The organism is Xanthomarina arctica (assembly GCF_014638915.1).
Taxonomy (GTDB): Bacteria; Bacteroidota; Bacteroidia; order Flavobacteriales; family Flavobacteriaceae; genus Xanthomarina; species Xanthomarina arctica.
In genome coordinates this window covers 57,672-288,357 of the sequence record NZ_BMFQ01000003.1, presented here as the reverse complement: position 1 = coordinate 288,357, position 230,686 = coordinate 57,672, and the positions used below count along the sequence as shown (strand labels likewise).

Here is a 230,686-nt window from a genome sequence, read left to right as displayed (position 1 = left end):
AATTAAAATTCTTTTTATTTCTTTCTATAACCTTTGTTACTAATGGTTTTGCTTTCAACAACTTTGAACAGCAAAAACCTGTAGATAGCGCGGCATACTATTATCATAAGATTATTAAACCAGATTCTAAAGCCGATTTAGTAAAGGCCTTTGTTTATTATCAGAATAAAAAAGATGAAAATATAAAGCAGAAAGATACTTTAAACACTATTTATAGTCTGAGACAAATAGCCATTATTCAAAATAAATTAGGCATTTTATACGACAGTGAAACCACGGCAATAGAAGCTCTATTTTTAGCAGAAAGATTGCCTTTAAACCAAACCTCCAAGGAATCTAGAGTAGGTATTTACAACCACTTAGGGCGTGTTTATAACGAAATGCAGGATTATGATAATGCCATTATATATTACCAAAAAGCACTTGCTCTAGCAGAAACCCAGCAACAGCAATTGGTATTGCGAAATAACATTGCCTATGCACAACTTAAACGGCATAAATTTTTATTAGCCCAGCAGGAATTTGAAGCTATATATAAGGAGAGCAAAGCACTAAACGATTCGGTTAATATGGCTCGCACCCTAAATAATTTGGGGATTGTAAAAGGGGAATTGCAGGATAAAGAAGCCATGATCGATTTTAAAGAAGCCTTGAACATTCGCTTGGCTTTAGGAAATAACTCCGATATTCTTGGAAGCTATTACGACCTATCTGAATATTATAAAAAAGAAGGAGATCTTATACAAGCTGCATATTATGCCAAAGAAGCTTATAGATTAGCTAAAATATCTGAAAACCCCAATCATTTGACACATGCTTTAAGTTTGTTAATGAGCTTAAAAGACGATCCAGATGTGATTTTGTATGACCGGATGATGGACAGCATCCAAACGGTTAATTTATTGGTAGAAGGAAAATATGCCTCAAAAAAATATGCCTTGGCAAAGCAAGAAGCCCTTGCCAACGAAAGACTTTTAGAGCTTGAAAAAGAAAAGAATTTAAAATATCTCTACGCATTTCTGGCATTGATAGTTTTGGGTATTGGAATAGTTATTTTATTTTTCCAAAAACATCATCATAAAAAACAAAAGCAATTAGAAATTTATAATACGGAACTTCGGATTTCAAAAAAAGTGCATGACGAAGTAGCAAACGACGTCTATCATATTATGAACAAACTACAGCATAATGATGGAGACAAACATCTCATATTAGATCATTTGGAAATAGTTTATAATAAAACTAGGGATATTTCTAGGGAACATCAAGAAATAAATGTGACAGAAGACTTTAAAAGTATTCTATCAGATTTAATCATTTATTATAAAAATAACGAGGTTAATATTTTAACCAAAGACATTTCAAAAATAGAGTGGTCAACTCTTAAAGCCCATAAAAAAGTGGCTGTCTATCGGGTGTTACAGGAATTGCTTACCAATATGAAAAAGCATAGCCAGGCCAGTTTAGTGGTTTTAAATTTTAAACAAAATAGCCATAGTATTTTTATAGACTATAAAGATAATGGGGTTGGTTGCAATTTAAAAATTCAAAATGGACTCCAAAATGCGGAAAACCGTATGCATACTATAAATGGTTCTATTACCTTTCAATCTGAATTAAAACAAGGCTTTCATGCGGTAATAACGGTTTAATATGTTTAAAAAAGTAATAGTTTCAGACGATTTGGTGAGTATCAATTTAGGAATGTTAACCATTTTAGATACCCTAAAAATAAAGAATGTGGTTTCGGTACAGTATTGTGATGATGTTTATATAAAGGTGAAAAAAGCAGCCTTAGATGGCAGTCCTTACGATTTATTGATAACGGACATGTCTTTTAAGAAAGACCATCGCGATCAAACATACCAATCTGGCGAGGATTTAATTATAGCTTTGCATGAGGAATTTCCAGACCTGAAAGTGATAGTTTATTCCATAGAAGACCGAATTCAAAAAGTAAGAAGGCTTATCAATCTTTATAACATAAAAGGCTATGTATGTAAGGGTAGAAGAGGTCTTATTGAATTATCTGAAGCCATTAAAGCCGTACACAAAGATACTTTGTATGTTTCAGAAGCGGTGTCTCCAGCTTTAAATAAGAAATCCGATTTAGAAATAGACGATTATGATATTTTATTAATGGCCGAGCTATCAAACGGCTTTTCACAAGATCAAATTAGTGCTAATTTTAAAGAAAAAAATATTTCTCCAAACAGTTTAAGTACCATAGAAAAACGTCTCAACAAACTTCGTATTCAATTTAAAGCCAACAATGCCATTCATTTAGTGGCCATAGTTAAAGATTTAGGACTAATTTAAATTTATTTACGGCCATTACGGGAAACAGTAAGGAAATTTAAAAAGACTGCATTATGTTTGTCTCAAGCTATTAATTCATTTTAATTAGTGTGGGAGAATGAAAAGCGTATCTGTAATTAGATGCGCTTTTTTCGTTTGGACCATAATTAAGTGAAACAAAACGATAATTAAAATAGTGCCGATCTTGTTAAAAACAGTGTTACTAAAGGTTTACATGCTTTATTTTTTTAACTTGTAGGCTAATCAAACTTATTAACTACATGAAAAAAACTACTTTAGTATTCGGATTAGCCTTACTAACCTATGGTGTCCATGCTCAAACTTTTCCTAGCCCTTACTGTGCTGTCGATCCTACTGGCACAAGTACAGAAGAAATTACCATGGTTGATTTTGGAGGAACAGTGATCACTAACACAGATGACACTTCCATTTCTATAAACGAAATAAGCACGATTGTGAATGTTTCTCCAGACGAAACTTACGCGCTAGAAGTAGCTGGAAATACCTACGGCCCTTTTGATACGGATATTGTTGCTTTTATAGACTGGAATCATAATGATATTTTAGACGATGCGGGTGAAATTTATGAAATAGGGACCATTACTAATTCTACAGGAAGTGATGGTGTTTCTGTAATGATGGATATTACAGTGCCAACAAATGCTATGTTAGGAACAACGCGCATTCGAATTACCAAAATATATCAAGATCCAGTTTCTCCAGCAGATATTAACCCATGTGCCATCGGATTTTTTCCAAACGGATCGGGACCTTATCCAGGTTTTGGTCAAGCTTTAGATTTTTCTTTAGATGTTGCGCTTCCTTTTCCTAGCCCATATTGTGCTATCGACGCGACTGGCACAAGTACAGAGGAAATTACCATGGTTGATTTTGGAGGAACAGTTATTACAAACACAGATGATACTTCCATTTCTATAAACGAAATAAGCACGATTGTAGATGTTTCTCCAGACGAAACTTACACGCTGGAAGTTGCAGGAAATACCTACGGTCCTTTTGATACGGATATTGTTGCTTTTATTGATTGGAATCATAACGATATTTTAGACGATGCGGGTGAAATTTATGAAATAGGAACCCTTTACAACTCGACAGGAAATGATGGTGTTTCTGTAATGATGGATATTACAGTGCCAACAAATGCTATGTTAGGAACAACGCGTATTCGAATTACCAAAATATATCAAGATCCAGTTTCTCCAGCAGATATTAACCCATGTGCCATCGGATTTTTTCCAAATGGAACGGGTCCTTATCCTGGCTTTGGTCAAGCTTTAGATTTTACTTTGAATCTCGCTCCTTTAAGTGTTGAAACATTTGATGTAAACAGCTTATCTGCTTACCCAATACCAACTACCGATGTTTTAAATGTAACATACAAATCAGTAATCAATGCTGTGAAAATTTATAACCTTTTAGGACAAGAAGTTTTTGCGAAAAATACCCAGGAAGCAAAATTACAATTAGATGTATCATCTCTTAAAACAGGTGCTTATTTTGTGATGGTGTTTGCTGAAGAAGGACAACATACGTTTAGAATTATAAAACACTAATTACAGAATACTACAAATTTAAATAAGTAATAAAAACTGAGCCATGAGAAATCGTTGCTCAGTTTTTTTGATATAATTTGTTTGGATTTTTTTGTTCCCGAAATTTTCCCGTGATATTTCATCAAATAAAAATCTTATCATTATGACGACCAGAGATTTTTTTAAATATTGATTTATTTTGTAAATTTGATATTCACACGTGTAAATTTATCATATGGCTATTCTCGGAAACATTATTAAAGGTGTCATTGACATTAAAGAGTCTCTTAGTTCAGAGGTTAATCCTGTTGAAGCCCAAAATGAGGTGCTAAAACAATTGCTTAACACAGCAAAAGACACTGAATTTGGAAACTACTACAACTTTAAAACCATCCTCGAATCTGAGAATATAGCGAAAGCATTTTCTGAGAAGATCCCTTATTTCGATTACAATAAAATCCATGAAGAATGGTGGTATAAGTTTCAGGAAGAAGCAGATAATGTCACTTGGCCGGGGCATCCTAAATATTTTGCCCTTAGCTCTGGAACCACAGGTAAAACCAGCAAACGCATTCCTGTAACGGACGATATGGTGGAAGCCATTAAGCAGGCTGGAATCAATCAGGTATTTGCCTTAAGTCATTTTGATTTTGAAGCCGATTTTTTCGAAAAAGAAATCATGATGCTTGGAAGTTCTACCAATTTACAAGAAAAGGACAACCATTTGGAAGGTGAAATTAGTGGTATTACGGCTAGTAACATTCCTTTTTGGTTTAAAGGGTATTACAAGCCGGGCGAAGATATTGCCAAGATTGACGACTGGGATGAGCGCGTGCAACACATTGCTGAAAACGCTAGGAATTGGGATATTGGAGCTCTAAGTGGGATTCCGTCTTGGATGGAATTAATGTTGCAAAAAGTCATTTCACATCACAAACTAAATCACATTCATGATATTTGGCCAAACCTTCAAGTATTCACTTCTGGAGGTGTGGCTTTTAGTCCTTACGAAAAGAGTTTTAATGCACTCTTGGGGCATCCCATTACTATTATTGATACCTATTTGGCTTCTGAAGGGTTTATGGCTTTTCAGGCGAGACCAGAAACAGATGCCATGCAATTGGTAACAGATAACGGCATTTATTTTGAATTTGTACCCTTTAAACCAGAATATATAAAGGAAGATGGTTCGTTGGTTTCAGACGCACCTTCTATCAGCTTAAAAGATGTAGAATTACATCAGGACTATGTTTTAATTATCAGTACCGTTAGTGGGGCTTGGCGCTATGAAATTGGCGATACTATTGAATTTACGGATGTGGCACGCGCTGAAATAAAAATTACGGGACGTACCAAGTTTTTTCTAAACACAGTAGGGTCGCAGTTATCCGTTAATAAAATGGATGATGCCATGCAGGAATTGGAGGCGAAATTCGATACAAAAATTCCTGAATATACCATTTGTGCCAAACGTTGCGAAGATGATGAATTCTATCATTGTTGGTATATTGGGAATGAAGATTCTTTAGATCCTGAAGCTGTAGCAAATGCGCTAGATGCTTCATTAAAAGAAGCTAATAAAAATTATAAAGTGGCAAGAAGTAAGGCTTTAAAAGGAGTTCGCGTTAAATTGATTCCCCCAGCTATTTTTTATGAGTGGAATGCTTCCAATAAGAAAAAAGGAGGACAGGTTAAAATGGAGCGTGTTATGAACGAAGAAAAATTCCAGCTATGGGAAGATTTTGTTAATTCGCAGTTGTAGAGGCAGCTTCTTCAGGCACCACGCCATCACGTTCGTTAACAATATCCATAATTTCTTCTGGAGATAAATAATATTTCTCTATACGTAGTTTGTAGGAAGGTGTGATATCTGAATTATTCAGGATAAAATCCTTAGTTTTCAAAATGTAACTTTCCATGCCACTAGAAACGGCATAAGTATCAGCCGCGCGTTCAGCTTCAATAATATGGTTGTCTGAAAGAAGGTATTTAACTCCAAACCAAATTAGATTTAAATTACTTCTATGTTGGTAATCCATAATATGTCCTAGTTCATGACCAATCCATCCTATTAGAATATCCGAAGGAATGTCTTTGGTTGAAAATTCTTTATCCGAAATCTTAAATTTCTCACTAATCAAGATCACATATTCGCGATGCTTTTTAGATTTCAACAGACTACTAAATTTAGGCTGCGCTTGCATGGTCGATTTCTTAATGTTTTTCTTAAATCGGATGTCGATTGCAACATTCTTCAGTTCTGGATAAAAAGCTAAGGCAGTTTTTGCTTCATTTTCAATGGAAGTAGGAACTTGCATCTGTGCGTATTCTTTGGTTGAGATCATAAATAAAATGAGTAATAGAAATAATTTCATTGTGTCTATAGTATAACGAAAATTTTTTGGACCAGCGCAGCGTTTAAATAAATATTAACATGGGTTGTCTTGTTAATAGGCTTACTTGATAAGAAAATTTATAAAAAAAATCGAATCCTATCTAACGCTTATACTATTCCACAAACGATAGCTTTTATTGGATTCCAATAATACAAAAAAGCAAGCTGGAATGCTTGCTTTTCATATTTGAATCTTCGTAATTTTTAAGGTTTTTCAACAGCAACATCTCTTGCTAAGGTAGCGGAATCTGGTTCCTTTCCTAATTGCATGTCTAATGCAAACAAGGATTCGTCCGATGCTTTTGGACCGCCAGCAATCTTCAATCTATCTAATAAGCCCATAACTAGTTTTTCTTCTTCAATTTGTTCTTTAACAAACCATTGTCCAAAATTATAGGTTGCCCAGTCTTTTTCTTCATGGGCCAGATTGACTATGTTATAAATGGCTGTTGTATTTTCAACTTCGTGCTTAAAGGTTTTCTCAAAACAATCTTGTAAATTTTTAGGGTTTGCTGGAGGTGCTTTTATGGCTTCTACTTTAACAGTACCACCGCGCTCCAGAATATATTGCATAAATTTCATCATGTGTTCGCGTTCCTCTTGGCAATGTCTAAAAAAATAATTGGCTATGCCACCAAAGCCTTCACTATCAGCCCAACATCCGTAAGATAAATATATTTGTGCGGCTTCCGCTTCTTTTGTCATTTGACTATTTAAAACAGTCTGTATTTTTTTCGATAATCTATTGGTATCCATAAGTCTTAATTTGATACTAAATTAAGACTCTTTGCCTGTTTTATTGAACTGTTTAGATTCAAATCTTAACGCAAATGGATTTTAAAGGAATCCGAGTTTATAGGGTAATTGAATTATATCTCAGATAAAAACGATTCGTTTTTTGACCATAGACCACTATAAATAGTTTGCAAAATTCAAACTTTTTAAGGAAAGACGTTTTCTTAAACAAAAAACTCACTTGGTAGCCAATTTAAATTATAAAACTTAAATTCAACTAACAACTAACAACTAACAACTAACAACTAACAACTAACAACTAACAACCAACAACCAACAACCAACAACCAACAACCAACAACCAACTAATCCTCTATGCGATTATATTTTTTCAAAGTTTCAATAAGCAAATCATGAGGTAGGGCATAAGCCTTATTTCCATTAATGCCTTCCATGGTTTCTGCGGCAATCATGGCATTGATAATGGCTTCTTCTACAGCTTGAACAGTGGCTTCAAAAACAGGCATCAGTTGATCGTTAGGTAAAGATTGGACACGAATTGTTTCATCCCTATTAAAGGCCTTTTCATTTGCCGTAGAGAAAGCTAAAAAGATATCTCCAGAGCCATTACTCCCGCGACCTCCAACAATCCCAACTCCCAAAGGAATTCTTTGAGCAATGCGTTTTAATTGATGAGGTAACAATGGCACATCTGTTGCAATTATCACAATAATGGAGCCGTCTCCTTCTTGTCTTCTAGATTTTGGTGGGGCATGATATTCATAATTTAAAGTGTCTTTTAATGCTATTCCAACAGGTACACCTGCAATGGATAAGTTTCTTTTGGCTCCAAAATTTGATTGTACAATAGCTCCAACGGTATAAGTTGAATCTTTTATTTTAAAAACTCTGGAAGAGGTGCCGGTACCTCCTTTATAACCCAAACACATCATCCCGGTACCTCCACCAACATTTCCTTCAGCAATTTGTCCGCCACTTGAATTATTAATAGCTTCTAAAACATGTGTTTCCTTTACATGAAACCCATAGATGTCATTTAAAAAACCATCATAAGTTTCGGCTACTACAGGATAGGTATACCACCAATCTTCGCCACTATACCAATCGGTATCCACGTACCATTTTAATACGGCGTCACGAACTACCCCGACACTATTGGTATTGGTAATCATGATAGGCGTTTCTAAAAAACCTGATTCGGTAACCCATGTGGTTCCTGTCATTTCGCCATTGCCATTCAGGCTGTACCAGTTGGCATACACCGGACTGAATTTTTTCGCTTTTCCTCTAGGGAAAATGGCGGTTACTCCAGTTCGTATAGGGCCTTTGCCAACCACGTTTTCTCCTTTTCCTGAAATGATCGTGCTATAACCCACTTCCACGCCTTGAACATCTGTTATGGCATTAAAATTCCCTGGGGTGCCAACAAAGGGCACGCCCAAATCTCTAGCTCTTGGTTTTTGACTGTAAGATTGGAAAGCAATAAGTGCTATTGCCAAAAATAGAAAGAGAGTTTTCATGTGGGTTGGTTTAGATAAGGCGAATTCATTTGAATATGAGTACCTTAAGTTGGTGAAATGCTAAGTTAATAAATTAAATTCAGCATTGGGAATTCTGTAGATTTTTCCGAATAGGTGATGAAACTATGAACTGTTATTTATTTAAAGCAGTATTTTCTTCTTCTGTTAAAAGTCTGGAGTGAATTAAAAATCGCAAACCCAGAGGTATTTCTAAAGAAAAACTGGCGCCTCTACCTTCAGTAATATCTACAGTTAGATGGGTGTGTTTCCAATATGCGAACTGATCTTGATTCATATAGAAATTGACCCCGTTTAGAGTGCCTAAAAGAATGTCACTTTCATCTAAATACATATCGCCTTTTTCAAAAAGCATAGGAGCAGAGCCATCACAACAGCCTCCACTTTGATGAAAAATCAAATCGCCATGTTTTGTTTTTAATTGTTCTAATATTTTTGTTGCTTCTTCTGTAATTGCTATGCGTTCCATAAGTTAAAGGTATTAAAAAAGCTGAATCTTTAAACAATTCAGCCTTTAGTGCTATTAATAAATAATATTTAAAAGAAACCTAATTTGTTTTTATCGTAAGAAATTAACATGTTTTTGGTCTGACGGTAGTAATTAAGCATCATCACATGATTTTCTCTTCCAAACCCTGATTTTTTATAGCCTCCAAATGGAGCATGTGCAGGGTAAGCATGGTAGCAATTCACCCAAACACGCCCGGCTTTTATTGCTCTAGGAATTTGGTATAATTGGTGTGCATCTCGCGTCCAAACACCTGCTCCAAGTCCGTAAAGGGTGTCGTTGGCAATTTCTATTGCCTCAGCTTCATCTTTAAATTTAGTCACACAAAGTACCGGTCCGAAAATTTCTTCTTGAAACACACGCATTTTATTATGACCTTCTAAAATAGTGGGTTGAATATAAAAACCGTTTGCTAGATTACCTTCTAACTTATTTGCAGAACCTCCCGTTAATACTTTGGCTCCTTCATCTTTTCCTATTTTAAAATAAGATTGTATTTTTTCATACTGGTCATTAGAAGCTTGGGCGCCAACCATGGTATTGATATCGTAGGGATTGTCCTGAATAATGGCATTAGTTCTTTCTATAACACGTGCCATAAAGGCATCGTAAATATCTTCTTGTACTAATAATCTAGAAGGGCAGGTACAAACTTCACCTTTGTTAAAAGCAAATAACACAGCGCCTTCAATAGCCTTATCTAAAAAAGCATCGTCTTCATCCATAACCGAATTAAAGAAAACGTTAGGCGATTTCCCACCTAATTCCATAGTCACCGGATTTAGGTTTTTAGAAGCATATTGCATGATTAATTGTCCTGTAGTGGTTTCTCCAGTAAAAGCAACTTTATCTACTTTAGAGCTGGATGCTAAAGGTTTTCCTGCTTCTGGTCCAAACCCATGAACAATGTTTACCACGCCAGGAGGAAACACATCTGCAATTTTTTCCATTAAAAAGGTAGCCGATGAAGGCGTTTGTTCTGCTGGTTTTAAAACCACGCAGTTCCCGGTTACTAAAGCTGGAGGTAATTTCCAGGATAACATTAATAACGGAAAATTCCACGGAATAATCTGGCCAATAACACCTAAAGGCTCCTTAATATTCATGGATAAGGTATTCTGGTCTAACTCGGTTGCGCTTCCTTCTTCAGAACGAATACAAGCCGCGAAATAGCGCCAATGATCTACAGCTAAAGGAATATCTGCATTTAAAGTTTCACGAATGGGTTTTCCGTTATCGCAGGTTTCAATAAGCGCGAATTCTTCTAAATGTGCTTCTATAATATCAGCTACTTTATTTAATAAGGTCGATCTTTCGGTTGCTGAGGTATTTCCCCAAGCTTCTTTTGCGGCATTGGCAGCATCCAAAGCCATCTCAACATCTTCTTTTTGTGAGCGAGGATACTTTGCAATAAAACTATTATCAATGGGCGAGGTATTGTCAAAATATTGCCCTCCAATAGGTTCAACAAATTTTCCGTTAATAAAATTGCCGTATTTCTCTTTAAACTTAGGTTTTGAATAACTCATATAAAATGTTATTTAATTGTTAAATAGTTAAATTTTTATTCTTAAAAATAGATTATCTTTAGTTTTGATAAAGTTATTTTATCATATTCGAATTATCTTGAACATAATTACTATATTTTAGAACATATCTATTATATCTTATTATTAATCCCATTTTTTTGTATTATTGAACATGAAGTCTTTATTAACCGAGCATAGAAATACTAGAAAACTTACCACTTTAGTGGAGAATAGAACCACCTATAGTGCTGATTATGCTGAGCTTAATATCTATGAGACGCATGCCGTTGCCGAAAAAGTCTCGCTTACCTTTGGTTTTCCTATTATAGCGAGCATGCTTACCGGTAAAAAAATCATGCATTTGGATGGTTTTGAAGCTTTCGATTTTTTTCCAGGCGAATCTGTAGTCATGCCAACCAATAAGGAGATGATTATAGACTTTCCAATCGCAACAAAAGACCAACCAACTCAATGTTTGGCTTTGGGGATAGACACCTTTAAAATTGACGAGGTGGTGGATAAGTTTAATCAGCATGTAGCCATTGAAAATGAAAATAATACCTGGGAATTAAACGAAACAACCTCTCATTTAATAAACAATACAGATGTCAATCATTTAATAGAACGTTTAACTTACACCTTCACTAATAATAACAAATCCAAAGATGTTTTATTGGATTTAATGATTCAAGAATTAATTGTTAGACTGCTACAAACCAAGGCAAAGTCTTTAATTATGAATGATTTCAATCAGATTTTTAATGATACTCGAATAGGAACTGTCATTAAATTTATTAAAGATAATTTAACTGATAAGGATATTAATGTGGATGTGTTGGCTAAAAAAGCCTACATGAGTACGTCTCATTTTCATAAGCAGTTTAAAAATACTTTGGGCGTTTCTCCTATAGATTATATCAATTCTGAAAAAATCAAATTCTCAAAAAAACTCATCAAAGAATCTAAAGATTTTAGAATGTCTGATATTGCTTTTAAATCTGGCTTTAATAACACGAGTTATTTTAATAGACAATTCAAGAAAATGGAATTAATGACGCCTCAGCAATTTAAAAAGTCGGTAGCTTCGCCTAAGATTTTAAAATAAGAGTTGTTCTAATCTGACTTGTATTGGTCGTCTAGTTTTTACTCTGCGAATTCAAAACAATCCCTAACATAATCCCATTAAAAATAAAAGAAATGCCATTGGTTATAATAATGGGCCAATCCATTTTAAAAATGCCATATACGGTCCATAGGCCCACGCCTAAGCATAGAATTCCAAACATAACCGGACTCACATCTTCAACTTTCTTAGTTTTTACTGCCTTGATAATTTGTGGCAACACGGCTATGGTCGTAAATATACCAGCAAAAACACCTATAATTTCCTCTAAAGTCATGGTTTATAAAATCAAAATTAGAAATCCTTGATAACTAAATAGCTGAGAAGCCTTTACGGGTCTACTATACTAAGGATAAGGGTGTAACAACACACTATCTTTTGTCATTCTCCTTTGCCCACGCCTTATAACGAGTGTATTGCGATTCATCTAAAATAGGTTTTAAAATAATGTTTTCTGCATCAATACGTTCACTAGCCGATAGTTTGTCGTAAGGATTCTCCATATCTGATTCTAGCCAAGCTTGTAAAGCCTTTTCATAATCTTGTTGTTGCTTGGTTGTCATTTCAAAGTTGGAATATAAACCTTGCTGTCTTTCGGGATCATCCAGATTCCAATGCTCGTTGATACTATCTGTTATGGCCTCATGGGTATATACCTCCTCTTCAAAATTGCCTTCTTCTTTATAATTAGTCGTTTTGGTTATCTGTTCATTCATTGGGTTCTCAGTATCTGCTGTGCTGTGATTGGGCGATTCGTTTTTACAAGATACCCCAAGTACCAAAATGCTAAGGGCTAATATAGTATACCTAGTTTTCATAATAAAAATGTTTAAATTATTTTTAAATATAATTCTGAATCATCTCATTTATTAGCTCAAATCAATTAATTTTTGATGCTAAGGATTTGAAAACTAACAAAACTTCAACAGCGTCATGCTTAAACTGTTTAAGTTATTTATTCTAACGATTGAGTCAATAAACACAAATGGAATTCTTTATTTTTATAAAAAACCAAATACAATGAAAATAAACAAACTCCTATTCCTCAGTTTAATCATGATGTCTTTCCTTGCTTGTAAAACAAAAGAAGAGAAAGACATGAAAGTTTCTGATGGTGAAAAAGAGATGATATCTCAAAAACCAGCAGATACAGTTCAAACAGCCATTGGGCCATTAATTCTACCCAAACCTTACGCTACAGAATCCACTGTAAATGTGAACAAACTAGTAGCTTGGCCAGAAGGTACCATGCCAATGGCTCCTGAAGGTTTTACGGTTACTAAATTAGCAGATGGCTTTAAAAATCCGAGATGGACTTATATTGGTCCCAATGGAGATATGTTTGTATGTGAAGCAAACACAAAAGGTAGCGCCGGACTGATTACCTTGTTAAGAGATTCAAACGCCGATGGAACTTTTGAAATTCGTGAAACCTTTCTCGATGATCTCAAACAACCTTTAGGCATGCTGATTATTGGTGATTATTTTTATGTGGCTAATACAGACGGCCTTTATAAGTATCCTTATAAAACAGGCCAAATGAAGTTAAAACCTTCTGAAGGTGAGAAAATAGTGAATCTCCCTGCTGGAGGTTATAACCACCATTGGACCCGTAATATTATTAGCAACAAAGCCCAAGACAAAATTTATATTTCTGTAGGTTCCTCTAGTAATGTAGGGGAATACGGGATGGACGAAGAAATTAGACGTGCCAATATTTTAGAGGTGGATTTAAACGGACAAAATGAAAAAATTTATGCCAGTGGTCTTAGGAACCCAGTAGGTATGGATTGGAATCCTGCCAATGGAGAACTTTGGACGGTTGTAAACGAACGCGACGAACTTGGAGATAATCTAGTGCCGGATTATGTAACTAGTGTTAAAGAAGGAGCCTTTTATGGTTGGCCTTATGCTTATTATGGAAAGATTGAAGACCCGAGATTAAAAGGGAAAGCTCCAGAGCTTGTTGCTAAAACGCTCGTGCCAGATGTTTCTGTTGGTCCGCATACGGCTTCTTTAGGTCTTAGTTTTTATAACAAAAATCGTTTTCCTGCTAAGTACAAAAATGGTATGTTTGTTGGCCAACACGGCTCTTGGAATCGTTCGGTACTTTCAGGGTATCGGGTTGTTTTTATTCCGTTTGAAAATGGAAAACCAACTGGAGAACCAGAAGATTTTCTTACCGGATTTATTGCTAAAAATAGCGAAACAGATGTTTATGGTAGGCCGGTTGCAGTAACGGTTACCCCTTCAGGGGATTTGCTGGTGAACGACGATGCAGGAAATACCATCTGGAAAGTAAGTTATAACAAGTAGCTACCCGTTTTTTTAATAGGCAATGCCTAAAATGTTATGATATTTAAAGCATGTAAATTAATGACGGTTATTTTTTTAACCGTCATATTAAACCCTTTAATCGCTCAAAATCCGAGTGGTTTAGTTACAGATATTTCTAAAATTCCTATCTCAGGAGTTGCTATTTTTTTAGACGATAAAAAGATTACTGAAACCAATGAAGAAGGTGAATTTACCTTGCCAGAAGTCTATCAGCTTCCTATTATAATTGAACTAAAGCATTTCAATTATGATGTAAAAACAGTTACTTTGGTTAAAGCTTTTAGCCTAATCAGGCTAGTTGCCTTAGATAATACCCAAGACCTAGATGAAATTATTTTATCTTCCACCTACCAAAAGGAAAGTCAAGTGATTATTCCTACGGCTAAGATTTCATCTCAAAAATTAAAAGAATTTAGTCCTACAGATTTAACTTTAGCTATAAACGAAATCCCAGGAGTTTATATCCAAAGTGGCGCCATAAATACCAATCGCATAGTTATTCGCGGTGTGGGTTCTAGAACCTTATATGGCACCAATAAAATTCGAGGTTATTTTAACGGCATTCCTATTACAAATGGCATAGGTGAAACAGCAATAGATGCCTTTAATCCAGAAGATATTGAAAGCTTAGAGATTGTTAAAGGTCCGAAAGCTACCCAATACGGTACCAATTTGGGTGGCACCTTATTACTTAATTCAAAACAAGCCCAAGCAGGTGAAACTTATTTTGAAAGTAGTCTGACTTTAGGCAGTTTTGGGATGTTAAAAAACAATGTGTCTGTTGCAACTGCTAACGAAAAAGTATCTCTTAATTTGAACTACGACCATTTCGAATCCGATGGGTTTCGAGAGAACAGTAACTACAATCGAAATGCGGTATTGCTTACGTCCAATTATCGCATAAATGATAAAAACGATATAGGTTTTTTGTTTAATTATAACGCTTATGTGGCGCAAATATCAAGCTCCATAGGTAAAACGGCTTTTGAAGAAGATCCATCTCAAGCAGCCTATACCTGGAATGAAGCACAGGGCTATGAAGATAACAAACAATTGTTAACAGGCTTAAATTATACCCACCGTTTTACGGATGATTTTAGCAATACCACCTCTGTTTTTTACTCCTATTTGGATCACTACGAACCACGACCTTTTAATATTTTAGATGAATATACCAATGGCTATGGTGCTAGAACCCTCTTTGCAAAAGACTTTCAATTTTTAAAGAAAGTAGCCAATTTGAGCTTTGGTGGCGAACTTTACAGGGATCAGTATCACTGGAAAACCTTAGGAAATCTATACGAGACTAATAACGGAAATGGCAGTTTAGAAGGAGAATTGTTGAGCAATAATCAAGAAAAACGGAATAACTTAAATGTCTTTGCAACCATCACCTTACCTTTTACCAATAAGTTAGAAGCGCAGTTTGGTTTGAATTTTAACAGCACAAACTACCAATTTATAGACCATTTTAATATGGGCGAACAGAATAGAAGTACAGATCGAAATTTCGACCCTATTTTTGCTCCCAACATGAACATCTTATATCGTTTCAATCCAAGTGTTGAAGGGTATGTAAGTATCAGTCGCGGCTTTAATTATCCTTCTCTCGAAGAAACTCTAACGCCCGAAGGACTCGTGAATCCAGATTTAGGTCCTGAAACAGGAATTAATTATGAAGTTGGTACCAAAGCCTTTTTCTTCAAAAACAAATTACAGATACAACTCGCAGGCTACTTATTGGATATTGAGAACCTGCTTGTGGCAGACCGTGTTGGCGAAGATCAATATGTGGGTCGAAATGCAGGTAAAACACAACACAAAGGCATCGAATTATCTTTGTCGTATACAGAAATATTTGCCAATGGATTCCTGCTTTCACCATATGTAAATGCTGAGTTTTCTGATAATAGATTTATAGATTTTGTAGATGGAAATCTGGATTATTCTGGAAACAAACTCACGGGTGTGCCAAATAACAAAGTGAATGGTGGCTTACATCTGGGTTATAAAAATGTTCAGTTCTATACCAATTTTCTATATGTGGGAGAGATGCCACTAGACGATGCAAATACATTAACCTCAGATGAATATACGGTATTTAACACCAAAGTATCTTATAACAATAACATCACAAAACAGCTTTCATTTGAAATAAATGCAGGGATTAATAACTTTACAAATACAGCTTATGCTTCCTCCATTCTAATTAACGCTGTAGGATTTGGTAATACGGAACCGCGTTATTTTTACCCAGGCATGCCTAGAAATTGGTTTGCTGGGTTTAAAATGGCCTATGCTATTTAAAAACCTATTTTCTCATCAAGGCTAGTTTGATGCCAAGCGCAATAAAAATGCCTCCTGTAATCTTATCCAACACCCTTTTTATTCTATAGTTTTTCCGAATCCTGTCTGATAATTTTGAAGCAAACAAAGCTAAAATCAGACACCAGACAGTTCCTGTAAATAAAAAAGTTAGTCCCAATATGAGAAAGGAAAGGGAACTTTGCCCATAGTTCGGATCAATAAATTGCGGTAAAAAAGCTAGAAAAAATAAGGCGACTTTTGGATTCAATATATTAGTAAGGACGCCAGATAAATAAATTTTTTTATAGTTGACTTTGGTTTCTTTTGTACTTAACTCAAAAGATTCTTCCGTTTTTTTAAAGATGCTTTTTAAGCCTAAAAAGATCAAATAAGCCGCTCCCAAATATTTAACGATTTCGAAAGCGGTTGCAGATTTAGCGAGAATAATAGACAAGCCCAAAGTGGCAAAAATGATATGGAAAATGGCTCCAGTAGATATCCCCAAAGCGGATAAAACACCTGCCTTTTTACCTTGAGAGATACTTCTGCCAAGAATGTACATGGTATCCGCTCCTGGAGTCAGATTCAGAATCAGTCCAGCAATTAAAAAAGCTTCAAAGTTTATTATTCCGAACATGTTTTTCTTTAATTAACTCTAAAATAGGTGTTCTGCAAAAGCATATTAATGCTAGGGCAGGAATCTTATTAATTAGCAGATTTTTCTAATGAGCTTCCAAAATGTATCCAATTATGGGTTATTCATCAGAACCAGAAAGCGAGTCAAATTGTGCTTTCATAGTTGGGTTTCCATGGGTTAATTTCTTAATAGTTAAATCGTCTGCCTTGTTATTTGCTAAGCGTAAATTGTTTTCCGAAGACAACAGTGCATCCTTCGTTTTTTGAAGATGGCTAATGGTTTTGTCTATTTCATCAATAGCGGTTTTAAACTTCCTACTCGCTAAATCATAGTTATAAGCAAACCCTTTTCTAAAGGCATCTATTTTTTCTTCAAAATTGGTAATGTCCACATTCTGATTTCTAATTAAGTTAAGTTCTGCTTTGTATTGCATGGAATTCATAGCGGCATTACGAAGCAAAGTGATTATAGGAATAAAAAATTGAGGCCTCACCACATACATCTTTTTGAACTTATAAGACACATCAACAATGCCTGTATTATAAAGTTCGTTGTCCGTTTCCAGTAAGGAAACAAGCACGGCATATTCACATTTTTTTTCTATTCGGTCTTTATCCAGTTTGGCAAAAAAGTCTTCATTTTTCTTTTTGGTAGCGGTTTCATCGTTCTCATTTTTCATTTCGAACATTATGGAAATAATTTCATTCCCAGCCTCGTCCGTTTCTCTATAAATAAAATCCCCTTTATTACCTCCTCTGGCATCATTATCTTTTTCAAAATATGCGTTTTGGAAAGCTGTAGCTCGAAGCTTGTTGAATTCGGACTCACAATGTTGTTCCAAGGTTTCCCCAATCATTTTGGTAGAAAGTTTCTGCTTAAAATCTTTTAAACGGGCAATCTCATCATCTTTCATCTTGATGGTTTCGTCCTTTACTAGTAACTTATCGTTAAACTTTTCATTAATCGATTTTTCTAATAACTGCTTTTCAGTTTCATTCACTCTTAAGTTACTTGCTAAGGTATCACGCTCTTTTTCGATGCTCTTAATAGCTTCAGATACTTTTAATCTCTGTTCGATATCCGCGTTTTGAATTTTCGATTTCATTTCAGAAATTTCAGCTTCTTTCTTGGCTAATTGCTCGGCAAGAGAACGTTCATTTTGTGCTTTTAGATCACTTATTTCCCTGTCCTTTTTTACAAGATGTCCTTGTAATAAATTTTTAAGATTGGCCTCAGCAAGTTTTACAGCATTTATTTTGTCGTTTTCAGCAAGTTCTAGGCGATTCTTCAATTCTTCTTCAAATTGATGATCTCTCACTTGCTTTAAAATGTCTGCAAATCCAGCTTCATCAACTTTAAAGGCTTTCTTACAATTCGGACAAATAATTTCGTTCATATTCTAGTTGTTTTAAATGGTTCACCAAAAGTGAAAATGTATCAGAGTTTAGCAAAAATACTAATATAAAAGCTTTAAATTAAAATACCTCAATGTGCTAAGAAGTATTTTAATTAATACTATTTTATCAGTGAAATTAAGCAAGTTCTAAGTTGTTATTTTACGGTTAGCCGTAAGAGGAAAAAAGAATTTTATAAACGTGCTCCTGTTCAAACCAAAATAAGCGAAATATTTATTCTATGTGATAGGTTTAATTTTTTTTTTAAGAACAGTGTTTTTAGACCTGTTAATCTACAATAGGCTGTTTTTTAGAGACATTTTATGGTATTATAATTTGAATAGTTTGTTTATATTCGCCTCATGCAATTTTTCTATAACCACCCTTACTTAACTGCATTTCTAGCCGTTATGATACTAAATATAATTATTAAAAAAATAACCAAATCGAAGGCGTCTCCTGTCGGGTTCATCCTGTTAGCAATGGCCTCTTTTATTGGGCAAGCCTGTAGTCCATTTTCCGGAGCAGTCAACAAAGAAATTTCAAATAATTACTACTATGGTAAATCGGGAAAAGAGATTCGATATAGTCCCATGGGCAATTGGTTCGAATTAGGAAATCAAACTTTAGATGCAGATGTGAAATCTTTTATGCCTTTGTCTAGCGATTTTGCTAAAGACAAGGACCATATTTTCTTTTGTCAATATATTATTGATGACGAAGTCGATATCCATTCCTTTAGAACTTCAAATAGATTAGGGTTTGATAAAGACCATGTATATATCCCTATTGAAAATATGGCTTATTCGATTCAAAGCACCTTAAAAACCGATAAAAAATTGTTTGTTCTTGAAGGTGCAGATCCTGAAACCTACAAAGAATCTGAAGATTGGGAGTGGGGAACCGATGCTGAAAACTGGTTTTATGGCTATAAAATGATAGACGTCCACTATGAGACTTTCACGCCCATCAACGATTATTTCTGCAAAGACAACCATAGGGTTTATAAAAGAAGTTCTTTTGACATCATACCCTGTGAGATAGATCCTCTAACATTCAAAATGCTCAATGAAAGATACGTGGCAGACGCACATTTTATCTACGATTACTTGAGGACGAACGATGGAGGAGATCCAAGCCAACTCAAAAAATTCAGTTATGAGTCTTTAGATAATATAGCCTTTTTACATAAGGACTATCTTCTATTTGACAATAGCGTGATTTACGAAGGCGTATTGATGGAAGATGCCAACAGAACGCATTTCATGGTCTTAGAAAGCGCTACTAAAGCCTATGCAAAAGATGACCAAAACGTTTACTATGATGGTAAGAAAATTGCCGGTGTGGATTTAGCAACCTTTGCGCTTTATGACTACGACCAATATGCTCGGGACAAAAACCACGTCTATCACTGGGGCGTTAAAATGGAAGGTGTCGATTTGGAAACTTTTGGAGCTATAGAGAAAGATAGCTGGGTTTATAAAGATAAAAACCACACGTATGCCGGTGCCGAAATTAGCGAAAATTAGCATCTAAAAAGGCGTTTTAAAAATTGAATTATAAGTAAACCGCTGGTTAAATTGGTACTTTTTATGAGTAATTAATACCATCAAAACAGGAATTAATAATAGAGAAATATATCACATAAGACATATTACAATATGAATAATATCATTAAAAAAGAGCTTTTGTCAAGAATGACATTAGCGAGAAAAGCCTTTACCAAAGTGCCAAAAAAGTTAGAACCTCTTTTGGAATACTACGATCAACAACCGCTGGATAATGTTGTTAATTATATGATTAACACCCTACAAGAATCGTTTAGATGGAATAATGACACCGTTGTTATTCAAGCTGCAGGTTTTGAGTGGTATTATGATGGTGATGAGGCACCCTATGCGCTAGGTTATGGTTACAGCAGTTTCAAGAAATTGCCTAATCTTAAAGGTTTTAAATCAGATAAAACAGCTCGGGTTAGAGATGATTTTGATGGTGGTTTACAGTTTGGTAAAAATGAGTTTAGTGATTGTGGCGGATTTAATGTGGCTGATGCTTGTTTTCCACTCTTTACCTATATTGACTGTGAAGGTGGTGAACACGCGCTAATAGATGATTTTATCAACCTTTTTACAGCACGTATGTTCTACGCCATGCACCTTGCCATGTCGGCTGTTGTACAGAGTGATGCGTTTAATAAACTGAAAATTGAAAAACCTTTTTACTTTTTTGCAAACAATCATGACTGGAGTCCTTGCTTACTTTTTGAATTGAACGATGAAACCTCTGAACCAGAAAATTTTGGAAACGACGCCAGTTTAGTAGTTCCCGAGCTTGATAAGTTTCTTAAGAAATTAGAAAAAACAAAAATTAAGAGACTTCTACAAGAAGATTATGTAGATAGTCTTCAAGATGGTCCAATAGAAAATTACGAAAAGGCACTCTTAGAATTACCAATGCTCAAGTCTGAAGGTCATTCCTTAAAATTAACATTAGATGAGATATCTTCATTTGGTTATAGGCTTATCCGTGACAGAGCCTACCAAGAAGTTTCATTTGAGGTGTTAACATTCTATTGTAATCTGCTAATAACAGATCCCAAGAGTGGTGTACACGACTATAGGGATGCTATAATTGCACTTTATCTCAATGATTCAAAAAAAGCACATGCCTTTATTGAGCAATTAACAGCAGATAACGAAACACTCAAAAACCAACTTATTGATGATTTCAGAAATATCATTAGATGGATGACCGAGTCTGAACCTGAAACCCGCTATCCAAACTCGAATCTTTTTTTATATGAATCTGAAGAAACCCAGTTGGCTATGGACAAATTAGCAAACTGTCTAGAAGAACTTAAGCAAAAGAAAGTAGATGCAGCCCTTAAAAGAAAGCTAGATAAACTCTTTAAAACAATCAATAACTCTGATGATGATTTGCTAGCCTATAATGAATTTATGGAAAAACTAGCTAAGAATCAGGGTCAAGATCCAAATTGGGCAGGACAAATTTCAGCCTATACAGGACAGCGAATGGCTGATTGTATAGTTAAAAAAGAACATGACCCAGCGTTAAAAACTTTTGATCACTTCTGTGTTAAACTATTGCCATATTTAAATTCATCTAGTAACAACTATGTTGCAGCAAGTATGGGTATCGTATTAAGTGTTCATACGAAGGATTACGCCATTGGTGAAAAAGTGCTAGAGGAGGTGTTAGTAAAGGATTTTAACATGGATAATTGTAGATACTCCCCTTTACTTTACAATTTAGCTTGCTATTTTGCTGCTAAGGGTGATAGAGACAATCTAATCATGGCAGCAAAACGTGCCTCTATGTTTGGGAAAAAAGCAAAACAGTTTATTGCTGATTCAGACTTTGCTCCTTACCTTAACGATGAAGAATTTATGAGTGTTTTAAATCATGAATAAAAATGGTTATAGAAAAAATGAGTCTTTATTAATCTTAGGTTTATTAAGAAGAAATAAAGACTCCATTTATTTTTACAGGAATAGATTTATAAAATAACTGTTCATGTTTTTGAAAACTTGAATTTATACCCTCTTCATAAACGAACTTTCACTAGTATCATATCCTACAAATAACCTTTCACCATATTTTTCGCGGAGTATTTTTCTTTTCTCAATTGAAAATATATTAGGAAAAACTCTAATTTGTTTTAGGTTAGGCATAGACAATAATTCATCTGGCAAATCTTCAATAATGTTATCCCCTAATTCTATAGATTTTAAGGACGTGAGTTTAAATATTTCTTTAGGAACAGAACTAAATGCATTTTTTGAAAGCACTAACGTTTCAAGATTTTTTAGGTTTTTAAACGATTCAGGAAGACTTTTTAGTTGATTGTTATATAAATTTAGCCAAGTAAGGTTCTCAGGTAGTTTAGGTAACTCTACTATAGTATTGCTATTCAGGTTAAGAAATTCAAGGGTTTTCATTACCTCCATGCCTTTAGGTATTGTTATCAATTTATTGTATTCTAAATGTAATTGCTTCAATTTAGATAAAGAGCAAAGCGTGTTAGGTAATTCTGTAAGCAGATTGTTTGATATATCTAAGTTGGTTAAATTTAAAAGCTTATCTAACCAAACATTAATCGTTTTTAGTTTGTTAGCCTTTAAGTTTAAAGTCATTAATTTTGGTAATAGAAAAATCGTTATCGGAAGGTTTTTTAAATACCCGTGGCTAAGATCTAATTCTTCTACCTGTTGGAAAGATCCAATGGAATCAGGCACAAAACCAAGTCTTGTTTGATTGCTACTAATGTGTTTTGTGTCATAAGAATAGGCTTGTCCAAATAAGACGCCATGACCATCAGAAGCAGTTACAGGTGGTGTATTGATAGGAAAGTATAAATCGTATGATTCAGGCTCTTCAGCATTATGAATAAGTGAGAATTCGCTATCTTCACAAGTAGCACTTAGTAATATATATTGTTCCGTTTTATTAAGTTTTTTAAAAGCTGAACTTTCAAAGGAATTAATAAATGCATAAGCTATTATTCCTGAAAACAGGTTGCTAAAGAGTTCTAATTCATCACCTAATTCGGTCGACCAATCTTCTATACCTAAAAATATAGGATTGATTATATCACTTAAATCAATATCAAAGTCCAACCAATCTTCACTTTTCCATTCCTGGTATTCATTAGTAGGTGCAAAATAAATAGTGGCACCTAAATTATAGTAGCTGTCCCAACTAATAGCTATGGTACCAATGTTGAAATTAAAGTTTGATTGAATGTATAGGTCTAAAACCTTTCTTTCTGTTTTTTTTAAATCTGATTGCCAATCCCATATATTAAGTCTTTCCACTATTTCAGGATGCTCTATAATCCACATATTGCTACTTTCTGCTAAAGCAGAAATCATATTTTGAAAATAATTATCGAGCTCTCTTGTTTCGTGTTTCATTCTAATATTTTTTTAATAAATAGTTTAATCCTCATCCAACGGATAATCAAATATTGATTTAGGTTGTGATTTTATTGATTCTTCATCATCCTTCCAAGGGTTATCGTCCCAACTCACCCAACCAAAATCATCATCATTTGCTCCATACTCTGTTGCCAACTTTAAGTTTTCAATATGTTTTTCTCTGTTTGGGTAGGTGATGTAAAACCTTGAGAGAGACGTGTAAGTCTTGAAACTTGGCATTATTTTACTGATAAATGGAAGCACCCTATCTGCAAATGCTTTGTTTTCCCAACGCGCAGCCATTTGTATGGCATAATTAATAAGATGCGTACCAAAGCATATAGGAAATGGCCTGTTACTTACATAATATTCAAAAGCATCAAAGCTCTTTTCTGCTTCCATGCGCTCCTCGGGTGTGCTAAAGTTTGAAGCACCATATCTAAGATCAATTCCTAACTCCTGTGTAATAGCTTCATCTAATAAGGAGCTCATAAATGAGAAATCCTTTGTGTTTAAGATAATCTCTGGTTTTTGTGATCTTTTAGCATCTTCAAAGGTTTTGAGAAACGCCAATTGTTGTGGGTCAGTGGTCTTTTTTCTAGCGCTTGAAATAAAGGCTTCGTTACCGTCTTCAATAATGCCTGCTAGCTTATATAGGTAAACCCATTCATAACCTTTATTAACCTCTATAGACTTTGATAACTCCTCAATTCGTTCTTTAATGCCTTCCGCATCACCCCACGCTTCGCTGTATTCTTTATGTTCATCAATAGCACCTAAAACAGCTTTTAATGTGTGGCACGTTATGGCTGCCGAGTCTGACTCTGGTAATTGCAATGACTCAACAACTTCATCTATTTCTGATTGTCGTAAAGGAACACATTTATCTATCCAGCCATAAGCTCTGGATGAAAATACACCTATAACAGCTTGTGCATTTCCATCTAATATGACTTAAACTAATTCTCTATGTGCTCGCATTTGTTGGTTTTTATTAGATTTTAAATAGCCTTAAATCTTTATGCTTTTTTATAGATAAGGACAGGATCTTCATCATGTGCGCGTCCGAATATTAGAATAGGTTTTGATGCATTAAATTGATTAAACTTACCTGCTTTTTCGAGTTTATCAAAAATAGCATGCAGTTGTATAAAAGCGTGATATTTGTAATAATCACATATCTCCGTTGATTGATCAGGGAACTCTTCCAAAAAGTCGTCAATTTCATCAAAAAAGTATTCACTGCCCAATGCCCCTTCCTTCAAACGATCTACAGGGTTTTCTAGGTTATAAACTTCTTCTTCACTTTTTGAACACGTCTTATAACCATAGAACATCGCTGCGCCATCAAAAGGATCTGTAACCGTTCCCGGATATTCTAAAACAATGCACTGGGGTACTTCAATAGCTGTCCAATTTGAAAGGTTTTCCTCCATCTCTTTGTAAAGATTTTTTAAAAGTGCTTTTGAAGTGATGCGATCAATTTCGGCAAGAGATTTATACAGTTCTTGGTTTGTAGCAGTAATTTCGATACTCAGTTTACTTTGTAGTGCCTTCAAGTTCTTGAACTCAGGATTGATGATCTCTTGGCCATTTTTTTTATCAATCAAACCGTATTTGGCATTTTTTTTAATGATATCTCTCAACATAATTACAGTTATTATTCTACTAACCCCTTTGTTTTGTTCCAGATGGATGTTCCAGTCTCTTTTAGCTGTTCTGCACTAGAGTATTTCTCTAAGTTTTGTAGAAATTCTGTTGTGTTGTTAATGGATTTAAACATCTCTTCAGTATAAGGCACGTTTTGTTCTTTCATTACTTGTTCCCAATCCACTTTAGATAAAACTGAGAACATGTACTTTACCGCAATTTCGCTTAAAAAATATTTGTCATAAACCCCATTTAATACTTCCCCAGGTTTTCTGTTATTCACATAAACTATAGATTCATCTATCCGCTCTTTGTCGTCTTTAGAAAGTAGTTTACTCGTTTTTAGCTTTTGTAAAGAAACTATAGCTTTTTCATTTTCTTCATTTTTTAAATATAAGAAGGTTTCTACAGACCAAATTATTTCATTGTCTAAACCAATTTCTTTGCTGTCTTTTAAAAAAATCTCAAAATCTTTTAACGCACGCTCTTCATCAATCTGTCTTTCCATCATCAATCTGTCAAAACCTCTGAAAAGATGATTTAAAGAATGAAATGCGATGTGCGTTTTTTTATTGTCAAGATTTCCCCACTGAAACATAGATCTGGTATATGCTAAATCGATATTCTTATTTTCATTCAACCAATTTATATTCCTTGTTAATTCATCTTCTGATAAATAGTAAAGGCCTTTTTCAAAAAACAAAAACCCTCTGAAGAATTGTAACAACGTTTTAATTTCAGAATCAGGAAGTAATTCGGGATTGGTTTTTACACATTCATAAAGAGATACTTCTTTACCTAAATCTTTACTTAATATTACAATAGCACTTAATACGGCATGCTCTATATTTTGAATATATGCTTTCTCCTTTCCTGTAGCGTACTCTTTTTGTTTACTAATAGAATCTCCGTAAGTAACATTAAAAGCGTCTGTTAATGTTGGGAAGATATCTTCGTCTGTTTTCATTATAAAACCTTCCATGTTTTTATAATCACGATAGATAGAGATGTAATCGAGAATTGTTAAGCTCTCTGGATTCTCAACATCATATTTTGCTACTTGATTAAAAATCCTATCCATGTCTGATTTAAAGGACATGAACTCAGGTGAAATGCTATCTTTTTCGGCAGATGCTCTAATTAGAATTTTAGCAAATTTGTAGGAAGTGACTTTGTAAGAATCAAGCTTTTCTTTCAATGCAGTTTTGTCATTTTCTAATAGTTCTAAGTCCGTTTTTTCTTGATCAGAACAGCTGATAGATAAGATTATTAATAGTGATAGAATGATGTTTTTCATAGGGTCGTTAATTACAAGGACTGAGTAGGCTGCCTTCGATATTATTTGATTCTGGCTTTGGAAATTTTAGTTGAGGATTTTCTAGTCTAAAAGCCCTTCTACGTATGCATCTGAACTAATATTCATGAATAATACGCCAATGATCACTTGACCCAATGTGTTTGCTTCTACAGCTTCCATATTCATTTGACCTTTTCGAACTATGGAAAAATCATTGTCGCCTACAGGACTATTAGTATCCCATGATACTTTATGGCCATGAGTACCAATGGAAGCAAATGTTAATAGGTTATCCTTTGCTTTAACCTCTTTCAAGTCAAATTTTAGAGCCTCAGGATAGTCATCGAAGTAGATAAATATCTCCGTGGTGATTTTTGACACCTGACTTGCACTATCAGGGATTTTCTCGTTTATCTCTTTTGGATTATCTAGAGTCTCTTTCGAAAATGATACGTTAAGAAGCTGATCATCCATATCATCAGATTCAAAAGCAAAAATGAATTCGTTCTCTTTTTCGGTGATTTCAACTAGGCGCTTGGCAATGATGTCTACCGCATCGAGTAATTTGCCTTCAACAGCCCACCCTCTAAAAATTTGTTTCCAATGGTCTAATTGCTCATCGGTAAAATTTCTTATGACGAAATCTTTACTTTCCAACTGAGCTACATAAGGGATCTCGTGGTATAACGTAGAGATGTTTCCCTTAATATCAAGACGTTCCATTTTGGTCAAACCATATATTGGAGAAAAGTCACTGATCTGATTTTTCGAAAGGTCTAGAATTCTTAATTCTGTAAGGTTAGATAAAGACTCAATAGAAGTGATTTTAGACTCAGCTACAGTTATAGATTCTAAATTTTTACACTTAGCCAAAACGTCAATATTATTAACATGACTATTATAAATCGAAAGATAGACTAAGTCGCTATACCCATTGAGAAAGTCAAGATTCTCAATATTAACACCCGCAAAGAATATTTCTTCCAATTGAGTCGTTTGTTCTAACGGCGTCGTGTCGAGTACAGGGCAGCGAGTAATTGTCAAGCTTTTTAGCTTCGGAAAATTGCTGATCACAGAGATGTCTAAAGTGAAATCATCGTGATAAGGCTTATGATGACTTTTAGATTGTGCATATATCTTAATCTCTTCTATATCGACACAATCTTTTAAGAAGTCAATATTTGGCTCAAAAAACTCATCTAGAGAGACATGAGTTACATCTAAAGTTAAAGAAAGCAAATCTTCTTCAAGTCTCGAACCTCTACCCGAGAACATTACTGGTTGTTTATCCATTTTTAATTTGATTGTTTTATTATTCTCGTTCTATCGAATTTTATTCTGAAATATTCTCCATTTTGGTGACGGTCTTCCACCTAACTGAGGTTTTATATATAAATCTCATCAGTCGTGAAATGACCATCTGTCCCTACGATCTCTTTGATGAAAAGAGGTGCATCGTTGACACGAATTACATAGGTGCCAAACGCACGGATTTCTAACATTCCGAATCGTTGATCACTCAAAGTAATAGGGCTCTTAGTTCCCCATTTTTGAGCAGTAATATTTCTAGTGCTGATGAAGTAAAACTCCGCTTTGAACGGACTGTTGAAACCGTGTTTCCATCCTTGTAAAGTAGAGAGGATAGGTAGGTTTGCCGTTGCTAGCTCGTGCATCCCTGGTGCAAACACGTCTGCAATCTGTCCTTCGTTGATGAAAACAGCTATTTGCCCTTCTCGAACAGTCAGCTTAGCGCCATTCTTAATTTCGTTTTGGTATCGATCAAATCGATAGACCATAGTGTCGTTCGAATCATCCAACCATTCGATGATGTCAACGAATTCGCCACGTATTTTATCAAATAATCCCATATCTATTATCTTCTATTTAAGAAACTCAGGTTTGTTGTCATTATAATTTTAGTGAATGCTCCTCACTATATATTGTCTGTCAGATACTTATCAGAATGACCAAAATATACAATCAATTCTGCCTGCAAATTTAACCAATCTTATAGATAAGCACAGGATCTTCATCATGCGCTCTTCCGAAAATCAGCGTTGGTTTGTCCACCTTGAACTTACCTGCCTTTTCAAGTTTATCAAAAATAGCATGCAGTTGTATAAAAGCGTGATATTTGTAATAATCACATATCTCCGTTGATTGATCAGGGAACTCTTCCAAAAAGTCGTCAATTTCATCAAAAAAGTATTCACTGCCCAATGCCCCTTCCTTCAAACGATCTACAGGGTTTTCTAGGTTATACACTTCTTCTTCACTTTTTGAACACGTTTCATAACCATAGAACATCGCTGATCCATCAAAAGGATCTGTAACCGTTCCCGGATATTCTAAAACAATGCACTGGGGTACTTCAATAGCTGCCCAATTTTCAAGGTTCTCCTCCATCTCTTTGTAAAGATTGTTTAAAAGTGCTTTTGAAGTGATGCGATCAATTTCGGCAAGAGATTTATACAGTTCTTGGTTTGTAGCAGCAATTTCTGTACTCAGTTTACTTTGTAGTGCCTTCAAGTTCTTGAACTCAGGATTGCTAAAGTCTGTGGGATATGCATCGCCACTTACTGCTGTTTCAACAGTAACTATTCCTAGTTTTTCTTTCAACAATGCATCAATAGCGGGGTTATCTGCAATACCTAATACTGGCAATATTTTATTAACGCGTTCTAAGTCATAAATGGAGAGTAGATACGCAACAATCTTCTTATTTTCACTTCTTACTCCATAATGAAAAGCTGTTTCACCATCTGTGTTTGTGGCATACAGGTCTATATCATATTTAAAAAAAGCTTTGAATAGTTGTTTTTCCCCCCAAAATATAGAGTCCATTAGATAGGTTGATTGATCCTTTTCATTTAATTCTAGAGGGTCATATCCTAATTTAACAAGCAAGTGGATCATTTTTGCAGATTTAGCTCGTGATAGCATACCTCTCTCGGTCTCTGAAATGGTTTTTCCTTTTTCAAAAAGTAGTATTACTAATTCCTTAAAATCGTGTACAACAGCAGAACTGAACGACTCAGAATTATTAACGTCTGCCCCTTTCGAAATTAGATATTTAGCAGTTTCTATACCTGGAATAGGTCCTGGTATCGCTTTTTTACTATTTTTCTCATGGTTACATCGGTAAGCTTCACAACAGTATCTTAGGGCAGGTGGATTGTTTATATCTGCTCCTTTTTCGACTAGAAGCTTAACAATATCAATATGATCTTTTTCTAGCGCATTTTCAAGTGCTTCCTCATAACCTTTAACAGCACCCTGATCTAGATAGAAGTTGACTCCTTCAATATCGCCATCATATGCGGCTTCTTTAATGAGATAGCCATATTGAAATTTTCTATTTACATCCACACCCCATTTAAATAGGAGTGTTATCATTTGTCTTCGGGTTGTATCGTCTGATATGTTTTGTGCCAGTACGATGACGGGCTTAGATGTCCAGTCTCCTGGATTATAAAAGTTGACATCAGCGCCATTGGATAAAAGCGAGAGAACCAGTTCCTCATCAAATTCTCGTTTATACTTTAGTTTTTCTACGTAACTGATTAATTCTTTGGTGTTTTTTAATGCTTCAATTGATAGGTTTTCAGATTTTAAATAATCCGTTGTTGGAACCATATTTATACAATGAAGTTTTTTTCCTGATAGAAATGTTTTTAGTTCATCACTTATAATAATGAGTTCTGGATTTTCCGCTAAACGAAATATATGCAAGTCTTTTGTTTTCGAAGCATCTATTTCAAATTGTTCAGGCCCTGCTATGGGTGGGTGCTCTATATCATACCCTTTTACGCATGAAATAAGCGAAAGTATATTAATCGCATAATGTTTAAAGTCTTTTACCTCACCATCAGCTTTTACATAATCAACACTTTGATATTGTATATTAACGATTCCAAATTCCTTCAAATGACCAACGAAACCAGTATAAAAAAAGGGTGCTTTTCCAAGAGGGATATCACCCCATGCATCTCCATCAACATGTTCTTTAGTTATTTTAAGATTTTCACCTTCTGGAATATTTACTTTTTCACCTGAAAGCCAGTCGCTTAATTTGAGGTTTTCAGGGGTTTTTACTATAGATAATAAGTTTTTTACGCTATTGTTGGCATATAATACCCAATACTTATTCGTGTTCTCCATTTTCTTTTAAGTTGGTTAGTAAGATTTGAGACCCACGAAGAAAAGATAAATTTTATTAAATGCCATAATGAAGCTCCTTTTTTTGGCAAAAATTAGAGCAATAAAAATCTGTGATTTTTGGTAGACTATTGTTGATGACTCTGTTCCAGTCAACTACAAAAAAAAGGAACGTGTAAGTGATATTTACGTATGTTTGCGTTTATAAATAGTACGGATTTAAAGCACTTTTGAATGCATAGCATATTCTTAATTTTAAGAAATAATAAAATGATTTATTACATAATAGGCGGGGTAATAGTATTGATGCTAACTGCTTTTCAGGTGTTTAAAAAATCTGATTTAAAGGATTTAGAAACCTATAAATACTTGTTTCGAAACGATATTTATAGTCATTCAAATAAAACCAATCAAACGGAAGCACCAGCATACCAACTCGCAGCTGTTATGCGCGGAAATGCGTATAGGCCTTCCTATCTCTACTTACCAGAGCGTGAGCAATATTTGGTTTGTAGTCGTTTAGAGCCTTTTGGTTTTAGACGCTACGATGCTTATGCGCCCCCACATCCTGTGGAAGTGAAAAGCCACGTGTTATTGGATAAAAAGGGGCAAGAGCTGCAACGTTTCGATACGCATTTTAATTATTCGGTCTATTCGGGGAAGTTCTTTACACCAGAATTTTATATCAATTGGCTAGAATCTGGAGACACTACTAAAATACCCTATACAGGCATATACAATCAAGACCTAAAAATGAACAGGATAGCATTTGCCGATGCGTTTCGCGAACTATATGCCAAAGCAGATTATATAGAATATGTTAATTTGCGTACTAAGTTTGATGATAGTATTGGTGCTGGTGTCGTTTTTAAAATTAAAAAAGACTGGCATATTTTGCAAGATGCGGTTGGGCGCTCTAACATCTACGGGAAATTAAAAGAAGATGAAAAAACAGGGGTAGATAGTTATACCTATTCATTGATTTTTGATCATTATGATGCGGATAATAAAAGAGATAATCCATATCCGCAATCGCCACCTTTAGTTAAAAGCATGTATTTAGAAACCAACGACCCTAATGCGTATGTGTTTCGTAAAGGCGCCAATCACGATGGTTTAAAAATGGCAAGTTATCAAAAATTATCGGCTACAGGCTGGCAAGGGATTGCAGAAATTAAAGGTATTCCCATATTTGTACCTGGTACAGGAGAAGGTATTGCTTATATGGATTATCAAATAGGAAAGCAAACCATTCATTTTAAAATTCCAGATGTAACGAAGTATGATTACCGTTCGGTATATAACCTAGGGGTACGTGTTTTTAAAGTACCTTCGGAATTGCACATTGATAATGCTTTAGTTTTTATTGAATCGTTACAGAATTTTGGACATTACCAACGTATGGGTGGTGGTGTTTATGTGGTGCGGCCTTGTGCAACATCAGAATGTAACAAGTCCAGTCTGCCCGAAGGTATTGATGAAGCACGTTTTGAGAGTCTTCCTTTATCATTGCAGGTTGACTTGATGGATATTGAAGGCACCACCCAATTAGAAGTTTTGGGTTGGTATCCTGAAATAACACGTTTTACTAACCTAACATATCTTAAAATCACAGGTAGATTAAATATTTTTCCTGAAGCGCTTTTAGAGCTTAAAAAACTCGAAGTACTTGATCTTGATGGAAATGACTTGCAAGCGTTACCACCAGAAATAAAGGAATTAAAACACCTGAAAGTCCTGATTGTGTCTTCTAATGATTTAAGAAAATTTCCTCTTGAAGTTTTAGAAATGAAAGGATTAACGCACCTCAATATAAGATATAGTGGAATTACTGAAATCCCCGAAGGCCTAAACGCTTTAACCAATTTACGTGTTCTTGGAGTGTCATCAACTGAAATTAGCTTACCAGAGCTCATGATAGATATGAAAGATTTAAGAATTGAAGGCCCTACAGAATTAAAAGAAACACTACCAAAACGCTTTCATTTTTTATTAAAAAGCGAGTTTGAATAAATGTCATAAGTAAAATGAAATCAACACCTCTTATTCTGTAATTTCAACTAAAGGATCAGCAAGTTCCTGAAGTCCAGGCAAGTCTGGCATAGGAGCATAACTGCCTTCTATAGATCCCATTGATTCTTTACCTGTGGTTTTGTCTAAAAAGTATTTCCCGAAAGCCACATCATTATCTACTGTAATACGGTACATATCAGTTTCTTCCATAATGCTGTTGTTAAAACCAAATCGAGAGCGACCAAAGGACTTAATTACAAAATCTATTTTTGCTTGTTCTGCTTTATTAGGTATGTAAAAACTGTCCAATCCCCAAGTATCAAAAGGTGAGACTGCTTGAGTTGTTAGGTTCACTTCAATATCATATTTTAAACGAGCCTCTTTTTTGTCTAATGGGGTAAACTTAATAATACGACGGTACTTAACCAAGGTCATTTCGGTGTTAAACCAAACAGTAATTTCATATTCCTGCGGATTAAATGTAAAATCAGGGTATTTAGTATTGATAATACTATCTGCTTGTGCTATTAATTCAATTTTCGAGTGGTTTGGTTTTGTGTTAGTCATAGTATGTGATTGCGAAAAAGTGCCAAAACTTAAAAGGAATAAGAGTAAAGTAAATAACTTGGTCATAGATTTCAGTGGTAAAACAATATTTAATTTAGTCATTAATTTCTACTAAAGGATCGGGGAATTTGGGTGCATTATCAAACAGATCTTTAGGCATGGGCTCATAATTGCCGTGGATGGCACCATCATTTTGTAGCCCTGTTGTTTTATCGATAACATAATACGCGAATGATGATTCTTTTTCTAGGTTGATGCGATACGTCTCTGATTCTTCAATAATATTTGTGTAAAAATGTGGGTGAGGCAACCCGAAAGCCTCAATAACAAAATCTATTTTTTTTTGTTCTTCTGCTGAAGGGATGTAAAAGTTATCCATGCCCCAAGTATCAAAGGAAGTGGTTTGCTTGGTTAAATCAACTTCAAAATCATAATCTAGAGTGCTTCCTAGTAAACCCTCTTGTTTTCCCAAAGGAGTAAACCTAATAAGTCTTCTGTATTTAACCACAACCTGTTTGCTATTAGCCCAAGTGGTAATCTCGTATGCTTTTGGATCGTATGTGAAATCGGGATATTTGGAAATTATAATTGTGTTTGCCTGTGCGATCAATTGCAGTTTTGTCTTGCTCATTAAGTTGTTCATAAGGGTATCATTTTTAACATGCGATTGCGCAAAAGTGGTAAAACTTAAAAGGAGTAGGAGTATGGTCAATAATCTTTTTAGTCGGGATGTTATTATTTGGGACATGCAATTTTAGGTGTTGTTATTTAGTTTTCATGAAATCAGTTTATTTTATTTTTTGAGCCTAACTTGAAGATGTAAAGATTATTAGTAAGTAATCCTGTTTTTTACAAGCATCAAATTATCTATAACGTGATTGAATATGGTTGATATCGTGGTTAAGCAACTAATTTAGCAAATAAATCACAGATTGAATATTCCGCAGGAATGTTCGTAATTCGGTAGTGACCAAGCAATTAATTCTACATGGTGTTACCACCAGTTTTTAATTCCACATCTTATCAAATAGCTTCGGGCAAATGGCTTTCATTGTTTCAGGTTCTTCCTCTTTCCAAGTGAATTCAAATTTAGGATAGTTACCCTCATTATATTTAAAATCGTCAGCTATAAAGTCATATAAGTCTTTTCCTGTTTTATTATTAAATGCAGTTAAAGCTACATACCAGAACCCCTCGAACTCATAAAATTCAGTACTTGTGTTGTATTCAGAAATTAAGCTATCAGGGTTTTCTTTAGCTTTTTGGTACTTTTCTTTCCCTAATGATATTATCCAATTTCGGAAATATTCGAAACCATCGTCAGAACATCCGCCATTCATAATATATCCAGCGCACCACATTTCAGAATTGTAAGTGTCATATAGAAGCTTATCAGTTCTCAATCGAAAACCAATCATTTGTTTAGGTGTTAGCTTTTCAATTTCTTTCACTAAAAACTTTTCTTGGTCATCTTGATTTTTAGTTTTCTCAAATGATAAGTCAACAATATTCCAAAATACTGTTTCATCTAACATATCATTTGTCTTTTCAATTTCTTGATTGTTAGTTTTCGTTAATTTTTTTTTGGTTGGCTCATTTTTTCTAAAAAGCTTATCAAATATTCCCATTTGGTTATTGTTTTTCGTGTTTTGAATGCAACTAAATATTAAAAATGATGTAAATATTATTGTTGTGAGTTTCATTTTCTAATTGCCTATAACGTTACGTGTTTGAAAGGTAGCGTTTAAAAGTATGCTAACTTTTCGATTAAGTAAAAGCCAAAACTTTTGCGTTTTTTTTAATTTTTTGCTCTAAAAGCCAAATCAAAAAGATTTGGCGGACGCTATAAAAACACCATAGAATTTAGTACTGCACCAAATCCGAATTAATTATAACCATTTTCAACAAAAGTTATTCAGTTGCTTTAAAGAGAAAAAAACCGTTGTTTCTTCCAATGATTAGCAAAAAATCATCTTTCAATAGGAACCCTACAACAGGATCGCCCTTTACTATTTTTCCATTAGAAGGTTTTTTTATTTTGCACTCTACTTTTGGTTTTTGAGATAATGTAATGCCACCTTCTTCCTGTTGAGCCAATACGGCCACAACAAACTTATCGTTTGCTCCCGTGTTTCCAACCACTAGGAGTTCTTGATTCCTTTTTGCATAAGCTCCATAGATTTCCTTCGTTTTAATTTTTGCAGCTTTATACCTTTTAAGCTTATTGAGATTTGTTACATTATATTGTACAACGTTATCATTTCCTATCAAAAGCATTTCTTGATCAGCTACGAGCCATTGCATATCATTAGGTAAATAGCCATTTGCAGGCTTATCTTTACTTATAAATTCATACTTATTATTCTCTAATTCCGAATAAACATAAAAACCTTCATGTCTAGAGGTAATGAAAATGTTCTTCCCGCTTTTACTAATATTTGTTTCTGTATCAAAGAACATCGTTTGATTTTCATTTGACAAATCAATGATCTTAGTTGTTTCATGATTTTCAGCCACTTTAAGGACTGCTTTCTCTGTACTTGAAATCAAATAAATAATGCCAGATTCAATAATAAACTTGATAAACTCAGGCACTTCAATAACCTTTACTTTGAAGGGGTTATTTAAATCGGATATATCGTAAACTAAAATTTGATCAAGACCAAATCCTTCACCAAAGGCTAAATAGAGAAGATTTCCTTCTTTTTCAAATTGGCCTCCGCCCCAGCTTAACGGCGTTGTTGAAATTAGTTTGATAGTGGTTATATCTGTCACGTCCCAGATCTTAAATCTATTGGTATGACGTGTGATGAGTGTATTATCAAAAAACATTGATTTGCCAAAGTCTCTTTCTACGTCATGTTCTAATATTTCCTCAGGCTCAATTATTTGAATAGGGGTTTCTGTGTATGTATTGATATTACTTAACTTAATCATATTTATTATTTTTTTAATATTTGCTAACAAGGAAATAAACACAAGTGTATGTTTTTTCTTGTTAAATTCAGAGGACTAATATAAAAGCTTTAAATTAAATGACGTATAAATAGGAGGATGTTTTTTAATCATTAGTATGAATATTAAGACCCCTTTTAGTCCTTTTACTTTAGTTAGCAATAGGAAGTGAACAGAATAAAGAAGGTGTTTCAGCTTTATATCAGAATAGGGTGAATCTCATATTGAAATAAAATACTTCTAAAACCTATGGGTTTCCTTTAAAGCGGTTTTTATATATTAAGAAAACAGCACCCGCTTATCTTTTACTTTATCTATTCGAAGCATTTTATAATCTAAAATATAATTCTGGTAGATGCGCCAAGGTGCTTTGTTTCCTTGACTAGGGAGCGTGTTGGCAGCCCTGTTAATATATCCAGAGCTCAGGTTAAGTAGGGGAGACCGTTCTAAATTGGTTTCAATAACTTGTGCCTTTAGAGCTTTGTAGTTATGTTTATCTAAATAGGTTAATACCCGAGAGATATATTCGCTAGTAAGATCACTTTTCAAGGTCCATGAGGCATTGGTGTAACCAATAAACACAAAGAAGTTGGGCAGATCACTTAGCATGAGTCCTTTATATACAAACGATTTAGAGATATCAAATGGTTTAGAATCGATTTGAAAGGAAACCCCACCTAAGGCCACTAAATCAAGTCCAGTTGCTGTAATAATAATATCTGCCTCTAATGTTTTTCCAGATTTCAGCACGATACCATTAGCTGAAAAACGCTCGATATGGTCTGTAACTACGGTTGCCTTTCCTTTTCTAATAGCTTTAAAAAAGTCCCCGTTTGGAGCAATGCAAAACCGCTGTTCCCATGGCTTGTAGTTTGGCGTAAAATGTGGATCCACCGGAAAGTCACCCAAACCTTTTTTTGCCCCTTTAATAATAAAATTCTTCATACGTTCGGGATAGAACTTACAGAGATTAAAAAAGACAATCGAATAGAAAATGTTTTTATATCGGATAAGTTTATAAGCTAGATTTTTAGGGAATACGCGTTTTAACCCAGCGGCTATCTTGTCTTTATTGGGTAAAGCAGCAATATAGGTTGGAGAGCGTTGTAACATAACAACTTGTGCTCCCTTTTCGGCCAGCTCGGGAACAATGGTAACAGCAGTTGCACCACTTCCTATTACAACCACCTTTTTATTAGAAACATCTAATTCTTCAGGCCATTTTTGAGGGTGAATAATTTCCCCTTCAAAACGTGATTGATCCTTAAATTCTGGGGTATAACCTTTAGCATAATTATAATAACCACTGCAACCAAAGAGAAATTGGCAGGTATAGATCATGTCTTCCCCTGTGGCCATATTTTTAGTGCAAACCGTCCATAGTTTTTCTTTGGTATTGAAGTTATATGAAAGCGCACGTTGTTCGTAGATAATATGATCTCTCACCCCATTTTCGTCTGCAGCTTCTTCTATGTATTTTAAAATTGAAGGGCCGTCAGCAAAAGATTTTTGCGCGTCCCAGCTCTTAAAAGAATAACCAAAAGTATACATGTCCGAGTCCGAACGAATCCCTGGGTATTTAAACAAACTCCAAGTGCCCCCAATGTCTTCTCTAGCTTCTAAAATAACATAGCTCTTATCAGGGTTTTTACGGGAGAGATGACAAGCAGCTCCAATGCCAGATAACCCGGCTCCAATGATAATAATATCTTTATGCATTCTTTTTGTGTTCAGGTTATATTTGGGTTTGTTATGCAGAAATGAGAATCTGGTCGATTCATAGCATGCTTTGTTTTTGGTTATAACTTTTTCTTTCGGAATTCAACCATAAATGCTACCTAATTAAAATTCTTAATGAGGTGGTAAGAAAACGCAATAATTTCCTGGTAATTCTCTTTATTAATCTTTTCGTCTATCCCGTGAAAACGTGTCATCGTTTCCGGTGTCAGACGAATAGGATAAAAACGATACACATCGTCTGAAAGCTCATAAAAATAACGGGAATCCGTACCACCTCCTAATAAACCAGGAACGACAATGCTATTCGGAAACATGCCTCGTATGGTCTTTTCTAATATTTTAAAGCCCTCCGAATCGATACTAGAAACAGGCGACGGATTGGTTAAAAAGCCTACAGGTTCTACCTTTATTTTATCGGAGATAGTGCTTTCAATATGTTTTTTCACAGACTCTAAAGTTTCGCCTGGTAGAATTCTAAAATTTATAGTGGCCTCTGCCACGGTAGGAATAACATTGTTTTTTATACCCCCATCAATAATAGTAGGAGCTGTGGTTGTATGCGCATTCAAGGCTTCAAGAATAGGTTCTTTAAACAACCACGGATTAGCAAAAGCTACCTTTTTAAAAAAAGGTAATTCGGCACCCATATAAGATACTTGGTAATTTATAGGTTCTACAAGTTTATATGGCAACTGATTATTTTCTAGGTCAACAATAGCCTGAGCCAGCATGCCAATGGTGTTTTCTCTAGGCGGTGCGGAGCTATGCCCTCCAGTAGTCTGTACAATCAGTCGAAAGGACGCAAAGCCTTTTTCAGCCAGATTAACCATGGCAACAGGCTGCTTAATTCCTGGAATCAAATCTTCGCCTAAAAATCCGCCTTCATCAAGTGTCATAAGGGCTTGCACCCCTTGAGCTTTTAAATGTTTTGCCATGGCAGCAGCCCCATTAGCACCTCCAACTTCTTCATCATGTCCAAAAGCAAGGTAGATAGTTTGAGTAGGTACAAAGGATTCTTCAAGAAGCAATTCTACAGCTTCTAATAAGCCTATTAAAGTACTTTTATCATCCATGGCACCACGCCCAATAATATCAGTTTCAGAAATAACACCCTCAAATGGTGCAGCTTCCCAAGCGTTTAGAGTAGGTTCGTCAACTGGCACCACATCTTGATGCGATAATAAGATAATGGGCTTTTTGGAGCTATCAGAACCCTTCCAAGTATACAGTAAACTATAGTCGTTAATTTTTTCTAGACTTAGCTTTGCATGTGTTAAAGGAAAGGTTTTTTCAAGAAACCTATGGAAACCCAAAAAGGCTGTCGAATCAGGAATGGCCTCTTCACTATAAGAAATTGTTTGGTATTGTATGCCCTTTGATAGGTTCTCAAAAACATCATTTGGGAGCTCTACTTTTTCCAGACGCTCTGTTACCACTTGTTTGGAGCTGAGCATGACTGTATTGAAGATTAAAACGACTAAAACGATGACAAGTATTCCAACAATTAAAAGTACTATTTTTTTCATAAGGCTTAATTATTAACAATATGGATTATATTCTCTGCTTCAAGAACATGAGTGAAGGAGCGAAGAAGCATAAAAATAGATATATACAATGACATCCGTCTCCTGTTTAAAATATCTAACTAATATAAATGCTTTATTTTAAAAGACAGATATTTTAAACAATAGATTTTATTAGAGTGAAATTTAGGGTGAATTAAGGTTATTTATAAAATGACAAAAAAAAGAGCATGGAATGTCCCTGGTATATAAGTTAAAATCAAACCATGTTAATCTATGCGCGACTTTCAGACAATTATGGTACCTCTTTTCTTCTTAATCCATAATAGGTAAGATGTTTTAATGCTTTTGTTATAAATTGAAATTAGCTTATTTTTAATAAGCAATTAACCAAGAAGTATATTTATTTCGTAATAATATTAAGGTATCTTGCGGGCTTTATATTTGTAGTCAATACAAGTAGTATAAAAAGCAATCATTATGGAGAATAGTCGTAAGAACGAAGATAGAGTTACTCAAATAAATAAAGTAATAGAAAATTACTTTAAAACACATACGGATACAGATTGGATTCCAGCAAAAGACATCATGCAAGATTTAATACAAGCAGGTGTTTTTACAAAGGACCAAAAAAAAGGCTTACCCCTTAGAAAATTTTTACGTGCTTTAGATAAGGAGAATGTCCTAGATACAATCCCTTCTGTTCACGCCCAACGAACTGAAACAAATATCTATTGGTATTTGGTAAGAGAAGGAGCAACCTTCACTCCAAATGAAGCGATAACGGCCGTTTCTAAAAAAGAGAAATCGAAAGAAAAAAGAGAAAATAGTGATGAGTTCTATATTATAGATCTTTGCGACCAATTGCTTGGTGAAAAAGCATCACGCAAGCATACCTTTTCTAATTTGTTAGGAGATATGCATAAAAGAGGAAAAACAAGAACAAAATTACCTGTGGCAGCCTTTTATGAAGATGCTAATGTAGCCATCGAATTTATAGAAAAGGGAAATAAAACAGAAGAACATTTAGAAAAACTGGATGTTATGACGGTAAGTGGTATCACGCGTAGCGAACAAATTGAAAAATACAATAAAAGACGTAGAGATGTCCTGAAAAAGAAGAATATCAATTTAATTGAAATCGATTATGCCTTATTTGAATGCGATGATAAAATGAATCTAAGTCGTGATAAGGATAAAGATATCATGCACCTTAAAAAATTACTAAAACAGTATTTAAAATAAGGTAAAGACCGGTATCTTTTTAGTACTGGAATTTAATTGTTTAAAAGAAATTCATCTACAGTTAAAAATAAAAGGGACAGAAATTTTTCTGTCCCTTTTATATTATTTAAATTCTATAATTTCAGCAGAAATTGTGACGCTTATTCTTTTTTTTGTTTCAATAAGATCAATGGATAAATGGACAAGAGGGCTACTTCCTACCAACCGCCTCCACCGCCTCCGCCGCCGCCACCTCCAGAGAAGCCTCCACCACCAGAACCACTGCCACTACTTGATGGTGGTGTTGCAGAACTACTGATGGCATTAGATAAAGAGGAGTTTAATGTGCGATTAAATGTGGAGAAGTTTACAATGTTCCCAGCATACCATGTGGGTTGATAGGTATGATCCATAAGGGATTTGTCAATCAAGTTTTGAAATTTTTCACCCCAAATATCTTCGGCTCCTAAAACAACCGCGTATGGCAATAATCTTTCAAAAATTTCTGGTGTTAAATTGGGTGGATTAAAGTGGGCAATTTGTTTGTCTTCTGCCGCATTCATATACATTTTAAAACCCTCAATTAAAGATTTAAGTCTCAATTTTTCCACTGCAGGTTTCCTAATTAAATATTGATAAATTAAAAAGAAAACAATGTTTAAAACAATAAATAAAATGAATACCAAGACATCATGGTCTCCTTGAAAATAGCTGGAAGCTAAAAATATAAATAAGAAACCGTAAGCAACCATAGCCAAAATGGGAACGATCCAAAACTTTAAATGAGAGCCTTGATAAATCAACCCATGATGTTGTTTTTTTAAGGATGCTTTAAATGCAGTAACCGCGCTTTCTATTGTTTTATTGTATTTACCATCTAAGACTAGGGTAGATTCATTCGAGAATAATTTAGAAAGGAGAACTTTTTCTTCGTTATAAAGCGTTCCTGTATCGGCCTGTAACTTATGAATGAGATATCGCTTGCTTTTAAACAATCCGAAAATATATTCTTCAACATCCTCTTCAATTTTAAGATAGCCTTTAACTGCTAAATTCAAAATAGATCCAGTAATCAAATCTCCATAATAACGCTGTTTATCTATCATTCCAACAGATGCAGGTGTCATTTTTTCAGGCACCTCAAACTGAGGATAAACCGATGGCTTTGCAGGATCCTTACCAAATTTTAACCAGGTAAATCCATAATAAAATAAAAGCAAGAAACTTATAAGGCCACTCAAAATGTGGGCTCCAAATTTTTGAAAAAATGTTGGTGGTGGGGGTGGAGGAGGTTGGTTTACAGTACCTTTTTTTAAACCTACTGCTACAGTCAAGTTTTCTCCAGCACTTAAATTCTCTGAACTAAAACGAATGCTAGTCTCAGATAAGTTTGTGGAACTACAATTAGTACTGTTACTACCATAACTTCCAGTATAGCAGGAATTCTGAATAATGTTTCCCCCGGTAGGAAGCGTAATCAGACTTGAAACTTCATCAAAAGGTAAATCCCAATCAAAACCATTTACATTCCAGTAAATCTCATCGTAAGTATCATAAAAGCGTATTTGATTACTTACACGATACCTAATGCTGTAGTGATATTCCCCTTCAGTTAAAAAAACATCTTGTTCTCCCACAAAAATGGTAATACTACCAGAACCTTTTTCAGTATGGTATTTGGAAACGCTACCATCTCTTTCTATAGATAAAATTTTAAAATCTAGTTTATGTTTTCTCCCTAAACTATCAAGGCTTTCAGTAGGAATCGTTCTGGTAATTCCTCGTTTAAAAATAGTTCCTGTCGCATAAATTTTTATGGACTCGGTGACAGTTATAACACTGGAAGTATCTACCTGAATGTCAGAATGAAACGAAAGCACTCTTTCACTTTGTGAAAACAAAGAAAAGGAACTCGTAATCAGTAATATAAGACAAAAGAGTTGTTTCAACGCTTAAAATTTTACTTGTGGGTTTTGTCGTTCAGCATCTGTATCAATTTCAAAAAATGCGGCTTTACTAAAATTAGTCATCCCAGCGATGATATTTGAAGGAAAAGAATCAATTAAAATGTTATAATCTCGAGTGGTTCCGTTATAATATCTTCTAGATTTTTCAATATCAGATTCCACAACAGACAATTCCTTTTGCAAACTCAAAAAATTGACATTGGCTTTTAGATCAGGATATTGTTCAGCAACAGCAAATAAATTCATTAAAGATTTATTTAAGTTGTTTTCAGCAGCTTGTTGACCTTCGACCGTAGTAGCGCTTTGCGCTTGATTTCTCGCTTTTGTAACATTCTCAAAAGTTTCTTTTTCGTGCTTGGCATAGCCTTTTACTGTTTCTACTAAGTTCGGAATTAAATTGTAACGCTTTTTTAATTGCACGTCTATACCACTCCAAGCCTCTGCCACAAGTGTTTTTAAGGTTACCAATCTATTGTAAATACCAACACCATAAAATGCGGCCAATAATACAAAACCAATTATTGCAAATAAGAGTATCATAGTATGTAATTATTTTTATGAATTAAAGATATACTAAATTAATGAAAATAGTAATTCATTCATTTTAAATTTAATATCTAGAGTTTTATTATTCAAAAGCTTTGCTACCCCAATCAATCGAAAACTCCTACCCTAATAGGAATGCCAAATCCATAAACTTCATCGACTATCACCTCATAAGAGTGCAAGCCTAAAACCGCAACCCAAAAATAAGCAGGAACAAGAACGTGTTCTGGTTCAAGCGTAAAAGTTGCTGTGCCAGTTTTTACTTCTAAGAAGAAAATAGGGGAGAGTTCTATAGCAGGTTCTAAACTTTCAAAACTAAAGTTCAAAACACCTAGTGTCATATTTATTGGCTTCCGTTTTATTGATTGAATTAAAATTTAGATTTTTTGAGTAAAGGTTTCTATGCATGACATTGTAATTTGCAGTATATAAAAAAATGGTATAATAAAAAACATAATAAAATGCAAATACAAGCCTATTTAGCTTTCAATGGTAACTGTCAGGAAGCTCTCAATTTTTATGCAGAACTTTTTAAAGCAAAAATTCAAAATCGTCAGTCATATGAGGATAAAAAAATCGATGTCCCATCATCATATCGTCAAAAATTACAACATGCAGAATTGGTAGGAAAAGGGGTGCATTTAATGGCCTACGATGCTTCCCCTGACACCCCTATTAATCATGGCAATCAAATTCACATGAGTGTTGAAATTAATGATAAAAATGAGGCTGAACAATTATTTAATAGTTTATCTGAAGGAGGAAAGGTACATCACAATTTTAGAGAAAGAGAATGGGGTTATTTTGGACGATGCACGGATAAATACGGAATTAATTGGATGGTAAATTCAAATATTTAAGATAAAAATAATATATAAAAATCAAGCATAATGAATAATAATCAATACTGTAGAGTGAGAATTGTGGATAAAACTGTTAATAATGAAGATCAACAAGAGTTGGTGAAATTTATGGCGAATATGGCATCAGATTTAGAAATAGATAGGCAGAGAAAAAATGTATAATTATTTACTTTAAAAATACTAGTTGTTTTTTTAGGTGAAATATCTAATACCTGTCCTGGATGCGCTAATTATTTTGTTTCTAATTAGTAGTTCATTGCTTTTTTTGCATGTGCATATGGTTCTCTTGTAGGTTTGTGTTTTTTCTATCTAAAGTCAAAATGTACAGGTCTAATAAATTTGGTGTCCGGCATCTTTATAAAACTTAATCCAATTGTCACTTTCTGCATTTATTTTATTGAGAGTCTTTACCCTATAATCTATTTGGTAAGTGTAACAATAATCTTTATTTATATCGAATTAAAAGAGTTCTTATATTTCCAACAAGATTCTATTCTGGAACCAATAACTTTCTTTTTGAACTTTATCAAGTAGTTTTAAATATAAGGTTTGGTAGGTGGTTCAAGACAACCCCAGTTATCATCATCCTCTGATGCACCAACAAAATAAATCATAACCCCTTAACCCGTATTAACTGTAGCCATTATTATACACAGTTTTTTTATGTCCAATCTTTATATACCCAATCATTTTTTGTTACAAATTTATGGTCATCGCAGACAAATGTTTCTTGCACATTAAATGTTTTTTTATTTTCCATTCCTTTATCCCACATAACCATTAAATCACTTTTTCCGCTAACATTTTCCACATCTTCTTTTAAATTCTTAAAGCAGTTTAATCCTCCAAACATACCATTTCCTATTGGATGATAATTAGAATACTTACAACTTAAACAAGTTTTAATTTTTGTGTTTTCAGGTAATTTTTCTTGAATTCCAATAATGGCATCTTCAAAATAGCCATATTCTTTTTCGCTTAAAAATGTATCATATTCAGTTTCTAATTTTAAACGAACCACACTATTATTATTTCCAGTTGCAATGAATGTTTCTAAATTTCCAATTATTTCTTTTTTATTTCTAACAATATTAACTGGAATTACTGCCATCAATTCAAAATTCGTCAAATCACCAATACCATTTTCATAAAGAACATATTCAAACTTACTTTCATCAACTATGCCTTCAAGCCCTTCAAAGTCTGTTCCTTCAAATTGAATTCCTCTTAATGTTAAATTTAGAGAACTACCATCTGAATAGATTTTAGTTTCTAACTCACCAAATTTGTCCTTATATTTTGCTGAATATATTTTCATTCGGGTAATTGTATACAATGGTTATTTATATGAAAAGTTGCTTGTTTGCGTGCGAGGATTTTCCGAAGGAAAATTAGACGTTACAAACACGCAACTGTCTTTGATTAAGCGCTAAACCACAATTATTTTTATTCGGTATTGACAATAGTATTTTTTTTATATTATTGATTCCCATTCTTTTTGAATTTTATTCAGTTTGATTAAAAATGGAATTAATAAAGCTAATTCTAATCGAATTGTCATATTAAATCCGTCTTGAATGAAAGGTAAAACAACCATAGAAATTATGCAAAGAATAATTCCGATTATTGCATCTGCTTTTCCGATTTTTATTGCGAAATCTTTTTCAAACCACAATGCAAATGCAGTAACTCCTTTTAGAAGTCCAATAGAAATAACTATCAGTCCGTTTAAAGAAAAAGGTTCATTCGTTTCAAATCCGTAAAAAGCAAGATCTGGTTTAATATTTGTAAAACCGAGAATTAAGCAGACAAGAGATAAAAGTCCGAACAACATAAATATCCAACAGAAAATTTTAATCCACCAAGGTAGAAGTTTCCTTCTTCTCTTTTTTATATTTTCAAATTCTTCAAATGAGTTTTCGGTCACATTATTTTCTTTCATATTTTAATTTCGATTTAGTTGCGTTGTATTACAGCCTATGGTTAGTTGCGTGGTTAAGCAACTAATTTAATAAACAAACACGAGTTATAGAAAATTCCGAAGGAATTTTAAAAACAACAATTAATTATACATGGTGTTGTAGCACGTTATTATTTCAATTGTAATTTCGAATGAGTCTCTCTTCCCTCTCTAATAACTATTTCAATAATTTCTTTAATATCTTTTCTTGTAGTTCTGAAATTTACAATACAAGCTCTTAAACAATACATTTCATTTACAATAGCATTTGATAAAAATAACTCACCCCCAGTTTGTAATTCATTCAATAACTCTTCATTTAGTTTATTTAAATAATCGTTGTCTCCTTTGTAATTTAATGGAATATATTTAAAAGTAGTAATACTTAAATTTTGAGAAACTGCCTCTAATTCAGGATGCTTTTTAGCTAGGTCAAATAACAATACTGACAATTCAATGTCTTCGCTAATTAATTTTTGATAACCATTTCGACCAACTTGTTGTAATGTTAACCAAACTTTTAAGGCTCTAAATCCACGTGAATTTTGCATTCCAAATTCATAAAAGTTTTGAGCAGTTTCACCTTCTGTACTTGTAAAATTGTAATATTCAGGATGAGAGCTAAAAGTGTCAATTAAATGCTGTGGATTTTTTACTAACGTACATCCAGCTTCAAGAGGGCTATATAACCATTTATGAGGGTCAAGAGCTATAGAATCAGCTTCTGTTACACCATGAAATAGTTTTTTGAACTTAGGAATAACTGCCGCAGGTACACCATAAGCACCATCGATATGAAACCATAAATCATATGCTTTGCAAATAGTTGAAATGCCTTTAAGATTATCAACAACACCAGTGCTTACATCTCCAGCAGTACCAATTACCATAATTGGTTGTAAACCATTTTCTATATCTTTTTTAATTGTTTCTTCTAAAACTTTATTATTCATTTTATTGGAAGAATCAGTTTCAATCCAACGAATTGAATTTGAGCCTAAACCAAATAATATTGCAGCTTTCTCGATCCAAGTGTGTGTGGATTTTGAACAATAAACAGTTAGTTTTTTAGATATATTTGAGAGTCCATCTTCTTTTATATTCTTAGGTGCTTTAGCTGTTCTAGCTGCCAAAAACGCAGTAAAATTTGCCATATTCCCACCACTAACTAAAATTCCACCGTAACTTGGTGAAACACCAATAAACTCAGCAAGCCATTGAACTGTTTGTTTCTCAATCTCGGTAGCCATAGGACTTAAAATATGAGCACCAACATTTGAATTTATAGACGCTGCAAGTAAATCAGCCAAGGCTCCAATTGGGGAAGCGGATGATGTGATATATCCTAAAAATTTAGGATGTCCATTAAACAATGAATGATTAAGCAATAAATTGGTTACTCTTGGTATTAATTCTGTTGCTGGTGTTCCGTTTTCTGGCAAAGTATTATTTCCTAAAATACTTTGTAGTTGACTTGGACTTTTGTTAACTGTAACAGGTTTTTTATCGATACTAGAAAGGAAGTCGGAAATATCATCTATTAATTGATGTCCTATTTTACGAAAATTTTCTTTGTCGATTTCTATTGAATTTTCTCGATTTTCAATCATTCTATTGTGTTTGTTTTTATTGTGTTACAATGGTTTTGTGTATGAAAAGTGCGTGCTTGTGTCGGCGGATTTTCGGAACGAAAATCGGATGAAAGTAAGTATGCACTTTCCTTTTGTTAAGCTCTAAACTACCCATTTTTTATATCAGTATTGACAATAGTTATTGTACAGTTTGTTCAAACTTAACAGTTTCTTTTCCATTTGTAACTACAATTTCATAAGTTCCTATACTTAAACCAAGATTACAGTTTTCTGTTTTTCTTTCAACTTCTTTAATGTCAATTGGAATAGCTATATTAATATCTTCTCCTTTTTTATAAGCCAAAACCATAACTGGAAACTCTATTTGAATATCTGTTAATAGTATTGAAACATTTTTATTCCCATTTTCAAATAACCAATTTGGTCTATCATCTATATATTCAGTATTCGGATGAAAGACAGCAATGTCTATCCATGTGTCATTCTCTTCATATCTTAGTGGATTATTGTCCTTTTCAATTAAAACGGAAGATTCTTTAATTTGTAATGCTTCTAAGAGTGAGTTAAATTCAGGCTTACTTTCTTTATTAAAATCAAATAATGTTTGATCTATCGTTAAAGGGTTTATTCCTGTAAATTCAGTTAGTCTACCAGCCATAGTTTTTCCCAAAAATCTGTGAGTTCCTTCAAGTGCATGGCCATAACCACAATAGATTAAGAACTTTTCGTTTGGTTTAGATTCAATTACTTTTTGAATGCTTTCTGCTTGTTCAATTTCTCTTAATTCATCTGAATCATCGCTATAATTCGTAGTTTCGTAAGGAAATAAAGTATATCCTATTTCCAATGCTGTTCTTATCAAATTCCCGAACTGTGGGTCTTTGGTGTAGTATCCTGTAGTTTGAATTGGATATTTTCGATTGTTGAGGGCAGAATTTAAACTATCATTACTTGTAAGTGCTTCAATTCCTAAATTTGTATATCCAATATGATATAAATCTTTAAGAAGCGATTTTGTAAATACACGATGAAGGGAATTATGATGAGCTTCGTTAATAATTACTATATGATTTTTTTTAGCTTTCTCAATTACATAATCTAAAGCCTTTACTTTTATATATTTAATATTTATGGAATCTATTTGCTCTTTTGATAAACTGGTTTCAATTACTTCCTTTCCTAAATCCCAATGAATCAAAGCGTTTTTATAATCACCTTTTAAAGCAAAATCGGTTCCTGAACGCTGATAATCTTTTGAAAAAAAAGCTTCTCTTTCAATCTCTGATGAAAATTTATATTTAGTTCCAAATTCAATTTTTTCTATTAACCTCTTTTCTTTTTTACACGAAATTATTATAAAAGTAATTGTTAAAAATAGAATTAGTTTTCTCATAATTATTGCTAAATTTATGTTTATTCTTCGGTTTGGCAAATGTGCTACAAAGTTTATGTATATGAGCTGCGGCGCGAATTATCACAGATCTCTCCAAATTAGGATAGACCTAGATATAGCTTGTAAATGTTGTTGTGCATTCGTTATTTTAGTTATGTTCCTGGATCAATTCATAGAGGTTTTCTAATTCATTTTTAAGCTTTAAATAATTATCAATCTGAATATTTGAGTTATAAAATATATTATCAATTAAACTCTCAAATTTTAAAATGTTTAGCACATTTAAATTGTTATGATTGCTAAATTTTGAAGGTCCAATTTGTTCAGCATAGTTCGAGTGTACAGCATCCATTTGTCTGAAACTGATATGTTCATAAATAAAGGGATAGAAATATTCATTAAGGTCATCATTGAAATATTTCTCACCTATTCTAACTTCTTCAACTAAAGATGGTAAGCCATACAAAAGCGATTTTAATGAATCAGATTTAATGAGTGCTACCTTTCCAGTATTTAATCCTTCGCTCAAAGTTCCATTTTTAAATTCCATATTACCATTTGCCATACATATATTAACAAGGCTATCGAATGTTCTAGAAGAGAGTTTAGTAATATCTTTATTGAACATTTTTAAAATTGCCAACGAACTCCTTTTTTGATTTTCTTTACGTTTAATTTCTTCGTTTGTAAAACCGATATTACTCGTTATTTCTGCTTTCAGTCGATTTACAAATTCACTAGATTCGTTTATATTACTTTGATTAATATTCCAATTGTTTATTTGTAAAGCTATTAATATCCCAATAATTACAAGAACAATTTCGCCAATGGCATAAATCAAATATTTACTGAATTTGTTCCCTGCCTTGCCGTCAGGAAGATCAGTCAGCATTTTTTGCCTAATTTTTCTAAAGAATTTTATCATTTGGTTATTGGTTGGTCATAATGAAGCACAACAAAGGCATATAGAAAAGAATATCCTTTTCTTAAAAGATTGTCTTCTAATATAGGTATATAGATTAAGTTTTCCAATACGTATAAATACGTAGATGATTTTTAATCAATCATTTAAAACGAATTAAGCTAGGGAGGTGAAGATTCTTAATATTGTTTTTCGGCCTCCCTTAAAGTGGGAAAAAGGAATAAATTATCTTATTTATCTCTAAATCAAAATAGGGGATAGGGCCTTGTTCAACTTTAGGTGAATTCTCTACTTTATGATAACATTTAATTTTTGTGGCATTTTATGAACCGCCTTTTATAGAAAAAGATAGGTGTATATAAGTTTATAAAAAGAACTGCATCATACAAGTATGAAAAGGTTTGTTTTTAATCCCATGAAAAAAGCCCTGAACATAAGTTCAAAGCTTTCAAATGTGTAGCGAGAATGTGGCACGATCCCATGACCTCCTAGTTATGTAAATATAACAATCTGATAATCAGTTTTTTAAATCATAATTATTGCTTAAAACGTGTCCAAAAAACAAAAAATCTTTGTTCACTTTTGTTAATAATTCTTGAACTTCAATATATAAAAATATTACGAAACAGACTGTTTTTTAAGTAGATAAAAATTTATTTTTAATTGGAGTAATTTTCGTGTCTGAGATTTGAAATTAAATTTAGGTGATTTTGTGGGTGAACACGGTTTTTTTTTTTTTTTTTTTGGATTCAAGTTTAGGATATCTTTTTTTTCGTTTTCAACTATAGTTAATTCTGATGGTTCTTGTTCGACAAACTTGTGTTTTTTTGCAATTCTAAAATATTTTTAGGTGGGATGATTTAGTTGACACTATTTGTTAATAGTGAGGTATACAGCATTGGGACTTAGTTAATATAGATTAGCTTTTAGTACCACCAACCACGGGTATTGTATGTAATAGTTTGAGGCTGATTATTACCGTATGCCACACCAATTTCCTGAGCTGCTTTAATCATGGATTTTTGGATATCGACAGCATTTTGCTGTTCTTTAAATTTAAAATCCCATTCTTTTTGATCGATTTCTTTTATTCTGTTGGCTATCTGATTTGTAAGTTTTTTTACTTCAGAGAAACATGCTGCATTTGGGTCAATGCCCTCTAGGTAATAGCTAACATTATTAGCACCTTCTATATTTTGATTAGCATTCCAAGCATTTTTTGCCTCAGCTAATTTTACTTCACATGCTCTATCAATCTGTTTTTGATAAATAGGAGCAACTGCATCCATACAATTATCATAGCATTCTTTACAAACATCGGGAACAGACGTTAGCTTAAATATGGCTGAATCATATTCTTTTTGAGATTCTAATACTTGAGCTTCTTTAAGAATAAAATCACATTGACTATTGTAGTATTCGATTATTTTTGTTTTGCCTTCTTCTAAAAGCTCTTTTAAAGCAGTGTTACTTGTTTTTATTTGCTTTAAAGCTGAGATATAAGCTTTTGTTTCATTAGTACCTACGCCTTTAACCTGAATAGACGTATTTGCAAATAAGGTTCCATCAATGCCATCACCAATATAAAAAATTACTTCTAATGTTAAAGCAGTCATTGGGGGTGCTGTAGGGGTAATGTCTTTGGTCAAAACATTAATATTTGGAGTGATGATAAACCTAGGGTTAAAAGAACGACCTCCCATACCGTTTTTTGAAGTAATTTGTGAAAGTTTATTTTCTAACAAACCTCTTGCTGATGGAGGTAATCCTTCAATTTGAGACGGCACGTATGAATTAATAATTATGCGACCTAAATCGTCGGTTTTTCCTTCTTCGTTTTGAGATGTTAGTATAAAATTGCAAAAAAGACAAACAGCAAGTGTTAAATATTTTTTCATTGTTTTTAGTTTATAATAATAATTATTGTAAAATAATTTCGACTTCGCCTAATCCTTTTGTTTGGATGGTGGTTTCAATTCCTAATTCTGTTTTAAGAAATTCTTGTAGATTACCACCCCAGGTAGCATAATCATATGCCATTTGACCACCCCAACCATCATCTCCATACAAAGGAATTCTAACTTGTGAAAATTTCAATACATTTTCACTATTTTCATCCATAGAAAAACGTCTTTCCACAGTATTACGTGGCATCCAAAAACGATTAACAATGTCTTTAAGGGAAGCTTCTTTTCCTTTCAGAGTATATAGCGTGTTGAAATTAGTTTCAGACATTTCTCCAACCAATAAAACTAAAGCTCCTTCTCTTCCACTAGATAGAAGATCATCAAAATGGGTTTGTAACTGGCTGTTAAAATTATCTAATTCAGATAGAACAGCTTCTTCTAGTAACACGGATTGTTCAGCCGAAAATGACTGAGGTCCAGTACCACTTGCAGCCGCTACTTGTTTACCTGTATAAGCATCTATACCCTGCATTCTAAATTCAATTGATTTCTTCGGGCCTTGAGTATTTACCTTCCAAAATACTTTCATAATAATATCTGATTTCGCAGTTTTATTCAAAATATCAATTGGAGATTCATTTACTCCAATCATATTAGTTCTTGCTCCATCCTTAGCAATTTTATCTAACTGAGATTTTAAATCAACCAAAGGAAAACCTCTATCAGCCATTAATTCGCCGATTTTTGAAATCACACTAACTAAATCACTATTTTCTTGCAATGCCTTATTGTAGTCCGGAAGATTAATTATTTCACCTTGATTTTCATAGGACTTCATAAAATTAGCTTGAGTACACCAATCATCACTAGGAACCACCATGATTGTTGGTTTTTTTGCCTGAGAAAAGACATTAGTAACACTTATAATGATAGCTATTAATAATAATTTTTTCATATCTCTTATTGATTAAAACCCATTAGACAAACCTTTAATGATGCCATTAGATTCAAGGTATTTTCGTAATTCTGCGGTATTAACAGATACGACTACACCAATTTTATATTCCTTTTTACTTATCTTAATTCTATCTCCTGGAGCAATTTGACCATGATTTACCAATGTGACAAATTTCATATAATCACCTCCATCTGACTCAAAGAATTCTTCAAAAAATTCTTCGTTTTCTTCATTAAGATTTGCATTACGGGCCAGCGGTTTTTGACCTTTCACTCTTCCATTGTTTGGTAGTCCTTTAAAAATAATACCGTGTACTGCATTCTTTTTTGCTTGCTCCGTTGCGGTTTCTACATTTTTAGAATATGACCAAACTTTTACTTGGTCAGTTCCTTGAATACCAGTTGCGACTGATTCAAGTTCATATCTCCATGCTATGGTTTGTTTATCAGCTTTATTTGTGCCCTTTTGTGCCTTTATAGGTTGAATAAACCCTATTAAAACAAGTAGTAACATGCTACTTGTTTTAATTGATTTTTTTATTTTCATAACTTTTATTTCACTTGCTTTAATAACATACCAACCTCTATATTGCTTGACCCTTTAAAAGTAGTTGCAGTTACAATATTTCCGTCTTCATCTGTTTGAGGCTCTGTGTCTTCACCTTGTGCGTATCTGTTATCCCATATAGGAGCTTTCTTATCTACTGTACAGGTACCAACTTTTTTCCATGATGTTTGACCTGTTTTTTCATCCCAAACCATTTCTAATACTTCAAACTTATCGCCTGCAGAAATACCTTCTTTCAATCCTATTTTTGCTGTAAATGGATCTACATAAGAGATTGGAGTTGCAGGTTTAAATACATCATTATCCTTTTGTAATTCTGCGAAAGCATTATCAACATTGCGCACTAATGCTAAATCGATAACCTGTTCTAGTGTTCTTTTTTCCCCAATTTTAAATGTTACTAAACTCTGGTTATATTGTACTCCAACAAATTCTAATTTAAAAATATCGGTTACATCGAAAGCTGCAGGATTGGTATACAAATCGCTATAGAAAGTAGTAGCTATTGATTCATCCCAAGCTAATTGGAATAACCATGTTTTGGAAGAAACAAAATAGCCTTCTTTAGTTTTTTCATAAACAGCATCTATTCCTTTCATTGTTTTATTAAGTACAAAGGATGGTAGGTTAGATTCTGAAGCTGTTTGTTTTGCGGCATCTCTTACAGCGGCGGCGACTGGTTCGTTTGGGTTAAATTCTAGGGATGTAAAAGTAACAAACGTGTTTTTTATTAATTCTGCTCCTGCATCTGCTAGAGCCGCCATGCCTCTTACTTGTCCAGAGGCTAATGCTGCTTCCATTTCTGAAGCATTGTAAAAACCTCTTTCTTGGATAAGGCTCATATCGAATATTCCATCTGAGCTTCTATTGAACCATGATGAAATTAATTGTTTTCCTAAGCCTGTTTCTTCCAATACTTTATCAATTTTTAATTGCATAATTTGTTTATCTGTAGGTATAACAACAGCTATGGTTTGTTCTACGTTCAAATATCTGACAGGTACTGCCGTGGCTTTCATCAACTTTAACGGATTATCTAAAGTGTCTTGTAAATATCCTTTCTCTAATAAATAGTCGTCAGTTAGCTGTATTGAATTAATGTTTATTGATTTTAAATCAATATCATGCTCGTTGTATTTGTCAGGAAAAGGGTAGTTGTTCCAAGATTCCATTACAGCATTTTTTTCAGGGAAATCATCTGTCTCAATTAATATCATAGATAAGGAGCTTCTTAGATATTTGTCTTCATTTGCTTGTGCAAATAAATTCATTGTGCTTAACATTAATGTTAAAATAATAAGTGTATTTTTTTTCATGATAATTTGGTTTTTTATTATTTGAATTTGATTTAAGGTGTTCAAATAAACAATAATGAGTAGGTAAATCCTTACGGGTTTCCGTATTCTAAGAATTTTAATTACTATTTTTTTTAAGTGATTGAAAATCAATAATTTGATTTTTAAAATTATTTAAACTCCCTCTTAATAATAAAGAGTACGAGTAATTGACGAGAATTAAATAATTAATATGGCTGAAATAAGCCCATAAAAAGAAAGCATAGCTATATAGCGACTATGCTTAGGTAATTACGAATTAAAGTAACTTGGGCCTGGAATTTTGCCAAAGGTTAATATTGATTTTTATCTGAAAACTATTTTTTAGATGATTTCAATTTATATAGTAGACTAAACTGATTAGGGTGATTTGGGGGGTGAACATGGTTTTTTTGTTTTGAAATTAAAAGAGCTATTTTCTTATGAAAAAATGAAGGCTTATAATTTCTCAGACCTCAATTCATGTTAATTAGAGATTTCATGATTCTTTACGGAAAACAGTAAGGGTATTTAAAAGGTAAAATATATATTTGTTTACTATGCCTAAAATTAACATTTGTCATTTTTTTAGAAACTATTTTTGGCCCCCTGTATTTATGTAAAGAATAGAGTGCTAAATCTTTGGTTGGATTAAGTTTGATGTAAAACGAGTTATTAAGTCATGAAGAAGAGTAAATATATTTATTTTGGTTTTGTTTTTTTAATTATAGTTAGTTCTGCAATTGCCTATAATAATGTTAATGTGTTTAGCAACTCAAAAATTGTTGCTCCTTCAGTTACTTTTACGTTCAATAATAATAATACATGTTCTGGACAAAGTGTATCTTTTAATTCTACTGTCTCTGGTAATGGTCCTTTTGAATATTCTTGGAATTTTGGGGATGGTACTCCATTGAATACAACCGCAAATCCAAATCACGTATTTCAAGCTTTTGGCTGTGGAAACCAAAACTTTAATGTAACACTTACAGTAACAGACAATAACGACGAAATAGGCGCAAACACTCAAACTGTTATTGTAAAGCAAAAACCAAATATTAGTTTTGAAGATCTTAATCAAGGTTTTGGAGATCCCTTTGATAACTGTAACGCTGCTACTATAGATTATACTGTTTTAGTTGGAAATATTTCAAGTTCAGGTAGTTGTGTTTCATCATATTCTGTAAATTGGGGTGATGGGAATTCAGAGAATAATGTTTCTTTTCCACTTTCACATACGTATCAAACCTTAGGCTCATTTAATATGGTAATTAGCGGTTTAGGTTCTAATGGTTGCCAAGCACAGAAAGTGTATTTAGTGAAAAATTCCAGTAATCCTACAGGAGGAATTGTAACACCTGGTAATACTGTTAATCTATGTACACCTATAAATCCATTACAATTTGCTATTAGTAATTGGGGGGAAAATCCTCCAGATACAATCTATAATGTAGATTTTGGTGATGGAACAACTTTTACACTTACTCAAAATGATTTAGAATCATCACCTTATTACAACAGTTCGAATCCATCTGCGTCAGCAAATTATCCAATACCACATACTTACACCGAATCTAATTGCCCAAATAATAGTTATACTATTTTGTTAGATGTTGTTACATCATGTGGAGTTTCTAATTTGACTGCTGGACCCATTACGATTCTTGAAAAACCAGAAGTGAGTTTTGATGTAACGGATCCAGAATGTGTTGGTGAAAACATACAATTAAACAATACTTCGAGTACAGGTTACAATCAAAATTGTACCACAAATGCAAATTGGTTTTGGGACATGGGAGATGGTTCAACTTATAGTGATTTTGAGCCAGTTCATTCTTATTCTGCTCCTGGAACCTATACAATTTCATTGTATGCTGAAAATTATTGTGGCTCCACCGATCCTGTTACACAACAGATATGTATTGAAGCTCCTATTAATCCTGAGTTTACATCAAATAATACGGAAGGTTGTGCCCCCTTTACTACAGTTTTAAATAATTCAACGAGTTTAGCAGATCAATGCGGAGTCCCAACTTTTGAATGGGTTATTAATTATACGCCTAGTTTTTGTGGGACAACAAGTGGTTTTAGTTTTATCAATGGAACCGATGCAAATTCTCAAAACCCACAAATTGAATTTACAAACCCTGGAACATATGAGGCTATTCTTCAGGGTACAAATTCTTGTGGTATAGCCAATAGTATTCCTCAAGAAATATTTGTTAAATCGCCTCCTCAAGTTGGAATTTCTGAAATCGCAAATTTTTGTGGTTCTTCAGCCGTAGTGTCTCCAATGTCCACGGTAGATAGTTGTGGCCCCGACCCAGTTACCTATCAATGGAGTTTAGATGTGGGTGTTTCTCCAACAGATTGGGAATTTATAAATGGTACAAATGAAAATTCGGAAAATCCTGAGATTAGCTTTATAACTTCAAATAGCTACGTTTTAAGTCTGGAAGTAACAACCAGTTGTGGAACAAGTATAGATACAGAATCATTTGTAATCTCACCAGTTCCAATACTAACAAATACAGATTTGGATCAAACCTTATGTTCAGGAGCTTTGACCGACGAAATTGTATTAGTATCTAATAATTCTAATACAACCTATCAATGGACCGGCACATCGCCTTCTGGAAATATTTCGGGTTTCATTCCTTCTGGAACCTCAAATAATATTCCATCGCATATACTTACTTTAAATAGTGGTACAATCGGTACGGTTACTTATACGGTTACCCCTTATTTAGTGAGCGATTGTCCAGGTGATCCTATTCAGTTCACAATCACCGTCAATGCAGGGCCATCTATTGACACCCAACCTGTTTCAGGAACTTATTGTTTGGATGCTGTGGCAGAGGTGTTAACATTAGTCTTATCAAATAATACAACGGGTACACCAACATATCAATGGTATGTTAATGATTCAGGGATAGATGATCCTGCAGATCCTAATACAACAGCCATTCCTAGCCCAGAAGGGACGCAAGCAAATTACCTGCCACCAACAGATACCTTAGGGACACTTTATTATTTTTGTGTTATAAGCTTGGGAGGAACTGGTAGTTGTAGTGAAATTACTACGATCCCAGTTGCTGTAATAGTCACACCTAATATAATTATAAGTGATGAAACTCCTTTAAACCAAATTATTTGTTCAGGTGCTAATGCGGATGAATTAAGTTTTAATACCAATAATGGAGGGGCTGGGACGATTAGTTATAATTGGTATCTTTCAGATGACAATATTATTGATAACGCAGACACACAGGTTGGAACAAATAGTACTTATAATCCAGGGGTTTTAAGTACGCCGGGAATTTACTACTATTATGTTACTATAGACGTGGACGAAAATTTAGGATGTTCAGATGTATCTAGTGAAATATATAGTATTGAAGTTTTAGAAGACCCTGTGGTTACAATAACTCCAGTTGATCAAACAATATGTAATGATGCTCCTGTCGATTTATTAATAGCTCAAGTGTCAGGTGGTATCGATGTAACAAATGATGGTAATATCGATAATGCTGACTATGAGTTTCAATGGTTTTTAAATGGAACGGCAGTTACAGAAGTAAATGATATAGATGGAGATCCTAGCACGTTTGGTCATGACATTTCTTTGCCGGCTGGTGTTTACAATTATTATTGTGAAATATCTCAACCTAATAGTCTGGATTGTAATGCGACTAGTAATATAGCAACAATTACGGTTAGTCAAGGGGCGTCAATAAGTACACAACCCTTAGAAGCTATATATTGTTTAGGTGATACGATAGCGGATCTCGAAGTGATAGTTTCAAATGGTGTAGGAACTCCAGATTATCAATGGTTCTCTAATGATACAAATGACACAGTTACCCCTAATCCAATAGGAACAAACTCGAGCACTCTAACGGTGCCAAATACCAATGTTGGTTTGTTTTATTATTATTGTGTCATTTCCTTTTCTGAAGGAGGTTGTTCGGAATTAACAACTCAAATTATATCTATTACTATCAATCAAGTTCCTGAAATAAGTGATTACAATGACCTTATTTGTAGTAATAACTCATTTTCTATTATTCCTGATAATAGCAATGGAGATATTGTTCCTTTAAATACCACATATACCTGGTCAACACCTATTGTAAATCCTATTGGAGCCATAACTGGTGCATTAGAGGAGCTAACAGCTACTACATCTATTTCACAGTTACTAGAAAATACAACGACCAATCCAGCCACAGTAACTTATACCGTAACACCAAGGTCTGGTGATTGTATAGGAGATGTTTTCGAAATTCTCATTACAGTAAATCCGTCTATTACAGTTATAGCAACTGTTAATAATAATAGCTGTTTTGAATCTAATAATGCATCTATAGAAATCGATGTGACTGGTGGTGTTCCCTTCCCTAGCGGTAATCCATACACCATATCATGGAGTGGTCCAAATGGGTTTACTAGTTCCGATGAAGACATCACTAACTTAGAAATTGGCACTTATGTTTTAGATATTATAGATGACGGAGGTTGCCCATATTCAGAAACGTTTATTATTACAGAACCAGAAGTTTTAGTTTTTGGTGCTATAAATTTTGATCCAGAAACCATTACCTGTTTTGGAGCTAATGATGGTTCCATCGATATTAATATAGAAGGTGGTAACATCCCTTATGTTTATACATGGACATTAAACGGTTCTCCGTTTTCTACAACGGAAGACCTTACAGATTTAGGACCTGGTAATTATGAAGTAACTGTAACGGATATCAATAATTGTGGCCCGGTAACGCAAAGTTTTACAATTGTAGAACCCCCATTATTAGAAGTATCTCTCGCCATGCTAACAAATGTTATTTGTTTTGGTGATGCTACTGGAGCGGTGGACATAAATGTTGTAGGTGGTAGACCTATTTATTCATATGTCTGGACAGGCCCAAATGGGTTTACCAGCTCAATGGAAGATGTTGATAATTTAGTGGCAGGGACATATACTGTAACTATAACAGATAGTTCCGGGTGTTTAGATACCCTCGATTTCATAATTACTCAGAATGATGAAATTAGTATTGATGTTACAACAACAGAAATAGAATGTTATGGAGATAATGATGCTTCCATAACAATAAATAATATCTCAGGGGGCATACCACCTTATACTATTGCATGGAGTAATTTTGGAACGGGGATGCAGCAAACTAATTTATCGGCAGGAATTTATACCATTACAATAACAGATGCTATTAATTGCTCAAAATCCTTTCCAATAGAAATTGAGGAAGCTCCCATATTTCTAATTGATCCTGTTGTTACTCAAATGTCCTGTTCTGGTGAAAATGATGCAAGTATCATTCTTAATTTTCAAGGAGGTATGGCTCCTATTACAGTTGTTTGGAATGATGATAGTAGTGCAGGAGTAGAACGTAATAATTTAGCTCCAGGGACGTATTCTGTTACTATAACGGATGGTACACCTTGTGTTATTCAGGATAGCTTTACCATATTTAATATTTTACCATTACAATTGTCAGCAAATGTAACTCATGCACTCGATTGTGATGACATTAATAGTGGCTCCATTAATTTGTTGATAGCTGGTGGAACACCACCTTTTAATGTGGATTGGTCCAATGGAGCCACTACAGAGGATTTAAATAGCATCCCACCAAACACCTATCATGTTACGGTTACAGATGCTCATGGTTGCCAAATAGAAGGGAATTGGGAGGTCAATAGATTTGAACCTTTAGTTCTTGATGTTGATATTCAATCGGAAGTAGATTGTGTGGCTAAAACCGTGGATCAAACTTTTGTTGCCTTGGCAAGTGGAGGTGTGCCTCCATTTCAATTTACTTGGTCTAGCGGAACAGTAAGTGGATTGAATAATGAAATGATGACGACAGATGTAAATGGACTTGTTGTTTTAGAAGTTTTAGATAGTCAAGGCTGTACCACTAATTTCAGTTTTAATGTGGAAATACCTGTTCTAGGTGATCCTAATTTTGAAATATCTTCTTTTGGTTATACCAATTATGGTGTTTACGCTATTCAAGACCCAATTCAATTCACTAATACTGCAACGGGAGATTTTGTTAGTATTTTATGGGATTTTGGTGATGGTAATTTTTCGTCTGAAGTAAATCCGATTCATACTTATTTACAAGTTGGGAATTATGTGGTTACTCAAACGGTTACCTATCCATTTGGATGTGTGTATAGTAATATTATAACCTTGATTGTTGAAAAAGGATATAAACTTATTATGCCAGATGCTTTTACTCCTAATGATGATGGTCTTAATGATTTTTTTGGGCCTGAATATATTGGATTAAAGAAAATGAAACTTAATATTTACGACACTTGGGGAAGTCTTATTTACTCTGAATCTGGTGATGATTTACAAGGTTGGAATGGTAAAGTTAGAAATGAAGAAGCCGAAAATGGAAATTATTATTACGCCTTTATTGCTCTTACATTCTATAATGATGAAATAGAAGAACAAGGCCCTGTGGTAATAATTAAATAATAGCCTGAATGAAATTTAAAATTACACTCTTTATTGTATTTGTCGCAACTATATATACTGCAAAGGCACAAGATCCTATTTTTTCACAAGCTAATTATATTCAGGAGACTTTAAATCCTGGATTTACTGGTTTTGAAGATAATGGTAGAACTTATGCTGGTATAATAAGCCGTTTGCAATGGCCAAATTTAGACTTAAAACTTACTACGCAATATGCGTTTATTAATCAGTCTTTCGATTATGGACCAAGACTTGGATTTGGTGTGGGGGCTAATGTAATTTGGCAGTACGAATCGTTCAATAATTACAATTATTATCAGGTAAATGTAAGTTATGCCCAACGTATTAATTTGACAGGGGGTTGGTTTTTTAGGCCTGGAATTGAAGTTGGTGTAGGTAATAAAAGTAATCGTTTTCAAAACCTAATATTATCCGATCAGATTAACATTAATACAGGAACTATTAATCCAAATTCCGTAGATCCATTAAGTAATAACACTCATAATCCTTATTTCATGGATTTTTCTACAGGCTTTGTTTTCGAAAAAGAAGATTTTAATGGTGTTACTTATTGGTTTGGAGTTTCTGTTAAACATCTTAATAGGCCAAATATTTCTTTTGTTGAAGGAGAAGAGGTTCCGTTAAATATATTTTACTCTTTGCAAGGGAATTATAGATTTCCTTTTTTGAATGATGATAGTATCATGATGACCGCTAATTACATGCAACAAGGGGAATACAATCGATTAGATATTGGGTCTATCTTTCAAGTAAGACAGCTTCTACTTGGTCTTACGGCCGCAACAAATCCAATTCGTAATGATAATAATAGTCATGTGCTAACTTCTGTCAATGCATTCATAGGATTGGAGTATACCGAGTATAGATTTGGTTTCTCCTACGATATGGATACCTCTGGAATTGGTAATACAAATGGTGTTTATGAGTTTTCTCTTACTTATCTTTCCAGATGTCGCAGATGTAATTTAGATCGAAGTAGAAAGCGTTAAACCTGCCAACCTGGAAAATACGACTCTATAAAGAATAATTTTATGTTATCTTAATTCAATAATTTTGTTGATGAAAACGTTTTTTATGCAAGTAGATTTTTTAAGTCCTAATAATCGGGGCAAATGTATTTTTTAATCATGTGGTCTGTTATCTTTTTTAAGGTCTTTCCAGTTTCTGGATGCAAACCTAAGGATGTAAAGAATTCTAATTCTCCTGATTTGTTTTTACCATACCATAATTTTTCTGTGCCATCTTCTTTAAAAAAATCAGTTTGACAATCTGGACTTGCTTTTCTAAAATCGGTAATGCGGTCTAAATTATAAATTTTTAGTACACCTTCATTTAATAGTTTGGTATTAAAATCAGCTTCAATATAATGATCCGTTTGCCAAACCATCCATCTCTGTTTGTTTATGCTCGAATAAATAACAAATGCTGCTACTAAAGAAAGGATTATAATGTAAACTCGATACTTTTTGAAATTTGATTTGAAAGGTGGTAACTTTTTGTTCTTCTTTTTATCACCTATGCTATTCGTAAACTCTGAATAATTAGTAAATCCTAAATAGGTACAAAGTCCGTTAATGATTCTTATTTGGTTGATCTCAATATCTTCTAATGCTTCTTCTTCAATTTGTAAGGCGCCTTTATAGTAGTCCCTATAACTTCGCTCTCCTAAAGAAAATCCTTCAATATTTTCAACACAATCAGAAATTTCTTCAGCTAATTTAACCTTTGAAGGATTTTGAATTCCTTGATTTGTCAAATCACTTTTAGCTTTCTCAAAAGCCTTTATAATTAATATTTTATGCATTTATCAGGTGTTTTCCAGGGATTAAAGTTACATAAATATTAATGGAATTTGTTGGAAAATGTTTTCCATAAAGTTTCCAATTCATTTCCAGATGCTTTCCAACCTTAAAATTATAAAGGTCCTTTATTTGCTTCAAATGGAATTGATGAGGTGCTTTTATAGGCATATTGGGAAGTAAGCTTTCTAAATCATTTCTTCAATTCATTCTTCCCGAATTAGAGAGACGTCTCCAATTAAAATAGGTGTTGCTAACACTAAATGTACTTATCCGAAAAAAATCGGACAGCAACACGAATGTCTAATTTTAAAAAGAAGTAATGATGAAAAAAATGATTTTAATATGTGTTATGTCATGTCTGTATGCAGGATTAGTATCCTGTGACCCAGAAGTTATAAACGATACCATAGGTTCAGATGAATGTTGTGGAAATTTAGGAGATCTTCCGCCACCCCCGCCACCAACAACAGGTGGGTAATTTGTAAAGGAGTTTTTAAATTATTAAATGGAATAGAGGAATGATTTAATGAATTGTTCCTCTTTTTTTATGGTATTACGGAATCCCGTAAGGAAATGATGTTTAATGAGTTTAAGTTTGAGTTGTTAATTTTAAATAATATAAATATGGCAAATTACTATGTAAATAAAAATTCGCAATCTAATGGTGATCATGAAGTTCATAGAATGGGATGCTCTTATATGCCCTTAATTGAAAATAGAATTTATTTAGGAGATTTTGATAATTGTGTAGTTGCAATTAAAGAAGCAAAGAGATATTATTCTCTTGTAAATGGATGCTATTATTGTTCTAAAGAATGCCATACATCATAAATAAATAAATAAAGAATGAAAAGTATCTATATTATAATTATCGCATTAGTTATTTTTTCCTGCACCTCACCATTGAATAAAAAATTTAATGAAGATACAGCCAAGGAGGATATACAAGGTTTAAAAACTAAAATGGATTCAACCGAATTTATGCTTTTAGCAGGAACGATGATAAGACTTAAATTTCAAGATCAGAAACTGGAGACGATGACTTATTCAGAAATCTTAGAAAAAGGGAAGCGTTGGAAAATTGAACAGGAAGAAATAGAAGAAGAACAAAGAAAACTTGCAGCTAATGCATTGGAGGTTGAAAATGATAGGACTAGACGTTTATCTGAAAGTGTACTAGTATCTTGTTTTTCTAAAGGATTTACAAAATATGATTATGAAGATTATATTACATATAAGTTTGTTATTCAAAATAAAACAGATAAAAAAATAAGAGCAATAAAAGGTTCTGTAACCTTTAATAATTTATTTGATGAAACTATAAAGTCCTTGAATCTTGTTTATGATCAATCTATTGATGCTGGGATGGAAGTAACTTATAGTGCTCAAACAGATTACAACCAATTTACAGATAGTGATAAAGCTTTAAAAAATAAGGATTTGAAAGATATGAAAATTATTTGGAAGCCTGAGAAAATTATTTTTGAAGACGGATCAACTTTAGAATAGATAATTTAAGAGTTTCGGATTTCAAAAGGTATCATATTAGGAAATAATTTTTAATATGATCTTGAAGACACTATTATAAAATAGGAGGCACCTAGGTACAAAGTCATGTCATCAAATCAAGAAATAATTATATTCAAATAACTTCAACTTAAAATGTTTTAATAACTATTTTTATGAGTAATTCAAATTCAAAACAATGGAGTTCTGCAACTCCAGGATACGTCATCTTCCTTGTAGACCAATCAGGTTCTATGAATGAATCTTATGCAGAAGGAAAAACTAGGTCAGAATTTACTGCACTAGTAATAAATAGCACTATAAATGAGCTAATAAACACGAATATGGACGGAGAAAAAGTAAAAGACCGAGTCTTTATTTCTATGATTGGGTATGGTGGAAGTAGTGCTTTAGCTGTTGACGATATTAGGTCTGACTATTTAAGTTCATTTGGTGATAGACCAATTAGAATTGAAAGTATAAAAAAGAAAGTTTCTAATGGAGCTGGTGGTTTAGTAGAAATTGATGAACAAATTCCAATTTTCATTGAGCCTACTGCAAACGGTTTAACGCCAATGGCGGATGCTTTTTCATTTGCAAAAGAATTAATTGAAGGTTGGCTTCAAAAGAAACCAGATAATCCAGCACCAATTATTATAAATATTTCTGATGGTCTGCCATATACAGGAGATTCGATTGATACTGCAATGAATAACGCCATTTCTGTTTCAAAAGAAATAATGAATATCAATTCGGCGGATGGTAATCCTTTAATTTTCAATTGTCATTTGGGAGAAGGAAAAACTCATACTTTCAATGAAAACGAAAGTGAACTTTCTGATGATCAAGCAAAATTCCTTTTTAAGGTTTCTAGTAAAGTTCCTGAATCATACAAACAAGCAGCCGTTAAACAAGATTTTCAAGCTAATCCTGAATCAAGAGGTTTTGTTTCTAATGCAGACCCTGAATTATTTATAAAATTCATCAATTTTGGTTCTTCTGGTGGTTCAGATAAAATCGCGTAATCTTTAAATTGACTTAAATGCAAATATCAATTAAAGGATATATCACGTCAAAAGAATCAGAACTATTTTATGACTGTGCGGACAGATATGCCTATGATAAATCACAAAATAAATTCGCCATTTCTGACGGTGTATCTAAATCTTTCTTTCCAAAAATTTGGGCTGACGTTTTAGTGAACAAATGGGTTAATTCTAAAGAGTTTGATGAAGCTCAATTTATAATTGATTGTCAAAAAAAATGGTTAGAACAAGTTACTGAAATCGTAAATAAGCCTGATGCAAAGTGGTTCACTAAAAATGCTTTTAATAGAAAAAAATCTGGACTAGCAACTTTTGTTGGGTTAAGATTCTACAAAAAGAAGAAAGAATGGTTTTGGAAGGCAGATGCATTGGGAGATAGCTTTTTGTTTTTTGTTCCAAAAAAAATGAAAGATTTTTCAAAAGAATGCATTGTTCTATCATCAAAAAAAGAACCTATTGTTTTTGACAATTTTCCCGATTATTTGAGCAGTTTAGGAAACAATCACAAAGGAGAAAAACAGATAAAGGAAAGCCTTTTGACTTCTGGTACATTCTATTTAATGACAGATGCTCTTGCAGAGTGGTTTTTAAATGAAAAAGAAAATGCGATAAGCAAGATTAGTGTCTGGGAAAATCAAAAAGATTTTGAGCGTTTTGTAAATGAGGAAAGATACAATGAGAATTTAGGTAATGATGATACAGCCTTTTTGTCAATTAAAATAGAAGAAGACAGAAAAGACCAATTAACCTACGTTTTAGAAGACGTTTCGAATATTAACGAACTTGTAAAAGTACAACAAGGGGAAATTGAAGTTGCCGAAAAAGCAAAAGAGAAAGAATTAATTCTTAAGCAAGAAAATTCAAATTCTGAAATTTCTGTTGAACAAACTCTACAAATTGAACCTGTTGAAAATAAACTTTCCGAATATGAAGAAACTGAAATCGAAAAGCCTAAAAAAGGAATAATAGAAAAAGGAAAGGAGTTGTTATTTGGTAAAAAGGGAAAAGAGCAATCTGCTAATCAATTAGAAATCGAAACTGATGAAAAAATAGAAGTAACAGAAGAACAACAGGAAGAAAAAGAACCTTCAACCCAAGGCGAAGAAAATAATAGAGAGATTGAGAAATCTGAAAATTCAGAAAAGAATGAAAGTCAAGAAAGTGAACCAATTAGTATCGAAGAACCTGAACCAAATGCTAAAACACCAAACAATTCTTCGCAAAATATAACTGATAAATTCTAATTATGTCAAATTACCCTTCTAGAACAGATATTGTTACTGCAATGCGAAATCCACACGTTAGCTTTAGATCAAATGAAATAATTGGTGGTTCAGTCATCCAAAATGGTTCTAGGATAATTCAATATTCAGGTGGCTACACAACTGTTTTTCCATTTCATAAAAAAACAGGAAATAAAGTAGCTGTTCGACTTTGGATTGCAGATATTGGAGATGCAAAAAAACGTTCGCTTGAAATTTCTAATTATTTGGAGAATTTGAATAACGCATATTTCGCAGGATTCAAATATATTGATGATGCAGTATTGGTAAATGGCACATTGCACCCAATTGTTCTTATGGATTGGGTGGACGGTCAAACTCTAAAAGAATATATCAATTCCAATATTACTAATACTTCTAAAATTCTTGATTTAGCCGAAAAATTCAAAGAAATGACAGCATATTTTCATAAAGAAAATATTGCTCACGGAGATTTACAGCACGGAAATATTTTAATAAAAGGTGATGGCTCACTTGTTGCAATTGATTATGATTCAATGTTTATTGAACCATTAAACGGAATGACTGACACCATAAAAGGTTTGCCAGGTTATCAACACCCAACAAGACATAGCAATCAATTTGTAAATTCAAGATTGGACTACTTCTCTGAACTTGTAATATATCTTTCCCTTTTAATTTATGCTGACACACCAAAATTGTGGGATGACTACTATGAAACAGAAGATTTGCTTTTTTCAAAAGATGACTTTGTAAATCCTAGTAATTCAAAACTAATTATTACCCATTTAAAATCAACTAATCCAACAATTTCTGAACTTACTGAAAAGATGGTGGAAGAACTAAAAGCAACTGACATAGCTCAATTACGCCCTTTGGAAGATTTGTTGGTAAACAGACGCGAAGTAACTAAAGACAATATTTTTGATAAGTGGGATAAACAACCAAATCCAGCTACTAAAAAGAAAGTATCGTTACCAAATAAAAATGACATCACAAACAAATTTTAATGGTAAAAGCTTACTTCGAAAATATACACCTTCAAATTATTGATCATATCGAGAATGCACAATCGGATATAAAGATTTGTGTTGCTTGGTTTACGGACTTTGAAATTTACTCAAAATTAGTTGACAAGCTAAAAGAAGGATTGAACATAGAAGTAATAATTGCGAATCATAAGTTCAATAAAAAATCAAGAGTAGATTTCAAAGAATTCTTAAGCTTCAATGGCAAAGTTGGCTACATAGGCAATCTTAACGATAGTTCGAGAGATAGTTTTATGCACAACAAATTCTGCATAATAGATAACAATACCGTAATTACTGGTTCATACAATTGGTCGTTTAAGGCTCGAATGAATGATGAAAATATATTAATCATTCAAGACGATAATTTATTGACGAAACAATTTGAAAACAAATTTTTTGACCTTAAACCGCAATTTGGATTTGCAATTAAAAACAACAAAGTGGCATTGTTACCAATAGAAAATATAATGGCAAAATGGGATAAAAAACCAAACTTGAATTCAAGTAATAAAAAGCCATCACAAAACACTTCAAATATTTCAGACAAATTTTAATCCATGGCTATCAAGCAGGACATATTAACATCAATAAAAAATCTAGACCTTTTCTTAAAAGTTCCTGCTTTAAAGGGTGCAAAAGCTAGAATCAATAAAAATGGAAATCCATTTGTTTACGTAGGTGGTTTCAATATGGTGTTTCAATTAACCCATAAATCTAAAAAATGGGCATTTCGTGTTTGGCACGTTCCAATGGGCGAAAATGAAGAACGATATTTGAAAATATCAAAATACCTAACCTCTAAAAAGTTACCCTATTTCGCAGAGTTTATATATGACGAAAAAGGAATTCTTATAAACGGAGAATTGGTTGACACGATAAGAATGGAATGGTTAGATGGTTTGCTTTTCAAAGATTATATTGAAAAGAATCTTGCTAACTCATTGGCATTGATTTCACTTGCCGACAATTTTTTGAAAATGTGTCAAGATTTGAGAGATAATCAAATTTCTCACGGAGATTTACAAGAAGGTAATATTTTAGTAACCGAGAAAGGAGATATAAAATTAGTAGATTATGATTCGATATGTATTCCAGAAATCGAGGGTCAGAAAGAATTTGTAACAGGACTTAAAGGGTATCAGCATCCATCACGCTTTAAAGGAGGAAAAGCTACTTTAAAAGCAGATTATTTTTCAGAGTTGGTTATTTATTTGTCAATTCTCACCATAGCTAAAAAACCAGAACTTTGGAATAAATATCAAGTTAAAGATACACAATATTTATTGTTTTCTGAAACTGATTTTGAGGATTTAGAAAATTCAACTATTTATCATGACCTATTTGGACTTTCACTAAAAATTGACAAGCTTCTAGCCATATTAATTGAATACATAAAAACTAAACTTTATACGGATTTAAAGCCCTTCCCTCTTTATTTAGAACCTCCTATTATAAAAGTTTTCACAAGTGATAAAGAAGTGTTAATTCAAGGTAGTGAGATTATTCTTTCTTGGGAAGTGGAAAACGCATTGAAAGTTTCAATAAACAATGGTATTAATGAAGTTGAATATTCTGGAAACATAACTTTAAAACCACAAGATTATTTTGAATATATTTTAACTGCAATTGGTTTTAATGAAACAATAGTAAAAAAACTTGAAATTAAGGTTTTTCCAACTCCCATTATAAAAAGTATTCAGGTCCCTATTCCTTTATTTGAGAAAACAACCAATTTAGAAGTAAATATTCCAGAGTTTCCACATATAGAATTAGGAATAAATAATTTCTCCAATAACCTTAATGTGAATTTCAACAATTCTATTAACCGCTCTTTTGAGGAAATCAAGTTCAACACGCTTTATGAAAACTTTAGTAGTCTAAATGATAAAAAGGGTGGTTTGAAGCAAATTTTTCAAGCTGTAAATAATAGTAAAATCATTTCCAAAATATTTAACAACCAATCGAATGAAAAAAATTAACAAATTTTTTTGGTGGTGTGCAGGTGCCAATATCGAAATTTTAGAAGAATGTCCTACTGACCACTCAAAATATTTTGGTGTTGGTGGTACAATAGTATTTACGGCATTAATGGCAAGTTTTGCTGGAGGTTATGCCTTCTTTACAGCTTTTAAATCTGTAATACCATCATTGTTTTTTGGTGCATTTTGGGGATTATTAATATTTAATTTAGACAGATATATTGTTTCAACCATAGGTAAAGGAGATGGAACTCAAAAAATAACAAAAGAAGAATGGAAAATTGCAGCGCCACGATTATTGATGGCAATTCTATTAGGCTTTGTAATTTCTACACCATTGGAATTGAAGATATTTGAAACAGAAATACAAACGGTTGTCGAAAGATTAAAGATTGATAAAGCTGTAGAATTGCAAAATCGAGATACGACTTTTGTTTCAAATTTAAACAACTCAAAGGACAGAAGAACTTCAATAGACAATGACATAAATAAATTAACTTATGATAAAACGAGTCTGTCTGAAAATGCAGGTAAATTTTTCGAAAATTCTATTGCAGAACAAAAAGTTGATTTAAAAAACAAACAATCAGTCGTAGAGGTATGGCAAAGAAAAGTGAACTCTTCATATAGTTCTTATGTTAATGCCAAGAATGATTCTTTGTCGAATTCAATTATAAACAAGAGGCTTGGAGCATTAAGAGTAAATCAGTCTGAAAGGAACAAAGCAAGGGAAGAAGTTCAGTCAATTCAAGACAAAATAGAAGACTTAAACAATAATAAAGGAAATGCTATTATTGATGAGAAAAATAGAATTAATGATTTGTTAGCAAGTAAACAGCAAGAAAAAACAAACTTGAATGAACAAATAGCTTCCAAACAAAAAACTTTAGACAAAAAAAATGTAGGTTACGAAAACAAGACTGAAAATTATGATGGTTTTGCAGCTCACCTTGAAGCATTGAGTATTTTAACTAGTGAAAAACCAGCAATATTCTGGGCTAAATGGTTAATAACACTGTTATTTATTTTTATAGAAGTAGCACCAGTTTTATTTAAACTAATGGCAGAATCAGGACCTTATGATGATATGATGGATAGGTTGAAGCACGAATCATTTGTAAAAGAAAAACAAAAAATATCGGATATAAATGACAGTATAAATACTTCTATAAAAATTTCAACTGAGAAAAATCAGAATAGACTCGATGCAGAAATTGTAGGAAACAAAGCTTTGCTTAATAAAATAGCATTAGCACAGGCCGAAATTGCTGGGTTAGCAATAGAAAAATGGAAAGAAGAAGAAATAAAAAAATTAAATGCAGGTGTAAATCATATAATTAATCATAATGGTGAATTAAAAATTTAGTTCTCTGGAAATTTACAATCCATTACTGTATTTTTATAAAAACAATTTAGCTTCAATTAAAGTTAAGATAGTAAAGCAATTTATAACCAATTAATAAAATTTGAGTCTTACATATTTTAAGCAACTACTAGTTTTTATTGCCTTTTTTCTTGGTTCTCAACCTTCGGAAATAGGCGATTTGGAGAGTTTTCAAATGGAAACTAGTTGTAGGTTTAAAATAAATGACGGCCTTATTTCTGTAGCCTCCTGGAACATCCAAGACCTAGGCCAATCAAAAAGCACTGAAGAAATAAACTTCATGGCTAACATCTTAAAAGATTTCGACATTGTGGCCATTCAAGAAGTAGTTGCCAAACATCCTGCAGGGGCCCAAAAAGTGGCGCAACTAGCCGACGAGCTAAATAGAAAAGGTGCCAAGTGGGATTATAGGATAAGCGACCCAACTAAAAGTCCTTCCTCACATATGAGTGAGCGATATGCTTTTATTTGGAAAACAAGCAAAGTAAGTATTCAGGGACGCCCTTTTTTAGATGCCGAGTTGGAAACTAAAATATATAGAGAACCCTATATTGCTAAGTTCAAAATAAAAGAAACTAATGAAGATTTTTTTCTGGTAAACTTCCATTCCAGAAAGCATGACGATAAACCGGAACTGGAAATCCAATACTTTAAGGACTATCGGGAGAGATTTAATACAAACAACATGGTTATAGCGGGCGACTTTAATTTAAATGAACGTCACGCAGTTTGGGACAGTATGTATCAACAAGGTTTTAAATCAGCGCTAGAAGATTCAAAAACCACTTTAAAACGTAAATGTGCTATCAATAATTACTTAAGTCATGCTATTGATAATATATATTATTCTAGTAACATCTCGTTTGTTAATTCAGGAGTTATAGATTATATTGAGGTCTGCGAAAGTTTAGAAGCAGCACGCAAAATATCCGATCATTTACCTGTATTTTTAGAGTTTGGTATAGAAAACATAAAAAAGTAACTAATGAAGCCTTTTAAAATCTTACTATTTATTTTAGCATTAGGAGTTACTTCTTTTAGTTTTTCCCAAGATGTATTTACTACTAAAACAGGCAAAAAATACCATAAAGAATCTTGTAGGTATCTTAGTAATTCCATGTACAGAGTGGATTTAAATGATGCTATTCAATATGGGTATGATCCCTGTTCTGTGTGTAAACCCCCAACTAAAGCATCATCAACTAATAATAGTGCGTCTAATTTCTCTAGTGCTTCTTCTAATAGTACCAATGACACTGCTAAACAATGCTCCGGTAAAACACAGGCCGGTAATAGGTGTAAACGAACCACTAAAAATTCCAACGGAAGGTGTTATCAACATTAGAATAGTATTCAAGTCGTTTTCGTAATGAAGGAAAACCGTAAGGATTATTATTAAGTAGTAGTTAGTTTTATATTTTAATTAGAATAATTCAATAGTATAGATTTTGAAATTATTAAAATTAACACTTGCCATTTTTATTTTACTCTGCCTCCTGGATATGCCCTACAGTTATTACCAATTAGTACGATTTTCAGCATTCGTATGCTTTAGTTTTTTAGCTTATCAAGCCAATACTAAAGAAAACAAAACAGAAGCATTTATATATTTAGCATTGGCATTACTTTTTCAGCCGTTTTTCAAAATTGCGCTTGGCAGAACCATTTGGAATGTTGTGGACGTTATAGTAGGTATTTGGTTAGTCTTGAGTGTCTTATTTAAGCCAAAAGATAAATCAATAGAATAATTGAAAATTAGATATCACTTATTTCAAAGAGTTTATTATATTTAAACTCTCCTTAAAATGAATAGCAGAAAAACTTTTGAGCTATGACTCCCTAATGTAGAATTATATCTATGAATAAAAAAGACCTTTCTGAAAGAGATGTATGTTCCAAATTTATTAATCCTGCTATTAAAAAGGCGGGATGGGATATGAGAACACAGGTAAGGGAAGAGGTTTCTTTTACAGATGGACGTATCATTGTTCAAGGAAAAATGTATACAAGAGGTAAAAGCAAAAGAGCCGATTATATATTATACCACAAGCCCAATGTTCCTATCGCCATTATTGAGGCCAAAGACAATAAAAAACCTGTTGGCTCTGGAATGCAACAAGCCTTAGAGTATTCAGAAATATTACAAATTCCTTTCGTTTTTACATCAAATGGTGACTCTTTTGTGTTTCATGATAAAACAGTTACTACAGGTTCCTTAGAAAAAGAATTATCCTTGGATAATTTTCCTTCTCCAGAAGAACTATGGGAAAAGTATTTGAAATTTAGAGAAATTGAAACGCCACAAGCTAAAGACATTGTAGAAAAAGATTATTACGCCGATGATAGTGGGATGAATCCTAGATACTACCAGCAAAATGCAGTAAATAGAACATTAGAAGCTGTTGCCAAAGGACAAGACAGAATTATTTTGGTAATGGCAACAGGTACAGGGAAGACTTACACAGCTTTTAATATTATTTGGCGTTTATGGAAAACAGGAGTCAAAAAAAGAATCTTGTTCTTAGCCGATAGAAATGCCTTATTAACTCAGACTAAAAATGGCGATTTCTCTCCTTTTGGTAATGATATCATGCATATTATTAAAAACCGAAAGATTGATAAATCCTATCAAATATACTTTGCCTTGTATCAAGGTTTAACCAGTACAGACGAAGACAAAAACGCATATAAAGAGTTCAGTCCAGATTTTTTCGATTTAATAGTAATCGATGAGTGTCATAGAGGATCTGCTTCAGAAGCTTCCGCTTGGCGCGATGTTTTAACCTATTTTAATAACGCAACACAAATTGGATTAACAGCTACTCCAAAAGAAACTAAAGATGTTTCTAACATGGAATATTTTGGAGAGCCTGTTTATACCTATTCCTTAAAACAAGGGATAGACGATGGCTTTTTAGCTCCGTATAAGGTGGTAAGAATTACAACAAGTGTGGACGATGGTTGGAGACCAACAGCTGGCCTAATTGATAAATACGGAAATGAAGTCGAAGACCGCATTTACAATTTAAAAGATTACGACAGAACCTTAGCAATTGACGAACGTACGGAAGTAGTTGCTAAAAAAATTACAGAATACTTAAAAGCCACAGACCGTTTCGCTAAAACCATTGTATTTTGTACAGATATAGACCATGCAAACAGAATGCGACAAGCTTTAATAAATGAAAATGCAGATCTAGTCGCAAAGCATTGGAATTACTGTGTAAAAATTACAGGTGACGATGAGGTTGGAAAGCAAGAGTTAGATAATTTCACAGACGTTGAAGAACGCTTTCCAGTGATCGCCACCACATCCAAAATGCTAACTACAGGTATTGATACTAAAATGGTTAAGTTTATTGTTTTAGAATCTAATATACAATCGGTAACAGAGTTCAAGCAAATTATTGGTCGTGGTACGCGAATTAGAGAAGCAGAAGGTAAAGTCTATTTTACCATTATGGACTTTAGAAAAGCTACCAACATTTTTGCAAGACCAGATTTTGATGGGGATCCAGTACAAATTTATGTGCCAGAGCCTGATGGACCAGTAGTTCCTCCCGATGAGGTGGATCCTACACCGCCATTCACGGGAGAACCTCTTGATACGGATTCATTTCCACCAACACCGCCAAATATAGATATTGATGGAGGAGAACATGTGGTAAAAAAATTCTACGTAAACCAAATTCCTGTATCTGTAGTAAACGAACGGGTTCAGTATTACGGTAAAGATGGAAAACTAATAACAGAATCATTAAAAGATTATTCCAAAAAGAATATAGAAAAAGAATTTGCATCCCTCGACCATTTTATCCAAAGATGGAACGAATCTGAAAAGAAAGAAGAACTCATTAAAGAACTTGCAGAACATGGTGTTTTATTAGAAGCATTGCGCGAAGATGTTGGTCAAGATTTAGACGATTTCGATTTAATATGTCACATCGCGTTCGACCAACCTGCCCTAACAAGACAAGAGCGTGCAAATAAGGTGCGAAAACGAAATTACTTTACAAAGTACAGCGTAACCGCACAAAAAGTATTAAACAGCTTACTTGATAAATACGAACAGGAAGGTATTACATCCATAGAACAAGGTTCTGTTCTCAAAGTCCAACCTTTAAGCCAAATGGGTTCTCCTGTAGAATTGGTAAGAGCATTTGGTAAGAAAAAAGATTTTGAACAAGCCGTAAAAGAATTAGAAAACGAAATATATAATATTGCATAGTTATGAGTTTAAAAGATCATTTTCAACCAAAATCTAAAGAGCGGTTTTTTGATGAATTTATCGATATGATTGAAAATTATGGTTTTGGTTCTATGCTAAAATCAGATCAAGATGCCCTTTTGTATCATTTGTTAGCAAAGCATATTACTCCGGGTGTAATAAAAAATAGACATAGTTGGGTTGAGATGCTACGAGTAAAACCCAGTAGACTAAATGGTGTGCAAGAATTAGCTTCAGTGAAATTTAATCTTGTTAAAGATGATAGCTTTAATTGGTTATTAGTTTCGAGACAGTTAGATGGTCATCCGCCAGAAGTACAAGATTTAACAAGTGGTAAAGTTATTGTTTATATAGACGATGCACATATTTATCGGTTTTTAGAATGGTTTTTAAATGAACAAGGTTCTAGTCCAGAATATGTTTTAAATAAAACACAGTTAGTATTGAAATATGACCTATATCTTTTGATTTTAGAAAAAATAAATGATAAAGTTGGGTTAGATGTTGAAAAGTTAAAGAAGAAACTAAAAGAAGATAAAAGCTCGAAAAAAATAACCAAAACCTATAATAGTGCTGGTGATCTTTTAAAGGATGTAAAAGAAAGAATGAAAGAGACCACCATAAAAGAAGGTACAAAGGAATTACTAGCGTATGCAAGTACAGCTGTAATTACTTATGCAAAAAAGAAACTTGAATAAGAATGAGTAACATAACAACAAACATAAAAGGTATACGCGATATTATGCGTAAAGACACAGGAGTAGATGGAGATGCACAACGTATCTCTCAAATGGTTTGGATGCTTTTTATGAAGATTTTTGCCGATAAAGAGGAAGAATGGGAAATTACTATTGATGATTACCAATCACCAATTCCAGAAAACCTAAAATGGCAAAATTGGGCAGCAGATGATGAAGGTTTAACAGGAGATGCTTTAATGGAGTTTATAGAAACCGAATTATTTCCTGCGCTAAAAGAACTGGATATTACATTAAGTCCACGAGCAAAAATTATTCGTTCTGTTTTTGATGATACGTACAACTTTATGAAAAACGGAACACTCTTCCGGCAAGTAATAAACGTGATTAACCAAATAGATTTTAACGACTCTAAGGAAAGCCACGTATTTAACGATTTGTACGAAACCATCTTAAAAGACCTACAATCTGCAGGTTCTTCTGGTGAGTATTACACGCCAAGAGCTGTAACACAGTTTATGGTAGATATGATTAATCCGCAATTGGGCGAAAGCGTATTAGATCCTGCTTGTGGTACAGGTGGTTTTTTAACCTGTGCGATTGACCATGTTAGAAACCAAGTAAAAGATTATACAGAAAGAGACGTTTTACAAAAATCGATACGTGGTATTGAGAAAAAACCATTGCCACATTTACTGTGTACTACTAATTTAATGTTACATGGTTTCGATTTACCAGTAGTTCGTAGAGATAATTTACTAAGCAAACCCTATGCAGATTGGGGAGCCAAAGACAAGTTAGATATTATATTGTCTAATCCGCCTTTTGGTGGTGTAGAAGAAGATGGTACCGAAACTAACTTCCCTAAAAAGTTTAGAACCAAAGAAACAGCCGATTTATTTTTAGCCTTAATTATTAAGCTCTTAAAAGACAAAGGACGTTGTGCCATTGTATTACCAGACGGGACCTTGTTTGGCGAAGGGATGAAAACACGCCTAAAAGAAGAATTGTTAGACAAATGTAACCTACATACCATTGTACGTTTACCAAATGGCGTATTTAACCCATACACCAGTATTAAAACCAATTTGTTGTTTTTTGAAAAAGGTACACCTACTAAAGAAGTTTGGTATTATGAACACCAATACCCTGAAGGGGCTAAAAGCTACAATAAAGGAAACCCAATTAATATTAAAGAGTTTGATGTTGAAAAAAAATGGTGGAACAAACGTGTAGAAAATGAATACGCTTGGAAAGTCTCTATTGAAGATATTAAAAAACGTAATTACAATCTAGATATTAAAAACCCACACCAAGAAGCCGATAATTTAGAAAGCCCAGAAGTAATTTTAGAAAAATTTAGAACTACAGAACAAAAAATTTCTAGCATTCAAGACGAAATTATAAACGTTTTAACCGAAGCTTTAAAATAATCAAATTCCTGCGAAGGCAGGAATCTCAACTATGCAACTACTAAAACACTTTAAAGAATTAACAATTCGTCCTAAAAATGTCAAAGAATTAGAAGGATTGATTCTACAATTGGCAATACAAGGAAAATTGACAGCTAATTGGAGAACTGATAATCCAGAGGTTAAATTGGATAATGAAAAACTGATTGAAATATCAGAAAAGAATTTAGCGTTTTTGACAAAAGAAAGTAACGGTATTGATCAATTGGATGTGCCTTCAACTTGGTTGAAATTAAAATTTAAAACTTTATTTGAAATGCAAGGAGGTTCACAACCTCCAAAAGCAATGTTTTCTTCAACAGAAAAGGATGGGTATATTCAATTATATCAGATTCGTGATTTTGGAAAAAGACCTGTTCCTGTTTATGTTCCAGAAGATAGTGTTTCTAAAAGATGTACAGAAGAAGATGTGATGATTGGAAGATATGGAGCTTCTATAGGTAAAATTTTTTACGGAAAGAATGGAGCTTATAATGTTGCCTTGGTTAGATTAATTTGGAGCAGAGAATTATTAGAACAAAATTTTGTTTATCAAATTTTCAGTTCTTTTTATATGCAGGAATTTTTTCAAAATTGTACACGTTCAGCTCAAGCAGGTTTTAATAAAACAGATATGGGAAAACTTAACATCCCAATTCCACCACTAGAAGAACAAAAAGAAATCGTAAAAGTAGTAGAAACCCTTTTTAAAGAAGTAGAACAATTAGAGCAATTAACAGTAGCTCGTATTTCTTTAAAAGAAGATTTTGTAACATCAGCATTAAACCAACTCACTACCAATAACGCAAAACAAGAATGGACTTTTTTACAAGACCATTTTAAAAGTGTCTTTAATGAAACCATCAACATTAAAAAATTACGAGAAACTGTTTTACAACTAGCTGTACAAGGAAAGTTGACCGCTGATTGGAGAGCTAATAATCCTGATAATGAAGATGCAAGTGTTTTATTAAAACGTATTCAAGAAGAGAAAGCACAACTTATAATAGACAAAAAAATAAAAAAGGAAAAAGCCTTACCATTAATTACTAAAGAGGAAATTCCTTATGAATTACCTGAAGGTTGGGTTTGGTGTAGATTAGAAGATTTGACTAGTATAACAGGTGGAGTAACTAAGGGGAAAAGAAATCAAACAGATTTAATTAACATTCCATATTTAAGAGTAGCTAATGTTCAGAGAGGTTTTTTAAACCTTGAATTAATGAAAGAAATTCTGGTTTCTAAAACTGACTTTAAAAAATATCAGTTGAAAAGAAATGACCTGCTTATGATTGAAGGATGAGATCCAGATAAAGTAGGAAGATGCGCAATTTGGAGTTCAGAAATTCAAGGTTGTATATATCAAAATCATGTATTTAGAGTGCGACCATATCTTGATTCTACCATGAATAATCATTTTTTTATGCAGTTCATAAATTCTAGGGTGACTCGCGATTATTATGAAAGTTGTGCAAAACGAACAACAAATCTAGCATCGATTAATAAAACTCAAATGAGGAGTACACCAATAGCATTTCCACCACTAGAAGAACAAAAAGCGATTGTAGAAAAAGTAAATACTTTAATGGGTTTATGTGATGGGTTAGAGCAAGAAGTACAACAAAGCCAAGAACATAGTGAGATGATGATGCAGAGTGTTTTGCGGGAGGTTTTTGAGGTTAAATAAACTTATTTGAATATGATAGGATTACCTGTAAAATATAGTGATTTCTATGGAGAAGATATTCCTGAAAATCCACTCAGTTTAATTAGGCATTTGCCAAAAAAAGAGGTTATTACTACTATAAGTATGATTAATGCGAAGCTTAAACCAGTTTCAGCGACATACTTTGATGATTCTCGAGATACTCAATTAGAATGTTCCGAATTTCTTTTTTTAGAGAATAATAATCAACAAAAATCAGCGCTATTTATAGAGTTGATGAGAAAATACGTTTCTCTCGAGATAAATTATACTCTATACACAAGAGTCACTTGCTTATATGCCCTTCAATTGGTTTTGGGTGATTCAGAATTTAATGATTCGGAACAACATCAATACGCTCCTGAAGATCGAGAGCTTATTTTTAAATTTCTCTTATGTGCAAACGAAAACTTATTATATTTTGATAGAGAACACGCCAGAGGAACGAGCGAAGAGCTAGGTGAAGATTTTTTTGAGTTTTTTATGTTTAAAGAAATGCCTCATAACCAGTATTTCGAGACTTCCAATCCTTTAAATATATTTTTTAAGTCATGGTCGTTATTTAACGCTTTACGTGAATCTAACCAATTTAAAGAACCACTTGAAGATTTCTTAAATGAAAATTTTGGTACAACCAATCTAGATGATTATTTTAAATTTCAGATGTATAATTACTTTAAAAGTTATGATGCAAATTTAGGTTTCAATTATTTAAATGTACCTTCCACTGAAGAGGACGCCATAGTTATACTAGATAAACTAAGTGAGCGTCAAAATTATTGTGTACCTGCAACAAATGACCTGAAAATATTTGATTTTTTCGATTTAAAGAAAAGCCCAATCTATATTAATGAAGATTTTAAAGAAGCTGATGAATTAAGAAGCTATGTTGTACTTGATAATATTTTTTTTATTGAAAAAATGTATTCTCTTTTTGTAAACGATTTTTGGTTTGATTATTTAAAACCTAATGAAATATGCAATAGGACAGATTGGGGTAATTTTATAGGAGCTACTTTTTTTGAACCTTTTTTAGAAGATATATTTGTTAATAGTTTAAAAGGGCAACCTTTTTACACCTATAAGTCTACCGATGATTTGAAAATTTCGCTATCAGGTCGGTCGGAAATTGAATATGCAGACTTCTATTTAAGAAAAGGGAATAAGATAGCATTAATAGAAGCTAAGAGTAATTATATTCCAATGGTACAAGGCTACAAGAATGTCAATACCATTGAAGATTATAGAAACCTCAATCTCACTAAATTTTACAAAGATTTTGGATTAAGCCAGTTGACCTCTAAAACGATAAAGTATTTTCATGATTACAAAATGAGTTTAGGAGATCATGGAATAAAGGAGAGTAAGAGAGTTCATTTATATCCTGTTTTATTAGTTAATGAGCCAATACTAAGCTCTTCTTATGTTTCTTTTGCTATGAGAAGAAGGTTTTTGAAATTATTAGAATTGGAGGGTATAGATGTAAGTAATGAACAACACTCAATTAACCCATTGATAATTTTAAATGTTGCAGAATTACAATCGATGGAAGAAACTCTAAATAAAGGCAAAATTGATTTTTTTAAACTATTAAGCAACTATTATCAAATGATAGATTCGCGCAGTTTGTCTTGGGAAAAGAGAATGAATGCCTTATGCACTATTTCACATATTGTTGATAAGAAAATTGATGCTCAAGATACTGTTTCTAGTAGAGTTAAGAATTTAAATTGGATACCTTTAGAATAAGGATTAAACTTAAAACTATTAGTAGTTTAATTAAAAACATTAAAATAAAATGAAAGGATTTAAGTTATTAGGAATAAAAACGAAGAACAGAGTTGATATAGAAAACGATCCAACACTAACGGATTATTTAAAAGTACTTAAAGAGAATACTTATTATAGCTTTTATTCAATTTATGAGTTTGACAAAGAAAAAGTAACGTTTACTTACCTACCAGAGAAAGATGTTGATCTTTATTCTATTAATAGAGATAATCAAGATCCTTTACATATTAATATTTCTGCAATAGTTGGAGAAAATGGAGCAGGAAAAAGCACACTGATAGAGTTACTATTTTTAGGTATACATAATTTAGCAGTAGCGTATAAAATACTTAAAAACCCTGAAGATTTAAGCAGTTGGCATATAGAAGAAGGAGTTCACTTGGATATATACTATTCAGTAAATGATAAAATTTATTGTATACGGCTAGATGACTTAGATGTTTGTTTTTCTTCTCAATCTAAAAAAGCAGACAATAGTTTTTCAAAGTTTAAAGATTTCAAAAAATATGATACAGAAAACAAAAAAGATTTAGAATTCTTTTTTTATTCAATTGCAATTAATTATTCACTCTATGGTTTAAACACAAATCATGTAGGTGAATGGATTAGAGCCTTATTTCATAAAAATGATGGTTATCAAACACCTCTTGTCATTAATCCTATGAGAATTAAAGGTCAGATTGATGTTAATACAGAAGAAGGTTTAGCTAAATCAAGATTAATATCAAACTTACTAACTGAAACTAAATCAATTGAACATCTAAAACTAAGTAAGAAACAGATTGCTACAGCAATAACCTTTAAATTAAATAGACGTAAAATAGAAAATATTTATGATCACAATATTGGTTCAGATGGTATTTGGACTTTTGAAAAATTAAATAAGAAAACTCCAAAATTATTAGATATAATATATGAAGGCTTTGAAATAGATAACAGGGATGTAGAAATTAAATTTAAAGAAGAAATTGAAAAGTATATTATTAAAAAATTATTTAAAATTGCACGTACCTACGATAAGTATAAAGTATTTTTAACGGATAATTCAGGTAATAATAAAAAACAACCTTCTTTCACTACCGATGAAAAATACAACTTAGAAAGTTATATCGAAGCAATAAAAAAAGATGACAGTCACATTACCTTTAAGTTAAATCAAGCAATAAATTATATTAAAAAGAATCCCTTAGTTGAAGATGAAAACTATAAATGGAATAAGGAGAATGAGCATTTTCATATTCCTATTAAAGAATTATCAAAAAGAATAAACACATCCAAACTTTCTGAAATAATTAATTTAATACCACCTTCCCTTTTTAACATAGAAATACATCTTGAGGAAATAGAATCTAAAGAGAATAAGTCCGTTTTTAGTGGTTTAAGTTCAGGGGAACAGCAGTTAATTCATTCAGTACAGTCTATTTTATATCATATAATAAATGTTAATTCTGTGTTTAGTAATAACTCTCCAGAAGATATTAATTACGCATATATTAATTTAATACTAGATGAAATAGAATTGTATTTTCATCCTGCTCATCAAAAAGAATTTATTCAGCATATTTTAACAGGAATAAAATCTCTAGATATTCCATACATTAAAGGAATTAACATGTTGTTTTCAACACATTCTCCTTTTATTTTATCAGATATTCCGTCGTCAAACATTTTGAAATTAAAAAAAGGTGAAGCAATAATTAACGTACAGCCAACCTTTGGTGCAAATATTCATGATTTACTAGCAAATGATTTCTTTTTGAAAGATGGATTTATGGGTGTTTTTTCTCAGAATGAAATTAAAAATGTAATTGAAGCATTAAATTATACTCATCTTAATAATTTAAAGATTGAAAAACAAAATCAAGTCAATTTAACTGATGAAGCCAATCATAAAAGTCGAGTAGAATTGGAAATAAAAGATATTGAACATAAGTTATCAAAAACAAATAAACCTAATGAGAAATACAACAAAGAGTATTGTAAAAAGGTAATTGAGGTTGTAGGAGAGCCTATTTTGTATATGAGTTTAATAGAATTGTATACATTAGCTTATAAAAACTCTAAGGATGCTTTTATAGATGAGCAAATTGCTAACTTAAATAAGTTAAGATGATAGCTATTCATGTAGATAAAGTCAGGTCTATTCAGTCTAATTTCTTTAATGAAATTGAAGAACAAAGAGAGATAGCAATTACTAAATTAAAAAAACTAAACAAAAAAACTACTAATTTAAAAGACAAAACTTACCTAGAAGAAGTAATATTATTATTTGATAGCAATCCCGATATTTTACTTTGGGACTCAATAAAAATAAATAATGAAAAAGATAAATTTAGGAGCCTTCCAACTTATCCTAAAACTAGTAAAACAGGTAAAGTAACACTTTGTAAAACAGAAATAAAAGACAAAATACTAACTGCACTAGGATATAGAAATTTAAGGAGTAGTTTTTACCCAATGTATTTTAAAGAAATCGGTATAAAATCTTGTGTGTACTGTAATTCACAACTCACGATATCCGCAAAAAGATCATCTGTTACTAATGATTATTCGGCAAAATTTGATGTTGATCATTACCATTCTAAATCAGAATATCCTTTTTTAAGTATTTGTTTATTTAATTTATACCCTGCTTGTTCTTCCTGTAACAGAATAAAAAGTGATAATGTTGTCGAATTTGAGTTGTACACAAACAATAGAATTAAAGCAATTAAATCGGATTATAAATTCAAATTAACAGCTTACTCTAAAGCTAAATATTTAATCACTAAAGACCCAAAAGATATCGGTTTTACTTTTGATGAACCAACTCCTTCAAATATAACTACAAAAACTATAAATGATGTATTTCATATAGAAGGCATTTATCAAACCCAGACAGATTTAATAGAAGAGTTAATTATTAAAAGTCAGATTTATAATAAATCGTATTTAAAAACATTAAAATACAATTTTGATAAGCTTTCAATACAGCCAGAATTATTCAAGCGTACTTTAGTTGGTAATTATACTGGAGATAAAGATTTGCATAAAAGACCAATGAGTAAATTAGTTAGTGATATTGCTAAAGATCTTGGTTTAATATAAAATCTTGATTTAAAAACATAAAATGACTAGGCCACCAACCATACAAATATTTTTACCAGATAGTTCACCAACCAGTATTCGTGAAATAAAGTCTTTATTATTTCATACTTAAAAATATATGTGTAAAGTATCTGATAAAATAAAGTTTTGTACCTGCTTTGATGCTAATATAGACATTGAAGAACTCAATTATTATTGGTTGTTACATAGGTACAACAAGGATAAAAACCACATCGTCATGGGGTCTCCAGTTTTACCAGAGTATCTAAATCCTAGGTTTGAAATAAATGCAGAATTACTAGTCAATACCTTAAACACGCCTGAAGCATTCGATAAAAACCTACAATTAGAAGAGGGAGATAGACTGGAAGTAGTACTTTGTAATAATGCCAAGGATAGTAATGAATCTTTATATTATAATTTTAAATATACAGGCAACATATGGAAAACCATACAATCAGATTGTTTTGATTTAATGAGCAGGTTTGATGAGGTTAGTGGGGGAGAAATAAAAATTTAAGATGGTATGTTCCTATTTTTTTTACTTTAAATAGGTTTGATTTATCAGTCTTATTTTTATAATCACTTTTTTGACCTCTAAAGAAAAGTAAATGGTCTTTATTTAGATAAGATAGTTTAGCGACTTGTTCCACAAGTTCTCTTTACGTATCAATAACAAAACCATTATTTTTACCCACCTCTCTTGGTTTGGTATGTTTGTTTAATTCTTTTATTAGTTTTCCAAATACTTGTCTCATTAAATTTTATTTGTTAGAAACCATTGAATTCCAATTATGGATTTAGCATCTCGAAATTTATTTTCTTTAAATTGTTGAATTACATCTTTTGTTTTTATTTTGATTAATTGGATATCCTCTTTTTCATACTTCATTCCGCCGCCATTAAAAACTTTATCTGAAGAATTAACTTCTGAATAGTAAAGTAAAATTCTTTCAGAAGTACCTCCTGGTGAGACAAAAAATGAACAAATAAATTCTACTTCGCTTACATTATATCCTATTTCTTCTTCAACCTCTTTTTTAACTCTATTCTTAGGCTCTTCATTGCTTTCCAGACTACCTGCTGTTAGCTCAAATATCCAGCCATCTTTCTCTTTTATTGTTGGATATCTAAATTGGTTGGTAAAAAGTAAAGTGTCAGTATCCTTTTCATAAATTAAAATAGCAACAGAATCACCTCTCTCGAAACAAAGTCTATCAACTTCTATTGTATTAGAATCGAATAATTCGTGCTTTATTTTTGCTTTTTTTATTGTGAAAAAATTGTCAAATACTATTTTCTCTTCTATTATTTCGTATTTCATTCCTAAACAGTTTGATTCTAATTATCTACAAATTGAGGTGCTACTAATTCAGCTAATTTCGAAGCAATTTCTTCCATTGAATCTTCTGTTGTACTTAATCCACTTCTTGAACCAAGCAAAGGACTTACGTCTCTTAAATCTTCATAAGTTGTATCGTGAATAATTGGCACAATTAAATCTCGAGAAAGAAGAGCAGAAAGTTCTTTATCGGCAATACTTCCTCCAGAGATTCGTTTTAAAAATAAAGGTGTGACTAATACTATTCCAACTTTAGACTTTACTAACCCTTTATCAATTTCACGCATTAATGGTGAGCCTAACGCAACATCTTTTTCGCTAAACCAAACAGATACTCCTTTCGATTCTAATAAGTCGTGTAATTCTTTAGCAGAACCTTTTCGGTCATCCCAAGCATGACAAAGAAAAATATCACGTAAATCTGGTTTTTCAATACGCTTTTCAATATTTTCACGAACAGGTGTTAATGTTTTAATTTCAGCTGGTGTATATAGAACTGTAGAACCTACAGATGACCAACTTGCTCTTCTTTTAGTTCCTCCGCTACTACTTCCACGACTTGCTGAATTATAAGATGGTGAAGAAGAATAATTATCATTATATGAAGAATAACTATTATATCTGATATAACTTCTCCCTCCGCAAGCAGGACAGCTCGCTCTTCCACTTTCTGTTCTGTGTCCATATGTTGGTGCTGTACATCTTGCCATATTTATATAGTTTTAAATTTTAAAGATAAATATATGTTTATCTTATTTAAGAATAATTGGTGTTTGAGTGAGTAATTGAAGATAACGGTTAGTATATGAAAAGTTGGCGATTAAGAAGCACGAAACTTTCGGTTAAGCACAATGTTTGATAAGAGCCAAAAGCCTTGAATTTATTGCTGTTTCGCCTGTTTTTTATATACATTGTTAGCAACTGGCTATTTTTTATTCACTAACATTGTCAGGCTAAAAACTATCTTTTCTAAATCGATTAAAGAAGTTTCTACTTTATTTATTTGTTCAAGTCTGATTCTATCTATTCCCTCTTGTACAGTTTTATTTGTTCTTCCGTCCAATTGGTCGGGACAATCTGTTAGTAATTCCCAAATGTCTCGGACTTTGTTATTTAAGTCAATTCCTAAAGGTTCGTTTTTTTGAAAATAATTAAATTCTTGACCTAAATTTATAATTGTACTAGCCTTTTTTCGCAATACTTTTAAATCCGAGTTAGTTGAAGGTGAACCAAATTTCTTTTCTTTTAAAATATTGTATATTTTTTCGTTTGCTAAATCTTTAAAGTCTGTCAAGTATTGAATTAACGAAATTTTTTCTGTTTTTTCCAAATCATTTTGTTTGCCAAGTGTGCGGGTTACATAGATTGCAAGGGATACAGTAATTAGAGTAGTTAGTATTTCTAATGGATTTATCTCAATACTAACTTCTGAATTAAGGGATAAATTTGTAATTTTTTTTATAAAAATACATAAGTAAAAACCTGCTAAAATTGATACTCCTGAAATTATTAGTGGTTTATTTAGTTTTTGTAGCATCTTCTATGTAGTGTTTTATATCGTCAATTAAATAAGGTTCTTCGTTAGATATAAAATCTAAAGTTTTTTTAACGTCTTCCTTGTTGTAAGCTCTAACTAACCCACCAAATACTTCTTCAAGCCAAGAAGTACCATAACCTATTGTGCCATCTAAATCAACTATTAATTTTACATTATGCTCCAGAGCGTCAAGATATTTTGGGATTAGATAATCTATCCTAAATTCTTCTCCTGAATGTGCACTCTTACCTTCATCTCTTTTTCGTGAGCCTGGTACAATTGAGAACTCACTTACTTTTATTTTTATATTGTCCATTCTATGTTTGTATTACTTTTTGTTAATTCCCAATATGCAAAAGTACCACTAAAGTTGTTTTTTAATTTCTGGTATTTATCTTCTCCTACGTTGGAATAAACATTGTTACTAATTAAATGCAAATTGCTTATTTGGTTACGGTCTTGCACTTGTTTTATTCCGGGTAAACCTTTACCTCTGAAATGTTCTCCTGTTACTGTCATATGAAGGTCTCCATTTAATAATAATTTTAAAACTTCATCATTTGAACCATACTTAACTCTAGTTGCAATTTTCTCAAAAGTTCCAAACCATTTATTAGTAGGTGGTTTACTTTTTAAACTTTCAAATATTCCTACACCGTAATCGATAAATACAAATGAAACTTTATTTTCTTTTGCATTATGGTTTACTGACAACCACCAATGTTTAACACCTTTTGCGTTTTCGTCTGCGTGATTATTTGTATTATGCATTAGTTCTAAAAGTGTTCTTTGTAGTCCTTTGCAAATTCTTTTTTCATTCCAAATTGTTTGGCTAGCCTCTTCCATAACTACTAAACCAAGTTCAGAATTAACTTCTTTATTTGCTCTGGTAAATATTTGGTTCTTTTTACCTATGCTATATTCTAATTTATCTCCAATAGGTCGATTTAAATACTTGAAAAAATCAGAATCAATAAGCATTTTCTTTAAGATAAAATTTTCAGGGAAATTACCGTTAAAATCTATGTTTCGAGATTTGAAAGTAAACATTACTGAAACTAATACTGCAATTGCAGAATAATCTAATTCGATAATTTTGCTCAAATTGACAAATACTTTTTTCCTGTTTTCATATTGTCTTTCAAGTTTACTTATAAAGTCTATCGTTTCTGTAGGATATTTCGTGAAAGAAAACTTTACTGGTGCGGTAATCTTTGTATATCCTTTTAATGATTTTTTTTCGGCAACTTCTATTTTAGAATTTCCTTCATAATTTTTCCTAATTAGTTTCTTTTTCTCCTTGCTCTTAAGATTTCTCGAATGAATTTTTTTAGCTCTTCTTGAATTTCTTTTTTTATACTTTTCTATTATGAAATATTTCTTCATTTATTCAAGAGGTTCATTTTACTTGTTGCTAACTAGTGGGTATAGACAATTACCAATATCATATTATCGTAATATTTAGATTACTAATATATAAGCTTTAAACGAAACCCCATATAAGTAGTAATACGTATTTTAATAAATAGTATCTATGTGGGGGAATTTAATGGAATTTTAAGTTATAATTTTACGGTTAACCATAAAGGGGAAATAATGAAGAAATTATTTGCTTAGTCTCTAAGTCAAAATAGGGGATAGCACCTTGTTCATTTTTAGATAAACGCTCTACTTTTTGTTAACGTTTCAGTTTGAATACAACTCAAACAAGTTCACCTGTACAAACAGGTTTGCTACATAATTTAGGCAACTGTTTAACATCAACAAAATGGAAACCATTTCAGTTTATATACAGCAATCGCGTCAATTTATGGGTTTCCCAAACAATCCAAAACCCGCACCCCAATAGGAGTAGCAAATCCATAAACCTCAGTGCCTATCACCTCATAATAGCGCAAACCTAAAACCGCAACCCCAAAATAAGCTGGAACAAGAACGTGTTCAGGATTAAGTGTAAAAGTTGCTGTACCAGTTTTTACTTCCAAGAAGAAAATAGGGGAGAGCTCTAAAGCCCCTTCTAAATTTTCAAAATCAAAGTCCAAAACCCCTAGAGTAATGCCAATATGTGTGGCAGATTTAGGAGTCTTAAAATGACTGGCGTTAAAGTCTTTAATTGTTAGTTGTTGGGTATTCCAATCAAAAGAAGCATCACTATATATCCCACTTAATAAAGCGCTATTTCGTGTAAAGACATATTGCTTCAACAAGCGTTTGCCCCTGGCAGTTTGTAAGCCCTGGTTTGCATGTCTTTCTCCGCGTCTAGAAACAGGATCTAAATCCTTCATCTCTAAAAACAACTGCATCATCTTAGAATGAAAAGGTTTGTTCTTAATCCCATGAAAAAAGGGCATTAATGCCAACCTAAATTGTTTTTTTAATCTGCTACTCTTGCCAAATTCACTCGCATTTTCGCGCACCCTCACAAACCTTGGGCTTGTGCGTATTTTTTCTCCATTAAAGCCTCCACCAGCTTTTCTAAGAAAACCTTTCCCTGTGGTAATGAAAAAATTGATATCACCAATCGTTCCACTAATTTTAAAAATACCTCTTTGTCTTGCCATAATAATACTAAGGTAATGTAAATTAGTTACTTAAGCAATAGGTATAGCGTATGTATAGCGTATAATCTCCATGTTAACTCCATATAATCCCCATGTAATCCCCATATAAACATCATAAAAAGCCAAGTAACAACCAGTACCTAGTTCTCTCACAATCCAAAAAAACACCGTCTAACAACCGCTAACCAATACCACCACAAGCTTTCATAAGAATACAATATAAAATTAGAGACTAGTTTAAAAATAAGTAGTAGATTTAAAAAAATAAAATAATATAGAGATGTATAATCTATTGAAAACAGGACTAATTTTACTGCTAATAACTTATAATATTCATAGTGTCGCACAAACAAAATCTGTTTTGTTCTATAAAGATGGAACCACTCAAACAGGCTACGTGACGTTTAAGAAAAAAGAAATCAAGTTTCAGGAACTAAGAAAGGACAAAAAGGTGAAAATCAAATATGAGCATTTAGACTCTATTTCAGGTTATGTGAATCCCCGTTCCAAGCGAAAAGATCTAAAACCCAAAATGGCCTATATCTTTCCCACTGGTAAAAACGATAATAATTTTCAACTTTATGACTTGGTAAAAGACGGAAAAGTAAATTTGTATAAATTAAGCAACTATGGCGATTATTCTTTTGTTTGGTCACCTACTAGCGCTGCTTTAGGTATGGCGCCTATTCCTATGAAAACCAAAACAGCGATCATTTATGGTGTTAAACGGGATAAGGAAACATTTGTAATCCTATTAGGAAATAAAGATACCTCAGTGTCATTTATAACTATAGCAGACAGCTTTAAAACTCAAGGAAGCGAATACTTTTCAGATTGTACCGTATTAGCAACCAAAATTAAAGAAGGAGAAAAAGGATTCAGTAAAGAAGACATAAAAGATGTCGTAGACTTCTACAATTCAGAATGTTCTGAATCAATAGATTAGTTAATAATATTATTTAACTAAAAAAGCATCCTTAAAAAGTATAATTTAGAGTTTATGGTTAACAAAGAGGTGGAGACAACATATAGATGTCCAATTCACAACTTACCATTCACCATTAACGTTTGTAGATTTTTGAGCTTTAAACCTGAAACCCGAAACATTCACCAACAACCAACAGTTTAGTAAAGCACAAAAAAAAGCCCTGAACATAAGTTCAAGGCTTCCAGTTATGTAGCGAGAATGGGGCACGATCCCATGACCTCCGAGTTATGAATCTGACCATTAGGAATTCAAAAAACAACAAAACGCAGTAAAATCAGCTATTTACAAGGGTTTTAATTTTCGTTGATATCGTTTAAAAGCAATTAAAAGCATAAAATGTTGTACCTATGTTGTACCTGTATTTTCTAATGTTGTATCTTTGGAGTCTTAAAATGATGAAAAAATGTCTTCAGTAAAAGCGGTTTTGAGAAAGAAAATTAATTCTAAAGGATTATATCCAATTGCTATAAGAATTATAAAAGATAGAAAAACATCGTTTTTGTACATTGGCCAATATATTCGTTTGGCTGATTGGGATGATAAAAATAACATTGTTAAAAAAGCACATCCTGATGCCTTGCACATTAATCAACTTATTTTAAAACAATTATCAGATACCAATAGGAATATCATAGAGTCACAAGTAGATGATGGGTATATTTCTGTTTCTGGAATTAAGAATAAGATTTTAAATAAAACTAATAATGACTTTTTTGTCGTTTCCGAATACTACCTAAAACGTATAAAAGATAGAAAACAATTCCATCAATTGGATATTGAAAAACAACGCCTAAAAGTTTTTAAGGATTTTACTAAAAGAGATTCATTGAATTTAATAGAATTAGACTTAAAACTCATTAAGGAGTTTGATAGTTTTTTACTGAATAAACGCAAGCTATCTGAAAGAACTGTAGTGAATTATATGATCATGATCCGTACCATTTTAAACCTGGCTGTTTCAGACTTTTCAATGGAAAATAAAAGCTATCCTTTTGGGAAAGGGAAATACCAGATTAAGTTTCCAGAAACGAAAAAAGTAGGTTTGAATGTTAAGGAGGTCCAACTGTTAGAAAACTTAGCGGATCTAACAAATGCCCAGCAGTATGCCTTAAATGTATGGTTGATTAGTTTCTATTTTGCAGGAATTAGGGTTAGTGATGTGCTTATGCTAAAATGGCAAGATTTCGTGGATGGCCGGTTAGAGTATAGAATGGGAAAAAACAATAAACTTGTCTCCTTGAAAATTCCTGAAAAGGCTCTAGCTATTTTGAATATTTTGGAGAGGGATAAAGATTCTATTTATCTGTTTAAAGAATTAGAAGGAGTAGATATCAGTGATAAGCGATACTTACGAATGAGAATTAAGACAGCTACTAGAAACTTTAATAGACGATTAGAAATTATTGCAGAGAAGGCTGGCATTGAAAAAAAATTGAGCATGCACATTGCCAGACATAGTTTTGGTAATATTTCAGGGGATAGTATTTCAATCCAAATGCTTCAAAAATTATATAGACATTCTTCAATTACAACCACAATTCTTTACCAATCTAATTTTATCCAGAAAGATGCGGATGATGCTTTGGATAAGGTTATCGATTTTTAATAGGAAATAGAATGTGCTGTTATACGCAGCCTTGATTCCTTCTTGATACAGATATTATATATGTGTGTCGGATTAAATATATTTATTGACTACATCTTCTTCAATACCGGTATATTCTGAAAACTCCTTGAAGGTAACTACCTGATGTTTTTGTTTCCCAAAATGGTCTTTGATTTTCTTAAACAATAGGCGACTATGGCGTTCACTTCTTCCTGTGATACGCATAATATCCTTTGGGTAAATACATAGTCTTCTGAGGGTGCTCATACTTTATCCATACTTTATCTATACATGATACTACCATTATCCTAAGCTTAAAATGGCAAAAAAAGCCATTTTCGGCATGGGAGGGACCTGCTTTTGGGATGGTTTATTAAATATACGGAGTTTTAACGAAATAAAAAACTTTGAAACCATGGCAAGACAAACTGGTATTATTAAATTAAAGGGAACTCTGGATGATATTTCCTTTTACAAAAGTAGCGACGGACATTTAGCACGTACCAAAGGTGGTATAGATGGCAACCGAATTGCTACAGATCCTGCGTTTCAACGTACTCGTGAGAATGGTTCTGAATTTGGGCGTGCCGGGAAAGCCGGTAAGCTGATTCGGAATTCTATTCGCGTGCTGTTGCAAAACGCAAAAGACAAACGTGTGGTTAGTAGATTAACTAAAGATCTGGTGGCTATTATTAAAACGGATCCCGTAAATCTTAGAGGTGACCGTACTGTACAGGATGGGAATTTGAGTAGCTTTTTAGGCTTTGAATTTAACCTCAACGGGAAACTGGGCTCTACTTTGTTCGCTCCTTTTATTGTTGCTCTTGATCGAGTGACTGGGGATGCTGATGTTACTTTAGTGGCTTTTAGTCCTACGGTACGAATTGCAGCTCCTTCAGGGACCACGCATTTTAACATTGTAATGGGTGCTACTGAGGTGGATTTCGTAAATGAGATTTTCGTTTTTGAAACTGCAAGCTCGGGGATTTTACCTTACACTGCTCCAGACACGGCTCCTATAGCTTTGAATGTTGGACTAACTCCAAACTCGGTGTTACCAATTATGGAAATGGTTGGGATCGAGTTTTATCAGGAAGTGAATGGTGAAATGTATCCATTGAAAAATGGGGCTTTCAATGCGCTTTCTGTGGCACTTGTAGACACTCTGTAGGATGGATTTGTTACTTCATAGACAGTATTTTAAAGAGGGTACGAATAGTGCCCTCTTTGTCAATGGACATTTTATCTGTTTTATGATTGAGTTACCCTGGCTGAAAAATAAACGACAAGTTTCTTGTATTCCTGAAGGGATTTATGAATTGAAACCTCGTTTTTCCAATCGGTTTAAGGATCACTTGCAGGTTGTTGGTGTTTATCAACGGACTTTGATATTGATTCATCCGGCTAATGATGCCTTAAAGGAACTGGAAGGTTGTTTGGCTCCAGTGAGTCAGTTGTCAGGGATTGGGAAAGGTTGGTCTTCTAGACTGGCTATGCAAAAATTACTTTCACTTTGTCATCAAGCTATAGAGCGCAAAGAAGACATTTCATTAATTATAAAAGGCCCCTCCCTAACCCTCCCCAAAGGAGAGGGAATGTAGAGGAATTAAACAAAAACCATATCATTATGAATTTATTAGAACGTTATACAAATCCTACTCCGAAGTTTTTCAGAGTTTTACGAAACATAGGGATTGCATTGGCAACTGCAGGAGGTGCTATTATTGCGGCGCCAATCAGTATACCTGCTTTGGTTGTCACCATTGCTACTTATTTGACTGTTGCCGGAACTGTGATTACGGCTGTAAGTCAGGCAGTGGTTATCGACGAGAAATCGGAGAAACAAGAATAGCATGGAATTAACAAACATAAATACTAAAGCTGGGATTTTGGGTGGGACTTTATTATCCATGGTCTTTAATATTAGTTTGGATGATATTTTGTTTACTGTTGTTATGGCCAGTATTGGTGCATCTGCGAGTTATGTAGTATCCAAATTCCTTAATTTCATTTTTAGATATTTTAAAAAGTAATTCGTAAATTTATTAAATGAAACAAGTTCGCGAGTAACTTCAAGAATATACTTTCAAAGTAAAGGCTCTTTTAATTAAGGGCCTTTATTTTTTGACTTCAATTTAAATAGTTTGGGCATTTTTACCAGTAGGTTGTTTAGGTGCCAATTCATATTTTATAAGACTAAAACTTCCCCTTCATTATTTTTCGGAAAAAAAGAAAAAGAAAAAAGAAAGCCAAACCAAAGTAGCCGTGGATACCCTGTCAAGTTTTTTGGATAAAAGTTTTTTATCGGAAATGGTTGAATCAAAACTAAATTATTTGCTTAAAAAAGTTTTGTTCAAAACCCGCAGGCTTGAACTTTATAGGGTAAAAGCGTTGGCTAAAGAAAGGCTACTAACTTTGCTTATTTTTTTATTTTCAAAAGATATTTAATCCTTTTAAAAATGTTATTTCCTCTTGATTAAACCTTATAAATATACAATGTCTTTTAATTCCAATATTTATATAAATAGATTTTTAATTTCTTCCTTATTATCTAAAATAATATTAAAGCGAAAGGTTTCATTTCTGCCGTCAACTGCGCTAATTTCATTAAATAGTCTTAACCTACCGGCTACCATGAAAATATTTTTATTTGAATGAGGTACAAACTCTATTAAATAAGACCAATCATCGGGTTCATAGGTGTGACTTTCTTCATTAAATTTAAATATTGAATGACCATCAAAATCCACAATGTACTTCTTACCCAATAGCTCAGTTTTAAAGCAATTACGAATACTTTGACCGTCATTAAGTAAAAAATACTCAAATAGATGGAGGCTGTTAAAAGATCTTCCTTTCTTAGAGTTAAGAAGGAAAATATTATTGCCTGTATATTCTATGTAAATATGACCAGTATATACTTTTGGAGGTTTGTTTATTTTAATCATTAAAAGCTTGAATAAAAGAGTGATAATTTAAATATATAACGAAGTTTTTTAATAAAAAAACGGTTTTTATTTTTTCGTTTTTTTTTTAAATAATGTTTTTTTTATTGCTGAATTTTTGCGTATGAATGACTAATTTTTTCTTGACAGGTAATCTAAAAGGTGCGAGCCGTTTGCGAGAGGAGCGAGGGTGGTGTGGTAAATAGCACGTTGCCTTTTCGGCAAAAGTGCGTACCACAGCAACGGTTTACCGCAAGGGTGGCGGATTTTTTGATTTTTCTTTCTAGTCGGATGAAATTGGGTGGAGGTTTACTGACTATCTAAGTTTTGGCAAGTGCACCGATTGAAGGAGGCCATGGAAGGTTTTGAGAATAGTTTTCAATTACGGTTTGGCTTTTACTAGGTTGGATGAGGTTTGAGGTTATAGGTGGTTGATGTAGGTTTTATTGGAAATTAACAGCTGGCCAATCCGAAATTTAAAAAACTATTTAGGCTTGGATGGAATGGCCGACTGAAGGAGATGCTCTTGCATTTCTTGCGAAATATGATAAGCCTTGAATTGTTATCATATAAATTTTAAGAAATATTTGGATGAACTTTAAAGAGATCCCTGCTTTCGCAGGGATTAGCTTATCTTATTTGCAAGCTGGAATTGTTCAAAAAATGTGACACCCGCAGACCCACATGCTTAACCAGATTAGATATTGTAGAATTTAGTCATTTCAATTAAAGCTTTAAATAAACTTTTGAAGCTAAAATTAATGTGGGTTTTGCCCGAAGTGACCCGCAGGCTCGCATCATATGAAGTAGCGGTTGTACCCAATAAAAAAAGCTCGCGAAGCGAAACCTTATTGGGTTTGGGTACAAGAGTAGCTACGGGTGAGGAAGGAGAGAATGTGTGAAATAAAACAAATAAATAGTGCCAACGAGGACGTGTCGCCGTAGTGGTACTATTTATGGTATATGCAAGCCTTATAATTGCTAAATGGGGTAGGAGATAAGAGTCGTTTTTAAAAAACGGTATACCGACCATATACCGAACTGGCTTGTAGATATGTTTTATGGAACAAAATGGATCGACTGACGAACACCTTATTACCTGCCTTCCAGAATTTAATGGTTGGACTTAATGAGCTACAAATTGATTGATTATGTTTTTTAAACTGGATTATGAGATAAGCTACGTTGAATCTTCGATTTTGTTTTTGAGGTATGATATTATTTGACTAAAGTTACAGAAGTATTTCAGTCAAAAATGAATAGTTTTTTACTTTTTTTAGCACAGTACTTTGTTAGCTGTAGTTATTTTTTATATTTTAAATAATCATACAAACAAATCAGTTTTCTAAAATGAGTACCGTTAGTACTATTTTCTAAAAGTTCTTTGTTGTCTTGTAAAAACTTTAATAATTCATTTAAATTTATTTTTTCACTAGATAATAATGGCGTGTATAAAACTATGTGCAATTGATTATTATCAGATTTTAACTCTGAAAAAGTAGCATATTTATCATTGATTTCTTTTCTTTTTCTAATGTAATTAGCAGAAGGATAGAAACTTTCCTGTTTCATATCATTTACTTTTTTAATGAATTCTGGCGAAAATTCAGTTATTTCATTGTCCTCGTCAATTTCATTATTAGCATTTAGATATCCTGCTGTTCTTAAATGTTTAAAATAGGGAATATATTTAGCTTTTAGATAAGGTAAACACAATTCTGATATTTTATCGGATTCCCAATTTCTTGATTCAATAGCATCTAATAATACATCTTTAAGCTCGATTCCTTTAATCCCTACTTCTGAAAACTTATCTTTCAATCCAACACCATATACAAATTCTGCGTTGTGAATATTTTCTATATTTTCTAGATTATCGGTTACATATATTTTGGATTTTGAATTATTAGATTTAACAAAGTCATAAACCATACCTTTCATCTGTCTTAGAATTTTAATTGGTAGCTTTCTTTTGTTATTAGCCAATACAGTGTAAATTTCTATAAAATCATTCGTAGTAATTAGTTTTATAGGAATTACAGTGTCTGAAATTAATAATGTACTATCTATAATACTTGTCTTAATTGGTTCTGGACTCCATTGGCAGAATATTAATCTATCTTTTAATTTTTCTACTTTTTCTTTAGTTAAACACTTAATTATTGATTTTAAAATCGATTGGATATTTTTATCATCTAAACTATAACCTATAAAAACAATAGGATTTTCAATAAATATTGTTAATAATTTAGCAGCCAAATATGCATTTCTGTCTTCGTAATTATTATAATCTTCTTCAGTTAGAATAAGTGAATTGGGTTTAGAACAACAACCGTGTATTTTGTATAGTTCTCCAATCGAATATAGTTCTGAAAATATTAATTCCTCTTGTCCAACAAATTTATTGAAGTCTGGAAATATTCGTTCCAATAGTTCATCCCAATTTGTAGTTATTGCACCATCAATATTTATCTTTTTTAAAAGTTTTAATTCTTTATCAATTACGTCATTTTTTATTAGCTCATTTTTAGATTTTATTTTTTTGGCGACTTCAAATTTTAGTGGTGAATATTTAGTTTCTGCGAGTGATGCAAATTCTTTTCTGCTTTCTTTAAAATTTTCATCACTCCACCATAATTCGTTAAAGTCTTTTCCAATTATTGATGCAACTTTTGGTAATATTGAGTCTGCATTAGATTTGTAAAAGTTATACGGTTTTTTTAAGCCTATTTCTTCACAAACCTCCATAAGTAATAATTCCCAAGTTGGTAATCCTAAATATCTTCTAGAAAACCCTGAACCTATAAATAAAAAAGGTGAGGTTGAAAATTTAGAGATGTGTTGTTTGAATTCTTCTGCAAACATATTTTTAAAATTTTTCTGTTTTGGTGTTTGAGTGGCTAATTACAGCTAACGTGTTTAAGTACATAATTTAGCAAATAATTACCGAACAGAAAATCCGCAAGGATTTTCGTAAGTAGGCGAGAACCAGCCATAAATTATACTCGGTGTTGCCACCAGTTATTTTTGTCAGTTAAAATGTAAATAATGAATAACCTAATGATATTCCTAACCAAGGTCTTCCTTGAAAATCCCATTCCGAACTGTTTTCTCCTAAACTAAAGTCAAAACCGCCAGTAGCTCCAAATGTAAATTTTTCATAAGAAAATAGATATCCAAGTCCTGTTGATAAGACAGCCGTTTTTATTTTAACTTCTTTAGCGTTATTGTCTTCAAAAGAAAACTCTAACTTGTCTGCTCCGAGAAACAAACCAAAAGTATATTTTGTGTCATATTGTTTGTTTCCAACCTCTTTCCGATGAACAAAGTTTGTTGTTCCCCAAGTGTGTCCTATTAATACTCCTAAATTTGCTCCAGTCGAAAATTCAGTTTTTTCTTTACCGAACCTCATTTTTAGAGGAACTGTTAGCGCATTAAAAGACCATTGTTTGAAATTTATTTTCACAGATTGTCTATTTTTTAATTCGTAATAATAGACTTTGTCTTGGTCAATATAGTCTCCAGAACCTGATTTAATAAGCCAAGGATTTACATATAATTTATTTGAATCTTCTTTTTCTCCGAATTTTACATTTGATAGTAAACCTTTATCACTTTTAGCTAAATCTAAAACTTTTTGGTCGATAGTTCCATCAGAACTTTTTAAAGACAAAGGAATAGTTTTTGTATCTCTCTTTTCTGTTTCTTGGTTATAAAACTCCTCTTGATATTCAATCGTATTTTTGATGTAATATCTTTTTTTGTATGAATCTTGTGCTATAGATACTTGATTAATTCCGAATACGATTAAAATACAGATTACAATCTTTTTCATATGGTTGGTTTTAATTGGTGGCAACGTTATATATATAGAAAGTAAGGGATTAAAGAATCAATTACCTTCTAATTTTTAACTAAGCCAATTTAAGAAATAAATGTTTAAAATTCGGTGAAATATTTTTTCTAAATTGGCGTCTTACTTGTTTGCACCATATTTGGGTTAATCACTGAATCCCTTATTTTCTATATATAGTGTTGTGAGCTTTATATTTTTAGACTCCTATTTTTAGGTTAGAGTAAGAGAGTCTGAAAAGGATCATTTCATTAAATTTCTGAAAGAATGAAATGATATAAATGCCAGTAGCGCGTCTTCAAACCTATTTAAGAAATTCTGGATGTTTTTATAAATTTTATGACTTATACATTGTGGTATGAGTCGTCCAATTTAGGCGCTAATATTTATAATCCGTTCAACCAGAGACTGATAAACCAATAAACTATGAAATTTAGTTGGCTGAAAACTTGACTTTCTGGTCTAAATTTCATACCTTATTATTCAAGTTTTATACGACAACGCTCGTTAGAAAATAAATTTTCACGGCTTTTATCGCCGAAAACTTGTTAAGAGAATTATTCTGCTATAATTCTCTCATGGTTTACCAATCTCTGGTTGTCCTATTTTTAGCGTAAAAACATTCGAATTAAAAGCTCTGTGAAGTCGCGCTATTGCTTACAACAAATGGGTATAGACAATTGTCTATGTCCACTTGCTATTATTATTATTATTATAGATTACTAATATAGAAGCTTTTAGCGAAACTACATATAAGTAGTAATACGTATTTTAAGCAAAAATTTAAATTTTTAGATTTAATGGAATTTTAAATTATAATTTTACGGATAACCATAAAGTGGAAATAATAAATTAATACAATAAAATGGAAAATAAGCAATACTGTAGCGTAAGAAAAGAAGATGGAATTTTGGAGAAACCTTATTTTGGTGGAAAAGGTCTTGATCATTTCCTGAAAATTATGGATTGTATACCTATTGCTTTGGAGATGCTAACAACAAAATTTGGAGATACTAAAAAAGAATAGGAATCTTTATTTTGTTTTACTTGGACATACTAATTCAATTTATCTATAAAAACAAATAAATTGAGGCAAATAAAACATGGTCCAATAGTGGTAATATTTTTGTAATATTCAAGTTTTGTAAGTTCGATATTGGAGTTTTTAAATAGCCGTATACCGAACATATACCGAATTGGCTTGCAGATATAATTTAATGGTTCTACTTAATGTGCTACAAGTTGATTGTGTATTAATTTTAAACTGTATGATGTAATTTGTTATGTTGAATCTACAAATTACTTTTTAAGGTAGGATTTATATTTGACTAAACTTACAGAAGTACTTTAGTAAAAAAACAATAAATTTATACTTGCTTTTTATCACTTTGTTACCATTTCGTTGTTTTTTATCTTGACAATTTAATCTAACTTCGAATCTAAATTATTTTCTTAATTTAAATTTAAAAGTTTTTATCATCTCATTAAAAATGCCATCCCATTTTTTTTTATTTGAGATGCTAGTTGAAAATGCAATAATTACTTTTTCATTTTTATTAAAAAACTGATACATTTCATTATAAGATTTGTCTCCTTCTGTCGAACTTATATAACTTCCTTTAATGTAACTTAATCCATTAACATTCCCCATTTTGAATGGACTCCATTCAATAATATCATTTTCAAAAGGCAAGGTTTTTAGTTCTTTAGTTGTTTCTTTTTCAAAATACTCATTTGCCTCATTCAGTTCTTGTTTATTAAGCTGAAAATTCCATTTCGGAAAAGTGTTAGATTCAATTTCAAAATGTGTTATTAATATTCTAGTAACATCATCCATCGCAGATTCTTTAAAAGCATCTGTACCTTTAGGCTGGAAGATAAGTTTGGATTTACCTATGTCTATAATATGTTTTGGATTATAATCATCTCTAATGTCATCCATAATTACATTGTATGCAGAGCCTTCTCCTCTTAATTCTAATTCAGTTGAAACTGATATTTCAATTGCATTTTGTATTTCATACTTTTGTAAATTACTTGTACAACTTATTAAGAAAAAAGTTAAGATTAAGGGTGTTAAAATATTTTTCATACTTAATCTAGCTCGATTATTTCTGAATCTTCTATGGTTCCATCTTTATATAAAACTTTAGCTTGAAAATTCTTGTAGCCTTTATTTCTAGCATTCTCAAGAAAAATAGGTGATTCTGTTGAATACCAGTTATAGTAGACTTTCGTACAATTTAGAGTCCCTCCATTCTTAAATTGTCTTTTAATAACATTATAAGGTGTCTGTGTTTCTTTTGCTTCTGACTCTAAAGAAAGTGTTAAAAAAAGTGTATCATAATATCCTGAAAAAGATATTGTTGGTGGAACGCCTTCATTTAATTTATCAAGATAATTAAGTTTAGCACCTACATTAGAAATTAAAGCATTACCCTTTTCATGGTCGATGGTACTATCCCAAATTTTTATACCGATTAAAACAATCGCTGCGATTGCAATAATTCCGATGATTAAAAATCGAGGTAAAATTTTAGTTAATAAAATTTTAGTCTGTTGTTTGTTCATTTTTTTTTTTACCATTTACAGGTCTATTTTATTTATTGTTTTAAACTCATGTTTTGATTTAATGGTAGTAACCATTGTATTTGGTATTGAGTCGTGCCAACCTCTAGGTTTACTTGAAATAAAAGATATAAAATCAAAAGGTATTAGTCTCGAGAATGATCTACCAAAAATTTGACCTAAAGAAGGCTTTTTAAATGTTAGACTATTAATTACAATTGTTCCCGTTATGATTTTTCCCAATGTACGATTTGTGAGACTCTCAAAAAGAACATAATAAAATATATAAAAAAAATAAAAATAAATATATCTAAATACTATACTTGCGTCTTCTATTAAATAGCCTATCGATAATAATTCAATTAAGTAATACACAATCCAAAGCAGTATGAAATATCCTATTATATCTATGCTGAATCCAATTAATCGCCTCCACCATTCTGCCTTTTGTGGGTTTTCTCCATATGTTTGATTGATTATTTCCATATTTTTCATTTTATTATAAAAAGTTGGTTAAAGGTTATTTTTTTATTCGTTCCCACTTAATAATCTCATAACAAAATAATCGTTTTTCTATTTTATTTAGTTAATCTTTATGCAGTACAGTATTGCGTTTCGCAATGAATACAACGTGGTTAAGCAACTATTTTGGCAAATAAAAACTGAATAGAAAATCCGCGAGGGTTTTCGTAAGCAGGCAAGAACTAGTAATAAATTATATACGGTGTTGAAGCACTATATTTTTATTAATTATTTCTAATTTTTCAGCTACTTTTTTTAAATCTATTATATTGCTGAAATTCCTTTTGTAGCCTATTATATCGATGTTATTCCATTTTGCATATAAAACATTTTTCTCAATTTTAAATTCACAATCTTTTCCTCTAGTAAACCTTTCAAAAGCACTTTTTCCTTCGCAGATTATTATTTCAGGTTGAATTATTGAAACTAATTCATTTATCCATTTTTCCGATTTGTTATATACTTTAGTTGGTTTTAAATGACTTAAAAATTGAAGAAGTTCTTTTTCATTTTTCGTAGCAAAAAAGAAACAATTCGATTTCACGGAATTTTTTAAATCGTCAATTGTCAAACTTGCTTTTTCAAATAATTTTTTGGTCTGTTGAGCTAATCGATATTCGCCTTTTAAATATTCCGAATTTTCTAAAGGACTAAATCGTTTAACGTGCCTATTATTAGTGTTGAAAAAACCAGCACCAGGATTTATTCCGATAAACATAACTTTCGGACGAATAATTAATGGTGAGAACATAATCTGTATTCCTTTATAATATTTGTCAGTTTTAGATTTTATCTTTTCGTCAGATTGGAATTCGTCATAATATGTTTCCACTTCTCTTTTTAATTCTAAATATTTAGTCGGTAATTCCAATGATTTTGATTTGATTACGAGTGTTTTTTTAATGTGCTACAACGTTGACGTATAAGAATAGTTGCGGGTTTGTATGCGAGGATTTTCCGAAGGAAAATCAGACGTAACAAACACGCAACTAACTCTGGTTCAGTACTAAACCGCAATTATTTTTATACATTGTTGGCAATAGTTATTCTTTCCTCAAAATTATTTCAGATAAATACATATCATAACTTTGTGCCCTTGATGAAGATTTGTATTTTTTAGAAGAGCTAAATTCAAGTTCAAAAGCCTTTTTTTCTAAAGCAGATGAAACTCTTCCATCCTCAAACTTTGGAGGTGATATTCTTGCAATAATATTACTTTTTTCTAAAGTTCCATTTTGCCATTCAATATTGCCCTTAAATATTTCTTTTTCAAATGCATCGAATACGAATGGATTTTGATTTATTTTTTCAATCTCATTTATACTCATCCCAATTCTTAAACCACTATTTGTAGACCAAAGATTATTATTTTCTGAAATTTTAATGAAATCCAAATTTTCTAAACTTTCTGTGTTTTTCCAAAAGAAAGATATTTCATTATCAGTGTTAGGAAACAATTTAGAATAGTTCTCTCCACTTCCTAAACTATTATCAGAAGATAATTCTTTTTTTACGTTTTCTTTTCCAAAAACTTCTTCTAACTCTTCTTGCGATTTAAAAATCAATAAACTCTCTAAATTTCTTCTTTCTGTTAGTTCTTCTGAACCTATTTCTATTTCTGTTTTATTTTTATTCGGAGATTTACAGCTTAATAAGTATGTTGTACTTAAAGTCAAAATTAAAATTAATCTAAATAGTTTATTCATTGTTTATTGTTTTTTTTTAATTATTGCCAACAAATAGATATAGATAATTGTCTATATCCACTTGCTAGTAATATTTAGATTACTAATATAAAAGCTTTAAACGAAATCACATATAAGTAGTAATACGTATTTTAAACAATAGTATCTATGGGTGTGAATTTAGTGAGATTTTAAATTATAATTTTACGGTTAACCATAAAGTGGAAATAATAAATATAAGCAAAATGGAGAATAAGCAATACTGTAGAGTAAGAAAAGTAAATGAATTTTTGGAGAAACCACTTTATGATGAAGGAGAGCTTGAAAATTTCATTAAACTGATGGATTGTATACCTGCCCTCCTGAATTTAATAGTTGGACCACAGGAACTAGTAATGGAGTAATTAAAATGCTTTTTGTACGTGTGATATTTATTGAAGAGATCCCTGCTTGCGCAGGGATTGTTTATAGAACAAAATGGAACGACTGACGAACACCTTATCACCTGCCTTCCTGCATTTTATAGTTGGACTTAATGAACTATAAAGTAATCATGGTTTAAAATACTTGAGAAAACTTATTTTCAATTTTAATTATGACATTTTCTGGGATCTCACTAAAGAATTTATCTTTTTTTGCTTTAGATAGTTTACCCTTATTTTGGATTAAGAATTTAATTAATAAATCTATGTTTGTATCTGGAAGTGTTACTTCGGCATTGATAAACTCTATCATTTTATCATTTTGCTCAAGAAACTTTATTTCATTAGGTATTATTTCCTCTATCGTTTCTTCAACACATGCATATAAAAACTCTGCTTGAATGGTTAAGTCGGCGTAACGATATAAGTCTATGGTTTCGTTTAAAATTTCAACATTATGATCTGCTGTTGGTACCCAATCAATTAATTCTAATCTAGGTTCAGAAAATGCCTCTAAAACGTCTTGATACTTGCTGATGTTATTTAAAATAGCAGCAGATATTGGAAAAATCATGTCTCTGCTTGTATAGTTTTTTCTTATCAAGATATGATGCATTAGATACCTGTGTAAACGTCCATTACCATCAGAAAAAGGATGAATGAATACAAATCCAAAAGCTATACTTGTAGCCATTAACACAGGGTCGTATTGACTTTGGTTTAGTAACTTATTTGTTTCCATTAGTCCGTTGATAAGAACTGGCAAGTCTTTTGCTTTAGCAGAAATGTGATCTGGAATAGGTACAAAGGTATCCCGATCATGTTCGCCAATAAAACCTTCTTCCGTTCTTAGCCCCATTTGTTTGAGTTTGTTATTACCAATTACAATGTGTTGTAAGCGCTCTAACTCTTGAATGGATAATTCTTTTTTTCCTGCTTGACCAATAGCTTTACCCCAATTTCTTGCTCTTAAGTTTTCAGGTTTTTCTCCTTCAATTGCAAAAGATGCTTTTGAATCTTTTAATAATAAAAAGGCTGCTGTTCTTCTAATTAAATCTTTGTCTTTTCCATTTAGATCAAAGACCATTTTATTAGAAAAATCTTTTTTTTGATAGGCTTCAATTTTATCTGTTCTATGGATCATTGGGCAAAAATCAAGTGTACCAGGTAAGTTGTTTTTTACACGATGTCTTGTTGAATTTACTGTTGGCCCTGGATACTGTAGTTTTGTATTTACAATCTCCACATATGAGCTAGTTTTTAGATCTTGTATATCTATCGTTTTTTCTAACAACCACTCATATAAAAACCATATGCGTCTTGCATATTGCCCAGTTGGTTCTGTTAATATGTATTCTTTTATTGTTTCCACCTCTAAATTGAGGAACACTTGTTTTAAAATATATAGGTTAATGCCTTCGTATTTAAGGGCAAATATGATATGGCTTATAATATCATCATTTGGTTTATGGCGCTTGGTAAATACCTGCCATGTATCCGTATCATATCTCTGATGTTTGTTTGTTATGATGGCTAATCTTCTTGGTAGAGGAGCTGATTTTTTTGTTTCCTGCATTAAGAACTCTAACAATAGAGCATATCCAACCAAGGCTCCTGGTTCTGGTGTATCTATATCATGAAAAGTAGTTACATGTTGTGAAAAATAATTACTCATGTTGTTTTTGTATGAATTTTGTTTACAAATATAATGTGAAAAACCCTTACTTCTCGTGAAAAATAGTTACAATTTTGAATAAAACATGAAAATTGGCTATATGTAAATGTGTATGATTGAAGAAAAACTTAATGAGTTTGTTCGTTATTATAATTATGAACGTTATCATGAATCTTTAGAAAATGTAACGCCAGCTGAAGTATATTATGGCAAAGCACAAAGGAAATTAAAACAGCGCAAATGACAAAAAACAAAACTTTAGAAGCAAGTAAAAAACAGTTTAAAAATTTTAACATAAATTAGACAAAGTCTATCTTATTTTTTAAACATAAAAGTTCAATTTTATTTGACGACATACAAAATGCAAAAAAACTTGCATGTACAAGCATTTTTATTATATTTGCAACATGAAAGATATCAAAGACCTTTTTGAAAGTTGCTTATATTTCTCCACAGGACTATTATTTCGCGAAATAAATACGCTAGCGGAAATCAATTTTGCTCCTTTAGGTTTAACACCATCTTATGCCTTTCTATTGATGATTATTCATGATAAAAAAGAGATTACAACAGGAGATGCCGCTAATTTAATTGGATTAAGCGCTTCAACAATCACCCGTTTGGCTGATAAATTGATAATTAGAAACCTTATCAATAGAAGGCAAGAGGGTAGAAATATCTTTTTAACCACTACAGATGAACTTACGGATTTTATTCCTAAAGTAAAGACTTGTTGGGAGCAACTTGGTGTTGATTACACTAATGTTTTAGGTGAAGACTATGTCAATACCTTGAAAAGCGCAATAAATTTAGCTAATAAGAAATTTTAGCTTTTTTTTAAAATTTAATACATGTATGTACAAGCAATATTTAAAAATAAATTAAACAAAATGAAAACACTTATTATATTATCACATCCAGATTTGGAACAATCCATAGCGAATAAAAATATTATAAAACATCTTCAAAAAGACACTGATAATATTGAAGTTAGGCATTTAGATAAATTGTATCCAAACTTTAATATTGATATAGAAGCAGAGCAGAATGCCCTGCTATCTGCTGACATTATTATTTTTCAATATCCTTTTTACTGGTACAGCTCGCCTGCCAGCCTTAAACAATGGATGGATAAAGTATTGAGCTTTGGTTTTGCTCATGGAGTAGGAGGTGACAAACTTAAAGGAAAACACTTTCTATTGTCGGTTACTTTAGGTGGTCCAATAGAATCTTATACCCCTTTAGGATATAATAGATTTGCTCTTGATGAATTTGTGAAACCGATTCAACAGACAGCCTATATGACGGAAATGATTTATCACGGGGCAATTTTTTCCAACAGAAATGCATATGTAGAGGGAATATTCAATTCTAAAAGTGAAGTCAAAGAGAATGCAAAAAATCATGCCAGTCAAGTCATTGATTTTATTGAAACTCTACGCCATGGAAATGCAGATAAAATTGAACCTTTTATTAAAAAATGGTTTGAGCATTTTGATCAATTAGATGAAAACACTTTTTTCTTACAATACGTATCGCCTGATTTGAAAATGAAAATGCCTTTTAATGATGAATTTATTGGACACGATGGATTTAATAATTGGTATACAGAAGCTAAAAATAATTTTATAGGATTGATAGCTCATCATCTTTCTAATATTGAAATAATAGAAACTTCAACCAACTATTTTGAAATCACTTTTGACGTAAGATTTGTTGCTCAAACAAAAGAAAACAAACTTGATATGTTACTTAAGGAAAAATGGCAATTAGCTTGGGATATGACTACTAATCGACCGATAATTTCACAATATTACGTCAATGAAATACAATAAAGAACAATAGAAATTAGGGATAGAACCATCACGAATTTCTAAGTTTACAGACTTCTTATTGTGAAGTTTCTCTTTACCGTTTATAAAAACTGCAACTAGGTAACTCACTTTATAATGGATAATTAGAAGTGGTATGAAGTGGGGATACTTAACCGGTAACTAGTGCTTTTAAGGAGTTTTTATTTTTAAAGCACACCTGGTATATCTAGATTTTTACGTACCAATTTTAGTTTTAAAACAAAAATAACAGTAAGGAACAAAACTTTAAGTTTAGCTCTTTGCTGTTATTTTTTAAATAAGGCCTAATTTAGTATTTTAATAAAAACACTAAATTAAGGCATATAAGTAAGAAAGCACAAAAGAGAGGAATAAGGTTAATATATACGCAGAGACTATAGATCTCGTCAACATTGTAAATCCCCTCTATTTTCTATACAGATTTCGAACATTTCCTGGCATGCCGGCAGGCAGGTTTACAAAATACACGATCATGATAAAAGATAAATTTTATGTAGAAGTTGTTTTGGGCAACCCAGGTAAATCAGTTGGAACCTCTTTAAAACTAAGTTTAAAGCAAATACAAAAAGAGATTGGAATCTTAGAAGAAAAACTTTTAAACTTTGAAAAACAAGTGCATCAAGATTTGTTAACGAGTTTAAAAACCATACGAGGTATTTGCGAGAAAACAGCCATTATGTTAGTGGTTTTAACAGGTGGATTTGAACGTTTTTCAAGCCCGGGTGAATTATTTAATTACACAGGCTTTACGTCAATAATTAGAGAAAGTAAAAGAATAAAAAAATACTATTTCTTCAACAATACTTAATAAGGTTTATAAAACAAAATCCAATTATAAAGAAGGAGATAAGTTTTATTTATATAACGACACTAAGACAAAAAGTTATACTTAAAGCACATTGTAATTTGGGACATACAATTTAGTGCAATCCAAAAACAAATGCTAAAATAGTAGTTAGTGATTATGACTTAGAATAAGCAAAAACTTCAAACGGTTTAACTAATATTTATTTAACGAAGTCTAGTTACATTAAATTCTATCATTATTACCTTTTGTTAACCAATATTGAAAATATATTTATTCCAAATTATAGTTTATTATAAAAGGCATTTAAGAGATACGTATATGTTAGTTTGAAAAGTAAAAATATTAACAAATATCATGTTATAAAATCATAATATAGAATTCTTAAATTTGTTTTCTTCTATATTATTAAACTATTCATTTTAAGTAATATATAACGTTGGTTTTAACTCTTCTTTATTTACATTTGTTAATTAATATATAGTGATTTTTAATGAAATATGTTTTAATTTTTCTACTGTTAATTCAGTCCTTTGAGAATGATACTATCCATTATTGTGATGGTCTTATTAAAAGAGGACTTGAAGCCCATATAAATAAGAATTATTTAAAATCTCTTGAATTATTAACAGAAGCGCAAACATTAGCAAAAAAGAACAATTGGCAAAAAGAACTTTTCAATGCCACTAATGGAATTGGGGTTAATTATTATGAGATGCTTGATTATGGTGAGGCTTTAGATAATTATTTACAAGCTTATACTATTGCTTTAAAAGTAATGGATACCAAACAGGAAAGTATAGTCCTTAATAATATTGCTGTTTTGTACCGAGATGAAAAAAAATACAACGAAGCTGAAATATATCAAAAAAAAGCATTTGACATATTTGTAAAAGTAAAAGACAGTTTTGAAATTGCGGTGTCTGCTACAAATTTAGCCGGACTGTATAATGAAACAAACAAACTCGAGTTAGCATCAAAATATATTGACATAGCTAAAATAATGGCTCCTAAAAATTTAGAAACAGTTATATATACATCTATTATTGAAGCTGAAAATCTGTTGGATAAAAATGAATTTGACGCATCAGAAAAGATTATAAATAGGTTAAATGGAAAATTAGAATCTACAGAATTAAACAATTCTAAAATTGCTGTTTTATTGCTTCTTTCAAAAATTTATGAGCATCAAAACCATATCGAAAAGGCACTTAATTCTACTAAACAAGCAAAAGAAGAAAGCTTAAGTTATAAAAACAATATACATATTTACGATCGCTTTTCAGAGGTGTATTTTGCAATGAAAGACTTCGAAAAATCAATAAAATATAAAGATTCTGTCATGTTGGTTAAAGACTCCATAAGTGTTTTGAAAGATAGAGTAGTGTATGAAAACAGTAAAATTAAGTTTGAAATAAAGGATAGTCAAAAACAACTTCTTGTTAGTCAAGATCAATTAAATAATGAAAAATTAATAAAGTATTATTTAATTGGCTTTTCATTATTGATATTTACTTTATTAGGCTGGTTATTAAGGAGTAATTATATAAAGTATAGACAAAAAAGAATCATTAGTGTAAATTCTCAGGAAATTATTGCTTTAGAACTTAAAAATAAAGAGAATGATAACTTACTTTTAGAGCAGCAAATGAAAGAAAAAGAAATTCTTTCTCTTTTAGAAAGAAATAATCATAAACTTGAGTTGGAAAGAAAGAACAGAAAACTTGTAGCAAACGTTCTCCAATTAGGACAGAGAAATGAAAATATTAAAAATTTTGTAAAGTCATTAAGCCAGAACTCTGAATTAAGCAAAAATATTTTTTTGGCTAAACAAATAGAACTTTTAAAAAATATTTTATCTAAAGAGGAAAGTAATGATGAATTTTTATCCCATTTTGAAGAAATAAACTCCCACTTTTTAAAGTCTATTAAGGAAATGCATCCTACTCTTAATGCAAATGACATACGTTTTTTATGTTATATGTACATGAACCTCTCTGGAAAAGAAATTTCTACTCTATTTAATATCACAATTCAAGCAACGCGCAAAAGAAAAGAGCGCATTGCAATTAAGATGAACTTATTGGAAGGCAGTCAGTTATACGGCTATATTACAACAATTTAAGAAAATGTCATGCTTTTTATTGTTAGTGTCACTCTATTTATATTTTAAAATGTTGTTTTATTACTCATTCTATTTAATATTGGAAATGTAACAATCCAAAAATATTAATCTATATGAAAAATTTTTCCATTTTAATTATTTACTTATTATGTGCTATTGGATATAGTCAAGAAGACTCAAAATTAAGTTCAAACTTGCCTATTTCTATCCAAACACATTCATTAGTTTCACCTAGCCAACAAACAAATCCTGTTTCAATTGCCAATAGTTTAATACCTAGTAAAGCAAATTTATTAACAAACCAAAGTTATACAGGTAACTTAAGAGATAATTGTAGTGAGGAAAATCCTTCAGACTTTTTTGAATTAGGTTTTCTAGTATCAGCTCCTTGGCAGTTAGCGGCGACGGATATTACAGTTCCAGCTAATATTGATTTTACTTTGAATACTATAACTTTTAACTTTTTAGTAGATCCTAATCAAAATATTACTTCTGCAGATATAATTATATTCGGTAATGGTATAGGAGTTCCGACTGACAGTGTAATAATAAGCAACCAGCTTGCTGTAAATCCTGTTTCGCAAACGTTTACAGGAATTGTAGAAGGTTTTGATGTAATACAAGTTGTTTTTGATTTAAATCCAGTATTGTTAGTGGGCAAACCAGGTATTACTACAACGTATTGGGTAGGTATTCTTGCTACAGCTTCTTCAGGTGATGCTTATATTGAAGCTACCACAGAAAATAGAGCTGGGATGCCCTGGGCGGTTTCCTATGATCAAGGTATATTTTGGTTTACTCAATTAGAAAGTGATCTTGTTTATACTTTTGATGGTGATTGTACCCCAACAGGGGACTGCGTAAATACTCCTTATACAGCATCAGGGCTTCCGTTTGATATTGATGGTTCGGAAACTTTAACATTGGATTGTACCAATGCTCCTAATCTCATTCCTATAAGTGTAACTGATGTAGCAGCTATTGGAACCGATGCGATAATTGAGAGTGTTTTTATAGAAATGACTCATTCCATAACGAGTGATTTGGCACTCTATTTAGTGTCTCCAGACGGAACTGAAATTCTTTTGGTGGAGGGCGTTGGTGGAAACGTTGCTAACGGATTTAATGGAACTACTTTTCAAGATGGAGGTGTGGATATTCTAACCGCAACAGCTCCTTTTGGTAGTGGACCCTATCAACCAATGGGTGGCGATTTCGAAACTCAGCTAACAGGACAGAACATTACTGGAGACTGGAATTTAAAAGTATGTGATAATGTGACAAATAATACTGGTCAAGTATTACAATTTGAAATAAATTTTTGTATTCAACCGGATTACGGGAATGACTTTTGTTCTACTGCTACGCCCATTTCTTGTGGTGAAGTTATAAATGGAACTACAATAGACAATACAAATCAAGGAGGACAAGTTTATGGGTCTCAAGATTCATGGTATACATATACCGGAAACGGACAGCTTGAATTTGTGACAATTGCACTCTGTGATTCTAGTTATGACTTTGATACAAGATTGATTGTGTATGATGCATGCGATGGAAATATTGTGGCTCAAAATACTAATAGCTGCGGAGTTCGGTCTAGGGTTACTTTTACATCAGATGGCCTAACTACATATTATATTGCTGTTGAGGGATTTAAAGCTACTGATGCAGGGGCATATACCTTAACTGCAGATTGTATACTTGTACAGGACCCGCCTGCAAATGATATGATTGTAAATTCTATCGATGTAGATGAAATTGGTTTTCCATACACAGATCCAGCTGTAGAACTTCCTAGTGCAACGTTGGAGAATGCCCTTCCCGGTGGCTGTCCTATTAATAGAATAGCAGTCTGGTATAATTTTGTAGCGGCTTATGATGGGGTTGTTACAGCCACGATTGCTAATCCTTTAGGATCAAGGTGGGTGATCTTTTATACTGCTCCTAATGAAAATTCAATTGAAACAGACCTTTATGCGGCGGACCCTTCCAACTACGCGTGTTCCGAACGTTCAACAGCTTCTATTCCAGTAGTTGCAGGTCAAGCATATTACATTTTTGTATCAAATTCTTTAGCTGTCTCGGATGTCATTATTGAGGCTGATTATACTTTGGGCATTAATGAAGATGTATTTGAGGGATTTACGCTATATCCGAATCCCGCAACAGATATTTTGAATCTTAAATCATTCCAAAATATTGAAAATGTGGATGTATATAATCTTTTGGGACAAAAATTAATTGAAAACTCAATAAATGCAACACATGGTCAAATAGACCTTTCTACACTTTCTGCGGGTGCCTATATGGTCCAGGTTACAATTAATGGCAGAAAAGGAATGTATAAAATTCTAAAGAAATAATTTTATACAAGAGCAAAACTTTTTTTATTGCCCCCAAGAAGTTAATTACTATTTGGGGGTTTTTTCATGGAAGAAATATAATTTATATTATTTGTTCTGAGATAAAAACTAGTGGGCTAATCGATAACTTGAATGATAGGTTCCGATTTCAGATTATTTTCTTTAAGGGATTGATGTTACATTTTCTATTTTATTCCTACCTTTTATAAATAATTCTGCTGATGCTCTAATACATTTCACCTTTTTTCAGGTGTTTCTTTATAGATTTTTAGCATAGAGAAAAGGTTTGTAGTCAGAAAAAGTAAATTTGAAAATTAAAGATTTTTAATTAATACTAAAAATCTATTTTTGCATAGGCAATGCGAAAGAACATTATTTTAACGAAATTAATTGCCTGATTTGTAGGTTATTTCTTGTTTGTTTTCTTTTGCAAGTTCGCCTAAAATTTCTGAAACCAGCAGATAAGTTATTTTGGCAATATTATTTTTATAAAGTTCAATCATGTATTCATAATTAAAACCATGAAATGTTGATTTTTAGCTTTCAGTTATTAAATTCGGAGTTAGTTTTTTTACTTGCCTTGTTATGAAATATGGCTACAGATTAAATTACTATGCATTTCCTAAAACAAAAGATAACAAAAAAGCGCAAACCAAATGGCTTACGCTAATCCTGCTATTTTCTAAATACTTCTTTAGTTAGGCATTGGCTTTCTAAACCACAATTTATTGAGTCTTTATGGTAATATAGGGATTTCACTAAAATTCTAAATCTACAACTAAGTCAAAATCATCATAAATAGCCTTGTCTTTTAGGTCATCAAAGAAACTTGTAGAACCATATCTCACATCAAATTTTGATCTGTCTATTTTTAATGAAGCACTGGCTTTATTGCCATAAACTGAAAGATTAAATTTGATAGTTTCTGTTTTGGCTTTAATCGTTATTTTTCCTGTTACTTCATATGAGTTTTTACCTGTAGATGTTACTTTAGTAAAAACTAATGATGCTGTTGGAAACTTTTCAACTCCAAAGAAATCATCAGATTTTAAATGACCTTCTAATTTTCCTTTATATTCACCTTCCAAATCTGTATTGGAAATAGAGGACATATCGATTGTGAATTCTCCACCAACTAAGTTCCCATCTTTAAAGTCTAAATACCCAGATTTAATGTCAATTGTTCCTTGGTGAGAACCTGTGACTTTATAACCTTTCCAGATTACATTACTATTTTCGGTTTTAATTTGTTCTTTGTTTTGTGCTATTGATGTAAAAGAAAATGTCATAAAAGCAATAATGACAAGAGTTGATATTTTTTTTATTGAATGTTTCATTTTTATTATTTTTAAGTTGTCAATATTTTAAATTACGCTCCGTAATAAAATTTTTCTTTAATTATTTTTCCCTCTTTCCAGTCTTGAACTGCAACTTGTGTGTAGTTTTTTACTCCCCAATCTTTATGAGTGTAATCAAAATGCCATTCTACCATTGTTGTGCTTTCACCAATAGTTACTTTTAAAGGTTGAGCACCTCTAAATTCTGTTATTGCTCCAAAGAAATCTTCTTCACGTTTTCTATTCGCAATTTTCCCTTCAACAATAGGGTTATCGTTTTCTTGCATTACAACATCGTCATGATAGAATTGGTCAAAAGCTTCTAAAGCTTTTCCTTCAAGAATCATGTCGTTGATTATACTAATTTTTTCAAATAATGTATTCATTTTTTTGTTTTAAATATTATGGTACAAATATCCAAAACAAAGTAACTGTGGAAAATGAAGTAGATTATTAAATGATGTTAAACTAGATTAACATCTATTGATTCTGTGTAATTTGGCTTTTAATTTTGCTTAAAAACTCTTTAGTGACACCTAAATATGAAGCAATCATATATTGTGGTACTCGTTGCTCTATTTTTGGGTATGTATTCTTGAAAATTTGGTATCTTTCTTTTGCCGTAAGACTAAAATTTCTTATAATTCTTTTTTGTGAAGCCACAAAAGCACGTTCTACAATCTTTCTGAAAAGGCGTTCTAGTTTTGGGATTTCTTTATATAAGGCTTCTAGATTATCGAAGGTAAATTGAATTAGTTGTGTGTTTTCTATACATTGTACATTAAAGTCAGCGGGAGTTTGAGTAATAAAACTACCTAAATCTGATGTCCACCAATCTTCAATAGAAAACATTACTATATGTTCTTGACCTTCTAAATCCATATGAAATGTTTTAGTACATCCAGAAATGATGAAATTGGCACTTTTACAGATTTCTCCTTGTTGAACTATATATTGGTTTTTTAGATAATTTCTATTAACAATTTTTGAAAGTAGTAATGTTTCTTCTTCTATTGTTAGGTTGACATACTTGTTGATATAGTCTAATAAGGGTTTATTATTCATGTTTTTCTTAGCTTTACCTAACGGTTTTTTATATGAAAGTGAGTACGCACTTTCCTTTGGTTTAACACTAAACTACGCATTTTTTATATACAGTGCTGTACAACGTTTTTTATAAATTTATTCAAATAATAATCACTTTGACATGCAACTTTACTTTCGCAATAATTAAAATTATTTTTGTTTAACTCAAATACTTTTGCACTGTCGATTAATACAATATTTGATTTTAACTTTATGTTTTTAATTTTCGAATAATAAAAATGAATGTAGATTTTACTACTCAAGGGGAGGCCAATGTATGCGATCTCCTTAATATCTGGATTAAAATATGTATTTATCTTTTCTCGGACATTAGCAGAACAAAAATCAGGTAAAAGAAAATAATCTTCTTTTTCAAGCGGAATTTCTATTCTAAAAATTATATCTCCCATTAGGTTAATAATTTTATCAGCAAATTTTGAGTACTGAACCGAGTTTATATATTTAATTTCTTTTTTATAAGAAAACACTTCAAGAATCTCTTTTTTTAATTCTTCAGTTCCATTTTTGGACAATTCTGTAAATGCTTTAAATATAGTATCTTCTACTGACTGTTTATGTCTTGGATTTCTTATTTCTCCAATTGCTCCATATTTAGCAAAATACATTAGTGAGTTGTTTACTGCTTTAGAGTAATTGGGGCTTTTAATAAATTTTTTTATAGTTATATAATGAGTTGAGAAATCCTTTTCAAAATACTGATTCAAATCATTTTCTAATGATTCAAAGTCCTTTAACCCTTTGTCTATTTTTGTATTTAAATTTTTCTCACTAAATAACGATTTGGTTGTTTTTTTATAATAAAAATTATCCATGATTTTATCGTAAACATATATTCTACTTTCTTTATAATTAAAGAATTTTTTAATGTGTACTTGTGATACAAAATGATGGTTTATGGGTTTATTCATTAATTTTCTTCAAATGTTGTACAACAAGTAGATATAGACGATTGTCCATACCTACTTGTTATTAATTTTAGATTACTAATATATAAGCTATAAATGAAACCGCTTATAAGTAGTAATACGTATTTTAAGCAAATATCTATATTTTTAGATTTAGTGGAATTTTAAATTATAATTTTACGGTTAACCATAAAGAAGGAGTAATAAATAAATATAAGTAAAATGGAGAATAAGCAATACTGTAGAGTAAGAAAAGTAGATGAGTTTTTGGAGAAACCTTATTTTGGTGGATAAGGTCTTGACCATTTCTTGAAACTGATGGATTGTATACCAGTTGCTTTGGAGATGCTAACAACGAACTATGGAGATACTAAAAAGAATAAGAATCTTTAATTTGTTTATTTAGGAATCTTATTTATAACTCGTAAAATATCTAAACACATGTCGTGTATGCTTAGATAGTTTTCGAATAAATATTGGATTCCTTTTTTATCTTTTTTGAAATGTTTATGAGTAGGTCTGTATTGCGTTATTAAGTCATTTTAATTTTTACTGAATTGATATTACCTGCCTTCCTAAATTTAATAGTTGGACTTAATGAGCTACAAATTGATTGATTATGTTTTTTAAACTGGATGATGAGATTAGCTATGTTGAATCTTCGATTTTCTTATTGAGGAAGGACTGATATTAGAAAAACGTATAAAAGTACAATACTTAATAATTTCATACCTTTATTAATTGAAGTTACAGGTGTTTTTAAATCATCTATATTTATTTTACTTATTTTTTTCATTTAAAGACTTGTATGAGGTTTTTTATCACACTTCTGTACAAACGTTTAGTAAAAGGAACGTAGGGTAGTAGATAAGCACTATCGTTTAGTTTTATCACTTTGCTAAATATAAATATTTTGCTTTTATCTTTTCTTTCTATAAACGCTAAATTTTATATTTAGCAGACTTAATTAATAATTACAGACCTTTCGGTTTAGCATAAACGCCTTACGTTTTTTATACATTTTTATGCGCTCTAATAATTCTTTGAGTCAATAATATTTAAAGTATTTCCAAAGTTTTCAGTCAATATATTCCAAAATCGAGATGCTGAATAATCTTTAGTCCAAGTACCGCGTTTGGTAGCAATAGTGTGTTTTTTACTTCTAAGCATAATGCATTCTCGTTTAGCTCTACTTACGCAGACATAACATAACCGATGGGCTTCTTCCATTTCTTTAGATCCTTCTTTGATATTATAAAAAGGGAATCGGCCTTCTTCTAAACCTAATAATATAACAACTTCAAATTCTAAGCCTTTAGCACTGTGCCGAGTAGTAACTGTAATCTCATTATCAGGTGTGCCTAAAGTTGCAAACCTTGTTAATTTTACTCCTTTTAAATTGGTTAAAGTGGCTTCTTTAAGTAATAATTCAAGATTGCTTATTTCTTCAGGGTAGCTTTCCGATTCTAGTAGTATCTCATTTAAAAATAATTTTTCATATATGTATGTTAGCCAGTCACCCAGTATGGTTATGGATCTACTTTCATTTAATACTTCATATAGCTTACTTCTCACAATTATTTGCTCAGATAATAATAGAGAATCATTGTGAATGCTAAGTAATCTTTTCCAAAAACTAAAAATGACATCAAAAGATTGTTCTTTTGAATTCACACACCATTGCGCACAATCTTGTAGCCATTGAACTATATCTGAATTGGTAAAACCCCATTTAGCAATATAAAAAGGTATTCTATATTCTTTTAAAATATAGGCCATACCTGCTACTTCTCTTCCTGAACCTACAATAATTCCTATTTCATTTAGAGTTACTCCTTTAGCAATTAGTTTTGGAATTATTTTATTAACAACAACTTCATACTGTTCATCCATGTCGGATTCGCATGTAATGAATTTGAAATCAGCAGTCTCACCGAGGCGTTGTTTAGCTAGGTAATTTAATCGAGGTGGAGGTAATTGGAGAGAGTCTAATGAACCATTGATAATTCCTTGATTACTTCTATAGTTTGAAGTAAGGGTAATTGATTCAAAATTAGAAATACCATTTAGTTCATTCAAAAAATCAGGATAAGCACCACTAAAACCATAAATTGATTGATTCATATCACCGACAGCAAATACCTTTATTGAAGTTTGGCTTTGTAATTCAAGTACCATTTCATGTAAAGGTTTTCCTAGGTCTTGATATTCATCAATTAATAACCATGAAAACTTAGCTTCTAATGTGTTTTTAACATATTCTTGTTCAGTGATCATTTGAGTTGCAAAATTTATTATACTAATAAAATCTACACATCCAACTTCATTTAATTTTCTATTATAGATAACTTCTGCTTGTGATTCAAGGTCAAATAGTTCTAATTGAACTTTACTGTTACCTGCTATAGAAAGCGACCGTTGTCTATTTAAGTCTGTAATATTTAATGAATTATCTGTAATATTCAGTTCTGATAAAACACTAATAAATATTTTTTCTTCTATTTCTTTGGAAGCTATTTTTAAAGGAATAGGAATGTTATATTGAGGGTAAAGTTTGGCAAAAGGTTCTAAGATGTTAATTATACTAAAACCATGCATTGTTCCGATAAAATCGCTTTTTTTAGGTTTATAATTATATTCTGATAATCTTTTTTTTAACTCTCTAACAGTTTCTCGACTGTAACTAATGCAGGCTAAACCTGAAGGTGCAACGATATCTGTTTTACATAATTTTACAGCTTTTAGAGTCAATACCCTTGTTTTACCACTACCAGGACCAGCTATAACAACTGTATTCCCTTTTGAATCAAATGCTTTTTTTTGATTAGGGTCATTTTTTATTAAAGATAAGTCTTCGAAGAATTTTTTATTCATGGTTGTCCTTTACGCTATCTATAATAAATGTAATAGCCGATTGAATATATAGAGGAACCATCTCTAATTTTATATTTGAAGCAAAACGTTGGGCGAAACGTCCTTTACTTATATTATCATCAATTTTCTTAAGAGCCTTCCAATAATTTTCAGAATCTAATTCATTATCAAAGTTTTGTTGTTGTTTTGCACCACCAGGGCGCAACTCTGAATATACTTTTTTAAACACCTCTAAGTCTGATGTATTAGATTTAGTCATTGTGTCAACTTCATTTGTATAATAACCTACAAAGCAGTTATACTCTGATAATTTTGATTGTAAGTCAGAACCTTCTTCTATTTCTAAATCAACTGAAGTACATATATTTAAGTCTGTTAATATTTTTGATATTAATTCAGTTCCTCTGAAACCTATTGAATCAGTCTCTACTACTATTTCATGAAATTTCTTTTTTGTTTCTTGTTGACCATCACCATTTATGGATGCTATATTTTTATAGCAATCCCCATCTGTTATCAAACACCATGGTATATTTAAAGCTTGCAGAATCTGAACGTAGGGTTTAAAGTTTGTTGAATGTATATTACATACCACAATACCATAGTCATCTAGATTGGTACCTAATAAATTAGCTACTTCGGGTACCATGTATTCTTCTGTAATCCCCTCAACCAAAATAACACCTTTACCAAAGTATATTTCGCCTCTTTTCGCATCTAAATATCTTTCTATGTCGATTTTATCATTAGAGTCAATATTTAAACCTACTGTAGAATAAAGTTTAGTTTGATTGTTAGAGTATTTGCCATAAACTATAGAATCAATTGGTGCGACCGAGGTTATATAAGGTGAATGTGTAGTGAAAACAACTGATGTTTCACTTTTATGTAATATTTCTCTATATATCAATCGTTGCAGAATAGGATGTAAGTGGGCTTCTGGCTCTTCGATAGCCAAAATAGTAACAGTGTGTGGTCTACTATTGTGTTTGTTAAAAAAAGTATATAATTCTTCTTCGTCAAGTAATTCTTCTATTATCAAATAATTACTTCCACTTTCACTAAGATTATAATAATTATTAATCAAGAATAAAGGGTCTTTTGCTTTATATTTCTCAAAATCGGCAGTCTTTATTATTCTAGGAATAGTTTTATCTTTAAGAAGCAACATAATCATAGAAATAAATAAAATATTTGCTAACCCTAAGCTCAATTCTGAAACAGGTCTATTTTTTACTCCCATATATAATTGAATGGTATATAAAAGTCTTTCTATTTCAGTATCATAAATTGATAAATTGAGCTGATTATCGTGTTGTAAACCTGTTAATGTCTCAAATTTATTTTGAATAATTTTTTTAATATCATTTATTTCATCAAGTTTTAATATTTCTTCAGCAGCAGAGTGAATTGAAGTTGAAATCTTTTCTAAATCTTCAGTAGCAATACCGTACTCTTGAACTAATTTATAAAGAGGCGAACGTTTTTTAGCATTTAATTCACGCTCTACATCTCTTAAAGCACCAATTACATGAATATTTAAAAAATTTCGATCTTCATTTGTGAAGAGGTTATTCTCGTTATATCCTTTGTAAATAAGATAAGTATACTTACTTATTTCATTATCTTCATTCCTTAATGGGTAATACTTATAAGTTATCCTTAGTATTGGAGGGTCTGTAGAAATTACAGCATCAGACAATTGAGAAACAAGATGTCTATTTTTTTCATAATTTTTTATTTCAATTTGTATTTTAATTTCTACTCCATTTTTTTCAGGATCTTCTATGCTGTCATGGAAATAACTTGAATCCAAAACTCTATCGAAATCAGAATAACTTCTATCAAGGATTAGTTGAATTGCTTTAATGAAGTTTGATTTTCCGACATTATTCTCGCCAATAACAACTTGTTTATGGTTTAAGTTAACTTCAACATCTTTAAAGTTTTTATAATTGTTTATTGTTATTTTTGATATGTAAGGACTATTCATTTAGTTAATTTTTTTAGTGTACCAGATTTCTTTTTTAATTACGCATAACGTTTATTATGAGGAACATAAGGTGGTTGGTGATCACTGTCGTTTCGGTTTGGCACTTAGCTAAATATAAATATTTTGCTTTTATATTTTGTTAAATGCCAAATTTTATTTTTAGTGGATTTTGCTAATAAACACAGATATTCGGAGTTAACACAAAAACCTATGTTTTTAATACATTGTTAGCAACAGGTTTATTTTAGTATTTCCAAACCTTTTTCTTTTAGATTAGGCAAAGAAACAAAAGGTAATTTTAATGTTCTTGTTTTTAAATAGGGTGTAAGCATATCTTCTTGAGTTACAAAGAAAGATTTTACGGTGTATTTAGATAAATCTAATTTATATTTCGTTCCCAGTTGGTCTAGATTATTTTTTAACCATTCGTCTCTGCCAACATGTTTGTCTATCCATCCTTTTTTTGAATCACTTCCAAATAGTTTATTAACTTCTTCCACCATTTCCTTAATGTTTCTACTAGGAGCCATACTTTTGCATTCGAGGCTATATATAGTTTTTGAAGATTGATCTATAACCAAAACGTCAATATCACCTTTATCTTTATCTGCTTTGAGTTCCGATTTTGTGTTTATGAAAACTTCTGAGTCAATTATCAATTGATCGTTTTTTAATTCGTCTAATACAGACTTCACCAAATTCGTTCCATTGATTTGAGTTAACTTTCCTAATGCTTTTTGAATAGCTCCTTTTTCAATAACTCTCAACCTATTGGTCATACATTGGTCAAAAAGGTGCGTTCTACTCGATAGTAAATGTCTAAAGCCCCAATGAATAATTGGATCTTCTGGGTTGTCTGGATTTGAAACAGCGACTAATGGTTTTCTTAATAAGGATAAACGCCTGTTAAATCTCCAAGGAGAAATATCAATATTATCGAATCCCTCTGGAATTTTATAGACTTTCCCTCTGTTAAATAAACATAGATAATCCAATCCTAAATTGAATTCGTCTTCTGTGTATGTGTGATCGTGAGCGTTAATTTCTTGAAATAACTGGCTTTTTAAAATAGCAGCAAACGGTGTTGATTGTTGATAAGCAATAATGCCGAGGTCATTTATAAACTCACAAATACGTGTAAAGGTTAACCCAAATTCTGACAAGAATGCGTTTTCAAGATATTCAGGAGGATTGTTAGTATCTAACTCAAGATGTTTAGGAAAGCATTGATTAAAAGTATCAATAGCACCTTGCACTTTTTCTTTGGATTTTGAAGCGTAATATGGATCAAAAATTTCACTAGATAATGTTTTTATAGTTCCTACTCTTCTAGAAGGTAAAATACTGAGCTGAACATCAAAAAGATCGTATTCTATTTGATCTCCAAGAGATCCCCAAGTAGTAATTTGATTCATAATAGCTATTAATTCATCAATAGCTGTAGTGCTTACTATTTTATTTCCTGTGCAAGGTTCTGCAGCTATATGTTCTATTAGACATCTAACAGCTATAGTTGTTAGGTCTAATTTTGAAAGCTCTTCTTGTAGGTCGACCGTTTGTTTTTCAACAGAAACGAAACAAGCTATCCGTGTCGGAGTTTTTAATCTTAAGTCTTCTCTTTTTCGAATTAAACTTTCATTCAATCCAATTAATTTTTTAAGGAGTGGTTTATGTTGGTATTGATTGATAGTGCTGCTTAATTTCGGTAATAAAACTCGCATAACAATATCTCTTGTTAGTTTAGTCTTATCTTCTTTTTCGATAATATTACCTGTAGGAGGACATAAGGCTCCTAATTCTGGAACGATATTATCTAATACAACATTTACATTATAACTTTGAATGTATCTGTGTTTCTCAAGATTAGATGGATCAAGTAGGAGGTTATCACTAGTGTCTAGTATAAAGACTTTCTTTTTTACTCCTAAAGGTGCAACTTCATTTATTATAGAAAAAATCCTATCATTTTGAATAATTGGTTTTTGTTGAAGAGTTAATAATTCATTAAAACCTAATAAAAGATGTTTTAATAAAATTCGTTCTCCTTCATTGTCTGCTCCATATAAATAGGGTATTATTGATTCTGGGATTGAAATATTAAAAGAATTATTATTTATAACAGTTATATTAAAATGGTCAGAAAAAGATGGGTCTCTTTCAAAATTTCTTTCAATAGGGTTAAAGGATTCTTCTGGATTTAAGTTAAAAGTTACAGAGATAGGAGTATCTCCTAACGATTCTAAATCATTTTTTATTAGATGTTGACATTGCCATAACCAATACGCTATAGCATCTGTTACTTCGTAATATAGTCCTCTTGCAGAACTAGGAATAGCGTCACTACTTTTAGTTGGAGATACCCAAATAGATTGAAAAAAGCCATCAACTAACAATTCTAGTTTTACACCTAAGTCTGATGGACAATAGTATACAGGAGAGGAAACTTCTTTTCTAACAACAGGAGCATAAATTAATCTATCACTATTATTAAAAAACCTTAGTGCAGAATGCTCATCTGATAATAGCTTCGCTTTTTGATATAAATCAGTAGCATAACCTGGCTCTACATACAGCTGCATATCTGTATTCTCATCAGAGATGTAAAATGAATCATCATTCTCTTTAAATATTTTAAAAACATCCAAAAACGAAGCCATTACTGGTGTGCTTTCTGAAAATTGCTTTTCATGGGCTATACTGTAATTCCATAGGTCTATTGCAGAATAATCTTTTAACTTAATTAAAGTATCAAAATCATGGATAGGCATTCCAATACTCTTAGAGTTGTCGGTTTTACTGAAACTAAAAAAGCTGTCTTCTCCCATAGAAGATACTAAAGTAATATCCAAAAATTGATGCTCTGCAAATTCTGGTTTAGAAAGCACATCATTTATAATACCTTGTTTTCTGTCTTGATGACTTCTGCTGTTATCAGTTGAATATTGCACATAAGCTAGTTTGTCATTATCAAAGCGATAAATTTTATCCCTTACTCCATCTGGTATAGTAGGTGTTTCTATTGCATTGAATCCAAGTTGACTAAGATGTAGTTGAGTATTGTTCCAAATCATACTGTGATAGGCATTACTCACTCGTGCTTTGTTTTGAAATAAATCTGCTTGAGAAATAATAAAATTGGTTAAAGCATAACTTAATGTGGTTGGAGAAATAACAATATAATTTCCGTAATGAAATAAAATAGGTCTATTTAATAAAGGGCTCTCTTGTATGTGCTCATTCTGTAAGTTTGGTTCATTAATGTCTAGTAAAAATGCTTCTAATGCTTCTGGAGCAATCTCATTTTTGGTTAGTATTTCTTGAATTTCTTCTTGGCTAAATGTTAATGCTTCTTGTAATACTCCTAATTCATCTTCAGCAGGAACGAATATTGCATCTTCAGTAATATTTCCTGCAGTATATCTTTTGTAGCCTAATCTTTTTGCAATGGCATTTGATAGGTTTAAAATTAATAATGAAGCATGCATAGAGTTATTCTTAACATGATTGTGGATTCCAGAATCAGGCCAATTATAAATGGCTGATAATAAGCTATACAATGTGTAGCTCCCAGTTTCTGTTATTCCTGGGAATATTAGATAATCGCCACCATAAAAAGTAACAAGGTCTGTAAAAAGATTTACAGGAACATCTTCTAAATAATTACTACTGTAATTAGTGTTTATATAAGACTGAAATTCAGCATGTGAAATAGTTGCACTATTTGTATTGAAATTTAGAGCTGATTTTCTTGTTAGCTCTTCTATTCTTATACATTTACCGTGGTTCTCTGGAATTAAAGAAAGAGCTGCACATTTTTTAATCAAATCTACAGTGTTGTATCGATTAAAAATAGAAGGTGGTTGTAAGTTATTAGTATCAGTCTTGCTAAGTGCCGAGCCTCCAGAATTTAAACAACATTTCTTGTGCTTTTCACCACTTCCACAAGGGCATTTTTCATTTCGTCCTATTTTCTTACTCATTAAATAAATTAAGTTATGTTTTTACTTGTTAGTAATATTTAGATTACTAATATAAAAGCTTTAAATGAAACCCCATATAAGTAGTAATACGTATTTTAAACAATAGTATTTATGTTTTTGAAATTAGTGGAATTTTAAATTATAATTTTACGGTTAACCATAAAGTGGAGATAATAAATGAATATAAGTAAAATGGAGAATAAGCAATACTGTAGAGTAAGAAAAGTAGATGAAATTTTTACTAAAGAAGACCATGAAAACTTTAGTAAATTGATGGAATGCTTACCCTCTGTTTTGGACTTTTTTTACAGAAAAAAAAGCTTTATTTTTTTTGTTTAGGAATTCTAATTCTTTTCTTCAGGTAAAATATCTAGATACATGCCATGTGTGCGTAAATAACTTTCTAATGAATACTCTATGCCTTTTTTTGCATTTGTGAAATGGTCTGGAGTAGGTTTGTATTTTTCTATTAAATTATATGTGTGTTTATTATACAGATAGCTAAATTTTAGAGATTCATTACAACTAGAGCAATCAATAACTATTGAAGTTGTATTTTCGAAAGTAATGAAACTACTTTTTTTCCAACCTTTTAACCGTTCATAACCATAATTGCTTAAATGGGTCCACTCATAAGTAAATAGCCAGTACACTAATTCTTTTTCGTTTTCAACTGTATTCAATTCTGATATTGCTTGTTTGGCAAATTCGTGTTTCTCTACTAATTCTATAACATTTTTTATATCGAGAGAGAAGTCTTGAAATGGTTTGAATTGTTTATAGTCCAACATAAATGGAAGAACACTCAAGCTTTCCAATAGCTCGCGATGTTTTTGGCCCCAATAATGAATGTCTTCTATTAAAACGGTTTTACCATTAAAATTTTTAAAGTCAGTTAATGCATCTTCAATTTTTTGTTTTTTAATAAGAAATTCAATTGAAGGTGTAAAATTTACTTTTTCATCTTCATAAAAGAAAAAATACATAGAATACTTAGGTTTGATTTTTTTATCATGTTTTAAATTATTACATAAATAGATATCTGTTACCTCTCCATTAGTTTCTTCAAAAAACAGATTTAAAACACAATTGTCTTCTGTTTTAAATGTATAAGCAATACACCCTTTATGACAGGTTTGGCATGTGCCAGGAATGATCTCCTTAAAACTAAATATTTGGTATTCCTTTTTATAGTCAAACTGTTGTTTTAAGTTTTTTAAGAACAATTCCTTGGTTACGTCCATGTATGAGCGATTGTCATCTAAAAGTTGTTCTAACTTTTGGATATCAAAGTTTTTTATGGCTTGAATGATTTGTTGTTTTTTTATAGACATGATAGGATAGCAGAATATATTTATTTTAATAATTATTTGAGTTTGGTTATTAGTTAGAGGTTTAAGACCTATTAACAATTTGAATTTTAGTTGTTTAAATGGTTTTGTTTAAATCCAATTTCCTATTAATAGCATACTCATAAAAAAGTAACCTAGATATCAGCACAAATAAATAAATAGAATCATTTTTATTTTGAACTATTTATTTATAAAATTATTTTTTTTTGATAATGTAGGTTACCATTTGATGTTTTGGTTATTAAGAATAAAACAAACCTTATGAAACTTTTAAAATCAATACAAAATCGTATGAAACCTCAAAATCAAAAAGCGGCTGTCCAATTAGAAGACACATTAAACTCTATAAATACATTAACTAAAGTAGAGCGTGTAAAAAACTTTCAGAATTACGCTTTACAGAAAGCTGGATTAAATAATGGTGATGCTACTTCCTTAAAAACACATTTAAGTTGTATTAAAGATGGATATGTTGTTGATGAGACTTATAATGAGAATGAACATCAAACTAGAAAGCAACAGATTGTTGAGAAAATCGAATTAAAGCAAGATGAAAAGGAAGGGGTTGAAGGTAACAAAAGAAATATCGAATCCGTAGAAATTCCTTCTTCTAAAGAAAAGATTAAAGACTATGATTCTGAAATTCAACAAACGAAACTAGACTTAGAGGCAAATAAAATTAATACTGGGTATCAAGCTATCAAACATTACACATATATGACATTAGTTGTGTTGCTATCCGTTTACCTGATCTTATTTTATGCATCTGCTATATATGCTTCTTTTTTCAGAAATGCGAGTGCTTTAATAGAATTAGCAGGAGATGATATCGCTTTGTATCTAGATTCTATTTTTGACATCAAGGGGATTTTTACACCATCATATTCTTTGATAATTGTTTATTTAGGTGCTTTTTTATTCTTTGCTATAGGTATGATTCCACATACCATGGAAGGCAAATATAGAAAATTGAAATCCGGATTGGCTATATTAGGATCTTTAGTTGTTGATGCATTATTGGCATATAAAATAGATAAAGGCATCCATGATTTAAAAGTCATGGCTGGTATCGCTGAAGAAGATTGGAATTTTTTAACTAGTATCAATTTCTACCTTGTACTTGCTTTTGGGTTTTTGGCTTACCTAGTCTGGGGATATATGTTTGAGTTAATGATTAAAGAAAAGGATAAGAAAAACGCACATATTTCTGCTGAACTATTAATAAAAGGTTTAAAGAAAGCTATTAGAGAGGAAAGACAACACATTAATACTTTAGAAACAAAAGTGATTGAATTGGAATCACAAATAACCATTTTAAAATCACAAATTGAGCATCTAAAAAGAGATCTAGATCGAGCGATGTTAAATCCCGACTTACTTTCACAAAGCTTAACCAGTTTTTATATGGGTTGGTTACAGTTCTTAAACGGAACAACAGAATTGAATGAAAAAAAAGAAGCATGCACTATTGCTTATGAAACTTTTATGAACACACATTTTAAAACAACCCCATCATTTAATTAAAACCACTTAAATATTAATATTTATTATTATGAAAACTACACACTCAAATTTCGCGGTTACAAAAATATTTTTAATAATATTTTTATTAAGTAACTCTATTGTTCATGCTATTGAGCAAGGGAAAAGAACACCCCTTAATTATACTATAATTCTTGATTTAAGTGATCGGGTAATGCAAGATCATCAATTGGAAAAGGATATGCTATTAATTGAGGAAATGTTTAAAGTCTTTGAAACACAAGCACGACGTGGGTTAATATTAACTTCAAAAGATCGCTTCTCAGTAAAAATCATACCACAAAATGGGAGTCCTTTAAATGTAAATTATTATGAAAATAAGTTGCAAATATATTTAGATGAAGTTGCTGTAAAAGATAAAAATACGGTCATAAGTAATTTTGCATCGACTTTACCAAGCACTTTAAAGGAGTTATTGAAAGCGAGTAAATATGGTGAAACAAATCGAGACTATTTTGGTGTCGATATCTGGAGTTATTTGTTAAATATAGGTAATAGCTTTGAAAAAATTGGTTATAATAATGTAGCACTAATTATAACAGATGGGTATTTTGATTTTGAGAAAAAAGATCATGTTTTAAAGGCTGAAAACAGATTCACATCAACACAATTTATAAAGAAACTAAAAGGGATTGATTGGGCATCCATAGCTAATGAAAAAGATTATGGTCTAATTCCAATAACTTTAAGCAGTCATGTAAATTGGATTGTATCAGGTATTGAAAGTAAAAACTCTTTGGACATCTTACAGACTAAAAAGATTACTTATATCTGGGAAAAGTGGTTAAAAGAGTCTGGTGCTACAGATTATCACTTTATTTTAAATAGTTCAGCGCGTCAAATGAGCTCACAGCTTTTAGAACAGCTTTAAATTCTATTATATTCTTTTTAAGACATTTTTACTTAAACAAAAATTACGATAACAAAAGCTTTCAGTACAAATGAAACTAGAGACTATTCTATTATTTTTATTAATTGGTTGCAATTCCCTTTTTGCACAAGATGACCTTATTATTTTAGAGCAGTACATCGTAACTAAAGTTATTTCAAACTGTAAAGAAATCAGTGAAGCATTAGTGGATAACCCTATTCGTTTTTCAATTTATATTATTGAGGGAAGTCAAGATTTTTATTTTGCGAAAGTATACGCAAAATCTAAAGTTTTGACTTATGGTATCATGTCAGATATTAAAATAATGAACGATTTAGATCTTGAAAACTCTACTACAAACATTTTATCTTTCAATTGGGATTATATAAAGAATACTAATTCCGTAAGGAGTGTTTCAAAAATTGCAATAGAAAAAGAAACAAATGGTAATTCCACCTTGATTAAGACTACGATATTTAATGATTATTCAGAAAAAAATATTTATGTCGGTTATATGGATGCTGATTCAAATTAATTTTTTTAGATATCTGGGTTACCTTTTCTAGTATGTGTTATTAATAAATAAATAATAAAACACATCTAATTATGGCCTATTTAACAAAACATACTTATAGTAAATTAAGTAGAAAAATAGATTTAAAAACAAAAGTGAGTCAGCAACTCTTTATGAAGCATATATTAAATGATCAAAAGCTTTACTATATATTTAATAGTGTTGAATTGAAATACTTATTTAATTTTAAATTATTGTTTGAAAATAACAAAGAACAAATGGAACATTATTTGAGTTATGTGCCAAAGCAAAAAGATGAGAAAAAGTATGTTTTTGAAACCAAAAGAAAACTTAAATATCATTTGTCTTCTGCTTGTTCTTTTTTAAAAAAAGATTTTTTAAATTTTAATATTCCACAAGAAATTAGAGACCTAGGTGATGTTGCTATAGAGGATTACAGAAGCTGGTTTAAAAAGGAGGGTTATGCTGAACAATATTCAGAAGGAATATTGGATGTAAGTGTTGTTGTTTTTAGATACAATAATATATTTCCTATGAAATATGGTGTAGCTAGATTAAATGAAAAGTACAATTTGATTGAAGAGATACCTAATTCATCGATAGAGAGGGAGGACTCAAAATTTAATTATCATACATTTTTGGAAAATATAGAAGATTTAAAAAATGACTACGCTTTTCATTTTCAGTGTAAAGTAACCAGAACATTATCAAAATTTGATTATTTATTACAAAGGAGCGATACAGAAATTGCAAATAAAATTTCAGAATTATTTACACCAGAATTTATTACCAATTATGGAATGGACAGAGTTAAAAAAATGTTTGTCATATCCAAACGCATTAAGAAAGAACTTATGAGTGCACTTATTGATTATTTTAAATGGACATACAGAAGCACATTACATAGTATTGACACTGTTACATTAGAACATTTTGGTTTGGAATGTTGTCATTCTTGTAAAGAAAATCAGATTGAAAATAAGTTAAAAGCCAGTTCAATATATGTATAACCCTTAAAGATTAGTAATTGCCTATTTGTTATGCTATTTCATCTTATTTATCTATTTTTAGGACATAAACTATCATGAAATGTTTATCTTAAATTAAAGTGAATTAGCAGTATGAATATTACAACGTTATCAGACCAGGAACTCGTTGAGTTAGTGAAAGAAGACCAAGATTACCTAGGTTATATTTATAAAACACATAAAGAGTACTGTATATTATTTATGAGAAGATTGATTGTTGGAAGTAAAATCAAAGAAGAAGAATTAGGAGATATTTATCAGGATGTGATGCTGATTTTATATGAAAAAATTGTAAAAGGGGATTTTATTTTAACATGTTCTTTACAAACATATTTAAATTCCGTGTGCCGATACCAAGTATTAAATAAGTTTAAAGCTGTAGGGAAACAATTGAATTTTGAAGCCTATGAAAGCTTTGATGTTGATTCAATAAATGAACAATACGACCCACAGATTCAAGATGATTTGGAAGATTTGGGTAATGACAAAGAAGCACAGTTTACAGCATTAGAGGCTGCATTACAGAAATTAAAAAATAGTGGAGGGAAATGTTATGAATTACTCACTTTATTTTGGTATCATAGGAAGTCCATGGCAGAATTAACAGATCACTTTGGATATACTAATCCTTCTAATACAAAAAATCAAAAAGCAAAATGCCAAAAGCGTTTAGAGAAACTTGCTTTTAATGAAATGAATACATAGCATGACATCAATAATATTACATATAAAAAATAGATTAGAGCCAGTTTTCCAGGAGCAAGGATTATTAATTTCTGATAAGTCAATAGAATGGGAAGCCATATATAAAGGCTTTTTAATGTATATATCGGATCCTAAACCTTTATATCAGGAACTATACCGTATGAAGTTAAAAAATCCTGAGCATGTAATAAGTCAATTAGACAATTTATATGATGCTTTTATGACTGATCTTGCAGAAGATTTTGTTTTAGGGAAAAATAATAAATCAATTATTGGGTTATTAGGTAAAGAGGATTCTATTTTAGATAATAAAATAATTGCATTGCAGCAGTTAAAAGCTGTAATTACCAAAACTGAGCGTCAACGTATCATTCAAGATTTAGATGAAATGGGTCAACGAGCAGCTTTTGTGATTGCAGAATCTACACTTGAAACTGCTTTAAAAAAAAAGGCTCGGACTGATTTAAAGGAGCAGTTTAGTGCTTGGGATGCAGAACTTAAAGAAGTTAAGGTAGAAGAGCCCATGCATGAATTAGAGTCCAAGATATATCAGAAAAAAATGTTGGGTAGTTCCAAAACATTAGAGCTTGACACCGAAGAGAATTCTCGAAATTCACGCGTAATTTCATTATCGTGGATTAAATATGCTGTTGCTGCTAGTGTGTTAATTATGGCTGGTATATTTTATTTCAAATCTTTTGATCGTACCGATAATATTGATCATGTTTTAGCTAATGTTGAAACTACAACTCAAACTGTTTCTATTATTGAAAATCAAGGAATGGGCTACATTTCAAATGAGAAAGATCAGCAAGTTGAACTGATTTTTAATGATTATACTAAAAGGATTGTTTCTATAAAAGACATATTAAATGAAGATACTTATGAAAATGATTCGTTTTATAAAAATGAATTAGATAGCTTAAAGTTGTTAGAAAACACCTATGTTTTTGATGAAAATCAATTGACTCTCAATTTAGAAAATACAAATCAGAAATTTCATTTTATTCATTTCAATGATGCAGGTTTTTACTTGAAGATTGATGATTCATTTTATCATGTTATAAATACTAATTCTCCAGTGAAATTGGTTGTTGAAAATGATGATACCATAGTTGAACAATTGGAAAAAATTATTTTTGAAAATGACTAAATCGTTATTGTATTTTATATTATCATTTTTAGTTTTTAATATATCATTTGCTCAAACAGGTTTGAATGAAAAGGAGCAAATAACTGTGGTGTTTAATAAATTAGTAGCGGCATATGGAAATTCTAAAACAGCACCTAACCTTAAAATTACTTCCACAAAAGAGCGAAGAACACCTGCCATATACTTTGCCACACCTGTCCCAACAATTAGTGTCGATAAAAATTTATTAATAATTTGTAATCGTTTTGGAGCAGATAGTGATAGCGCACTATCCATTATTATTGCTCATGAATTGGCACATTACTATAATGATCATACCTTTTGTACAGATTTTGCTTTTGCTGTTAGAAAAAAGGATAACGAGTTTAGCAATAAATTGAAGGCTCTTTCTAAAAATGAAAAGCTGGCTATTGAGACAGAGGCAGATCACAAGGGATTGTTTTATTCTTGTATGGCTGGATATAAACCATTTGATGTATATCCTGAGTTGTTGGATGCTATCTATAATTATTATGAATTAGTAGACAGTGACAATGGGTATCCAACTAAAAAAGAGCGTAAGGCTATAAATTTACAGGCCCAGCAAAAAATTAATGAACTCTATATGCTTTTTTTAGAAGGTATTGCAGCCAATAATAAAGGAGATTATGATCAAGCTATTTCAAATTTTGAAACTCTAAATAGCTATTTTCCATCCAGAGAGAATTATAATAATCTTGGGGTGAGCAGAACATTAAAAGCTTTAAAGTATAAACCATTAAGTAGAGAAGCCTATAAAAATCCAGAACGTTTTTCATATCCTTTAGGGATCGATACTAATAGTCGTTTGAAACAACCATCGCAAGAACGCAGTTTAGATGAGGCTAGTTATCAATTAATGGAAGATTTATTGAAACGAGCTCAAAAGGATTTTGAAAAAGCTATTAGCCTGGATGATACTTATACTCAAAGCTATATTAACCTTGCCTGTGTTTTTGAACTTTTGGGTAATTCCATGGCTGCGATAGGGAAAATAAATGAACTTCCAAAAGAACAACAAAATAGTAGAGCTGCTCAACGGATTTTGGCGATTGCTTATTATAATCTGGAGATGGAAGAAAAGGCTTTGGAAATATGGAAAAATTTAAAGCTATGAAAATAATAGTTTTTATGTTTTTTATTACTTCTCCATTATTTGGGCAAAAATTTAATGACAGTATTTTTTATTATCATGATAAAAAGGATTTTAATAAAGCTCTGCTTTTTGCTGATACCATAAAAATAAAATTTGGAAACAATAGTTATGAATACGCAACTTCTTTAAAAAGTTTGGGGATTATTTATCAAAGAGAAGGAAATTATGAAAAAGCTATTGATTTGCACCTTAAATCAATAGAAATTCAAAAAGCATTTTATACTGAAAACCAAGAAGACTATCTCACCTTACTAAATAATTTAGCTAATTGTTATAGTTCTTTGGGAAATTATAATAAAGCAGAAAAAATATTTATTGAAGCTCTGTCTGTATCCAAGCCAAATAATTTAGATTATGCTACAATTCAAACGAACCTAGGTAAGGTATATAACAACTTAGGAGATTTTAAATTAGCAGAAGAATATCATAAACAATCCATCGAAATTTTTAAAGATATTCTTGGTGAAAACCATTCTAAGTATAGAATTGCTTATGGAAATCTTGCAAGTAATTATATTGACCAATATAAATTTTCTGAAGCTGAAATAATTTTCAAAAACAATTTATCTTTTTATGAACTTCACGATGATAAAGAAAACCCAGAATATTTAACTACCTTAAATAACCTGGGTTATTTATATAAGATTACTGGAAAGTATGAATTATCTGAGATTTATTATTTAAAATCTTATAATATTAGAAAAATAATTCTAGGAGAGAATCATCCAGATTTTATGAATTCGGAGAATAATTTGGCTGAGTTATACCGATTAAAAGGAGATTATAAAAAAGCAGAACGCATATTGCAGGAATTAACTAAAAAAAGGAAAGAATTATTGGGTGAAAACAATATAGATTATTTAATGTCTTTAAATAATTTGGCTGTTTTATATGATGAAATTGGAGAATTTGATAAAGCAGAAGTATTTCATCTGGAAGGATTAAATACAAGAAGACAAATATTTGGAGATCAAGATTTACGATATGCAATTTCACTTAGTAATGTAGGGCTACATTATAAAGATAAAGGTGATTTTATGAATGCAGAAGAATATTATATTAAGTCATTAAATATTAGAAAAAATATTCTTGGAACCGAAAATCTAGATTATTCGACTTCACTTAATAATTTAGGGATGTTTTATATTCAAATAAAAAATTATACAAAAGCACAAGATTATTTAATGCAGTCTCTTGCAATTAAAATTAAAATTTTAGGGAATAATCACATAGACTGCGCCCTTGTTTTAAATAATCTCGCTGTTTTATATTTAAAACAAGGAAAATATATTGAAGCGGAATTTTTTGCAAAAAATAATGTAGATATTATAATTGATAATCTTGGAACAGAAAATTTAAATTATGCTGACGCTATTCATCAATTAGCTTCATGTCAAGAGTTAAAAGGCGACTCTATTAAAGCTGAAGAATTGTATTTATCTTCATTGGAGATTAAAACAAAGGTGCTAAATGAGAACCACCCCGAATTTATCTCTACGTATAACAATTTAGCTGTTTTCTATCTAAATATTAACAATTATGATAAATCTAAATTTTATGCTTTGAAAGCGTTAAAACTTATTCAAAACTCATATGGAGTTTATAATGATAGGTATCTACACTCCCTTTATAATAGCATTATTTTATATGACGAAATGAATGATGATTTTATGGTAGAAGAATTAATACTGCAAATATCAATTCCTTTAAGACAAAGGTTCTTACGTTCAATAAATTTTTTATCCGTGAAAGAACAAACAAATTATTATAAATCTTTTGAAGCTTTTAGATTTTTTCCACTATCATATATTCAAAAAAAAACTAATTTGAGCGGAGGTATTACTACTAATAGTTATGAAATTGAAACTTTAGTAAAAAGCTTATCCTTGCGTAATCAGCAACGCATTAAGAATAATATTTTAAAAACAAAAGACACCATTCTTGTTAATAGCTATACTCAATTTATAAATCAGAAAAAGCAATTAACACAATGGGATAAACTTCCACTTTCTGATAGGCCTCAAGCATATGAACAACTTGATATAGATACAGAAAAATTAGAAAAATATTTGAGTAGAAACTCTTCTGATTTTGCAACATCAGAAAATGCTCTTTCAATAAACTTTAGTCAGGTACAAGAGAAGCTTAAATCAAATGAAATAATCATAGATTTAGTAGCCTATAATTATTATGATACAAAATGGACTGATAGTATTATGTATAGTGCCTTTATAATAGGGAAAAATTATATATCCCCGAAGTATATTCCTCTTTTTGAGCAACACCAGTTAGATTCATTATTGAATCAAACTGGTGCCCCTGAAGCCTCTATAAATAAACTATATACAGGGCTAGCTATAAGTGATCTATTTATAGCTTCTTTATCTAAAGAGTTAGAAGGAATTACTACTATTTTTATTGTTCCTTCAGGGTTAGGGCATCAAATAGATTTTGCTGCATTGCCATTTTCGGAAAATAAAACATTGGGTGAAGTATTTAAAGTACATTTATTAGGCTCTTCATCTAGCTTGATAAATTATGATTCAATTGTATTTAAACAACAACAGAATCTAGAACTCCTTTTATACGGTGATATTGACTATGATAAACAAAGTGCTATTTCCTCAGTTGGAAACGATATTGTTATTACTGAAGTAGAGGATGATTTTATGGAATTAGTAAGTAGAAGTGGTATTAATACATGGAGCTATTTACCAGGAACGGCAAAAGAAGTTACGACAATAAAAAAGCAGAGTAACGCCAATGGTTATGCAGCTCGAATTATAAATGGTACACAAGCAACTAAATCAAGTATTTTACAATTAGATGGGAAAACAACGCCTTTTGTATTGCATTTGGCAACTCATGGCTACTTTTTTGAAAACCCTACAATACTTGAAGATAACAATCTTGAGAAGACAAAGCCTTCCTATTATAAGGCTTCGGAAGACTCAATGTTACGATCTGGTTTAGTGTTTTCTGGTGTTAATACTTATTGGGGAGAGCCTATTAAAAGTTCTGTAATTGATGATGGGATATTAACAGCAAAAGAAATCTCTAATTTGGATTTGAGTTCCTGCCAATTGGTTGTATTAAGTGCTTGTGAAACAGGTTTGGGGGATATTAATGGTAGTGAAGGCGTTTTTGGGTTACAACGTGCTTTTAAAATGGCAGGTGTGAAAAATATTATTATGAGTTTGTGGAAAGTTCCTGATGCTCAAACAGCCGAATTATTTGAATTATTTTACGGATATTGCTTTCAAGGAGAAAGTGTTCATGAATCCTTACGAATGGCTCAAGGGGATATGAAGAAAAAGTATTCTCCGTATTATTGGGCTGGATTTGTTTTGTTGGAGTAGGGAATGTTATTACTTTTTCTCAATTCTTGAAACGCTAATTACCATTTATTATATGACTATAAGGAAACTACTTCTCATTTTTTTATTTATTTGGCAAACACCTGTTTTTTGCCAGAACGGTATTGAGAGCCTTAATCTATACTATTTCAAAGGGCAATATCAAAAAGTAATTGATTTGAGTGATAAACTGATTGCAAGCCATGAGTTAAATACTCAAATGGATTCACTTTATTATTTAGGTTATTTAGCGTTTAATGGTCTTGGTTATTTAGAACTCGAACAACTTAATAAGGCAGAAAAACAGCTAGAATTTACTCTACAAAAAGCTCAAGATTTCACACAAATACATCGGGTTGTTGTTATACAGCCAACTAGTAATTTAGCTTTGTTGTATTACAAAAAAGGGGAATTTGAAAAAGCAGAAAAATTATTTTTAGAAGCATTAACCATTCAGGAAGAAGAATATGGAAAAAATAATTTAGGTTATACTGCCATACTTGGAAATTTAGCAGAAATTTATTTTGATATAGGAGAGCTTGGCCAGGCAGAGAAATCTTATTTAGAAATTATTGGGATCCATAAATTATTATCTAATGATAATGGTTACGAATATGGGTTAGCATTAAATAATTTAGGTAGTTTTTATTTAAATATCGGGCAGTATCAAAAGGCATACGATTCTTTTGTTGAGGCTTTTCCTTTAATACCAACCGAACACCCAAACTACCTGTTATTATTAAATAATTATGCTATGTGTTTGGATAATTTAGGAAATAAGGTTGAAGCCGAAAAGTGCTATGTTCATGTTATTAAAAAATGTGAAGAAGTGGGTGATTTTTCAGAGATCTACACAACTGCACTTAATAATTTAGGTCAATTATATTTTGAAGAGAAACATTATGAGGAAGCTCTACCCATTTTATTAGCTGCACTCAAAGTAAAAAAAAACATTTATGGTGCGAGTAGTTTAAACTATGCTATAACCCTTGGTAATTTAGGTTTACTTTATATTGAAACGAACCAGATTGAAAAAGCCGAGATTACGTACCTTAAAACACTGACAATTTTAGAAGATAATAATCAGTTAGATGGTAAATATTATAAAAGTACTGTTAATAACCTTGCACTTTTATATATTGAAATGAAACAATATGAAAAGGCTTCCTTTTATTTACAAAATAGTGCTCTAGTGGATCATGAAAATTATTTAGAAGTTCTTACTTTTTTATCTCAAGACGAACTCGCGCTTTTTAAGAAAATAAACTTAAACCCGCATTACTCCACATTATCATTTATGAGAGACTATCCTTTGTCGGATAGCTTAAAACTTTCTAGTTATCAAAACGAAATACTAATTAAAAATTTATCCTTACGCAATCAACAGCGCATTAAGAATAATATTTTGAAAACAAAAGACACCGTTCTTATTAATAGCTATTCTCAATTTATTAAACAAAAAAAGCAATTGGCACAATGGGAGAAACTTCCACTTTCTGACAGGTCTCAAGTATATGAACAACTTGATATAGACACTGAAAAGTTAGAAAAATATTTGAGTAGGAACTCTTCTGAATTTGAAACATCAGAAAATGTTCTTTCAATTAACTTTAATCAGGTGCAAGAGAAGCTTAAATCAAATGAATTAATTATAGACTTAGTAGCCTTTAATTATTATGATAAAAAATGGACTGATAGTATTAAGTATAGTGCCTTTATCATAGGAAAAAATTATAATTCACCGAAGTATATTCCTCTTTTTGAGCAACAACAGTTAGATTCACTATTGAATCAAACAAATGTGCATGAAGCTTCCATAAATAAGCTATATACAGGACAAGCTATAAGTGATCTATTTATAGCTCCTTTATCTAAAGAGTTAGAAAGAATTACTACCATTTATATTGTTCCTTCAGGGTTGGGACATCAAATAGATTTTGCAGCATTGCCATTTTCTGGAAACAAAACATTGGGGGAAGCATTTAAAGTACATCTATTAGGCTCTTCATCTAGCTTGATAAATTATGAATCAACTGTATTTAAACTGCAAAAGGATTTAGAACTTCTTTTATACGGTGATATTGACTATGACAAACAAAGTGCTATTTCCGCAGAGGAGAACGATATTGTTAATTCTGAAGTAGCGGATGATTTTATGGAATTAGTAAGCAGAAGTGGTATTAATACTTGGGGGTATTTGGCCGGAACTGAGAAAGAAGTTAGCATTATAAAAAAACAGAGTGACGCTAATGGCTATGCAACTCGAATTATAAATGGTACTCAAGCAACTAAATCAAGTATCCTACAATTAGATGGAAAAACAACTCCTTATGTATTGCATTTGGCGACTCATGGCTACTTTTTCGAAAACCCTAAAATACTTGAAGACAACAATCTGGAAACAACAAAATCTTCCTATTATAAAGCTTCTGAAGACCCTATGCTACGTTCTGGGCTAATATTTGCTGGCGTTAATACTTATTGGGGAGAACCTATTGAAAGTTCTGTAATTGATGATGGGGTGTTAACAGCAAAAGAGATCTCTAACTTGGATTTGAGTAGCTGCCAATTGGTTGTATTAAGTGCTTGTGAAACGGGGTTAGGAGATATTAATGGTAGTGAAGGTGTTTTTGGGTTGCAACGTGCTTTTAAAATGGCAGGAGTGAAAAATATTATTATGAGCTTGTGGAAGGTGCCTGATGAACAAACAGCCGAATTATTTGAATTATTTTACGGATATTGTTTTCAAGGAGAAAGTATTCATGAAGCTTTGCGAATGGCTCAAGCAGAAATGAAATTGAAATATTCTCCGTATTATTGGGCTGGGTTTGTATTGTTGGAATAAAATTTTTTATAATGAAAAATACTTTTATATCATTTGTTTTTTTTTGCACTCTTTTTGGAGTAAAGATTACGGCGCAAAGTAATATTGACTCTACAGAAATATATTTTCAGAATAGAGATTATGATAAAGTTCTAAAATTTGTTTCTAAATCTGGTGACTATCAAAGCTTAATTGAAAAAGGAAATCAATTATTTCAGGAAAATGACTATGAAAACTCAATTAAATTTCTCCTGAAAGCTATCGAAATAGGTGAGAATTTAATTAATCAAGAGCAGACGGAAATTAACTATACCTTAATTGGGGCTTCCTATTTCCAATTGAATGATTTTAAAAATGCAATCACTTATTTTTCAAAATCACTTGAATTAGGTAAGGATTACATGTTTGAAAACGAGAAAATATTAAGACACAAATTTATTGGTGATTCATTTGTTGAATTAGTAAATTTTGAAAATGCTGAAAAACAATACTACAAAGCCATAAAATTAAATACTATTTATTCGAAGGAATATTTTGATTCTTTAAATGCATTGCATAATTTATATTTATTAACAAAGGATTTCGAAACTATAGAAGAACAAGCCCTTTCATGGGTTAGTGAGTCTTTAAAATATAAAGGAAATCAAAGTGATGAATATTTAGTGGCTATTGAAAATGTTTCCCTCTTTTATTTGTCTAATGATAAGTATAATCTTGCTGAAGAATTTTGTATAAAAAAAATTAATATATATAAATCTGTATACGGAGAAAATAGTATTGATTATCTAAATGCGAAGATGCAGTTAGTTAATTTATATGTTAGACAAGGTGAATTAATTGAGGCAGAAAAAACAAATATTCAATTATTGGATTCTTATATTGAGTATTTTGGAGAGAGCTCTTTAGAAGTTGCAATTTCGTATAATTCTTTGGCTACAATTTATCAAGAATTAAAAAAATATGAATTGGCTGAATTAAACTTTTTAAAAGCAATTAATATTATTAAAGAAAATTTTGGGGAATTAAACAATTATTATGCTTTAGTCTCTGCAAACTTAGGGGTTTTTTATCTTACTATAAATAAAAATAATGATGCAGAATTTTACTTAAAAAAGTCATTAGAAGTTAAAGAAACATTAGATCCATTAGCGGATAAATCTATTTTATATTTCAATTTGGGGGCGCTATATCAAAATTTGGATAGGTGCAATGAAGCTGAAGCCTATGGATTGAAATCAATTGAAAGTTTAAATAACGGAGTAGGAGAGTCATTTAGATTGAAACTTTTAGGGCTTGCAATTACTTATAATTGTCTTAAGAATTCACAAAAAGAATATGAATATTTAATGATGGTTTCAGATTTGTTTTTAAATAAAATTAATGAGATTATTAGTTATCAAACTAACTATGAAATAAAGGAATATCTTGAGAAGTATCTGCATGAAAGAATATATCCTTTGTCTTTTATTTATCGAAATCCTAATGAATTTGATTTAATTAGAATAAGTTCTTTTGAAGAAGAATTAATGATGAAGAACTTACTCTTACATAATCAAAATAGAGTTAAAAATTCAATAAAAAATAGTGATAACATTCTATTAAAGTCAGAATATGAAAGATTTATAGACTATAAAAAACAAATTTCAATTCTGAATGAAATTCCAAAAGCTAATAGACCACTGTTTTATGATGATCTAATTCAAGATACTGAAAATATAGAGAAATATTTAGTTCAACAATCGAATGAATTTTCTAAATCAAAAAACACTTTTTCCATTAGATGGGATGAATTTAGCAGTAACCTAAAATCAAATGAATTAATCATTAATCTTGTAGACTTTACTTATTATGATACGAATAAAATCCCAGACAGTCTTGTTTACTCAGCTTTTGCAATTGGTAAAAATTATATAGCACCTAAATTTATTTCACTTTTTGAAGAGAAAGAGTTGATATTTTTATTGACAAGAAATAATTCTCAAAAAGAGAGCTTACATATTGACAAACAATATACTGATGAAGCTATTAGTGATTTGTTTTTAAAACCATTATCTAAAGAGTTAGAAGAAATTACTACCATTTATATTGTTCCTTCAGGGTTGGGACATCAAATAGATTTTGCTGCATTGCCATTTTCTGGAAACAAAACATTGGGTGAAGCATTTAAAGTACATCTATTAGGCTCTTCATCTAGCTTGATAAATTATGATTCAACTGTATTTAAACAACAACAGGATTTAGAATTCCTTTTATACGGTGATATAGACTATGATAAGCAAAGTGCTATTTCCACAGAGGAGAACAACATTGTTAATTCTGAAGTAGAAGATGATTTTATGGAATTAGTAAGCAGAAGTGGTATTAATACATGGGGCTATTTGGCCGGAACTGAGAAAGAAGTTAGCATTATAAAAAAACAGAGTGACGCTAATGGCTATGCAACTCGAATTATTAATGGTACTCAAGCAACTAAATCAAGTATCCTACAATTAGATGGAAAAACAACTCCTTATGTATTGCATTTGGCGACTCATGGCTATTTTTTCGAAAACCCTAAAATACTTGAAGACAACAATCTAAATATTACAAAAGCTTCTTATTATAAAGCTTCTGAAGATCCTATGTTACGTTCTGGGCTAATATTTGCTGGCGTTAATACTTATTGGGGAAAACCTATTAAAAGTTCAGTAATTGACGATGGTATATTAACAGCAAAAGAAATCTCTAACTTGGATTTGAGTGCCTGCCAATTGGTTGTATTGAGTGCCTGTGAAACTGGGTTAGGAGATATTAATGGTAGTGAAGGTGTTTTTGGGTTGCAACGTGCTTTTAAAATAGCAGGCGTGAAAAATATAATTATGAGCTTGTGGAAGGTGCCTGATGAACAAACAGCCGAATTATTTGAATTATTTTACGGATATTGTTTTCAAGGAGAAAGTATTCATGAAGCTTTACGAATGGCTCAAGCAGAAATGAAATTGAAATATTCTCCGTATTATTGGGCTGGATTTGTTTTGTTGGAGTAAAAAAAAATTAAAATGAAATCAAAATATTATTTATTGATATTATTATTTTATTGTTCAATATCTTTTAGTCAAGATTGGGTAACATATTCTGATTCCATACTTTCTAATATTAGAAAAAGCAATTATCTAAAAGCAACTGAATTCTTAAATCTTGCTGAAAAAGATTTAGCTAGTGTAAATTTCAAGAAAGATACTATTTATGCAGACTTCCTATACAGAAAAGGTTTGGTGTATTATTTTAAAAACGAATCCTCCCTAGATTATTTTCAAGAATCTTTAGATCTAAGAAATAAAGAAGTTTCAAACAACCCAATCAAGTTAATGAAATTACATTATTTTATTGGCTTAAATTATTTTTACAATCAGAATGATACACTAGCTATTAAACATTTAGAAACCTGTTATTCCTTAAATAGGGAGTTTAATCTTGATATTAATCCTAATTTTAATATGAGTGTATATTATTTAGCTTATCTACATTATATAAATGATAATTTGGACTTATCAAAACAATATGCTCTAACTTATATAGAATTAAATAAATCACAAGCATTTAAAGTTTTTGATTTTAAATTTGCCAAGGCTTATGGATATTCAGGTCAAATTGCCAAGGAAGAAGATGTATTATTAACTTTTTTAAATAATTACAAGGAGAAACAAATAAACGATAGCTCACTACTTCTTAAAATTAAAGTTGAATTGACAATGTATTATTATGAGAATGAAAATTATATTAATGTAATTAAGTTTGGTGAGGAGGCATTAGAAACCAACCAGAAGTATCAACTAAAAAAAATATCTGAGCAAGAATTAATGTATACACTTTTAATTAGCTCTTATCACGAAATAGGTGATAATATTAATGAAGTTAAATATAAACGATTAAAAGAAGAACATTTTCCTAATATTGAGGAGGTTGATTACTATGACGAATTGGATATGCTTATTAAAACGGGAGATTATAATGCTTTTGAGACACAATTTAGCATCTATGAAGAAAGGTTAATAGTTGAACAAAATTACGATGATTTACTTTTAATTTATGCGCTTTCAATCACTCTTTTTGAACGTAGTATTTTATATGACCAAAAAACTATAGAAGGCCAAATCAGTATATTAGAATCACATAGAAATCAATTAACTGAAGACAATATTATTTTTCTTGACTTGATGTTGGCTGAGTATTCTTTGTTTACACAAGATTTTTTAAAAACTTTACAACTAAGTAATAGAAACATTGATCGGGCTGAAGATGAATTTAAACTAATGTTTTATAAATTTAAAGCTATTGTTGAGACTATGCTTGGATTACCAAATGCTCAAGAAACTGCCTATAAAACTGTTGAACTTTCCAGATCATTATTTGGGAGTGAAAACCCACAGATTCTTCCGTATTTAATATTACCATTAAGTTTAAATGTTCTTGGAAAAGACAATAGATCTACTGCAATTGGTACCGAAGCATTACAATTAATATACGAACATCATTTGGATGAGACTGAAATAGCAGCTCAAATATGGGGACTTTTAGGACAGGAAGCTAATTCAAAAAATAACTTTATTGATGCCGAGCGCTATTATACAAAAGCCTATGAGATTTATAGTAAGCAAGAACAGGTCACCAATTCTTTTTTATATTATTCCTGTCTATTAGGATTAGCAAATAATGCATTGTTACAAGCTGACTATGCTAATAGCTGGAGTTATCTTGAAGAGACACGTCTATTTTTGGAGAGCCAGAATAATCTTATGTCTTTAGCTGAAGGGGATTATTTTGATGCTTTAGGTCATTATTATTTTTATCAAGATGACTTTATAAATGCTAAAATTGCTTATGAAAAAAGCTCTTTGATTTATGGAGAGGAATTATCTAAAGGAAAGAAAATGAATCTTATTTTATGTAACTATTTTATTGATAATAATGTTGAAAAAACAATCGAACAATTGGAGGCTTTTTATCAGGTTAATGGGGATATAGCTAAGGTTTTAAAAATAATATACCTACTTAAATTTAATACAGGGAAAGATGATCAAGCTAGAATTCTTCTGTTAAATGGCATAAACCAGATTGTTTCTAAAAATGATGCTTACTTTCATTTATTAAGTGATACTGAAAGAGAGATATTATATATCGATTTTACGGATGAGTTTGAATTTCTCAACACACATCTGTTACTTAATTCTGAGCCAACTTTTTTGGAGGAGTACCTTAATCTAAGATTTTATTTTAAATCTTTACTATTATATAACAGCAAACAATCTGAAATTCAAAACCAAAAAGCCATCTCAAATTATCAACAACTAAAAGAAAATACGGCTTTATTAAACACATATTTTGAAGAAGGTGAAGAATTTTCAGCTGAAATTGAAGAACTTCAATATAATAATCGTGAGTTAGAAAAGTCTCTTTCAAGTGAGAATAGCAAGCTTGAAACGCCTTCTTTAGAAAAGTTAACTAAAGAGCTTAAGGATAAGGAAGCTTATGTAGAAATTATAAGGATTAATAAACAATCTAGAAGTGCTACAAAGGATAAGCTTAATATTCTTAATAAATTTACGGATTCCATTTATTATGGTGCATTTATTGTGAAGAAGCATGGTACTCCGAAATTTGTGATTATAGACAGTACAAGTGCCTTGGAAAAGGATTATTTAAAAACATATCAAAATTATAGTGTTGGAGAACTAAAATATAAAAAAGATATATCTAGTTATAACTTATTCTTTAAGCCTATTGAAAAGGAATTGGAAGGTATTGAAACCCTTTATTTAGTTGCTGATGGCGCTTATAATTCGATTAATACAGAGGCGTTTTTTAATACTGAAAAAAACCAATACGTAATAGATTACCTCTATATTAAACCTATACTAAGTGCTAGAAGTCTCTTTCATAGAAATGAAATAAATAAGAACACTGAAAATTTAACAGCGATATTAGTAGGAAACCCAGATTATGAGTTAGAGAATTTTAATATTCCTAATTCAGATGATGTAGTTTTAGATACATCTATTTCTATACTTTTGAGATCCTATAATTCTTCTAGAACAATATCCTATTTGCCAGGTACAGAAAGAGAAATACAAACTATATCAACCATTTTAGAAGCTGATAATTGGGAGACAAAACTTTATCATTTAAAGACTGCTACAGAGGATAATATAAAAGAAATTGCATCTCCTAGGATTTTGCATCTAGCTACACACGGCTACTTTATTAATGATGAAAGCTTAAAATCAACTAATAATAAACTTTTTGGGATATCATCTAATTATGTTCAAGATAATAGCTTGTTAAAATCAGGATTATTGTTTGCAGGAGCTCAGAATACTATTTATGGTAATATTATTGAGTTATCTAATAATGGTATTTTAACTGCGCAAGAAGCCAAAAGTTTAAATTTAAAGGATACTGAACTTGTAGTTTTAAGTGCCTGTGAAACAGGAAAAGGGGATAGTGTCACAGGTGAAGGTATTTATGGATTACAACGTTCGTTTATGCTTGCAGGAGCTAAAAGTGTTATCATGAGTTTCTGGAGTGTTAATGATGACACTACTCAAAAGTTAATGACATCATTTTATACCAATTGGATTGAGAAAGGTATTCCAAAGTATGAAGCCTTTCGTTTAGCGAAATTAAAACTTAAGGATGAATTTCCAGAACCATTCTATTGGGCACCATTTATTTTAATTGAGTAGCTAATAACAAAAATTAATATTCGACTTGTATCAATTTAATTAGGCTGCATAAATTATTTTGGTACTAATGTTTTTTTGTTTTTTCTTTATGTGTTTAAAGGGGTTTTTTGATTTATAACACGTTAGGATGGTGTTAGAGTCCCCTGCTATTACTACAATGAGGTTTGAGTATTTTCTTCTTAAGTTATGAGCCATATGATTTGGCAAATTGTTTTCACCTAACACATAAAAAATTAACCCTTGTTTAAAAAATGCTATCCCATAGTCAATAGCTAGAGTTATATTATAAGGGTCTATGTTTCTTTGATTTGCTCTCTTGATAGAATGCTGAGAATGCGTAAAGTTTAGGGTTTCAGATTTATTTAATTTTGCACTGGTAACTTCCCAAGAGATTTGTAATTCGTTGTTTTGATTTTTCATGATATTGTATTTTTAACTTTATCATTTATATCAAAACATCAAATTGGTAACCCTAAAATTATTTTTATGTTATGTAATTTAATTGTAAAATATATGTTATTAAGACATTTATTAAAAAAAAATGGAATTTGAAGGGTTACCTTTTATTTGAAACCTTATTAATGAATATAAACAAATAAATAACACTTTAAAATTCATTATTATGAAAACAATTTTTTCAGTAACAGCAATCTTAATTTTCAATCTTTCAACATGTTTAGGACAAACATTAAGCTCGACCACTAGCGTTGATTATTTTGGAAACACGAACACTACTTATTCAAATAGTTATGGCAGTACGGTAGCAAAAAGCACTACCTCTACTGACTATATTGGTAACGATAACACCACTTACTATGGTAATTCAGGATCTGTAATTGGTACTTCAACTTCCAAAGTAGATTACTATGGGAACACAAATACCACTTCGTATAATTCAACTGGATCGACCATAGGATCATCATCTGGATCAACAGATTATTTTGATAATTATAATGTGAACTATTACAATAGTAATGGAAGTTCTGCAGGGCAAAGTAGTTCCTCAGTTGATTACTTTAATAATGTAAATACGATTTATACTAATAGTTCAGGGCAACAGACAGGAACTTCAACTGGATCTTTTGATTATTTTGGGAATTATAATACGACCACAACTTCTAATCCATGGGATTAAAGATTAAATTTTTATATCCTAAGCATATCAAACCCTAGTCAGCGCTGGGGTTTTATTTTTTTAAATTATCAATTTTTCTGGGTTACCTTTTTATATAAACGCTATTAAGTAATAAATCAGCTTAACAATTAAATAAACAATTACAATGAACAAAAGGCATCAAATACACAACCTTATCATCTTGGATGAAAGCGGCTCTATGCATTCAATTAAGCAAACAGCTATCCAGGGGTTTAACGAAATAGTACAGACCGCAAAAGGCATTGAAAAAGAGCATCCAGAGCAAGAGCATTTTATTTCATTAGTAACCTTTAATGGTATTCGTCAAAAACTTGTACACTTTGTGGATCCAGTTAATAAGCTTGAACAAATTGACGATTCAAATTACCATCCTAATGCATCTACACCATTGTTTGACGCCATAGGTTTTGGAATTAATAAGTTAAGACAGAAAGTTGAAAGAGGCACAGACTACAATGTACTTGTGACTATTTTAACAGATGGGGAAGAAAACTCGTCAAAAGAATATTCTGGACGTGATATCAAGAGCATGATTGAAGCGCTTAAACTAAACCGCTGGACGTTTACATATATCGGAACTGATCATGACGTAGAAAAGATGGCCTCCTCCATTTCAATTAACAACACCATGAATTTTAATAAAAATGAAGCAGACATGAGAATGATGTTTGAGAAGGAAAAAATGGCGCGTTTAAGATATAGTGAAAAAATTAAAATGAAGGAAAAAGTAGGATTTGACTTCTACGAAAATGAAAACTCAGAAAACAATACTAAAAATGTAAGTACTCCAGCAGAAGCGAGGCCTTCATTTTGGCAGAAATTTTTTGGCAATTAGTAAACTTTACTTATTAAAAACAATAAATCTCTAAACATAAGATTTGAAACAGTGTAGCCGGAAATTGAAAAGAGTAGGTGTGTCACGTCCTAAAATATGGCTACAAGTTATTTAATGATTTTAAGCGGTATTTTGGTGCAAGTCGTTTGGTGTTTTAAATTCTAAAGATAAATTTAATCTTTTAGAGTTATAAAATTTGATTGCATTTTTTGATGCTTTAATTGAATGTTAAAACGCGAATCAATCCAAATAAAAACTGGCGTTTCGAAATCCGTAGGATTTTCCAAGTGAGGACAGACTAAGCCATAGCTTATAAATTGTGTAGGCAAATGTTTTTTATAAGTCACAGCAAATTTTTAAAAAATTTCACTCGGTTAACTTTTTATAATAATGCTTTTAAGTAATAAATCAGTTTAACTTTTAAATTATTTTCAAATGAAAATTATTAAATACATTTTATCAGTCGTTAGCATTTTAATTGCCATTACGCTTTTAAATGCACAATCAACTTATACAATAGGAAGCACGGAATATATCTATGACGCATATTATAGTACAACAGGTATGCCTAAAGTTGTAAGAAGTGAAGCTAATAAAAATGCTTTTTTGAAGTCACAAGGATATAGCAGCACACCTTATGGATACGAAATTGATCATATTATTCCTTTGTCACAAGGAGGAACAGATGACCCGAGAAATATGCAATTGTTAACAGTAGAACAGCATAAAATAAAAACTGCAAGGGAAAGATCTCAAGTTTCACAAAACAATTCAAACCATATATATCAAGTGAAATCTCCAAATTACTATTCAACTTCTACTGCGAAACCAATAAAAACCAACTATACATCTCCGAGTTACAGCTCTCCTGTATATAATAAACCAAGTAATCAAAGATCGAACTATAATTACTCATCAAGTCCTACTAGAACTATTTATACCGGACCTCGAGGTGGAAGATATTATATTAATTCTAATGGGAATAAAACTTATGTAAAGAGATAGAGATATTAATTTTAATATTAAAAGAGCACAAATATAGAATTATGTGATTTTACTAAAATGGCGCTTTATTTGATAGATTTCAAATGGGCGCTTACTTATTGAATTTTGGTACTTAATATAGTTTTTAACACCTCATATATCTTTACCATTGCATAGGTATCCAATTTACAATATTCCAGTAAATCTGTTCTTGTTTTTTCATAATCTCCAGGAAACTGTCCACTCGCCATTTGTGCAAATACGGTGCTTGCAGTACCACCTTCTTTGATTTCTAAATCTTGATATGATAACTCAGGCACTAATGCAGGGAGCACATATTTTATAGAATAGCTTCCTTTCATCTCTGGAGTATAGTACCAACGTTTTTGAAATGGTATCATTAAGTCTTTTAAACGATTTATGATATTATTTAATTCGTTGGTATGTTGTGGAAAGAAGTCTATTAGATCGTTTAGTTTTCCTCTTTCAAAGCCAATATTGTAGACTAAAATATCGCCAGTAGTGCCACAATCGTTTATTAATTGTTTTACAAAGCCTATTCTAGGATCTTCATTGGTTGTCGTTTCAGCTAAATATTCTAAATGTGTAACCTCATCATTTACTTTAAGTTGCACATGTAGCGAGTACTGAAATACAAATTGTTGATATGGCCTCGTACTATCATATATAGGAATTGCAGATCCCATGGTTTCAAAATCCAGAAAATAAAGTGGGTAGGAGAGGTCTTTTATAAAAGTGGCGATTTTGTCTCTATCTATGTAGGTTGTGTTATTTAATTCGCTTGTGACTTGTAATTGCTGATTTGCATTTAAAGAATTATTGTCTAGATCTATCTGATTAAAAGTTGTAATACCTTTATCATATAATTGAAATTTTTTGCTTGCCCATAAATTTGAAATATCAAATATGGAGTTTTCTGGAATGTGTTTCCAACAATGACCTTTAAAATCGCAAGAGTAAGGGGTGTTGCAATGCTCACCAATATCTATATTAGGAATAGACTCTTGCTTTATAACCTGCTTTAAGTTTTCAACTTGATTAGGAATATTTGGTATTACTTCTAGAACCCTGTCGTATACGGATTCTATTGTAAATAGTTGCTGTATATCTATTTCTCCATTCTTTACGTACTGGTTGTTTATATGGACAATGGAAATGTCTTTTAAATCGATGCCAGAATTTACAATGGTGTAGAATTGTATAGCCGCATCAATTACATAGGTGTCTGAAACACTGGTTGAACTTTTAACCTCATAGGCTTTCCAGCCATCCTCATGTTTTACAAGGATGTCTAAAGCTGCTAAAACACCATTAAATTGAAAAGTTGCTTCATAAATAATGGTTTCCCCATTTGCAATAAAATCTTGCGTTTTAAAAACAGATTCTTGCATTTTAAAATGGTTTGGTGGGGATGCATCTACACCATTAGGGAATAACTCTTGAGCCAATATGCCTACATTGTTACCTTGATTAAAAATAGCTTGTAATTGTGCTGGCGTTTCATCCTTTAAATTATAGTGGTGCTTATAGAGGTACAATGATTTTTCGCATTGTAAGCCTCTTATAAACGTCGATTTTGAAAGGATGGGTTTTTGCATTTTGAAAATTATTTACTTCAAATAACTGATTGGGCTCAAATTAATCAATAAATCTTCTAATAAAGCTGTATCGTTTGAATCGTCTAGAATTTCAATTAATTCATCTTGTCTTGGTTGTCCGAAAGTAAACCTGTAAAAGGCTAAGACCCTCAGCATGTTTTGGTATTTTTCAATGTCTTTACTAAATGGATATAGTGGAACTATTCTATTAATTTTTAAGCTATCCTCAGTTTCTAAATGCCAAGAGGGTATTAAATCACATGGAAATTTTGAATCAATTTTTTCTGAATTAGCCGCTTTTTCAAATAAGTTATCCCAACAATTTACATCGTTAATTTCTAACTGATTTTTATACTTATCGGCTACATTCAAACGAATTACATGTCCTTTGTATCTATGAATTCTACCTTCCCTTTGTTCAAAATCAATTGGATTTGAAGGTAAATTCCAATGGACAATTTTTTTACTGTAAAAATGAAAATCTAAACCTTCTTGTCCTATTGATGTTGATGCTAAGACAAAAGGCCTGAATGGAGAGTTAAAAGCTTCTCTAATATTGATTTGTCTATTTGCTTTAGCGGAAGTTATTTTTTGTTCGCCGAAATCTAATGCAAAATGGGAACGGATTCTATTTTTATCCTTCTTTTTACTTTTTAAATCTTTTATATTACCAATTTCTAAAGGACTGGATCTTAATGATAATATATCTGTTACTGTTTCTGATAACTGTCTACTATCTCTAACACTATTACTGTCTTTTAGCATATAAAAATATTCATCCAACATAGATTGAATATTGCCATCAATACAATATTCTAGAACACTGTTATAATATTCTTTTTGATTTGTGTTTAATTGGATTACAGCAATGCTTTCCGGTTTATTGAATAAAGAGATAAATCCAGAAGCAATATGATAACTTTCGACTAATTTTTTTTCTATAGTTTCTCCGTACAATTTATCGAATGATCTATATGCTGCATTAGCAGGAGCGCCTAAACATAAATCTACTAAAAAATCAACTACTATTTGAAATTGTGATTCAGTAATTTTATTAAGTTTTGGAATTTGGTTTTTACAAATTACATTCTTGACTTCTTCAAAATGTTTAAACTTTCCTGACTTATCCTCTTTATTTTCTGCATCCTCAACATCAACAGCAATATCATCAATATGCTTTGAGTTTAACCAATTTTCCAAATGATTAACATCCTTATGGTTTTTGTCTAATAATAATACCGCATACCAAGACCATTTTTGCCAATCACCATCCTCGTGACCCATTTCAAATATCTTTAGACTTCTTAATTCAGAAATTAATTTACTTTTTAACTCTGATTTGATTTCACTTAGTGTTTTTTTATTAGTAATATTCGTCGCACTATCAAACAAATCTATTAAATAGATGGATGGGTAATTTAACATAAAGTTATTCATCCCTGATAGCGATTTATCTTCTTTTATTGTTTTGAACGTTAGTAATGGAAATGGATACCTCTTTTTTTCAAAATAGGACTCTGTTCGCTGTGTTTGGTGAAGTAATTTACCAACAGATAATCTTTCTGCTTCATAGGAAACAATGCTTGCTACCATACGAGGTACCATTTTCCATGATGAAAAAAGTAATGTTTTGGTATAGCCTTTTGAATTTTCAAATGCCCCTTTTAATCCATAATAAGGAAGACTAGGTGGAATCCATAAATATTTCCAACCATCTTTGTCAATTGTTTCATCCAACAACAATCTTATTTTGGCATTAGGAATAACTTTATTTCTTGTGCTAAATAATGGTTTGTAGTTCTTTATTAAATTAAAATCTAACCAATTTTCTTTCGACGAATTAACCAATTTTCGTAATACTTCGTCTTGATTGTAATGCTCCTCTAATTTTTTTTTATGTTGGTAATTTGTTAGAAATGATAGTGGATAAGGACATGATTTTGCATATTCTATTGGAATAGCTAATTTGCTTTTATGTGTTTCATTAAGATGTTGAACAATTTTATCAAATTGAACAAAATCATTTATATCTTCTTTGCTGATTTTTAAAACCTCAATATTACTTTTCATCATGGCATCTTTATTTTTAGAAACCAACATTCTTTCCGTTCTTGCAATACATGAACGATATACATTTTCTAGATTTTCTTTTGCCTCTTTTGCTTCATCAAAATTCTCCTTTAAGGATGCGATGTGTCTTAAATTATGAAAGAATGATTTTCTATTTACTTCAAACTTCTGCCAAAAAGTTTCATTTTCCTCTTTTAGTAAAAAACGCAATACATTTTCAAATTCTATATGATGGTGTTCGCCATTTAAATGATCAAATTCGTTGGTATAGGGTTTGAAAGGAGTTGCAGAAAGCATCAGAACTCTTGCTCCCTCTTTGTTGAGGATTTGACGTGCTAATTCTGTTCCTGGCTCATTTGATGCTTTTGTTTTGATTAGTTTATTATATCGTTGAAACTCATCTAAAATAAATAAATTTGCTTCTAAATATTCTTTACAACACTCCGATAATTTTACTCTCAAATAGTTTATGATACTTTTGAAGTGTTTGAATTTTGTATAATAGTTATCTCTCTGAATTCTTTCACTACATATTTTTTCTAATAAAAAAATAACTGATTTTTCCTGTAGGATATCATAATGATTATAGATACTTTTTAAATCAGAAATTGCCACTTTTTGTTTTAATACCTTATGGTATTTAGAATATAAATCCTTTCGAATATTTCTATAGGTACCTAAATGGGAGTGTTTTTGTTTTTTTCCACTTTCGATTAAATTAGCATCATTAATAGCTTTATCCCAATTGGTGTCCTTCATAAAACGATTGCCTTTTAGCAACCATTTTAAACTGTTTTTTTTATCTTTTAGAGTTTCTATATTGAGAAGTAATCTATATAATAGTACCCGCTCATCCGAACGTCCAACGTTCGTTTTTTGGTCAAATGATGTGGCTGGAGTAAATGCTTTTATTCTGAACTTGAATTTGCCTTTCTGTTCTTTTGGCTCATAAGCTAAAGCTGTTATTCTGTCGTCAGTACTTGAATAATCTATAACTTGTTCTGCATCTTCACCATAAAAAATGTTTAATTTCTCTATATTTTGTTTCGCTATAGCTTGATTTGAGCAAATGTAAACCACATTAAAAGTCTTCGATTTGTTTTTGCTTAGCAGATGTTTTTCATACATTTTAGCTACAATACCTCTAGAAACAATTGTTTTTCCTAAACCCACCTCATCTGCGATTAACATTTTGGTTTTATTGTTTTCAAAAAACTGTTTTATGGTATAGTTTACGGTTTCTAACTGAAAGTCTTTTAGACCTGCTAATGCTATTTCTATATATTCTTTAGCTTCCATTCTCTATAGTATTAGTAGGTTTGAATACTTGCCATAATTCCTCAAATTCAATCGTCACTATTTCTGTTCCGTTCGTTTCTTTTTCCCCTTTTAACCTCTCAATTAGACGGTCTATTTTCTTTAAACGCTCAGGGTTTCTACTTGAAGTAATCATTAACTTTTCATAAATAGGAGTACCATCAAAAAATGCAATGGAAGTGTCCATTCCAGTGCCTTTTCGTTTTTTATTAGCTATGTATTCATCTTCTAATTTGTCGGGTGTTTCCTCCGAAAGTAGGAATGATAAGTAGTTTAGAAAACGAGAACGATTATTAATGATTGTAGAAAAAATCTTATTGAATCGTGTTTCCTCGAGATTTATCTTCATGTCAACCACAAAACGTTTTTCTATTTTTGAATTTAGTTCTATTTCGATTATCAAAAAAGGGCTTAAATTGATTTCCTCATAATTATTAAAATCTGTAATTATTTGTTCTTCAATTGCATTAATAGCTACACTTGATTTCCTTTTTTCTGGTAAAGGTTTTATTTTTATAATTATCCCTTCAGGAAGTTTTAAGTCTTTTTTAGGGACTGTTATCTCCAAATCATAATTTCCTGATTCATTCTTGATTGCTTTTCCTGTTATTATTATATCAGAAAGGGTATGTATAATTTTTCTAATTTGTTGCTCCTTTATTTTTTCAGATTCCAGTATGGTCCTTTCTTCACTATCAAAAGGTTCAAATAAGCATATTGGAGAATCACTTGTAGTTGTTAGTTTTCTCACCATTTGTTGCGGACCCTTTGATGAACTATCCGTTTTAAGTTCCACCATGAATTCTATATTTTTTTCTGAAGCTGGTTTTGTTGCATTAGCAGAACCTAAGTACCATGAAATTGAACTTCCTTTTTTATCAATAAATAATTTTGCATGCAAACTTTGACTCATTGGAATTTCATCGGGTTCACTTAATTCATCCATACTTTCTGCCTCTTCAATAAACGGTGAAAAACAGAATTTTTTGGTTACACTTTTTAAATCGGCTTCCTTTAAACTAGATAATTCAAAATCTGTACTGAAAACAGCACACTGCTTCGTAGACCCAGTAAAATAATTTAAGGTTGTTTTGTCTAAAAAAGGAGAAACCACTAAACGGTAATCTTGCTTTTCTGATTTGGTAGTAATAGGATTTTTGTATGTTTTATTTATACCAATAGGGTGGAAGTCAATATTTGTAAAACCATCAGGTACCTCAAATGCTACTTTGGGTAGTTCTTTAAAAAACACTTCTGGAATATTAAAACCACTTGTTTTTTTTAAATACTGAAGTAAATCTATAATTCCTTTGTTGTTTTCCTTTTCAATTTTATTTACTTCACCATCTGTAGTTATTGCCATATCCCAGTCTCTTGAGAAAGTTAGGTTACGACTTGTAGAAATGAAACGGTATTTAATAGGTTCTTTTTTGTTTTTTGCAGTATATCGAATAATCCAAATTTTAGGATGAAATGATTGGTCATAATTAGGCATTTGAATTTGATGAATTCCTTTTTCCCAATATGCCATTAATGGATTGTAAGGTTTAGGCACTTTAATTTTTCCACGCTGGCAAAATACAGCAATATGCTTGGAAACATTTGTTAAAGCTTCCAGCATATCTTCTCTAATTTCTTTTGGATTAAAATCTAGATCTCCTGAAAAAAATAGGGCAACAGGAATAAGCAAAATAGCTTCTAAATCTAAAGTATATGTTGTGGTTACAGCAAAGTCTAAATCATATCCCATTGGAGGTTTTAGCGCTGCTCCATAATCTAAGCGGTTGTTTTTTGCATCAAGCATTTTTTAATCCCTCCTTTATATCTTTAACAATAATTTTTGCGCTTCTAAATCTAAAATCAAGTAATCCTAAGCCGATAGCTTTGCCTTCTTCTATTTTGTCTTTCTTATTATATTTCAATCTTGCTTTTTTATTTTTGGCTCTCCATTCTTGATTTCTTATTAGTTCAGCCTTTTTCTGAAGATCTAAGGTTTCCGCCTTTAGTAATTTAAACCAATCTCTAACAAAATCTCTAGTATATGCCCTAGTTGTATTAGCATGTACAAATAAATCTTCTACATTGAATGCTTGATAGTTTATCATATTTTGTTCAAAACTGTCGTACCATTTGTTCCAATTCTCTTCAAAGCAATCTGCTTCACAAAACTGTTTTTGTAATTCTTGATTGTAAGCAATATGAGCACCTTGCATTAAAATTGCGAAATCATGGGCTAGAATAACGTTACTTTTTAATTGTTCGTTACTAATTTCTGAATAACTTATTCTAGCAAAATCAATAAATTTATCCGTAGTATTGAATTCAGAATATATATTCTCATTACTAACCACTAATGACAAAACAGAATCTTTAATATCAATCATATTGTCTCTTAGAAATTCTGCTTCTATAGTTGTTAGATTTAAATCTAAATTTGTTTTCCAATTTTTATTTATTGGAACCTTAATGTTAAAATAATTATAAAAACCAGCGTCTTTATCATCTCCTTCTCCATCTACTGTTTTATAGTGTATAAGTGTTTCTTGATTATTTTTATTTGCTTTGTTTAAGAAAGCTGCAGCCGATAGACCTTTTGAGTCAAGGCATTTCATAACATTTAGTCCGTTCCAATAAATTTCAGATGGACGACGTGCAATTTTTTCTTTTCTAGCTCGGTATTTGCTAATCCCAATTACACCGTGACCTTCTTGGTGGTTGTATTTGTCTGCTAAATCCCACATCACTTCGTATTCTTCATTTTCAAGATAATATGTCGGCATTTTCTTTTTTCTATCCGTAACTGGAAGTTGAAGGAAATCTTGTAAAATATAAGGAATAATAAAAAAATATTTAGCCCGTGTCTGGATTGTTGAAATACCTGGAAATAATGAGTTTGCCAAACCATCTCGAAGGGTACCAATACCCAACTCATCTACTTGCCCTTCTGGACGAAGTAAATCAAGAATACTGCTTACTCTATTTCTGTCTTTTCGACTAAAATCTATCCAACCTATTGCTGCCATAATTTATTTTTCGTATTTACATTTTTTTTCTAAATTTCCTCAATAGCAATTCCATCTTCCAAAAACTTATATTTTCCTGGAGCTAAAGTTATACTGTCTTGGTCCTCCTCATCCCATATATCCTCCTCATCTTCCCATTCTTCTTTTTTTTTGATAAATTTATATGGGGTTTCAGTGCAGTCTATTTGCCCATTTGTGTTTTTCTTGATTTTGAATTTTTCTCCAGGTTCAACTTCTATAACATCCATGTCGTATCCTTGCTGGAACATTACTGCATAGCTGTTATAATCTTCGTCTTCTGAAAAACCCATAGAATCTCTTGTGGAATTAAAACTAGGTTGTATTAAAATTTCAAGTGGCTTCATAATTTATGTTGTTTCATATTGTATTTATTTTTATTTAAGTGATATGTAAATAGTCAAATACGGCTTTACTCTCGTCTGTCAATTCGGCTTATAAGCTACTTATGAATACTGTTGTTTATGATTTTCTATAAACTACTTTTTTTCCAATAAAAAGAAGACTTGTTTTAACACAAAGTTGCTGACATCGCATTCATCAACTATCATAGAATAGACAATTTCTTAAGATATAACGTGAGAATATATTTGTATTAAATACTTAAATTATATTGTAAAGCTTTGGGTTTCGCTAAATCCATTAGAAACATTTTATTTTTTTTATTAAATCAAATGCGTCGTTTGTATCTTTTTATATTTTTTACCCATTCCCAAAGCAAACGCAGTAGGATTTTTAATGATGAGCTCTCCTAGTTTAAGTCCAGAAATGGCTTCTTTTATTTCATTAAATTCATTTCCAGATACACCAAATAGATCTTTAATTACAGAGTCTGTAATGGATTGCTGTTTCATAATTAAGGGATACTGAGCATTTGCATAGAAATCAAAGTATTTGGACTTAAAGCTGTCCATATTTTGAGTTGCTAATATGATGCTCAAACCTTTGTTCCGGCCTATTGCAATTAAATCACGTAGTGGTTTATTGTCAAACTCCAGCATATAATGTGCCTCATCAATAATACTGAAATGTCTAATCTCTACGCACTCAGTATTAGTTCCTTGTTTAGGTAAGGTTTCATAGATGGATGTCAATTTTGATATGATAAAGTAGACAATTGCTTTAGCGATTGGACCATCTTTGGGAAAACTGTCCATCTTAACGATAAAACATTCATTTATAAGGTCTATGGTATCTACTGTATTGAATATATTACTTCGTATCAGTTGTTTTAATACAGATTTAATACTGTCATCCTTATCTTTATCCTTTCCAGTTTGTAAATCGACATAAGCTTCTAAAATATGTTTAAAAGTAATTGGTTTGCTAGAGGTTTTCTTATAAGCTTTGATTACCGCTTCTGTTAAGCGATTACTCATATTTGCACTTATTCTTGTATTATCTATAGCACACAAAGCATTAGCCATTTCTGTTGCATATAGATTTATTTCCCCTTGTACTTTACCGCTAAAATTTTTAAATGGTGTAAATGGTAATGGTGCTTTAATGGGATCTAAAATTGCAGAATCATCCAATTCAAAATGTGATAACCAAGCTTTATTTGCAGGATCTGAAAATTCTCCTTTATAGTCAAAAAAGAGAAAGTTGACAGGATAAGATGTTTCCACCGTTCTGGAGCGCATTTCTTGCATTAGTACTGCCAATAGATTTGACTTTCCAGAACCTGTAGCGCCAGCAATTAAAATTTGTGTATTTGGAATATCTCTACCATTTAGGTTTAGGGTTGCCGGTATATCATCTTCATACATACCAATGTGCAAATCTAAAAATGGAATTTGTCCGTAGGTAGCTGTACGACTTTGAGATGTTGATACAGAGAGCCAGTTTTCTAAATTATCATCCTGCATTAAATACTCAAGACCAGTAAGCATTTCGTAGTTAATAATGCGACTAATGGCTGCATCGTTATTCCAATTTACTTCTTTACTTTCATATCTTAATTTAATAAGGGCGGACCATAAGTTATGTAGTTTGTTTTTTGAGAAGGTCGTCACGTGTATGCGTAATCCTGATTTGGACATTATGATTTCGTGCACTTTATTCATATCTCGATCTGCAGGAAGACTTAATCCTGCTGAAAGAACTAAACGCTGTAATAAGTTATTACTTACATTAACAGGCTTATTGTCAAATTTGTACTCTTTTAAATTTACCTTTTGCTCTAGCTTATGCTTTAGTGGTAATAAATGATCTATCAATCCCTCGCTTTGACGAATATTTTGTAGTGATATCTGTTCCATATTAGTCAATTTGAATATTAAAATAACCTTTTTCAACTTTCGTTTTCTGAAGCTCCTTATCACGAACTAAAGTGTATGACTTGGAAATGAATGGTCGTATTTTCTCTAAATCGGTTTCTGGTCTTATTTCGCTATCTGAACTCAATAATATGGTTTGATGTGATAATTGAGGAAAATAACTTTCTAGAACTGAAATTCTGCTGGTTTTGTCCAATTGTCCCATGACTGTATCTATCATTACTGGAGGATCATAATCTCCAAATTCGTGCAATGATTTAAGCAGTACTTGTATTACCACTTGCTTAGAGGCGGTATTCAATTGATTTAAATAAATTTCATTACCTGCTTTATGATAGATTCTAAAATTAAGATTTTTCAGGTCTTCTGATAATTCTACCTTGCTTATTACATCCTTATATGCTGCAAGTATGTTATTGAGATCTTCCTTCATACGTGCTTGTATTTGATCTTTTTTGCTTTTTAAAAGTGTGTTTGCAATGCCTTCAAATAAAGGTTGCAATCTTTTTAAGGCTTCAAATTTAGGATCTGGCTCTTCAGTAGTTGGAATGTCAAATTGATGGATGCGACTATCTATTTTTTTGATTTCTTTAAGTAAGTCCGTTTCATCTTGTTCTAGCTGCTTGATTTTAGATTCATTATCCTCATAGGCTCTTAAAACAGAGTAGTCATCTCCAGAGATTTGCGCTTTTAATTTTTCTATTAGCTCTGCAGTACGACTGCTATTTTCTATAGCTATATCTAACTCAATACTATCCTGTTTAAGACTATTATATGGATTAGTGTAAATTGTGTTTACAAGACTTTCTAACGCTTTTATTTCACTGTTTTGAAAAAAGTCATATTGCTTTTCTGTAGCTTCAGCTTTCAATTCTTTAAGAACATTATGCGCTAGTTCTGTCACGGAAATATCCTTAAGCTGGTAGCCTTTATTACTTAGATAATTAATTCCTTTAACTAGTATGTTTTCGATAGTAGATTCACTGATACTTTCTGTCCCATCTTCTGCCGCTTGTGATTGTTCTTTTAAAACTAAAGCGACTTCAGACTTAAAGGCTTGCTCTAGTTTAGGTAAGCACACGTGCATTTCTATATTGGATGTAAATTCATTTACACTTTCGCGAAAACGAGATTCTCTTTGTGCTGTACTTTTTAATTCTGTATTAAGTTGATCTATCTTATTATTAATGGTAGATTCTTCATTATAACCTTTTTTAAGGTTATCATATAACTCTTTGTTAGTAATGCTATACTGGTAGGCACGTTGCGCATCTTTGGTCAATTTTTCGAGTTCTACATTTTCTAGGCGTTTTTTTTCTTCAACCAGTGCTAGATATTCCTTTTTCTCGTTTTCTAAGTCTAGACTTTGTGCTGTATAATCTAGAGATAAAGATTCTGCTGCTTTTGCAATATTGAGGTACTTTTTAAAGCCCATTGCATTTTCAATGTTCTCTTTAATAACTCTATTAAGTCTATCTTCTTTTAAAAGGTTTCCAGCTTCTATTGCGTCAAAAAGAAAGTACTTACTAAGTTCTTCTGGTAGATTTGCTTTTATAATTTTATTTACCTGAGCTTCTTGCTCTGCACGTTGTGTTGCAGGTGTGGCTGAACCATATTGAAATATGGTACCATTCATATTTAAGCGTACACTCTCTACTGGTTTGCTCTCTGGGTTAAGCAGATAAGTGCGTGTGAGAACATAACTCTGTTCCTGGTTTAATACACGACCAGAAAAGTGTATTTCCAATACAATACGAGGCTCTGGAGACTTGGTCGCTCCTGCGTTTATTAACTCTTCAAAGATTTTTTTATTTGGAATAGACAATCCATATAGGGCGCCATATATAGCGTCAAAAAATGTGGTTTTACCGCCACCATTTTCCCCTCCAATAAGCACAATAGGTCTGTCTGGTTCTGCCGTAATATCTAAATCTAGATTAAGATACGTCTTGAAGTTTGTTGCTTTAATTCTCTTTATCAGCATCTTTACTTAAGTTTTTGAAGTGATTTTTCAAGTAGCTTTATCAAGTGCTTCTCTTCTAGTTCTTCGTTTTTTATCTTTTTCTCATGGTAGGTTTTTAAAACATCTTCTTTTAACCAGTCAAAATCAGTTTCGTATTGAGAACACAATGTTTCTATTACTTGCATATCTTCCTTACGGATTCCGTAATGGACAAATAATGTATCTAGTCCTTTTTTGCTCATAGTATTTTATATTAATGAAGGCTCAAATGACAGCCAGCCTATTGTGTCATTAGCTTTCTCGATTTGATTGTCGCAATACTTCCAAGTCCTATTATCTCTAGTGCCTTTTGGAACAATAACACCTCCAATTAAGGTTTTATCTGCTTTTGTTTTTTCTTCAATATACTTTATTAGCGCATTGTGTTTGTTTACAAATTCGGGATCTGAATCTAATGTCTTTGTGTCAAACAAGGCAATTTTACCAGATTTTGTTTTTATAACAAAATCTACATAGAAACCTCGCATCACACCATTTCTATCTTCATAAGTTACTGCGAAATCTTCTTTGTTTTTATCACCATTTTTATACCACCATTCTACATGTGCTTTATTTTGCTCTAAAAAGCAAACAAATTCCTTTTCGGGAGTGCTGGACTTATTAGACTCATAAAACGGTATTAATGCATGTTGTTCTGCTTCTTCTTTTAATTTATAATGTTCATTATAGATACGCTCCACAGGCACATCCCAGACACTATGCTCTACACGTTTAGAAGCTTGGGCTGCTTTTTGGTCTAATAATACTTGATGCCTATTTAAGGCTATATCTATAAGTTCTATAAATTTAGATTTGTTTTGCTCAAACAGAATTATTTTTATGGCTTGAAATTCATTTAGTAATAGGTATTCTTCAAAAAGCATTTTTAAACCTAACTCTAATACAGGCGCAGAATCTGCTTTAGCATAACCACCTACATTGTCTCTACAAAATTGACGGAATAAAATATCTAATTCGCTTTGTGTTTTAGCAAACGTTTCTTTTTCTGTCACTTCTGTATACCCAATTTCTGTAGCTAATTGTACGTTTTTAGGAATTGGAATTTCTATTTGATTGACATCTAGCTCTATAAATTTTTCTTGAAGCCTTTTAGTGTTATAGGCTTCTACACTCTCTGGATTGGTAACATCTAAATCTCTTGATAAACCAAAATACTCTTCTGCAGCTTCATACATACACTTTCTGAATTTTGAACTTAAACGGTTACGTGTTAAGCGTGTATTTATAAAGGCTGAATCCAAATGTATTTCTTGATATTCCTCAATACGTTTTGCTGTATTTTGAACAATATAATCAATATCTTCTTGAACAATTTTAATGATGTCCTTACTTAAATTGGTATATACATAGCCATTATTTAGAATAGGTAAGGTATAGTGTTTTTGTTCTGGCATACGCAAAATTCTCCCTACGGTTTGAATACCAAAACTCTCTTGTTGTATTTCTCTAAAAATTAATAAAACTGCTGCACGAGGACAATCCCAACCTAATGCAATGGCTTGCTTAAATATTAACACATCGGTCATGCATTCTTTCTCTTCCAGCCCATCTAAATTGTCTTTACGGTTACTTAACCATACTGCCAATTTATTATTTTGTACCGTAATCCCTTTAGCCGTTAAGTAGGTTTCCACCTCATCTATTAATTGTTTATCTAAAGCACTTTCTGACTTTTTATCACTTGGTAATTGGATGAGTAATAATGGGTTTATTTTAGAACCCAATTTTTCATAGGCTTGTTTTAATTCTGCATGTTTTTTTAAGGCTTCATCTAATAATACATGGTTTAGACTACGTCCGTCTTGCTTAAGATGATCCAACAACGGGTTTAGTACCACATTCTTCTTTATCATTTCTGCATCTACCACTTCTTGCCTTTTAATGGTATAGCTGTAATCTGATTGAAACATTGGTGTTGCTGACACATCTAATTCAATTTTAGCACTAATTTGTTGTAACAATGCTTTTGCTTTTTTACCATTGGCATGATAATGTGCTTCATCTAGAATGCAAATAATTTCGGTATCGTCTAACATGGCAGTGTAGATGTATTTTAATAAATCTTTGCCTTGTTCGTTTTCTCGTACATAAATATTCTTGGCGCTGTTTACCGATTGCCAGTTTACAAACAGTATTTCATTAGGTTGTAGTTTACCATCTGTAATATCTTCAAACTGTATGGGCTTTATGGTACGTAATTCTTTAAAATAGTCTTTTAAAGAAAAGTACGATTGTAAATGCAGTTGGTTTGGCGCAAACCAAATAAAGGCTACTTTACGTTTGGTAAACTCTAACTTATCTGGCATTTCTGCAGCCAATTGGTTTAAGTAGGCTGCCATAGTTACGGTTTTACCAGCACCTGTTGGAGCTTTAAACACCATACGGTTACGTTTACCAGGTAATTTAAGTGCGCTGTAGGTTTCTTTTAATAAGCCTGTTACTGCTTCTTCTTGGTAGTTTTTTAATTGTATCATTTAGTTAGCAGTTTCAAGGTTTATATCATCATCTAGAGTAGGGATTTCCTCTTTTTCTTCTTTTGGTAGTACGTTTTGGTAGGCTTTATAGATAGCATCTGGAAGTGCTGCCAAGGTTATGTTTGCAGCAATCCCCTCAAACTCTTCTGCATAAGCATATTGGCCATTAGAGAACACATACACTTTAATATTTATATTTTCATTAGTATCTATAAAACCAGTAAGCGCCTCAATAGCTTCTTCTATATAAAAATCATCATAAATAACATATACATAATTATTTCTGCCATCTGTAAACAGCTTGTGCCATTTGACTTTTAATAAGCTGCTTGTAACCTCGTTATAGCAATTTTCTTTAATACATAATAACTCGGTTGCTAATAGGGTTAATTCTTTTTTGTTTTTTAAAGAGGGTTTGCGTTCTGTATAATCGCATTTGTAATAGCGTAGATTATTATTTGTTAAACCTTCAATAAATTTGCCTTTAGTTGTTTCATAACCTTCAATAACCTTATTACTTCTTACATAAGTCACCTCTTCTGCAATGTTATTTTCATTGTTAGTAACCATAATACACGTTCGATTACCATTATCTTCTGCATTAAGAGCCATAGTTGCATGCAAAGATGTCCCAGAACCTGCAAAAAAGTCTAAAACTATCTTTGGATTAGGGTGAATATTTTTAATTAAATATTGTGCAGCAGATGTTACTTTTGGATACGGAAAACTTAATTTTAAATCCTTCATCAAATTTTCATCTGAAGATCCATTATTATAAATAGATGGGGTTACTTCTGAAAGGTTTTCTTTTAATAAATATTTTTTCCTAGGTTGTGTGTTTTCATCTTTTCCAAAAATTATTAAATCCTCTTCTAATAATCTGTCCATTGTTACATCAGGATTCCTCCATCCTTTTGATGGTACAGGACAAGGCTCGTTAGTAACAGGATGAATCAATGGTCTATGAGATCGTGTTTCGGGCTTATCTGGTGCAGACATAGAAACACTTTGATAGACTTCTCCTTCTTCATCTATAAATTTATAGCCTTTTTCACCTCCTGAAAAATCCTGTTTAGAAAGCCAAGTTTGAAATTCTGAATTGACTAATTCTAAATCATAAACCACTTCAAAATCTTTAAGCAATTCTTTTGAATAACTAAATGGCTTAATCACATCTTTAATAGAGTCTGGAATTTGCGTTTTACCAATCTTGTTAAATAGTACTTTAGCTTTGTTTAGAATAGCTACTGCATTTGGTTTGGGTCTTGTTAGTATATTATCTAAATGTTTAAAATATTCTTTGTTTTTTGCATAAACCAAGACATATTCATGCATTGTTGCCACTCCTGCAACTTCTCCTTTGGGATTTAATTTATTCCAAATTATTACACCTAAAAAATCATTATCAGAAAAAACTTCCGTTTCTAATAGTAAGTTTAAAGCATCAAATTCATTTTCATCTATATGACATACAAATACTCCATCATCAGATAATAAGCCTTTTGCTGTTTTTAATCTTTTAGACATAAAATTCAACCACATAGAATGTTTAAAAGGATCATCTTTTAAAACCCATTTATCGTTATATCTAAATTCATTTTCTTTACCCGTATTGTATGGAGGGTCAATATAAATAACATCAATTTTTCCTTGGTGTGTAAACGTGAGTGCTGTAAGTGCGTGCAAGTTGTCACCCTCAATTAAAATATGGTTTGGGTGTTTTTCTGTATCGGTATCGTTAATTATGGCACGTTCTTTTACCTCTTTAAGCACAGGTAATTTTGTGCGCAGTTCTTCTTCTACATCTTCTGGTTTGTCTTCCCAAACCAAGCCATATTTTTTAGTAGTATTTACAAGGTTTACCAAATAGGCTTTTTCGGTATTATCTAAACCATCTAGGGCTTTAATTTTATCTAAAATGTCTTTTTTGTTCATGCTTTATGTTCTCTGTTCTGGAAATTCTTTTTTATAACTGTATTTCTTAAAAGCTGTTACTAAACCAGGCGGGGTTTTAGGTAGGGCGTCTTTTGATTTATTTGCTTTTTTTATTTTCTTTTTAGACCAGCGTTCTTTAAAAAATTCAATGTGTTGTTTTTTTTTATTTAAAATGAAATTATAAAAATCAGGATGTAGCCCGAGGGTATCATCATTGTTATAGTTGAACCATGCCGTATTGGAGCTTCCTGATGGAGAAGGTAAAGAGGTTGTTAATTTAGTTTTAGGAATCGAATTAATTTCCTCTCCCATAATTATCTTAAATGTTTCAAAAGCCGAATTACATCCTTTACTACTTGTAAAAAATATTTTTTCTATATTTTCAATATTATTTAAAATGTAAGGTTTTAGATCTTGATTGTAATCTTCCCATTCTAAAATAAAATCACCATCTGCTGATGATTTTATGTCGGATCTCTTTAATGACACTATTGTATCTGTGATTCCGACACTGTATTTATTTTGCCAACGTATCATTTCATTTTTCAAATTATCTCTTGAACCTTTTTGAAAATCAAATTCTGGATAAATACTTTGAATTATTTTCCATAATGAATTTTTATTACCATAGAAATAATCCGTCACTGAATTTTTGTTTTTCCGAACTTCTTTATTGGGTGGAAAAGTACCAATAATCAAATATTTCCAGTTTTCATGGTAGTCGAAAAGTTCGATATATGGATGTTGTTCTTTGCTCATTATTTTTAATATATCACATTGAAAATTGAATAAATTCATGGGATTGTTTAATAAATAAACTTATTTAAATATTACAAAAAAATGTTACAATTAAATCTGGTTCGTTTTATACCATTTTAATTGCAACAAGGGAGAGTTTAAAGATATGAAAAGAGTTTAAATAACATAGAAAAATATAAAATAATTGCTAATCCATACTAATTCTAAAAAGGAGGTTGGAAGTTTTAGCCATTATGCAAGATTTTGTAATAATATTCAATTTGCGTATTGCAAATTAAAGCTTGTGAAATTTTAAGAAGGTCTTTAAATCGAATGATTCTATTCCGAATGATTCCATCCCGAATTATTTTTAGACTCTTTCAAACTCTTTTTCTATGATTTTATCAATTCTAGTATGTAAGAGTTGTTAGACGATAAATAAAAAAGAGGCTCTACTAACTTGTTGCGTTATTTCCATATTATAAAGGAAACTTAGCAAAATAATCTGTTACGCATTTGGACAAATTTTCTTCCAAATCATTTTTATCGAATTTATGTACCGTTTTTTTATGCCTTCTAATATCATAGCGTTTACTGCCTGTAATATCTGAGTATTCTATTGCTAGAAATGAGATAGAGCGTCTATGCGTCTCTATTTTATTTGTTTCCTCATCGAAAAAAGATAGAGTAGGGTGCTGCTGATTAAAGAAAGTTGCTAATTCTAAAGTATTGATTTTATTAGGTTTGTTGTTGTGTTTTATCTTTATAATTTTATAATCAAGAAGACGTGTTTCTAGTAATTTATATTCTGTTGCTTTTTTAATGTTTTCTTTTTTATTTCCTTGTCGATCGATTGCTATATCCGGATTGAAAAAAGATTGTAATAAATCGTTATACTTGAACCGAAATGGAATGGTTTCTAATGATTTTAGTTTTTTCTTTTTTTGAAGAAATGCTTTACCATTGTGGGTTATTTGGTAGTGTGTTTCATTATCTTTAATAGATTCTATTATCATTTCATTTTTAATTAAAAAATGAAATTGCACCGTTACAAAGGATGCTTCTTTAATACCAAGAAAAGCACATATTTCTTTTTGAGAGGTTATATCAGCTTCTATGGTTTGCAGTATGATTTTACTAAAACGATCGATATCCGTTTCGGTTTCAGCTACGATGCTTTTAGTGCATTCCCAGAAAGGGAGTAGTATTTCGAAAATATTGGTTAATTCATATTCGATATGATTGTCTTTAAACTGTTTGAATATGTTTTGGTCCTTGGGATTAAACTCAGCTGTTTTGCTCATTATAAAAGATCTTTTAATTGGTTAACAATTACGCCTTGTTGTTGTAAGTCTGCAACAATATTTTTTAATTTAAATTCTTCGAACTTACTTTTAGGACTTAATGTTGCTCTCTTTAAAATATATTCGCTGTCTCCCACAATAATGAGTAACTTTTTAGCTCGAGAGAATGCGACGTTTATTCTACGATAATCGTCTAAAAACCCAATGTTAGATTTTCCTTTACTACTTTTAACAATGTCGTATATTATAATATCTCTTTCTGCTCCTTGGAACTTATCGACAGTATTTATATCTATTAATGATTCTTTTCTTCCGTCTGGATTAATAGTATTAAAGTTTTTATACTTCTTAACATCGATGCTTTTTTCAAGTAGTTCTACTTGACCTCTATAACCTGCAATTACACCAATTGTTTTAGGTTCTTCGGCATTTATGTTATTAGGATATTGCCTGTTGATTTCTGTCAAAATTTGTTTGATAGCGTCTTTGTTGCAGTTATTTGAGCGTTTAAATTTATTGTCATTATCATAAGGACTTTCTGCGTTAGATGTGCTTATCATTATTACAGAAGTAGGCGCTTCTATTTCCGTTTTAGTGACCACATCTATAAATTTGGTATACGGTTTACTTAGTTTTAATCCATGATTTTTATCTTGATCATAGTTAGGCAGAATAGTTATATTAGGATTTTTGAGCTTCTCTTTATAGAAGTTTTTAGAGATGAGGTTTCCTAATTGTCTAGGCATACGGTATTGTATGTCTAACATTTTTATATTGTTTTGAAGATTAGGGTTCTGTTCAAATTCTAAAATTAGTTTTTCGAACAAGCTTTCTCCATATTCTTTTTCCATGTCTAAACCATCGTCTTCCAGCTCGGCTTTAATCTTTTTCTTAACAGCATTTTCTCTAGTAATGACAGGAGGTAATTGATTGTGGTCTCCAATTAGGACTATATTCTGCCCCATATTAATAGGTACAAGGTTTTCTGCAGGTGTTGCTTTACTGCTTTCATCCATTATAACATAATCGAAATTAAAATTGATATCATTATATTGACCACTAGCAATATGTATGCAAGTAGCACCTATAACATTTGTAGATTTAAGTAGTGCTGTTTGTAAATCGACTTCTTCAGATCCATTATTTATCATGGATTGCTTCTTATTTTTATCTGCAGGTGTTTGTGCATTATTTAGAAAAGCAAACCATTCTTGTTTTATGGATTGCAGCTTCGAAGTTTTTGTATGCATTTGTGCATCAAATATTTTATTTGCCTCCTTGAAGTTTTTGGTGTTTTCAAAAAAGCTTTTTACATAGCGATTTTGAATTTTTAATAGGTTTTGAAAGTCGTTAAAATCTCTTTTCTTGTCTGTTTTTACATTTAAGTATGACTTATAAAACTTTAAGAGTGCCTTGTCTGTTTTAGAAGTAGTAATTTGCGAATCGAGATATTGATCGCTTTGCTTTTGAGTGTTACTAATCCAATTGCTCAGTTTTGTATAAAATGAATGCTCCTTAATACTTTCTGAAATACGATCTTCGCTAGCTGCTAGCCTCATAAAAAGAATATCAGTAGGAAGAAGACGTTCTAACACATTGTCTACAGCAAGATTAGATTGTGAGGTTACTAAAATTTTTGCATTGGAGTTTCTTTTGATTATTTGTTGTATCAGCTCTACAATTACTGTGGTTTTTCCAGTGCCTGGAGGCCCTTGGATAAGGTAAATAGGTTTGCGATGCAATGCTTCCAAAACAGCTTCTCTTTGGGTGACATCTGTTTTTAAATACGGATTAAACACTTCGTTCTCAAAATCTTGATATTCTAAAGGTATGTTGTTGAATTCTGGAACATTTTCTGGCGTAGCCAAAATGGAGCACAAATTAGGATTTATAACATCCTTATTTACAAATTTCTCGCAGGCTTCGACTTGTTTTTTATACTGACTGGTTTCTATTCTAACATCTTCTATAAGTTCACCTGTCTTTGGAATTTCATCTATTGTTAGGTTCGAATCTTTAATAATGAGTGTATCCGTACCTTGATTGTAATCATGAATTTTTCCTACTTCATTATCGTCGATAATAAGTTTGACTTCGTTACGCTTAAGCGTTTTAATTTGCTCCCAATTTTTAAACCCTTTTGTTAGAGTAAATATTAGATTTGTGTTATTTGATTTGCTAATATTACATTTCGTGTATTTTGCTTTAAAGGCTTTTTCTTCTATAAATTCGCGTTCCATTTTTGGAAGTGCTTGCCATTTTTTAAGATTATTTGATTTCGTTTTATTGAGTTTTGCTAGTTGATTAGCTTCTTGCCAATTATTTTTAAAAAAACTAAAGCAATTTATGTGTTGTAAGGGATCAAAACTAAAGCCGTAAGGGCTTAAAAAACCATTTTCAGAGATCGTGTGATGAGGACTACTAATCTTATTTGCTAATACAAAAATGTATCCTTGGCCATTAACAAAAAATCGACCACCATAATTTTCTGTTGCAAATTGGCCTGTAATTTCTCGTTTATCTTTTGATAGTTGTTCATCTAGCTTAAGAAAACAACTTCTATTCATTTCTTCTAAAATTGGTTTGAAAGGTTCTCTATACTCATCTTTTACAATTATTTTGATAGCATTACTATTTCTAATTGGTTTTAAAGTTTGCTCTAGTAAACGAATCACTTCTCCATAATTTCTATACCTTTCTATTCTTTGCTTAGATAACGCTTTCGTGAAAATAGATTCTATAGTTTCATTGTTACAGTCTTCAACTATTGATTTAAATAGATTGAATATTGAATATATGTCTGATTGAAAGTTAGGTTTATGCCCATCTATAACTTCGGGCGCCAGATATTGATTATCAAGTAGATTATACAATTTAAAAATATCATACAACCCGATAAAGCGCAGTCTTGCTTCATCAAAATTATGTGAAAGAGAATCTGGAGTTATATAATAACCAAATCGATTGCTTTTTTTTAGATGATCAAGTCCTTTTAATACTTGAATTAGATTCTTGGTACTTAAGTCTTCTGAGTATTCAAAATTAGAGCAACCTTCATACACTACATAATGATGGTTTTGAGTCGCATCGAAGTCTACTTGAACTATTTTTTGAATACCAGGAATATCTTTTTTAGTAAGGTATTGTATTTCGTTTTTTAAAATTCTTTCTACTTGCTGCTTTTTATCTGTTTCACTTTTTATTGTTAGTATTTCAAAGTTTGAACCGTCACTACTTTCTGCTAGCCAAAAATTGATTTCTTTATTAAATTGTTTTAGGTTTTGTATGATTAGGAATTCGCCAATTGTATTCAATATTCTATAAATGTGTTTAAATTGATATAAACCGTTAAAGTTAAAAATCTTATTTTGAATTTTCTTACAATTTGATTTACTTTAAAAAAAACATTAAATAAAAAGTGTATGAAAGTCCTTTTTAAATGTTCAGCTAATAAGCAACGGTCTAAAACTGCTGAAGATTATTTTGGCAGAAAATTACATTAATCATGAATTTAGAAATGCTTTTACAAATCTTAAAACTTTTAGAAAATAATGTTCAACTTAATTTAATGAAGATTTATTGAAATGAGCTGAGACTTTATATGCAATGGAGTAGAAGGGTTTAGTTGTTTTTGAGAGGTAGTGTTGTAAACTCAATTTACTTTTTTGAATTACAATTTTTCTATAACAAAATATTAATAACCGTAAAGATTGCGGACTTTAAGAAATGTTCTCAAATCGAATGATTCTATTCCGAGTTCTTTTTTAGCTATTTGAAACTCTTCATCAGTAATTTGATATTTTTCAAATAATACAGAATAGTGGTCCGGATAGATTTTTGAAAATAATATTGATTCTGAATATCCAGTGCAATCAATAACTACTGAGTTATCTTGAGCGTGAAGAATTAAATTGTTATGTTGCCAATTATCGACTCTAACGTAATCGCCATAATCTAGCTCATTGTCTTCGTATTTGAAAAGCCATTCTATGAGTTCTGGTTCATCTTGGATATTTATTTCATTGTAATCTTTGATTGCTTGTTTAGCATAGGGATGCAACGTAATCAAATCTTGAATGTAGGAATTGTTAAAGTGTAAACTTGAAAGTGGATTCAAAAATTTGTAGTTCATTCTGTCCATAGTTTCTACAGAATCATATAATTTTTCAACTTCTTTTTGCCATTGGCAAAACTCGGTGATACTAGTTACATTGTTTTTAAATTGATTAAATTCCTTTAAAACTATTTCTATATTACTTTGAAGGGTAAGAAGCTTTGAACTTGGTCGGTAACTTACCTTTTCATCATTATAAAAGGATAAAACGATTTTTTGTCTGTCTTCAATAAACTCTGTATTTTCAAAAATCAAACAAACTTGTATGTCCATAATGATGTTGTTTTCTAAGAAGAACATTAAGGTGATAAGGTGATTGTCATCCGTAAGAAAGGTGAATCCAGGATTTCCATAATATTGTTCTTGTAAGCATTTGGCATCTAGTACTTTTGAGAAACTATATTGGTTATAGACTTCTTTTAGGTTGGTGAATATGCGACTAAGTTCATTTACGAATACCTCTTTAGGGACTTGCATATAGGACCTGTTGTCTTCTAATAGTAATGAAATCATATCGATGTTCATTTCCATTATTGCTTTAATGAGGGTTTGTTTTTTAGTCATTGGAATATTTTATTAAAAGAATAAGAATTAAATAACTAAATGTTAGTATAGCAACGAGTTAAACCATTTTTCAAATTTCTCTTTGTCATAAGGAGAAGTGTTAATAATATCCAATTCATAATTATTGGTGAATGCTACAATATCAACACCTTTTGGGCTAACCATAACAATCAAAATGACCGAACCATTTCCAAGATTATCTTTAATTGCAAATACAGTTAAATTATCAATCTCGGTTATAGTCTTTTTTAATTCTTCCCAATTTTTAGAGTTTCCACTATACTTTTCCATTATATTTAGAAAATCGCTTTTACTATAGCCTGTGCCGTCCGAGTAATATTCATATACGTCATAAATGTCCAACACACGACTTGTTACATTTTCGATAGAAACATATTCAAAGTCGTCATTTTCAATAGTTGACCAAAGGAATTGTTGAGCATACAACCCTTGTGTGAGTAGTAATAAGAAGAGAAGTGAGATTAATTTATTCATTTATTTTTTATTTCACAAAATGTGTTATTTGTGTACTAATATAATCGTTTTTGTTTGAAATTGATAGCTATTAATGTGCGTTAGCTAACAAAGAGTCAGTTAGTATTTCCAAAATATTGTATTTGTGAATCTTCAATTATTAAGATGTAGGGTTTTACCGTTTGTCTTGAGCCGATTTATCAAATGCCATCAGATTAAACATAGTTCGCATACGAGAACGTACTCTGGTACCATAGCGTTCTTCTATTTCAATTGCGTTGAGGTTTGTGGTGGCATGGGTTAAAATTCTTCGCTTGGGCTCTGAATGACATTGCTGTTGGCTGTTTGAATTAAGAGATCCCTGCATACGCAGGGATAAGTCGTAACGGGATAAGAGGATTTCTCCCATAACATTACAGTCTAGACCATAGTGTCTGCCGGTAGGTTCTACGCCTAAGTCATCGAAACAATAAAACTCTTCATTACCATAGTCTTCGATGGTTTTATAACCTAAATGATTGAAGCTGAATACGGCATTTCGGCAGGGAATGATTTTATAAGATCTGCGATGTGGTGTTAGATGTCTCAGGAGTTTCATTAAACTTGTTTTACCACAGCCAACGGGACCGGTTAGTAAAATACCTTTGTTTGGGTCGATATCCAGTTTTGTACAATAGTCTAGATCTAGAATGGCATAAATACAGAGTTTGAAAATGATTGGATGGTCTTCTTCATAAATTTTAAATTGTTTTCCAAACAGAAGTTTGCCTTTGGCTTCCATGTAGATTAAGATTTTATGGAAGTCGTAGTGAATACAGTTTTTATCTATTTTTCCAAGGTGGTAATCGATGCCTCCTTCTGTGATTATGTGGGGAGTTTTTGGGTTTATTTTGGATAGATTCGCCATGATGGTTTGATGTTAAGAGATTATCCAGCCCTTCGACAAGCTCAGGGTGACAAGTTGAATGACAACTATAGGGGTTGATTGTAATTTTTGTTTTTTACCGTATGGAGATTCCCGCTTTCGCGGGAATTAAGGTTGTCTTTGTTTTGGGACTGCTGATTATTAGTTTTAATTTCTTCAGACTTTAATATCCAGTTTTGTGCTGTAGCTTGCCAGTTCACAATTTTAGTTTTTCCACCAACTTTCCATCCGATGCCCTGGTAATGATTAAAAAATTTCTTGGCTTCATTTTCTGGCCAGTTTTGTGATTTAAAAAAGGCAATAACTATTTTTTGATTTTTTGGCTGGTCAAGTTTATTAATGTTTTCTATTTGTTTATTATGTTTATATAAAGGTACCAGTGCTTGTCCTTGATTTGGGATGGCTAAGTCCAGAGCTTGTCCAGAGGTTGTACCAAAAATGAGCATCTTTATTTGTGAGCCTTTAAATGGGTTGTGAGATGGTTTATAAATTAGATATTTATAATTATCTAATTCTTTGACGCATCTGTGATAGGTGGATTTTGACCCAATTTTAGACAAATTCATAACTTCTTCGCGATTTACATGAAACTTAACTGGAAAGCGATTGTGGTTCCATAATTGGAAAAATGCCATATATAAACTAATATGCGTTGGATTCAATTTACCGTCTTTAGAGAACTGCAGAAAGACAGCGTTTAAGTGACGGATGTAGTTGATTGTTGGCATATTTTTCTGTTCTAAAAATTAAGAATCGTTTGTACTTTTAGGGAATCCCCGCTTCTGTAGACAGAAGCGAGGATTTAAGAGACCCCGTGGCAAAAGTGGACTAAATTTGAAAACGATTTTGCTCTAAAACCTTATTGATGTCATCTTCGTCGTAGTAAATGATTCCTCCAAGTTTGGTGTAGGGGAGTGTGCCATTAACTCGTAAGTTTTGAAGAGTTCCAGGGCTTAGTTTTAAGAGTTCCATAACTTCAGTAGACCTTAAATATTTCTTAGATGGTTGAGCTTTAGAAAGAATGGATTTGATTTCGTCAAACAATTCGGTTTTGAATTGGTACAGATCGTCGGTGGTAAGGATTGCTGTTGGCATAAACTTATAGTTTTAATTAATAATTCATTTGACTTTTGATTAGAAGAGGTATAAGAATGCCATCACCATGAGCTTGCGCCTTAGATGATGGCAATTCTGCTACTAATCTGGCCATCACTAAGCAAATTTGATATTGTTTGTTGAGATTTCTTCGGTACTACCGAACAGGTACCGAAAGAATTTAACATTATGAGTAGGGGAGTGCTTCTAATTAAATGTGAAGAATGAGAATTTAGTTGCTATCGTCCTTATCCATTTTTCGGATTAACGAATTCTTTAAATTATCTAAAAACTTGGTACGATCTTTTTCTCGAGCTTTAATTTCTCCATAGGTTTTATAGAAATTACCAAGGTCGATATCGAAAAGAGTTTCGCATATTGTTGCTAAACTTTTTATATCAATGTTGCCATTTTGAACAGCACCCAGGGCATGGATGGCATACATAATTTCAACAAGATCTGTTTTTGATGCTGTCCATAAATATTTTTGTAGAGGAGGAGGTGCTTCAATAATGGGTGTGAATTTCTGATTTTTTAAAGATCTAAGTTCTTGTTGGTAGTAAATTATTAATAAATCGTAAGCTATAATTTTAGCTACATAATCGTCATGACTTGTTGAGAATTCGATGTCGATAAAATGATTTAAGTTATTTGTTGTTGCAATGGTATTTTGGCCACGAATAAAATAAATGTGATCGAACTTAGTACCTTTATGCCTATAGTAATTTACGAAATCGAGTTCTCTTGCTTTAATTGCTTCGAATTTTTCTAAAAGGAGGTGAATGTATTTGCGTTGTTTGGAAAGACTTAATCTGGGTCGGTTCATTAAATAGTAATGAACATTCGAATAGTATTTTAAATGACCATTTATAAAAGGCTTTAATTCTTTGAAAAAGTGAATTTCATGAGCATCAGTGGGGAATCCTTTGTCTCTAACAGAAAGTCTGATTAAGTGAAGGTATTGGCTACTAAGGTTAATTAAATGCTCTAAGTTGGAGATATCCTTTAGGCTCTCTTGTTGAACATTATTGACTTGATACTTGTATTCATCAACAAGAGTGTTAATCTTATTCATAAATGATGCGATTTGGGTTGGGGTATTAAATATAAGAAATATTCTACAAAAAGAGATGCCTAAGATGTATTATCTATTTGATTTTTAGGAATTAATCTCCTGAAAACTAAAAATTGAACGTAAAACATTCATATCAGCACTTGTTTTTCTGTTTAGGATTTTGGCTCAGTATTGGTGATTTTACGGATTTATGACCTAATATGACACAATGGATTCTATTGGAGCTCTATTTTTTAATCTGAGGTTAATTGCGAAAGTATGAAGTTCTAAATTTTAGGTGAGGAGTTTAAGTACCAATTAATAGAATTTGGTTTTATTTATATCTCAATGATATGGATAATAAAAAGGGCAAAATTGTTGTACCTATGTTGTACCTAAATAAAAAAGCCAAGATATAAATCTTGGCTTCCCTTGGTTTTACTAGTAGCGAGAATGGGGCACGATCCCATGACCTCCGAGTTATGAATCCGACGCTCTAACCAGCTGAGCTACCTCGCCAAAATAGTTTTAGAGTTGCAATTTGAAACTCTATGGTTATTAAAAATACGTATTCTAAAAATTCTAAAATTGAAGAACTCGTCTTTTTAACGGGTGCAAATATAAAAACAATTTTAAACAGAGCAAACATTACTTGTATTAATTATTTTTAAAAATAGTTTCTAATCTTATTAATTAATGTATATATTGAGCGCTACAAATATAAATTCTAAGATGGAAGAAAAAATTAAATATGAAATGGAGTTTCCCATTCAAGCTTCACCCCAATTACTTTACCAATATATCTCTACGCCTTCTGGTTTATCAGAATGGTTTGCCGAAAATGTAAATTCACGTGGAGAGCTTTTTAAATTTATTTGGGATGGTGTAGAAGAACAAGCCAAACTTGTTAGTAAAAAGAGTGGAGAACGCATTAAATTTAAATGGTTGGTGGATGAAGAACCGTCTTATTATTTCGAACTTAAAATTCAAGTAGATGAAATTACAAAAGATGTCAGCATTATTGTAACAGATTTTACGGAACCAGACGAAATTGAGGAATCAAAAATGCTATGGGAAAATCAGATTTCAGATTTAAAACAGGTATTAGGTTCTTCTTAGAGTATTTTTACTTTAATAACTTATCTTTGTCCCGAATTTATTTCGGGATTTTTTATGGTCAATTTTAACGGTACAATTACAGATTCTAATCACATTATTTCTACTAAAAATAGAGGATTTAATTATGGCGATGCCCTTTTTGAAACCATTAAGGTCTCTCACGGAAAGATTCTTTTTTGGGAGGATCACTATTTCAGACTCATGTCTTCCATGCGTATTCTTAGAATGGAAATCCCTATGAATTTCACCATGGAATATCTCCAAGAACAAATCCTAGAAATAATTAGCCATCAAAACCTCCAAGATAAAACAGCTCGTGTTAAAGTCTTCGTTAACAGAAAGGAAGGTGGCTTGTATTTACCTTCAACCAATGATGTAGATTTTATAATATCTGCAGTTCCTTTAGATTCTGATTTCTATCTCTTAAATGACGCAACTTACTTAGTAGATTTATACAAAGATTTTTATGTGGCGCCTGGATTGTTATCTACTCTTAAAACAAATAATAAAGCACTGCATGTGGTAGGAAGTATTTTTGCCAAAGAGAACAACTTTCAGAACTGTTTTATTTTAAATACAGAGAAGCAAATAGTAGAGGCTTTAAATGGGAATATTTTTCTTGTAAAAGATAAGGTCATAAAAACACCACCGCTTTTAGACGGTTGTTTAAAAGGTATTATGAGAAAACAACTTATAGACATTATAAAAATGATTCCTGAATATACCTTGGAGGAAGCTTCCATTTCGCCTTTCGAATTGCAAAAAGCAGACGAGATTTTTATTACAAATGTCATTGCTGGGATACAGCCTGTAACAAATTACAGAAAAAAGACCTATACCAACGAGGTTGCAGTAAACCTACTTCAAAAACTAAATGTTAAAATAAGATTGATGGTCTAATTAGCCGATGGATCTTCGGGAGCATTGGACCAAATGCTGTATTCGCCTCCAAGTTCTACCATTTTTTCCTTCCAGAAAGACCGATAATCTTTTTCGATAATGGATTTTTTATAGATATTTTCTGTAACCACCCAAGAGTTTATTTTTAATTCTTCATCCAATTGGTTGGAATCCCATCCGGAATACCCAAGAAAAAAACGAATGTTTTCTTCACTTAATTGGTCGTTGGCAATTAATTCGGCAACTTTATCAAAATCGCCTCCCCAAAATATACCCAAAGAAATCTCAATACTGTTAGGTATTAACTCTGGAGATTTATGGATAAAATATAAATTATCTTGCTCTACAGGACCGCCATTGTAAATTTTGAAATTAGCCTTTACCTCAGGGATTAAGTCATGTATGGTGTAGTCTAAGGGCTTATTTAATATAAAGCCAATGGAGCCTTCTTCTGTGTGATCTGCTAGCAATACGATTGAACGATTAAAAGAAGAATCTCCTATGATGGATGGTTCTGCTATTAACAAATCACCTTTTTTTGGTTTGATTGTAATCATAGCTTTGATGGATTAGTAATTAAATGTAATAAATTTTTTTTTAACTACAAATGTATAAATAAAAAAAAGCCTTCGTATATGGAAGGCTTTTTGAATATTAAAGAGGAGAAAACTAGTTTACAGCACCAGATAAATCTGATCCAGCTTTAAACTTAACAACGTTTTTAGCTTTAATTTGTATCGTTTTTCCTGTTTGAGGGTTTCTTCCTTCTCTTGCAGCTCTTTTAGAAACTGACCAAGATCCAAATCCAACTAAAGAAACTCTATTACCTTTTTTCAAAGCTCCTTCAATTTCAGTTAACGCACATTCTAAAGCTTTCTTTGAAGCTGCTTTAGTAATTCCTGCGTGTTCTGCCATAGCATCGATTAAATCTGATTTGTTCATAATTTAAATTTTAATTATTAATAATTATTGGTTAAACATTCTTTTTTGTTAAATCCTTTACAAATTTATACGGATTCTTAAACCATGCAAGTAATAGCAAGGGAAATGCAACAGATTGTTAATAACTTTACGCATTTGTTAATAAAGACAGTGCATTTCATCGGATATTTTAAAATATCAGCAAGAATGAGGGTTTAGAGCATTTTTGCTTGGACATCAAATTGATAACCATTTAAAAGGGATTTGGCATCCATTTTTCGTTTCCCTGGAAGCTTCAATTCTAAAATATTTATAAAGCCCTCATTTACTGCTATTTTAAGTTCTTTTTTGCTTACAACAAGTTCTCCAATATTAAATCGATGTGTTTCTTGTTCTATTTTTGTGGTGTAAATTTTAATATCTAAGGTCTCTTCGCCATTTTTCAGAAAACACCAAGCTCCTGGATACGGACTCAAGCCTCTAATTTTGTTGTAAATATTGGTTATATTGTCTGTCCAATCTATTTTGCAATTGTCTCTATCTAATTTATAGGCTGTTTTAGGGCTTTCTGTTTGTGGTTGAGCTTGTGTGATTACTTGCTCCTTTTCGATGAGTTTAACCGTGTCTATTACAAGATCGCTTCCAGCATGCATTAATTTATCGTGAAGGGTTCCGGCACTATCTGTATCTTCAATAGCAATTTCCTTTTGTAATATAATTTCGCCTGTATCTATTTTTTCATCTATAAAAAAAGTAGAAACACCTGTTTTAGTTTCCCCATCTATAATTGCCCAATTTATAGGAGCCGCGCCACGATAATCAGGTAACAAGGAAGCGTGTAAATTAAAGGTGCCATATGCTGGCAACTTCCAAACAACTTCGGGCAACATTCTAAAAGCAACCACAATTTGTAAATTGGCTTCTAAAGCTTTTAAGTCGGCAACAAAGTCTTCATTTTTTAAATTGGTTGGTTGCAAAATGTTTAGTCCTTTTTCTTTGGCGTAGGTTTTAACAGCACTTTCATTAAGTTTTCTACCTCTGCCGGCAGGTTTGTCTGGAGCTGTAATAACACCAACAACCTGATAATTATTTTCAACTAATGTTTTTAAAATGGAAACGGCAAAATCAGGCGTTCCCATGAATACAATTCTTAAATCTGTCATTATGAATGTAATTTGTAAGTATTTTTATTGGTTAGCGAAACTAATTGGTGCTCTAAAAGCTCTTTAAGTGTTTGTTTTAATTCCGTTTCTGTACAATCTAACTGTTTGATAAGGTCTCTTGAACTTAAATCACTTTGCTTTAGCAGTGTTAAAATAGACGCTTTTATAGTTTTACTATCGTGTTTTTTTGCCTTTTTATTTTTTACAATGCAAACGGAACAAATTCCACAAGGTTTTAAGTTTTTCTCACCAAAGTAGGAGAGTAGTTGGATGCTTTTACAAGTAGCATCATTTTCAACGTAATCTATTACAGAATGAACTTGCCGGTATTTTAAACTGTTTTGTTGTTCGATGTAATGTGAAATCCTATGAATCGCATTATCGTCTTCTCTGGGTTGTAAATAGGTTATTTCTGAATCTGTAGTCGATAGATTGAGGTTGATGATTTCAGCTTTTTCTAATTGCCTTAAAGCAGCAAACAACCTTTCTTCAGAAACAGATGCTTTTTCCGAAACTAACAAACTGTTTATTTTAATTTCATGTTCAAAAATGCCACCATAAGTTCTTAGAATAGTTTTGACAATAATGTTTAAATCGGGATGTGTTTCCAAATAATAAAATAAAGCATTGTTACTAATTATAAATTGTATCGTTGTTTTTTTATTGAACTGTTTCGATAAACTAATAATGCTAGTTCTATCTAATAACTGCAAAGCATTATAAGCTAATAAACTGTTTAATTCGTAGGTTTTGCAAAAGTCATTAAAGTTAAAATCGAATAAAATTTCTTGACCTTCTCCATAAGGAATTTGGAAATAATTACTTAATTTTCTGTAAATGTGTTTCACATCTTTTACCGTTGGTAACACATTTAAAAACTGATTTTTAACTAGAAGAATATCACTTTTGTTTTTTAAAATAACAGCAAAGGCTTTCTCACCATTTCTACCTGCTCTTCCAGCTTCTTGAAAATAACTTTCAATACTTTCTGGTAGATTTATATGAACCACTGTTTTAACGTCTGGTTTGTCAATTCCCATTCCAAAAGCATTGGTGGCAACCATAACTTGCTTCCGATTGTTAATCCATTCGTTTTGGTGGGCATCCTTTAATTTATTGGATAAGCCTCCATGATAAGTGGTTGAAGAAATCCCTTTTTTATTTAAAAACTCAGAGATCTCTAAAGTTAATCGGCGACTTCGAACATAGACAATAGAAGATTGCGGATTTTTATTTAAAATGGTTTCTAATCGGTAATGTTTGTCATCTTCATTAAACGTCATGTAAGCAATATTATCTCGCTCAAACGACTGTTTAAATATTTTAGGACGAATAAAATCTAGTTCTTCAACAATATCTTTAACAACTTCTGGGGTTGCCGATGCTGTAAGTGCAATGCAATTAACGGTAGGTTGAACCTGTCTTAATATCTGAATGTTCTTATAAGCCGGACGAAAATCGTTTCCCCATTGAGAAATACAATGCGCTTCATCTACAGCAATTAAATTGACATCCATTTGCTTGATTCTATCTTGAACCAATTCCTGTTGAAGGCGTTCTGGAGATAAATACAGAAACTTATAATTCCCGTAAATACAGTTATCTAAAAGCGTATCTAATTCACTATTTGAAATGCCACTGGTAATACTTAAAGCTTTGATCCCTTTTTGTTTCAAGGAATTTACTTGATCTTTCATTAAGGCAACCAAGGGAGACACAACGATGCAAATTCCTTCTTTTGCTAAAGCAGGAATTTGAAAACACATCGATTTACCGCCTCCAGTAGGTAATAAAGCAAAAACATCTTCCCCAGCTAACACAGCTTCAATTATCTCTTCTTGAAGAGGTCTAAAAGAAGTGAAGTTCCAATAACGTTCTAATATGTTTATAGGGTGCTGCATTACAGCCTTTTTAAAGTGTCTAAAAGGTAATCTACTCTGTTTTCAATAGTGTCGAAAGGAATATCTATTAAATTATAATGATACTTTTTATAGGTATTTAAAAGCTGTTCATGAATATTAACAGCTTGTTCAAAATTTTCGTAACGCTCGCCATCGCTAGTAAAAATTTCTTGCCAAGGCGCCAAAACATAAACGTGATGGTATTTGCAATTATTACAAGCTTCTACAAAATTCTCTGGATAATTTTCATTGGCGTAATCCATGTATGCCAAAACGTCTGGTACACCTCTATCTATAAAAATTAGGTCAGAATTCATTTTCTCAGCCTCTATATATTGCTTCATTCGGCCTTCTAATAAGCGCTCACTGAATAAAAGAGGTTGGGTTAAAAAAAGCTGTTCAGCCCCTTCTTTTCTAGCGTCTAGAATAACTTGTCTTGAGATTTCTTCTAAACAAGGGTACCCTCTTTTTATTAATTCGTTGATTAAAGATGTTTTTCCTGTTCCTGGTCCTCCAGTAATTACAATTCTTTTCGAGTTCAAATTTGGCAAGATTTTGGTTGTAAAATTCGTGATTTAAATCTTAAATAAAAAATGCTAAGTAAATAGTATCTTTACAAATAGAAAAGAGAACGCAAAAAGCAGGATTTATTTTGTGATAAAAATAGCAATATAAAGCTTAAAAGAAGAATTAAAGAAATGAACGACGACAAAAAAACAGAAGAGTTTTACGAAAAACTAAAATCTCAATTATACGATACCTCGACATGGCCATCTGAATATTTATATAAATTCATTGTAAAATCGGAAGTCAATAAAGTGCAGGAATTAGAAGAATTATTTAATCATTTGGGAGCTGTAATTAAAACAACAGAATCTAAAAATGGAACTTATACAAGTGTTTCTATTAGTGTAAAAATGGAGAGTCCAGAGCTTGTTATAGAAAAATATAAGGAAGTAGCAGAAAAAGTGGAAGGCGTTATTAGTCTTTAATTTTTTTTTGTACTTTGCGCATGCATAATTAACTTCGTGCAATAACATTTAACTCTACACTTTTTATTTTGATAGATAATTTAGAATACAACACAGAACGTGAGCATTTAATCATTCCTGAATATGGCCGTCATATGCAGAAAATGATTGCCTATGCAAAAACACGTGAAACCAAAGAAGAACGTAATAAAGTAGCGAAAGCCATTATTTCGGTAATGGGTAATATGCAACCGCATTTACGAGATGTGCCAGATTTTCAGCATAAACTTTGGGATCAGTTGTTCATTATGGCCGATTTTGATATCGATCTAGATTCGCCGTATCCAGTGCCTTCTAGAGAGGAATTATATGCACGCCCTGAAACTTTAAAATATCCTCAAAATTTCCCGAAATACAGATTTTATGGTAACAATATAAAAACCATGATTGATGTAGCTTGTACTTGGGAAGACGGTGAGTTAAAAGATGCTTTAGCTTATACCATTGCAAATCACATGAAAAAGTGTTTTTTAAATTGGAATAAAGATACGGTTGAAGATGATGTTATTTTTGGACATTTACGTGAACTCTCAGATGGTCAATTAAATCTTAAAAATGCAGATGAAGATTTAACAGATGCTACCAGTTTGATGAGAAGCAAGACGAAATACTCTTCAAATACCAAAAAAACGCATCACAAAAAAAGCAATACGACAAACAGAACAAGAAAACGTTATTAATCAAAACGTATGGGAATATTTAAAATTGAAGGAGGTCATCAATTAAAAGGAAAAATCCAACCTCAAGGAGCCAAAAACGAAGCCTTACAAATACTATGTGCAGTTTTGTTAACTCCAGATTTAGTTACCATTCACAATATTCCAGATATCGTAGATGTTAATAAACTGATAGAACTACTTAAAAAACTTGGAGTTCAAGTAGAAAAAATAGGAACAGGTTCTTTCACGTTTCAGGCAAATAATGTCAATTTAGAATATCTTGAGTCAGCCGAATTTAAAGAAGACGGAAAAGGACTTAGAGGTTCTATCATGATTGTTGGCCCACTTTTAGCTCGTTTTGGGAAAGGATATATTCCAAAACCAGGAGGAGATAAAATAGGCAGAAGGAGATTAGATACTCATTTCGAAGGTTTTATAAATCTTGGAGCCAAATTTAGATACAACCGAGAAGATCATTTTTATGGGGTTGAAGCAAAAAGATTAAAAGGAGCTTACATGCTTCTTGATGAAGCTTCGGTAACAGGAACAGCAAATATTGTTATGGCTGCCGTTTTAGCTGAAGGGACTACAACCATTTACAATGCCGCTTGCGAACCTTATTTACAGCAACTTTGTAAAATGCTTAATCGCATGGGAGCAAAAATTTCTGGGATAGGTTCTAATATGTTAATTATTGAAGGTGTTGATAATCTTGGTGGTACAGACCACAGAATGCTTCCTGATATGATTGAAATTGGTAGCTGGATTGGTTTGGCTGCTATGACAAAAAGTGAATTAACGATTACCAATGTTAGTTGGGACGATTTAGGTCAGATTCCAGATGTATTTAGAAAGTTAGGTATTACTGTTGAGCGTAGAGGCGACGATATTTTTATTCCTGCACATAAAGACGGTTATGAAATACAAAGTTATATTGATGGTTCTATTTTAACCATCTCCGATGCTCCTTGGCCAGGATTTACACCAGATTTACTAAGTATTGTTTTGGTGGTAGCGACGCAAGCTAGAGGCAGTGTTTTGATTCATCAAAAAATGTTTGAAAGTCGTTTGTTCTTTGTCGATAAATTAATTGACATGGGAGCGAAGATTATTCTTTGCGATCCTCATCGTGCAACCGTTATTGGTCACGATTTTAAATCGCAATTAAAAGCAACTACCATGACGTCTCCAGATATTAGAGCAGGAGTTTCATTATTAATTGCGGCACTTTCAGCTAAAGGAACATCAACAATTCATAATATTGAACAAATAGATCGAGGTTACGAAAATATAGACGAACGTCTTAAAGCTATTGGAGCAAAAATAGAAAGACTTCCTGAAAATTGTTAATTTAAAGCTTCTTTATACACTTTTAAACAACGTTCCCGAGCCTCTTTATGGTTAACCATAGGTATTGGGTAGGTGAGTTCTTGAAATTCTGGAACCCATTTTGAAATATATTTTAAGTCGCTATCAAATTTTTTAATCTGTGTCGTCGGATTAAATATTCTGAAATAAGGAGATGCATCTACACCAGAACCTGCAACCCATTGCCAATTGCCAACATTGCTAGCCATTTCGTAATCCAGTAATTTTTCTGCGAAGTAGGCTTCACCCCAACGCCAATCTATTAGTAGATGTTTGCATAAAAAACTGCCAACCAGCATCCGAACGCGATTGTGCATAAAACCTGTCTGGTTTAATTGTCTCATTCCGGCGTCTACTAGAGGATAACCCGTTTTTCCATCACACCAGAGCTGAAATTCATCTTGGTTATTTCTCCATTGAATATGGTCGTATTTAGGTTTAAAACTCCTGTAAACAGTTTCAGGAAAATGCCAAAGAATTTGCATAAAGAACTCTCTCCAAATTAATTCTTGCCAGAAAACCTCATTGGTTTCGCCAATGGCTTGTTCCATTATTTCACGAATGCTTACAGTTCCAAAACGTAAATGGGGTCCTAATCTAGATGTACTATCTCTAGCTGGAAAATTTCTTGTGGCCTCATATGTTTGAATTGAAGTTGGATTTACTGAGTATTCCGGAATTTCTTGAGTGGATACTACAAAACCTAAATCTTCAAGACTTATATTTGGTGCATCTTCAATCTGAAGTAAATTTGATAAAAGACTCCTAGAATTATAATGTCTTAATGTTTGGGTTTTAAACTTGGCTTTCCAAGTTTTCATATATGGGGTGTAAACTAAATAGGGCTTACCATCACTTTTTATAACTTCGTTTTTTTCAAAAATAACCTGATCTTTGAATGTTTTAAAATCGATATTTTTACTAGATAGAAATGTTTCTATTTCTTTATCTCGTTCCTTAGCATAAGGTTCATAATCGTGGTTGGTAAAAACGGAATCAATATGATATTTGCTTATTAGATCATTGAAAATATCTAATGGCTTGCCTTTATATATGGCAATATCACTTTTATAATGAGTTTGAAGTTCTACTTTTAACTTTTGAAGTGTTCTATGAATAAAAGTAACTCGTGCGTCGTTTTTGGGTAGCTCGTGTAAGATTTCAGTATCAAAAATAAATAAGGGTAATATAGGTTGGTTTCCTTTTAAGGCATGATACAAACCTATATTATCCTCTAATCGCAAATCTCTACGGAACCAAAAAATTGTTAGTGCGTACATCGAGAGATGCTTAATATAAATTTTAAGTAGTTAATGGTCTACCTTTTAATCGTTTTTCAACTTTCTGTTTTAAAGCTGTAATACGTTTCATTAGATCCATGATGTCTTCATCTTTATTCGTTTTGTATAATTCGTTCAATTCTAGAACAAGTTCTTTAGCCTCTCTAGAAATTTTTATACGATCGCTTGTAGATAGAGATCTTAAACTTGTTTTTTCAAATTCTAAGGCTTTGTCTATAAGTTCCATAATATGATTTTTTTTTAATGTAGTTTGTAAATTAAAATTAGCAAAGTTTTTTTTTGCCTAATAATGAATTAAATAATGTTAATTAAGGTACTGTTTTTTCCTTAGCAAACGCTATAAGTTTGTAAAGATACAAAACGTCTAACTTTAAATATAAAAAATTAGACAATTTTAACATAAATTATAGGAAATCTGTAAATTTCCACATAGTACTAGTTAGGAATGAATATAATGAATTTTAAGTTATAAAAGGCTCTTTTCTTTACTTATTATAGAATGGCTTTATTTTTTTTCACATTTGGAAAGAATCGCGACCTGAAAATAAAATATTTTCTATTTATTTTTTTAAAGTTGTATCTTTGTCTGCAAAAATATTTGATTTATGAAAAAATTACAAGTCTTATTCATATTTGGTTTTTTATTAGCTATTGGCTCCGTCCAATCTCAAAACCTCCAGAGTGAACAACAAATTAGAAGACAAGAAGCTAAAGTTGATACAGTTTATACAGTTCAAGAAAGAGCCAATATGGAATATTGGTTCAACGAACGTGTAAACGAGATGGCTCTAAATGATGAACTAAGAGAACAATACGATACCATTGTATTTTCATATATTTATCAAATGAGTCGTTTAAATGATGCAGACAAAGATTATTGTGTTGAAGAAATTCATGAAAGATTTGACGTTATTGTTGATAATATGAATGCGGAATTAAAACAACTTTTAACGAACGAACAATATATTAATCATTTAGAAAATTTTAATGAAATTGTTAGAAGCATCGACCATAAATACGGTTGGGGTCATTAATAAAAATCAGTTTGATTACTTTTTAATTAAAAAAATATAAACTATTACTAATTCAAAAAAATGAAAAAATTATTATTTTTTATTACTGTGATTGCCTTGTCATTTAACTTAAATGCACAAATTGTTACCCCACAACCAAGTCCATTTAGTAAAGTGGAACAAAAAGTAGGTTTAACAGATTTTACAATCGAATATTCTAGACCTAGTGTAAATGGACGTGTTATTTTTGGTGATTTAGTTCCTTATGATAAAACATGGAGAACAGGAGCCAACAAAAATACCATTATTACTTTTACAGATGATGTTACTATCATGGGGCAAATTCTTCAAGCAGGTTCTTATGCTATTTATTCTATACCTGGAGAAGAGGTTTGGCAAGTTATTTTTTATTCTAGCACTGATAATGGTGGTCTTCCAAAAGAATGGGATGGTAGTAAAGTAGCAGCAAAAGTAAATGTGCAACCTATGGCTATTCCTTTTAGCGTAGAAACGTTTACTATTGATATCAATCAACTTACTAACAATGGTGGTACTTTAGAATTGATCTGGGATAAAACATACATTGGAGTTCCTTTTAGTTTACCAACAGATAATTTAGTTTTAGCTTCTATTAATGAAGCTTTAAGTGGTACACCTACTGCTAATGATTATTATGCGGCGGCTGTTTACTATTTACAAGAAGGTAAAGATATTAGCCAAGCTAAGGATTGGATGGATAAAGCCATGAAAATGACAAAAAAGCCAGCTTTTTATCAATTGAGACAACAGTCTTTAATTTACGCAAAAGCAGGTGATAAAAAAGGTGCTATTGCAATTGCAAAAAAATCTTTAGAGGCTTCAAAAGTAGCAGGCAACGAAGATTATGTAAAAATGAATATGGATTCTATCGCAGAATGGGAGAATTAGTATTTTAAAAATTTATATTAAAAAAGCCTCACAAATAAAATTGTGAGGCTTTTTTATGCGATTCAGTTTCTTTTAATAAAATAAGCTGTTCAACACCTTATCTTTCCAATTTAAAAGTGACAAGTGCTTGTCTATGAGTGTTTCGAACTAAACTTCTGAAGTATAAATGCTATGGCAATAACCAAGGCGCATCCAAATAAATTTAGCCATAAATAAGGCATCCAATCCATCCACCATCCAAGAATAACAATGGCTTGCGTAATTAATGCCGCTACAAAAACGGCATTACCACGAACATATTTAAAGAAAAATGCCAGAAGGAAAATACCTAAAACATTTCCGTAGAAAATAGAGCCTATAATATTTACCAACTGAATTAAATTATCTGCTAAATAAGCCACACATGCTATAACAATGGCCAATATCCCCCAAGCTAGAGTAAACCATTTCGTTGCTTTTACATAATGAGTTTCACTTTTATTTTGAGCAAAACTACGTTTGTATAAATCTAAAGATGTTGTAGAAGCTAAAGCATTTAATTCGCTTGCAGTACTAGACATGGCTGCACTTAAAATAACGGCTAAAAGTAAGCCAATCAAGCCACGAGGTAAATTGTTTAAAATAAAGTGAATAAATACATAATCTTTATCGTTGGTTTCAACACGAACTACTTTTTTATCTGCAGCTTCCTTTATAAGTACTTTTGCAGCTTCTCTATTGGCTCTATCTGCTTCGTTGGCAAGCGCGATTTCATCAGCATATTTTGAATCTCCAGTAGTAACATATTTATTTATAACTTCTTGTTTGGTATTAAAGATAGCAAGTTGTTCGGCTTCAAGGTTTTTAAAAGCTTCAGAATACTCAGAATTTATCATCACGTCTTCTGCCGCAGGATTAAAATTTATTGGAGATTGATTAAACTGATAAAAAACGAAAACCATCACCCCAACTAATAGAATGAAAAATTGCATAGGTACTTTTAATAAACCATTAAAAATAAGTCCCATTTGCATTTCCTTAACCGATTTTCCAGAGAGATAACGTTGCACCTGACTCTGGTCTGTTCCAAAATAGGAAAGTGCCAAAAAAGTACCTCCAATTAAACCACTCCAAACCGTATACCTATTTTCCATATTAAATGAAAAATCCAAGACATCCATTTTTCCACTGGCGCCAGCAATGTCTAGTGCTTTTAAAAAGGTGATATTCTCTGGGAGATAACTAATAATTAAAAAGAAGGCGATAAACATCCCGGTGAAAATAACAGCCATTTGGTGTTTTTGAGTCATACTTACGGCCTTGGTACCACCAGAAACCGTGTAGATAATAACTAAAATTCCGATAATGATATTTAAATAGGTCAGGTTCCAACCTAAAACAGCTGATAGAATAATAGCCGGTGCATAAATAGTTATTCCCGCGGCTAATCCACGTTGAATAAGAAATAAGATGGCTGTTAAGCTTCTGGTTTTTAAATCGAACCTGTCTTCAAGAAACTCATATGCCGTGTAAACTTTTAATCTATGATATAAAGGAATAAAAACCATGCAAATAATAATCATAGCTAGTGGAACCCCAAAATAAAATTGAACAAATCCCATTCCAGAATGAAATGCTTGTCCCGGAGTCGATAAAAATGTAATAGCACTAGCTTGGGTTGCCATTACAGACAATCCAATGGTCCACCATTTCGATTGATTACCACCACGAACATAGTCTTCCACACTCTTGCTTCCTCTGGTTTTCCAAGTTCCGTAACCAACAATAGTTAAAAGAGTTCCAATTAAAACAATCCAGTCTAATGTTTGCATATTTATAAAGCTTTGGTAATAAAGTAAAAAATAACGATGTAAATAGCATTTGCAATTAGTACAAGTGTGTACATATTATTCCATTTGTATTTTTTCATAGTTTGGCTATTATTTAATGAACTGATTCTTTATTTTCCTATGCTCAACATGTTAGCAAATAATCTATAAGCTCCAGAAACGCCTTCAGGAAATTCTCTAAAGAAACTCAATCCTGTGTAAATATAATAGCCTTTACCATATTTAGCGACCAATAAACTTCCTTTTTTAGCCGATTCTCCTTTGTCGTGCATAGATAAAATAGGAGTAAATTCTTTTCCCCAACTGTCTGGAAAGTACAATCCTCGTTCTTGTGTCCAACCCTTAAAATCTTCTAAGGTTATTTTATTTGGTGTGTTTAGAAGAGGGCTGTTAGGTTCTAAAAATTTCACTTCGGCAGTTTCGTCTGTAACACGATCTCTAGAAAGCTCTAATTTGTAAGGTGCCAATTCATCAACTTTTATTCCACGATTGGTGTTGTACTGCACAATCATGTTTCCTCCATTTGAAACAAAATCAAATAACTGTTGTTGTTTAAATTTAATGGTCTCTAACGTATTATAAGCTCTTATTCCAACTACAACAGCATCAAATTTCTGCAATGTTTCAGGGTTGATGTCCTCTGGTTTAAGAAGTGTCACTTTATAACCAATTTGCTCCAAACTTTCCGGAACAACATCTCCAGCACCAACAATATAACCAATATTTTCACCTTTTTTCTGAATGTCTAATCGTACAATTTTACTTTCGGAAGGAAGAAGAACCGTTTGATACGGAATATGCTCGTAGCCAATTTCTATCAGTTCCTTTGTGTATGTTTTTCCGTTAACAGTCATGACCGGAATTAATTGGCCTTCATTTTGGTTTTCTGGAGGAGTTACACGAAAGATAACTTTTTTTTCTTCGCCTTTATTAGTAATTTGAATCTCTTGTGTTTCCGGAGAAACTTGCCATTCTTTTGGATACTTTAAACTTAAAGAACCTTCTAAATTATCACGTCCTGCACGAACGATAACTGGAATATCTTTTGTTTGGTTGTTTGCGAAAATAATAACCTTCTCTGAAGTTTTTACTGAAGCTTCAGGAATAATCTCAAAAGGTTTGTAAACTTCTCCTTTTACAGGATCGTTGGTTTTATAAATAACTGCTTTTGTAAATGTAATAGGTATGTTATCGAAAAGTAATTTAAAAGATACCTCGAAAACACGTGGGGTTTCAGGTTTTCCTATAAGAGTTTCATCGGAAACTTGATACATTCCCAAAGTTCCTTTTTCTGTTAGCCAATAAGGAGTTGTTGGATTTTGGTTGCTTGGAATTTCTAAAACTTCATGAAAATCAAATCCGTTATTTTCTGTTAAAGCCACTTGCTTAGAAATAGAAGTGTCGTTACATTGCAATGTTTCTAGTTTTATAGGATAAGTGCTTCTATTAATGGTTTCAATATTTAATTTTACTATTTCACCAGGAGTTGCTTGACTAGTTTCTGAAGATGCTTCTAAATATAAACCGGCACATGCATAAATAATGTTTTTAATTTCTTCGGTTTTGTATTCTCTCCAATGTGCATTTTCTAATTTTTGAATTAGTTGATAGGCTTCTACTAGTTTCGGAATGCTTGCTGAAGGATATGTGAAATTATAATTTGTTTCAACTTCATGTAAAATAACACCTATAGCTTCACCACCTTTTACACGACCCCAAGTGGTATCTATGCCATCAAATAAATTACTTTTATCGCTTGGCATATCTCCTTTTATCAACTCTATATATTCCATTTGAGACCCACGAGTTCCAGTATTACCAAAACCTTGAGATTTATGCTGACTTCTACTTGAAGCGGCAATTTCTGTATTACTCAATCCGTTAGAAGGATAATAAGCACCAATATCGAAGGAAACTAAGTTGCTTTTATCAGCTTTGTCAAATTTTTCCTGACTGCCATAAGACCACCAAGATAAATTATAGAATAAACGCTTTGGTTGCCAAAGACTCGTTTGCTTTAATTGGTTGGGATATGCTGTTTTGCTATTGGTCAAATCAAAAGCTTCAATACCTAACATGGCAGAACTTGTATGATGTCCATGTGTGGTTCCTGGAGTTCTATGATCAAAACGATTGATAATAATATCTGGTTGAAATTGACGAATAGCCAAAACCACATCGCTTAAAACTTCTTCTTTGTTCCAAATTTCAAGAGTTTCGTCTGGATGTTTGGAGTAACCAAAATCGTTAGCTCTGGTAAAACGTTGTTCTCCACCATCAATTTGTCTGGCGGTTAATAATTCTTGAGTTCTAATAACTCCAAGAAGTTCTCTTATTTCTGGACCGATTAAATTTTGTCCACCATCGCCTCGGGTTAAAGAGAGATAAGCTGTTCTTGCTTTAACTTGGTTGGACATATAAGAAATAAGTCGTGTGTTTTCGTCGTCTGGATGTGCTGCCAAGTATAATACAGAACCTAAAAAGTTTAGTTTTTTTATAGATTCGTAAATTTCAGAAGTATTAGGTTTTTTGGGAGCTTGCGAGAAAGTAGTGGAAATTGAAAAAAGGGTAATAATTACTATAAGTAATAATCTTTGCATGGTTTGTTTTTTTTGAAAGCAATAAATATAAAAAGAAAACCTACAAGCTTGCAGGTTTTAATGTTTCTTTAACGGTTGGAGGAAAAATGTTATATTTTGATGTTATTAAACTCCATCCATTGGTTGACTGTATGTATCCAATATTTTAAGAATTCTTCACTTAAAAACTGATTGGAAAAATCATTAAATCTTTTAACATGAATCCCATTATAATATTGCCAAATCGCTAAGCCACCGTAGGGAATTAACCTTTTTTCTTCTTCGGAAATAGGAGTGATGGATTCATAACCTTGATAAAAGGAGGCGCTTTTTATTTTGAAATTTTCTTTATCTTGTTCATTTCTAAAAAGAATCATTAAGGAATAAGAGATGTCTAAAAACAACCAGCCATTACCACAGTTATCAAAATCGAAAAAAGTAATTTCAGAAGCGTCAGTCACTTTCATGTTTTCATACCATAAATCCAGGTGAATTATTCCAGTTCTAATTTGACTTAAATCGGCATTTTTAAATTCAGAAGAAACAACCGCATTAGCACGCTTGTAAAATTGCATCTCATTTGTTGAATTTATAAAGCGACTTTTCGCCGTTTTATAGGCCCAATTTACAAGAGTTTCTCCATTGAAATCTTCTCTCTTTAAAGTTTTGTTTAAGGTTAATTGATGCATTTTAGCCATAGATGCACCAAGTTGATAACAGATTTCTTTTGTTGGAATTCTAATAGATTTGCCTTCAGCAAAAGAAAATAGAACTGCAAAACGGTCTCCTTCTGGAGCTTTTATGGTTTGAATGTCGTTTTTGTGTGAATCTGAAATGGGATAAGAAACTAAGGTATTATTCTCTTTTAAGAAGTTTAATAATCTTAATTCTTCTTCAATTTCGAGTTTGGTTTTCCAATTTAAGAAATAGACACGAAAGACATATTTGTTAATAGGAGTCGTGATTAAATAGGTGTGATTGATCCCTATTTTCAAGATACTACAAGTTGTTTCCTTTTCTAAATGATACTGGTTTATTACAAATTCTGCGATATATTCCGGTGAAATAATAGAACTTATAGCTGGAGCGTTGGTCATTCTTTTAGTTTACGAATTTGGCATTAAAGCCATTTTTTTCTTTTAAAATAATAGAGCATGCCAAGAAAAATAATAATCATGACTCCCCAAAGAATGAAATAACTGTATTTATAATGTAATTCTGGAATGTTATCGAAGTTCATACCATAAATACCAGCAATAAAAGTTAATGGAATAAAAATGGAGGCCATGATGGTAAGAACCTTCATGACTTCGTTCATTTTATTACTAATGGTAGTCATGTACATATCCATTAAACTCCAAACCATTTCCCGATAAATATCAACAGAATCGGATAACTGAACAACATGGTCATAAATATCTCGGTAATATTGAATGGTGTTTTCATTAATTAAATCGTGTTGGTTCTTTTCTATACGACTTATAATTTCTCTAATAGGAAAAATGGCACGACGAATCTTTAATACTTCTTTCTTGAGGTTTAAAACCTGCAAACTTAAATCGTCTTGAATGTGACCATTAAACAAAATCTCTTCAAGATCTTCAATTTTGTTCCCCATGGTTTCGGTAACAATAAAGTAATGATCTACAATGGCATCTATTAAAGCGTAAAGCAAGTAATCTGCGCCAAGAGTTCTTATTCTACCATTTGCTATACGAAGACGTTCTCTAATATTATCGAAAACATCGCCTTCAACTTCTTGAAAAGTCAAGACGTAATTACGGCCAAGTACGAGACTTATTTGTTCAATTTTTATGACTTCGTTTTCATCATAATATAGCATTTTTAAAACCACAAAAATGTAATCGTCGTAAACATCAATTTTTGGTCTTTGAGATGTATTGGCTATATCTGCAATAATTAAAGGATGTAGATTGTAGTGGTTTCCAATTTTTTCAATGTCCTGAATATGATTCAGGCCATTGATGTTAATCCAAGTTATGGATTCTGAATCTTTGAAATTATAAGCTTCTTCAACGGAGTTAAGTTCTACCTCAGTTACAAATTCGGGACTATAATCAAAGGTGTTTATAAAGAGTTTTTCTGTAGGGTTTTCTCCTGTATAAACTATAGATCCTGGAGATTGCTTAATATGTTTTTTGTATTTATTGGTTCTTTTCTTAGTCATAAGGAATAAATAATACTATAAATATATGGATTATTTATATAGCATCTGTGCCTTCATCCATAGCGTCTTTTTCTACTAAAGTGACAGCCTTTTGTAACATTAAATTATTTGGATAAGTAACCAAGTTGCCATTATCCAATCTTAAATGAAGTTGAAAGGCTCTAATGTCTTCAATTATTGCTTCTATTGGGAAGTCTTTATCATGAATCTGGATTTTGTCCCCAACTTTATATGGAAACGAAAAAAACATGATAACACCAGAAGTTATGTTACTTAAAATAGACCAGATAGCAAAAAGGGCAATTCCAAGAACAGCAAATACAGAAGAGAATACAAGGGCCAAATCTTTTAACTGGGCTCCAAAAATAAAGGTCTCAACTAAAAGAGCTATTAAAACCAAGGTCACGGTAGAGTATCTGCTAATCAATTGAATACGTGCATCATTAATACCTGTTTTCTTTCCTATTTTATGAATTACCTTTTTAGAAATTAATCTAATAATAAACAGGAATATTAAGGTGAATAAACTTGTAATAAGTTCGGTTTGATAAGTTTCAAAAAATGTCATTTCTTAAAGTAAATTAGAAGAGCAAAGATATAATAGAAGGAAGGAATTAGTAGAATACTTAAGTAATATTTAAGAAGAAATCATGCTGTTTAAAGTTTGATAAACTAGATGTGTTGGCAAACCTACTACATTAAAATAAGACCCTTCTATTTTGGTAATCCCAATTTGGCCTATCCACTCTTGGATACCATAAGCGCCTGCCTTATCAAAGGGTTTGCATGTTTTTAAATAGTAATTTATTTCTTCGTCCTCCAATTTTTTAAAAGTCACTTTGGTAACTGCGTTCACCGTTTTTTGGAATTTAGTAGTTGTAAAACAGACAGAGGTAATGACTTCGTGCATATTGTTGCTTAGAGACTTTATCATTTTAAACGCATCCTGTTCGTCTTTTGGTTTTCCAAGCGCTTGCTTGTTGTTCCAAACAATGGTGTCACTAGTAATAAGAATGTCATTTTCTTTTAACTCTTCCTGAAAAGGAAGCGCTTTTAATTGCGCTAAATAATCGCTGATTTCAAAATGAGTTAATCGTGAGGGGAACTCTTCTTTTATAGGTTTTAAACGCACTTCAAAATCCAACCCTAACTCTTTAAAAAATTGTTGCCTTCTAGGGGATCCAGATGCAAGAATTAGATGATGGTTTTTTAGTTTTTCGTTTAACATTATCCTAGTAATACAAATTGATAAAGTGCCAGAGACATGATGCCAATAAGCATGATTAATTTAAGTAAATTACTTATAAATCGAAGGTCAGCTTTTGTTTTTGCCGTATAAGATTTAATACAGACATAAATTAAAGGTGCCATTACAAACGCCAAAAAGTAAGCAACTACTATTAACTTGGAATATAAAAAGGTAATTATATAATATACCACGCCAAATACAAGTAAAACAGATAGCGCAAATACTACTTTTATGGCTCTGTCTCTTCCAAAAGCAATGGGTAAGGTGTTAAAACCGGCTTTGTGTTCGCCGTCTATATCTTCAATGTCTTTAACTATCTCTCTTATAAAATTAATAATGAATGCAAAAAAGGCATAGTCTAAAATTATTTTAAAAAAGGTGATTTGTGTTTCTTGATTTTCAGGAGTAATTACTGGTAATAAATCGAATAAGCCAACAATTATAAGGCTTAAGGCAACTAGAAGGGAGATAACAATATTGCCTACAAGAAGCAATTGTTTTAAATAGGTGGCATACACGTAAAGTAATGCAGAAATGATAATAAATAAAGCAAAAAAGCCATTTTTACCAACAAGATTGGATAAGTAAAAGCCAAGTAACACACCAACAACATTAAAAACAATAAATAGGTTGTTTGCTGTTTTTTCTGAAATACTATTTCCTACAATCACTCTTTCGGGTCTGTTTACCTTATCAATTTCAACATCATAAATATCGTTTATAATGTATCCTGCGGCAGCCAAACATGTGGTAGCCAAAACCAATAAACAAAAACCAAATAAACTTAAGGTGATGCTCAAGTTAGTGGCTCCTAAAAACGGCTCTAAGAGCGCATATTTAATTAAAAATTGAACTAACGCAATTAAGAGTAAGTTTTTCCAGCGAATAAGGTTTAAGAAATTCAAAATTTATTTTTTAAAGTTGATTAGTGTTTTTTTATTAATTACTGTAAACGAAAATCGATAGCTAATCGTATTTCGCATTAAAATTATCAAACCATTTTCCTTGTACTTTTAGAACTTGTTCAATAACATCTCTAACAGCGCCTTTTCCACCATTTTTATGGGAAACATATTTAGAAATGGCTTTAATTTCTGGAACAGCATCTTGAGGACAACACGGCAATCCCACCAGTTTCATAACTGGATAATCGGGAAGGTCATCTCCCATAAATAGGACATTTTTAAGGTCTATATTACGATTGTTTAAATATGTTTCTAGCTGTTCAATTTTATTATGTGCGCCAAGAAAAATATCCTTAATTCCTAAACCTTCAAGTCTAAGTCTGACGCCTTCGTTGGAGCCTCCAGATATCACGCATACATGAAATCCTTTGTCTACAGCTGTTTTTAAAGCGTAGCCATCTTTAATGTTCATGGTTCTTAACATTTCACCAGACGTAGTTACAGTTATGGTGCCATCTGTTAAAACACCATCTACGTCAAAAATTAACGTAGTAATCTGTTCTAAATATTCTTTATAGCTTTTATCTTCCATTTAAGTCTCTATAGTTTTGGTCACTGAGCTTGCTTGTTCTGAGCTTCGTCGAAGTATCGAAGTGCCATGTGTTTTTTTAATTGATTCTGTTAAAAGTGAATAAATAGTTTTATGTTCTTCACTTTCCAACTGTTTTAAATGTCTTTTTATGGTTTTGTTGTCATTGCGTTTTGCAGGACCTGTTTGAGCCATATAAGGTGACAAATCTTGTACTTTTTTTGCCGTTTCTAAAATAAGCGGTTTTAAAATATCGAATTCTACACCTTCCATTTCTGTAATCTCATGTGCAATCCGATACATTTGATTACTAAAATTATTCACGAAAACCGCTGCCAAATGTAATGCTTTTCTTTGATCACCATTAATTTTATGGGAGGAACTTCCAAGTGCTTCAGCCAAGGATTTTAAAAGCGGATAATCTTTTTTACCAATAGTTTCTATGCAAAGAGGAATCGTTTTAAAATCTACTTTAGCTTCTTTAGAAAATGTTTGAAGTGGGTAAAACACACCACGTCTATTCTTTTTGTCAAGTTTATAGAGGCTTACACTGCCTGAAGTATGGACAACCAATCGGTTCTCAAAAGGCAAAGCTTCCGAAACTTCTGGGATAGCATCGTCGCTTACAGCTATGATGTAAATGTCTGCTTCCGTTAATTTAGAAAAGTCATCGATAACATCCACATCATTTTTATAAGAACTTATCTTACTAATGTCTCTGCTAAACCATTGTTTAACAGTCACGGATTTAGTTTTAGTAAACGCCTTAAATAAGTGAGTGGCAACATTTCCGGAGCCAATTATGCTAACTGAAATCATAGGTCTAAATTAGGATATTTAAATATAAACTTTACGTTGTTTGAGTATTAATTTTTTGGTTTTTTCTAACTGCTTTATGGCTCGAATAACGGTTTCTACGCGTAAACCAGTTAAATCTGAGATTTGTTGTCTTGTTAGTTTAACTTCATATAAGGATTCTATGTTAGCAGAATCTTTTAAATGATGTAACAAGGTTAGAATACGATGTTCTGGAGGATGAATCGATAATTCCTTCATTATTTTTGCCTTGTAAAGCATTCTGTTGCAAAGCATTTTAGTGAATTTCAAATGAATATCTGGATGGGCTTTCAGTAAATTTAGAAACATTTTCTTCTCCAAAACATAGACTTCGCAATCTGTTAAACACATAGCACTTGCTGGGTATTCAAAAGTTCCAAAAAGTGGCGGTTCTCCAAAAGAAGTGTTTTTTTCAAAAAAACCTTGGGTAAATTCTTTTCCTTCTTCAGTAAGATTAAACATTTTCACCTTTCCAGATTTCAGCTGATAGTAAAATTTTGGCATTTCAGCTTCATTAAAAATAATAGCGTCTTTTGAAAACGTTTTCAAAAGGGGATGGTAGGTTTCTAAAATGGTGGATGGAATCATTTGAGTATGATTTGAATCATAAAAAAACAAAGATAAAATATTGAATTTTGTAAGAACAATATAAAACACTAAAAAATGAATTATTATAAGAAATCTTTAATTGATTTTAGAGAGAATTTTATTATGTACATTCCTTTAACTATAATTTTACAAAGCTGTCTTGGTTCTATTGCTGCCATGTTTATCTTAAAAACGAGTACAGCCGAATCATTTAATTTTATTCAGCTAACTTTGTGTGTCATTTTTGCAATGGGTTATAATGGGGTTATTTATGCCCAATTAAAAAGCAAATGGATATTTAATTTATTAATTGTTACTTTATTCATAGAAGTAACGCTAATAATTATTAATGTCATTAAATTGTCTTAAAAACATAACATGGTTAAAAAAGATATAGAAACACACGAGGATGTCCATTTATTAGTTTCAACTTTTTATTCTAAGATAAGAAAAGATACTTTTTTAGGTCCATTCTTTAATCGGGTAATTAAGGATTGGGACGCACACATTAACACCCTCACCACTTTTTGGGAAACCAGTTTATTTACCACTAGGAAAATGGAAAATAAATACTATGGAAACCCTATTGCTGTTCATGTTAAAGTAGATCAAGAGAACAATCAGAGTATTTCGCAAGAACACTTTGGGAATTGGTTAAATCTTTGGTTCGAAACTATTGATGAACTTTTTGAAGGAGAGTATGCTTTAAAAGCAAAACAGAAAGCACGGAAAATGAGTACGTTTTTATATCTTAATATTTTTCAATCTAGGCAGCAGGAGTTATAAAGTTTAGTCACTTTTAACATAACAAAATAAACTAAAAGACTTAAATTTGCAGCACCAAAATTAAGCGTTTCAATATCATGCTAAATAAAATCACTAAATTCTTATTTTCTACCAGATTAACTGCCATTTTGTTTCTTGTTTTTGCTGCTTCAATGGCAATAGGAACTTTTCTGGATGCTGGTCAAGATACTTCCCCAACACCTTATACTAGAAATTTAATTTATAACACATGGTGGTTTGAAGCCATTATGTTAGTGTTCATGATTAATTTTATCGGTAATATTCCAAAATACAGATTGTGGCGTAAAGAAAAATGGGCCACACTAATTATGCACCTTGCTTTTATCTTGATAATTGTTGGTGCAGGAATCACTAGATATATTAGTTTTGAAGGTATGATGTTGATTCGTGAAGGAGAAACTGAGAATTCTATCTTATCTCATAAAACCTATATAACAGCCTATATTGATGGCGATTATATGGTTAATGGGCAGGCACAAAGGAAAATTGTGGAACAGGAAGTTGATTTTTCACCTCGCTTGGATAACCACTTTACTTATGAAACGGATTATAACAATCAAGACGTTAGTTTCGAACTTGAAAAATTTATTGCAGGGGCCGAAAAAGATGTTGTTCCAGACGAAAGTGGAAAAGCGTATTTAAAAATGGTTGAAGCTGGAGACGGTGCACCTCACAATCATTTTCTAGAAGAAGGACAAGTAGAGAGCATTCATAATGTGTTGTTTTCTTTAAACAAGCAAGTTGCAGGAGCTGTCAATATTACATCCAACGAAAATGGTCTTACTATTGAATCGCCTTTTGATGGGGAATACATGACCATGGCAACAGGAGCTACAGGTACACTTGTAAAAGACTCGATTCAACCACTAATTTTACGTTCACGTTATATTATTGGTACCATGCAAATGGTGTTTCCAAAACCTGTGGTTAAAGGTGTTTTTGATATTGTAAAAAAATCACAACTCTTAAAAGGAGATGAAGGTGGTTTGGTTTTAAAAATCACGTCTAATGGAGTAACAGAAAGAGTTAAACTATTAGGAGGCCAAGGTTATAGCAAGCCTTTTGAAGTTGTACATATTGGAGATTTGGATATTGCCGTGAAATATGGTTCTAAAATTATAGAATTGCCTTTTAGTATTAAATTAAACGATTTTATTGCAGATAAATATCCTGGAACCGAAAGTAGCTATTCATCTTTTGCCAGTGAAGTTACTGTAATTGATGAAAAGGAAGGGGATTATGATTATCGCATTTTTATGAATCACATTCTAGACCATGGAGGTTTTAGATTTTTTCAAGCTGGTTTTGATCCTGATGAACTTGGAACCAGACTTTCTGTTAATCACGATTTTTATGGAACTTGGGTAACTTATATTGGTTACTTCTTTTTATACTTTGGAATGTTAGCCATTATTTTTGATAGAAATACGCGCTTTGCAGATTTAAAACGCATGCTTAATAAAGTGAAAGATAAAAAAGCAAAAGCTTTAATGGTTTTATTCTTGTTCTTTGGATTACAAGGTTTTTCACAAAACCATTCTCAAAATGATGGTCATCCACATAGTAGCAAACCAACTAAAGAGCAAATAGATTCTATTTTAACAGTTAACATTACACCAAAAGAACATGCGGATAAATTTGCGCATCTCGTAATACAAGATGTTGGTGGTAGAATGATGCCAATAAATACCTATGCTTCAGAAATGCTTCGTAAGTTAAGCAAACATGATACCTACCAAGATTTTGATGCCAATCAAGTTTTTCTATCTCTTCAAGAAAGCCCTTTATTATGGTATAATGTGCCAATTATTTATCTAAAACTTAAAAAAGGAGACTCTATTAGAAAGCTAATAGGTGTAGATAAAGATGCAGAATATGTATCCTTAGTCAATTTTTTCACGGAAAATGGCGCTTATAAATTGGCCCCTTATTTAGAGGAAGCTTATAAAGCTCAAATTCCAAATGGGTTTCAAAAGGAATTTAAGGAAACAGATCAGCGTGTTAATTTATTGTATAATACTTTAGAAGGTTATGCTTTAAGAATTTTCCCAATTCCAGACGATTATAATAACAAATGGATTTCTTCAGTAGAATTTAGAAGAGATGATTATCGTGATCAAATTAAAGATACACTTTATGGCAATTTCATTAATAATGGATTCAGTGCATATTTAATTACCTTAAATAGTGCCAAACAATCTGGAGATTTTTCTAAAGCCGAAGAACTTTTAGAATCCTTTAAAAAGACACAGCACAAGTTTGGTAGCAGTGTAATGCTAAGCGATAAAAAAGTTCAAACGGAATTAACGTATAACAAATATGATATTTTTAAAAGGCTTTACAGTTGGTACATGATTACTGCCGCTTTGATGTTTGTTTTTATTATTGTACAAATTTTCAAAGAAAGAAGCAAAGTTTTAAATGTCGCCATTAAAGGTTTTAAGGTATTAATTATAGCATTTTTTATATTACATACGTTAGGTTTAATAGCACGTTGGTATATTTCTGGGCATGCACCTTGGAGTGATGCTTACGAATCCATGATATATGTTGCTTGGGCAACCATGCTTTTTGGAATAATTTTTGGACGAAAAAGCGATTTAACAATGGCGGCTACAGCTTTTGTAACAGCCATGATTTTAATGGTGGCTCACTGGAGTTGGATGGATCCAGCAATTGCCAATTTGCAACCTGTTTTGGACAGTTACTGGTTAATGGTTCACGTATCTATTATTGTAGCTAGTTATGGACCCTTTGCCTTAGGAATGATTTTAGGTGTCGTATCTTTATTATTAATGATTTTTACAACGAAAGAGAATAAAAAGAAAATGTTGCTTAATATCCAAGAGTTAACCATTATTAATGAAATGGCTTTAACTGTAGGTTTAGTAATGCTAACCATTGGAAACTTTTTAGGAGGTATGTGGGCAAATGAAAGCTGGGGAAGATATTGGGGCTGGGATCCAAAAGAAACTTGGGCTTTAATAAGTATTATGATTTATGCTTTTGTTCTGCATATGAGATTGGTTCCTGGGCTTCGTGGTAGTTTCACGTTTAACCTTGGGTCTATCATTGCTTTCTCTAGTATTATGATGACCTATTTTGGTGTGAATTTCTATTTAGCAGGATTACACAGTTATGCAAGTGGAGACCAGATTGTAAGTGTGAAGTTTATTGCCATCGCATTTGGAATTATTGCAATTCTAGGTTTCTTGGCTTATAGAAAATATGCTAAGTTTTATAAAAAATAGCGGCATATGATACAAACAAAAAAAGACTGCAAATTGCAGTCTTTTTTTGTTTAAGTGAGTATTCTTTTAAAGTTTTATCGGACTTTTATCTAAATTCAAATCATCTAGCATGTCTTGTGTGAATTTATAATGTCCACGACGTGTAATGATTTTAAATCTGTGGTCTTTCATGCGTGTAAGTACATCTAGAAAACGCCATTTAGATTTTAGTAATTTAGGTTCTTCAGATTTTAAACTGATTTCAAAATAATGCTTTCTTCCACCTTTTTCAGCCACTATATCTGGCGTAATGGTAATATCGCTTCCCATTTTAAGGTAGGATTTTGGTGTTTCATAACCTTCAACATCTGCTTGAATGTTATCGAATCCTAAGTTCTCTAAATACGTTAAAGATTCTTTTAAAAATACTTCGTTTTCTAATTTGTCCTGTGCTATCATGCTATAAAGATAGGTATTTTTAATGGACTTTTCGGTTAAAACCTTGTTAAAAATATTTTTATTCATTCATTTTCAGTTAGTTATCAGTAATATTAGAGTTTTTGAGAATATGATAAATATCAATTGGATTTAATTGTTAAACAGTAAATTTGTAAAACTAAACGTTATAGTTGCTAAAATGATAGAAGAATTAAAAGATAATTTCGGGTATCTTTTTGAAGACGAGCTACTTCAGGAAATTAACCAAGTAGGTGTTTTTAAAGAAATTCCAGAAGGTAGCATGCTTATAGAAATTGGGGATTATATTAAATCCATGCCTTTATTAATAAGTGGTGCTGTGAAAATTCTAAGGGAAGACGAAAATGGCGATGAACTTATTCTCTATTTTATTGAAAGTGGTGATACCTGCGCCATGACTTTATCTTGTTGCATGGGACAGAAAAAAAGTGAGATTAGAGCTGTTGCTGAAACAGATACCACATTAATAATGATTCCTGTTGAGCATATGAGCCTATGGATGGGGAAATATAAAAGCTGGCAAAACTTTATCCTTCAAAGTTATCATGAGAGGATGTCGGAATTATTAGAAGCTATAGATACTATTGCATTTTTAAAAATGGACGAGCGTCTATTGAAATACCTGAGAGATAAGGCCATGGTAAATCATAATGATGAAATTCATGTCACACATCAGCAAATTGCTAACGATATGCATACATCTAGGGTTGTTATATCCAGAATATTAAAAGCTTTGGAAAATAATCATCAGATAAAAATCAATAGAAATAGAATTACATTATTAGATCTTTAAAAATTAAGTTTTCACAATAAGTAATACATGGATTTAAATACCATTTTTGGATATATTGGAGCGCTTTTTATAGGAGTCGTCCTAGGTTTAATTGGAGGAGGAGGGTCCATACTTACAGTCCCGGTATTAGTTTATTTATTTGGTTTAAATCCGATTTTAGCAACTTCGTATTCGCTTTTTATAGTAGGGACTTCATCTGCTTTTGGTACCATTAAAAATATTCAAAAAAAATTAGTCAATTTTAAAGTAGCAATTATTTTTTCTATACCTGCCTTTACAGCAGTTTACCTGACCAGACGCTTTATTTTGCCAGCCTTACCAGATACATTATTTGTTGTAAATAATTATGTGGTGACAAAGAGTATGGGGATAATGACACTTTTCGCCATTATCATGCTAGTTGCTTCAAAATCAATGCTAATTGATAGAAAAAAATTAATTAAAGCTCCAGAAAATGAAAAATTAAACTATGTCATAATCTTTATTCAGGCGTTTGTTATTGGGTTATTTACGGGTCTTGTTGGAGCAGGAGGAGGTTTTATTATTATTCCAGCTTTAATAGCTTTGGCTAAATTACCTATGAAAAAAGCTGTTGGGACATCGCTTTTAATAATAGCTATCAATTCTTTAATTGGTTTTACTGGAGATTTTGGGCATTTAGAAATAGATTGGTTATTTTTATTAGGTTTTACAGCAATCTCTGTCTTAGGTATTTTTATTGGTACTTACCTTTCAAATTTTATAGATGGTAAGAAATTAAAAAAAGGATTTGGTTGGTTTGTATTATTAATGGCAGTTTATATAATTTATAAAGAACTAACGCTTTAAGGTTAAATTGTAACTAATGTTACTGCATATAACGAATATCATGATTATTTTTGTAGTATTAATTTAAATATAGAATTTCAAAAATTAGATCCTATTAGGTTCTTCATTTTTACAAAAACATAAAATTATAAACAGATGAAAATTGAGCAAATTTATACAGGTTGTTTAGCACATGCAGCCTATTATATAGAAAGCAATGGTGAAGCGGCTATAATTGATCCATTAAGAGAAGTGCAACCATATATTAAAAGAGCAAAACTTGACGATGCAAAAATTAAATATATTTTTGAAACACATTTTCATGCAGATTTTGTTAGTGGGCATTTAGATTTAAAAAAGAAAACTGGTGCAGATATTGTTTTTGGGCCAACTGCAAATCCTTCTTATGAAGCTATTATTGCGGAAGATGGACAAGTTTTTAATGTTGGAGATTACAAAATAAAAGCCATTCACACGCCTGGACATACTATGGAAAGCACCACTTATTTGTTGATTGATGAGAATGGAAAGGAGCATGGTATTGTTACTGGAGATACTTTGTTTATTGGTGATGTTGGTAGACCCGATTTAGCACAAAAAATAGCGTCAGATTTAACTCAAGAAAAGTTAGCTGGCTACCTTTTTGATTCTTTAAGAAATAAAATCATGCCCTTAGGAGACGATTTAATTGTATATCCTAATCATGGCGCAGGCTCTGCTTGTGGTAAAAATATGAGTAAGGAAACTACCGATACTCTTGGACATCAAAAACAGGTTAATTATGCTTTAAGAGCAGATATGACCAAAGAGGAATTTATAACCGAATTGTTAGATGGTTTAAGTGATCCTCCTGGTTATTTCCCACAGAATGTCATGTTAAACATTCAAGGATATGAAAGTTTTGATGATGTGATGCAAAAATCTCAAAAACCATTATCTCCTAAAGAATTTGAAACGGTAGCTAATGAATCGGAAGCCATTGTTTTAGATGTGCGTCATCAAAACGATTTTGTAAAAGGACATATTCCACGTTCTATTTTTATTGGTATCGATGGCGGATTTGCTCCGTGGGTTGGTGCCTTAATTGTAGATGTGAAACAACCTATTTTACTGGTTGCTCCCAAAGGAAGAGAAGAGGAAGTTATTACTAGATTATCGAGAGTAGGTTTTGATAATGTAATAGGTTACTTGGATGGAAGTTTTGAAGCTTGGAAAAAAGATGGTTTAGAATACGATACTATTGAAGCCATTTCAGCTGAAGAATTTAAAAATAAATACAACGATATTAAAGATGTTGTATTTGATGTTAGAAAAGAAGGTGAATATACTGCAGAGCATGTTGAGAATGCACATTTTACGCCTTTAGATTCATTAAATGATTATTTATCGGAGTTCCCAGATAATAAACCGTTCTACGTTCATTGTGCTGGAGGTTATAGATCTGTTATTGCAGCATCTATATTAAAAAGTAGAGGCATTCATAATTTGGTAGATGTTGCTGGTGGTTTTTCTAAAATTAAAGATTCTGGAGTTCCAGTTACTAATTTTGTTTGTCCTTCAACATTAAAATAGCATAAGATTATTTTTAAAATTTTAAAGAGCGACAATTTTGTCGCTCTTTTTTTATGTAACTAATGTTACTAATATAGTTGTGGAAAATGCTTAAATTTATACTTCCATAAAACCAAAAATCAACATGAAAAACATCCTTTTTTTATTCGTTATAATCGCTTCCGCTTTTACTGTAAATGCTCAAGAGCAAGAATCTGCAGTGTTACTGTCTCTTTCAGAGTTTAAAACTCTAATAGAGGGTCAAAATGTACAACTGATAGATGTTAGAACACCTGAAGAATTTCAAGAAGGGCATATAGAAGGTGCTATAAATATTGATTTTTTTTCAGAAGATTTTGAGAATCAATTTAAGGAATTAGATAAAGAACAACCTGTTTATGTTTATTGCAGAAGTGGTGCTAGAAGTAAGAAATCTGCCTTAAAGTTATCAGAAATGGGCTTTTTAAAAATTTACGATTTAGAAGGAGGAATTTTAAATTATAACAAAAAGGAATAATGAACCGAGCTTAAAGCGAACACATTTTACCTAATTATAAAATAGAAAATAAAAATGAACCGAGCTTAAAGCGAACACATTTTACCTAATTATAGAATAGAAAATAAAAATGAACCGAGCTTAAAGCGAACACATTTTACCTAATTATAAAATAGAAAATAAAAATGAACCGAGCTTAAAGCGAACACATTTTACCTAATTATAAAATAGAAAATAAAAATGAACCGAGCTTAAAGCGAACACATTTTACCTAATTATAAAATAGAAAATAAAAATGAACCGAGCTTAAAGCGAACACATTTTACCTAATTATAAAATAGAAAATAAAAATGAATACATCCATAATTGTTCAAAATTTAAAATGTGGAGGTTGTGCTAATACCATCACTAATAAATTATCGAAAATTAAAAACATTTCAGATTTAGAAATTGATATAGAAGGAAGTAAAATATCTTTTAATTATCTTCATGATGACGATATTTCTCTAGTTAAAGAGACCTTGAAAAAAATAGGTTATCCTTTAGATTTAGATCAGAACACCATAGTTTCAAAAGCGAAATCGTATATAAGCTGTGCAACAGGAAAACTTGGTTAAATATGAAAAAAACGTACTATATATTTCCGGTTTTGATTCTCTTTTTAATTAGTTGCAAACAAGGTAAGGAAGTCCCTAATACAAACGTTGAAGAGCCATCAGTAACAGCGGTTGTTCAAGCTATAGATTATGAAGAAGAAGGTCTAAAATATGCTTTGACAACCCAGGCGGTATTGGGAAAAAACTTAATGAAAGCCATACAGGAAAAAGGAACATTAGCAGCTGTTGAATTTTGCAATATAAAAGCTTATCCATTAACAGATAGTATGTCTGTTGCTTTTAAGGCAAACATAAAACGTGTATCAGATAAACCTAGAAACCCAGAAAATCAAGCACATTCAAAAGAATTACAATATATAGAAACCTTTAAAAATGTTATTGCATCTCAGCAAGAACCAAAGCCTATTTTAGAGGAAACAGATACAGAAGTAACATTTTATTATCCAATTACAACCAATTCTATGTGTTTACAATGCCATGGAACACCAAATAGAGAGTTAAATAATGAGGCATATAAGACTATTAAAGCGCTTTATCCAAATGACATAGCTATTGGTTACGGTGTCAATGAAGTTAGAGGTCTCTGGCAAGTTAATTTTAAGAAAGAATAACATGAATAAATTTTCAGAAATAATCAATCAGGATAAACCTGTTCTCGTAGACTTTTTTGCAGAATGGTGTGGCCCATGTAAAATGATGTCACCTATATTAAAGCAAGTTAAAGACACTATGGGAGAAAACGTTTCAATTATTAAAATTGATGTCGATAAAAATCAATCTTTAGCTGCTAAATATCAAGTTAAAGGCGTTCCGACGTTAATGTTATTTAAAAAAGGGAAACAGATTTGGAGACAATCTGGAGTCCTTCAAAAGGATGAAATTATCAATATAATTAACACATCTAATTAATGAGTTTAACTAAAGATTTTTGGGATAATCGATATAAAAATAAAGATACTGGTTGGGATTTAGGTGAAGTTTCACCTCCTTTAAAAGCCTATATCGATCAATTATCTGATAAAAATCTTAAAATACTAATTCCTGGAGGAGGTCATTCTTATGAAGCAGAATATTTACACTATAAAGGTTTTAAAAATGTATATGTAGTGGATGTGTCTAAAACGGCATTATCTAATATAAAAACAAGAGTTCCTTCTTTTCCACCGGCACATTTAATTCTGAGTAATTTTTTCGACTTAGAGATGTCCTTCAATTTAATAATTGAACAAACATTTTTCTGTGCTATCGATCCTAATTTAAGGCCAGCTTATGCCACAAAATCGTTTGAATTACTTTCAAGCAAAGGGAAAGTAGTGGGATTATTGTTTGATGCAGTTTTGAATGAAGATAAACCACCTTTTGGAGGCTCAAAGCCTGAATATCTTGAGTACTTTAAACCTTATTTTAATATTCTTTTAATGGAAGATGCCCATAATTCTCATGATACAAGAGATGGAAAAGAATTATTTTTTAAAATTGAAAAAAAGACATTAGACATTCCTCTTTTTTGAAATTGATATTCATTTTTGATATTTCCTGACTAAAGTCATATTTGCTTTTGCAGACTTATGATATTTTTACAGCTAATTAATAACAACTAAACTCCTCGATTATGATTACTCAAAACATTGCCTTAGCGAATTGGAATAACGGTGTAATAATGATTGCTATTTTCGCTCTTGTTTGTATTACCTTGGTTGGAATACTTATTAATTTTATGTTGAGCGGAAAAAAGAATGAAGACACTGAAGAAGAATTATAAGATACTTTTTTAATCATTCAGTATTTATATCATCTTTACTTTTCAAACCATTCACTTTACAAGTACGATTATTAATTTCCTTTTAAACGAATCCAAAGATCTTTTAAAAGCTGTTTGGCATCATCAGGATTTTTAATTGTCTCTGTAAATGTTACTTCTCCCTGTTTGTCAGTTTTAATCTCATATTGAAATACAAAATTTTGTGCATTTGGTTTTAAACTTAGCAAGCCAAAGCGCAAATCGTTATAATATAAACGATCTTCTTTTTCTGTAATAGTATACCACCCTTTAGAAATTTGAATCATTCGCTGTACCTTTTTCTTTTGAATTAAATCTCCCAATAGGTTATGATTCTTCGGGTAAGCTTCAAAATGAATAGGATTTTTATCCAAAAAAGAATAGTAACCAATTAAATATTGGTCTTTAGTCTCCACATTCGCAGACCAGAGAATTGTATTGAATGGAGCAGGTTTTGTCTCCATATCAACATAATCAATCTGTTGTTTTATGAGGGCTTTTTCAAACTGATTATTGGCCATGCCTTTTAATGCAAAGGTTAAAAGCAAATAACTACTACTTAATATCAATCCCATGTTATTATAAAATCTTCTTCTTGGTGTATTTCTTTTTTGGAACAATACTAAAATTAAAAACACTAAAAAAGGTAAAGTATATAACGGATCTATTACAAAAATGGTTTTAAAAGCAAGCCTTGATTCCAATGGCCAAAATAATTGTGTTCCCCAAGTTGTGTGGGCATCTAAAATAGGATGAGTTACTAAGCACCAAAAAAACAGCCAAGACCAACCTTTTACATCTTTATAAGTTTCGTATCTGGAAACAAGCCATCCAAAAATAGGTGCAAAAAGAATAGAAAAAAATATGGAATGTGTAAAACCTCGATGGATTTCTAATGCAGAAACGGTATCAGTAAAATAAGAAGAGAAAATATCTAAATCAGGAATAGTTCCTGCAATGGCACCATAAAGCATGGCTTTATTACCTATTTTTCTTCCAAGAACAGCTTCTCCAACTGCGGCTCCTAATACTATTTGAGTTAACGAATCCATTTTAAATTAAGCATATTATTATATAGTGCAAACTAAACTATTTATTAATTATTAAAAGCCTCTTTTTCGATTTTATTGGAGGAGGAAACTCATAAATCAGGAAGTTATTTTACAATTAGATTGTTGATTTAATTGGAGTGCCCTATACTTTAGAAGTGTAAATATAATTTGTTTTAAGAATTTGTGTCTAATGACAACCTTAAAAAAGTAAAATAGGTTCTCATTTAAAAATGAGTCTCAATTTGCGATGTTTTTGTAATAAAAGTTACACCATTTTTATTATCTGTGTTGTATTTTTATAGTCTAAATTCAGGATATGGAAGACATGATCTTTTACGATAGATTGCAATTTGCATTCACTATCACATTTCACTATATTTTTCCGCAATTAACCATGGGATTGTCATTGATAATCGTCTATTATAAATGGAGATATTTAAAGAATAATATCGAAAAGTATAATGATGCGGCAAAATTTTTCATGAAAATCTTTGCTATTAATTTTACAATGGGAGTTGTAACAGGAATTCCAATGGAATTTCAATTTGGTACCAATTGGGCAAAATTTTCTGAGCTAACTGGCGGGATTATTGGTCAAACTTTAGCCATGGAAGGCATGTTCTCATTCTTTTTAGAATCCTCATTTTTAGCACTATTTATTTTTGGTGAAAAATTAATGGGCCAGAAACTACATTTCCTAACAGGTTTTCTGGTGTTTCTGGGGTCTTGGGCAAGTGGTTGGTTTATTCTAGCAACCAATGCTTGGATGCAACATCCTGTGGGTTATGAAATTTTGGATAATGGTAAATTTGTATTAGAAAACTTCTCGGCACTTTTTACAAATCCATGGCTTTTACCTGCTTTTCTGCACAATCAAATGGCCTCTGTTGTTACTTCCTCTTTTGTTGTAGCCAGTATAGGAGCTTTTTATATTTTAAGAAATAAAAAAACAGAATACGGAAGATTGTTTTTGAAAACAGGTGTTGTTTTTGGACTAATTTCTAGTGTTTTAGTTGCTTTTCCAACAGGGGATTGGAATGCTAAAAATGTTGCTAAACACCAACCAGGAACATTTGCGGCTATGGAAGGGATTTTTATAACAGAAAAGGCTGGAGCTGAAATTGTTCTTATTGGACAACCCAATATGGTTTCTAAAAAATTAGACAATAAAATAGCAGTTCCTAATATCTTAAGCTTTTTGACCTATCAAAAATGGCATGAGCAAATTCCTGGAATGGACCAATTTGAGGAGGACGAATTGCCAGATAACATACCGGCGCTTTATTATTCGTATCATATTATGGTTGGTTTAGGCACCATCTTTATAGGTGTTATGGCCTTAGCACTTTTCTTTCTATGGCGAAAAAAATTGTACAACATGAAACCTTTACTTTGGACCATCATGTTTTTAGTTCCCTTTCCATATATAGCAAATATTACGGGTTGGTACACAGCCGAATTAGGAAGACAGCCGTATTTAGTTTACGGTTTGTTAAGAACTTCCGATGGAATTTCACCTACAGTTTCATCTGGTAATACCTTATTTACTTTATTGGGTTTTGTTGCTTTATATATGCTACTAGGTTTATTGTTTTTAGTCTTAGTTGGTAAAACTATTAATGAAGGTCCAGAACCTCAAACACATTAAATTATGGAAATATTTTGGTACGTTATCATCGCTGTTGTTTTAGTTGTGTTTTTTGTTTTGGATGGTTACGATTTTGGAACAGGAATCATACATTTATTTTTTGCTAAAACTGAAAAAGACAAGGAAGTCATTACAAAATCTGCTGGCCTTTTTTGGGATTCTAATGAGGTTTGGTTAGTGGCAGCTGGAGGGATGCTTTTTATGGCATTTCCAACTTTCTATGCTTCCGTTTTTAGTGGTTTTTATTTGCCTTTAATCATTGTTTTGTGGCTAATTATTTTTAGAGCTATAGGCTTAGAATTTAGAGGACAATTCAAATACCAAATGTGGAAAGACATTTGGGATGCATCTTTTGGCGTTTCTAGTTTGTTATTGGCTTTGTTTTTTGGAATTGCTTTAGGTAATATCGTAAGAGGTGTCAATTTAGGTGGTGTTGATAACGGTGTTTCGGCTCACGAAGGCCATTATTTTTTCTTACCATTATGGGATAGTAGTTTTAGCCCTTTAGCGGCACATCCTGGAGTTATAGATTGGTTTACAATTATTATCGGCTTAATATCTGTAGTTACTTTGGCTATTCATGGTGCCAATTGGGTGATATTAAAAACAAATTCATCTATAAACAAAAAGCTTAAAGGTGTTATTTTTAAATTAAACATCGTGTTATCCGCACTTACCATCTTTTCTTTATTTGTTTGGCAATTAGTAAACCCAAATTCCTTAGATAATTTTATGCACAAGCCATATCTCATAATCTTTCCGCTAATTTATTTAACAGGATTAATCGGATTGTTTTTTATTAAAAAAATTAAAAAAGATATTCATGCTTTTGTATTATCAACCTTATTAATAGTAGGCGGAATTACATCTTCTCTAGCTTCCATGTTTCCCGTTTTATTACCTTCAATTCATGGAACTCACGAGCATTTAACCATATATAATACTGCGGCTTCAGAATATGGATTATCTGTAGCATTAAATTGGGGAATTATTGGCTTCATTCTACTTTTTGTTTATATGATTATTCAAAAGAGATTGATGGGTGGAAAAGTAGATAAAATGGATTATGGACATTAGTATAAATAATTTATTATGACTGGAACACTAATTTCATTAATCAGTATTCTTTTAGGAATAATTGCCGCTAATAGTACTGGTTTTATTTTTAAAAAATATTCCTTTGGTATTATTGGGAATACCTTAATTGGTGTTTTTGGAAGTATATTATTTATAAAATCTTTCGGAAGATTAGGCTTTGATCCTTGGTCTATAATGAATGATGGAAAATTTGATGCCTTTTTATTAATAGTTAATTTATTAGTATCTGCTTTAGGAGGGATTTTAGGACTCATTTTTGTAAAAATGATTTATAATAAAATGAATAAATAAATAACTAGTTAGCCTCTTTTCTTTTGTAACAAAAGTGACTGTGTGGTTTTTATGTTGAAGCTATATTTACATAAAATATATCTACCATGTCAAAAATAGTTATTTTAGGAGCTGGGATTTCAGGGCATGTTGCTGCATCTCATTTACGCAGAAAACTCTCCAAAGAACATGAAGTTTTGGTGGTCTCACCAAATAGTAATTACCAATGGATTCCTTCTAATATTTGGGTAGGAATTGGGAGAATGAAATCAGAACAAATTCTCTTTCCTTTAGAGCCATTATACAAAAAGAAACACATAAGTTATAAGCAGGCAAAAGCCGTTACATTTCACCCGGAAGGTGATAAAACCGAAAGCAAACCTTTTGTTTTAGTTGAGTATGTTGTTGGCGATAAAAAAGGACTTCAAGAAAAAGTTACTTATGATTATTTGATTAACGGAACAGGTCCGAAACTTAATTTTGAAGGCACTGAAGGTTTAAGTCCGGGAACTAATAAAGCTTACTCTGTATGTACTTATACACATGCAGAACATGCTTGGAAAGGTTTAGATGCACTTATTCAAGATATGAAACGTGGCAAAAAAGCTAAAATATTAATTGGTACAGGTCATGCAAAATCCACTTGTCAAGGAGCTGCTTTTGAATACATTTTGAATGTCGAACAAGAATTACGGAAACACAAAGTACGTGATATGGCCGAGATAACTTGGATTTCCAATGAATATCAGCTTGGAGATTTTGGTATGGATGGCATGTTAATGAGCTACGGAAGTATGACTATGAAGTCTCATGAAATGATTGAAATGATTTTTGAGGATAGAGACATTAAATGGATTCTTGGAGCAGGAGTTAATAAAATTGAAGATGGAATAGCTCATTACGAGAATCTAGAAGGAGAGTTTAAAACTGCTACCTACGATTTTGCCATGTTAATCCCTTCCTTTTCAGGTCATGGTTTCAAAGCTTTCGACAAAAACGATATGGATATTACAGAAAAACTCTTTAAGGGGTTTATGATTGTCGATGCAGACTATACGCCAAAACCTTACGAAGAATGGTCGGTTCAAGATTGGCCAGAAACATATCAAAACCCTTCTTATAAAAATATTTTTGCTCCTGGTATTGCTTTTGCACCTCTGCATTCTATCTCAAAACCTCGAAAAAGTAAAAACGGAACAGATATAACTCCTGCACCGCCTAGGACGGGAATGCCATCCGGTATTACTGCGAAAATTGTTGCAGATAATATTATAGATAGTATTAAAAATGGTAAGGTAACTTTAGATCATAAAGGGTCTATGGGAAATATGGGAGCCGCCTGTATTGCTTCTGCTGGATATGGTTTCACTACAGGAAGTGGTGTAAGTATTACAACATACCCTATTGTTCCAGATTATATTAAATATCCTAAAACACAAGGTAGACATATAGGTAAAACTTTTGGAGAAATAGGTTTAGCTGGTCATTGGTTAAAACTAGCATTACATTATGCTTTTATTTATAAAGCAAAAATGAAACCATTTTGGTGGTTGATTCCTGAATAGGAATGAAACTAAAAAGGGTTGATTCCTGAATAGGAATGAAACTAAAAAGGGTTGATTCCTGAATAGGAATGAAACTAAAAAGGGTTGATTCCTGAATAGGAATGAAACTAAAAAGGGTTGATTCCTGAATAGGAATGAAACTAAAAAAGGTTGATTCCTGAATAGGAATGAAACTAAAAGGGTTAATTCCTGAATAGGAATGAAACAAAAAGGGTTAATTCCTGAGTAAAATAAGAGGGTCGTAAGTAGTAGGTAGAAAATAGTAAAACTTAAACATTAACAACATGACACAACGTATTTCAAAATATCAACGCTTTAAAATGATGAATCCCATCATCCAATTCTTCAAATTTATATACCTAAGTATCAAAGTACTGCTTATTGTAGCTGGAGGTCATGGCGGAACAAGAAAAATTAACTGAAATGATTGTCGGTAATTCGTTTCAGATTAATGCAACATTCTATTTTAAAAATTAAATTGAGCTGTTACCATTATATATATTGTGATGTTACAATCTGGATTCCCATAGCAATCATTTCTTTCTTAAGCTTTTTAAATTCATCATCATCCAATGCTTTTGAAGCGTCTTCAATAAAAGTACAGGCAAAACCTTCTTTAAAAGCATCATTAATTGAAAAGTATACACAGATATCTGCGGCTAGACCACATAAATAGAGTTCCGTTGTTCCTTTTTCTTTTAAATAACTAGCCAATCCGGTTGCCTTTAAATGGCAGTTGTCATAAAACGCACTGTAACTGTCAATGTTTTTATCTGTTCCTTTTCTAAAAATAGCTTCAAAATTATCAGTGTTTAAATCCGGATGAAATTCAGCGCCTTCTGTGCCTTGTACACAATGATCTGGCCATAAGGTTTGTTGTTGACCATGAATTTCAATTTCATCAAAATTAGATTTTCCTTCATGATTACTAGCAAAGCTTATATGATTTCTAGGATGCCAATCTTGCGTACCAATTATCAAATTAAATTTATGTTGCATGCCATTGATAATGGGCACAATTTTATCACCATCGGGAACTGGAAGCGATCCACTTGGCATAAAATCGTTCTGTACATCAATGATAAGGAGGGTTTTCATGTTTAGAATTTTTATTATAGTTGAACGGTGAAGCTAGTTAACGAAGTAGCTTTTGAAAACGTTACTATTCAATTTAGAATTTATGTTTTTTAATTAAAGTGTCGCGTTCATTTTTGAGCAGTGTACTCAATCCAATTTTGTAAATATGTGGATTCTGAAACCGCTTGTATTCATTCGGAAGTTGTTTTAAACGCGCTTGAGAATATTCCGAAATTTCCATGACGGAACGCAAAGGGAGTATTCTTTTTCCATTTTTCATAACTTGTTCAAGCAAGGGTTCATGTTTAAAAGAACTAATATCTAAACTTTTTGTAGAATCAAATGGATGTTCCATAAGTGAAACATTACATTCAGTAAAAAGAGCTATGGCATCTGCTCCGTAGAACATGCCATTATCATCTAGCATGCGGTAAACTTGTTTTTTAGAAGGCAGTGACGTTTTAATAATATTTTCAGAAAGTTTAATTCTTGGTGTATCATTGTATTCTGATAATTTATAGACGCCATCTAAGGCAGCATCTGGTTTTCCTGTAACTAGATTTGTGCCAACACCAAAAATATCAATAGGCGCACCTTGTTCCTTCAAACTTTTTATAACATATTCATCTAGTTGGTTTGATGCTACAATTTTTACGTAAGCCAAATTAGCGTCGTCTAGTACAGCTCGTGTTTTTTTAGCCAAATAGGCTAAATCTCCACTATCTAAACGAACTCCAAATAATTTCTCACCACTTTTCTCCATTTCTTTGGCTACAGTAATGGCGTTTGGTAGACCACTTTTAAGTGTATTATAAGTGTCTATTAGTAGGACACAATTATTTGGTCGCATTTTAGCAAAATCTCGAAAAGCTTGTAATTCTTCATCATAACTTTGTATAAAAGAGTGTGCCATAGTGCCTGAAGAAGGAATGTTATAATCTTCGGCGGCCTTAACATTACTGGTGCTGTCAAAACCTCCAATAGCAGCCGCTCTAGACGCATAATAGCCACCTGTAGCATGTGCACGACGTAACCCCATATCTAATAAAATCCCATCCTTAGCGCTAAATTTTATTCTGCTCGCTTTTGTAGCAATCAAAGTCTGAAAATTAAGGATGTTTAATAAAAGGGTCTCAATAATCTGGGCTTCTATAATATTAGCTTCCACTTGTAAAATTGGTCGGTTAGGGAATACAACATCACCTTCTTTACTAGAATAAATATTTCCCTTAAATCGAAAATTCATTAAATAGTCTAAAAAATCATTTTCAAATCCCTTTTGTTTCAAATATGAAATATCAGATTCAGAGAATTTAAGGGTTTCAAGAATACCCAAAACATCTTCCAATCCAGCAAAAATGGAGTAACCACTTTTAAATGGATTGTGCCTAAAATAATAATCGAAAACAGCGCGTCCATTTGGTTTCGTGCCAAAATAAACTTGAGCCATTGTAATTTGATAGAGATCGGTATATGCAGCTGTAATATTCATAAGAATTTTAAAAAAAAATAATATGAATAAATTTAAGGATATTTTGTCATTCGAGAAGGAATGATAAAAGAAATATTGTGTTTGTTTATTAAAATAGCAGATTTAATTAGAATTCATTTTTGTTAAGTAACATTAGTTACTAAGTGTTATTATATATTGATTTATTTTTGTTGTATAAAGTGGTTTTTGTTCCATTTTAATGAATTTATAAGTGTTGGTTTAAAGAGAAATAAGCATAGTGTTTTGATACAGCGCTTCTCAAATGTCAACAATCTAAAATGATGAATCCTACTAGCTATTTCTTCAAATTTATATACTTAAGTTTTGAGGTTTTAGTCATTGTTGTTGAGGACATGGAGTAATGCGTAAAGTAAACTGACAAATTTATTGTCAGTGATTTTTGGTTGGTTTGTAAAGGCATTCTTTGTATAAAGAGTGCCTTTCTCTTTGGTAACTTATGTTACTGACCAGCATGTTTTATAAACATAAATTTGCAGTAATAAATATGATAATAAATGAAAAAGCAGACATACATCATAAGCTTAAGTTTTTTAATTGCAACCTTAGTTGTTCAGGCGCAACAAGTACTGCCTATTACAAAAGCTGAAGTCTTGACTAAAGTTTCAGAAGAAAATAGAGCTATTAAAATTTCTGAACAAGAATACTTAGAAGCTAAAGCAGATTTTAAGCAAACCAATGCTGTGTTTTTACCAAACATTACTGCTTCTCATACAGGAATGGCAACAACCAATCCATTGATGGCTTTTGGTTCTAAACTAAATCAGGGAATTTTAACAGCTTCAGATTTTAATCCTGAATTATTAAATAATCCAGGACAAGTAGAAAATTTTGCGACACGTTTTGAAATCCAACAACCACTAATAAATGTAGATGGTATGTATCAACGTAAAGCCGCTAAATCTAAAATGGAAGCTCAAGCCTTGCAAATAGAACGTACTTCAGATTTTTATGCTTTTGAAGTTGAAAAAGCATACATGCAATTGCAATTAGCTTATAAAGGGATTGACGTCATGGGGAAAGCTTTGGAAACGGCTAATGAAAATAAAAAGTTAGCAGACAATAGTTTTAAACAAGGCTATCTTCAAAGAGCAGATGTATTATCTGTTGAAGTTCGTGTGAATGAAGTTAAGAACCAACTTCAAACAGCTAAAAGCAATGTTGAGAATGCCTCAAATTATTTGTCATTTTTAATGAATGAAACTAGCGATGTGATATATAAGCCGTCAGATAGTTTACAAATGGAAAGTCTTAATATGATGAATTCTGAAACTATTTCAGAAAACCGATCAGACATCAAAGCCATGATGTTAGCTTCAAATGCTTACGAATCCATGAATAAAGCAGATAACATGTCGTTTTTACCAACACTAAATGCTTTTGGGAGTTATGAACTTTATGATGATCAAATTTTTCAAGGTGATGCTAGTGGTTATATTTTTGGAGCCCAATTAAGTTGGACCATTTTAGACGGAAGCAAACGTTTTGGGAAGTCTCAAAAAAGTAAAGCCGCTTTCGATAAATCTAAATTGCAATATGAACAATATGTATCTCAAAACCAATTAGAATTAAACAAAGCAAAACGGATGTTAACTGATGCTGAAAATAGACTGACTTTAACAAAGTTATCTCTAGAACAATCTGAAGAGTCCTTAAGAATTAGAACAAATAGATACGAACAAGGTTTGGAAAAAACAACCGATTTGCTGTTAGCCGAAACCCAATATTCGCAAAAGCAATTAGAATATTATCAAACCATATTTGAATACAATTACGCACAAGCTTATTTACAATTTTTAACTAAAGGATAATTTTAAAATGAAAAAGTATATATACCTATTAAGCCTAACTACAGCATCTATATTTATAACGAGTTGTGGTAATGATGAAAAAAAAGCAATAGTAGATAATTCTCCTGCAATTCAAGTACAGGTTAATCAAATTACTGAAGCAAATAATAGTCCATTTTTAGCTGTTAGTGGTAAAATCCAATCGGTTAATAGTGCAGATTTAAGCACTAGAATGATGGGTTATGTAACTAAAGTGCATGTAAAAGTTGGAGATAAAGTAAAGAAAGGACAATTACTTATATCCATTAATAATGCCGATTTACAAGCTAAAAGAGCTCAAGTAGATGCTGGTATTACTGAAGCTACCGTTGCTTTTAACAATGCACAAAAAGACTATAACCGTTTTAAAAGTCTGTATGCCGATAATAGCGCATCTCAAAAAGAGTTAGACGATATAACTGCAAACTACGAAATGGCAAAAGCTCGTTTGGAAGGTGCAAAGCAAATGAAAAATGAGGTGAATGCGCAATTTGCTTATTCAAATATTACGGCACCTTTTAGTGGTGTAATTACTTCAAAAACGGTAAGAGAAGGGGATATGGCAAACCCAGGACAACCTCTAATTTCAGTTGAAGCTCCAGGTAATTTTGAAGTCATGGCCATGGTGCCAGAAACTGAAATTTCAGAAATTAGAAACGGCATTGCTGTTGATGTTTCTGTAAAAGCGATAAATAAAATCTTAAAGGGTAAAGTTACAGAGGTAAGTACTTCGGCTAAAAATACGGGAGGTCAATACTTAGTAAAAATAGCTTTAGATAAAACGGATACCAATATCCTATCTGGCATGTTTACAACTGTACAATTTCCTATTGAAAAAAAATCGACTTCAGAAATCGTTTTAATCCCTACAGAAGTACTAATAACAAACGGACAATTATCTGGTGTTTACACAGTGAGTCAAAGCAATACAGCTATGTTACGCTGGTTGCGTTTAGGTAGAACTTATGGAGATCAAGTTGAAGTTTTATCAGGTTTATCAGCAGATGAAGGATATATTGTCTCATCTGAAGGAAAACTGTTTAATGGAGCTAAAGTAAGTGTTCAGTAAACTGTCTCAGTTCCAGTTTTGAGATTATACATTCAAGGCCTGTGCTGAACTTGATTCAGGATAAAAACACCTCACAAGTATGAGTAATAAGTAACGCTCATAATAAAAAAATATAATATTGAGATTCCCACCTTCGTGGGAATGAAAAAAAAATAATTCAAATGAAAGAAGGTATCGCAGGAAAAATCGCAAAAATCTTTATGCAATCTAAGCTAACAGTGCTTTTAATGATTGTATTTATGGTTGTTGGTGTATACAGTTCGTTTTTAATTCCTAGGGAAGAAGAACCACAAATAGATGTGCCCATGGCCGATATATTTGTTGGATATCCAGGAGCAAGTCCAACGGAAGTTGAGTCTAGAGTTATCAAGCCCTTAGAGAAATTGATCTCTAATATTAAAGGGGTGGAATATGTGTATTCAACTTCTATGAAGGAGCAAGGGATGGTTATCGTTCAGTTTTATGTTGGTGAAGATATTGAGCGTTCGTTTGTAAAACTTTATAACGAAATCAATAAGCACATGGATCAAATGCCAGAAGGAGTTACTTTTCCTTTGGTGAAAACACGTGCTATTGACGATGTGCCAATGCTAGGCTTAACTTTATGGAGTGAGAATTATGACGATTATCAGTTGGGTCAAATGGCGCTAGAATTGGAGAGTGAAATTAAAAAAATAAATGATGTGTCGATTACCCATAAAATTGGTGGAAGAAACCGTCAATTACGTGTGGTTTTAGATAAAGATAAATTAGCTTCAAGTGGATTAGATTTTCTTTCGGTTTCCGAAATGATCAAAGCCAATAACACACAATTAAGTGCAGGGAGTTTTGATAAAAACGATACAGAATTTCTTATAAACACTGGAAAGTTTTTAGAGACTGTTACAGATGTTGAGAATCTAGTAGTTGGTGTGCAACAAAATCAACCCATTTATTTAAAGCAAATAGCAACCATCTTGGATGGTCCCGAACAACCAAAAGACTACGTAAGTTTAGGATTTGGAAAAGGAAGTATTAAGTCGGCAGATTACAAATCTGAATATCCAGCTGTTACTATTTCTGTAGCTAAAAGAAAAGGTGCAGATGCCATGAAAATTTCGGAAGTCATTTTGGATAAAGTGGAACATTTACGTAGCACTTTAATTCCAGACGATGTTCATGTGGAAATAACTAGAAACTATGGTGAAACCGCATCTCATAAAGTATCAGAACTATTATGGCACTTAATAGGATCCATTTTTGCTGTAACGCTTGTTGTGATGCTTGCCATGGGGTGGCGTGGTGGTTTGGTCGTGTTTTTATCCGTGCCAATTACCTTTGCTCTAACTTTATTGAGCTATTATATGATGGATTATACGCTTAACCGTATTACTTTATTCGCATTGGTATTTGTAACAGGTATTGTAGTAGACGATTCCATTATTATTGCTGAAAATATGCATAGGCATTTTAAAATGAAACGTTTGCCTTTTAAGCAAGCCGCTTTATACGCTATTAATGAAGTAGGAAACCCAACTATTTTAGCCACATTTACGGTTATAGCTTCGGTACTACCTATGGCATTTGTATCAGGTTTAATGGGACCATATATGGCTCCAATGCCAATTGGTGCTTCTATAGCAATGATACTATCTCTTTTTGTAGCCTTAACTATTACACCTTATTTGGGTTATATTTTCTTGAGAGAGAAAGACAAAAAGGGGCAACCAGAAAAAGTAGAAAAACCCTTAGAAGAAACCCTTATATATAAAGTTTACAATAAGTTTGAAAGACCTTTGTTGGAAAATAAAACCAAGCGTTGGTTATTTCTAGGAGGAACTTTTGTTATCTTATTGGCTACGATGGTACTGTTTTTTACACAATCAGTTGCAGTAAAAATGTTGCCTTTCGATAATAAAAACGAGTTTCAAGTAGTCATTGACATGCCAGAAGGAACCACCTTAGAACGAACTGGAGTTGTTGTTCAAGAGATTTCACAATATTTATCTACGCGTCCAGAAGTGGTGAATTATCAGAATTATGTTGGAACATCAGCACCAATAACTTTTAACGGCTTAGTAAGACATTACGATTTGCGTGGAGGAAGTAATATGGCCGATATTCAAGTGAATTTAATAGATAAAGGAGAAAGAAGTGCTCAAAGTCATGACATTGCAAAATTATTGCGTCCAGAAATTCAAAAAATTGCTTCAAAATACAATGCCAATGTAAAATTGGTGGAGGTACCACCTGGACCTCCAGTATTGTCAACTATTGTTGCTGAGGTTTATGGACCTGATTATAATGAGCAAATTAAAATAGCAAATAGCATTCAAACCATCTTAAAAAACACAGATGATGTGGTAGATATTGATTGGATGGTAGAAAGCGATCAAACGGAATACCAATTCGATATTAATAAAGAAAAAGCGATGTTGTATGGTGTTGCTCCTCAGCAAATTGCTTATACCATGAATATGGCCTTATCTAACAGAGCTGTTACTACGTTATATGATGAAGATGCTGTTAACCAAGTAGGTTTGGTATTGGCTTTAGATGAAAAAGAGAAATCAACACTTTCAGATATCTCTCAATTAAAAGTGAAATCTAATCAAGGGAATTTGGTTCCTATTGCCGATTTAATAACTATTCATGAAACCACAAGTGCCAAAAGTATTTATCGTAAAAATCAGAAACGCGTCGTTTACGTATTGGCTGATATGGCTGGAGAGCTAGAAAGTCCTGCTTATGCTATTTTAGGAATGGAAGATAAACTAAAAGAAATTCCGTTGCCTCAAGGTTATGAATTAAATGAAATGTATTTAGGACAACCAGATTTTGAAGATAATTATACTGTAAAATGGGATGGAGAATGGCAAATAACCTTAGAAGTATTTAGAGATTTAGGAATTGCTTTTTTAGGAGCTATTATTCTAATTTATATCTTAATTGTTGGCTGGTTTCAAAACTTTAAAGCCCCAATTGTCATGATGGTTGCCATACCATTATCCTTAATAGGAATCATATTAGGTCACTGGATTATGGGAGCATTTTTTACGGCAACATCTTTTATTGGAATGATTGCTTTAGCTGGAATTATGGTTAGAAACTCGGTGCTACTAATTGATTTTATTAATATAAGAACATCAGAAGGTATACCCTTAAAACAAGCTGCTATTGAAGCTGGAGCGGTAAGAACGACACCTATTTTATTAACAGCTGGAACGGTTGTTATTGGAGCTTTCGTGATTTTATTTGACCCTATTTTTCAAGGTTTGGCTATCTCGCTTATGGGAGGAACTATTGTCTCTACAGTCTTAACTTTATTGGTGGTGCCACTTGTGTATTATATGATTGAAAAAAAGAATTATAAGTAAAAGCAATTGATAATTGTCCCGCAGATTTCGCAAATTAACGCAGAAAAAAGTTAGTAAAAATCTGCGATTATCAGCGAAATCTGCGGGAAATAAAAATTAAAAAAAATGAAATTAGTAATAGTTACAGCAGTGGAAGAATTTCAAAAAGATGTTTTGAAACTCTTTAAAAACGCCAATATTGAAAACTTTAGTAGCTCAGATATTGATGGTTATAAAAATGGCTCTTCTGTATTAATGGCTTCCAATTGGTTTTCAGGTGAAAAAGGAGGGAACGAATCTAGTTTGTTTTTTTCTTTTACAGAAGACTCTAACATTGATGTTTTGTTCAGCTTAATAAAAGAATTTAACGCGAGTCTAGAAACGAACAATCCTATAAAGGCGGTTGTTGTTCCAATAGAAAAGTATATTTAAACTTAAAAATAAATAAAAATGTTAAATACATATTTTAGAATCATAGTAGGTGTCATGGTGCTTTTAAGCGTTGTGTTAACTGTTTACGTCAATCAAAATTGGATGTGGTTTACAGTATTTATAGGAATAAATCTAATCCAATCTGCCTTTACTAAATGGTGTTTATTGGAAACCATTTTAGTAAAATTAGGTATTAAAAAGGAAGGTGTAGGTTGTTCTGTTAAATAATTGAAGTTATTCTAGCTTAAGGTGTAACATTTTAACATTTTGATCGTCTTATAAGCACATCAATCAATTAAAATTAACCATCATGAGAAAAGACAATCAATTAATCGTTATCACACATTTAAGTCAGCTATTGACTTTTATTACAGGATTTGGAGGACTTATTGTCCCACTAATTTTGTGGTCTACTCAAAAAGATAAAGTTTTTGAAATGGACCAACAAGGCAAGCAAATTATTAACTTTCAGTTAAGCATGCTTATTTATGCCATCATTTGTGTTCCGGCTATTTTATTACTTGGATTAGGCATTGTAGGTTTAATTGTTATCGGATTTATTTCTTTAATTTTTCCAATTATCAATGCAATAAAAGCCAATAATGGCGAATCACCAACATACCCTTTATCATTTAATTTTATTAGTTAAAAATTTATAAATAAAGGTAAACTGAAAATGCTCATTGAAAAGTGAGCATTTTTAATTTCTAAATCTTTTGCTTTCATAATACGTTGTTTAAATGGTAATATCACAAATTACTTCATTTAGAAAACGTATGTTAATGATTTTTAGTTGTTTAATTATTTTATTCTTGATTTTAGGAATTGAATTATATTTCATCTAAAATTAAAAAGCAGAATACATTCCATTGTATTTTATGTGTTTAGGGTATTCGAAGTTATTATTTTTGTTTTCTTTGTGATAATTACTCTAGAACAAAATGATTTTATCTCTATTAATAGGAAGCCTAATTATAATAATAAGTGTGGTTATTCAGGCTTATGGCAATGTAATGTGGCTTAAAAAAATAATACCTTCATTTGAGAATAGAAATAAATTTGACCATTCAAAGGTTGCTTTACGATTATTAATAACGTCATTTTTATTTTTTTCCATCTTACATTTTTTACAAACTTGGCTTTGGGCATTTACTTATATGCTTATTCCTGAAACTAGGGAGTTATTTTCAGGTGTTTCGGAAGCATGGTATTTTTCTATGGTTACCTTTACATCATTAGGTTATGGAGATTTAACCTTAACAGACAATTGGCGTATATTATCAGGTATTGAGGCTATTAATGGCATTATGTTAATTGGCTGGTCCACAGCCATGATGTATTCTTTAATACAACAAATTTACAAAAATCAAAATTCAAATTAATGGGAGCAAATAAAGGTTCAGCAAAAAAAATAAGCATCATAGTTGTTGTTTTAACGTTTGTTATCATGCTGTTTAATGTGATGGGTAGTAGGTTTACGCCTTCAACTAATCAGGCTCGTGTCCAAGGATTGAATTTATCTTTGGCTCCTATGGTTAGTGGTTATGTAACGAGGGTTGATGTTGGTTTGCATTCTGAAGTTAAAGAAGGAGATACGTTATTTCTTATCGATAGAACGCCTTATGAAATTGCTGTAGTTCAAGCTGAAATTAATTTGGAGAACGTGACTCAAAATTTATCAGCGGGTCTTTCAGGCTTAAAAGCAGCATCTGCACAATTAAATAGTTCGCGTGTTAAATTAGATCGTGCTACTAAAAACTGGGATCGTACCAAGCGTGTTATGACTCAATATGAAGGCGCTTTGTCTGAGGCAGATAGAGACCGTTCAGAATCTACCTATTTAACAGCGATTGAGAATGTATCGACTGCGGAAGCTAATCTTGAAGGTCAAAAAACAGCTTTAGGGCCATTAGATGCTAATAATCCTTTAGTTAAAGGTGCTTTAAATCAATTGGAAAAAGCCAATTGGGATTTAGAACATACCGTTATTATTGCACCTTCAAATGGTGTTATAGAAAGTTTTAATGTTGAAACCGGCTATTTTGCTTCTGCTGGTCGAGCTTTAGCTTCTTTGATTTCGAATAAAACCATTTGGATACAAGCCAATTTCACTGAAAATAATTTAAGTCATTTAAAAGTTAATGATCAAGCAAGCATTACTTTCGATATTGATGCAGGTGAAGTTTATAAAGCTAAAGTAACCAGTATTGCTTATGGTGTAAAAACTCAAAACACCAATGCGGCCGATTTGCCAACAGTAAGAAGTCAGCAAGGATGGTTGCGGGAACAACAGCGTTTTCCTGTTATTATAGCTTTAGAAAATGATGAGGTTTATAAAAAATTACGACAAGGCAGTCAAGCTAATGTGGTTGTTTTTACGGGTGATAGTTTTATTTTAAATAGTCTAGCTAAATTTAAAATGTGGTTAACTTCAAAAGTCTCTTATGTTAGATAGTGAGGCTATAAATATAAATACAACTCAACAAACTAGAGCCATTATTAGATGTTTATTAGGTGTTGTTTCTGCCTTGTTAATAGCCACAACAAATAATGTTCTTTTGCCTCAAATTTCTGCCATTTTTGCTTTAATGTTACTCGATAAAGGGAAAAATGCTTTAGGCTTAAAAAAATCACTTGCGGCCATCATAGGCTTATATATTCTTGGCTTGTTTGGTTTGGTTATAGGAGGTTTTGTTCAAGATTATGTTTTGGAAACTCTTTTTATATTAGCACTCGTTATTTTTTGGTCTTTTAGGTTGGTTAAAATTCCAGAACCTGTAAGACTGTTATTTTTAATACTAACGCTTTTACTTCCTTTTTTAAGCTTAACAGCTGAGCCTCTTGGGGATTTAATTTTATTGGATATGGTATTAAATTTGGCCATAGCTTTAGGTGTTACTCAATTGGCTTTTTTGTTTTTTCCAGAACCTTCAACCGTAGACAAAACACCTGATAAAAAAGAAGAAGTTGAACCAGCTTATAACTTAAATAAAATAGCCTTAAATGGGTTGTTTGTTTTGATGCCTGCAGTTTTATATTTCTATTTTTTTAGACCCAACGCGCTCGTTTTAACTTTTGTGTTTATTCTTATTTTAGGCTTAGATCCATTGATTTATAAATCGAAGAAAGGACTTGTACTTATTTTGGCTAATGTGTTAGGAGGCGTAAGTGGTATAATTGCTTATAATTTACTTACTATTACACCTACATTCTTTTTTTACATATTTTTAACCTTTGTAATTAGTTTGTTTTTTACATATCAGATATTTTCAGGCAAAAAAACAGTTCCTATTTATGCCATTGCTTTTAGAACATTTTTTCTAGTAATGGGTGTTATTTCTAGCTCAAGTGACTCTGCTGGAGATACTATGGTAGAACGATTATTTGGAATTGGTATGGCAGTAGTTTACGTAGTTTTAGCATATAAAGTTGTTACTTATTTTAATGATCCAAGTATTTATGAAAGTGAAAAAGTATAACTTATTTCATATTGTCGTTTTGCTCCTTTGTCTTTCGTTTTTCGGTTGTAAGGTTCAAAATGAATTTGTGGCACCTCAAACTGAAAGCCCAGCTTCATTTTCAACACATACTACAGATACTTTAAGTCTTGCAGATACAGAATGGTGGTCTTTTTTCAATGATCCGGTACTTACGGATTTAATCCATGAAGGACTGGATAACAATTTACCTCTTCAAAATATTATTATTGGCATTAAACAGTCTCAACTACAATTAGCTATTGCTAAAGCGCAATTATACCCTGAGGTAAATTATGGATTAAGTGCAGAAACATCTAAAACATCTTTATTTCCATCGTTTCAAAATTCTGTTACAGCTTTTGGTCAGGTATCTTATACCATTGATGTTTGGGGACGAATAGCAAATCAAAATGAAGCGGCACTACAAGCCTATCTCGCAACAGAAATGGCTGTATTTGAAGTTAAAGCTACCATGGTCTCCCAAATAGCAGAATTGTATTTCACGCTTAGAGCCATTGATAATCAGATTAATGTATCTGAACAGATGGAGGTTTCCATGGAGAAATATAAAGCTATTATTGATGCCAGATATGATGGTGGTTTTATTTCTAAGGTGGATGTAAATCAAATTAGTATTAGTTTGAAGGATGTTCAAGTAACCTTGCAATCTTTATATAGAGGCAGAAAACAGATTGAAAATGCCATTAGTACTGTTCTAGGAAGCTTCCCGAAGGAGATTCCTAGAGGGAAAAAATTAGAAGAACAACTTTTCCCTTCAGAGTTACCTGTGGGTGTTCCTGCTGGATTATTAAGACGTCGCCCTTCTATTATAAAAGCGGAAATATTGCTTAAGGCACAATTGGCATCTTTAGGGGTGGCAGAAACCTTTAAATATCCCAACTTTCAGATTGATTTCAATTTGGGGGCGAAACTGTTAGATCCTTCTGCCATATTTGGAAGCTTCATGGGAAATATGGTTGGGCCTCTTTTTAATGGAAACAAAATAAACAACACCATCAATATTGAAGAAGAACAATATAATAGAATGGTTTTAGATTATAAGCAAGCTTATTTATTAGCTTTTCAAGAAGTTGAAGATGCCCTTATCTCTATAGATACTTATAAAAAAGAAGTTGAAATCCGTAAACTTCAATTGGAGTTGGCTGAAGAAGCTTATAATCTGGCTTGGGTTCGTTATGATGAAGGAGCTACTTCTTTTTTAGATTTTTTAAATGTACAAACCACTTTTTTTTCTGTTCAATTAACAGCTTCCGAAAGTTATAAATCGCAATTGCAATCCGTTGTAAAATTATACCTAGCTTTAGGCGGCGGATGGAACCAAACAAACTAATATCTATATTATTATGAAATCATTTACAATTACAGAATTTATCAGACTCATAGTCATCTCCTTATTAATTCTTTGGGGCTTTTTTCTTGTTAAACCATTTATTGGGATTTTTACTTGGGGTGTTATTTTAGCAGTATCATTATTTCCACTGTTTCAAAAGTTTCTTAATGTTTTTGGAGAAAAACACAGAAAGAAAGCGACTTTTATTTTTACAATAATTGCGGTAGCCTTATTAATTGTACCAACATATTCTATGGTAGGTTCTTTGTTTGGTAATTTAAAAGAAACGTTTACGGCTGTTCAAAACAATGAATTAGAAATTACTCCTCCAACGGAGAAAGTAAAAGACTGGCCAATTGTAGGAGAACGTGTTTATAATGATTGGTCAGACCTTTCAGCAAATTCTAGAACATACGCAATTGAACACAAAGAGGTTCTGTTAGAGAAGGGGAAATCGGCTCTAAAAAGCTTTACTGGAATTATTGGAACGGTATTGGCTTTTTTATTATCGTTTATAATAGCAGTTATGTTTATGTCTAATTCTAAAGGAGCTTTCGAATCGGCTAGCGATTTTGCTAACAAACTAATAGGAGGGAACAAAGGTGTTGAGATGTTATTAATTGCAAGAGATACCGTTAGAAATGTCGTTAAAGGCATTTTGTTTGTGGCTATTATACAAGCGTTTCTTTGTTTTGTAGGGTTTAAACTGATGGGAATTCCCGCACCTGCTATTTTCGCTTTCATTGTTATGTTAGCAGCTATAGTTCAAATTCCAGTTACTCTTGTGGTTATACCAACTATTTTGATTGCATATTCAATAGCAGATAGCTCCGTAGTAGCAACTGTATTTACAGTATATATTCTGGTAATCTCCATATTAGATAATGTCTTAAAACCAATTTTATTAGCTAAAGGTTTAGAAACTCCAATGATTCTAATTATTCTTGGAGCACTGGGTGGCATGTTATTACATGGTATTATTGGAATTTTTATTGGAACCGTTTTATTATCTGTTTTACACAAGTTATATGTAGCTTGGATAGATAGTAAAGAAGATATTGTACTGGCTGATTAATGCCTTTATTGAAATAAAAAATAA

196 protein-coding genes, 1 tRNA gene and 1 pseudogene (1 of these 198 running past the window's edge) are annotated in these 230,686 nt (G+C 31.8%); 97 read left to right on the top strand and 101 right to left on the bottom strand.

The window, feature by feature from the left end:
• From IEV77_RS12535 to IEV77_RS12520, 4 genes are all read left to right on the top strand, one after another.
• Positions 1-1,652, top strand: the 3' portion of a protein-coding gene (locus IEV77_RS12535) for a tetratricopeptide repeat-containing sensor histidine kinase (protein WP_188465355.1). Its footprint begins 10 nt before the window's first position; the window shows 1,652 of its 1,662 coding nt (coding positions 11-1,662); its start codon lies off the left edge, out of view; the stop codon is at positions 1,650-1,652.
• A gap of 1 nt (position 1,653) precedes the next feature.
• The gene (locus IEV77_RS12530) at positions 1,654-2,319 is read left to right on the top strand and encodes a DNA-binding response regulator (RefSeq protein ID WP_188465353.1); all 666 of its coding nucleotides are present in this window, start codon (positions 1,654-1,656) and stop codon (positions 2,317-2,319) included.
• A gap of 260 nt (positions 2,320-2,579) precedes the next feature.
• Complete coding sequence (locus IEV77_RS12525; RefSeq protein ID WP_229736664.1) at positions 2,580-3,893, top strand: GEVED domain-containing protein; 1,314 nt, start codon at positions 2,580-2,582, stop codon at positions 3,891-3,893.
• Between the two features lie 214 nt (positions 3,894-4,107).
• A complete protein-coding gene (locus IEV77_RS12520) occupies positions 4,108-5,634 on the top strand; it encodes a GH3 family acyl-acid amido synthetase (RefSeq protein WP_188465351.1) in 1,527 nt (508 codons plus the stop codon).
• Here IEV77_RS12520 and IEV77_RS12515 read toward each other — a convergent pair.
• The 5 genes from IEV77_RS12515 to IEV77_RS12495 all read right to left on the bottom strand — a co-directional run bounded on the left by IEV77_RS12515 (position 5,618) and on the right by IEV77_RS12495 (position 10,598).
• The gene (locus tag IEV77_RS12515; protein WP_373282350.1) at positions 5,618-6,247 is read right to left on the bottom strand and encodes a hypothetical protein; all 630 of its coding nucleotides are present in this window, start codon (positions 6,245-6,247) and stop codon (positions 5,618-5,620) included. The two genes, IEV77_RS12520 and IEV77_RS12515, sit on opposite strands and share 17 nt — an antisense overlap.
• A gap of 224 nt (positions 6,248-6,471) precedes the next feature.
• The gene (locus IEV77_RS12510) at positions 6,472-7,023 is read right to left on the bottom strand and encodes a ferritin (protein ID WP_188465349.1); all 552 of its coding nucleotides are present in this window, start codon (positions 7,021-7,023) and stop codon (positions 6,472-6,474) included.
• A 344-nt stretch (positions 7,024-7,367) separates the two neighbouring features.
• A complete protein-coding gene (locus IEV77_RS12505) occupies positions 7,368-8,543 on the bottom strand; it encodes a DmpA family aminopeptidase (RefSeq protein ID WP_188465347.1) in 1,176 nt (391 codons plus the stop codon).
• 133 nt (positions 8,544-8,676) lie between these two features.
• A complete protein-coding gene (locus IEV77_RS12500; RefSeq protein ID WP_188465345.1) occupies positions 8,677-9,030 on the bottom strand; it encodes a DUF779 domain-containing protein in 354 nt (117 codons plus the stop codon).
• A gap of 68 nt (positions 9,031-9,098) precedes the next feature.
• Positions 9,099-10,598 carry an aldehyde dehydrogenase family protein gene (locus tag IEV77_RS12495; RefSeq protein WP_188465343.1) on the bottom strand — a complete coding sequence of 500 codons (1,500 nt, stop codon included), beginning with the start codon at positions 10,596-10,598 and terminating at the stop codon, positions 9,099-9,101.
• A gap of 172 nt (positions 10,599-10,770) precedes the next feature.
• Between IEV77_RS12495 and IEV77_RS12490 the strand changes: the two genes are divergently transcribed.
• A complete protein-coding gene (locus IEV77_RS12490; RefSeq protein ID WP_188465341.1) occupies positions 10,771-11,703 on the top strand; it encodes an AraC family transcriptional regulator in 933 nt (310 codons plus the stop codon).
• 31 nt (positions 11,704-11,734) lie between these two features.
• On the opposite strand, the gene IEV77_RS12485 is transcribed toward IEV77_RS12490, so the two are convergent.
• Both IEV77_RS12485 and IEV77_RS12480 read right to left on the bottom strand, forming a co-directional pair.
• Positions 11,735-11,998: a SemiSWEET family sugar transporter gene (locus tag IEV77_RS12485; protein ID WP_188465339.1), complete on the bottom strand. Its 264-nt coding sequence runs from the start codon at positions 11,996-11,998 to the stop codon at positions 11,735-11,737.
• A gap of 94 nt (positions 11,999-12,092) precedes the next feature.
• Positions 12,093-12,539: a hypothetical protein gene (locus IEV77_RS12480; protein WP_188465337.1), complete on the bottom strand. Its 447-nt coding sequence runs from the start codon at positions 12,537-12,539 to the stop codon at positions 12,093-12,095.
• A 202-nt stretch (positions 12,540-12,741) separates the two neighbouring features.
• Here IEV77_RS12480 and IEV77_RS12475 point away from each other — a divergent pair, with 202 nt between their 5' ends.
• Both IEV77_RS12475 and IEV77_RS12470 read left to right on the top strand, forming a co-directional pair.
• Positions 12,742-14,037 carry a PQQ-dependent sugar dehydrogenase gene (locus tag IEV77_RS12475; protein ID WP_188465335.1) on the top strand — a complete coding sequence of 432 codons (1,296 nt, stop codon included), beginning with the start codon at positions 12,742-12,744 and terminating at the stop codon, positions 14,035-14,037.
• A 36-nt stretch (positions 14,038-14,073) separates the two neighbouring features.
• A complete protein-coding gene (locus IEV77_RS12470) occupies positions 14,074-16,365 on the top strand; it encodes a TonB-dependent receptor (RefSeq protein WP_188465334.1) in 2,292 nt (763 codons plus the stop codon).
• Positions 16,366-16,369: 4 nt separating this feature from the next.
• Here IEV77_RS12470 and IEV77_RS12465 read toward each other — a convergent pair whose 3' ends face one another.
• Both IEV77_RS12465 and IEV77_RS12460 read right to left on the bottom strand, forming a co-directional pair.
• A complete protein-coding gene (locus IEV77_RS12465; protein WP_188465332.1) occupies positions 16,370-17,002 on the bottom strand; it encodes a LysE family translocator in 633 nt (210 codons plus the stop codon).
• 118 nt (positions 17,003-17,120) lie between these two features.
• Entirely contained in the window at positions 17,121-18,398 is a 1,278-nt protein-coding gene (locus IEV77_RS12460; protein WP_188465330.1) for a DUF2130 domain-containing protein, read from the bottom strand.
• Positions 18,399-18,806: 408 nt separating this feature from the next.
• Between IEV77_RS12460 and IEV77_RS12455 the strand changes: the two genes are divergently transcribed.
• Both IEV77_RS12455 and IEV77_RS12450 read left to right on the top strand, forming a co-directional pair.
• Positions 18,807-19,925, top strand: a complete 1,119-nt coding sequence (locus IEV77_RS12455) for a DKNYY domain-containing protein (protein ID WP_188465328.1) — start codon at positions 18,807-18,809, stop codon at positions 19,923-19,925.
• A gap of 132 nt (positions 19,926-20,057) precedes the next feature.
• The gene (locus tag IEV77_RS12450) at positions 20,058-21,827 is read left to right on the top strand and encodes a TPR end-of-group domain-containing protein (RefSeq protein WP_188465326.1); all 1,770 of its coding nucleotides are present in this window, start codon (positions 20,058-20,060) and stop codon (positions 21,825-21,827) included.
• 123 nt (positions 21,828-21,950) lie between these two features.
• Here IEV77_RS12450 and IEV77_RS12445 read toward each other — a convergent pair whose 3' ends face one another.
• The 7 genes and pseudogenes from IEV77_RS12445 to IEV77_RS12415 all read right to left on the bottom strand — a co-directional run bounded on the left by IEV77_RS12445 (position 21,951) and on the right by IEV77_RS12415 (position 30,441).
• Positions 21,951-23,330 (bottom strand): leucine-rich repeat domain-containing protein, encoded by a 1,380-nt coding sequence (locus IEV77_RS12445; protein ID WP_188465323.1) that lies wholly within the window; start codon positions 23,328-23,330, stop codon positions 21,951-21,953.
• A gap of 24 nt (positions 23,331-23,354) precedes the next feature.
• Positions 23,355-24,170: a hypothetical protein gene (locus IEV77_RS12440; protein ID WP_188465321.1), complete on the bottom strand. Its 816-nt coding sequence runs from the start codon at positions 24,168-24,170 to the stop codon at positions 23,355-23,357.
• Positions 24,171-24,352: 182 nt separating this feature from the next.
• Complete coding sequence (locus tag IEV77_RS12435) at positions 24,353-24,982, bottom strand: hypothetical protein (RefSeq protein WP_188465319.1); 630 nt, start codon at positions 24,980-24,982, stop codon at positions 24,353-24,355.
• An 11-nt stretch (positions 24,983-24,993) separates the two neighbouring features.
• Positions 24,994-26,280, bottom strand: a complete 1,287-nt coding sequence (locus IEV77_RS12430) for a short-chain dehydrogenase (RefSeq protein ID WP_188465317.1) — start codon at positions 26,278-26,280, stop codon at positions 24,994-24,996.
• Positions 26,281-26,361: 81 nt separating this feature from the next.
• Complete coding sequence (locus IEV77_RS12425; protein ID WP_188465315.1) at positions 26,362-27,573, bottom strand: leucine-rich repeat domain-containing protein; 1,212 nt, start codon at positions 27,571-27,573, stop codon at positions 26,362-26,364.
• A gap of 101 nt (positions 27,574-27,674) precedes the next feature.
• Positions 27,675-28,148: pseudogene (locus tag IEV77_RS12420) on the bottom strand (SPFH domain-containing protein); the annotation flags it as partial.
• Positions 28,149-28,278: 130 nt separating this feature from the next.
• The gene (locus tag IEV77_RS12415; protein ID WP_188465311.1) at positions 28,279-30,441 is read right to left on the bottom strand and encodes an ankyrin repeat domain-containing protein; all 2,163 of its coding nucleotides are present in this window, start codon (positions 30,439-30,441) and stop codon (positions 28,279-28,281) included.
• Between the two features lie 267 nt (positions 30,442-30,708).
• Here IEV77_RS12415 and IEV77_RS12410 point away from each other — a divergent pair, with 267 nt between their 5' ends.
• The gene (locus tag IEV77_RS12410) at positions 30,709-32,451 is read left to right on the top strand and encodes a leucine-rich repeat domain-containing protein (RefSeq protein ID WP_188465309.1); all 1,743 of its coding nucleotides are present in this window, start codon (positions 30,709-30,711) and stop codon (positions 32,449-32,451) included.
• A gap of 30 nt (positions 32,452-32,481) precedes the next feature.
• Here the strand turns inward: IEV77_RS12410 and IEV77_RS12405 are convergent, their stop codons facing one another.
• The 6 genes from IEV77_RS12405 to IEV77_RS12380 all read right to left on the bottom strand — a co-directional run bounded on the left by IEV77_RS12405 (position 32,482) and on the right by IEV77_RS12380 (position 39,239).
• Positions 32,482-33,018 (bottom strand): hypothetical protein, encoded by a 537-nt coding sequence (locus tag IEV77_RS12405; RefSeq protein WP_188465307.1) that lies wholly within the window; start codon positions 33,016-33,018, stop codon positions 32,482-32,484.
• Positions 33,019-33,112: 94 nt separating this feature from the next.
• Complete coding sequence (locus tag IEV77_RS12400; RefSeq protein ID WP_188465305.1) at positions 33,113-33,766, bottom strand: hypothetical protein; 654 nt, start codon at positions 33,764-33,766, stop codon at positions 33,113-33,115.
• Positions 33,767-34,025: 259 nt separating this feature from the next.
• A complete protein-coding gene (locus IEV77_RS12395) occupies positions 34,026-34,646 on the bottom strand; it encodes a DUF4240 domain-containing protein (protein WP_188465303.1) in 621 nt (206 codons plus the stop codon).
• Positions 34,647-34,929: 283 nt separating this feature from the next.
• Complete coding sequence (locus IEV77_RS12390) at positions 34,930-35,955, bottom strand: LVIVD repeat-containing protein (protein WP_188465301.1); 1,026 nt, start codon at positions 35,953-35,955, stop codon at positions 34,930-34,932.
• 297 nt (positions 35,956-36,252) lie between these two features.
• Positions 36,253-37,692, bottom strand: a complete 1,440-nt coding sequence (locus tag IEV77_RS12385) for a flavin-containing monooxygenase (RefSeq protein WP_188465300.1) — start codon at positions 37,690-37,692, stop codon at positions 36,253-36,255.
• A gap of 119 nt (positions 37,693-37,811) precedes the next feature.
• Positions 37,812-39,239 carry a M20 family peptidase gene (locus IEV77_RS12380; protein ID WP_188465296.1) on the bottom strand — a complete coding sequence of 476 codons (1,428 nt, stop codon included), beginning with the start codon at positions 39,237-39,239 and terminating at the stop codon, positions 37,812-37,814.
• Between the two features lie 477 nt (positions 39,240-39,716).
• Here IEV77_RS12380 and IEV77_RS12375 point away from each other — a divergent pair, with 477 nt between their 5' ends.
• Entirely contained in the window at positions 39,717-40,481 is a 765-nt protein-coding gene (locus IEV77_RS12375) for a hypothetical protein (protein WP_188465294.1), read from the top strand.
• 197 nt (positions 40,482-40,678) lie between these two features.
• Here IEV77_RS12375 and IEV77_RS12370 read toward each other — a convergent pair whose 3' ends face one another.
• From IEV77_RS12370 to IEV77_RS12360, 3 genes are all read right to left on the bottom strand, one after another.
• On the bottom strand, positions 40,679-42,409 hold the full coding sequence (locus IEV77_RS12370) for a DUF2207 domain-containing protein (protein ID WP_188465292.1): 1,731 nt from the start codon (positions 42,407-42,409) through the stop codon (positions 40,679-40,681).
• A 3-nt stretch (positions 42,410-42,412) separates the two neighbouring features.
• Complete coding sequence (locus IEV77_RS12365; RefSeq protein ID WP_188465290.1) at positions 42,413-42,967, bottom strand: LemA family protein; 555 nt, start codon at positions 42,965-42,967, stop codon at positions 42,413-42,415.
• A gap of 113 nt (positions 42,968-43,080) precedes the next feature.
• Complete coding sequence (locus IEV77_RS12360) at positions 43,081-43,314, bottom strand: hypothetical protein (RefSeq protein ID WP_188465288.1); 234 nt, start codon at positions 43,312-43,314, stop codon at positions 43,081-43,083.
• A gap of 120 nt (positions 43,315-43,434) precedes the next feature.
• Here IEV77_RS12360 and IEV77_RS12355 point away from each other — a divergent pair, with 120 nt between their 5' ends.
• A complete protein-coding gene (locus IEV77_RS12355) occupies positions 43,435-43,833 on the top strand; it encodes a VOC family protein (protein WP_188465286.1) in 399 nt (132 codons plus the stop codon).
• A 664-nt stretch (positions 43,834-44,497) separates the two neighbouring features.
• Here the strand turns inward: IEV77_RS12355 and IEV77_RS12350 are convergent.
• From IEV77_RS12350 to IEV77_RS12310, 9 genes are all read right to left on the bottom strand, one after another.
• Positions 44,498-45,154: a DUF6304 family protein gene (locus IEV77_RS12350; RefSeq protein ID WP_188465285.1), complete on the bottom strand. Its 657-nt coding sequence runs from the start codon at positions 45,152-45,154 to the stop codon at positions 44,498-44,500.
• A gap of 156 nt (positions 45,155-45,310) precedes the next feature.
• On the bottom strand, positions 45,311-45,778 hold the full coding sequence (locus tag IEV77_RS12345) for a hypothetical protein (protein ID WP_188465283.1): 468 nt from the start codon (positions 45,776-45,778) through the stop codon (positions 45,311-45,313).
• A 149-nt stretch (positions 45,779-45,927) separates the two neighbouring features.
• Positions 45,928-47,406, bottom strand: coding sequence for a pyridoxal phosphate-dependent decarboxylase family protein (locus tag IEV77_RS12340; RefSeq protein WP_188465281.1), 1,479 nt, complete (start codon positions 47,404-47,406; stop codon positions 45,928-45,930).
• A 160-nt stretch (positions 47,407-47,566) separates the two neighbouring features.
• On the bottom strand, positions 47,567-48,781 hold the full coding sequence (locus tag IEV77_RS12335; RefSeq protein ID WP_188465279.1) for a hypothetical protein: 1,215 nt from the start codon (positions 48,779-48,781) through the stop codon (positions 47,567-47,569).
• Between the two features lie 148 nt (positions 48,782-48,929).
• Complete coding sequence (locus IEV77_RS12330) at positions 48,930-49,706, bottom strand: DUF6090 family protein (protein WP_188466269.1); 777 nt, start codon at positions 49,704-49,706, stop codon at positions 48,930-48,932.
• Between the two features lie 923 nt (positions 49,707-50,629).
• Entirely contained in the window at positions 50,630-51,601 is a 972-nt protein-coding gene (locus IEV77_RS12325) for a hypothetical protein (RefSeq protein WP_188465277.1), read from the bottom strand.
• Between the two features lie 22 nt (positions 51,602-51,623).
• Entirely contained in the window at positions 51,624-52,565 is a 942-nt protein-coding gene (locus IEV77_RS12320) for a DUF6175 family protein (protein WP_188465275.1), read from the bottom strand.
• Between the two features lie 12 nt (positions 52,566-52,577).
• On the bottom strand, positions 52,578-53,114 hold the full coding sequence (locus IEV77_RS12315; RefSeq protein WP_188465273.1) for a hypothetical protein: 537 nt from the start codon (positions 53,112-53,114) through the stop codon (positions 52,578-52,580).
• A 5-nt stretch (positions 53,115-53,119) separates the two neighbouring features.
• Positions 53,120-54,451, bottom strand: coding sequence for a hypothetical protein (locus tag IEV77_RS12310; protein WP_188465271.1), 1,332 nt, complete (start codon positions 54,449-54,451; stop codon positions 53,120-53,122).
• A gap of 679 nt (positions 54,452-55,130) precedes the next feature.
• Between IEV77_RS12310 and IEV77_RS12305 the strand changes: the two genes are divergently transcribed.
• A complete protein-coding gene (locus IEV77_RS12305) occupies positions 55,131-60,962 on the top strand; it encodes a PKD domain-containing protein (protein WP_188465269.1) in 5,832 nt (1,943 codons plus the stop codon).
• Positions 60,963-60,970: 8 nt separating this feature from the next.
• The gene (locus tag IEV77_RS12300) at positions 60,971-61,972 is read left to right on the top strand and encodes a PorP/SprF family type IX secretion system membrane protein (protein WP_188465267.1); all 1,002 of its coding nucleotides are present in this window, start codon (positions 60,971-60,973) and stop codon (positions 61,970-61,972) included.
• A 107-nt stretch (positions 61,973-62,079) separates the two neighbouring features.
• Here the strand turns inward: IEV77_RS12300 and IEV77_RS12295 are convergent, their stop codons facing one another.
• A complete protein-coding gene (locus tag IEV77_RS12295) occupies positions 62,080-62,787 on the bottom strand; it encodes a hypothetical protein (protein ID WP_188465265.1) in 708 nt (235 codons plus the stop codon).
• Positions 62,788-63,116: 329 nt separating this feature from the next.
• Here IEV77_RS12295 and IEV77_RS12290 point away from each other — a divergent pair, with 329 nt between their 5' ends.
• The 20 genes from IEV77_RS12290 (at position 63,117) to IEV77_RS12195 (ending at position 84,455) form a co-directional block, all read left to right on the top strand.
• Positions 63,117-63,263: a hypothetical protein gene (locus IEV77_RS12290; protein ID WP_229736663.1), complete on the top strand. Its 147-nt coding sequence runs from the start codon at positions 63,117-63,119 to the stop codon at positions 63,261-63,263.
• Between the two features lie 146 nt (positions 63,264-63,409).
• The gene (locus tag IEV77_RS12285) at positions 63,410-63,616 is read left to right on the top strand and encodes a hypothetical protein (protein WP_188465263.1); all 207 of its coding nucleotides are present in this window, start codon (positions 63,410-63,412) and stop codon (positions 63,614-63,616) included.
• Between the two features lie 15 nt (positions 63,617-63,631).
• Positions 63,632-64,294, top strand: a complete 663-nt coding sequence (locus tag IEV77_RS12280; protein WP_188465261.1) for a hypothetical protein — start codon at positions 63,632-63,634, stop codon at positions 64,292-64,294.
• Between the two features lie 173 nt (positions 64,295-64,467).
• A complete protein-coding gene (locus IEV77_RS12275; RefSeq protein ID WP_188465259.1) occupies positions 64,468-65,316 on the top strand; it encodes a vWA domain-containing protein in 849 nt (282 codons plus the stop codon).
• A 17-nt stretch (positions 65,317-65,333) separates the two neighbouring features.
• Entirely contained in the window at positions 65,334-66,581 is a 1,248-nt protein-coding gene (locus tag IEV77_RS12270) for a hypothetical protein (RefSeq protein WP_188465257.1), read from the top strand.
• Between the two features lie 2 nt (positions 66,582-66,583).
• A complete protein-coding gene (locus IEV77_RS12265; RefSeq protein ID WP_188465255.1) occupies positions 66,584-67,591 on the top strand; it encodes a protein kinase domain-containing protein in 1,008 nt (335 codons plus the stop codon).
• Positions 67,591-68,166 carry a phospholipase D-like domain-containing protein gene (locus IEV77_RS12260; protein WP_188465253.1) on the top strand — a complete coding sequence of 192 codons (576 nt, stop codon included), beginning with the start codon at positions 67,591-67,593 and terminating at the stop codon, positions 68,164-68,166. The genes IEV77_RS12265 and IEV77_RS12260 overlap by 1 nt, the downstream gene beginning before the upstream one ends.
• A 3-nt stretch (positions 68,167-68,169) precedes the next feature.
• Positions 68,170-69,591 carry a protein kinase domain-containing protein gene (locus IEV77_RS12255; RefSeq protein WP_188465251.1) on the top strand — a complete coding sequence of 474 codons (1,422 nt, stop codon included), beginning with the start codon at positions 68,170-68,172 and terminating at the stop codon, positions 69,589-69,591.
• Entirely contained in the window at positions 69,578-70,957 is a 1,380-nt protein-coding gene (locus IEV77_RS12250) for a DUF4407 domain-containing protein (RefSeq protein WP_188465249.1), read from the top strand. Before IEV77_RS12255 ends, IEV77_RS12250 begins: the two co-directional genes overlap by 14 nt.
• 100 nt (positions 70,958-71,057) lie before the next feature.
• The gene (locus tag IEV77_RS12245) at positions 71,058-71,957 is read left to right on the top strand and encodes an endonuclease/exonuclease/phosphatase family protein (protein ID WP_188465247.1); all 900 of its coding nucleotides are present in this window, start codon (positions 71,058-71,060) and stop codon (positions 71,955-71,957) included.
• Positions 71,958-72,423: 466 nt separating this feature from the next.
• Positions 72,424-72,723 (top strand): DUF6804 family protein, encoded by a 300-nt coding sequence (locus IEV77_RS12240; RefSeq protein ID WP_373282348.1) that lies wholly within the window; start codon positions 72,424-72,426, stop codon positions 72,721-72,723.
• A gap of 110 nt (positions 72,724-72,833) precedes the next feature.
• Positions 72,834-75,203 carry an EcoAI/FtnUII family type I restriction enzme subunit R gene (hsdR, locus tag IEV77_RS12235; RefSeq protein WP_188465245.1) on the top strand — a complete coding sequence of 790 codons (2,370 nt, stop codon included), beginning with the start codon at positions 72,834-72,836 and terminating at the stop codon, positions 75,201-75,203.
• Between the two features lie 2 nt (positions 75,204-75,205).
• On the top strand, positions 75,206-75,901 hold the full coding sequence (locus tag IEV77_RS12230) for a hypothetical protein (protein WP_188465243.1): 696 nt from the start codon (positions 75,206-75,208) through the stop codon (positions 75,899-75,901).
• A gap of 2 nt (positions 75,902-75,903) precedes the next feature.
• Positions 75,904-77,334: a class I SAM-dependent DNA methyltransferase gene (locus IEV77_RS12225; RefSeq protein ID WP_188465241.1), complete on the top strand. Its 1,431-nt coding sequence runs from the start codon at positions 75,904-75,906 to the stop codon at positions 77,332-77,334.
• Between the two features lie 31 nt (positions 77,335-77,365).
• Positions 77,366-78,655, top strand: coding sequence for a restriction endonuclease subunit S (locus tag IEV77_RS12220; protein ID WP_188465239.1), 1,290 nt, complete (start codon positions 77,366-77,368; stop codon positions 78,653-78,655).
• 27 nt (positions 78,656-78,682) lie between these two features.
• Complete coding sequence (locus IEV77_RS12215; RefSeq protein ID WP_308419225.1) at positions 78,683-79,039, top strand: restriction endonuclease subunit S; 357 nt, start codon at positions 78,683-78,685, stop codon at positions 79,037-79,039.
• A 12-nt stretch (positions 79,040-79,051) separates the two neighbouring features.
• Positions 79,052-80,806 carry a hypothetical protein gene (locus IEV77_RS12210; RefSeq protein WP_188465235.1) on the top strand — a complete coding sequence of 585 codons (1,755 nt, stop codon included), beginning with the start codon at positions 79,052-79,054 and terminating at the stop codon, positions 80,804-80,806.
• 49 nt (positions 80,807-80,855) lie between these two features.
• Positions 80,856-82,961: a hypothetical protein gene (locus tag IEV77_RS12205; RefSeq protein ID WP_188465234.1), complete on the top strand. Its 2,106-nt coding sequence runs from the start codon at positions 80,856-80,858 to the stop codon at positions 82,959-82,961.
• The gene (locus IEV77_RS12200; protein ID WP_188465232.1) at positions 82,958-83,935 is read left to right on the top strand and encodes a recombination protein NinG; all 978 of its coding nucleotides are present in this window, start codon (positions 82,958-82,960) and stop codon (positions 83,933-83,935) included. Before IEV77_RS12205 ends, IEV77_RS12200 begins: the two co-directional genes overlap by 4 nt.
• Positions 83,936-84,053: 118 nt before the next feature.
• Positions 84,054-84,455 carry a hypothetical protein gene (locus tag IEV77_RS12195; RefSeq protein ID WP_188465230.1) on the top strand — a complete coding sequence of 134 codons (402 nt, stop codon included), beginning with the start codon at positions 84,054-84,056 and terminating at the stop codon, positions 84,453-84,455.
• Between the two features lie 237 nt (positions 84,456-84,692).
• On the opposite strand, the gene IEV77_RS12190 is transcribed toward IEV77_RS12195, so the two are convergent.
• From IEV77_RS12190 to IEV77_RS12165, 6 genes are all read right to left on the bottom strand, one after another.
• Positions 84,693-85,259: an NUDIX domain-containing protein gene (locus IEV77_RS12190; RefSeq protein WP_188465228.1), complete on the bottom strand. Its 567-nt coding sequence runs from the start codon at positions 85,257-85,259 to the stop codon at positions 84,693-84,695.
• 17 nt (positions 85,260-85,276) lie between these two features.
• The gene (locus IEV77_RS12185) at positions 85,277-85,987 is read right to left on the bottom strand and encodes a toll/interleukin-1 receptor domain-containing protein (protein ID WP_188465226.1); all 711 of its coding nucleotides are present in this window, start codon (positions 85,985-85,987) and stop codon (positions 85,277-85,279) included.
• A gap of 215 nt (positions 85,988-86,202) precedes the next feature.
• Positions 86,203-86,814, bottom strand: a complete 612-nt coding sequence (locus IEV77_RS12180) for a hypothetical protein (RefSeq protein WP_188465224.1) — start codon at positions 86,812-86,814, stop codon at positions 86,203-86,205.
• Positions 86,795-87,130 (bottom strand): STAS-like domain-containing protein, encoded by a 336-nt coding sequence (locus IEV77_RS12175; protein WP_188465222.1) that lies wholly within the window; start codon positions 87,128-87,130, stop codon positions 86,795-86,797. The genes IEV77_RS12180 and IEV77_RS12175 overlap by 20 nt, the downstream gene beginning before the upstream one ends.
• Positions 87,118-88,200, bottom strand: coding sequence for a hypothetical protein (locus IEV77_RS12170; protein ID WP_188465220.1), 1,083 nt, complete (start codon positions 88,198-88,200; stop codon positions 87,118-87,120). Before IEV77_RS12170 ends, IEV77_RS12175 begins: the two co-directional genes overlap by 13 nt.
• 422 nt (positions 88,201-88,622) lie before the next feature.
• Positions 88,623-89,375: a hypothetical protein gene (locus tag IEV77_RS12165; protein ID WP_188465218.1), complete on the bottom strand. Its 753-nt coding sequence runs from the start codon at positions 89,373-89,375 to the stop codon at positions 88,623-88,625.
• 280 nt (positions 89,376-89,655) lie between these two features.
• On the opposite strand from IEV77_RS12165, the gene IEV77_RS12160 reads away from it, so the two are divergent.
• Both IEV77_RS12160 and IEV77_RS12155 read left to right on the top strand, forming a co-directional pair.
• On the top strand, positions 89,656-90,321 hold the full coding sequence (locus IEV77_RS12160) for a hypothetical protein (protein ID WP_188465216.1): 666 nt from the start codon (positions 89,656-89,658) through the stop codon (positions 90,319-90,321).
• Positions 90,322-90,766: 445 nt separating this feature from the next.
• Positions 90,767-91,969 (top strand): site-specific integrase, encoded by a 1,203-nt coding sequence (locus IEV77_RS12155; RefSeq protein ID WP_188465214.1) that lies wholly within the window; start codon positions 90,767-90,769, stop codon positions 91,967-91,969.
• A gap of 72 nt (positions 91,970-92,041) precedes the next feature.
• Here IEV77_RS12155 and IEV77_RS12150 read toward each other — a convergent pair whose 3' ends face one another.
• Positions 92,042-92,236, bottom strand: coding sequence for a hypothetical protein (locus IEV77_RS12150; RefSeq protein WP_188465212.1), 195 nt, complete (start codon positions 92,234-92,236; stop codon positions 92,042-92,044).
• A gap of 148 nt (positions 92,237-92,384) precedes the next feature.
• Here IEV77_RS12150 and IEV77_RS12145 point away from each other — a divergent pair, with 148 nt between their 5' ends.
• From IEV77_RS12145 to IEV77_RS12130, 4 genes are read left to right on the top strand one after another with little or no spacing between them, the layout of a single operon-like run.
• Positions 92,385-93,140 (top strand): hypothetical protein, encoded by a 756-nt coding sequence (locus IEV77_RS12145; RefSeq protein ID WP_188466227.1) that lies wholly within the window; start codon positions 92,385-92,387, stop codon positions 93,138-93,140.
• 1 nt (position 93,141) lies between these two features.
• Positions 93,142-93,570, top strand: a complete 429-nt coding sequence (locus tag IEV77_RS12140) for a DUF5675 family protein (protein ID WP_188465210.1) — start codon at positions 93,142-93,144, stop codon at positions 93,568-93,570.
• Positions 93,571-93,596: 26 nt separating this feature from the next.
• Positions 93,597-93,821 carry a hypothetical protein gene (locus IEV77_RS12135; RefSeq protein ID WP_188465208.1) on the top strand — a complete coding sequence of 75 codons (225 nt, stop codon included), beginning with the start codon at positions 93,597-93,599 and terminating at the stop codon, positions 93,819-93,821.
• A 1-nt stretch (position 93,822) separates the two neighbouring features.
• Positions 93,823-94,002, top strand: a complete 180-nt coding sequence (locus IEV77_RS12130; protein ID WP_188465206.1) for a hypothetical protein — start codon at positions 93,823-93,825, stop codon at positions 94,000-94,002.
• A gap of 483 nt (positions 94,003-94,485) precedes the next feature.
• On the opposite strand, the gene IEV77_RS12125 is transcribed toward IEV77_RS12130, so the two are convergent.
• From IEV77_RS12125 to IEV77_RS12115, 3 genes are all read right to left on the bottom strand, one after another.
• Complete coding sequence (locus IEV77_RS12125) at positions 94,486-94,917, bottom strand: hypothetical protein (protein ID WP_188465204.1); 432 nt, start codon at positions 94,915-94,917, stop codon at positions 94,486-94,488.
• 1,299 nt (positions 94,918-96,216) lie between these two features.
• Complete coding sequence (locus IEV77_RS12120; protein WP_188465202.1) at positions 96,217-97,662, bottom strand: SIR2 family protein; 1,446 nt, start codon at positions 97,660-97,662, stop codon at positions 96,217-96,219.
• Positions 97,663-97,948: 286 nt separating this feature from the next.
• Positions 97,949-98,749, bottom strand: a complete 801-nt coding sequence (locus IEV77_RS12115; protein ID WP_188465200.1) for a hypothetical protein — start codon at positions 98,747-98,749, stop codon at positions 97,949-97,951.
• 883 nt (positions 98,750-99,632) lie between these two features.
• Between IEV77_RS12115 and IEV77_RS12110 the strand changes: the two genes are divergently transcribed.
• Positions 99,633-99,794 (top strand): hypothetical protein, encoded by a 162-nt coding sequence (locus IEV77_RS12110; RefSeq protein ID WP_188465198.1) that lies wholly within the window; start codon positions 99,633-99,635, stop codon positions 99,792-99,794.
• 417 nt (positions 99,795-100,211) lie between these two features.
• On the opposite strand, the gene IEV77_RS12105 is transcribed toward IEV77_RS12110, so the two are convergent.
• From IEV77_RS12105 to IEV77_RS12085, 5 genes are all read right to left on the bottom strand, one after another.
• On the bottom strand, positions 100,212-100,859 hold the full coding sequence (locus IEV77_RS12105) for a hypothetical protein (protein WP_188465197.1): 648 nt from the start codon (positions 100,857-100,859) through the stop codon (positions 100,212-100,214).
• 2 nt (positions 100,860-100,861) lie between these two features.
• On the bottom strand, positions 100,862-101,338 hold the full coding sequence (locus tag IEV77_RS12100) for a hypothetical protein (protein ID WP_229736662.1): 477 nt from the start codon (positions 101,336-101,338) through the stop codon (positions 100,862-100,864).
• A gap of 15 nt (positions 101,339-101,353) precedes the next feature.
• Positions 101,354-101,821: an RDD family protein gene (locus IEV77_RS12095; protein WP_188465193.1), complete on the bottom strand. Its 468-nt coding sequence runs from the start codon at positions 101,819-101,821 to the stop codon at positions 101,354-101,356.
• Between the two features lie 229 nt (positions 101,822-102,050).
• The gene (locus IEV77_RS12090) at positions 102,051-102,728 is read right to left on the bottom strand and encodes a hypothetical protein (protein ID WP_188465191.1); all 678 of its coding nucleotides are present in this window, start codon (positions 102,726-102,728) and stop codon (positions 102,051-102,053) included.
• A 172-nt stretch (positions 102,729-102,900) separates the two neighbouring features.
• Positions 102,901-103,563, bottom strand: a complete 663-nt coding sequence (locus tag IEV77_RS12085; protein WP_188465189.1) for a hypothetical protein — start codon at positions 103,561-103,563, stop codon at positions 102,901-102,903.
• Positions 103,564-103,888: 325 nt separating this feature from the next.
• Between IEV77_RS12085 and IEV77_RS12080 the strand changes: the two genes are divergently transcribed.
• Entirely contained in the window at positions 103,889-104,032 is a 144-nt protein-coding gene (locus IEV77_RS12080; RefSeq protein ID WP_188465187.1) for a hypothetical protein, read from the top strand.
• A gap of 68 nt (positions 104,033-104,100) precedes the next feature.
• Here IEV77_RS12080 and IEV77_RS12075 read toward each other — a convergent pair whose 3' ends face one another.
• Positions 104,101-105,639: a Fic family protein gene (locus IEV77_RS12075; protein ID WP_188465185.1), complete on the bottom strand. Its 1,539-nt coding sequence runs from the start codon at positions 105,637-105,639 to the stop codon at positions 104,101-104,103.
• A 112-nt stretch (positions 105,640-105,751) separates the two neighbouring features.
• Between IEV77_RS12075 and IEV77_RS12070 the strand changes: the two genes are divergently transcribed.
• The 6 genes from IEV77_RS12070 to IEV77_RS12045 all read left to right on the top strand — a co-directional run bounded on the left by IEV77_RS12070 (position 105,752) and on the right by IEV77_RS12045 (position 112,788).
• On the top strand, positions 105,752-105,883 hold the full coding sequence (locus tag IEV77_RS12070; protein ID WP_188465184.1) for an IS3 family transposase: 132 nt from the start codon (positions 105,752-105,754) through the stop codon (positions 105,881-105,883).
• A gap of 163 nt (positions 105,884-106,046) precedes the next feature.
• A complete protein-coding gene (locus IEV77_RS12065) occupies positions 106,047-106,469 on the top strand; it encodes a MarR family winged helix-turn-helix transcriptional regulator (protein ID WP_188465183.1) in 423 nt (140 codons plus the stop codon).
• A gap of 21 nt (positions 106,470-106,490) precedes the next feature.
• Complete coding sequence (locus tag IEV77_RS12060; protein WP_188465182.1) at positions 106,491-107,474, top strand: NAD(P)H-dependent oxidoreductase; 984 nt, start codon at positions 106,491-106,493, stop codon at positions 107,472-107,474.
• A gap of 490 nt (positions 107,475-107,964) precedes the next feature.
• A complete protein-coding gene (locus IEV77_RS12055) occupies positions 107,965-108,300 on the top strand; it encodes a transposase (protein ID WP_188465181.1) in 336 nt (111 codons plus the stop codon).
• 490 nt (positions 108,301-108,790) lie between these two features.
• A complete protein-coding gene (locus tag IEV77_RS12050; protein WP_188465180.1) occupies positions 108,791-110,422 on the top strand; it encodes a tetratricopeptide repeat protein in 1,632 nt (543 codons plus the stop codon).
• A gap of 113 nt (positions 110,423-110,535) precedes the next feature.
• On the top strand, positions 110,536-112,788 hold the full coding sequence (locus tag IEV77_RS12045) for a T9SS type A sorting domain-containing protein (RefSeq protein ID WP_188465176.1): 2,253 nt from the start codon (positions 110,536-110,538) through the stop codon (positions 112,786-112,788).
• Between the two features lie 758 nt (positions 112,789-113,546).
• On the opposite strand, the gene IEV77_RS12040 is transcribed toward IEV77_RS12045, so the two are convergent.
• From IEV77_RS12040 to IEV77_RS12005, 8 genes are all read right to left on the bottom strand, one after another.
• Complete coding sequence (locus IEV77_RS12040) at positions 113,547-114,125, bottom strand: YceI family protein (protein ID WP_188465171.1); 579 nt, start codon at positions 114,123-114,125, stop codon at positions 113,547-113,549.
• A 32-nt stretch (positions 114,126-114,157) separates the two neighbouring features.
• A complete protein-coding gene (locus tag IEV77_RS12035) occupies positions 114,158-114,511 on the bottom strand; it encodes a nuclear transport factor 2 family protein (protein ID WP_188465170.1) in 354 nt (117 codons plus the stop codon).
• 94 nt (positions 114,512-114,605) lie between these two features.
• Positions 114,606-115,190 carry a Crp/Fnr family transcriptional regulator gene (locus IEV77_RS12030; RefSeq protein WP_188465169.1) on the bottom strand — a complete coding sequence of 195 codons (585 nt, stop codon included), beginning with the start codon at positions 115,188-115,190 and terminating at the stop codon, positions 114,606-114,608.
• A gap of 83 nt (positions 115,191-115,273) precedes the next feature.
• Positions 115,274-116,140: a DUF4238 domain-containing protein gene (locus IEV77_RS12025; protein ID WP_188465168.1), complete on the bottom strand. Its 867-nt coding sequence runs from the start codon at positions 116,138-116,140 to the stop codon at positions 115,274-115,276.
• 1,029 nt (positions 116,141-117,169) lie between these two features.
• On the bottom strand, positions 117,170-119,011 hold the full coding sequence (locus IEV77_RS12020) for a UvrD-helicase domain-containing protein (RefSeq protein ID WP_188465167.1): 1,842 nt from the start codon (positions 119,009-119,011) through the stop codon (positions 117,170-117,172).
• Complete coding sequence (locus IEV77_RS12015) at positions 119,004-121,004, bottom strand: ATP-dependent nuclease (RefSeq protein WP_188465166.1); 2,001 nt, start codon at positions 121,002-121,004, stop codon at positions 119,004-119,006. Before IEV77_RS12015 ends, IEV77_RS12020 begins: the two co-directional genes overlap by 8 nt.
• Positions 121,005-121,243: 239 nt before the next feature.
• The gene (locus IEV77_RS17495; protein ID WP_229736661.1) at positions 121,244-124,984 is read right to left on the bottom strand and encodes a YecA family protein; all 3,741 of its coding nucleotides are present in this window, start codon (positions 124,982-124,984) and stop codon (positions 121,244-121,246) included.
• A gap of 344 nt (positions 124,985-125,328) precedes the next feature.
• Complete coding sequence (locus tag IEV77_RS12005; protein ID WP_188465165.1) at positions 125,329-126,318, bottom strand: hypothetical protein; 990 nt, start codon at positions 126,316-126,318, stop codon at positions 125,329-125,331.
• A gap of 279 nt (positions 126,319-126,597) precedes the next feature.
• On the opposite strand from IEV77_RS12005, the gene IEV77_RS12000 reads away from it, so the two are divergent.
• From IEV77_RS12000 to IEV77_RS11950, 11 genes are all read left to right on the top strand, one after another.
• Positions 126,598-127,860, top strand: coding sequence for a hypothetical protein (locus IEV77_RS12000; protein ID WP_188465164.1), 1,263 nt, complete (start codon positions 126,598-126,600; stop codon positions 127,858-127,860).
• A gap of 28 nt (positions 127,861-127,888) precedes the next feature.
• Positions 127,889-128,749, top strand: coding sequence for a hypothetical protein (locus IEV77_RS11995; RefSeq protein ID WP_188465163.1), 861 nt, complete (start codon positions 127,889-127,891; stop codon positions 128,747-128,749).
• A 70-nt stretch (positions 128,750-128,819) separates the two neighbouring features.
• Positions 128,820-129,284, top strand: a complete 465-nt coding sequence (locus IEV77_RS11990; protein WP_188465162.1) for a hypothetical protein — start codon at positions 128,820-128,822, stop codon at positions 129,282-129,284.
• A 71-nt stretch (positions 129,285-129,355) separates the two neighbouring features.
• Positions 129,356-130,294 (top strand): hypothetical protein, encoded by a 939-nt coding sequence (locus IEV77_RS11985; protein WP_188465161.1) that lies wholly within the window; start codon positions 129,356-129,358, stop codon positions 130,292-130,294.
• Between the two features lie 111 nt (positions 130,295-130,405).
• A complete protein-coding gene (locus tag IEV77_RS11980) occupies positions 130,406-131,017 on the top strand; it encodes a sigma-70 family RNA polymerase sigma factor (RefSeq protein ID WP_188465160.1) in 612 nt (203 codons plus the stop codon).
• Position 131,018: 1 nt separating this feature from the next.
• A complete protein-coding gene (locus IEV77_RS11975; RefSeq protein ID WP_188465159.1) occupies positions 131,019-132,170 on the top strand; it encodes a hypothetical protein in 1,152 nt (383 codons plus the stop codon).
• Positions 132,163-133,305 (top strand): M48 family metalloprotease, encoded by a 1,143-nt coding sequence (locus tag IEV77_RS11970; RefSeq protein WP_188465157.1) that lies wholly within the window; start codon positions 132,163-132,165, stop codon positions 133,303-133,305. Before IEV77_RS11975 ends, IEV77_RS11970 begins: the two co-directional genes overlap by 8 nt.
• The gene (locus IEV77_RS11965) at positions 133,302-136,703 is read left to right on the top strand and encodes a CHAT domain-containing protein (protein ID WP_188465156.1); all 3,402 of its coding nucleotides are present in this window, start codon (positions 133,302-133,304) and stop codon (positions 136,701-136,703) included. Before IEV77_RS11970 ends, IEV77_RS11965 begins: the two co-directional genes overlap by 4 nt.
• Before the next feature lie 175 nt (positions 136,704-136,878).
• Positions 136,879-139,545, top strand: a complete 2,667-nt coding sequence (locus IEV77_RS11960) for a CHAT domain-containing protein (RefSeq protein ID WP_188465154.1) — start codon at positions 136,879-136,881, stop codon at positions 139,543-139,545.
• Between the two features lie 11 nt (positions 139,546-139,556).
• Positions 139,557-142,550 (top strand): CHAT domain-containing protein, encoded by a 2,994-nt coding sequence (locus IEV77_RS11955; protein WP_188465152.1) that lies wholly within the window; start codon positions 139,557-139,559, stop codon positions 142,548-142,550.
• A gap of 321 nt (positions 142,551-142,871) precedes the next feature.
• A complete protein-coding gene (locus IEV77_RS11950; protein WP_188465150.1) occupies positions 142,872-146,246 on the top strand; it encodes a CHAT domain-containing protein in 3,375 nt (1,124 codons plus the stop codon).
• A 39-nt stretch (positions 146,247-146,285) separates the two neighbouring features.
• Here IEV77_RS11950 and IEV77_RS11945 read toward each other — a convergent pair whose 3' ends face one another.
• Entirely contained in the window at positions 146,286-146,666 is a 381-nt protein-coding gene (locus IEV77_RS11945) for a hypothetical protein (RefSeq protein WP_188465148.1), read from the bottom strand.
• A gap of 202 nt (positions 146,667-146,868) precedes the next feature.
• Between IEV77_RS11945 and IEV77_RS11940 the strand changes: the two genes are divergently transcribed.
• The 3 genes from IEV77_RS11940 (at position 146,869) to IEV77_RS17490 (ending at position 149,242) form a co-directional block, all read left to right on the top strand.
• Positions 146,869-147,381 carry a hypothetical protein gene (locus IEV77_RS11940; RefSeq protein ID WP_188465146.1) on the top strand — a complete coding sequence of 171 codons (513 nt, stop codon included), beginning with the start codon at positions 146,869-146,871 and terminating at the stop codon, positions 147,379-147,381.
• 145 nt (positions 147,382-147,526) lie between these two features.
• Positions 147,527-148,237, top strand: a complete 711-nt coding sequence (locus IEV77_RS11935; protein ID WP_188465144.1) for a vWA domain-containing protein — start codon at positions 147,527-147,529, stop codon at positions 148,235-148,237.
• 435 nt (positions 148,238-148,672) lie between these two features.
• Positions 148,673-149,242, top strand: a complete 570-nt coding sequence (locus IEV77_RS17490; RefSeq protein ID WP_229736660.1) for an HNH endonuclease signature motif containing protein — start codon at positions 148,673-148,675, stop codon at positions 149,240-149,242.
• Between the two features lie 95 nt (positions 149,243-149,337).
• Here IEV77_RS17490 and IEV77_RS11920 read toward each other — a convergent pair whose 3' ends face one another.
• The 20 genes from IEV77_RS11920 to IEV77_RS11825 all read right to left on the bottom strand — a co-directional run bounded on the left by IEV77_RS11920 (position 149,338) and on the right by IEV77_RS11825 (position 176,766).
• Positions 149,338-150,840 carry a DUF2779 domain-containing protein gene (locus tag IEV77_RS11920; protein ID WP_188465142.1) on the bottom strand — a complete coding sequence of 501 codons (1,503 nt, stop codon included), beginning with the start codon at positions 150,838-150,840 and terminating at the stop codon, positions 149,338-149,340.
• Positions 150,841-150,852: 12 nt separating this feature from the next.
• The gene (locus tag IEV77_RS11915; RefSeq protein ID WP_188465140.1) at positions 150,853-154,209 is read right to left on the bottom strand and encodes a DEAD/DEAH box helicase family protein; all 3,357 of its coding nucleotides are present in this window, start codon (positions 154,207-154,209) and stop codon (positions 150,853-150,855) included.
• Positions 154,199-156,031, bottom strand: a complete 1,833-nt coding sequence (locus IEV77_RS11910) for a phospholipase D family protein (RefSeq protein WP_188465138.1) — start codon at positions 156,029-156,031, stop codon at positions 154,199-154,201. The genes IEV77_RS11915 and IEV77_RS11910 overlap by 11 nt, the downstream gene beginning before the upstream one ends.
• A complete protein-coding gene (locus IEV77_RS11905; protein WP_188465136.1) occupies positions 156,024-157,250 on the bottom strand; it encodes a DUF6361 family protein in 1,227 nt (408 codons plus the stop codon). The genes IEV77_RS11910 and IEV77_RS11905 overlap by 8 nt, the downstream gene beginning before the upstream one ends.
• A 29-nt stretch (positions 157,251-157,279) precedes the next feature.
• The gene (locus tag IEV77_RS11900) at positions 157,280-157,615 is read right to left on the bottom strand and encodes a hypothetical protein (protein ID WP_188465134.1); all 336 of its coding nucleotides are present in this window, start codon (positions 157,613-157,615) and stop codon (positions 157,280-157,282) included.
• 318 nt (positions 157,616-157,933) lie between these two features.
• Complete coding sequence (locus tag IEV77_RS11895; RefSeq protein ID WP_188465132.1) at positions 157,934-159,529, bottom strand: ATP-binding protein; 1,596 nt, start codon at positions 159,527-159,529, stop codon at positions 157,934-157,936.
• A gap of 1 nt (position 159,530) precedes the next feature.
• Entirely contained in the window at positions 159,531-161,531 is a 2,001-nt protein-coding gene (locus tag IEV77_RS11890; protein ID WP_188465130.1) for an AAA family ATPase, read from the bottom strand.
• A 2-nt stretch (positions 161,532-161,533) separates the two neighbouring features.
• On the bottom strand, positions 161,534-161,752 hold the full coding sequence (locus IEV77_RS11885; protein WP_188465128.1) for a hypothetical protein: 219 nt from the start codon (positions 161,750-161,752) through the stop codon (positions 161,534-161,536).
• Between the two features lie 6 nt (positions 161,753-161,758).
• Entirely contained in the window at positions 161,759-164,044 is a 2,286-nt protein-coding gene (locus tag IEV77_RS11880; RefSeq protein ID WP_188465126.1) for a DEAD/DEAH box helicase, read from the bottom strand.
• The gene (locus IEV77_RS11875) at positions 164,045-165,979 is read right to left on the bottom strand and encodes a site-specific DNA-methyltransferase (protein WP_188465124.1); all 1,935 of its coding nucleotides are present in this window, start codon (positions 165,977-165,979) and stop codon (positions 164,045-164,047) included.
• Between the two features lie 3 nt (positions 165,980-165,982).
• Positions 165,983-166,738, bottom strand: a complete 756-nt coding sequence (locus IEV77_RS11870) for a hypothetical protein (protein ID WP_188465122.1) — start codon at positions 166,736-166,738, stop codon at positions 165,983-165,985.
• Between the two features lie 458 nt (positions 166,739-167,196).
• The gene (locus IEV77_RS11865; protein ID WP_188465120.1) at positions 167,197-168,021 is read right to left on the bottom strand and encodes a hypothetical protein; all 825 of its coding nucleotides are present in this window, start codon (positions 168,019-168,021) and stop codon (positions 167,197-167,199) included.
• Positions 168,021-171,335 carry an AAA domain-containing protein gene (locus tag IEV77_RS11860; RefSeq protein ID WP_188465118.1) on the bottom strand — a complete coding sequence of 1,105 codons (3,315 nt, stop codon included), beginning with the start codon at positions 171,333-171,335 and terminating at the stop codon, positions 168,021-168,023. Before IEV77_RS11860 ends, IEV77_RS11865 begins: the two co-directional genes overlap by 1 nt.
• A gap of 380 nt (positions 171,336-171,715) precedes the next feature.
• A complete protein-coding gene (locus IEV77_RS11855) occupies positions 171,716-172,699 on the bottom strand; it encodes a hypothetical protein (RefSeq protein WP_188465116.1) in 984 nt (327 codons plus the stop codon).
• Positions 172,700-172,741: 42 nt separating this feature from the next.
• Positions 172,742-173,194: a hypothetical protein gene (locus IEV77_RS11850; RefSeq protein ID WP_188465114.1), complete on the bottom strand. Its 453-nt coding sequence runs from the start codon at positions 173,192-173,194 to the stop codon at positions 172,742-172,744.
• A 154-nt stretch (positions 173,195-173,348) separates the two neighbouring features.
• Positions 173,349-174,080, bottom strand: coding sequence for a P-loop NTPase family protein (locus tag IEV77_RS11845; RefSeq protein WP_188465112.1), 732 nt, complete (start codon positions 174,078-174,080; stop codon positions 173,349-173,351).
• Positions 174,081-174,145: 65 nt separating this feature from the next.
• Positions 174,146-174,826 (bottom strand): hypothetical protein, encoded by a 681-nt coding sequence (locus tag IEV77_RS11840; protein ID WP_188465110.1) that lies wholly within the window; start codon positions 174,824-174,826, stop codon positions 174,146-174,148.
• A 100-nt stretch (positions 174,827-174,926) separates the two neighbouring features.
• Entirely contained in the window at positions 174,927-175,193 is a 267-nt protein-coding gene (locus IEV77_RS11835) for a helix-turn-helix domain-containing protein (protein WP_188465109.1), read from the bottom strand.
• Between the two features lie 232 nt (positions 175,194-175,425).
• A complete protein-coding gene (locus IEV77_RS11830; protein ID WP_188465107.1) occupies positions 175,426-176,268 on the bottom strand; it encodes an RteC domain-containing protein in 843 nt (280 codons plus the stop codon).
• Positions 176,269-176,692: 424 nt separating this feature from the next.
• A tRNA-Met gene (locus tag IEV77_RS11825) sits at positions 176,693-176,766 on the bottom strand.
• Between the two features lie 213 nt (positions 176,767-176,979).
• On the opposite strand from IEV77_RS11825, the gene IEV77_RS11820 reads away from it, so the two are divergent.
• Both IEV77_RS11820 and IEV77_RS11815 read left to right on the top strand, forming a co-directional pair.
• Positions 176,980-177,366 (top strand): START-like domain-containing protein, encoded by a 387-nt coding sequence (locus IEV77_RS11820; RefSeq protein WP_188465105.1) that lies wholly within the window; start codon positions 176,980-176,982, stop codon positions 177,364-177,366.
• A 54-nt stretch (positions 177,367-177,420) separates the two neighbouring features.
• The gene (locus IEV77_RS11815; RefSeq protein WP_188465102.1) at positions 177,421-178,266 is read left to right on the top strand and encodes an aminotransferase class IV; all 846 of its coding nucleotides are present in this window, start codon (positions 177,421-177,423) and stop codon (positions 178,264-178,266) included.
• On the opposite strand, the gene IEV77_RS11810 is transcribed toward IEV77_RS11815, so the two are convergent.
• The 5 genes from IEV77_RS11810 to IEV77_RS11790 all read right to left on the bottom strand — a co-directional run bounded on the left by IEV77_RS11810 (position 178,263) and on the right by IEV77_RS11790 (position 182,793).
• The gene (locus tag IEV77_RS11810; RefSeq protein ID WP_188465100.1) at positions 178,263-178,823 is read right to left on the bottom strand and encodes a YqgE/AlgH family protein; all 561 of its coding nucleotides are present in this window, start codon (positions 178,821-178,823) and stop codon (positions 178,263-178,265) included. The two genes, IEV77_RS11815 and IEV77_RS11810, sit on opposite strands and share 4 nt — an antisense overlap.
• Before the next feature lie 112 nt (positions 178,824-178,935).
• Positions 178,936-179,208 carry an HU family DNA-binding protein gene (locus IEV77_RS11805; protein WP_188465098.1) on the bottom strand — a complete coding sequence of 91 codons (273 nt, stop codon included), beginning with the start codon at positions 179,206-179,208 and terminating at the stop codon, positions 178,936-178,938.
• Positions 179,209-179,402: 194 nt separating this feature from the next.
• Entirely contained in the window at positions 179,403-180,350 is a 948-nt protein-coding gene (gene fmt, locus IEV77_RS11800; protein ID WP_188465096.1) for a methionyl-tRNA formyltransferase, read from the bottom strand.
• The gene (locus IEV77_RS11795) at positions 180,350-182,251 is read right to left on the bottom strand and encodes a RecQ family ATP-dependent DNA helicase (protein WP_188465094.1); all 1,902 of its coding nucleotides are present in this window, start codon (positions 182,249-182,251) and stop codon (positions 180,350-180,352) included. The genes fmt and IEV77_RS11795 overlap by 1 nt, the downstream gene beginning before the upstream one ends.
• On the bottom strand, positions 182,251-182,793 hold the full coding sequence (locus tag IEV77_RS11790; protein ID WP_188465093.1) for an AAA family ATPase: 543 nt from the start codon (positions 182,791-182,793) through the stop codon (positions 182,251-182,253). The genes IEV77_RS11795 and IEV77_RS11790 overlap by 1 nt, the downstream gene beginning before the upstream one ends.
• A gap of 156 nt (positions 182,794-182,949) precedes the next feature.
• On the opposite strand from IEV77_RS11790, the gene IEV77_RS11785 reads away from it, so the two are divergent.
• The 3 genes from IEV77_RS11785 to murA all read left to right on the top strand — a co-directional run bounded on the left by IEV77_RS11785 (position 182,950) and on the right by murA (position 185,291).
• The gene (locus IEV77_RS11785) at positions 182,950-183,243 is read left to right on the top strand and encodes a DUF493 family protein (RefSeq protein WP_188465091.1); all 294 of its coding nucleotides are present in this window, start codon (positions 182,950-182,952) and stop codon (positions 183,241-183,243) included.
• Between the two features lie 68 nt (positions 183,244-183,311).
• On the top strand, positions 183,312-183,962 hold the full coding sequence (locus IEV77_RS11780; RefSeq protein ID WP_188465089.1) for a DUF4290 domain-containing protein: 651 nt from the start codon (positions 183,312-183,314) through the stop codon (positions 183,960-183,962).
• Between the two features lie 9 nt (positions 183,963-183,971).
• Positions 183,972-185,291: a UDP-N-acetylglucosamine 1-carboxyvinyltransferase gene (gene murA, locus IEV77_RS11775; protein WP_188465087.1), complete on the top strand. Its 1,320-nt coding sequence runs from the start codon at positions 183,972-183,974 to the stop codon at positions 185,289-185,291.
• On the opposite strand, the gene IEV77_RS11770 is transcribed toward murA, so the two are convergent.
• Together IEV77_RS11770 and IEV77_RS11765 are read right to left on the bottom strand one after the other, a co-directional pair.
• Entirely contained in the window at positions 185,288-186,589 is a 1,302-nt protein-coding gene (locus IEV77_RS11770) for a cryptochrome/photolyase family protein (RefSeq protein WP_188465085.1), read from the bottom strand. The genes murA and IEV77_RS11770 overlap by 4 nt on opposite strands.
• Before the next feature lie 22 nt (positions 186,590-186,611).
• The gene (locus tag IEV77_RS11765; protein WP_188465083.1) at positions 186,612-186,836 is read right to left on the bottom strand and encodes a hypothetical protein; all 225 of its coding nucleotides are present in this window, start codon (positions 186,834-186,836) and stop codon (positions 186,612-186,614) included.
• Positions 186,837-187,215: 379 nt separating this feature from the next.
• On the opposite strand from IEV77_RS11765, the gene IEV77_RS11760 reads away from it, so the two are divergent.
• Together IEV77_RS11760 and IEV77_RS11755 are read left to right on the top strand one after the other, a co-directional pair.
• Complete coding sequence (locus IEV77_RS11760) at positions 187,216-187,644, top strand: hypothetical protein (RefSeq protein WP_188465082.1); 429 nt, start codon at positions 187,216-187,218, stop codon at positions 187,642-187,644.
• Positions 187,645-187,704: 60 nt separating this feature from the next.
• Positions 187,705-188,550, top strand: coding sequence for a DUF2911 domain-containing protein (locus IEV77_RS11755; protein ID WP_188465080.1), 846 nt, complete (start codon positions 187,705-187,707; stop codon positions 188,548-188,550).
• Between the two features lie 131 nt (positions 188,551-188,681).
• Here the strand turns inward: IEV77_RS11755 and IEV77_RS11750 are convergent, their stop codons facing one another.
• From IEV77_RS11750 to IEV77_RS11705, 10 genes are all read right to left on the bottom strand, one after another.
• The gene (locus tag IEV77_RS11750; RefSeq protein WP_188465078.1) at positions 188,682-190,361 is read right to left on the bottom strand and encodes a sodium:solute symporter family protein; all 1,680 of its coding nucleotides are present in this window, start codon (positions 190,359-190,361) and stop codon (positions 188,682-188,684) included.
• Positions 190,362-190,489: 128 nt separating this feature from the next.
• Positions 190,490-192,979, bottom strand: coding sequence for a PIG-L family deacetylase (locus tag IEV77_RS11745; protein ID WP_188465076.1), 2,490 nt, complete (start codon positions 192,977-192,979; stop codon positions 190,490-190,492).
• A gap of 89 nt (positions 192,980-193,068) precedes the next feature.
• Positions 193,069-194,055 carry a phosphotransferase gene (locus IEV77_RS11740; protein WP_188465074.1) on the bottom strand — a complete coding sequence of 329 codons (987 nt, stop codon included), beginning with the start codon at positions 194,053-194,055 and terminating at the stop codon, positions 193,069-193,071.
• 23 nt (positions 194,056-194,078) lie between these two features.
• Positions 194,079-195,146 carry a magnesium/cobalt transporter CorA gene (corA, locus tag IEV77_RS11735; RefSeq protein WP_188465072.1) on the bottom strand — a complete coding sequence of 356 codons (1,068 nt, stop codon included), beginning with the start codon at positions 195,144-195,146 and terminating at the stop codon, positions 194,079-194,081.
• Between the two features lie 34 nt (positions 195,147-195,180).
• Positions 195,181-195,714, bottom strand: a complete 534-nt coding sequence (locus IEV77_RS11730; protein WP_188465070.1) for a mechanosensitive ion channel domain-containing protein — start codon at positions 195,712-195,714, stop codon at positions 195,181-195,183.
• A gap of 69 nt (positions 195,715-195,783) precedes the next feature.
• Complete coding sequence (locus IEV77_RS11725; protein WP_188465068.1) at positions 195,784-196,374, bottom strand: Maf-like protein; 591 nt, start codon at positions 196,372-196,374, stop codon at positions 195,784-195,786.
• A complete protein-coding gene (locus IEV77_RS11720; RefSeq protein ID WP_188465067.1) occupies positions 196,374-197,300 on the bottom strand; it encodes a geranylgeranylglycerol-phosphate geranylgeranyltransferase in 927 nt (308 codons plus the stop codon). Before IEV77_RS11720 ends, IEV77_RS11725 begins: the two co-directional genes overlap by 1 nt.
• Before the next feature lie 61 nt (positions 197,301-197,361).
• Positions 197,362-197,892: a KdsC family phosphatase gene (locus tag IEV77_RS11715; protein WP_188465065.1), complete on the bottom strand. Its 531-nt coding sequence runs from the start codon at positions 197,890-197,892 to the stop codon at positions 197,362-197,364.
• Positions 197,893-198,708 (bottom strand): Rossmann-like and DUF2520 domain-containing protein, encoded by an 816-nt coding sequence (locus IEV77_RS11710; RefSeq protein ID WP_188465063.1) that lies wholly within the window; start codon positions 198,706-198,708, stop codon positions 197,893-197,895. It abuts the gene before it with no gap.
• Positions 198,709-198,726: 18 nt separating this feature from the next.
• Entirely contained in the window at positions 198,727-199,314 is a 588-nt protein-coding gene (locus IEV77_RS11705) for a Crp/Fnr family transcriptional regulator (RefSeq protein WP_188465061.1), read from the bottom strand.
• Between the two features lie 75 nt (positions 199,315-199,389).
• Between IEV77_RS11705 and IEV77_RS11700 the strand changes: the two genes are divergently transcribed.
• The 3 genes from IEV77_RS11700 to IEV77_RS11690 all read left to right on the top strand — a co-directional run bounded on the left by IEV77_RS11700 (position 199,390) and on the right by IEV77_RS11690 (position 203,372).
• The gene (locus IEV77_RS11700; protein WP_188465059.1) at positions 199,390-199,683 is read left to right on the top strand and encodes a hypothetical protein; all 294 of its coding nucleotides are present in this window, start codon (positions 199,390-199,392) and stop codon (positions 199,681-199,683) included.
• 9 nt (positions 199,684-199,692) lie between these two features.
• The gene (locus IEV77_RS11695) at positions 199,693-200,100 is read left to right on the top strand and encodes a group III truncated hemoglobin (RefSeq protein WP_188465057.1); all 408 of its coding nucleotides are present in this window, start codon (positions 199,693-199,695) and stop codon (positions 200,098-200,100) included.
• A gap of 77 nt (positions 200,101-200,177) precedes the next feature.
• Positions 200,178-203,372 (top strand): cytochrome c biogenesis protein CcsA, encoded by a 3,195-nt coding sequence (locus IEV77_RS11690; protein ID WP_188465055.1) that lies wholly within the window; start codon positions 200,178-200,180, stop codon positions 203,370-203,372.
• Positions 203,373-203,438: 66 nt separating this feature from the next.
• Here IEV77_RS11690 and IEV77_RS11685 read toward each other — a convergent pair whose 3' ends face one another.
• Positions 203,439-203,810: a hypothetical protein gene (locus IEV77_RS11685; protein ID WP_188466225.1), complete on the bottom strand. Its 372-nt coding sequence runs from the start codon at positions 203,808-203,810 to the stop codon at positions 203,439-203,441.
• 178 nt (positions 203,811-203,988) lie between these two features.
• Between IEV77_RS11685 and IEV77_RS11680 the strand changes: the two genes are divergently transcribed.
• From IEV77_RS11680 to IEV77_RS11640, 9 genes are all read left to right on the top strand, one after another.
• A complete protein-coding gene (locus tag IEV77_RS11680; RefSeq protein WP_188465049.1) occupies positions 203,989-204,621 on the top strand; it encodes a Crp/Fnr family transcriptional regulator in 633 nt (210 codons plus the stop codon).
• A gap of 27 nt (positions 204,622-204,648) precedes the next feature.
• Positions 204,649-205,449, top strand: coding sequence for a sulfite exporter TauE/SafE family protein (locus IEV77_RS11675; RefSeq protein WP_188465047.1), 801 nt, complete (start codon positions 204,649-204,651; stop codon positions 205,447-205,449).
• Between the two features lie 135 nt (positions 205,450-205,584).
• Positions 205,585-207,000 carry an MBL fold metallo-hydrolase gene (locus IEV77_RS11670; RefSeq protein ID WP_188465045.1) on the top strand — a complete coding sequence of 472 codons (1,416 nt, stop codon included), beginning with the start codon at positions 205,585-205,587 and terminating at the stop codon, positions 206,998-207,000.
• Between the two features lie 124 nt (positions 207,001-207,124).
• Positions 207,125-207,496: a rhodanese-like domain-containing protein gene (locus IEV77_RS11665; protein ID WP_188465043.1), complete on the top strand. Its 372-nt coding sequence runs from the start codon at positions 207,125-207,127 to the stop codon at positions 207,494-207,496.
• Positions 207,497-207,825: 329 nt separating this feature from the next.
• Entirely contained in the window at positions 207,826-208,092 is a 267-nt protein-coding gene (locus IEV77_RS11660) for a heavy-metal-associated domain-containing protein (RefSeq protein WP_188465041.1), read from the top strand.
• A 2-nt stretch (positions 208,093-208,094) separates the two neighbouring features.
• Entirely contained in the window at positions 208,095-208,703 is a 609-nt protein-coding gene (locus tag IEV77_RS11655) for a Tll0287-like domain-containing protein (RefSeq protein ID WP_188465040.1), read from the top strand.
• A 1-nt stretch (position 208,704) separates the two neighbouring features.
• Positions 208,705-209,001, top strand: coding sequence for a thioredoxin (trxA, locus tag IEV77_RS11650; RefSeq protein WP_188465038.1), 297 nt, complete (start codon positions 208,705-208,707; stop codon positions 208,999-209,001).
• The gene (locus IEV77_RS11645) at positions 209,001-209,603 is read left to right on the top strand and encodes a class I SAM-dependent methyltransferase (protein WP_188465036.1); all 603 of its coding nucleotides are present in this window, start codon (positions 209,001-209,003) and stop codon (positions 209,601-209,603) included. Before trxA ends, IEV77_RS11645 begins: the two co-directional genes overlap by 1 nt.
• Positions 209,604-209,704: 101 nt before the next feature.
• Positions 209,705-209,854: a hypothetical protein gene (locus IEV77_RS11640; protein ID WP_188465034.1), complete on the top strand. Its 150-nt coding sequence runs from the start codon at positions 209,705-209,707 to the stop codon at positions 209,852-209,854.
• 71 nt (positions 209,855-209,925) lie between these two features.
• On the opposite strand, the gene IEV77_RS11635 is transcribed toward IEV77_RS11640, so the two are convergent.
• Positions 209,926-210,924, bottom strand: coding sequence for a metal-dependent hydrolase (locus IEV77_RS11635; protein ID WP_188465032.1), 999 nt, complete (start codon positions 210,922-210,924; stop codon positions 209,926-209,928).
• Positions 210,925-211,240: 316 nt separating this feature from the next.
• On the opposite strand from IEV77_RS11635, the gene IEV77_RS11630 reads away from it, so the two are divergent.
• The 5 genes from IEV77_RS11630 to IEV77_RS11610 all read left to right on the top strand — a co-directional run bounded on the left by IEV77_RS11630 (position 211,241) and on the right by IEV77_RS11610 (position 215,927).
• A complete protein-coding gene (locus tag IEV77_RS11630) occupies positions 211,241-212,572 on the top strand; it encodes a cytochrome ubiquinol oxidase subunit I (RefSeq protein WP_188465030.1) in 1,332 nt (443 codons plus the stop codon).
• A gap of 3 nt (positions 212,573-212,575) precedes the next feature.
• Entirely contained in the window at positions 212,576-213,649 is a 1,074-nt protein-coding gene (cydB, locus tag IEV77_RS11625; protein WP_188465028.1) for a cytochrome d ubiquinol oxidase subunit II, read from the top strand.
• 15 nt (positions 213,650-213,664) lie between these two features.
• Positions 213,665-213,961, top strand: a complete 297-nt coding sequence (locus IEV77_RS11620; protein WP_188465026.1) for a hypothetical protein — start codon at positions 213,665-213,667, stop codon at positions 213,959-213,961.
• 86 nt (positions 213,962-214,047) lie between these two features.
• Positions 214,048-215,505 (top strand): NAD(P)/FAD-dependent oxidoreductase, encoded by a 1,458-nt coding sequence (locus IEV77_RS11615; protein WP_188465024.1) that lies wholly within the window; start codon positions 214,048-214,050, stop codon positions 215,503-215,505.
• Positions 215,506-215,789: 284 nt separating this feature from the next.
• Complete coding sequence (locus IEV77_RS11610) at positions 215,790-215,927, top strand: hypothetical protein (RefSeq protein ID WP_188465022.1); 138 nt, start codon at positions 215,790-215,792, stop codon at positions 215,925-215,927.
• 70 nt (positions 215,928-215,997) lie between these two features.
• On the opposite strand, the gene pncA is transcribed toward IEV77_RS11610, so the two are convergent.
• Positions 215,998-216,603 (bottom strand): bifunctional nicotinamidase/pyrazinamidase, encoded by a 606-nt coding sequence (gene pncA, locus IEV77_RS11605; RefSeq protein WP_188465020.1) that lies wholly within the window; start codon positions 216,601-216,603, stop codon positions 215,998-216,000.
• 73 nt (positions 216,604-216,676) lie between these two features.
• Positions 216,677-218,074, bottom strand: a complete 1,398-nt coding sequence (locus tag IEV77_RS11600; protein ID WP_188465018.1) for a nicotinate phosphoribosyltransferase — start codon at positions 218,072-218,074, stop codon at positions 216,677-216,679.
• A gap of 515 nt (positions 218,075-218,589) precedes the next feature.
• Between IEV77_RS11600 and IEV77_RS11595 the strand changes: the two genes are divergently transcribed.
• The 11 genes from IEV77_RS11595 to IEV77_RS11545 all read left to right on the top strand — a co-directional run bounded on the left by IEV77_RS11595 (position 218,590) and on the right by IEV77_RS11545 (position 230,662).
• On the top strand, positions 218,590-219,903 hold the full coding sequence (locus IEV77_RS11595) for a TolC family protein (RefSeq protein WP_188465016.1): 1,314 nt from the start codon (positions 218,590-218,592) through the stop codon (positions 219,901-219,903).
• A gap of 7 nt (positions 219,904-219,910) precedes the next feature.
• Positions 219,911-220,990 (top strand): efflux RND transporter periplasmic adaptor subunit, encoded by a 1,080-nt coding sequence (locus IEV77_RS11590; protein WP_188465014.1) that lies wholly within the window; start codon positions 219,911-219,913, stop codon positions 220,988-220,990.
• Between the two features lie 161 nt (positions 220,991-221,151).
• Positions 221,152-224,346 carry an efflux RND transporter permease subunit gene (locus IEV77_RS11585; protein WP_188465012.1) on the top strand — a complete coding sequence of 1,065 codons (3,195 nt, stop codon included), beginning with the start codon at positions 221,152-221,154 and terminating at the stop codon, positions 224,344-224,346.
• A 105-nt stretch (positions 224,347-224,451) separates the two neighbouring features.
• Positions 224,452-224,757, top strand: a complete 306-nt coding sequence (locus tag IEV77_RS11580) for a hypothetical protein (protein WP_188465011.1) — start codon at positions 224,452-224,454, stop codon at positions 224,755-224,757.
• An 18-nt stretch (positions 224,758-224,775) separates the two neighbouring features.
• Complete coding sequence (locus IEV77_RS11575) at positions 224,776-224,985, top strand: YgaP family membrane protein (protein WP_188465008.1); 210 nt, start codon at positions 224,776-224,778, stop codon at positions 224,983-224,985.
• An 82-nt stretch (positions 224,986-225,067) separates the two neighbouring features.
• The gene (locus IEV77_RS11570; RefSeq protein WP_188465005.1) at positions 225,068-225,406 is read left to right on the top strand and encodes a DUF4870 domain-containing protein; all 339 of its coding nucleotides are present in this window, start codon (positions 225,068-225,070) and stop codon (positions 225,404-225,406) included.
• Between the two features lie 292 nt (positions 225,407-225,698).
• On the top strand, positions 225,699-226,139 hold the full coding sequence (locus IEV77_RS11565; protein ID WP_188465003.1) for a potassium channel family protein: 441 nt from the start codon (positions 225,699-225,701) through the stop codon (positions 226,137-226,139).
• Positions 226,139-227,212 (top strand): HlyD family secretion protein, encoded by a 1,074-nt coding sequence (locus tag IEV77_RS11560; RefSeq protein ID WP_188465002.1) that lies wholly within the window; start codon positions 226,139-226,141, stop codon positions 227,210-227,212. The genes IEV77_RS11565 and IEV77_RS11560 overlap by 1 nt, the downstream gene beginning before the upstream one ends.
• Positions 227,202-228,236: a hypothetical protein gene (locus IEV77_RS11555; RefSeq protein ID WP_188465000.1), complete on the top strand. Its 1,035-nt coding sequence runs from the start codon at positions 227,202-227,204 to the stop codon at positions 228,234-228,236. Before IEV77_RS11560 ends, IEV77_RS11555 begins: the two co-directional genes overlap by 11 nt.
• A complete protein-coding gene (locus IEV77_RS11550; protein WP_229736659.1) occupies positions 228,217-229,587 on the top strand; it encodes an efflux transporter outer membrane subunit in 1,371 nt (456 codons plus the stop codon). Before IEV77_RS11555 ends, IEV77_RS11550 begins: the two co-directional genes overlap by 20 nt.
• Positions 229,588-229,600: 13 nt before the next feature.
• Positions 229,601-230,662, top strand: a complete 1,062-nt coding sequence (locus tag IEV77_RS11545) for an AI-2E family transporter (protein WP_188464996.1) — start codon at positions 229,601-229,603, stop codon at positions 230,660-230,662.
• Positions 230,663-230,686: the final 24 nt, after the last annotated feature.

Coding starts and splice junctions, on each gene's coding strand:
- IEV77_RS12025 (WP_188465168.1), bottom strand. CDS start 116,140: ATGAATAAACCCATAAACCATCATTTTGTATCACAAGTACACATTAAA.
- IEV77_RS12465 (WP_188465332.1), bottom strand. CDS start 17,002: ATGTTCGGAATAATAAACTTTGAAGCTTTTTTAATTGCTGGACTGATT.
- IEV77_RS12135 (WP_188465208.1), top strand. CDS start 93,597: ATGAATTTATTAGAACGTTATACAAATCCTACTCCGAAGTTTTTCAGA.
- IEV77_RS11915 (WP_188465140.1), bottom strand. CDS start 154,209: ATGGAAGCTAAAGAATATATAGAAATAGCATTAGCAGGTCTAAAAGAC.
- IEV77_RS12490 (WP_188465341.1), top strand. CDS start 10,771: ATGAAGTCTTTATTAACCGAGCATAGAAATACTAGAAAACTTACCACT.
- IEV77_RS12125 (WP_188465204.1), bottom strand. CDS start 94,917: ATGATTAAAATAAACAAACCTCCAAAAGTATATACTGGTCATATTTAC.
- IEV77_RS12505 (WP_188465347.1), bottom strand. CDS start 8,543: ATGAAAACTCTCTTTCTATTTTTGGCAATAGCACTTATTGCTTTCCAA.
- fmt (WP_188465096.1), bottom strand. CDS start 180,350: ATGACAGATTTAAGAATTGTATTCATGGGAACGCCTGATTTTGCCGTT.
- IEV77_RS11980 (WP_188465160.1), top strand. CDS start 130,406: ATGAATATTACAACGTTATCAGACCAGGAACTCGTTGAGTTAGTGAAA.
- IEV77_RS12115 (WP_188465200.1), bottom strand. CDS start 98,749: ATGAAAAAGATTGTAATCTGTATTTTAATCGTATTCGGAATTAATCAA.
- IEV77_RS12285 (WP_188465263.1), top strand. CDS start 63,410: ATGGCAAATTACTATGTAAATAAAAATTCGCAATCTAATGGTGATCAT.
- IEV77_RS11695 (WP_188465057.1), top strand. CDS start 199,693: ATGGTTAAAAAAGATATAGAAACACACGAGGATGTCCATTTATTAGTT.
- IEV77_RS11575 (WP_188465008.1), top strand. CDS start 224,776: ATGTTAAATACATATTTTAGAATCATAGTAGGTGTCATGGTGCTTTTA.
- IEV77_RS11910 (WP_188465138.1), bottom strand. CDS start 156,031: ATGCTTGATGCAAAAAACAACCGCTTAGATTATGGAGCAGCGCTAAAA.
- IEV77_RS11935 (WP_188465144.1), top strand. CDS start 147,527: ATGAACAAAAGGCATCAAATACACAACCTTATCATCTTGGATGAAAGC.
- IEV77_RS12060 (WP_188465182.1), top strand. CDS start 106,491: ATGTATGTACAAGCAATATTTAAAAATAAATTAAACAAAATGAAAACA.
- IEV77_RS11675 (WP_188465047.1), top strand. CDS start 204,649: ATGGATTTAAATACCATTTTTGGATATATTGGAGCGCTTTTTATAGGA.
- IEV77_RS11665 (WP_188465043.1), top strand. CDS start 207,125: ATGAAAAACATCCTTTTTTTATTCGTTATAATCGCTTCCGCTTTTACT.
- IEV77_RS11885 (WP_188465128.1), bottom strand. CDS start 161,752: ATGAGCAAAAAAGGACTAGATACATTATTTGTCCATTACGGAATCCGT.
- IEV77_RS12030 (WP_188465169.1), bottom strand. CDS start 115,190: ATGAATAATAAACCCTTATTAGACTATATCAACAAGTATGTCAACCTA.
- IEV77_RS12445 (WP_188465323.1), bottom strand. CDS start 23,330: ATGAAACACGAAACAAGAGAGCTCGATAATTATTTTCAAAATATGATT.
- IEV77_RS12310 (WP_188465271.1), bottom strand. CDS start 54,451: ATGAAAAAAAATACACTTATTATTTTAACATTAATGTTAAGCACAATG.
- IEV77_RS11990 (WP_188465162.1), top strand. CDS start 128,820: ATGAAACTAGAGACTATTCTATTATTTTTATTAATTGGTTGCAATTCC.
- IEV77_RS12325 (WP_188465277.1), bottom strand. CDS start 51,601: ATGAAAAAATATTTAACACTTGCTGTTTGTCTTTTTTGCAATTTTATA.
- IEV77_RS12035 (WP_188465170.1), bottom strand. CDS start 114,511: ATGAATACATTATTTGAAAAAATTAGTATAATCAACGACATGATTCTT.
- IEV77_RS11770 (WP_188465085.1), bottom strand. CDS start 186,589: ATGTACGCACTAACAATTTTTTGGTTCCGTAGAGATTTGCGATTAGAG.
- IEV77_RS12510 (WP_188465349.1), bottom strand. CDS start 7,023: ATGGATACCAATAGATTATCGAAAAAAATACAGACTGTTTTAAATAGT.
- IEV77_RS11820 (WP_188465105.1), top strand. CDS start 176,980: ATGGAAGAAAAAATTAAATATGAAATGGAGTTTCCCATTCAAGCTTCA.
- IEV77_RS12495 (WP_188465343.1), bottom strand. CDS start 10,598: ATGAGTTATTCAAAACCTAAGTTTAAAGAGAAATACGGCAATTTTATT.
- IEV77_RS11850 (WP_188465114.1), bottom strand. CDS start 173,194: ATGAATAAATTAATCTCACTTCTCTTCTTATTACTACTCACACAAGGG.
- IEV77_RS12530 (WP_188465353.1), top strand. CDS start 1,654: ATGTTTAAAAAAGTAATAGTTTCAGACGATTTGGTGAGTATCAATTTA.
- IEV77_RS11600 (WP_188465018.1), bottom strand. CDS start 218,074: ATGAATATTACAGCTGCATATACCGATCTCTATCAAATTACAATGGCT.
- IEV77_RS11570 (WP_188465005.1), top strand. CDS start 225,068: ATGAGAAAAGACAATCAATTAATCGTTATCACACATTTAAGTCAGCTA.
- IEV77_RS11630 (WP_188465030.1), top strand. CDS start 211,241: ATGGAAGACATGATCTTTTACGATAGATTGCAATTTGCATTCACTATC.
- IEV77_RS12475 (WP_188465335.1), top strand. CDS start 12,742: ATGAAAATAAACAAACTCCTATTCCTCAGTTTAATCATGATGTCTTTC.
- IEV77_RS12185 (WP_188465226.1), bottom strand. CDS start 85,987: ATGGCAAGATGTACAGCACCAACATATGGACACAGAACAGAAAGTGGA.
- IEV77_RS11680 (WP_188465049.1), top strand. CDS start 203,989: ATGATAGAAGAATTAAAAGATAATTTCGGGTATCTTTTTGAAGACGAG.
- IEV77_RS12430 (WP_188465317.1), bottom strand. CDS start 26,280: ATGAAAAACATCATTCTATCACTATTAATAATCTTATCTATCAGCTGT.
- IEV77_RS12170 (WP_188465220.1), bottom strand. CDS start 88,200: ATGAAGAAATATTTCATAATAGAAAAGTATAAAAAAAGAAATTCAAGA.
- murA (WP_188465087.1), top strand. CDS start 183,972: ATGGGAATATTTAAAATTGAAGGAGGTCATCAATTAAAAGGAAAAATC.
- IEV77_RS11660 (WP_188465041.1), top strand. CDS start 207,826: ATGAATACATCCATAATTGTTCAAAATTTAAAATGTGGAGGTTGTGCT.
- IEV77_RS12005 (WP_188465165.1), bottom strand. CDS start 126,318: ATGTCTATAAAAAAACAACAAATCATTCAAGCCATAAAAAACTTTGAT.
- IEV77_RS11855 (WP_188465116.1), bottom strand. CDS start 172,699: ATGACTAAAAAACAAACCCTCATTAAAGCAATAATGGAAATGAACATC.
- IEV77_RS11635 (WP_188465032.1), bottom strand. CDS start 210,924: ATGGATTCGTTAACTCAAATAGTATTAGGAGCCGCAGTTGGAGAAGCT.
- IEV77_RS12160 (WP_188465216.1), top strand. CDS start 89,656: ATGTATAATCTATTGAAAACAGGACTAATTTTACTGCTAATAACTTAT.
- IEV77_RS12105 (WP_188465197.1), bottom strand. CDS start 100,859: ATGAAAAATATTTTAACACCCTTAATCTTAACTTTTTTCTTAATAAGT.
- IEV77_RS12470 (WP_188465334.1), top strand. CDS start 14,074: ATGATATTTAAAGCATGTAAATTAATGACGGTTATTTTTTTAACCGTC.
- IEV77_RS12340 (WP_188465281.1), bottom strand. CDS start 47,406: ATGATTGAAAATCGAGAAAATTCAATAGAAATCGACAAAGAAAATTTT.
- IEV77_RS12515 (WP_373282350.1), bottom strand. CDS start 6,247: ATGAAATTATTTCTATTACTCATTTTATTTATGATCTCAACCAAAGAA.
- IEV77_RS12275 (WP_188465259.1), top strand. CDS start 64,468: ATGAGTAATTCAAATTCAAAACAATGGAGTTCTGCAACTCCAGGATAC.
- IEV77_RS12455 (WP_188465328.1), top strand. CDS start 18,807: ATGATACTAAATATAATTATTAAAAAAATAACCAAATCGAAGGCGTCT.
- IEV77_RS12380 (WP_188465296.1), bottom strand. CDS start 39,239: ATGAAAAAAATAGTACTTTTAATTGTTGGAATACTTGTCATCGTTTTA.
- IEV77_RS12230 (WP_188465243.1), top strand. CDS start 75,206: ATGAGTTTAAAAGATCATTTTCAACCAAAATCTAAAGAGCGGTTTTTT.
- IEV77_RS11905 (WP_188465136.1), bottom strand. CDS start 157,250: ATGGCAGCAATAGGTTGGATAGATTTTAGTCGAAAAGACAGAAATAGA.
- IEV77_RS11580 (WP_188465011.1), top strand. CDS start 224,452: ATGAAATTAGTAATAGTTACAGCAGTGGAAGAATTTCAAAAAGATGTT.
- IEV77_RS12100 (WP_229736662.1), bottom strand. CDS start 101,338: ATGAACAAACAACAGACTAAAATTTTATTAACTAAAATTTTACCTCGA.
- IEV77_RS11590 (WP_188465014.1), top strand. CDS start 219,911: ATGAAAAAGTATATATACCTATTAAGCCTAACTACAGCATCTATATTT.
- IEV77_RS12220 (WP_188465239.1), top strand. CDS start 77,366: ATGCAACTACTAAAACACTTTAAAGAATTAACAATTCGTCCTAAAAAT.
- IEV77_RS12165 (WP_188465218.1), bottom strand. CDS start 89,375: ATGGCAAGACAAAGAGGTATTTTTAAAATTAGTGGAACGATTGGTGAT.
- IEV77_RS12345 (WP_188465283.1), bottom strand. CDS start 45,778: ATGAAAGAAAATAATGTGACCGAAAACTCATTTGAAGAATTTGAAAAT.
- IEV77_RS12385 (WP_188465300.1), bottom strand. CDS start 37,692: ATGCATAAAGATATTATTATCATTGGAGCCGGGTTATCTGGCATTGGA.
- IEV77_RS12315 (WP_188465273.1), bottom strand. CDS start 53,114: ATGAAAATAAAAAAATCAATTAAAACAAGTAGCATGTTACTACTTGTT.
- trxA (WP_188465038.1), top strand. CDS start 208,705: ATGAATAAATTTTCAGAAATAATCAATCAGGATAAACCTGTTCTCGTA.
- IEV77_RS12320 (WP_188465275.1), bottom strand. CDS start 52,565: ATGAAAAAATTATTATTAATAGCTATCATTATAAGTGTTACTAATGTC.
- IEV77_RS12150 (WP_188465212.1), bottom strand. CDS start 92,236: ATGAGCACCCTCAGAAGACTATGTATTTACCCAAAGGATATTATGCGT.
- IEV77_RS11685 (WP_188466225.1), bottom strand. CDS start 203,810: ATGATAGCACAGGACAAATTAGAAAACGAAGTATTTTTAAAAGAATCT.
- IEV77_RS12415 (WP_188465311.1), bottom strand. CDS start 30,441: ATGGAGAACACGAATAAGTATTGGGTATTATATGCCAACAATAGCGTA.
- IEV77_RS12070 (WP_188465184.1), top strand. CDS start 105,752: ATGATTGAAGAAAAACTTAATGAGTTTGTTCGTTATTATAATTATGAA.
- IEV77_RS11810 (WP_188465100.1), bottom strand. CDS start 178,823: ATGATTACAATCAAACCAAAAAAAGGTGATTTGTTAATAGCAGAACCA.
- IEV77_RS12390 (WP_188465301.1), bottom strand. CDS start 35,955: ATGATTAAGTTAAGTAATATCAATACATACACAGAAACCCCTATTCAA.
- IEV77_RS11870 (WP_188465122.1), bottom strand. CDS start 166,738: ATGAGCAAAGAACAACATCCATATATCGAACTTTTCGACTACCATGAA.
- IEV77_RS11700 (WP_188465059.1), top strand. CDS start 199,390: ATGAATTATTATAAGAAATCTTTAATTGATTTTAGAGAGAATTTTATT.
- IEV77_RS11895 (WP_188465132.1), bottom strand. CDS start 159,529: ATGGAACAGATATCACTACAAAATATTCGTCAAAGCGAGGGATTGATA.
- IEV77_RS11705 (WP_188465061.1), bottom strand. CDS start 199,314: ATGATTCCATCCACCATTTTAGAAACCTACCATCCCCTTTTGAAAACG.
- IEV77_RS17490 (WP_229736660.1), top strand. CDS start 148,673: ATGAAAATTATTAAATACATTTTATCAGTCGTTAGCATTTTAATTGCC.
- corA (WP_188465072.1), bottom strand. CDS start 195,146: ATGACTAAGAAAAGAACCAATAAATACAAAAAACATATTAAGCAATCT.
- IEV77_RS12210 (WP_188465235.1), top strand. CDS start 79,052: ATGATAGGATTACCTGTAAAATATAGTGATTTCTATGGAGAAGATATT.
- IEV77_RS12180 (WP_188465224.1), bottom strand. CDS start 86,814: ATGCTACAAAAACTAAATAAACCACTAATAATTTCAGGAGTATCAATT.
- IEV77_RS12360 (WP_188465288.1), bottom strand. CDS start 43,314: ATGACACTAGGTGTTTTGAACTTTAGTTTTGAAAGTTTAGAACCTGCT.
- IEV77_RS11545 (WP_188464996.1), top strand. CDS start 229,601: ATGAAATCATTTACAATTACAGAATTTATCAGACTCATAGTCATCTCC.
- IEV77_RS12450 (WP_188465326.1), top strand. CDS start 20,058: ATGAATAATATCATTAAAAAAGAGCTTTTGTCAAGAATGACATTAGCG.
- IEV77_RS11785 (WP_188465091.1), top strand. CDS start 182,950: ATGAACGACGACAAAAAAACAGAAGAGTTTTACGAAAAACTAAAATCT.
- IEV77_RS12195 (WP_188465230.1), top strand. CDS start 84,054: ATGTGTAAAGTATCTGATAAAATAAAGTTTTGTACCTGCTTTGATGCT.
- IEV77_RS12355 (WP_188465286.1), top strand. CDS start 43,435: ATGCAAATACAAGCCTATTTAGCTTTCAATGGTAACTGTCAGGAAGCT.
- IEV77_RS12020 (WP_188465167.1), bottom strand. CDS start 119,011: ATGAATAAAAAATTCTTCGAAGACTTATCTTTAATAAAAAATGACCCT.
- IEV77_RS12280 (WP_188465261.1), top strand. CDS start 63,632: ATGAAAAGTATCTATATTATAATTATCGCATTAGTTATTTTTTCCTGC.
- IEV77_RS11745 (WP_188465076.1), bottom strand. CDS start 192,979: ATGCAAAGATTATTACTTATAGTAATTATTACCCTTTTTTCAATTTCC.
- IEV77_RS11730 (WP_188465070.1), bottom strand. CDS start 195,714: ATGACATTTTTTGAAACTTATCAAACCGAACTTATTACAAGTTTATTC.
- IEV77_RS11965 (WP_188465156.1), top strand. CDS start 133,302: ATGAAAATAATAGTTTTTATGTTTTTTATTACTTCTCCATTATTTGGG.
- IEV77_RS12405 (WP_188465307.1), bottom strand. CDS start 33,018: ATGACTAACACAAAACCAAACCACTCGAAAATTGAATTAATAGCACAA.
- IEV77_RS11565 (WP_188465003.1), top strand. CDS start 225,699: ATGATTTTATCTCTATTAATAGGAAGCCTAATTATAATAATAAGTGTG.
- IEV77_RS12375 (WP_188465294.1), top strand. CDS start 39,717: ATGGAGAATAGTCGTAAGAACGAAGATAGAGTTACTCAAATAAATAAA.
- IEV77_RS12335 (WP_188465279.1), bottom strand. CDS start 48,781: ATGAGAAAACTAATTCTATTTTTAACAATTACTTTTATAATAATTTCG.
- IEV77_RS11750 (WP_188465078.1), bottom strand. CDS start 190,361: ATGCAAACATTAGACTGGATTGTTTTAATTGGAACTCTTTTAACTATT.
- IEV77_RS12300 (WP_188465267.1), top strand. CDS start 60,971: ATGAAATTTAAAATTACACTCTTTATTGTATTTGTCGCAACTATATAT.
- IEV77_RS11555 (WP_188465000.1), top strand. CDS start 227,202: ATGTTAGATAGTGAGGCTATAAATATAAATACAACTCAACAAACTAGA.
- IEV77_RS12290 (WP_229736663.1), top strand. CDS start 63,117: ATGATTTTAATATGTGTTATGTCATGTCTGTATGCAGGATTAGTATCC.
- IEV77_RS12365 (WP_188465290.1), bottom strand. CDS start 42,967: ATGATACTCTTATTTGCAATAATTGGTTTTGTATTATTGGCCGCATTT.
- IEV77_RS12190 (WP_188465228.1), bottom strand. CDS start 85,259: ATGAAATACGAAATAATAGAAGAGAAAATAGTATTTGACAATTTTTTC.
- IEV77_RS12295 (WP_188465265.1), bottom strand. CDS start 62,787: ATGCATAAAATATTAATTATAAAGGCTTTTGAGAAAGCTAAAAGTGAT.
- IEV77_RS11560 (WP_188465002.1), top strand. CDS start 226,139: ATGGGAGCAAATAAAGGTTCAGCAAAAAAAATAAGCATCATAGTTGTT.
- IEV77_RS12395 (WP_188465303.1), bottom strand. CDS start 34,646: ATGGGAATATTTGATAAGCTTTTTAGAAAAAATGAGCCAACCAAAAAA.
- IEV77_RS11950 (WP_188465150.1), top strand. CDS start 142,872: ATGAAATTACATTATTTTATTGGCTTAAATTATTTTTACAATCAGAAT.
- IEV77_RS11890 (WP_188465130.1), bottom strand. CDS start 161,531: ATGCTGATAAAGAGAATTAAAGCAACAAACTTCAAGACGTATCTTAAT.
- IEV77_RS11760 (WP_188465082.1), top strand. CDS start 187,216: ATGAAAAAATTACAAGTCTTATTCATATTTGGTTTTTTATTAGCTATT.
- IEV77_RS11640 (WP_188465034.1), top strand. CDS start 209,705: ATGATTACTCAAAACATTGCCTTAGCGAATTGGAATAACGGTGTAATA.
- IEV77_RS11585 (WP_188465012.1), top strand. CDS start 221,152: ATGAAAGAAGGTATCGCAGGAAAAATCGCAAAAATCTTTATGCAATCT.
- cydB (WP_188465028.1), top strand. CDS start 212,576: ATGGAAATATTTTGGTACGTTATCATCGCTGTTGTTTTAGTTGTGTTT.
- IEV77_RS11880 (WP_188465126.1), bottom strand. CDS start 164,044: ATGATACAATTAAAAAACTACCAAGAAGAAGCAGTAACAGGCTTATTA.
- IEV77_RS12075 (WP_188465185.1), bottom strand. CDS start 105,639: ATGAGTAATTATTTTTCACAACATGTAACTACTTTTCATGATATAGAT.
- IEV77_RS12500 (WP_188465345.1), bottom strand. CDS start 9,030: ATGGAACGCATAGCAATTACAGAAGAAGCAACAAAAATATTAGAACAA.
- IEV77_RS11620 (WP_188465026.1), top strand. CDS start 213,665: ATGACTGGAACACTAATTTCATTAATCAGTATTCTTTTAGGAATAATT.
- IEV77_RS12525 (WP_229736664.1), top strand. CDS start 2,580: ATGAAAAAAACTACTTTAGTATTCGGATTAGCCTTACTAACCTATGGT.
- IEV77_RS11985 (WP_188465161.1), top strand. CDS start 129,356: ATGGCCTATTTAACAAAACATACTTATAGTAAATTAAGTAGAAAAATA.
- IEV77_RS12055 (WP_188465181.1), top strand. CDS start 107,965: ATGATAAAAGATAAATTTTATGTAGAAGTTGTTTTGGGCAACCCAGGT.
- IEV77_RS11955 (WP_188465152.1), top strand. CDS start 139,557: ATGAAAAATACTTTTATATCATTTGTTTTTTTTTGCACTCTTTTTGGA.
- IEV77_RS12085 (WP_188465189.1), bottom strand. CDS start 103,563: ATGAATAAACTATTTAGATTAATTTTAATTTTGACTTTAAGTACAACA.
- IEV77_RS12255 (WP_188465251.1), top strand. CDS start 68,170: ATGGCTATCAAGCAGGACATATTAACATCAATAAAAAATCTAGACCTT.
- IEV77_RS11655 (WP_188465040.1), top strand. CDS start 208,095: ATGAAAAAAACGTACTATATATTTCCGGTTTTGATTCTCTTTTTAATT.
- IEV77_RS12435 (WP_188465319.1), bottom strand. CDS start 24,982: ATGTTGAGAGATATCATTAAAAAAAATGCCAAATACGGTTTGATTGAT.
- IEV77_RS12095 (WP_188465193.1), bottom strand. CDS start 101,821: ATGGAAATAATCAATCAAACATATGGAGAAAACCCACAAAAGGCAGAA.
- IEV77_RS12155 (WP_188465214.1), top strand. CDS start 90,767: ATGTCTTCAGTAAAAGCGGTTTTGAGAAAGAAAATTAATTCTAAAGGA.
- IEV77_RS12410 (WP_188465309.1), top strand. CDS start 30,709: ATGATTTATTACATAATAGGCGGGGTAATAGTATTGATGCTAACTGCT.
- IEV77_RS12460 (WP_188465330.1), bottom strand. CDS start 18,398: ATGAACGAAATTATTTGTCCGAATTGTAAGAAAGCCTTTAAAGTTGAT.
- IEV77_RS12200 (WP_188465232.1), top strand. CDS start 82,958: ATGATAGCTATTCATGTAGATAAAGTCAGGTCTATTCAGTCTAATTTC.
- IEV77_RS11845 (WP_188465112.1), bottom strand. CDS start 174,080: ATGGCGAATCTATCCAAAATAAACCCAAAAACTCCCCACATAATCACA.
- IEV77_RS11945 (WP_188465148.1), bottom strand. CDS start 146,666: ATGAAAAATCAAAACAACGAATTACAAATCTCTTGGGAAGTTACCAGT.
- hsdR (WP_188465245.1), top strand. CDS start 72,834: ATGAATAAAAAAGACCTTTCTGAAAGAGATGTATGTTCCAAATTTATT.
- IEV77_RS12485 (WP_188465339.1), bottom strand. CDS start 11,998: ATGACTTTAGAGGAAATTATAGGTGTTTTTGCTGGTATATTTACGACC.
- IEV77_RS11710 (WP_188465063.1), bottom strand. CDS start 198,708: ATGATTTCAGTTAGCATAATTGGCTCCGGAAATGTTGCCACTCACTTA.
- IEV77_RS11875 (WP_188465124.1), bottom strand. CDS start 165,979: ATGAACAAAAAAGACATTTTAGATAAAATTAAAGCCCTAGATGGTTTA.
- IEV77_RS12130 (WP_188465206.1), top strand. CDS start 93,823: ATGGAATTAACAAACATAAATACTAAAGCTGGGATTTTGGGTGGGACT.
- IEV77_RS12270 (WP_188465257.1), top strand. CDS start 65,334: ATGCAAATATCAATTAAAGGATATATCACGTCAAAAGAATCAGAACTA.
- IEV77_RS12145 (WP_188466227.1), top strand. CDS start 92,385: ATGGCAAGACAAACTGGTATTATTAAATTAAAGGGAACTCTGGATGAT.
- IEV77_RS11940 (WP_188465146.1), top strand. CDS start 146,869: ATGAAAACAATTTTTTCAGTAACAGCAATCTTAATTTTCAATCTTTCA.
- IEV77_RS12425 (WP_188465315.1), bottom strand. CDS start 27,573: ATGGATAAACAACCAGTAATGTTCTCGGGTAGAGGTTCGAGACTTGAA.
- IEV77_RS11815 (WP_188465102.1), top strand. CDS start 177,421: ATGGTCAATTTTAACGGTACAATTACAGATTCTAATCACATTATTTCT.
- IEV77_RS11595 (WP_188465016.1), top strand. CDS start 218,590: ATGAAAAAGCAGACATACATCATAAGCTTAAGTTTTTTAATTGCAACC.
- pncA (WP_188465020.1), bottom strand. CDS start 216,603: ATGAAAACCCTCCTTATCATTGATGTACAGAACGATTTTATGCCAAGT.
- IEV77_RS11765 (WP_188465083.1), bottom strand. CDS start 186,836: ATGGAACTTATAGACAAAGCCTTAGAATTTGAAAAAACAAGTTTAAGA.
- IEV77_RS11995 (WP_188465163.1), top strand. CDS start 127,889: ATGAAAACTACACACTCAAATTTCGCGGTTACAAAAATATTTTTAATA.
- IEV77_RS12050 (WP_188465180.1), top strand. CDS start 108,791: ATGAAATATGTTTTAATTTTTCTACTGTTAATTCAGTCCTTTGAGAAT.
- IEV77_RS11975 (WP_188465159.1), top strand. CDS start 131,019: ATGACATCAATAATATTACATATAAAAAATAGATTAGAGCCAGTTTTC.
- IEV77_RS11865 (WP_188465120.1), bottom strand. CDS start 168,021: ATGAGCAAAACAGCTGAGTTTAATCCCAAGGACCAAAACATATTCAAA.
- IEV77_RS11900 (WP_188465134.1), bottom strand. CDS start 157,615: ATGAAGCCACTTGAAATTTTAATACAACCTAGTTTTAATTCCACAAGA.
- IEV77_RS11615 (WP_188465024.1), top strand. CDS start 214,048: ATGTCAAAAATAGTTATTTTAGGAGCTGGGATTTCAGGGCATGTTGCT.
- IEV77_RS12140 (WP_188465210.1), top strand. CDS start 93,142: ATGGATTTGTTACTTCATAGACAGTATTTTAAAGAGGGTACGAATAGT.
- IEV77_RS12250 (WP_188465249.1), top strand. CDS start 69,578: ATGAAAAAAATTAACAAATTTTTTTGGTGGTGTGCAGGTGCCAATATC.
- IEV77_RS12205 (WP_188465234.1), top strand. CDS start 80,856: ATGAAAGGATTTAAGTTATTAGGAATAAAAACGAAGAACAGAGTTGAT.
- IEV77_RS11805 (WP_188465098.1), bottom strand. CDS start 179,208: ATGAACAAATCAGATTTAATCGATGCTATGGCAGAACACGCAGGAATT.
- IEV77_RS12305 (WP_188465269.1), top strand. CDS start 55,131: ATGAAGAAGAGTAAATATATTTATTTTGGTTTTGTTTTTTTAATTATA.
- IEV77_RS12065 (WP_188465183.1), top strand. CDS start 106,047: ATGAAAGATATCAAAGACCTTTTTGAAAGTTGCTTATATTTCTCCACA.
- IEV77_RS11830 (WP_188465107.1), bottom strand. CDS start 176,268: ATGAATAAGATTAACACTCTTGTTGATGAATACAAGTATCAAGTCAAT.
- IEV77_RS11835 (WP_188465109.1), bottom strand. CDS start 175,193: ATGCCAACAGCAATCCTTACCACCGACGATCTGTACCAATTCAAAACC.
- IEV77_RS12350 (WP_188465285.1), bottom strand. CDS start 45,154: ATGAAAATATATTCAGCAAAATATAAGGACAAATTTGGTGAGTTAGAA.
- IEV77_RS12520 (WP_188465351.1), top strand. CDS start 4,108: ATGGCTATTCTCGGAAACATTATTAAAGGTGTCATTGACATTAAAGAG.
- IEV77_RS12265 (WP_188465255.1), top strand. CDS start 66,584: ATGTCAAATTACCCTTCTAGAACAGATATTGTTACTGCAATGCGAAAT.
- IEV77_RS11740 (WP_188465074.1), bottom strand. CDS start 194,055: ATGACCAACGCTCCAGCTATAAGTTCTATTATTTCACCGGAATATATC.
- IEV77_RS11690 (WP_188465055.1), top strand. CDS start 200,178: ATGCTAAATAAAATCACTAAATTCTTATTTTCTACCAGATTAACTGCC.
- IEV77_RS12175 (WP_188465222.1), bottom strand. CDS start 87,130: ATGGACAATATAAAAATAAAAGTAAGTGAGTTCTCAATTGTACCAGGC.
- IEV77_RS12040 (WP_188465171.1), bottom strand. CDS start 114,125: ATGAAACATTCAATAAAAAAAATATCAACTCTTGTCATTATTGCTTTT.
- IEV77_RS12260 (WP_188465253.1), top strand. CDS start 67,591: ATGGTAAAAGCTTACTTCGAAAATATACACCTTCAAATTATTGATCAT.
- IEV77_RS11645 (WP_188465036.1), top strand. CDS start 209,001: ATGAGTTTAACTAAAGATTTTTGGGATAATCGATATAAAAATAAAGAT.
- IEV77_RS12330 (WP_188466269.1), bottom strand. CDS start 49,706: ATGATAAAATTCTTTAGAAAAATTAGGCAAAAAATGCTGACTGATCTT.
- IEV77_RS11715 (WP_188465065.1), bottom strand. CDS start 197,892: ATGGAAGATAAAAGCTATAAAGAATATTTAGAACAGATTACTACGTTA.
- IEV77_RS12400 (WP_188465305.1), bottom strand. CDS start 33,766: ATGTCCCAAATAATAACATCCCGACTAAAAAGATTATTGACCATACTC.
- IEV77_RS17495 (WP_229736661.1), bottom strand. CDS start 124,984: ATGAGTAAGAAAATAGGACGAAATGAAAAATGCCCTTGTGGAAGTGGT.
- IEV77_RS12045 (WP_188465176.1), top strand. CDS start 110,536: ATGAAAAATTTTTCCATTTTAATTATTTACTTATTATGTGCTATTGGA.
- IEV77_RS11970 (WP_188465157.1), top strand. CDS start 132,163: ATGACTAAATCGTTATTGTATTTTATATTATCATTTTTAGTTTTTAAT.
- IEV77_RS11795 (WP_188465094.1), bottom strand. CDS start 182,251: ATGCAGCACCCTATAAACATATTAGAACGTTATTGGAACTTCACTTCT.
- IEV77_RS12110 (WP_188465198.1), top strand. CDS start 99,633: ATGGAAAATAAGCAATACTGTAGCGTAAGAAAAGAAGATGGAATTTTG.
- IEV77_RS12480 (WP_188465337.1), bottom strand. CDS start 12,539: ATGAAAACTAGGTATACTATATTAGCCCTTAGCATTTTGGTACTTGGG.
- IEV77_RS12015 (WP_188465166.1), bottom strand. CDS start 121,004: ATGAATAGTCCTTACATATCAAAAATAACAATAAACAATTATAAAAAC.
- IEV77_RS11670 (WP_188465045.1), top strand. CDS start 205,585: ATGAAAATTGAGCAAATTTATACAGGTTGTTTAGCACATGCAGCCTAT.
- IEV77_RS11755 (WP_188465080.1), top strand. CDS start 187,705: ATGAAAAAATTATTATTTTTTATTACTGTGATTGCCTTGTCATTTAAC.
- IEV77_RS11725 (WP_188465068.1), bottom strand. CDS start 196,374: ATGTTAAACGAAAAACTAAAAAACCATCATCTAATTCTTGCATCTGGA.
- IEV77_RS11550 (WP_229736659.1), top strand. CDS start 228,217: ATGAAAGTGAAAAAGTATAACTTATTTCATATTGTCGTTTTGCTCCTT.
- IEV77_RS11920 (WP_188465142.1), bottom strand. CDS start 150,840: ATGCAAAAACCCATCCTTTCAAAATCGACGTTTATAAGAGGCTTACAA.
- IEV77_RS12225 (WP_188465241.1), top strand. CDS start 75,904: ATGAGTAACATAACAACAAACATAAAAGGTATACGCGATATTATGCGT.
- IEV77_RS12120 (WP_188465202.1), bottom strand. CDS start 97,662: ATGGAGGTTTGTGAAGAAATAGGCTTAAAAAAACCGTATAACTTTTAC.
- IEV77_RS11840 (WP_188465110.1), bottom strand. CDS start 174,826: ATGCCAACAATCAACTACATCCGTCACTTAAACGCTGTCTTTCTGCAG.
- IEV77_RS11610 (WP_188465022.1), top strand. CDS start 215,790: ATGACACAACGTATTTCAAAATATCAACGCTTTAAAATGATGAATCCC.
- IEV77_RS12000 (WP_188465164.1), top strand. CDS start 126,598: ATGAAACTTTTAAAATCAATACAAAATCGTATGAAACCTCAAAATCAA.